We start from the raw sequence: 230686 nt of genomic DNA, 5'->3' as shown, positions 1-230686 counted from the left end.
TAATGTCCAGCTTTCGTATTGTGCTGCCAAAATTAGAAACACAAAGATGATAGCAAATATAAAAACGGTTGATCCGGATCCACCGGCGACTTTCTCCTGATATGACATGTTTGACCATTCATAACTCATTTCTGCAGGAAGTGATTCGTTAGCCACTTCTTCCAGAGCATCTAATGCCTGAGCCGAAGTAAATCCTTCGGCAGGTGAACCGGTTAATTCTACAGAGCGATACAGGTTAAAACGATTGGTAAAATCAGCACCAGTAGTTTTTTCAACTGTTACCAGAGATGAAAGGGGTAAGCTTATACCATCTTTATTTTTAACAAAGAAGCTATTCAGCTGATTTTCATTCTGACGATATTCAGGTTCGGCTTGTAAATAGGCTTTGTATAAACGGCCAAATCGGTTAAAGTCGTTTACATAAGCACCTCCCAAGAATGAGCTGATAGTAGTGTATAAATCACTTAAAGGAACCCCGGCTTTAAGAGCCTTATCCCGATTAATATTTAATCTTCGCTGTGGAACATCAGCTCTAAATGTGGTGTAAATATTACCAATTTCAGGACGTTGCATTGCCTTGGCAATAAATTGGCTTGATTGTTCTGCCAGATATTGTGGCGTTTGGCCTGATTTATCCTGAAGTATCATAGTAAAGCCTGATCCGTTACCTAAGCCGGGAATTGCTGGTGGTCCAAAGGTGAAAACTTGTCCCTCTTTTAATTTTGTATATAATAAACCGTTTAAAATACGTGATATTTCATTGGCTGTTTTATCGCGTTCGCCCCAATCGCTCAATGTTAAAAACATAACTCCGGCATTGGTTGCCATACTTCCCGAAAGAAGATTAAAACCAGTTGCTGTAGCTACACTTTTTACTTCCTCAAGACTTCTGATTATCTGCTCTGCTTCAGATGCAACTTCATTGGTTCTTTGAATGGATGCAGCATCGGGTAGCTGTATATTTACAAATAGATAGCCTTGGTCTTCTTCCGGTATAAAGCCACCTGGTACAAAACGACCGACTATCACAATAGCTACTGTACAAATACCAATAAAAATAACGCTTCGCGTAATCTTACGGGTAACAATATTGGTTATTTTCATATAGCTTACTGCCGATCGATCAAATACCTTGTTAAATCCTTTAAAGAATTTTCCTAAGATATTATTGGGTAAATCTGTTTTGCGCAATAATAAACTGGCAAGGGCAGGAGACAATGTTAAAGCGTTTACTGATGAAAAACATACGGAAACAGCTACGGTAATGGCAAATTGCTGGTATAATCGACCGGTAATGCCTCCCATTGATGCAACCGGAATAAAAACAGCTACCAATACTAATGTGGTTGCAATAACCGGGGCTGTTACTTCTTTCATCGCCTTGATGGTAGCATCTTTGGGATTAAGTCCGCTTTCGATGTTTACCTGAACAGCTTCCACTACTACAATGGCATCATCAACCACAATACCTATGGCCAATACCAGTCCTAGTAACGAAAGTGTATTAATAGTAAACCCAAGAAGGGGAAATAACATAAAAGCTCCAATTAATGAAACTGGTATGGCAATGGTTGGTATCAGGGTTGCCCTCCAATCCTGAATAAATATAAATACAACCAGAATAACCAACAATAGGGCAATTACTAATGTTATTGCAACCTCTTTAAGACCAGCTGTAATTGGAGCAGTAGCATCCAGTGCAATATCATATTCAACTCCTTCAGGAAAACCTAGTGAAAGCTCATCCATGGTTTCAATCACGGTTTTACCTAATTCAACCGCATTGGTTCCCGGTGACTGATAAATGGATAATATGGCAGTTGGTTTACCCTGATATTGGGCATTTGTACTGTAATTTTCAACCCCTAATTTTATCTCAGCAATATCCTTTAAAAGAACCTGACTTCCGTCTTTATTGGTTCTGATGGCTATTTTTCCAAATTCTTCTTCCGATACCAATCTATCAGGCATTGTAACTGTATAAGTGAACTCTGTTCCATCAGGAGCAGGTTCAGCACCGAACTTACCTCCCGGGACAATAATGTTCTGTTCGCGAATGGCAGCCATAATTTCAGGTACCGTCATATTTAATTGTGATAAACGATCGGGTTTAATCCATATTCTCATCGAATAATCACTGGCACCCAATACCTGAACACGTCCCACACCTTTAATACGAGCCAGAACGTCCTGAATATTAATGATGGAATAATTTCCTAAAAATTCCTGATCATACCTTCCATCGGAAAAAACACTCAGTGCTAAAACAATACTACTCATACTTTTTTGAGTGGTAACACCTAATCGCTTTACTTCTTCGGGTAATTTTGCAGTAGCAGCCGAAACTCTGTTTTGAACAAATACAGTGTTCATATCAGGATCCGTTCCTACTTCAAATGAGATATCGATTGCCATACTTCCGTCTCCAGCATTAGTTGACTTCATGTAAAGCATGTTTTCAACACCATTTATTTGTTGTTCTAAAGGTGTGGCTACCGATTGTTCAACATTAAGAGAGTTGGCTCCTGTATAATTAGCTCTAACCTGTACCATAGGTGGAGTAATATCCGGATACTGTTCCATCGGTAGGTTTGTGATGGATAAACCGCCAACAATGAGGGTAACTATTGCAATTACCATGGCAACTATTGGTCGCCTTACAAAAAAACTTCCCATAGCTTATTGATTCGTGTTTCGTACTGAATTAAACTTTGTATCAACAGGATTAACAATCATACCTGACTTTATCCTGTTTAAACCTTCCAGTACCACTTTTTCATTAGCTTCAATTCCCGACTTAATGACGGCCATGTCAGCTTCAAAAGTTTCAATCTCAATGGATCGGTGCTCAACTTCATTGTTACCATTAACAACGTAAACACTGTATTTGCCCTGAGTTTCAAGTAAACACTTCTGCGGTATAAGTATTGCCTCTTTTAAGTTTGCTAGCTCAGTTCTGATTTTGGCGTATTGCCCGGGCCTGATTAATTCATCAGGATTAGGAAAGGATGCCTGTACCAATAATGTACCTGTAGTTGGGTCTATATTTCGTCCTACAAAATCAGCATTACCTTTGTATTTATGAACCGAACCATCAGCAAAAATCAACGTCATTCTTGGTTCTCTATTTTTCCTTTCCTTTTGCATTTCTTCTATAGATTCTCTGTTTTTGCTAATATTTAGATATTGCAATTCTGTTAAGTGAAATCGAACCAGAATAGTGTCTAATCTAGAGACTGTATTTAAAACAACCGGATTAGGCTCACGCCCCACGTAATCAGATACTTTTGCTTCTGATCTGCCAATAATACCCGACAAAGGAGAATAAATTTTGGTATAGCTTTGTTGTATCTTTGCATAATCAAGGCTGGCGTTTGCCGCTTCTAATCCGGCTTTGGCTGCACCTAGGTTAGCAACAGCAGCATCATAATCACTTTTACTTACAGCATTGGTTTCAGATAGTGGTTTATACCTTTCGTAATCACTTTGAGCTTGTATTAAGCGTGTTTTTGCTTCAGCAACTTTACCCAATGCCTGGGCTACCTTGGCATCGAATGGTGCTGGGTCAATGCTGTATAACAACTGACCTTTCTTTACATGTCCTCCCTCCTGAAAATGGATTCCTTCAAGATAGCCGTCTACCCTGGCTCTGATAGCAATATCAAACAAGCCATAAGTTTGACCAACAAAATCGAAGTAAACAGTTATTTCTTCAGGTTGAGTGATGTAAACAGGAATTGTTTCTTCCTGCACTTTAACACCATGTGATGTACATTGCACAAAAACCAATGCAATAAAAAATAGATGGAAAATTTTTTTCATTTGAATATAGGTTTTGGATAGAATATGTTTTCGGTTAAGTTAGTTTACTAAGTATACTCTTGTGGTTTTTCAATCTCAGTAAGCAATATACAAAAATAGTTATTTGTTTGTAAGGTAAATTTCATGTTTTATATTTCTTATCTAATTTTATTAGATAGTATATTTTTCATGTTTTATAAAAAGAGTACTTTGAAGATTGTACAGAGTGTATAATGATCTAAATATCAATTATAAAATGTTATTTGTATAATATTCATATCAGTTTAATTTTTTTGCTTTAAATCAAATTGTATGTCGGAATTAAAAAAAATATTTAATCCTTTTTTAGAAAATAAAGGTAGAGATTATCAGTGTTTTGGCTGTTCACCTCATAATTCTGAGGGCTTGTTGATGGAGTTTTACTCTGACGGAGAGTGTGTATATGCAGATTGGAAACCCAGAAAACACTTTGAAGGATACAAAAATGTTATTCATGGTGGTATACAGGCTACATTAATGGATGAGATTGCCAGTTGGACAATTTATTCGATAGTAGGAACCGCTGGTGTAACTCAAAAGATGGAGGTAAATTATCATCGACCATTATTTGCAAATGTTGAATACATTAAAATAAAGGCAACCGTAAAAAATAAGACGTCAGAGCAAGCTGTTATAAAAACCGAAATAATAAATCAAAAGGGTATTGTCTGCAGCAGTGCTGATGTTGCATATTACCTGTTTCCATTGAAAATTGCTGTGCTCAAATATCATTACCCGGGAAAAGATGCTTTTTGGAAATAAAAAAAGCCCCGCTCTTAAGGAAAGAAAACGAACGGGGCAAGGGGAAAACAACCTGTCTGGAAAGATATTGCTAAGATAAATAAAAAGAATTCATACTTATGTTCACGATTGTTTCATTATGATGAAAGTGTATTTTTGTTACATTAAATTGGATTATGAATACATAAATAGTTTACCGAAATAAGAATTGGTCATTACTATTTTATTTACTCAAATGTGAAGCTTATTTTATTAAGATACACATAATGAGGTGTATGGATGTGATAAGTGGGGTAAATGTGATCATTGATTAGGTATATATGACTGAAATGTTTCAATCCTTTGATTTTAATTTTATATAAAAAGTCGATTAATATTACAGAATCAAGATGCTTTATGAATAAAAATACAAGTTACTTTTGAGTAACCTGTGATGTCGCAAAACATATTAGTTGAAAGTGTTTTGTATTGATATTTGATTATGTATTCTTAATTAATGGTGTCCGTTAAATATCTTCATTCATAATGTTATGCTTTTGTTTACATGCAACTCTGCTGGAGTTGTACTGAGGAGGCTTATTTCTTGAATTCTTTTAATTAATCGGACAGTACTGATTCATACTAAAAAACAATACATTGTTATTCAAGCAACTCACTTAATTATCTCTATTTGAGAGTGGAAATAAGTCCTTCGTTTTCAAGTTTACTTTTTATCTTTTTGTGGTTTTGCCAAAATTGTTGTTTAATGGTATCCATTATACCAATAAACTCTGAAGTGTTTTTAATAGTTTGAAAAAGTGGATCATTAGGGGTGAAAAGGGGTACCCATATTTGAATACTTTCTTCTTCTGAGAATTTCTTTAAGTATCGTATTGTATTCTGATCATCATTCATATAAGCGTAATATGCTGACCAAAATAAGTTGCGATATACTGATTGATCTTGTTCTATAAATGTTTTATAATCAGTAATTAATTTCTCTGCTTCAACATACTTGCCAACTTTACGATAAACATATGCCATTTCAACATTTTTATGGATATAGGATTGTAACTGCATGTATTCTCTAATAGCTAAAAATTTATCGAAATATTTTGCTGCTTCATTCCATTCTTGCTGATAATAACAAACATTTCCTATTTCCAGAATAATGTCAAAACGATTGGTGTCTTTTGCCAATGCTTGTTTTAGTAAGTTTTTAGTTTGATTCAGATCTTGGTTCTTAGCATATAAAATATAAGCTTTTACATATTCCGAAAATAAGTTATCGGGATTGTATTGTAGTGATTGATCAATGGAAGTCAATGCTTCATCAACAAAGCCAGTTTGTATAAGTGCATTACTTAAATGAAGATATATATAACTGGTTGTGGAAGAATCGTAGGAGGCAATATCTAACCGGATACCTTTTAATGCATATTCGAGATATTTTTTGGTGTCAGGCAAATGATTGGTATAAACATCAGATAAGGTATTAATAACTGTTGCTGAGTTTGGGTTGTACTCTAGCGCTTTTTCAAGATATTCAACCGCTTGATTATAATCTGCATTTTTAATGTAATACAGTGCTTTTGCATTTAAAGCAACAGCCAGTTTAGGATTAAAAAGAAGGGCTTTGTCAGCATAATGAATAAGAGAATCGGTGTATGTTTTATTGGGTGAGAATAGATCTAAGTAATAATATGAGAACGCCAAAACAGCGTGTGCATGAGCAAATTCCGGATCTTCATTAATAGCAAGCTTTATCAATTCAATTCCTTCCCTTAATCCGGGTAATGATTCTTTATGTAAATGATCTAATCCTTTCAAATAATAGTCGTAGGCTACTATGTTTTGTGTTGGAATTTGCTCAATTTGTTCCTTCTCTTCTGGTTTTAAGATGATTTCAATAGAGTTAGCAATTTTTTTAGCTACCTCCATCTGTATAGAAAAAATATCAGCGGTTTGTCTGTTGTATTGTTTCGACCATAGATGGTTGTCTTTATTAGCCTCAATAAGTTGGATGCTCAATAATATTTGATTTCCAATTTTTTGACCACTTCCTTCAACAATGTAACTTACACCAAGCCCTTCAGCTATTTCAGGTGCCGAAAGCTTTGAATTACGATATTTTTCTACAGAGGTTCGGCTGACAACTCTCAATTCACCAATAGATTGCAAATTGTTTAAAACAGACTCCATTAAACCATTAATAAAATAAAGATTGGTTGAATCATTACTGTCGTTTTTAAAAGGCAAAACGGCTATGGATTTATCCTCAGTTTTATTTGAAGAATAGTTTTGGCTTAGGTAAATGAAAATTGCAATGATAAGTAATGCTGCAGCTGTAAAGTATGGCCAATACTTAAAAAATGAATTAATGCTATTTGTTTGATTTGTTTTTACTTCAATCTTTTTACTCTGTTGGTTCACTTCTCCCGGAGGGTAACCATATTGTTCTCTAAAGCATTTAATGAAATAAGAGGTGCTGTTAAATCCTACCATGTAGGAAACTTCCGATACTGTTTTCTCATTTGCCTCTAATAAGGACATTGCTTCTTCAAGACGAATTTTTCTTATAAACTGACTGGCAGAACAACCTTTTTCCTTTTGTATTCGTCGTAAAAGATTAGAGCGACTCATACCAACTTTTTCTGCCAGTTCTGAAACACCAAAGTTTTCATTTTCGATATTATTCAGAACTTCCTGTTTAAGTCTGTTTATAAAATTTTTTACCATTGATGGAGGATGCTTTCGAATAAATACTTTTTGCAAGATACTAAATAAAGGGATTAACTGATTTGTGAATAAAAAATACGACTCGATTAGAAAGTGTTGGATCATTAAATCAACAAAAAGAAATGAACTAATAAGTTTGGGATTTTACCTCGTTTGCGTCATATTTTATATGCTTGCTTCATATGTTTTATGAGCTGTTCAAACTTTATGCTATTGGCTGCATGGTTGATTAATAGTGCGTCACCTTATAACGCAACTTTACACTATCAAAATTAATTACTAATTAACCTGTCAACAGGATAAAATTGAAAGCTATGAAAACAAAGATGAATGTTAATCGAATTTTAGTACTAATGTTACTTTCATTAAGTATGATTGGTATGCAGGCGTGTAATAGTGTAAGTCAAAAAGAAGGTAAAGAAACACACCAAACGGCTAAACCATCGATGGATTTGCCAGCAGCTGCGTTTATGGGAGATGTTAATGCCATTAAGGCCCACATTGCAATAGGTACCGACTTGAATCAAAAAGATCAGTATGGTTCTACTCCTTTAATTATTGCTACAACCTTTAATAAAATTGAGGCCGCCCAAGCCTTAATTGATGGAGGGGCAGATTTAAATTTGAAAAGTGCAGATGGCTCAACAGCTTTACATACTGCAGCATTTTTCTGTAGGGTTGAAATTGCTCAATATTTACTTCAAAAAGGGGCTGATAAAACGTTGAAGAATAGTTTTGGATCAACTCCAGTAGAAAGTGTTTCAGGTTCATTCGAAGATGTCAAAGCAATTTATGAGCAGCTTAACCGTGATTTGGGGCCATTAGGTTTACGATTGGATTTAAACTATTTAGAAGCGACCAGACCAAAGATGGTAGTATTGCTGCAAAAATAAAAGTGTAATTTATTTATCAATCAGAAGCCATGAAAACTACAGAAAGACGATATGATATTGATTGGTTAAGGGTAATTGCTATTGCTTTACTTTTAATATACCACTCGGCAATAGTTTTTCAACCCTGGGGTGTGTTAATCGGATTTATACAGAGTAATAAAGGATTAAGTTGGCTTTGGGTAGCTATGTCGATGTTAAATGTGTGGCGAATTCCTCTATTGTTTTTTGTGTCGGGTATGGGTGTTTGCTTTGCGATGAGAAAAAGAAACTGGAAGCAATTAGTGTGGGAGAGGAGTAAGCGTATTTTATTGCCTTTTATAGTGGGAATGTTTGTGATTGTTCCAATACATGTTTTTATTTGGCAGCGTTATTATAGTCAACCTTTAAGCTATGATTGGGGCAGAGGACATCTTTGGTTCTTGGGTAATATATTTAGCTATGTTATTATATTATTGCCTGTTTTTTACCTCTTAAAACACAAAGCTGATGTTGTTCAGGGTTATGTGTCAAAGGTGTTTAGTCATCCTCTTTCAATTTTAATAGCAATATCACTATTTGTGATTGAAGTTGTGGTGGTTAAACCTGATAGTTTTGAATTGTATGCGATGACTTTGCATGGTTATGTATTGGGCTTTATTGCCTTTTTAATTGGATTTTTAATGGTATACAGTGGAAAAGCATTTTGGCAAAGAGTCCTTTCGATGCGATGGATATATCTGACTCTTGCAATTACATTTTATTTGGTACGTGTAATTAAATATGAATTGATTGCTTCACATATTTTCACAGCTATTGAATCAATTTTATGGATATATACCATTTTTTCATTTGGATATAGATATTTAAATCATTCAAATAAAGCATTAGCTTATTTAAGCAAAGCTGCTTATCCGGTTTATATATTACATATGATATTCCTTTATTGGGGAGCTTCACTGTTAATACCATTTCAAATGCCTGCTTTTATAACATTTGCAGGTGTTAATCTATTTAGCTTTGCTGGGAGTTTATTGGTTTATGAGTTGCTATTAAAACGTATATGGTGGATAGGTCTAGGTTTTGGTCTGAATACAGCAAGAAATATAGGACAAAAACATTATGCACCAAAGATCCTAGTTTCGAATAAAGCATGAAAAAATAGAAAAGCCGGCTTTTCGTTAAAAGTCGGCTTTCAAACATAACTTAAATCACTAAATTAAAAGAGCATGGTTTGTAAATAAAAAGCCAATGCTCCTGCTAGATAGCCTGCTATTCCAATCAGGCTAATTTTTTTTAGATACCACATAAAATCAATCTTCTCCAATCCCATGGCAGCAACTCCGGCAGCAGATCCTATAATTAAAATACTACCTCCTGTTCCGGCACAATAGGCCAGAAACGACCAAAAGTTACCATCCTGAACAAAGTTGGCCATGTAGCCCGAAGCACTTGCTCCAGCAATATTGTACATTCCCATTGAGGCTGCTACCAAAGGAACGTTATCTACTATAGATGATATGGCCCCGATAAGTATATTGATGATGTAAATATTTTTCACATGCTTGTCCAGGTATTGCGCCATAATATCCAAGTGACCTGCTGATTGCAAAGCTGCAACAGCACTTAATATACCTAAGAAAAATAATACAGTAGGCATATCAATTACTTTTAAAACAGCTGTAACAGTAAGTTTACGTTTATCTTCACCCGATCTGTTTTTTAGATATCTGTCTGTCATTATCCATAAAATAGCCAAACCTAGCAGCATTCCCATAAAAGGAGGGAGGTGAGTGATGGTTTTAAATACAGGTACGGATATGAGTGCTAATATACCTACAACGAGCATGAATACCCTTTCTTTATAGGTGGTGAATTCTCTTGTTTCGTCGTCATGCAATACAGGTCTTACTGCCTGTCCTTTTAACATTAATGAGAAAAGCAACGTTGAAACAATCATATTAACCAGAGAGGGTAGTAAAACAGATGCTATAATACTTGCTGCGGTAATTTGATTACCAATCCAAAGCATAATGGTAGTTACATCACCAATAGGTGACCAGGCTCCACCAGCATTTGCTGATATCACAACCATACTGGCAAATATCCATCTATTCTTTTGATCAGTAAGTAGTTTACGTAGAACGGTTATAATAACTATAGTTGTTGTAAGGTTATCAAGTACAGCCGACATAAAGAAGGTAAGAATACTTAATATCCATAATAGCTTAACAATGTTAGTACTGTTGATTTTGTTGGTTATAATTCTGAATCCCTGGTATTTGTCAACTAATTCAACAATGGTCATGGCACCCACTAAGAAGAATAGAATTGAGGAAATTTCGGATAGGTGGTGGTAAAGTTCGTGCTCGGTAATAAAATGATGCAACTCTTCAGTGCCATTTCCTAAGGCTTTGAACGATTCCCAGGCGGAACTATATCCCATGCCTAAAATACTCTCGCCACCTATGGCATAAATTGCCCAAATTAGCGAGCCCATTAAAAGGGCTATTCCAGCTTTGTTAATGTGATTGATGTGCTCGAAAACGATAAAACCATAGCCCAGCACAAAGATGATTAGCATTAATAAAAACATCTTCGGTAAAGTTTTGAATAAATAAATGGATATGAGCTTTTTGCTCAGTTAAATTGTCTGAATAATTTTGTTGATTGAATCTTATTTCTAAGCAAGAAAAGGGGGTGATTTATCGGTTTCGAAGTTTATAAAGCAACCAATAAATTGAGAAAAATAGAAGTAATTTTCTTGTGTGAAATAGTAAAGCTGAATTCCTGAAGAACATTTGCAATATTGTGAACCAGCATCATTATCGTCTAATTCACCATTATAATCAGGCGAATCAATATTGTAATTGACAATTTGATGGGATAGAACATGCTCATCTTCTATCTGGTTATTCAGACGAATTTCATTACTATTTGAACAGGCAAATAGTAAGAAACAAGATAAGATGTTAAGTAAAGTCCCCACGCTGTGTAAAAAATATCGTGCAAAAGTAGATATTTTATGCAGGTGGCAATGTTACAAGTTGTAAAAAAAGAATAAATGATGCTATTATTACAACAACGCATTTATGCTTTTGTACAGTAGAACTTAAAAAATTAATGGATGTGACTGGATTCTTTTATGACTAAATAGGTAGAAGGAGGCATAGGTTTGCATATTAAATAGTCGCTATTCCATCATTTCATACACATCAATAATTTTATTTTTTATGGCATACATAACCAGTTCAATAGAGTTGTTTACATTGGTTTTTATAAAAATATTTTCGCGGTGTTTATCCACAGTTTTCTTTCTGATGCCCAAACTATCTGCAATGGATTGACTTGTTTGTCCCTTTGCAATCAGGTGTATAATTTCCATTTCTCGGTTGGTGAAATTATTGGTTTCTCTTTCTGAGTTTACTGTATTTGTAATGATTTCTTGCAATTCAGAGCAAACATATAATTCCCCTTCATAAACTGTTTGAATGGCATTGGTAATTTCTTCAAAACTTGAGCTTTTAAGCATATATCCTTTACAGCCGGCTTCAATCATACTTTTAAATGTTTCTTCGCTGCCGTGCATGGTTAATGCAATAATATTCAATTGTCCAAATCGGTTAACCGCTTCCGATGTTGCTTTTAGTCCGTCAATGTGTGGCATTGCAATATCCATAAAAACAATATCAAAACGTTGCGAGTTAAGCATACGAATAAAAGCTAATCCGTTTTCTGCCTGATGTACTTCACTAATATAGGGTAAACCGCTAAGCAATTTGCAAAATCCTTCGCGAAACAATTTATGATCGTCAACTACTATTATTGATAAACTCTTCATCTGGAAAATGGTTTAATTTTGTGATTCGTTATTTAAAGTATTGAATGATACAGCTACATATGTTCCTCTGCCTTCTAATGTTTTAATACTGCCTTTACCATTCAAAAATTCCATACGTGATTGAAGGTTAATAAAACCATTGCCATTAATTTTTGTCATTGCATCGTTATCAACACCTATTCCATTGTCGAGACAACGAATGGTAACTGTGTCATCTTTCTGTACCAGGTTAATTATGACTTGATTTGCTTTTGCGTGCTTGCATGCATTATTAATAACTTCGCATATAATGCGATACATGGTTATCTCCAGTTCAAATGAATACCTTCGTTGCTTTAGTCCGTAGTGAATTTGAATGTGTGGTGTTTCTTCTGTTGGCAGTTTATAACAGAAGGTTTTAAGTGCTTTTTCAATGCCAAAGTCGATTAATACGCGTGGACTCAATCCGTTTGATACTTCTTTAAGGGTTTGTATTGATTCCTCAATCAGTTTTTTTGAGTGATTCAGTTTATCGTTGTTTTCCGGTCTTGGACTTTTTATTGTGGAAAGGGTCATTTGTGCAATAGAAAGCAATGGACCCAAGCCATCGTGAAGCTCCATAGCAAACTTATTTTTTGTTTGCTCTTCGGTGTTAATCATTGCTTTAAGCATTTTGTGATTAAAGACCTTTTTAGTGGTCTCTAACTTTCTTTGGGCATTAAGAAGGTCTCTTATTCCTTTTAATGAAAATAAAAAAGTAATTGAGGTCAATAAGGTTAGAAAAGCATTAAAGGTATCCAGCCTGAAATAATCATCGAATGTAGTAGCGAATACAGCTACAATACGTCCTAAAACCATTAATATAAAGGCAAAAGAAATTAAGTACCAACTGTAATTTTTATCAGTTGTTATAGCAATTCTAATGGCAATCAAAGCTGCAATTAATTGAACGAATATAGAGCTTACTAATGCTATTAACATGTATTAGTGCTTAATAATTAAATACAAAGATTGAGCTGGTTAGTGGGCTAAAGTTATGTTATCATAAATAAATACAGGTAGGTACAAATCCTTAGAAAAGGAAGAAATTGATTATTATCAAATTTAATGCCAAGCGTTGAAGAGCAAAAAAGCTACCTCGAAAGGCAGCTTTAGTATCAATGTATAAAATTCTCAAATGTCATTTGTGTTTTTTACTATATAATAGTAGTGATTTAGTCTTAAGAATTAGTAATTAAAAGATTAATTTATTGGTTTTCATTTACAAAAAGAATATATTGCAAAAGATCTATAAGAGTGCTAAGGTTAAATAAAGCTCTCTTACCAAGTTTAGTAAGAGAGCTTGTCCTATTTATTAATTTAAACCTACCAGCCACGTTTGACATCCGGTTTAACTTGCATTTTCGGTAATTACTACAATAATTACATTACAAAAGTACTTTTTACATTATTTTTGATTATGAGTATAGATACTTATGTGGTCAAAATTGAAAGCATTTATTGCAAAAAAAACTTCACTATAGAAGGAAAAATGAAGGTGTAATGATAGTATTTGTGATGTACGGTGCTACAGTTTATAATTGCACAAATGGAGAAGAAGAGATTGATAAATTATATGAATATGTATTAAAAAACCCCAAAGTTTTATAGCAATGGGGTTTACAAACAATAAAAGTTTTATTGCTTTAGATTTTGATATTATTAACTACATCCGCCTTGTACTCGTGCCACTTTTTTCTCAACTGGTTGATCCATTTTTAATAAAGCTTCCTGTATTTCATTTAGCTTAGTGGCAGCATTACTTCTGAAGAGATAGATGTCTTTTTCTTTTTTAGAACTATTTTCAGAAACAGTGTTCAGTTCATAGTAATTCTTCTTAAACTGATCTGCTGTTGTTGTCATGGCAATATTCTCAGCTTTACCAAAGTATTCGGCAGTTAGGTACGCTCTTTGTGCGTCTACACTTTCTCCGGCATAAAATATATTAATCTTTTCTCTTTGACTAAAAACAGATCTATTCTCAAGATTTGATAGTTCAGCTAACGGTATGTTAATGGCTGTAGGGATATGAAATTTGTCAAATTCTTCTTTTGACCTTACATCAATGACATTGTATTTATAATATTGATTCATTAACTCATGGGCCACTTCATCACCATCCATCTGATGTATGTTAATAGATTCATCAGAAAGCATATGTTCTATACGCTGATGCATTAATTCTGATCGGGTAGGGGTAATAATTGTAATTAAAACAAGAATTATAGCTACTCCAATTACAATAGAATAATTAAGAATTGTTTTTTTAGAACTTGATGGAGTTACCCCATTTACTTTATCCTCAATTTTTTGAACAAAGTAGAACGCTCCCACTGCTATAAAGATCATTACAAGAGCAAATACTTCTCTTGATAGTCCGAACATTTCAAACATTAATACATTACCCATGCTTTCAGCGGTGTATAAAGTGCTTATTAATGGAAAGAATTCGGTAAAAGCAAAGATGCCTAACAAGGCTCCAAAAATAAATGTCATGCCATCTATTTTGCCTGTGGCTGCCGCACATACACTTGTTCCCGGACAGAATCCCCCCAAAATAAAACCAACTCCCATTATGCCTCCTCCAACTAAGGCTGCATATAAAAAGGTTGGGTTGATATATATTATATCAACATTTAATAATCCCAGGTGATTTAATAGAACAACGCCTATCATAGCTGTAACTCCGGCTGTAAAAAATACTTTTAATACAGTAAAGTCGTAACCATAAAACAATCCCACTAATTTACGAGTTGATCCAAATCCAGCTTGCTCTAAAGCAAAGCCAAATCCAAAACCTAGTATGATAGCAATGATTAAGCTAAAATCGCTACTTATAATATTTGGTACTAATGGTCCCATTGTTATCTTATTTATTAATCCATAATTTTCTGAAGAAGAACGCTACTCCGTATGCCATTCCAAATATTGACATCATGGTAAGTATTCCTCCAAAAGACATAACTGCCATCCCGCTTAATGCTGCTCCACTCGTACAACCTCTTGCCAACTGACTTCCAAAACCAAAGAGGGCACCGCCTAATATGGCTGCTGCGATACGGGTTGATTTTTGCACTTTAGGTCCACGTTCAAGTTTAAATGCAACTCTGTTGGATATCAACCCTGAAACAAAAGCTCCAATAATAACTCCAATCACTTCGAAGAATAACCAGCTTTTTAAAGGGCCGTCCGGGTGACTGGCATTGTAATCTTTATAGTAAGCTGTGTTTTCTGCATGGGAAGGGGCAACATCATTGACCGTTTGCATCACCACACTTTTTAAAGCACCACTGGCTCCCAGTCCACGACCGGTGATGTAAATGGTAGCTAGTAATACGAATCCGAGAATAAATCCTGCAAGGTATGGATTCATATATTTTTTAGGTTCTTCTCTCATTTTATTCGCTTTTTTTCGTCTTTTTCAACAGATATTTCTTCTTTATTCTGCTCATCTTCATCTTCCAGCATTTCCCAACCAGTTAACATGCCTTTGATGTTAGAAGTAGGAGTGTGACCTGTGGTTGTCATATATACATGAACAATAATAAATGACAAAAGTAAAAATGCACCCAGGGTATGTGCCCATGCAATAATATCAAGTGGAATATCACTAATTATAATGGTGTCATTGGCATCAAATGTTTTGTAATACATGTATAATAAACCTGAAAGGATTACAATGGGTGCCATTACTAATTTAAAACCCAGATAGACCATCGCCTGCAATGGATTTAATTTTTTACGTGGCGATTTAATAGTTGGATGATGTTCGCCTTTGAACATACCAACTGTATAATAATGCACCTGAGCCTTAAGTTTTGATATGGTAGGAACATATTGTTTCCATTCTCCGGTTGTAAAATGCCAGAATATTGAAAAGGCAATCAATCCTAAAAGAAGATAGGAAGCTATCCTGTGATACATAACCGCATTTTCAAATCCAAATAGGCTGAAGGAATCATGCACTTCAAAACCGGTTACGGCAAGAAAGAAGATTAATGCAGCTTGTGTCCAGTGCCAGAATCTTTCAAACTTTTTATATATATAAACTTTACGCATTTTATTAGGTGTTTAGTTGTTTTTTGATTTTGATGCAACGATACGGGCAAATGTATGTATACCCACGCCTGCAAATGAGCCGATCAGAAGCAAGTGTCCAAATAGGTCAATCCAGTAATTTCGGTCTCTACCCGGTAAATATAATCCTTCTAAGCTGGCTAATCTTCCGTTTTGACTAACATGACATTCGTTACATGACAAGGCTTCGTTTTTAGGAGCTACCATATGATTTACCGGCCAATACATTTCGGTATCAACAAATTTGTATTCTCCACTATATGGAAGTCCAACATCTTTCATGCCTGCCTCTGCTGCAAGTGCCCAATCGAAATCTTCCCAAAATGCACTATCACCTTTGCTCTCGGCATACAAGCGAGGCTGAATTAGCATTTTAGTATTAGGGTCATATATTTGATTTCCTCGGTGTACCTTAACCGGGTATATTTTAGCATGTGGATCATCGGCATCACCTAATAAAGCATTAACCTGTATTGGGAAAGTGGAAACAGTGTCGCCCAGTGCATAGTGTTTAGCTTTTCCGTTAAACCAGTAGTATTCTGGCTGAACATTCTTTTCCCATTTAAAACTACCTTTGATAGATAAGTATGAATGGTTACCCATGGTGTCTTCCTCATGGTATGGTTGACCATTTTCATCCAGTTTACCTGCCTCAGACCACAACCAGTTCATTTTGGTTGCATTTTCTTTAGCATACGTTGGTATATGACAGGTTTGACATGATACTTTTGAATAATGACGATTTAATAAATCGTTCAGGTGTGGCTTGGTTGTGTGGCATTCAGTACATTCCAAACGATTGGTGTTGGTTGATGAAACTGAATACAGGCGCCCTTTAATCTGGTGTTTTTCTGCCGTATGACAGTCAACACAATCCATGTTAATACCATTACTCGCCATATGAACATCGGTTGTTCTTGAGCACGATAGTAAAGATTCTTCCAAATCACCATGCTTAACATTGTTTCCACCGCCGCTATAAAAATGGCAGGCTCCGCAATTTATTTTGTTAGGGCGACCAACATGCTGAGCTACTTCAGTTAAGTTTACATTTCTGTCGGGGTATCCGGCAAGTGCTGCACCTTTAAAATAAGCCTCACTTTGATCGTGACATACCATACAATCGACATTGCGAGCATTGGTGAAATCAAATGTATTGCCATCCATACCAAAACCAATATGGCATTTAGCACAAGCCTGTTCATTACCACTGGCACCTATACAGAAGTTGTTAAGTACATTTTTCTTCCCAAGTTTAGCAATTCCTTTTCCTTCTACATACTCAACACGATCCCAGTTCCAGTGATTAGAATGCATCACTTCAATGTGGCGTTCATTGTGGCAGCTTATGCAAGTTTCTGTTACCTCCTGAGGGGTTTCAAAATCTCGTTGTAGCGCAGTAAACTTACTGTGATCAACCTTGGCAGAGGGTTTGAAAATATATTTCTGCCTTAATTCGTACTGTGATTTATTTATTGGATCATCTTTGTGGAGTAAGTTCACCAATAAAAGTATCAACACAGTTGCAAGAACAATAAATGTAGTAACTCTTAGCATGGTTATTAAAGTATATATAAGTATCAATGCAAATATATATAGATATATGGATGTATAGTTGATTTATGTCATCATCTGATTAATTTATAATGAGTCTTATTAAGGATAATTTTCTTTAATAAGCATATGCTCATTATTGTCAGCTTTACAATTTGCATTATTGATATTTAAATTTTAATTAATTGATAATATGTCTGAAATGGTATACCGTTAAGTTAATAATTTTAATTCTAATTCCTTTGAGAGTTTTTGACTTTTCGTTTATTTCGAACTTCTCAAAAAAGTGAATATGACCAAATACCTGTTGTTTGTATTGTTGTTAGCTGTTTGTCGGTCGGTTTTTGCATCTCCGGAATTAGATAGTATAGGTAATAATTATGCTGAGAAGTTGGCTTCACTATTTGTTGTACCTTCATCTACTCAACAATCAGAGTATGATTATCCACCCGGGTTTTTAATAGCTTCTGATGATGAAAAAGAATCGAATAAAAATTCGGAGCTGGTAGTAGATCTTAGGTACGGTAAGAAACATGATTTGGCATACAGTTTTCCTTCGAACACTTTATTGAAATCTATTACCTCCCAAGGCTTTATCGATAGTTTAAAACTATCCGCATTATTGTTTGAAACGCTAAAGGGAGCGAATGGTATACTGATGCAAAATGGAAAAGGTAATGATGTATTATCGGTATGGTCAGATTCTCTGTTGCATATTAAAGATTATCAGGTTGTGGATTTTCCTGATGACATAAAAAAAACACTTCCCTATAAACATTTTCAAACAGAGAGAATAGTGCCCGGAGGTTTAACTTATTGGGAGAAGGATTTGTATGGTGAATTGAGTTTTTTGAATTGGCACGGCGAAGTTTCATTACAATTATCATTTGAAGACTTACTGGAAAAAGGTTTTTTGTTTTATTCGGAGAACTTTGCAAGAGATCATGCCAGTTTAGTTAGAGCATATGAGTACAATTTGCTTTTGAGGGAGTCGCAGCTCCTCGATAGTTACAAAGTGGATACTTTGGGCCTCAAGCAAAAATTAGATAAGATTCCCTCTTTGAAAGTTGCCCAGGAACAAACTGCGCTAAGACTGGCTGCTTATAGAAAATCTATTGCTATCTATCAGAAGAAAAAGATATTTCCCGTTACTGATGTTGAACAAACCATTGTTTCAGTAAATGATTATAGAACTAATGAAAATGATGATTTTGTTAATAGGCTGGGTTTTTATCTGCCCAATGTAAAAAATGCTATTGATTCGGTTGATGGATTTAATATGTACATTGTCCTTTGCGATAGTCAGGAGAAATTAATAGCTATTACTGAGGAAATAAGGAAGAATCAATCACTGAAAAATGTGAACAAAGTTTTGGTTGCAAAGGGACAGGATGCACCTTTTTTCAATTCTTCATTATTAAAGGCATTTGATGCAATTGTGGTTGCAGAAGATGAACAGGATATAACATGGGATATGATAGCTCAGGCCATGATGAGTGGTTTTGGAATAACCGGAGATAACCCTAAAGCATATCATCTTTATGATTATGGATTTGAAAATCTATCATTGACTAAGTTGCGGTTGGCTTTTTCTTTACCTGAAGCTATTGGTATGAGTTCAGATACTCTGCATGAGGTTAATGATATTATTTCTAAAGCAATCAAGGATAAAGCAACACCAGGAGCACAGATTTTGATAGCTAGAAAAGGGGAAATTGTATGGCAAAAAGCATATGGCTATCATACATATTCCAAAAGGATAAAGACTCAAAATAATGATTTGTACGATATTGCATCTGTTACAAAGTTATGTGCAACGTTGCCTGTGTTAATGAAACTATATGAGGAAAATAGGATAGATATCAATGACTCACTTATCCATTATTTACCCGGTATTGATACAACAGACAAAAGGGATATAACCATTAAGGATTTACTCTTACATCAATCTGGTTTAAGAAGTTTTATACCGTTTCATACCAATGCAATTGATGAGGAATCGTTAAATGGAAGAAGTTTACATAGTGGCCGATATTCATCAACATATAATATAAAGCTCGATAATTGGTACTACCAAAATAGAAATGCCAAATACCGGAAAGATGTTTTTCAAAATCACAAAAATTCAGTTTTTGCCATTCGGGTTAGTAAAGGCTTGTTTATGAATAGTAGTTATTTAGATACTATGAAAGCGGCGGCTTATGGTTCGAAATTAAGAGAGAAAAAGGACTATAGATATAGTGATTTAGGTTATCATTTTCTTCATCTGGTATTAGATGAAAAGTTGCATCAATCTATAGATGAATACTATTATACCAATTTTACCCAAAAACTTGGTGCTGATAAATTGCTATACAAGCCCTTGGATAGGTATGATGAAAGTGTAATTGTTCCTACCGAAAATGATAAATCTTTTAGAAAAGAGCTTTTGCATGGCTATGTTCATGATCAAGGAGCTGCAATGATAGGAGGCGTGGCAACCAATGCCGGAATCTTTGCAAATGCAGGTGACTTGGCTAAAATTTCTCAGATGTTTTTAAATAAGGGGCGTTACGGGGGAATTAAATTTTTTGATGCTCAAACCATCGATTATTTTACTTCTCGTCATGATTCTATTAATAGAAGAGGCCTGGGGGTAGATAAGCCAGAGCTAGATCCTGAGAAACAAAGTCCGGCTTCTTTGCTGGTATCACCTTCGTCATATGGCCATACCGGATTTTCGGGTACTATGGTTTGGATCGATCCCGACTACGACCTTATATATATATTTCTTTCTAATCGCATCCATCCGCATTCGTACAACAAAAAACTGATAGAGTCGAATGTGAGAACCAATATTCAGGATGTTTTATACCACTCAATTATTGACCGTTAATTTTTGTGTGTAATAGCAGTTTTTGGTTGATCTTACTTGTTGGTTGTTGTAATTTGTATGTAATTTTCTGATTTAGAGGGTTGATAAGTAGAAAAAGGAGCGTAAGGAAGGAAAACTAGTAATTAAACGAAAGCTTTCGAAAGCTTATTAAAAATAGTTAAAAGGTTATATTTTCTTTGTTTCTTGTTATTTTTAATCAATTTAAATTATAAATTTGCCATCTATCTTAAAGCACAATCACATTAACATTTAATGTTATGATAGAAAAATTTAATCAAAAAATTTCACCAGCCGGAAAATTTAAGAATGAAGGCTATCATGATGATCCGTATCTACGGTCATTAATCACGAAAGAAGAAAAAATTGCTACAAAAATCTATGGATCTTCAACCGAAGGTTCAAAGGCATTGGCTTCTGAAATTGCTTCCATCATTAAGATTAAAGAGCTAGAAAGCAAAAAATGCGTTCTTGGATTAGCCGTTGGGTCAGCTCCAAGTGAGGTGTACGACGAGTTGGTTAGTATGCACAAAAAAGATGGCTTAAGCTTTAAGAATGTGATTGTTTTTAATGTAATGGAGTATTATCCTATTGCCCCAAATGCATTGCAAAGCTTTAGCCGAAATATCAGTGAGAAATTTTACGATCGCATTGATATTCCTAAAGAAAACATCTTTGGATTGGATGCAACACTTCCGCAAGAAAAGATATACGATTTCTGTAGAACCTTTGAGGAGCAAATCGAAAAAGTAGGTGGTATTGATATGCAAATCCTTGGTATTGGAGGAACCGGACATATTGGTTTAAATGAACCAGGTTCATCATCAAATTCACTTACGCGTATTGTTTCTTTAGATGATATTACTCGTACGGTTGCAGCATCAGACTTTTTTGGAAAAGATAATGTGCCCCGTAAAGCAATTACAATGGGAATAACTACCATTTTAAAAGCAAAACGCATTAGAGTGCTGGCATGGGGTGAGGGAAAAGCTGCTATTATTCAAAAAACGGTAGAAGGAGAGATTTCAGAGGAAGTACCATCATCGTTTTTGCAAAAACACGAAAATTGTCATGTGATTGTAGATGAAGCAGCAGGTAATGAGTTGACAAGAGTTAAAACGCCGTGGTTAATTGATAGTGTTGTTTGGAATGATCGTTTAGTGAAGAAAGCGGTTGTTTGGTTGTGTCAGCAAGTAAATAAGCCTATTTTAAAACTAACCGATCGTGATTATAACGATAATGGAATGGGCGATATAATTGCTGAAAAAGGATCTGCCTATCAGGTTAATATTCGTATTTTTAACGAACTTCAGCATACTATTACCGGCTGGCCGGGTGGTAAACCCAATGCCGATGATACTTATCGTCCGGAAAGAAAATCTCCGGATAAGAAAAAGGTTATCATATTTAGTCCGCACCCCGATGATGATGTAATTTCAATGGGAGGTACTATGCTTCGCCTGGTAGATCAGGGACATGATGTGCATGTTGCGTATCAAGTATCAGGTAACTTGGCTGTTTCAGATGATGATGTGCTACGTTACATTGATTTTATCGGTGATTATACGGGTGGTCTTAATTTAGATTCAAAGCAAATAAAAGCGGAGCATGATAAAATCAGGAAATTTATAGCTAACAAAAAACATGATCAAATTGATTTGCCTGAAATACGAAGAATCAAAACTTTAATTCGTGTTGGTGAAGCAAAAGCAGGTTGTAGATATGCAAATGTAAAAGAGAGTAACACTCACTTCTTAAATTTACCTTTTTATGAAACAGGTGGAGTGGAGAAGAAGCCTATCGGTAAAGAGGATGTAAAAATAATTGCAGACCTAATTAAAGAAGTAAAGCCTCATCAGATTTTTGCAGCCGGTGACCTATCTGATCCGCATGGTACACACCGTGTTTGTTTAGATGCAATATTTCAGGCGATTGATCAGTTGAAGAAAGAAGAGTGGATGAAAGATTGCTGGGTGTGGTTGTATCGTGGAGCATGGCATGAGTGGGAAATTCACAATATTGAAATGGCAGTGCCAATTAGTCCGGATGAATTAATGCGTAAGCGTAATGCTATTTTTAAGCATCAATCGCAAAAAGATGGCGCCATGTTCTTGGGTGGTGATAGCCGTGAGTTTTGGCAAAGAGCAGAAGACCGAAATAGAGGTACAGCACAGTTGTATAACGAATTAGGCATGGCTGAGTACGAAGCCTTTGAAGCTTTTGTTCGATATGAATTTTTATAAATAAAGGAATATAATAATCAAGAACAGGTGTTGAGTTTTCAATGCCTGTTTTTTTATCATATCATCATAATCTTTAGTTTCCTATCACTATTTATATATCTTTGGGCGAAATAAAAATGAAACAAATGAATAAGAAATCGATTTCAAAATTGATGGTTGCGGTAGTTGTAGCTTTAGGAGCAATTGCTTGTCAACAGAATGGTTCTAATCAACCAGCAAAATTAACTACACAAAGTGATAGCTTAAGTTATGGTTATGGTATTTTAATTGCCAATCAACTTTCAAATATGGAAGGACTAGATCCAGAATTGGTTGCAGCAGGAGTAAGAGAGCAGCTAACTAAAAGTGGTCAGTTAACTATGCAAGAGGCTAACGATGCTGTTACCTATGAGAAAAGAAAAGAAGGTGAAGACTTTTTAGCAGCAAATGCACAGAAAGAAGGGGTGAAAACAACCGAAAGTGGATTGCAATATAAAATTATAGAAGAAGGTACTGGTAATACTCCGGAAGCCACAAGTACTGTTAAAGTGCATTATACAGGAACTTTAATTGATGGTACTAAGTTTGATAGTTCACTTGACAGAGGTGAGCCTATTGAATTTCCATTGAATGGTGTAATACCTGGTTGGACTGAAGGATTACAATTGATGAAAGAAGGTGGTAAAGCTGTTTTGTATGTTCCTTATGAGCTAGGTTATGGATCAAGAGGTGCAGGTGGTGTAATTCCTCCTTTTGCAGCATTAATTTTTGAAGTAGAATTGATTGAGATTGTTAAGTAATCTTATCTGATCAAAATATTAGAAAGGGCCGTGTGGCCCTTTTTTATTTTATAGAATGTTATTTTGCCAGAATAAATATTCAGGATCGGTTTTGTCAAATCCTTCACTTAAATACAGATTCTGGGCAACCGGATTATCGGTTCTGACTTCCAGGGTTATTTTACAACAACTGTTTTTAGAAGCTACTTCTTTAACTGCTTTCATTAATTGATGTCCCAATCCATAACCTCTTTGACTTTTTAAAACAATAAAATCGTGGATATTTAATAAGCGGGCTGCTTTAAACGTTGAAAATGCATAAAAGCAATTAGCTAACCCAACATATTGCGAGTGGTGTTTTAAAAGTACTCCAACGTAGTTATTTTGCTTTTTCAAGCCTTCTTTCATTTTATCGAATAAATCCTCTGATAATGGTTTTTCAGATCCCATCGGATCTCTCATATAATTATCCATTAAAAGAAAAAGAGCATTGGTATGCTCTTTATTATTTAAATCAATTAGTTCGTATTTTAATGAATTGTTCCACATTGTATGATCTGCTTTATACTTTAAACCTCCAAGCGTCAATTTCGTATTTTTTAATTCGTGTTCCTAACATTCGTTCGGTAATTTTTAATACTTCTGCAGCTTTGGTGATATTACCTTTGGTGGTAGTTAGAGCATCACGAATTAATTGTGTTTCAACTTGCTCAATTATTGGAACCATTCCACCTTCTAAACCTGTATTGGTCGAATCAGCAGTTTGGAGTGTAGGAGGGAGGTCGTAGCTATGCACAACATCATCTTTACACATAATACAGGCTCTTTCAATAACGTTTTCGAGTTCACGAACGTTACCAGGCCATCTGTGCACCATCAGCATGTTAATGGCTGATGTGGTAATCCGTTTTATCTTTCGGTTATTCTTTTTATTGAATTTATCGATGAAATGATCAACCAATGTTGGGATGTCATCTCTTCTTTCTCGCAACGGTGGAATGAAAATAGGGAATACGTTGATTCTGTAATATAAATCCTCACGGTACTCACCCTTTTCTATCTGTTCTTCAAGGTTTCGGTTGGTAGCAGCTATTATGCGAACATCTGTCTTTATTGTTTCTGAACCTCCTATTCGTTCAAATTCCCGCTCTTGAATTACTCGTAAAAGTTTAACCTGAGTGGGTAGAGGTAAATCACCAATTTCATCCAAAAATATGGTACCTCCATGAGCTAATTCAAACCTTCCTTTTCGTTGTTGATCAGCACCCGTAAATGCTCCTTTTTCATGACCGAATAGTTCACTTTCTATCAATGATTCAGGAAGTGCAGAACAGTTTACTTTTATCAGGCTTTTATTTTTACGATTACTGTTATTGTGAATAGCTTCAGCAAATAACTCTTTACCAATACCACTTTCACCCCTTAATAAAACGGTACTGTTCGTTTCTGCCACGCGATTTACCAGGGCAAATAAATCTTTCATTTTGCCCGAGTTACCTATAATATTATGATTTTTAGTTTCGTTAATCTGGCTCTGAAGATTTCTGTTTTCTTCACGCAAACGCTCCAATTCTTCCAGTTTCTCTTGTTTGTAGCGTGCTGTTTTGGCAATCATTGATCCAACAATACTTAGCAGCTGAATATCTTCACTGCTTTCAATTTTTGGATTATATATTCTAATTACACTAAGAGCTCCGGAAACTACATTGTCTAACAATAGAGGTACACATATATAGGTTAATTCCTGTCCGTCTTTTGTTAATTCGGCTTTGGTTTTATTAATGAATAGTTTCGATTTAGAAATCTCGGGTATTACAACCGGCTTAGCTAATTCAATAACTTTTCCGATTATTCCTTCTCCTAAATTGTATTTTCCACGAGCCTGTTGTGATTCACTAAGGCCGTATGCCGATTTAATGAGTATTTGTTTATTCTGTCGATTAAATATTGTAACAAAGCTTCGTTCTGCCTCTAAGTGTTTCACCAGTGAGGCCAATATAGGATTTAGGTCTTTATTTAACTCTTTACTTTCAAGAAGGCGCCGACTTATGTCAAAAAGTAAAGTTAGTTCTCTAAATCCGTAACATTCATCTCCAACTTTTCTACAATTTATCTTCATAGGCTTTTATTGTGGTTGTATTCTCACTTCAAAAATACAAAATATTTAACACACCCTTACGAAATGTAAGTTTATTGGCTTAATTTATACTAAATATAAATTCGAGGTCTTGTTTTTTAGGGGTAATCGTAAGTATTTGGTAAAATATTAGGTCTTTACATGTTATGCATCTCTATTTGGTTCTGATAAAATTAAAAGTTTCTTTGTAAGGTATAAGGATTTTAACACTTAGAAAAATTGATTTATTGTTTATTTCTTTTGCGATATTTATGAACAAAGACAGTTGGATAGTGTTTAAAGGTAGATCTGAAAAGCAATTTAATGAGTACAACAGGCATATTAATAGTTAATTTAGGTACGCCAGACAGTTATAAGCGTAAAGATGTAAAAAAGTATCTGGCAGAATTTTTAATGGACGGTCGCGTTATAGATATTCCTTTTTGGAAGCGTTTTCTATTAGTGCGTGGGATTATTGCTCCCTTTCGTTCAAGAAAGGTTTCTGTTGAGTACAATAAGTTATGGCTAGAAAATGGTTCCCCTCTAATGGTTTATGGCCAGCAACTGGTAAATAAACTTCAAGGACTTTTTAATAATGATGGCGATGAAACAGTAGTTGAACTGGCTATGAGATATCAAAGTCCATCTGTTGAATCAGGACTTAATAAGTTAAAAGAAAAGGCTGTTGAACGTATTGTTGTTTTACCACTTTTCCCACAATATGCTTCTGCTACTGTTGGATCGGTAGCGCAAAAAGTAATGGAAATCATTTCAAAATGGGAAGTGATTCCTTCCATTGAATTTATTAATGATTATCATGATGAACCTGAATATATTAAGGCTTTTGCTCAAAAAGTAGAGGCTGATATGCAGGAAAAGAAACCCAATCATGTGTTATTTAGTTATCATGGTATACCGGAGCGGCATTTAGAAAACATTCAAAAGCAAAACAATAAATTATGTACCTGGCCAAACTGTCAATGTGAAAAGGAAAATAAGGTTCAACGTTTCTGTTATCGTTCTGCCTGTTTTAATACAACCAAATTAATTGCTGCAGAAACAGGCCTCAGTGAGGAAAAATATACCACCTCTTTTCAGAGCAGGTTAGGCAAATCGCCTTGGATAAAACCGTATACAGATGTGACTATTGAAGAATTAGCAAAAAAAGGCATCAAAAATTTGTTAGTGGTTTCTCCATCGTTTGTGGCAGATTGTTTAGAGACTACGCTAGAAATTGGTGAGCAATATAAAGAGTTGTTTATTGAAAATGGTGGGGGAGAGTTTAATTTTACCGAAAGTTTAAATGCGGATGATAAGTGGGCTGAGGCTGTTTATAAAATGTTAGTTTCAAAGATGTAATGTATTCGTTTGAAATAATTTAATCTTTAAAAAAAAGGATGATAACCAACGTTATCATCCTTTTTTATTAACCTAACCCAAATCTATGAAAAAAAATCTGATAGTAATATTACAATACGCATGCCATAGAATGTTGAATATTATTTTAAAGAGTTAAATCAAGTTAATGTATTATTTATATGATTTAAATATTAATCAAATTAGATTTCTTAACTGTTGTATTTTGTTCTATTCCATTTTTGAATACTGAGATTGAAAGATACTACCTGAATAATAGTTAGTTTTTATTTAAGTTAAATTAAAATAATAGCATTCATGAATTTTCAACAGGTTGATTGTTGATCTTTTAAAGGAAAAGTGTTATATTAAATACGCATTATCATTTTTGATTTTAACCAAAACCTAATGATATGAGTATTTTATACAAAAAACATTCTGACTTTCCAGATGCTATTCTTATTAGGGATTTTAAGAATTCGGTGGATGTTAATGAGATTATTAATAGTTGGGAAAATCTGAAAGAAAATGATTTATTAACTGATAAACTAAAAGGGGTTATTAATAATTTGTTAGATTGCGATTTAAACATGAATATGGACTCATTTAAAATGCTGATGGGTTATTTAAAGCAAAACGAATGTTTTTATAAAATTAAATTGGCGGTAATATGTAATAAGCCAAAAATTGTTGTTTATCCCACCTTAGGAGAGGAGAAAGAAGGTGCTCTTAAAATTAAACCGTTCTCAACGATCGATGCTGCCGTTGAATGGATAATTGAATGACTTTGCTCTGCTATTCAAGTCATTATTAATTGTAGTAATTTATTATCTTGGTGAGCCTACTCATATCTCGAAAAAATGTACACTATTTCAAAAGATAAAGGTTTATTAGACCTGGATGTTATATGTAAATATTTGTCAAAAGAATCGTATTGGGCACAAGGGCGGACCAGAGAAGTAATAGAGAAATCAATTCAAAATTCAATCTGTTACGGTATTTATAGCAATGACCAACAAATTGGATTTGCACGAGTGATAACCGATTATGCAGTTTTTGCATGGTTATTAGATGTTTTTGTATTACCCGATTATCAAGGTAAAGGAGCAGGAAAGAAGTTAATGACTTCAATAATGGAAGATGTAGATTTGGCAATAATTAAGCGTTGGCGTTTATCCACAGCTGATGCTCATGGATTATATAAACAATATGGATTTACAGCTCTTGAGAAACCGGAATATATGATGGAAAAATAAATCCCCCAATACATAGAATGTATTGAGGGATGAAATATAATAGGGAATTTCATTGCTAAAATTCAAAACCTAAACCAAACTCGAAGATATTTCCTGATTCAATTGAAAATTCTTGAGGAGTTAAATCTTTTCTTAACTGGTAATTCATTTTTAATACGAGGTGTTCGGACATATTAAAATTTATTCCAAGAGCCAATATGTTTAAGTAGCTTTGAACGCGATCGTATTTCGAAAGTACCTCAGAAACCTTACCGTGTGTATTTAAATGTTCAGCCCTAATAAATAAGGGTAATTTCATTTCTTTGGTGCTATACAATTTATTATGGCAGTCTTTACGTTGAGGCCACAGCCAATGAAGTATATCAACCCCAGCTTCAAAATATCCGCCATACACTTGTTCTCCTAATACCTGGCCCTTTCCGTCAACATCTTTTGTTAGTTGATAAATACCTTCTGTATCTGTTAATCGTCCATAGGTACCTACCATCAAGAAACGAAAGTTTTTAGGTGTATATCTTACATATCCCGAATAAATGGAAAGTCTGGAGTTAGTCTCAAAACTGTTATCATCTATATTATAGGAGTTCGGCTTATTTATTCCAAAATATCCAGAGACACTTAAATCAAGATCAGCACGTGGTGTATAGATTAATTGAGGTGATAGCCCGTATGATCTGAAATCAAAAGCATCGCGTCCGCTTCTTACCCATGTTGCACTTGTAAAGTCCTTGCCATCAAGCCCAGTTACAAAATTTACAAAGTAATTTAATTTGGGAGAAATTTGACCGTATGCACCCACACCCAGTTCAATCCAGGTGGTTGGTATAATAATACGTTCTACTTCGGGCCTGTTTACAGAATAAAATAATAAAGGTTCATCGTTACTATTAATATAACCTATAGATATTGGCTGAAAACCTGTGCGGAGATTAAATGCCTTATTAAAACGGTAATCAAAGAACAGTTCAAAATTTAGTTCGGTATGGCTTTCGCTGCCATCAGTTAAATATTCAACTTGAATTTCTGAATTAAAAATAAACTTATCGGTAAAGCGATAACCAAAAAAGGATGCTAACCTATATAAAGACGTATAATATAATTCTACATCGCCCAGTTCAGCTTTAGGAGGTGTGTAATTATAGCCGACACCATTTATTTCACCAAATCCACTAACCGACCAAGGTTTTTCAGAAAAGAATATTCCTGAAGCTGCTTTTCCTAAACCCGGATACTGTTTCTGAACTTCTGATTGGACAGAATCAATTTGTGCATTGGCACTAGTTTGTATAGTGCTCATCAAAATCAATAGTAGACCTATATATATATAGTTGTTAAGTTTCATTGTAATTATTTTGAGTTGCCTTCAGAAAACAACATCTATGCCATACACATATTGTTTTGCCGCATTAAAAGGGAAGTTTTGAAGTTTTAGTGTTCTTTAACAAGCCATATTTGGTGAAGCTAAAATGACACTAAATGTAACATAAATGTGAACTTACATTAAGGCTTTCGTTTTTAAGTGTCAGTTATACTGTGTTTTATCGGTTTTTTGCGCGAAATGTCACCAATAAAGGAGGTTTCTACATAAATGTAGGAAAAAACACCTATGCCAAAATCATAAAAAATTATTTATAAAATTTTAAATGTCAGATAATAAGAGTATTACGATGTGTTTGGTAAAAAAATATGCAACATGATATTTGTCATTGGCACATTGTGTGTTTTAAGGGAGGACAGATAATAACCATTAAAATTAAGAGTCATGAGAAAAGTTGCAATTTACGGAAAAGGTGGTATCGGTAAATCTACCACAACACAAAACACAGTAGCCGGTCTTGTAGAAATGGGTAAAAACGTAATGGTAGTTGGATGTGACCCTAAAGCGGATTCAACACGTTTGTTACTTGGTGGATTGGCACAAAAAACAGTATTAGATACTCTTCGTGAAGAAGGTGAGGATGTAGAATTAGATGATGTAGTAAAAAGAGGATACGGAGAAGTACGATGCGTAGAGTCAGGAGGTCCAGAACCAGGAGTAGGTTGTGCTGGTCGTGGTATCATTACTTCTATTAACCTATTAGAGCAATTAGGTGCATGGGATGAAAAATTCGAAACTGAGTATACTTTCTACGATGTATTAGGTGATGTTGTATGTGGTGGTTTCGCAATGCCTATTCGTGATGGTAAGGCAGAAGAAATCTACATTGTAGTATCAGGTGAGATGATGGCTATGTATGCTGCTAATAACATTTGTAAAGGTATTAAGAAGTATGCACAAGCAGGTACTGTACGTTTAGGTGGTTTGATCTGTAACTCACGTAAAGTAGATAACGAAAGAGAAATGATTGAGCAGTTAGCTAAGCAAATTGGTACTCAAATGATTCACTTCGTACCTCGTGATAACATGGTTCAACAAGCTGAGATCAACAGAAAAACTGTTATCGAATTTGCTCCAGAACACAATCAAGCAAACGAATATCGCGCATTAGCAAAAGCTATCGATTCAAACGAAATGTTCGTAATTCCAGATCCATTAGAGATTGAAGAACTTGAAAAATTATTAATCGACTTTGGTATTGCTAACTAATTTGTTAGTCAAACGATTGGTAAATAATAAATTAAACTCAGACAAATAACTTACTAAAACGAATCGACTATGTTAATGATAAAAGCGATTGTTCGCCCTGAAAAAACAAGTAAAGTATTGAAAGCTTTATTCGAAGCTGGTTACATAGCTGTTACAAAAATGCCTGTTGTAGGTCGTGGTAAGCAGCGAGGTATTAAAATTGGTGATGTTACTTATGATGAGCTTCCAAAAGAAATGTTGTTGATGGTAGTAAAAGACGAAGATAAAGACTTTGCAGTAACTACTATTATGGAAGCAGCCCGCACTGAACCTAAAGGTGCATTCGGAGATGGTAAAATCTTTATTTCGCCAGTTGACGAATCATACACTATCAGTAGAGGTAGTAAGGAACTTTAATCAATTAACCTGAATCTATGTAACTAACCGAAAAAGGTGCTGGGTACCATTCCTCTTTAACAAATAAAGATTAGTACTGATTTCGGTAAGTTTCATATGACCATTAAAAAATTAAGCATATGAAATGTGTAATGGCCATAATTCGCATCGATAAGATGAACGAAACCAAAAGAGCTTTAAGAGATGCAGGTATCACTTCAATGACTGCAACAGGTAAAGTTTTTGGTAGAGGAAAAGGCTTATGGGATGCTAAAGTAATAGAAGGAGCTAAAAACGATACTCCTGAGGCACTTGAACTTCTGGGAAAAGAACCGCGTTTGCGTCCACAAAGAGTAATACAAATTGTAGTACCAAGCAATAAAGTGGAAACATGTGTTGAAACAATTATCGAAGCTAACCAAACACCGGGACCTGGTGACGGAAAAATTTTCGTCCTTCCAATGGGAGAAGCAATCAGCGTTAGAACCGGCGAAAGCGGAGATGCAGTGTTGGATATTTAAAAAATGAGTGCAATGGTAAAAAAGAAAGATATCACAAACGGATTGCCAGATCCATCAGAATTGATGGATGAGATATTGGCTAAATACCCTACAAAAATTGCTAAGAAACGTAAGAAAGGGATGGTTGTTAACGACCCTTCTGAAGAGCAAGAAATTCAAGCTAACATACGTACTATTCCTGGAATTATTACTCAAAGAGGTTGTACTTATGCTGGTTGTAAAGGGGTAGTATTAGGACCTACACGCGACATTATCAACTTAGTTCACGGTCCTATCGGATGTAGTTTCTACGCATGGTTGACGCGCCGTAACCAAACCCGCCCAGCTGAGGGAGAGGATAACTTCATGATGTACGCTTTCTCAACAGATATGCAAGATGAGAACATCGTATTCGGTGGAGAGGCTAAACTAAAAGATGCTATCCGCGAAGCAATGGAACTTTTCAATCCAAAAGCAATAGGTATTTTCTCAACATGTCCTGTAGGTTTGATTGGTGATGATGTTCATGCAGTAGCCCGCGAGATGAAAGAAGAAACTGGAATTAATATTTTTGGTTTTAGTTGTGAAGGTTATCGCGGTGTATCACAGTCTGCTGGTCACCATATTGCCAACAATCAGGTGTTTAAAAACGTAGTAGGTCTTAACGATCGCGATCGTAAAGGTAAATTCCAAATTAACCTGTTAGGTGAATATAATATTGGTGGTGATGCTTTTGAATTAGAGCGTTTGTTCGAAGAAGCTGGTATAGAGTTGCTATCTACTTTCTCAGGAAACTCTACTATCAAGAGTATGGAATACTCACACACTGCTGACTTAAACCTTGTAATGTGTCACCGTTCTATCAACTACATCGCTGAGATGATGGAAGAAAAATACGGTATTCCTTGGTTTAAAGTAAACTTCATTAGTGCTGAAGGTACTGCTAAGTCGCTTCGCAAAGTAGCTGAGTTTTTCGATGATGCGGAATTAACGGCTAAAGTGGAAGAAATCGTTGCAAGAGAAATGGCTAAGGTAGAAGCTGTAAAAGCAGCTGTGAAGCCAAAAACTGAAGGTAAATTAGCCATGATGTTCGTAGGAGGATCACGTGCTCACCACTATCAGGATCTTTTCAATGAACTAGGTGTTACTACTGTTTCTGCCGGTTATGAGTTTGCTCACCGCGATGACTATGAAGGACGTCACGTAATTCCAAACATCAAAATTGATGCTGATTCACGTAACATCGAAGAGATTACCGTTACTAAAGATGAAGAGCTTTTCCGCGATGATTTAGTTGCCAAGAAAAAAGCAATGGAAGAAAAAGGTATGGAATTCAGCGATTATGTTGGAATGATGCCTGAGATGAAAAAGAATTCGTTGGTAATTGATGATGTTAACCATTGGGAAACTGAAAAGTTAATTGAGTTCTACAAGCCAGATATGTTCTGTGCAGGGATTAAAGAAAAATATGTGGTTCAGAAATTAGGGGTGCCTTTAAAGCAGTTACACTCTTATGATTATGGTGGTCCATATGCCGGATTTGAAGGAGCTATCAATTTCTATGTTGAAATGGAAAGAATGTTAGGTACCGATATCTGGAAGATGGTTGATGCACCATGGAAATCAGAGCCAGAGATTGTAGGAAGTTTCGCTTTTAACGGATAGGAGGATACAATATGTTATTACGTCATACAACAGATAAAGTAAAAGAAAGAAAGGCTTTAACCGTAAACCCGGCTAAAACTTGTCAGCCGGTAGGAGCCATGTACGCAGCCCTTGGTATTCATGGATGTTTACCACATAGCCACGGTTCGCAAGGATGTTGCTCATATCACCGAAGTGCCTTAACACGTCACTATAAAGAGCCAGTAATGGCTGCCACCAGTTCATTTACCGAAGGATCTTCAGTATTTGGTGGACAAAGTAACCTGTTGCAAGCAATTGGAAATATCTTCCAAATTTACGAACCAGATATTATCGCTGTTCACTCAACTTGTTTATCAGAAACAATTGGTGATGACTTAGGTCAGATTGTTACCAAAGCAAAAACTGATGGTAAAATTCCAGAAGGAAAGCACGTTATTCAAGCGCCAACACCAAGTTATGTAGGAAGCCACGTTACTGGTTATGCCAACATGTTGGAAGGAATTGTAAAATATTTCCCTACAAAAACTGACAAACTGATTAATCAAATCAACTTATTGTCAGGTTGGGTTGAGCCTTCAGATATGAAAGAACTGAAGCGTATCATGGGCTTGATGAAAATAAACAACGTATTGTTGCCTGATACCTCTGACGTGTTAGATACCCCAATGACAGGTAAGTACGCTATGTATCCAAAAGGAGGAACTACTATTCCTGAAATGGTAAGCATGGGTGATAGTCTTCATACGTTAGCTCTTGGAGAATGGGCAACCAATAAAGCTGCTATTGCTTTGGATAACAGTTGTAAAGTAGCCTTTACTCAGGAAGATCTACCTATTGGTATCAAGGCAACAGACCGTTTCATTCAAGCATTATCTAAAGTAGCTGGAGTTTCTGTACCAGAATCAATCAGCGACGAACGTGGTAAATTAATGGATTTAATCACTGATATGCACCAATACCTATATGGTAAGCGTGTTGCTCTTTATGGTGATCCTGATCAATTAATCCCATTGACAGAGTTCTTATTAGATATGGATATGAAGCCTGTTTACATCGTATCTGGTACTCCTGGTAAGAAATTCGAAAAACGCATGAGCGAATTATTAAGCGAGCGTTGCCCTGAAGCTAAATTTAAAAACGGTCCACAAGCAGATATGTTCTTAATGCACCAATGGATTAAGGAAGAGGGAGTTGATTTGTTAATGGGTAATACATACGGTAAGTATATTGCTCGTGATGAAAACATTCCTTTCGTAAGAATGGGATTCCCTATCCTAGATAGAGTTGGACATAGCTACTTCCCAACTTTAGGTTACATGGGAGGTATCCGTATCTTAGAAAAGATGCTTAATGAGATCATGAACTACCAGGATGCTACTTGTCCGGATGAGAAAGTAGAATTGACAATGTAATTGCAATTTATTGAGCCTATAATAAATGAATTGATGACCAGGGAGCAGGAGAAGTTTTTCTCTACCTTTTATGACACATTCCAGTTTTAAATATTCATTCTCCTGCTTCCTTTCTCGTCAATCCATTTCTTCAAGCAAAAAAGTTTGTTTGAAATAAAAAATAAAACAACCGGTTGTAAGATAGCTCTCATCAACTTTGAAATGTGTCTGCTATAACATTCTCTCTAAAATTAGATTGACCTTTGTAATGCATCATACACCATTTACTCTTGACGTTTCAAATGGGCTACTTCTCCGGTTTTTTTAATACTCCAATCATTATTGACTGTTTCTAATAGATAATGATACTACAAAATAGAGGTAATTAACCTATAAAAATGACGACGATGGAAAGGTTAATAAAAGAAAGAAATACTCAAATACATACCATAGGAAGCTCAGAGCACGACTTGGCTTGTGAAAAGAAAAGTACGGCAGGTAGTGTTAGTCAAAGAGCTTGTGTTTTCTGTGGATCAAGGGTGGTACTTTACCCTATTGCTGATGCACTGCATTTAATCCATGGCCCTATAGGGTGTGCGGCCTACACCTGGGATATACGTGGAGCAATGTCATCAGGACCTCAATTACACCGCTTAAGTTTCTCAACCGACCTGAGAGAGAAAGATGTAGTTTTTGGCGGTGAACCCAAACTGAAAAAAGCTTTAACTGAATTAATAGAATCGTATAATCCCAAAGCTGCTTTTGTTTACTCAACTTGTATTGTTGGCGTTATTGGAGATGATGTAGACGCTGTTTGTAGAGAAGTATCAAAAGAGCAAGGTATTGATGTAATACCTGTGATGGCTGAAGGATTTAAAGGAACCAAAAAAGATGGATACAAAGCTGCTTGCGACGCACTTTCAACATTAGTTGGTACCGATGATGATTACCAAGCACCTGAATACAGTATTAATATACTGGGTGACTTTAACCTGGCAGGTGAACTTTGGATCTTAAAAGATTATTATGAGCGTATTGGTGTTAATATTATTACCTGCTTAACAGGTGATGGACGTATAAACGAAATACGTAAATGCCATAAAGCTTCATTAAACGTGGTTCAGTGCTCCGGATCGATGATGCATCTGGCCAAAGAAATGAAAGAGAAGTATGGTATACCGTTTAAAAAGGTTTCATACTTCGGAATTGAAGATATGTCTGAAGCTTTGTACGAGGTTGCCTCATTCTTTAAAAATGATGAGATGTTGAATAAAGCCCGTACATTAGTTTCCAACGAAATACAAGAGTTAATTCCGGCTCTTGAACCATACAAACAAAAATTAACCGGTAAAAAAGCAGCTATTTATGTTGGTGGTGCTTTTAAAGCAATCAGCCTGGTAAAAGCCTTGCGTTTATTGGGAATGGAAACTGCGGTTGTTGGCTCGCAAACAGGTAATAAAGACGATTATAACCTTTTAACAAAGCTTTGCGACGCAGGAACTGTTATTGTAGATGACTCCAACCCAAATGAATTATCGGAATTTGTGAAAGAAAAAGGAGTAGACTTATTCATTGGTGGTGTTAAAGAACGCCCCATAGCTTACAAACTTGGTTTAGGTTTTTGCGATCATAACCACGAACGCAAGGAAGCCTTGGCCGGATACGAAGGCATGTTAAACTTTGCCAAAGAGGTGTATGCATCGGTTTGCAGCCCGGTATGGCAGTTTTTCAACAGACCATCATCATCAACCACCGAAAATGAATAGCTATGGATAAGTTACCAAGATTAAAAGATATACGCCCTTTTGTTTCAACGCGTAACGCATGTAAGTTGTGTTCGCCACTGGGCGCCAGCATTGCCTTAAAAGGCATCGAAGGATGTGTTCCTGTCATTCATGGTTCGCAAGGATGTGCCACTTACATCCGCAGATATATGATCAGTCATTATAAAGAACCCGTTGATATTGCATCATCCAACTTTAGTGAAGAAACCACCATTTTTGGTGGAGCCGAAAATCTGAAAGTTGCATTAGGAAACGTAATTGGTCAGTACAAACCAAAGGCTGTAGGTGTAGCAACCACTTGTCTGAGTGAAACCATTGGTGAAGATGTGGCTCTGATGTTGAAACATATCAAAAGCCTGACTAATGAGGAGGAATGGCCTGATTTATTTACGGTTTCAACACCAAGTTATCAGGGAACGCATATGGATGGTTTTCATGCCACCATATTACAAATGGTAAAAACATATGCCAAGGATAATACTCCTAACGATAAGGTAAATGTGTTGCCTAACCTGGTTTCTCCGGCTGATATTCGTCATTTAAAAGAAATATTTGCTGATTGCGGTTTGGATGCTACCATTTTACCCGATTATTCCGATACACTTGATAACGGTGCCTGGGATAAGTATTACAGAGTTCCTAAAGGAGGCACATCCATTAAAGATATCAAGTTAAGCGGTGGTGCTAAGGCTACTTTTGAAATGGGTGAATTTACTAAAGTAAGTGTTGGTAAAAATAATAGCGGGAATTTAAGTGCTGCTGCCTGGTTAGAAAAAGAACATGGTGTAACAAATCATCAAACCATTTTACCTATTGGAGTAAAAGCAACCGATACCTTATTCGAAAATATTGGTAAGGTGAGCGGTTACGAAATGCCTGATAAGTACGAATCACAAAGAGCGCGCTTATTAGATTCATATGCCGATGGACATAAATATGTTTTTGGTAAAAAAGCTATTGTGTACGGCGAAGAAGATTTAGTATTGGGTATCTGTGCTTTTCTTGATGAAATAGGTGTGGAAGTGATACTAGCAGCCAGCGGAGCCAATAATAATCTAACAGAAAGATTAAAGCACTATTGTCCTTCAAATGCTGAAACCATTAAAGTGATGTCTGATTCGGATTTTGAACAAATAAATGAACAGGCTCATGAGCTTAATCCTGACTTTATAGTGGGTAACAGTAAAGGATATTACATAGCCCGCGATTTAAAAATACCTATTGTTCGTGTCGGATTTCCTATTCACGATCGCCTGGGTGGTCAACGAATTAAGCATATTGGCTATGAAGGCACACAAGAATTGTTTGATCGAATAGTGAATTCACTGATTGAATATAAACAAGACAATTCACCAATAGGATACAAATACATTTAATAACCGATTATAGATTATAAACCTCTTTAAATATACTCTCATGAAAGATTTTACTAAACATCCGTGTTTTAATAAGGGAGCGCATCATACCAATGCAAGGGTTCATTTACCAGTAGCACCTCAATGTAATGTGAAGTGTAATTACTGTAATCGAAAGTTCGACTGTGTAAATGAGAGTAGACCTGGTGTAACCAGTAATGTTCTTCAACCAGAACAAGCTTTAGAGTACGTAAAAAATCTAAAAAATATAATGCCCGAATTAACAGTGGTGGGTATTGCAGGTCCCGGTGATCCGTTTGCCAATGCTGAGAAAACCATGAAGACACTACGATTGGTGAAGGAAGAGTTTCCTGATATGTTGTTGTGTGTATCAACCAATGGGTTAAACGTTGGACCTTATATTGATGAGTTGAAAGAACTGGATGTATCGCATGTTACCGTTACATTAAATAGCTTCCGTCCCGAAACATTGGAGAAAATCTATGGATGGGTACGTTACGATAAAAGAGGTTATTTTGGTAAGAGTGCAGGAGAAGTCCTTCTTGAGAAACAAGTAGCAGCCATCAAAAAAATGAAATCATTAGATATGGTTGTTAAGGTTAACTCTATTGTTATTCCGGGAGTTAACGATAATGAAATTGAAGAAGTTGCAGAAAAAATTGCGGAAATGGGAGTGGACTTAATGAATACCATTCCATTGTTTCCGGTTAAAGATACGCCATTCGAGGATTTAACAGAACCATCGTCGGAGTGGATGAAAGCATTGCGCCAAAAAGTTGAAACTTATTTGCCACCTATGTCGCACTGTGCACGCTGCAGGGCCGATGCAGCGGGGCTACTGGGTAAAGACTCAGCTGAAGCGGCGCAATTGCTTTCTGAAGCTGCTAAACTAACTATAAATGATGGTGAAGAAAGACCATATGTGGCGGTGGCCAGTATGGAAGGTATTTTGGTTAATCAGCATTTAGGTGAGGCAGATCGTATTCATGTATTCAAAGAAACTCCTAACGGCTACAAGTTGGTTAATATCAGAACAACACCTGATAGAGGAATAGGTGATAAGCGCTGGTTGGAACTGGCTGATACCTTAAATGATTGTCGTTCGATGTTGGTGGGTGGAATTGGTCCAAAGCCATCAAAAATTCTTTCGAAAAGTGGTATTAAGGTAATAGAAATGAGCGGAATGATTGATCAGGGACTTGATCATGTGTATAAAGGAACAGAGTTAAGAACCTTATGCAAGTCCGAAGTATTTAAGTGTGGTTCAGGATGTACCGGTAATGCTTCAGGTTGTGGTTGATATTTTAAAAGTAGAACAGTTTAAAGGCAGAAGGCAGAAGTGTTGTTATGACGAATTATAATCCTGATACTTCTGTCTTGCTACTTGATACTAATAATAACAGACATAAATAAACTAAACAAAAAAACGAATAGTATGAAAAAGCCAGATTATCACATTTTAGTGTGTAACTCGTTCCGTATGGCGGGCGATGCACAAGGTTACTGTAATAAAAACGGTGCTACTGATTTACTTACCTATTTAATGGAAGAGTGTGGTGACCGCGGTTTAGACGTTACTGTTTCAACAACAGGATGTTTGAATGTATGTTCCCAAGGACCTATCATGGTAATCCACCCAAATAACCTTTGGTATGGTGGTGTTACTGAAGAGCGAATTGATGAAATATTAGATGCGTTGGAAGAAGGAGAAGCAGTTGAAGAATATTTGATTACAGACTAAATTTTAGAATGTTAGACTTTTATAAAATTTAGACTGATTTGCACATTGCAATGGGTGTACATTTATAGATAAAGTCTAATAATTCGAGGTCTAAAAACCTTTTTCAAAAAATACAAATTTAAACCCCTTTGCTATGGCCTATAAATTAATAGATACGACTTTGCGTGATGGAGAACAGGCTCCGGGTGTTTCTTTTTCGTTAGAAGAAAAAATGAAAATTGCTGCTTTGCTTGATGAGGCAGGAGTTCAGGAGCTTGAGATAGGTACGCCTATAATTTCATCTAAAGAAGAAAAAGATATTAAGGCATTAATAGCACAGGGGTTTAGATTTGACTCCACTTGTTGGGCGCGTGCACACCGTTCCGATATAGAAGCGTCGCTACGTACAGGAGCTGAGCGGATCAATATTTCCTTCCCCGTATCTGCAATTCACCTGTCGTCGATGAATAAAGATCGAAGCTGGTTAATGCATTCGCTTCAATCGGTGTTGAGGCAGGCTCTTGATATGTTTGAGTTTGTATCAGTGGGTGCACAAGATGCATCTCGTACTGATCCTGCTTTTCTGGAAGAATTTATTTCAGAAGCAGTGGGTTTGGGAGCTAATCGTATTCGCTTGGCCGATACAGTAGGTATTATGCATCCATTAAGCACCGCTGAAATGTTTAAACGTTACAAGGAGCTTTGTAAAGGAATAGAGTTGGAGTTCCATGCTCATAATGATTTGGGTATGGCAACTGCCAATACTTTGGTTGCATTGCAATCGGGAGCTACTTGCGCTTCATTAACAGTAAATGGTTTGGGTGAGCGAGCTGGCAATGCTGCTTTAGAAGAAGTGGTGGCTGCTTTAAACTATTCGGTTCATCAAAACAATAGGATTAACCTTGAGACCTGCACCGAATTAAGTAATTACATCGAGAAGGTTTCAGGACGAAAAAACTCTGTGTCAAAACCCATTGTTGGTGAAAGAGTTTTCTCACATGAATCGGGTATACACTGTCGTAGCCTGATTAATAATCCAATGAGTTATCATGCTTTTAACCCTCAGGATATTGGGCAAAGTAGTTCGTTTGTGATAGGCAAGCATTCCGGAAGTGCTATTATACAGTCTGTTTTAAATGAAGTTGGCGTATATCTTTCAAAAGAAGATTCGCAAAAAGTATTAGACGCCATTAAAAACAGAGAAAAGAGTTTTAATGGTGAAGTAAAAAAAGAAGAGTTGGTTGCCATTTATGAGCAACTGTTTAATTAGAATAAAATAAACCTTACTCAAAAATAAGCTTGAAAAATCCTGAAGTCTGCCAAGGCTTCAATAAATATTGTCAATTTCTTAATAGCATTTATATAGAATGCTTTCGTTAGAATTTTGGCTGAGTTAGCAATCAAAATAAAAATCTTGGAAGAGTGGGTTGTAGTTTATAAATAGAAGAGGTTTAATTAAATGCCTACAACCCTTTAAAAAAATGCGCATGACGAAACGGTAGTCATGCGCTTTTTTATTTTGATTTAACAAATTTGATGCATTGTTGATTATTGCAGGAGCTTATTAAACAAAAATAAACTCCAGACTTTAAATGGGTAATATGAATTGTTTTTTGATTGTATTCCTGAAGTAAAAGACAACCTTTTGAATTATAAATTTCTACTAGTAATTCATCCGAATTATCATCGAGGTTTACATTTAAAATATCATTAGCAGGATTAGGAAATACAATTGGATTACTTTCATTAATAGTAGCCAGATCAATGCCAACACTAGAATCACAATACTCAATTCTTGGATTGTATTCGCTACCACATGGGGAGTTATATTTTGTTTGATCATATATTGGCTCAGGGTTGTCGCTCCACAATAAGTTGGGTAATAATCCCATCTCAATCTGTTCAGTACTGCCGCTACTCAACGCAATTTGTTTGGCAGTAACATTACCAGTGAATGTGTAATCAGCCAAAGCATCCAGCAAACGAAAAGTAACATAGTAGTCTAAAGCATCAAATTCAGCGTTGTTTGTATATTGGGCAGGAAGAGTGTGATCTGCATCATAATTGTAATCATCAATGGTTGATGAATAAGCTATTAAGCAATCTTTGTGGTCTTTGTCAATGGAGATTGTATTAAAGATATCCATGCCCATACGATGGTCATTAGAGGTATCATCATTGTATAATACAGTTAATAGATTGCAGTTGGAAGAGAAGTTTAATAATTCGTCTTGTGTTATTTCAAACGAATACCAGGGAGCTGAGCAATACATAAAACGTCCGTTAACTCCCCAATTGTAATGGGTAAATAATTTATAAGCATTGGCAGGAGTGGCTCCGCCTCCAAATGATTGTCCAAAAAATCCAACACGGGTTGTATCAATAATGGATGTGGCCGTTCTGGCGGCTTTTATAAAGCCATTTCTAAGTGTGGCATAACGTTCGGTATTATCAATACCAATTGATTTATAAGGTACAAAAACAACAGCATATCCACGAGATGCCAGATGTCGTAAGGTCTCAATATGAAAAGCAGTATCTACAGATGCATATCCATGCGAATAAAAAATGGTTGGAACAGGATTCGAAATATCTAATGGGTAGAAAATAGAAATGTCCCTTAGCGCCCAATAATCGTTAGTAATATTCATTACCGACACATCGTTCTTGCCATTAGCACCATATCCATCTGTAATTGCGTCGATAGGGCCTTGGTATTGAGCATTTATCTTGGTGAAAAAGATGCTTAAAATAAAAATCAAAAGATATTTCATAGACTGGTTTTGACAATTATATAGTTCTTCAATACAAACCCCAAACCTGCAAAACAGTTACCATTATAACAGTTGTAATAGCTGCTACACCAATTGCTAAACTACTAACAGCACCTTCTGTTTCTCCCATTTCAATGGCTTTAGTTGTGCCTAAAACATGTGCAGAAGTACCCAGAGTTAATCCTTTTGCAATGGGATGAGTAATTCGCAGAATACGGTACAGTATTTTAGCGATGGAAGCTCCAAGTAAGCCGGTAATAATAATAGAAATGACTGTAATGCCTTCTATGGCTTCCAACGAATTACTTACCGCTATTCCAATAGGCGTAGTAACGGAGTGGGGTATAAGAGAGCGCTCCAGTATTTCATTTAAATGAAATACGCGGCATAACACAATAACTGATATAAAAGATGCTGCAACACCACTAAATATACCTCCTAATATCGAAAATTTATGTTGTACCAATAGTTTACGCTGGCGGTATAAGGGAAGGGCCAGTACCACAGTAACCGGACCTAGGAAAGCGTGGATAAAATTAGCTCCCTTTGTATAATGCTCGTATGGTATTTGAACCTGTGTAAGAATTATAATAATTAAAAAAGCACTTATTAGTAATGGGTTAATATAGTTTTTTTGTAATCGTTTACGTAACCAGAGGCATCCATAATACAATCCCAAAGTAAGTAAAATGCCAAACAGGTGAGTATTGGTTAGTGTTTCAGTCATCTTTCTTACTTTTTATTAAGAACTGTGTTACCAAGCCAGTAACAATCATTACAAAAAGGGTAGATAATACAATGGTGCTGATGGTTGCAGCCAAATGTCCGTCCAAAAACTGATACGAAACCATTACGCTTACGCCAGCCGGAATAAAGAAAAAAGGCATGTTATCCAATAAAAAAGTGGCTGTCTCGGCAATGTGCTTTTCCTTAACTAAACCCGTCAATAATAGAATTAGTAGAATTAGCATACCAATAATACTTCCCGGTAAGGGTTCAGATAATGTTTCGCTAATAAGCTCACCGGCAAAATTAATGACTAGAATAATAAGTAATTGCTTAAATATTTTCATTCCCCGCGGTTAAAATCAGATCAACAGCAAAATTAATAGAATAATCTGAACATGAGGAATTGAGAAAGTAGGTTATTATTAATTATTCAAAAGATAATTTTCTTCTACATATCGCAGCCATTCATATAAATCCTTGGCAGCAGCTGAGCTGTTTTCTCTACTACAATCACCCCACTGATTTAGTATTACCTGCTTGTATTTATGGGTTCGTTTATTCAGAGTAAAAGTCGAATACACTATCGTTCCAGCATCTACCATTTCACATTTAAGATCTGAAATATTTCCTTTTACTGCATGATTAATTTTGTATTGCTTATTTTCCAGATTAGCATCATCAAGAGTATATATAATCGAATCGGTAGATAACAGGTTTTCATTCATGGCAACTTCACTAATCGTACCATTATCTTCAATAAAATTCCAGTTTTCCGGATTGTTGAATGAATATATATTGCCGGAACAATCTATCAGATAACCATTGTGCTGATATATCCAGGCATAATTAATATACTCCACTTGAAATAATATTCTTTGATTTATAGGGGTGTATTGGGTGTTTTTATTGTTCTTATCGCAAGCAGTAAGTAATGCAAGTATAGATGCGATTAAAATGGCTAGTAAGATTCTTTTCATAGTGTCTGTTTTATGTAATGATGAACAGATACTTAAAAGGTTGCGTATATCATAGATACAAAAAAACGGATGATAACCGTTGCTATCATCCGTTTTACTAACCTAACCCAAATCTATGAAAAAAAATCTGATAGGTTTAATGCAATACTTGTGCCAAAAAACAATGTATGTACTCTTGTTGGTGGTTAAAATATGTTAACCTTACGTTCAGCTGTCTTTAATTGTATAATTATAGATGCCTATTGGGAGTGATGTCCAGATGATTAGTGTTCCATATTTTTTTCTGGACCAAATGGTCGATATTTCCACCGGATAGTACTAACACGACTTTTTTCTTACTCTTTTGTTTTTTCAGCCACTGAACGGCCGCTTCCATTGCCATGGCGCTGGTAGGTTCAATATGTATTTTTAACAGATGTGTTAGCCATTGAGTCCAGTATATAATATTTTCTTCTGGTACTTCATAAAAATCATCGAGCTGTTTCAGATATTCAAAGGTAATGTCACCCACCGACATGGTCATGGCACCATCGGCCAAAGTATCAGGTGTAGAAGTAAGTTTTTGTATAGAACCGGTACGTAACGATTCTGCTGCATCATTAGCATTGAGAGGTTCCGCTCCAATTACTTTGGCGCGCGATGCTAATGCCCGGGCAGCAATTAATGTGCCCGATAATAGACCTCCACCTCCGCATGGTGCAAACACGGCATCTATATCGTTAACTTGATGCAAGGCTTCATAAGCAGCTGTTCCCTGACCAGCAATTACCTTTACATTATTAAAAGGATGAATCCAATAGGTTCCTTCTTCTTCTGATGCTTTCTTAACTTTTTCGTCTGTAATGATTCTGTTTTCTGATAAATCTACATGAGCACCATATGCTTTGGTTGCTTGTATTTTAACTTTTGAAGCATATTTGGGCATATAAATAGTGGACGGAATATTAAATTGCCGTGCTGCGTAGGCCACTGCCTGTGCATGGTTGCCCGAACTATTTGCTATTAGTTTTTTAGGACGAATATTGTTTTCGATTAACCACGAAACAGTGTTACAAGCTCCGCGAACCTTAAAAGCTCCAATTTTCTGCATACACTCCGCTTTAAAGAACACCTCATGTCCTAACCACTTATTTAGTAATGTTGATGAAAGGATGGGTGTTTTTTTAATAAATGGTGCAATTCGCTGTTGGGCATTTTTTATGTCGTGGATAGTTAGAGGCATATTGTAAAATTTTAGTCTGAAGATAACTAAAAACTAATTATTTTTAAGTTGTTAGGTCAAAGGCAGAAGATTTGAATTGAAAGGATATATTTCTATTTTTGATAATCACCCTAAAAAGTAAAGTATGTGTTTTTCAGCTGAAGTAAGTTTTGGAGCCAGTGCCGTAATATCCACAGTAGGAGTGGTAGCTCTTAAAAAGAATAAACAGAAAGAGAAACTCTTTTTTGCCATGATACCTTTAATGTTTGGTATTCAGCAATTTTTTGAAGGTTGGTTGTGGGTTGCGTTAGAGAATAGCAGTTACAAGTATATTGAAGCGTGGGCAACCTTTGGCTTTTTAATATTTGCTCAATTGATATGGCCTGTATGGGTACCGTTGTCAACTTATAGATTAGAACAGAATAAACAACGGAAACAATGGATAGCTTATTCGCTAATAATAGGAGTGATACTCTTTATTATTCTTGGATATCGTATGTTGTTTTACCCTGTGTCAGCACATATCGACGGGCAACATATTTTTTATCAGGTAGGACATTTCCAGAGCACTAATTGGTGGAGTGGGATATTATATCTGTTTCCGGCTGTTTTACCTTTTATTCTTTCAAGCAAACGACAGATTAATTATCTGGGTATTGCTATGCTTTTGTTTTTTGTGGTTGCAAAAGTCTTTTACCTGAAATATATGATATCAACATGGTGTATGTTTGCAGCCGTGTTGAGTATTTACATTGTTTTTATAATTAAAAAAGAGAGATGACATTAACCACAGATTAACAAGATTATTAAGATTTAGTAATGAGTTTTCTGGAGTAATAATGAAAATAATCCATTTAATCTTAATAATCTGTGGTTTAATAGAGGCAGTATGTGTATTAAAACCAAAAAAGGATGAAAGCCGCTGCCCTCATCCTTTATTATTAATTAAAATCTTAAAACCTCACAGGAGTGTGAAATAATAATAAATCTGCTAGTCTTCCATATCCTGCAACGAAGCAATATAATCCCAATCTTCTTGATTAACACCATAGATGCTATTGGTTAAGCTCCATACACATCGTTGGATTTTACCCTGAATAACGTTATAATCCGACATGTTATCACTAAACTGAGAAATGTCAATCCTTTTTGGTTTCAAAGCGCTTACTAAATCCGTAAAAGATTTAGAAGCTGTTACTCCTTTAATTTTATATGTATCAACCAATCTGCTTGATGGACGCCCTTTATTTAGGCATTGCAAATAAAATTTAACTTGCACCTGACTATTCCCTAATACATGTATTCTGATCGTTTGCATACACATTCCACTTTGGCCATCGGCTTCTAAACATTCAAATATAGTACCGCCTTCAATTTCAATATCGCAAGGTTCAGGTTTTGTGTTACCAAAGGTCATTTCGCACTGTACTTCACTTCCACATCCTCTCTCTCTTCTATGATTTGTACTTTTTAAGGTCAAATCGTCAATGTTTGTAGATACCGAAGACAAGCCCGTTATTGGAGAAACTGTTATTCCTTCAGGAAGCACAAATGCTTTTGATATTTCAAAAGCTCCGGATGTTTCTCCCATTCCAGGTATATTACCTGCTTCTCCAACTGTTTCTTTCTCACATGAACTAAATGTTATCATACTAAGTGCTATAACTGCACAAAATAGGATAGAGATTCTGTTTGTTATTCTCATACTGGTTTGAAATTTTGGTTATAATTTTAAGGTGGCAAGGTCCATTAATAATTATAAAAGGTCAATTCCAATATGACAAACAGTATGGATTTACGAGCAAAATTGGAGATTTATTCCATAAATAGCTATAAAATAAATAGGGGTATAGAATAAAAAGGATAAAGTAAAGGTTCTAGTAATAAAAAAAAGGATGAAAGCCGAAACCTTCATCCTTTTCTTATTGAAAAACTATATTCTAAATCTCTTGATCATTTGATATCACTTGCTTCGCAGCTGTCACTAATTACTCTAAATGTATATTCATATCCATTGTCTACTTCCAGAATGGTAACAAGTTCAACCATAAAGCCGTTGGTCATTAATATACCTTCACCTAAACTTGCAATGGTTACCGTTTGCGTAATCTCATCTTGATTCTTTGTGGTAATATCAAATTGTGCATCATAATCTAAACATGATAACTCAAAAGTGAAGTAACCAATATCCACAGATCCATTTTCTCCTAATTGAGGCTTACCTGCTTCTTCAAATTTGATAGTTCCAGATGTTTGTTTATAATTTGTTTCTACATTAAAATTAAAACCGTCTGTTGTATATAACCCATTTTCTAAATCAACCATTGCTTCTCCATCGCAGTTAAATGCGAAAGAAATAAAACTCAAAGCACCTGTTGTATTTCCATTACACTCATCATAACACCAGCATAACGGAAGTGGAATATATATATCATATACACCTTCTGGTAAAACACCAATTGGAAGATTAGGCAGACCATTGATAAATTCAGTGTCCTCACTAGTTAATCCTGATCCGTTGGTAATTTTCCATAGTATTTCTTGAAGTCTCTCAATTATATCAGCATAGTTTAAATCTGGCTCAGGGTAAGCAACATAATGCTCCCAGTTTATTTTTTTGCCTTGTAGAAGGGTTAATAAATCTAATACTGGTTTTGATGTGGTAACACCAAGAAATGTATAGGTATTATTCTCTGTTGGCCTGTCCTTGCCTTCGTTTAAACAATATAAGTCAAGAATGAAGGTTTTTTCACTGTTAGGAGGAACACAAACATTAACAGGACACATCAATATTGCATGTTGAACATTGGGATCGTCAACTTCAAAAACGGTACCGGCTCTAAACCATAATGATCGACATTCTGTTGAATGATCATTGGTAACAGTTATTTCCACTCTGATTTGATCACCTGAACCAAAAACCTTAAAATCAAATGTGCCAGTTGATTTTAATACTGAAGATAATGAAGTACTACTAACACCCCTTATTTCACCAAATGATAGATTATCATTAAAATCATAAGATTGTGCTTCGAGCGAACCATCAGTGTATCCCATTCCAGGTATATTTCCTGGTTCTTCAACTGCTTCTTTCTCACATGATACGAATGAGATCATACCAATGGTTAAGATTGCAAATAACAGCTTATAGTTTAAACTGCTAACCTCTGTCTTTAATTGACGTAGAAAAGTATTCTTTGATACTTCAACTCCCTTTTTATTGTTCATATCTCAAAAATTTACTTGTTTTCCATTACACGAATGCAAATTCTAACATTAATATGTAAATGTCAATTTCAATATGACTAAAGAGTTATTTTTTGTGATAGACACCATTTAATTGGTAATGTATAAGCCTAATAATAGGCTTGAAGGCCTTTTTGAATTATAAATAGCCGATACTTTTTGCTCCTTTGAGCACAAAAAAAGGATAGAAGCCAAAACTTTCATCCTTTCTATTATTCAATTTGTTTACCAAAGTGGTTATAACGTTATGGTGTTATTTCATTTCGAAGGTATTTAACGAATGGGCAGGTAGTGAAACGCTTAAATACTTATTGTTTATTTCAATATTTATTTCTTTACTTTCATCATTAAAATTACCTGCTAGTATCAGGTATTTGCCTTTAGGATCTTCAACAACCATAATCGGTGTTTTATTCTCCTTATTATTTTTAAAGGCTAGTACTTTACTGCCGGGTGTTATATAATGAGTGTAGTGTTTTACAGCATAATACTCTGGTGTATAGGTAGCTGTTCTGTCTTCTGAATTTACGCGTATTAAAGCATTTTGCTTCCAACCCCAACCACTAACTCCATCATCATATAATATGGCATTCCAAAAAGTATATTCCTCGCAACCATTGCCTAAATAGTGATTTATTAACTGAAAGGTGTGTTCTGCTGCTTCCCAGTCAAAAGATCCCCAGCCACATTCGCTTTCTGTTTGCACGTATTTGTAATTGGGATATTTTTCACGTAACCGATGTAAGATTTGTCCACCTTCCCACTGAAATCCAACACCTTTAAAAGTTTCAGGCATGCGTGGGTCGGATAATACTTCATCAATAACATCATAACGATTGGTATTAATGGTACCAAAGTACAAATCAACATTAGGATGCTGATCTTTTAAAGCAGGAGCAAGGTATTCGGCATTAAATCGAATTATACCTTCAGGTGTCCATGCGCAGCCCGGATAGGCCGTATAGCTCCATGGTTCGTTTTGAAACATTACCATATCAATGTCAATACCTTCCTTTTGATATGCTGAAATATATTTGCAAAAGTAGTTAGCATACGTTTCTAAATATCGGGGTTCCTGGATAAAATAATCATTCACCGATAATTGATGTGGAAATACACTATTGTCTTTTTGTTCTATACCTTCAAATAGCAGAAAATTCATCTTAGGGTCCATTTCATTAAATTGATCATTACTAACTACTGAATAATAATGATTAATCTTCATCCATGAGGGAGGAGACCAGGGCGAAATCCAGAAAGATAAATTTGGGTTTTGTTCCTGAGCAGCTTTAATAAACGGTATTAGAGTAGTTTTATCCCGGTCAATATTAAAGTATTTAAGCTGAAAATCGCCTGACACTTCATCGCAACTATACCAATCTCTCGCATAATCGTTTGCATTCATCGAAAAACGCCCCATTGAAAATTGTAGATCACCGTTGGGCGAGAATAATTGCTTTAATATGTTTTCTTGTTGTTTTCGCGGTAACATATTTAGGGCGTCCCAACCACGTTCGTTAAAACAGGTTCCCCAGGCCTTAAAGGTAACAATGTGTTCATCACCACTAACTTTCAAATCTGGTGTTTCAGATATATTTTGTAGTAGTTTGACTTTTGATTGCTGCCAGAGATTTCCTTCGGTACTGCTCGTCCAATTATAAGTCTGGGCATTTAATAGTAATGCTAAACCTAAGAAAAGAGATAAAAAGATGAGTTTCATGATAACTTGGAATTTATATTAATAACACATGCAAATGTATTATCAAATAGTAGTTATTATAGCATTGAATTCGTCAGATTTCATCAGTAATTAATCAACAGTTCAATGCTGATATTTTATTATTTAAAGAAGATTTTGACTCAGATAAAAAGCAATATTGATGAGTACCTGACCTTACCTTTTACGAGTTGTAGAACTGCTTATACAATTGTGTTTCATTTTTGCTATTGTATCTTCCATTTCAGTTATAAGGCTATTTTCTAATCCCAAATGCAAAAGAGTAGCTTCCATGGTTGATAACACATGTATTTGAAAACGCTGATATTGTTGAAATGAATGTAAAATGTTACTAAAAACAACCTGATTGGGGGTGTGAGTTAAAAAAACAATTACCCTTTTTTCTTGTAGTGAAGGATGTTTTCGAATATTGTCTGCGAATTTTTTGATAGCATCCATATCAATACTAAAAACAGCATCTCTAAAATCGAAAATTACTTTAAGATCTGAATTGTAATCCGGATCTGATAAGCTGTTTGAAATATTGGCATAAATATCTTTAATACCAATACTTTTACTGAAATATCTTATAATGATATTGTACTTCTTGATAATTTGATATGAATGCCAACTGTTTTTCATCAATAAATTGTATTAAAATACTTTGAAAATAGGTTCAAGGGGAATACAAATGTTGTTGAAAGGCTTGATAAAGAATTACATTTCTTACTTTTCAAATATACTAAATGTTATATAATATGAGTAGGAATTACAAATAAAAAGATGATACAAAGTACCATATCTATAGTTGTGCTTCTAGCATAGGACATTTGTATATTTTTAATTAGACAACCTTTAAAGTAATAACTTGTTGATATTATGTTGATGTCTTTGAAATCTGAAAAATGGTACGAATGGAAGAGTTAAAAACTGATATTAATCACATTGACTGAAAAAAAGATACTTATTACATTTGAAAGGTGCATCAATATTTAATGTAACAATTTAATTTTAATACCCATTTACTATGAAGTTACTAAAAGGAGCGTTTATAGCTCTGTTTTTAGGACTTACTATCAAGTCCTTTGCGCAACCTATTTGGATGCGCTATCCTGCAATATCACCTGATGGAACAGAAATTGTTTTTTCTTATCAGGGAGATTTATACAAGGTTGGCGTTAGTGGTGGAAATGCAGTTCCATTAACAATTCATCCAGCACATGATTATCATCCGGTATGGTCACCCAACGGTAAATCCATAGCCTTTGCTTCCGATCGATATGGAAATTTCGATGTTTTTATCGTTCCTGCTGAAGGAGGAAGTGCCCGTAGATTAACATACCATTCTACCAATGAAACACCATATTCATTTTCTCCAGATGGTCAGAGTATTACCTTCTCAGGTGTGATATTGGATGATGCTGCATCTACGCAGTTTCCGTATGGTCGTTTTCCTGAACTATACACGGTTAAAGTTGAATCCGGAGAAGTATCTCAATTATTAACCACTCCTGCCGAAGAGGTTGCATACAGTAAGAATGGCGATTTTATGTTGTACCACGATTATAAAGGATATGAAGATCCGTGGAGAAAACACCATACTTCAGCTGTTACACGAGATCTGTGGAAATTTGATATTGTAGATAAGAAACACACTAAGCTGAGCTCATTTGAAGGAGAGGACCGTCAGCCGGTGTTAAATTCAGACGAACAGACAGTGTATTATTTAAGTGAACAGTTTGGAAGCTTTAATGTATGTAGTTTCCCTTTATCAAATCCTAAAGATGTAAGTCAGGTATCATCGTTTGAGAAACACCCTGTTAGGTTCTTAACTATTTCGGATACAGATATGCTTTGCTATGGCTATAATGGAGAAATATATACACAAATACCCGGAGAAGAGCCTCAAAAAGTCAATGTTCAAATAAATCTAGACAACGGAGGTGATGAACTGGTTTATAAAAGCATGAGCAGTGGTGCCAACGAAATGGATTTATCACCCAATGGAAAGGAACTAGCTTTTATTGTCAGAGGTGAAGTTTTTGTAACATCAACCGAATATGGAACTACCAAACGAGTTACCAATACGCCAGAACAGGAACGATCAGTAAGTTTTAGTCCGGATGGAAGATCTTTGGTATATGCATCTGAGCGAAATGGAAGTTGGAACTTATATCAATCAACTATTGAAAACGACGATGAGTTGTATTTTTCTAACTCAACCCTTATTAAGGAAGAGCCCATTTTAGAAGTTGATGAAGAAACATTTCAGCCACATTATTCACCAGATGGTAAAGAAGTAGCTTATCTTGAAAACAGAGTTACTTTAAAAGTAATTAATCTGGAAACAAAGGCGACTCGTACTATTTTGGGAAGTGATTACAATTATTCTTATTCTGATGGAGATCAATGGTATCAATGGTCGCCCGATGGAAAATGGTTTTTGGTGGACTATACTCCTTATCATTGGCAGGTTAATGAAATTGGATTAATTGCCTCAGATGGGTCAGGAGAGGTATTAAACCTTACCAACAGCGGTTATGGCGATCATCGTGCACAATGGATGATGAAAGGTAATGCTATGATTTGGTTTACCGACAAACATGGTATGCGTAATCATGGAAGCTGGGGTTCAACTGATGATGTTTATGCATTGTTTTTTAATCAAAAAAGCCTTGATAAGTTTAAGTTATCAAAAGAAGAGCTTGAAATAAAAGAAGTTGTGGAAAAAGAGAAAAAGAAAGAGGAGGATAAAGAAGTTAAGGATAAGAAAAGTAAAAAAGAAGATGAAGAAGAAGCCGATGAGTTAATCAATATTGAATTAAAGGGTTTTGAAGATCGTAAAGAACGATTAACTATTCATTCTTCATCGCTGGCAGGTGCTTTATTATCTCCCGAAGGAGACAAACTATATTATTTAAGCCGCTTTGAAAAAGGACACGATCTTTGGGTTCAGGATTTTAAGAAAAATGAAACTAAGAAAGTGGCCAATCTGGGAGGATACGGAGGCTACATGCAAGCCGATTCTTCCTTCTCAAATATATTTGTTCTTTCAGGAGGTAAAATTACGAAGATTAGCACATCAGATAATAGTACCAAGGTGGTAGCTTATAATGCTGAATTGTATTTAGATGGTTATGGCGAGCGTGCTGCCATGTTCGAACATGCATGGCGTCAGGTAATGCGGAAGTGGTATCGAAGAGATCTGCATAATGTAGATTGGGATTTTTACAAAGAAGAGTATGAGCGATTCTTACCACATATTAATAATAACTACGATTTCTCTGAGATGATGAGTGAGTTGTTAGGCGAGATGAATGGTTCGCATACAGGATGTAGATATAGTCATCAGTCAAAAGGCGGGGATCAAACAGCTCATTTAGGATTATTTTACGATAATAACTACAGCGGCGACGGATTAAAAATTGCAGAGATAATGGATAAGAGTCCGGTGCTTGATGATAATACTAAAATCAAAGCCGGAATTATTATTGAAAAAATCGATGGTACAGTTGTAAACAATGCCAATAAATACAAACTGATGAACCACAAGGCTGGTAAGCCAACATTATTAAGCTTGTATAATCCGGCAAATGGCAATCGTTGGGACGAAACAGTGAAGCCTATCACGCAAAGAAGTGAAAGTCAGCTTTTATACGAGCGATGGGTGAAAAACAGAAGAGATGAAACAGAACGTCTGTCGAACGGAACCATTGGCTATGTTCATGTTAAAGGAATGAATTCGGCAAGCTTCCGTGAGTTTTATTCTGAAGTATTAGGTCGTAACCATGAAAAGAAAGCACTTATTGTTGATACCCGCTTTAATGGAGGTGGTTGGCTGCACGATGATTTGGTTACTTTCTTAAGTGGTAAACGCTATGTGGATTACTATCCGGGTGGAAAGTACTTTGGTTCAGAACCCATTTCCAAATGGAATAAACCATCGTGTGTACTAATGAGCGAAGGCAACTATTCCGATGCTCATGCTTTTCCATTTGCTTATAATGCCTTGGAAATAGGTAAACTGATTGGTATGCCAGTACCGGGTACAATGACGGCTGTTTGGTGGGAGCGTATGCAAGATCCATCATTGGTATTTGGTATTCCTCAGGTGGGAGCGAAAGATATGAATGGACAATATCTTGAGAATTCACAATTGGAACCGGATATTAAAGTTCAAAACACCTATGAAGTAATGACTTCAGGCAGAGATCTGCAATTAGAAAAAGCAGTGGAAGAAATGATGAAAGAGACCAAAGAATAATAAATAATTGAGTGCGCATTCATTTGCGTGATTAATATATAATTGGGTAATATCGTAATTTATTGATGTTACCCAATTGTTATTTTTTAGAAGAAAATTCTCTTGGTATTTAATATTAAATTTACGTATCTTTGAACTCCGGAATGAAGAAAGAAACAAACAAATATTGGCTACGAAAACGCCATCAAAATAATCCGGAGGACCGCAGGCCCGCCAATTATCTTTCTTTCGTTAATGCCTGTGTTATTGACAATGAGCAATTTTTCATTTTTAGATATTTTTTAAGAGACCTGATTTTTTTATCAGGTCTTTTTTTTGTGAAATTCATTGTTCTCTTTCTTCCAAATTTTCATTATCGAACCAAAGAAATAAACCAAATATCAATCGTGCCTCTGCGTGCGATTAATCGCTAAAACAATTACAAATGAAGAACAAAAGTTTAGTATCCATCACCGATTTCTCAAAAGATGAAATCATGCGTATAGTGGAGTTGGCGGCAGAATTTGAAGCCAATCCAAATCAAAAGCTTCTGGATGGTAAAGTTGTGGCCAGTTTGTTTTTCGAGCCATCAACTCGTACACGTTTAAGTTTCGAGACAGCTATAACCCGTTTAGGAGGTGGAATTGTTGGCTTCTCCGATTCATCATCTTCCTCTACTACTAAGGGAGAAACGTTGAAAGATACTACTATAATGGTAAGTAATTATAGCGATTTAATTGTGATGCGCCATCCATTGGAAGGTGCCGCCCGATATGCTTCAGAACAAGCTAGTGTACCTATTATAAATGCTGGCGACGGAGCTAACCAACATCCAACCCAAACATTACTTGATTTGTATTCGATATACAAAACACAGGGAACATTAGATAATTTGAATATATTTTTAGTTGGTGATTTAAAATACGGTCGTACAGTACATTCATTGTTAATGGCCATGTCGCATTTTAACACAACCTTTAATTTTATTGCTCCCGATTCATTAAAAATGCCTGATGAATACAAGTTGTTTCTTGATTCGAAAGGAATTAAGTATTATGAGCACAGCGAGTTTACAGATATAATTTCGGCTGCCGATATTTTATATATGACACGTGTTCAGCGCGAAAGATTCTCTGATCCGATCGAATACGAAAAAGTGAAAAATGTATACGTATTGCGTAATTCAATGTTGAATAATACAAAAGATAACCTGCGCATTTTGCATCCGCTTCCACGGGTAAATGAAATTCATACCGATGTGGATGATAATCCAAAGGCCTATTACTTTCAGCAAGCTGAAAACGGAGTTTATGCCCGTATGGCAATTATTGCATCAATTTTAGGTTTAAAGTAATTATTTAACAACAGAAGAAAACTGAATTATCATGGTTATTAAAAAAGAACTAAGCGTAAGTGCGATAGAAAACGGAACTGTAATCGATCATATACCAGCTAATCATCTTTTTAAAGTAATTTCAATCCTGGGGTTAGATAAGATTGAGAGCATGATTACCTTTGGAACCAACTTTATAAGTAAAAAACAAGGTAAAAAGGCCATTATAAAAGTGGCTGACATGTTTTTTGAAGATGATGATATTAACAAAATATCGTTAATTGCACCAACTGCCAAGCTTAATATTATCAAAGATTATCAGGTTGTTGAAAAACGAAGTGTTGAAATTCCTGAGAATATTGTTGGAATAGCTAAATGTTTTAATCCAAAGTGTATAACCAATAACGAAACCATTACCACTAAATTTAAATTAGCCGGTAAAGATCCGTTGGCATTAAAATGTCATTATTGCGAAAAAATTACAACTGAAGATCACTTAGAAGTATTATAGAAATATCATTCCATATATGGAAACTCCTGCCGTTAAGCGGGAGTTTTTTGATTAAAAACGTATAAAATATCCAAGGTTTAAAGCACCTTTATAGCCAAATCCGATTTGACCGGTTAATCCATGTTTTTGTCCCCATTTGAAACCAATAAGGTTTAAGTGGTAAGTTAGTCCTTCCATTCCATAATTTGAATTGTAATATCCTTCTTGCTCAAAAAACTCAAACGCATATCCTACACTAAGTGAACTGCTCAGCTTTAATTTTGGATGATTCAAATACTGAAAATCGAATTCTGGAGCTAGTATAAAAGCTTGTTTGGTTACCCTGGTTTTAAAGGCAGGGTCGTCCATTGTTTCTAAGGTGTAATAGCTTGATATTCCATCTTTAGAAGCTCGGTCGTACATGATATTAACTCCAGCTTTAAACCAACTGTTAAAATGATAAAGATAATTAAGGTTAAAAGCGCCAAGTACATGATAATTATCCTCGTAGGCTTCTGTTCCTTCGAATATTTTTTCAAACCGGTAAATAGATAACGGAGAATAGCTTACTGATAGTTCTTGTTTTTGAGCTTTTACGCCCAAAATACTAAGGCATAGAAATGCCACAATAAAGATGTGCTTCATAAGTGTCAGGTTAAAAATCAATCTTATGACAAATAAACAATGTTTCACACGTATTTAAAAATGGGAAGATGCTTTTTTGCTTACCTTTCTGTATTATTTTTGTATTTCATAAAACAGTTTAAAATGGCAAAACAGGACTGGAAACCCGGTAATATGATTTATCCACTACCTGCTGTAATGGTATCTGTAGGCGATAAACCAGAAAATTTTAATATTATCACAATTGCCTGGACGGGTACAATTTGTTCAGATCCTCCTATGTGTTATATTTCAGTTAGAAAAGGACGCCATTCATATCAGATATTAAAAGAAACAGGCGAGTTTGTAATCAATTTAACCACCAAAGAAACAGCCTATGCTACTGATTGGTGTGGAGTGCGATCAGGGAGGCAATTCAATAAATTTGAAGAAATGCATCTTACACCCGGAGCGGCACTGAATGTAAAAGCTCCAATTATAGAAGAATCTCCTGTGAATATTGAATGCAAAGTAACCGAGGTTAAAGAATTAGGTACGCACGACATGTTTATTGCTGAAGTAGTTAATGTAAAGGCTGATGAGCGCTATATTGATGAAAAAACCGGAGCTTTTCATTTAAATAAAGCCAATCCAATTACTTATTCACATGGACATTACTACGAAGTTGGAAAGCAGATAGGTAAATTTGGTTTTGCAGTTGAAAAGAAAAAAAAGAAGAAGAAAAGAAAGCCTACTAAAAAGTAAATAGTATTAGGGGCGTATGTGATTATTTGATAAGTGAGTGTTATTTTGAACCTTACGACAGACTAAATGTTAATATGTTTAGATCGTAAGCTTTTAACGAAACACCGACCCAAACATGATTAAAAAAAGTATTCTTCGTCGACTGCATTTCTGCATGCTGGCATTTGGTATTCTAATGGGATTTGTTTTCCCAATCTATGCTAATTTCTTTGTGCATTGGAAAGAGGGAATGTTTATCTGGTTTCTGGCAGGTAGCATATGTGCAGGTATCATCGTTGGATTAGTTAGTTATGGATTTGTACGATTGCTACTCATTAAAAAATTGAAAAAGATAGCAGAAGTAGCCAATAGCCTCAGTAAAAAAAATATACCGGAGTTAATATCCATAGAAAGTAATGACGCTGTAGGCGTAATTATTAAGGGTATAAATTCTAGTATTGAAAGTATTAAAAATTTGCTTGAAGAAATATTAAAAATCACAGACTATTCAGGATCTATTTTAAATAATTTTGAAAATGCTAATAATGGTGTAACAACGCTGGAAGACTTACATAAATCGCTTTATTACGTTAAGGAAATAGGAGAGAGGCTTGGTAAAAGTTCAGGTGAATCAGAGGAGGTAGTTCATACGGCTTTACGCTCTATGGGGGTTGTTGAGAGTAATTTTAAGTTGACCAAAGATAAAATTATCAGCTATAAACAAGTTATTGAAGAGATGGTGCATCATTCCGATGAGATAGAAAGATCATTGGAGCAGATTGATAATATTGCTTCCCAAACAAATATAATATCATTAAATGCTTCCATTGAGGCTAGTAAAGCTGGTGAGGCAGGGAAAGGTTTTGGGGTGGTTGCCGGTGAAGTTCGAAAATTGGCTGATATGACGGTTGATTCATCCGCAAATGTATCGTTAAAAGCGAATGAAATTCGTAAGAATCTAAACTCTATGATTGAGATTATTAGTGATATCATTTCCAAAGTAGAACAAAATAATGAGGATGTAGATGTGTTAAGTAAAGATCTTCAAATATTGGGTAAAAATGTAGGTTTTACCAATAGTAAAAGCTATGACTTACACGATTCAACCGAGTCATTACATAACAACTTTGAAAAAGTAAATGAATCATTTAAATTAATGAAAGAACAGCTGAATATAATGAACAGTAAAATAAAAGAGTACCAGTTTTAATTAAATTAAAAAAGTTTTCCTTGCTGGGGCTGGTCCAATACTTCTTCAACCAAATCTTCATCACCCATATACCATAAATAACCTTTCACATTTTTATATCCCATCTGGCTAAGTAGTTTTTTATAACGGTTAACCTGAGAACGGTATTTTTCATTGTGTTTTTCACCAAACTTATAATCAATAACAATTGCTTCTTTATTTTTTATAACAACACGGTCGGGACGATAAAGTCCGTTAGGAGTTAAAATACTTCCTTCATTTATTATAGAATATTCAGGATTAAACCACTCTTTTACTAATGGTTGATTGATTTTTTGATTGATAAAATTTAAAACCTTTTCTTTCTCATTGGTTTTTAGCTGCCCATTCAAAATTAGTTGAGTTACGGCTTTGATAGTATCTTTTGATGTTTCAATTAACTCAAATAATTGGTGCATTAGTTTTCCTTTTTTCAGGTTGGCTAATCCATCTGGAGAATTTAAAACCATACTTTCAGGGTGAACTTTAATTCTATCTCCCAAAGCATAAGTTCGTACAATAAAATTCTCATTTGTAACCTCTTCTTCTTTTACTTTTGAACCGGAAGGAATCGTTCCAAACTCAAAAATCATATCTTCAACGTTCCAGGCTTCGCATAATTCATCTTTTAATGAATCGTTGTCGATATTAATCATATTAAGCTGATTAGCTATGCGATGAAGTACGTTGGAAACATTTTTAATTCCACCTGTTTTGGGCGGCTGCTCTCCTAAGACAACTAAACTTTCTTTTGCGCGTGTAAAAGCAACGTATAAGAGGTTTAAATTGTCAACAAACTGATGAAGCCGTTCATCTAAATACTCATCAACAAAGCTGGATTGCAGCAACTGTTGATTATATGAAACCGGCACCAGATCAATCTGATTAAACGGCTCACTCTGGGGTTTACACCAAATTAAACTTCCAAATCCTTTATCGTCAATTGGCCAGTTACAGTAGGGTATTACAACGGCTTTAAATTCTAGCCCTTTTGATTTATGTATAGTCATTACATTGATAGCATTTTGACCTTCAGGAACGGATATTGCCGTATTCTGACCTTTGTCGTCCCACCAGGTAATAAAATCGTGTGCATTAACAGAGTAATTAGTCACATAATCGCGAACGGCATCCAAAAGGCCCTGAATAAAAATAAACTGATGTTCGTAAATGTTTTTAGGCAATTGGCGTATTAATGTTTCTGCCATTTCAAATAAGGGCTGGCCCTTTAGTTCTAATAGCTTATTCCTTAAGTTTTCAGTAATCCCTTTATCTTGAGTAATTAATGTTGAACCATCGCATTTTTCAATTGCGTCAAGCGAATCTGAGTCAAAGAATTGATCGTATAAGTCAACATAGGCCTCATAAACGGCATTCTCAGGATCTTGTATGTATTTTATTTGCTGTATAACCAGATTTACTGCTGGTGAGCTTCCTAATAATAAGGTTTCGTTAGATATAACCGGATGCTTACGGTTGGATGGTGAATCGAGTCCTGAAAGAAGCGCTTCTGTAATTTGTTGACCTTCTTTTTTACGTCGTACAAGAATACAAATGTCTTTATATTCATAGCCGGCATCCAATAGGTTTTCAATTTCTACCACAGATTGTTGCGTAGCATTTTTCATATAATCAGCCTTCTTGCTTCCTTCAGGGAAGGCCATTTTGATATAACCGCCAGTGCCAATCGATTTGCTAGAAGTCTTTTGCACTGTATCATCATAAGCCTTGGTAATCTTCGTTTTTAAATCATCAGGCATTAAATGTTGAGGGTTGGCTTCTTCAGAAGATTTAACAAACTCGTATTGTAGCATACGTGCCGCTTCTTTAAATATAATATTATTGAAGTTGATAATATGCTCGAAACTTCGCCAGTTGGTTTCTAATATTTGAGGATTGGTGCCAAAATCTTTAAAGTCTTCTTCTACCTTGTCACTTAATAATTTCCAATCAGAATTACGCCAACGATAAATGGACTGCTTTACATCTCCCACAATCATTGCCATTTTATCTTCGGCAACACTGTTTAATAGTAAGGGTTTAAAGTTATTCCATTGTAATCTGGAAGTATCCTGAAACTCATCAATCATATAATTTTGATATCGGGTTCCGGTTTTTTCATAAATAAAAGGTGTATTGTTCTGGTCGATGATTTGATGTAATAAACGATTGGCATCGGCCAAAAGAAAAAGATTTTCATTTCGGGCAATATCCTGAACTTTAAGGGCTATGTCGGTGGCAATACCAAGCGCATTAAGATTGGCAGAGATGGTTTTAGCTGTATAGTAATTGGTTTTTTCTTTAATAAATCGTTCTGAGATATCGAATAGAACCTTATTCAATCCACCGTTAAAACAGTCTGTAATGATGTTGTTATCTGATTCATTGTTTTTCTTGTTATGGCATTCTTCAGGTGAATCAATTAGAGGTATTAATTTTTGAATGGTAAGTAAATCATCCTTTTTTTGAAGTGAGCTTAGTTTTTCAAGGTTTTTTAAAGGAGATCGGGATTTTAAGTGTAGCATGTCGTAACTCACACCATGTTTCTTCATGAGATCTATTCCTTCAACAGCTTTTTCTTTGATGAAAATTTCAAAGTCTTTGATGATCTTTCTTAACTGTTTGTTATAGGCGTGTAATAACTGTTTATTTTGAAGTTTTTCAAGAGTATCGGCATCCAGACTCTGAAATTCTTCTTTAAATACTTCCTGACCTAAAGTCTTTAATTCATTGGCAATATTCCAATCTTTCCCGTCTTCAATCTTTGAAAGGGTGTGATTAATCAGCCAATCGCGCAACTCTTCTTTACCTTTTAATTCTAATTCTCGCAATAACTCATCAACAGCTTGCGATAAAACCCTGTCCGTATCCAGTTCAACCTTAAATCCTGCAGGTAAGTTGGCTTCGTATGCAAAAGAACGCATTACTTTTTGAAAGAAACTATCAATGGTATTGACTGAGAATTTCGAAAAATCATTTAAGATATTAATCAAAAGTTGTCGGGCAATATTTCTTATTTGTTTTGCTGATTTTTGATGAATCGTCATCAGATCAGTAAGGTAATCGGCATCCTCCTTAGTTGAAAGAGCATAAAGATTCTCAAGTATCCTGTTTTTCATCTCTGACGTGGCCTTATTGGTAAACGTAACCGCCAGAATACTTTTGTAATTTTGAGGATCTTGGAATAAAAGCTTAATGAATTCTCCGGATAGAGTGTAGGTTTTTCCAGAACCAGCAGAAGCTCTGTATATTTTAAGTTGCGACATGAATAATCATTTCTTCAAAAATAGCCAATACATCGAGTGTATCAAATAAAAAATAGCCACTTAACTCAGTGGCTATTGTAATTGAAGTAGTTATAAAATCTAGTTGTAAATTTCGCTTTCCCCCATAAACCCTTCCGAAATTACAGTCATTTTTATGTTTTGCCTGTTAACAATACTAGCTTCTAAAAGAATTGCTGGCACTAATCTTTTTCCGTTATTAACGGTGATATTCATATTTGAAGGAGCTTCACCATCAGCTATTTTTATAGCTGCATCAGCCGCTGCAAAAGCAAGGGCTTCTATTGGTTTGTAGATGGTGATAGTTTGGTCTCCGGCTACAATATTACGTACAGCCTGAATATTAGCATCTTGTCCTGCAATCAGAACATTGCCATTTTTTTTAATGTCTTTCAAAGCTATGATAGCGCCGGAAGCTAAGGCGTCGTTACCACATATTATGGCATCTACATCCTGCGTATTTTTAAGATAATTTGTCATTATACGATAAGCTTCATCGGGTAACCAAAAGTTAGAAAACTCATCAACAACCACCTCAATATCACCTTTATCAATTAAGGGTTGAAGTATGTTCATCCAACCAAGACGTAATAAATAGGCGTTGTAATCACTTTTAGGGCCACTTATTAAAGCATATTTTCCAACAGGAGATATTTTGGTAAGGTAGTTAGCTTGTAATTCACCAATGTTAATATTATCAGTAGAAATATAATAATCCAGATTACAGTCCTTAATCAAACGGTCATATGAGATAACCGGAACATAGTTGCGATGAGCCAGCTTAACAATTTCTCCAGCTTCAAGCAAGTCCACGGGAACAACAACCAGAACATCAACATCTTGATCAATCAGACTTTGAGCTTGTAGGATTTGTTTCTGAGGGTCGGTATTTGCAACTTCAACAACAGCAATACCACCCAATTCTTCTACTTTTTGAACAAATAGCTCTTTATCTTTTTTCCATCTTTCGTTATTGAGATCATCCATCAAAAAACCAATTTTTGGCTTTTGATTACAACCGGTAATGAGTATTACCATCACTAACCACCCTAGTATTATGCCAATCCGTTTCATGTGATAATTATTTAGGTACGTAAATTTGTATTTAATTTACAAAATCTATTTGTTAAAGTAAAGAGGTTTACTATTTGGGCAGATGATTATTAGTAGATTATACATTGTTGTTCTTTAAACAGAAGATTGTATATCTAAAAAGATAAAGCCTTACAAAAGACTATTATACTTGATTAAACTGTTATATGAAGATATCTTGACCTTTAATTTGAAAGAATAGTAGATGGAATTGCAAGTAAATTATAAGGATCTTGGTAAATATTAACTTCGATTTAATAGAAAAAACACCAGCTTGTTTTTGAATTGATGATTATCTAATTATATTTGTGTCGTATTCTAAAACAAGCGACCAAAATAATGATGATTTATAATCTTACAAATACTACTACTACAACCACAACCCCTTGGGGGGTATAGTTGTTCTTATCATCAGGTCAGTTTATTATTCTTTTTTTTGTAATCACTTTTTATATTAAAATATGAAAGTACTTAAGTTCGGTGGTACCTCAATGGGCTCTTCTGTAGCCATGCTTAGCGTAAAACGCATTGTTGAAAAAATTAAAGGACAAAAGGTTGTTGTTGTTTCAGCAGTTGGTGGCGTTACAGATGAACTGATTAATGCATCTAAAAAAGCCGTGAAAGGTGAATCATATATTGATGTGTTAAACTATTTGAAAGAAAAGCATAACCAAATTGTTTCCGAATTATTTACACCTTCTGTTGAAGTAAAACTTCAGGAACAGCTTGAAGTTATTTGGAAAGAATTAGAACAGCTTTTAAAAGGCGTAAGCTTAACGGGCGAATTAAGTACAAAGAGTTATGATACCATCTCGGGATGTGGAGAAAGATTATCATCCTCAATTATATCCGCATTAATTAGCAATTCTAAGCTTTATGATAGTCGTGAGTTTATTAAGACTGAAAAGAATGGCAATGGTCATGTTGTTAAGATTAATCCGACCATGCAAGCTATTGGTGAGTTAAAGTTTAGCCTTCCCGAAGTTGCTGTTTTTCCGGGTTTTATTGCCAGTGATGATAACGATGAAAATACCACACTTGGAAGGGGAGGATCTGATTATTCGGCAGCATTATTAGCAGCTGGTTTGGATGCTGATAAATTAGAAATATGGACTGATGTGGATGGTTTCATGTCTGCAGACCCAAGAGTGATAAAACGAGCCTATTGTTTGGAGCATTTGAGTTATGCTGAAGCAATGGAATTATCGCACTTCGGAGCTAAAGTTATTTATCCTCCAACTATCATCCCAGCTTTACAAAAGCAGATTCCTATTTTAATAAAAAATACATTTAATCCTGAGGCTCCAGGAACCTTAATAGATAAAAATACCGACGTAGAAAGAAAAGTAAAAGGATTATCATCTATTAAAGATGTTAGCTTGCTTACTCTTCAGGGAAATGGTATGATTGGTGTCTCAGGTATTTCAATGCGTATGTTTAAAGCATTGGCTATTGAAAATGTAAATATCATTCTTATTTCTCAGGCATCAAGTGAAAGCAGTATTTCGGTAGTTATTAATTCTTCGGATGCTGAAGTTGCTAAAATGGCTTTGTTAAATGAGTTTGAGAAAGAAATTAGCAGAAAGCAGATTAATGGCGTTTTAGTTGATAGTAAAATGTCTGTTGTGGCTATTGTAGGAGAAGGAATGAAGCATACTTCCGGAGTCTCTGGTCAGTTATTCCATGATGTAGGTAAAAATGGTATTAATGTGTATGCTATTGCGCAGGGAGCATCAGAATTAAACATCTCATTTGTGGTTCACGAAGATGACCTAAGAAAGACTTTGAATGTGGTTCATGAAGCCTTTTTCTTAAGTCAGTATCAAGCAATTCACCTGTACTTAGCAGGAGTTGGAACTGTAGGAAAGAGCTTATTAACTAAAATTCAACGACAGGCAGAGCGTCTATTAAAAGTGGAGCGTTTGAGTATACGTGTTGCCGGAATTGCCAATTCGCGACAAATGTTGTTTAAAGACAGAGGGTTGGATATAGATACTGCTTTAGATAAGCTCAAGGAAGCCAGTCCGGGTAATATTGGTCAGTTTGTGGATCAAATTATTGAAAATAACATGTCAAACAGCGTTTTTGTCGACTGTTCGGCAAGTCCTGTTGTGGCAGAGCAATATTTAAAGTTATTACAAAACAACGTTTCTGTTGTTACAGCAAATAAAATTGCAAGTTCATCGGATTATGAAACCTATAAAAAGTTAAAAACAACAGCGGTTCAAAAAGGAGTGAAGTACCTGTTTGAAACCAATGTTGGTGCTGGTCTTCCTATTATCAATACAATGAATAGTATGATTCAGAGTGGTGATAAGATATTACAATTAGAAGCTGTATTATCCGGAACCCTGAATTATATTGTAAATAATGTTTCTGCTGAAAGAAAATTATCAGAAGTAGTGCAGGAAGCCAAAGATAAAGGGTACTCAGAACCTGATCCGCGAATTGATTTGATTGGTAAGGATGTTCTTCGTAAACTGTTGATATTAGCACGTGAGTGCGAGTATCCTTTGGAGGAAAAACACGTGGATATAACACCTTTCTTACCAGAAGAATTTTTTACCGAAGAGTCGGTAGAGCAGTTTATGGCTCGCTTAAAGGATTATGATGAAGCTTTTGAACAAAAACGAAAAGAAGCAGAAGACAACGGTAAAATACTTCGTTATGCAGCTTCGTTAAAACAAGGAAAAGCCAAAGTCGGATTTATTGAAGTGGATGAAAATCATCCTTTTTACAGATTAGAAGACAGTAACAACAAAATTATGCTTCGTACCGATTATTACTACGATCATCCTATGGAGATTAAAGGTTATGGAGCTGGTGCGGATGTTACAGCAGCAGGAGTTTTCGCTGATATTATTAAAGTGGTAAACCTTTAATATTAATTGAGGTTTTTATAAAGGAAAGAATAGTTTGATGATAAAATCATATGCTATTATTTGTTGAAATTAGAAAAACATTAATCTATGAAATATCTAGTAATATTAGCTGATGGATTTGCAGATCATCCGATTGAGCGTTTAGGAGGTAAAACTCCTATGATGGCAGCTAAAACACCACATATCGATCAATTGTGCTGTATTTCAAAATCCGGAATGCTTAAAACAGTGCCTGACTCACTTCATCCAGGATCGGAGGTGGCCAATATGACCATTATGGGATACGATGCGGCAACTTACTATCAGGGTAGAGGAGTTTTGGAAGCAGCAGCATTAGGTATTGACTTTAGCGAAGATGATTTGGTATTTCGCTGTAACCTTGTTAGTGAGGAAGATGGAATTCTATTGAATCATTCGGCAGGTCATATTTCAACTGAGGAGGCTAAAGAATTGATTGATGAATTAAATGATAAGTTGGGTGATGACAGAGTTCAGTTTTATTCTGGTGTAAGTTATCGTCATGTCCTGATAGTAAAAGGAGGGCAAAATGGAATACAGTGTACTCCTCCTCACGATCATCCCGGTGAGAAAGTGGAAGATTACCTGCCTACTCCGGCTTCCGGACACGAAACAGCAGAATTACTTCGCGATTTGATGATGAAGTCTAAGAGTGTATTGGATAATCATCCTGTTAACACCAAAAGAAAAGAAAAAGGGAAAGCCGTAGCCAATATGATTTGGCCATGGTCAGCTGGTTTTAAGCCAAGCATGCCAACATTAAAAGAATTGTATGGTCTGCAAAGTGGAGTTGTAATCTCTGCCGTTGATCTGATTCACGGCTTAGGAAAATTAGGTGGATTACAATCGGTATTTGTTGAGGGAGCCACAGGCTTGTTTGATACTAATTATAGTGGAAAGGCAGAAGCTGCGCTTAAAGCTCTAGAAGAAAACGAATATGTTTATTTGCATATTGAGGCTCCGGATGAAGCTGGTCATGAAGGTGATGTGGATTTGAAGATAAAAACGCTTGAAGATATTGATCAGTTGGTTGTGAAACCAGTATTGGAATATTTAGCGAAGCACAAAGATGATTTAAGCATTGCCATGTTACCCGATCATCCAACTCCTTGTGAGATAAGAACACATACCCGCGATTTTGTGCCTTTTATGATTTATCGTCCGGGAGTAGAGCCTGATTTAGTTCAGGAATATGACGAAGAATCGGCTAAAAAAGGAGGCTTTAGGTCGCTTGATCAAACCGAATTCATGAAAGTATTTTTGTCGGGTAGCAAATAGTATAAACGCTGAAAAGTAACAAACATGCAATTTTATAGTACCAATAACGCATCGCATAAAAGTGATTTAAAAAGTGCTGTTATAAATGGAATGGCACCTGATAAGGGATTGTATATGCCTGAAGAAATTTCGGTTTTACCTGAAAGTTTCTGGCAGGAGTTACCAGATATGGATTTGGGTGAAATAGGTTATCATGTTCTTAAACCTTATTTCTGTCCGACTATACCTGAAGAAGAATTCAAGAAATTAACCAAGGATGCATTCAATTTTCCTATTCCATTGGAGAAGGTGAGTGAAAATATATCAACTCTGGAGCTTTTTCATGGTCCTACTTTAGCGTTTAAAGATATTGGTGCTCGTTTTTTAGCCCGGGTAATGGCACAATTTACCCATGATCTGGATCAGAATATTAATGTGCTTGTAGCAACATCTGGAGATACAGGTAGTGCTGTTGCCAATGGCTTTTTAGGAGTTGAAGGGGTTGATGTTTATGTTTTATATCCGAAAGGATTGGTTTCTGATGTTCAGGAAAAGCAATTTACCACCTTAGGACAAAATGTTACAGCCATTGAAATTGATGGTACCTTTGACGATTGTCAGCGCTTGGTAAAGAGTGCTTTTATGGATGATGAGTTGCAAAAGAAATTGGTACTTACTTCGGCTAACTCCATTAATCTGGCGCGTTTTTTACCTCAGATGGTGTATTATTTTTATGCTTATGCTCAAGCTATCAAGCAAGGTAAAACAGATATTGTTGTCTCTGTACCAAGTGGTAACTTTGGTAACCTAACTGCCGGATTAATAGCCTATAGAATGGGCTTACCTGTGAAGCATTTTATTGCCGCTACTAATATTAATGACATTGTTCCTAAATATCTTGATTCAGGTATTTATTCACCGGCAAAAAGTATATCTACACCTGCTAATGCCATGGATGTAGGAGACCCGAGTAATTTTGTGAGGGTGCAGGAATTATTTAACAAGAGTTGGGATGGTATTAAAAAGACTATTACTGGCTTTGTCTGCAAGAATGAAGAGATCTTTGAAATGATAGACAAGGTCTTCAAAGAAGAGGGTTACATACTCGATCCACACGGGGCTATTGGATATAAATCATTAAATGAATTATTAAAAGATGATGAGTTTGGTATATTTCTTGCGACAGCTCATCCAGCTAAGTTTCCCGAAACGGTAGAGGAAATAATAAAGCAAAAAGTTGAACAACCCGATCGGTTAAAAGCTTTTTTAGCAGGAACGAAGAATGTTGAAGAATTATCAGAAGAGTTTGAGGCGTTTAAAAAGTACCTGCTGAAGACATGTAAATAATCAACTTAAAAGAAAATGTGTCATAAATAATAGGGTTTTTCAAAAAAAAACTATTTTTACGACCGTTGAAATGAATCAAATCTATTAAATAAAGATTAAAAGTTTATTATTATGAGGTATTTAGCAACTTTATCCTTTTTGATGTTGATGTTTGTTGGAGCGATTGCTCAGGACAAAAGTGCTGCTGAGCTGAAAAATGAAGGAAATGATGCTCTTAAAGCAAAAGATTATAAAACAGCATTAAGCTTGTACGAACAAGCTATCGCATCATGGGAAGAAGAAGAAATGGACGCTGCCATGGTGTACAATACAGCTACATGTGCACGTAAAATTAAAGATTACGATAAGGCAGTAAAGTATTTTACTCAATCAGTTGAGTTGGATTACAAAGCTGATATATCAACGTATTACATAGCCTCTTCTTTAGATAAGCAAGATAAAGAAGATGAAATGGTTGAAGTGCTTGTTGATGGTATTGAAAAATACAGTACCAGTAAGTATGTAGGACATATGAAAAAAATGTTAGCTACTTACTATGTTAAACAAAGTAATGCTTTGTATACCGAAGGTCAAACTATTTTGAATACCCGCACTGCTGATAACAACGATCAGTGGGATTCTATTAAAGAAAAAGCAAAAGTAGTGTTTGATAAAGCAGCTGATTTTGCAAACAAAGCGTTGGAAGTACAACCGACCAATGCGAATGCAAAAACAATTCTAGCAGGTATTGAAACTATGTTGGCTAGCTAAGATTAGTTTTTAAAATATTAAAAGGCGTCTGGATTTTTTCAGACGCCTTTTTTATGCACTTAAAATGCCCTGTTTCCTGTATATTTGCACTCTTGCTGTAAACAAAAAATAATAAGTTTGAAATTCGATTCATCCAAAATAGATTTGCCTATTGTAGAGGTTATTCCTGAGATAAAGGAACAACTGTTTACCAATAACCGTCTAATTATTCACGCGCCACCGGGAACTGGAAAAAGTACCATTATTCCGCTGGCTCTATTGGATGAGCCCTGGCTGGCTGAAAAAAAGATTATTGTTTTAGAACCTCGTAGGTTAGCTGCCAGAAGCATTGCAATTAGAATGGCTGATTTATTAGGCGAAAAGGTAGGCGATACAGTTGGTTATCGGATTCGTTTTGATAATGTTATCAGCGACAGAACTCGCATTGAAGTTGTTACGGAAGGTATTCTTACACGAATGCTTCAAAGCGATAATGCTTTGGAAAAGGTTGGGGCTGTAATTTTTGATGAGTTTCATGAACGCAATTTATTTGGTGATTTAGCCTTGGCACTTTCATTGGAGTCTCAGCTGGTTCTTCGTGATGATCTGCGAATAATTGTGATGTCGGCGACTTTGGATGTCAGTAGTCTTTCTCAATTATTAAATAGTAAGGTTGTCAAGAGTGAAGGGCGTCAATACCCTGTTGAAATTAAGTATACAGGCGATGCCGACATGTATATGATACCTGAACTGACTGCACGAATTGTATCGAAAGCCTTAAATGATGAGGACGGTGATATTTTGGTTTTTCTGCCAGGGGAAGGAGAAATCAGAAAATGTGAAGCAATCCTGAAAGGAAAGGTTGGAAATACGCAAATTCATCCTTTGTATGGACAATTGAATTCATCAAAGCAATATGCAGCCATCATGCCCGATAAACAAGGAAGAAGAAAAATTGTATTAGCTACATCCATTGCTGAAACCAGTTTAACCATAGAAGGTGTGAAGGTAGTTGTGGATTCAGGTTTTGGACGTACTATGCGCTTTGATAGTAGATCAGGCTTGTCGAGGTTGGAAACCATCGAAATTACAAAGGACTCAGCAGATCAACGGGCAGGTCGTGCTGGACGTTTAGGCCCCGGTGTATGCTATCGAATGTGGACCAATGCAGGTCATCATCAAAAAACAGAACATCAAACACCAGAGATTGAAGATGCTGATTTAGCCTCTTTAATGCTTGATATTACTAATTGGGGTGTAAAGGATATCGAAACATTACATTGGCTAACACTGCCGCCTAAAGGTCATGTACGTCAGGCAAAAAATGTACTTCATCAGATAGAAGCATTAGTAAACGGAAATATAACTGAACATGGTAAGCAACTAAATAAGATACCTTGTCATCCGCGAATAGCACATATGTTATTAAAAGCTGAAGAGGAGGGCTTGAGTTCGTTGGCGGTAGATGTTGCTGCCGTTTTGGAGGAACGTGATCCATTGGGCAAAGATGCTGGAATTGATATTAATTTACGAATTGAGGCATTGCGCAGGTATCGAAGTGGTAATTTGAAAAACAACAAATTAAAACGTATAGAAAGGGTTTCTCTTCAGTACAGAAAAATGTTGAATTGTGAAGTTGATAACAGTGATTTTGATCCATATGAAACAGGATTACTGTTGGCTTTTACTTATCCAGAGCGTATTGCTCATTGTAAACCAGGAAACAATGCTCAATTTAAATTAGCCAATGGAAGAATTGCAGCAGCAGGGCATCAGGATGATTTGGCGCATGAAGAATGGCTGGCTATTGCTAATTTGAATGCTACCGATGGTGTGGGGCGAATCTTTTTAGCCTCTCCTTTAAATCCCCGCGATTTGGTCTCAATGGTTAAAAATGTTGATAGGGTTAGTTGGAATACCAAAGATGGCGGTTTTAAGGCTGTTAGCGAATTAAGAATTGGTAGCATTGTATTGCAAAGCAGACCTTTGCCAGATTATGATGAAAGCGCTAAAACAGATGCTATTTGCGATGCTATTAAAAAGGAAGGTATCAGTTTGCTCAACTTTAATAAAGAAGTGGTTCAATGGCAAAACAGGGTGTTAAGCCTTCGTGCATGGAATAAAGAACAAAGTTGGCCGGATGTATCAAATGAAGAATTAATAGCAACGTGTGATGAGTGGTTGGCTCCATATCTTAGTAATGTTAAACGACCTGAAGATTTGAAGAAAATCAATTTAAAAGAAGTTCTTCAACACCATTTGACATATGACCTGCAACAACAATTAGATAAGTTGGCACCCGAGCGTATAGAAGTTCCCAGTGGATCAAAAATTAAGATACAATATTCAGATAATGGCGATAAACCGGTGTTAGCTGTTCGTCTTCAGGAAGTATTTGGTTTGATAACAACCCCTAGGGTTAACACTGGAAAAGTAAGTTTGTTAATGCATTTATTGTCACCAGGATTTAAACCGGTGCAGATAACCGGTGATTTAGAAAGCTTTTGGAATGATGCCTATTTTGAGGTGAGAAAAGAGCTCAGAGCCCGATATCCCAAACACGAATGGCCGGAAAATCCATTAGAAACTGCAGCAATTAGAGGAGTTAAACGACGCAATTAAAATTTATATTAAATCTTACACAGGCTCTTTTATCTATTTCTTGATTTTTGTAAATTGGGTGTGAATCAAAAAAATCAACCCACATGAAAATAATAACCTTACTTACCCTCTCTTTATTATTTATTTTACAATTATCATCTGCACAAATTGACTCCGTTCGCTTTACAAATGGTCAGCTCTTGGTTGGAGAAATTAAATCAATGGAGAAAGGTGTATTAGTTATAGAAACGGATTATAGCGATAGTGATTTTGAAGCAGAATGGAAAAAGGTAATCTGGATAAGGACGCAATCTAATTTTATGGTTGATTTGGAAGGAGGAGAGGAGTATTTTAGTAATATTTATTCCATTAACGATTCAATTTGTAAAGTTACAACACCAATGGGACTTGTTGAATTGATGGAGCCTTCAGATATTGTTTATTTAAAACCGTATGATGATAAATTCAAAGATCGCTTCAGTGCCTTTATAGATCTGTCATATGAAATGACAAAAGCAAAAAATTTAAAGCGTTTTACAACTAGAAGTGGATTGGGGTATCAGGCAGAAAAATGGAATTCAAACTTTACAATTAGTTCTCTGATGACAAGTCAGGATGATGCTGAAAATATACGTCGTACAGAAAGTGAACTAAATACCAGATATGTGATGAAGAACTGGTACTCTATTGTAACATTTAGCACTCTGTCCAACAGTGAACAACAGTTGAATCTTCGTTTTAATACACAATTAGGTATGGCGCGTTATCTGCACCGAACGAACAAAACATATTGGGGGATTGTATTAGGAGCTAACCGAAACGTTGAGAAATATTACGATTCTTCTTCTGACAGACAAACGTGGGAGGGATATTTTACAATGGAACTCAATTTATATGATGTAGAGGATTTTACGCTTTTATTTAGTTCGTCTATATATGGAGGTATTACAGAACAAGGACGTTGGCGTTCTGATACCAAGCTCGATATTAAATATGATCTTCCATTGGATTTCTATATCAAATTCGGGGCTACTTTAAATTATGATAATCATCCGATTGAGGGGGTTTCAACTACTGATTATATCATACAGACAGGTTTTGGTTGGGAGTGGTAGAATTAATGCAATTTACCTCTGTTATACGAAAAGTACACACCTGTGAAACTAAGTATCGAAAAAATTACAAAGGCAACCTTTGTCCCTTTTAAAAAAACATCGATATCAATATTTGTAATAGATTGCTTATTGAAAAATAAAGCAAATATAGCAGTTGCAATGGTCATACTTAATATCTGTCCCAAAACTCGCATGGTTGCTGAAATCCCACTAGCCAATCCAGCTTTGCTTTGCTCAACAGAACTCATAATGGTATTCATATTGGGAGATGAAAAAAGTGCGAAGCCAAAACCAATAAATGCCAGATTGCCTATAATAAAGAATACAGAACTTTGAGCGTTTAAAAGTATAAATAAACCTAGACCAATGCTACATATCAGCATTCCGGTTGAAGCCAAGAGTCTGGGTTCATATTTATCAGACAACTTGCCGGCAATTGGTGATAAAAAAGCCATTACCATTGGTTGTGCTATGAGAATACTTCCAGCAGTTCGTGGTGAAAAATCCAATACTTTTTGGAGGTATAGACTGATTAAAAAGACTATTGCAAATGTAGCGCTATAATTGATTAATGCTGCAAAATTAGAAAAGGCAAATAAACGATTTACCTTAAACTCCTTAACAGGAAAAAAGGCGACTGTTGATTTTCCTTGTTGCCAAATAAATAAAATTAGTAATAAAACTCCGCCTGTTAGAATTATTTGACCTAATAATGTTTTTACTACAGAAGAACCGTAAACCATTGAAGCCAAAGCAAGGGCATATATTAATGCACCTTTGTAATCCAATAAAGAAGTATCTGATTTAATTTTGTCGGTACCTAGGTAAATGATAGCTACAACCATCACTAATAACCCTAATAGAGAAGAAATGAAAAAAATAGCTTGCCATCCCAAGTAAAAAGTTATGAAACCACCCGCAGTAGGTCCTACAGCCAGTCCGATATAAACAGCAGATACGGTAAAGCCTAATACAGCTCCTCTTCTTTCCTTGGGAAATTCACGAACTAAAATAGCTGGTCCCGTTGCCATTAACATAGCAGCCCCTGTACCTTGCAGAAATCTCAAGGTAATTAGTAGGGTGCCACTTTTAGAGAAACTACACAGGAACGTGAAAAGAAGAAAAATAACAGTTCCTGCTTTAAACATCTTTTTATGACCTAAAAAATCAGCCCATCGTCCGGCTAATAAAAGAAATATGCCGGAAGAAAGAAGAAAAGATGTCATTATCCAACTAAGGCTTATGGCATTTAATTGAAGTTCCTTTTCAATAGCAGGCAAGGCCACATTTACTGAAGAAATTAAAAAAGGACCCATAAAAGAGGTTAAAGTAACTACCAGCAATACCGATTTTTGAGTTTTGGTTATTCCTTTCATCATTACCTGTCATTTACCCAAAGATATAAAAAGGAACAATTGATGTACTGTATTAACACAAAAGGTTCATTACTAATAAGCAATGAACCTTAAAATTAAATATATAATGGGTATTAGTTCGCTATTAACTTTCCTTTTATCTGATCTTCAAAGGCCGATAAAGCAGCTTTTGAACCTTCGCCCATGGCAATCACAATTTGTTTATAAGGTACCACCGAAACATCACCCGCAGCGTATATTCCGGGTTGTTTGGTACGACAACTTGCGTCAATTTCAATTTCGCCCATTCGATTGGTTTCTACCACATCGGTAAAAACACTACTATTGGCTTTTAATCCAATCTGAACAAAGACACCATCGGTACTAATAACCTCTTCTTTGTCAGTAGTTCTGTCTTTAAATTTCAGATCAGTTACTTTTTGTCCATCACCATCTATCCCCAGTGTTTGAGCGTTAGTAATAATGTTAACATTGGACATTGTTGCCAGTTTATCTTGCAAAATCTGATCTCCTTTAAGAGTATCCATAAATTCAAGAACCGTAACCTCAGAAGCTATGGAAGATAAATCAATGGCTGCTTCTAATCCGGAGTTTCCACCACCAATTACAACCACTTTTTTTCCTTTGTAAAAAGGGCCATCGCAATGAGTACAAAAAGCTACACCTGATCCAATGTATTCGTTTTCACCAGGTACACCTAATTTACGCCAACTGGCACCTGTTGCAATTATTAATGCAGGTGTTGAAATGGTCTCACCCAACGAAGATGTTAATTTTTTTATTCCGTTCTCCAACTCAAGTTTTTCAACCATTCGGTTCTCTAAAATATCAATTGGATACTCATTTAGATGTTCCATCAGATTGCCCGACAGTTTATTACCTGTTGTTTTAGGGACAGAAATCATATTTTCAATATCAACTGTTTCAGTAACTTGTCCGCCAATTTTTTCAGCAACAACTGCCACTTTAAATCCTTTTCGGGCTGAATAAATTGCTGCAGAAGCACCGGCTGGACCACCACCCACAACAACTACATCATATTCTTTATTAACCTTGACTGTAGGTTTGAATTCAGTTCCTAACTGATCTTCTATTTTAGAAATTAATTCAATTATAGATGACCGACCTACATGTAATTGCTTCCCATTAGCAAAAACAGTTGGAACAGCTTGTATGCCCAAATTATCCACTTCTTGCTGGTTAATTGAACCATCAATAATTTCATGAGAAATAAGAGGGTTATTGAAAGCCATGATATTTAAAGCTTGTACAACATCAGGACAATTGGTACAACTTAAAGATATATAACTTTTTAATTCAAGTTTTTGATCGATATTTTTAATTCGCTCAGATAAAACTTCATCCGGAAGATTCTTTCCAATACCATCCTGGTTGAGAATAGCCAGCAATAAAGTTGTGAATTCATGGCCAGTTGGTACTGCCCTGAATGTTACATTGGTTGTATTGTTATTTTTTAAAATAGTAAAAGATAATCCGGTTCCCGACTTTACGATTACTTCTACTTTGTCAGAACATGAAGCAACATCCTGTAATAATGAAACTAAATCGTTTTTACTTTTATGGTCATTGGCAACAGTAACAACAAATGAGTATGAATTTTGAAGGTTTGCAAATAAGGAGCGTACCTGATCTTTTAAAGCTTGTTCTAACATGTTCTTATATTTTTTAATGGTCCGGGGAAGAAAAGGCTTCATTCTATATAAGTAATTCAGAATGAAGCCTTGAAATTATGTATAGTAGGTTATTAAAATTAAATCTTACCTACAAGGTCGATGCTTGGCTCTAGAGTCTCAGCACCTTGTTCCCATTTTGCCGGGCAAACTTCTGATGGATGCTCTGCTACAAACTGAAGTGCTTTAAAGCGTCGTAACAACTCATCGGCGTTTCTACCAACATTACCTGCTACTACCTCATAAGCAACAATTTCGCCTTGAGGATTAACGATGAATGTACCGCGTTCAGCTAAACCAGCCTCTTCAATCATTACATCAAATCCACGTGAAAGAACACCTGTTGGATCAGCCAACATAGGGTACTTTATTTTTTTGATGGTATCTGAAGTGTCGTGCCAAGCCTTGTGAACAAAGTGAGTGTCAGTTGAAACAGAATATATTTCAGCACCTGTAGCTTTGAATTCATCATACTTATTTGCTAAATCTTCTAACTCCGTTGGACAAACAAAAGTAAAGTCGGCAGGGTAGAAGAAGAAGATTGACCATTTACCGGTTACATCCTCTTTTTTAACAGTTTTAAAGTCGTCGTTTACGTATGCTTGAACTTCAAAATCTACAATTTCTTTTCCTATTTGTGACATAATTAAAATGATTAAATATTAATACTATTTGTTTCGTTCTTTTTACATCATCAAAACTATTGCAAGTAGTAATATAAATCAAATAGATACTATTAATGTCGATATAGATACTATTTATATGTGGTGGTATGTTGTTGTATTTAAGCTAGTAATAATTGAGTGGCGAGTAGTGTGACCTTACACTTTTTTTGAAAAAAAGTATTAGAGTATACTTTCGATGGTGTATTGAATAAATTCCTATTTAAATATTAAAGTTTAGAATCGATATTTGAATTAAATACAAATCAAGAATTTTATTGACTTAATAAGGGAGCAGGAATGAATTGATGAAAATACAAAGAAGAAATAACTATAGTATGGCTGCCTTTAATTATTATAAGGATAAGGATCCATGGTTTTCTAATATTTTCTTTATCTCATTATGATGTTTTTGACAACTTCTGAGAGAAGAATTGACTCCGGAAAGCCACTTGATGGAAGCTTGCTGTGTTGAAAATACTTTTGATGTAATGGGGAGGTTACGATTAAATAAATCAAATAAAGTAGCAACTACAACTTCATTAGGTTTACTAGTTAATACAGCAACAAATCTCTTTCCTAATATCTTTGGCATCTCTTGAATTCTTTGACTATACTCATATATTTCTTGAGAGCCACCAATAATATTGGCATTTCTGAAATCCATAATTACAGAGAAATCGGAATGATAATTACTATCTTTAGAAGATTCTTTTTTAAGATTTAATATATCACTTACTTCAATATTACCTCTGTATAATTCAATAATCAATTTACAGTCGGGAAATAAAATGTGACTAGTCTCTGTATGCATAAGTTAGATTCTCTTTCGGATACAAAAGTACCTTTAATATCTTTAGAGTATGATAATCAGGGGTTAATATTTATTAAATAAGTTAATAAATACTAAATAGATAATGAGTTTTTATATTTACTTAGTGTTATTATCTGTGTTATACTATTGTATTTAAGTTAATTATGAGAATTAAAAATTAATAATAAATTCCACCAAATTTTTATCACCGTTTAAGCCTAGTTTCTTTCGCAAACGATAACGGTGATTTTCAACTCCTCGTACCGAAATGCCAAGTAATGGAGCAATATCTTTAGATGTTAAATTAATACGTAAATATGCACATAGTCTAAGATCGCTTGGGGTTAATTCAGGAAATTTAGATTTAAGTGTTTTAAGAAATTTTTCGTGTGCTTGCTCAAAATTAGCTTCAAAAAGATGCCAATCATCCTGACCAGAAATATTCTCATCTATTTTATTAATTAGGTCTGTATAGTATTTATCTGGATACCTGGTTCCAAGAGCCTCTTTCTGACGCTTTATTTTGTCTTTTAATGACATTAAAAATTCATTCTTCTTAATTATACCCATTGTTGAACCGGCCAATTGTTGACTTTTATGGGTAAGTTCTGCACTTAATTTTTCATTTCTAAGTTTTGTTACTTCTCTTTCCTTCTCTTCTCTTTTCCTTTTTTCTTTCAATTTAATTTTTCGAGTAGTTATCCTTCTTGATAAAGTTAGCAGAGCCGCGATAATTATAAAATAGAGCAGTATTGCCTTCCATGATTGGTACCATGGCTTGTTTATAATAATTTTAATCTGATGAATACCAGAGTATTTATTCCAATTATTGACTGCTCTAACCATAAAAGTATATTCTCCCGGCGGTATTCTGGTAATTTCAAAAATAGGTTTCTCACTAAGCGTTGACCATTCATTGGAAAGCCCTTGAATTTTATATTGAAAACTGGTTGGATCGCCGTTAATAATAGGAAATGAATACCGGAACATTAAATTATTCAGTCTGTTTGGGATTGAGTAGATATGCTCTGACGTATTCATAACCATACGTTCATCTTTCTCATCATTAAAATAGGCTTGGCGCAAAACTGGAGTATAATTACTCATCCTATCTCCTTCTGATTTGTTGAGCGGATTAAGTAATGCAAAACCATTTTCCATACAAACAATAATGTTCGAGTCGTTGATTTGTACTACATTTTCATGAGTTGGAATTAATTGGTTTTGAAAAACGGTATTCGGATATTGCTTCAACTTTATAATAGTATCGGGGCGGATATCAAAACAGGCCATGCCGCTTTTATTAATAAACCAATATTGGTGCTTGTTGGCGTATACGATTCTATGAGAGGATTTAAAATCTTCCAGATACCTGTTTAATTCACTATATGGTATAATCGTATCATTTAAATCATCATAGGTATACATCCTTACTCCAGAAGTAAGAACAATTCGTCCTTCAACTTTAAAGGCTTTAGGACTACTAATATTTTCTTCTGTCTGATCAATTTTGTCGTAATGCCTGCTAGACACGATGCTATCCAATTCTTCATTCAATCGTAGCTTATAAACACCCCTGTAAACATGACTTGCCCATAAGTTACCAAGGTGATCAAACTCAACATATCGAATAAGATTATTAAATCCTTTAATGGTATTTGAAAATTGCCACTTGCCATTTATCTTCTTATAAACAATTAAGTCATTGTAGGTACCTTGAATTAAAATATTGGGATTTAATGGATGCCGTGTAATTGAATAGGCTCCGGCAAAAGAAGATAAAGCTTCAACATCGTTTTGATCAATTATAAAGGTGCCAGAATTATGACCAACAAACAATCGATTATCCAACTCTTTGCAATCCCATATTTGGCCTTGTGTTTTGTCTAATAATTGAAACTGATTGCTTAAATCATTCCAGGGCATGGTATAAAGCCCTTGATTGGTGCCTATGTAGAGCAGGTTATTGTATAAAGCAGCACTGTAAACAGCTCCTAGTTCTTCAGACTGAAAAAACCGTTTTTTCCCGTCAATAGAAGAAGGAATAAATTCAATACCATTATCCAGGGCCAGCCATATATTTTTTAATTGATCCATGCCAATACCCAAAACAGTATTACTTTGAAGCTCATTTTCTTTATTGTAATGAAAAACGATATTTCCTTTTCTATCAAATGCTATAATTCCGTCTAAAATAGTTCCTATTATTACATGCCCTTCCGGTGTGATAATACCTTTGTTGATTTGATTTTTTATGAGGAAGGATTGAGCTTGAGTAAATGCAGTCTTTAACTCATTTGTTCTAATATTATAGGTGTAAAGGCCATTTGATTCTGTTCCAATAAAATAGGTGTCAGGTTCAGTTGCTTGAGCTAAGAAACGAATCAATTTATCTTTTAAAAAATCATTTTCGATAAAAGGTATCAGTTGTTTTTGATAGAGCTTATAAATACCCCTGTTGTATATAGTAACGTAAACCGAATTGTTGATTTGAGTAGCGAAATTCAAAAAGCCACCGGGTTGGATAATAGAAAAATCGTCATTTTCATAAATATATAATTTAGAAAATGAATGAAAAACGACTCTGTCATTGATGGTGAAAATATTCCAGAACTCTTCATTAGGTGTAAAATTCTTCTCTACCTTATTGGTTAATGATTGGTATTTAAGTTCATTATCGGGGGTATGCTTCCAATAACCTAATTCTCTATAACCACCTGTATATACTTTGTTGTTTGCATCTACTGAAACAGTCCTCAAAGTTGAACTGTTAGGCGTTGGAAACGATTTCCAGGTAACACCATCAAACTGCAATAATCCTGTATTATTACAAAAGTATGTGTGTCCCTCATTATCAAAATCAACAGACCAATTCTGACTTGAGGCATGATAATCTTTTTTAGAAAAGCTTCTAATTGTTTGAGCTTTAACCAATGAATTGTTCGCAATTATTATAACAAACAGCAAAGACATTACTCTTTGCAAGATTAAATATTCTCTAATCATATATAATTACCCTTGTGATTTTGTTAAGTCCAATCTTAAAAACTACACCAACGAAATTATATTAAAATTAAGAAATATTCACATAGCGAGGCTATTTTACCTCCAAATTGGCCTTTTATTAGCCGTAATTAAAGGTATTTTAACTCATTATTTCAAAATATTTTCTACAATTAACATTTGTAAATGTTAAAAATTAAAAATTGTAAATACCATATAGTCTGATAAATAAGTTAATAATATTAGGAAATATGAGGTAATTGTGATAATTAAAATTAGCACATTTTAACATTGAGAGTTTGTCGTGTAGCTGTTTATTTTACTTCACCATAAGTCCTCTCTAATTTTGACACAGCGAACTAATAAATCTAACATCATGAAAAAAACTCTTTTTGTTATTTCTCTCATGTTAGTTTCTACATTACTTTTTGCACAACAGCAACTAAAGGTTAAAGGTAAAGTAACAGGAACTGACAATTTGGGAATTCCAGGTGTTTCGATAGTTGTTAAAGGATCATCCTCTGGAACTATAACTGATCTGGATGGATTTTATACTATTGAAGCAAATTCTGATGATATTATTGTATTTAGCTTCATTGGTTTTGACACACAGGAAATACCTGTTGGAGGTAGAACCGAGATTGATGTATTATTACAAGAATCAAATCAGTTAGTTGATGAAGTAGTCGTTGTGGGGTATGGTACCCAACGAGTAAAAGATCTGACATCAGCAATCACCACTGTTAAATCAGAAGAATTAGTTAAAAGTCCGAATGGACAAACCATGCAGGCTTTACAAGGTAAAGTAGCCGGTATGCAAATTATCAATGCGGGTGCTCCCGGAACGGAGCCTACTGTGCGTATTAGAGGTATTGGATCCTATCCCGGAAGTAGTAACTCAACTCCTTTATATGTTGTTGATGGAATGTATTTCGATAACATCGACTTTTTAAATCCATCGGATATTGAAAGCTTATCTGTATTAAAGGATGCATCAGCTTCTGCGATTTATGGAGTAAGAGCTGCTAATGGTGTTGTTTTAATTACAACCAAAAAAGGATCGGTTAGCAAAAAAGCTACAGTAACCTATGAAGGTTATATTGGTATTCAGGTACCACAGAATGTTCTAAAAATGGCTAATGCCGAACAGTTTGTTGAGTATATTAATCAAACAGGATCGGCTGCCGATTTGCAATTTATAGATAATGCAATGCAACGATATGGTCGTAGCCGCATTAATCCAAATGTGCCGGATGTGAATACTGACTGGTATTCTGAAATAATGAAGAAAACGGCCAGGCAACAAAATCACTCCATTAGCATGACCGGAGGTTCGGAATCTACCACTTACTCAATGGGCGTTAGTTACTATGAACAACAGGGTTTGTTAGAAACTGCCAAGAATTCATATGAAAGACTAAATATCAGGGGTAACTTTGATCATGAAGTAAACAATTGGTTAAAGGCTGGGATGAACGTAAATGTGAGTAACGGAACCCGATTTATTGCCAGTGATGCCGCGTGGTTTAATGCTTACCATGCTGTTCCTATTCTACCTAAATACGATATGGAGAATTATGATGAGTTGGTAGCTGCCAATATTTCTAATGCAAGCATGTATGCAAGTGCTCAATTATTAGATTACCGGGGAGCTCAAAATCCATTTTTTGCTCTTGATTATGGTAATAACAGGCAGAATATTCGAAAGGTATTAACCGGCATGTATACCGATATTCAGTTAATTCCAAGTAAGTTGAATTTTAAAACAACTTATAGCATGTATATTATGGACTTAAAAAGTCGTAATGTGGGTTTACCTTATTATGCTACTAATGATACTAAGCGAGAATTATCAAGTATTAGCTCCTCTAAAACGTCTAATACTAATCAATTCTTAGATAATGTATTAACCTATAATGATAGTTTTGGCAGCCATAATCTAAGTGTTATGCTGGGTACTTCCTATCGCGATGAATGGTATGATTACTTGCAAGGATATGCTGAAGATATTCCAATAAATGAAAATTCATGGTACATTGGTCAGTCGCAATCCGAAACATCTAAAACGGTTAATGACAATGCCGAAAGAATTTATGGACTTTCGTATTTTGGCCGTATCTCATACAACTTTAACAGTAAGTACCTAGCTTATTTTACATTAAGAAGAGAAGGTACTTCAAAATATCAGGAAAAATGGGGAACATTCCCAGCTTTTGGATTAGGATGGGTATTATCTGAAGAATCTTTTATGGACGGAGCCAACTTTATTGACTACTTAAAACTAAGAGGTGGATGGGGCCGACTTGGTAACGATAAAATAGCACGTCAGGATGGAGCAAATACTACCAACCCGGTTTATCTGGCTATTGATGACACCCAAATAGATGCAACAACCACAACCAGTACATTTGGATACCTGGGCTGGGAAACAGTTACCGGAACTAACTTTGGTTTGAATGCAACTTTATTCGGCAATAAACTTGACATTGAAGCTGATTACTACGTTAGAGATACAGAAAATGCTGCTATTCCAGTCAGTTTAAAACTACAATCAGGTAGCGTACTAAAAAATGTAGGAGTAATACGTAATTCCGGTCTGGAAATGGCTGTTAACTGGAATGGTAGAATTACAGATGATTTACGATACAATGTAGGTTTTAATTTTGCTACACTCAAAAACGAAGTACGCGACCTGTATGGACAAGAATACTTGAATGGTGGTTCAGCCGAATTCCGTCAGCGTTCACAAGTAGGTGAACCATTATTATCTTTTTATGGATATGAAGTTGCCGGAGTATACCAGAACCAAAGCGACATAGATAATGATCCAGTGGCAACAGATAATGGCCTGATGCCAGGTGATTTGAAATTTGTAGATCAGGATGGAAACGACATTATTGATGATGATGACAAAGTTTTTTTAGGCTCTTATTTTCCAAACCTAACTTACGGTGGTGTATTAGGTGTCAGTTATAAAAACATCGACTTCTCAATGAATATAATGGGGCAAAGTGGAAACAAAATTCTGAACAGAAAGAGAGGAGAAATCATCTGGACTAACGATACCAACATAGATGCAGATCTTGCAAATAATCTATGGAATGGTGACGGAACATCAAATGAATATCCATCAGCTTCAGGACTAAGAAGAGGATGGAACCAAAATTTCAGCGATTATTTGGTTGAAGATGGTTCATTCTTCCGCATTCAAAATGTGCGATTGGCCTACCATCTGAAAGGTTCATCCTTATTTGGAACAGGTGTTCCTGATGCTATTGTATTTCTAACTGCTGAAAGGCCTTTAACTGTATTCAAATACAATGGATTTAATCCTGAGGTACCTAACGGAATTGATCGTCAATTTTATCCGGTACCATCGGTTTATACCATAGGGCTAAATCTTAAATTCTAAATTCTACGATGATGAAAGTAAATAAGATATATAAATTAATTACACCATTTATTATAGGTGGATTAATATTAACATCGCTTTACAGCTGTGAGGATAAATTGAATGAGCCATTTGAAGATGAAGCTTTCACCAGCGATGTTGATTATTCAATCGGTGATAATATGATTCTTCCGGTTTTAGGAGCTTATTACGGTTTGTATACTCGCTCGTGGGAAGAACCCATTACGCTAGGCATACGTGGCGATGATGTTAATGCAGCTGGTGACCAGGTACCCATGCATGAGCAGGATGAATTTAAATACATGGCCAGTCATTGGAATCCAAATTCAGTTTGGCAATTGCATTACAACGATATTATTAATGTATTCACTGCAATGGAAGAGATTGAAAAATATCGTCCTGCAGCTGAAAAAGATGCATTGGCCGATCAGTACATTGCCGAATGTAAAGTAATCAGAGGTTATTTATACTTGACAATAGCGCGGACTTTTGGAGGTTGCATCATTATTGATGAGTTGAGTAATATTCAAACAACACCAGTAAGTTCTTTGGATGAAGTGATGCAGTATATTGTTGATGAAATGGATGAAGCCATTCCATACTTACCTGAAATACACCCCAATAAGCGAAGTGATATAAAAGGTGGAATGACAGCTTATACTGCTTATGCTATTCAGGCTTTAGCTTATCAGGAAATGAAGGATTATCAGGGTGTAGCTAATGCTACTTCACAGATTATTAACTCAGGTGAGTTTGAATTAGCTGATGATTACTATCATTTATTTAAAACAGCCGGAAAGTTAAATGATGAAAACATTCTTGAGTTTCAATATTCCGACTTTAATCAAGGTGAAGGTGATCGTTTTTCTTTCTTATTTGCACCTTTCGGTATTGGTGGATGGACACCTGTTGTTACCGGAGCCAGCGCAGGTTGGGGGTTTTATGAGCCTACGTTGAAATATATAAGCTTTATGCTTGACAGAGGTGAAACAGTTCGATTGGAAACAAGTGTAGTGTTTACTCCGGATGGAATATCAGAATTACAAACAGAATATGGTGCGTTGCCGGAATGGATTTCAAATACCAATCGTGAAGGTGATATTTTTAATAATAACGCTCGATTAAACTTTGGTAGTGGCAAGCATATTCAGCCTTCAACTGAATTAATAGATGGTAGAACAGCACAGGGAAGTAACAAAAACTTTATTGTTATCAGGTATGCTGAAATGCTCTTGATGTATGCTGAAGCGTTGACCAGAGGAGCCAATTCATCTATTTCATTAACCGCTGATGCTGCCGTTAATCTGGTTCGTGATAGAGCTGGCCTGACTGATTTATCTGGTGTGACTACCGATGACGTATTGGATGAAAAATTTGCTGAGCTTGCAATGGAGTGGGGAATACGTTATTATGATATGATTCGAACCGAAAAGGTGGACGAATTAACACATGAAGGTAAAACATTTTCAATGGATAAAGCCTACTTACCATTCCCTGCCGATCAGGTGGCAGAATTACCACAATTGGGTAACGGAATCTAAAAAGAAACGATATGAAAACATATATTAAATTAATGATTCTTGCATTAACCCTTTTGGTTGTTAATGCTTGTAAAGACGGGTTCATTGATGATATATCAAAGGTGGATCCAGGAGACGATGAATCAGCTCCGGAAGTAACTGTTAATTTTCCTCCTGAAGGATATGAACTTCAAACCAATGCTGCAATAGCTAGTATTACCTTCGATTTTGAAGTAAGGGATGATATAGAAATTCAGTCAGTGGCACTGAAACTTAATGGAACAGAAATAGTAAGTTATTCCGATTTTAAAGATTATCGTGTTTTTACCGAAACGTTTGAATATAATGAAGTAACAACAGGCAATCATATTCTGTCTGTTGAGGCTATCGACCTGGAAGGTCAGACAACTACCGTGGATGTAAACTTTGCCAAATCACCACCTTATGTGCCTGAATATGAAGGAGAGGTTTTCTACATGCCTTTTAACAATGAGTTTAGAGAAATGAACACATTGGAATTAGCTACTTCTGTAGGTATGCCAGGTTATACTGATGGAATTCAGGGAGGAACTGCTTACCAGGGAGCTGCCGATTCATATTTAACTTTCCCTATATCGATATTAGGTGGTGCAACTGAACTAAGTGCGAGTTTCTGGATGAAAGTAGATAACTCTATGGATAGAGCCGGAATACTAGTGGTAACTCCACCATCTGATAATAATAATGACAGATCAAAAGGTTTCCGATTCTTCCGTGAGGCAAGTGGTGATATGCAGCGATTTAAATTAAATGCGGGTAATGGTACCTCCGACACTTGGTTTGATGGAGCTGACGCTGCCGATGTAGAACCAAATACTGGTGAATGGAATCACTTTGCATTCTCTATCTCAGGAACCGAAGGTGTTGTTTATATTAATGGAGAAGTAGTTAAGCAAGGTAGTTTTGATGGTATTGACTGGACGGATTGTGCTGAAATAGCTATTATGTCAGGTGCTCCGAATTGGACAGGGTGGAATCATTTATCTGATGCCAGTGCAATGGATGAACTACGCATATTTAATAAAGCATTAACGCAAGACGAAATCCACACCATTATGTTGAAGGAGCAAGCAACTTTCTACATGGATTTTGATGGTGATTACGAAGATATGATCTCAGGCGCTGAAGCAACCGTTGTGGGAGCCCCTTCATTTGATTATGGAACAGGCGTTAAGGGGGATGCATATGTAGGAGCAGCTGATTCTTATTTAACATTCTCAACAGATGATATTGATGTGCAGGATTCTGAGTTTAGTGCCAGTTTTTGGGTTAATATAAATGCAACGCCCGATAGAGCCGGTATCCTAACCATGGGACCAGAAGATGTTGATAATCCTGATGCACAAAACAACCGCACCAGTGGTTTCCGATTCTTCCGTGAGGCAAGTGGTGATATGCAACGATTTAAGCTTAATGCAGGTAATGGAACTGCCGATTCATGGTTTGATGGTGCTGCTGCAGCTGATGTTGATCCTACAACAGGTAATTGGGTGCATATGGCTTTTGCAATAAGTTCAACAGAAGCTCGTGTATATATTGATGGCGTAGAAGTTAAACAAGGCGACTTTACAGGCATTGATTGGACGGGGTGTGATATTCTTTCAATTATGTCTGGTGCACCACGCTTTAATGGTTGGGGACATAATTCTGATGAGAGTATGATGGATGAATTATATCTGTTTAATAAAGCTTTATCAGCCGAAGAGATTACAATATTACGCGCCGATGGCTTATAATATTTAAGATGAACATCAATAAATGACCCGTTATCATAGGGTAGCGGGTCATTTAAAATTGTACGCCCTTAAAACTTTCCTTAAAAACTGATCCATGAAATATTTGATTCTATCATTTATAATCATTGCTTTCTTTGCCTGTAAAGATTCTTCTGGTCCTGAGAGTCCAAAGGATAAACTTGCAATAAACTATGTTTATATTGGAGATACAGAACTTTCATCTTCAACAACAACTGAAAATTTACCAATTGATGAAGCCATTGATATACGCTTTAATAAGCCTGTTGATATAGCATCCGCCGAAGAAAGTATTTCCTTATGGGATGAAAACAATCAGGAGGTTATAGTCACTTATAGCTATTTCAATTCAAACCAGTTGATTAAACTCAATCACAATGAATTGAATCAGAACCATACTTATCAATTAATTATAAGTGATGGATTAATAGGTGCAGAGCAAGAGGAATTTGAAGAAGTTACCTACACTTTTACTACATTAACAAGCCCACTAGTATTAGAAACAATTTTAGTGAATGGTTCTGAAGTTAATCCATCTTCCAGAATAATGGATGTGGACAGGACTACCACCATGGAACTGCACTTCGATTCACCTGTTAGTGTCGACGACATTAATGATTATTCAACATTTAAAAGCAATGGTTCAAGCGTTGGTTATACTTTAACTCAATCCAGTGAAAATGTTATTTCATTTGAAGTTAACAATGAATTGGAAGGATATACAAAATACTCATTCAACATTTTATCTACGCTTGAAAACCGTATAGATCGTCCATTTGAAGGTTTAAACCTAGATTTTTATACAGCTATCGATCCTACATATAAATTTCCGGAAATTACCGATGAGGAGCTTTTAACAAAGGTACAGGAACAAACTTTTAAATACTTCTGGGATTTTGCACATCCAACATCAGGTCTGATAAGAGAACGAAATACCTCTAATGATAATGTAACAATTGGAGGATCAGGATTTGGTGTGATGTCAATTTTGGTAGGGATTGAACGAGGTTTTATAACGCGATCCGAAGGAGTGGAAAGACTTGGAAAGGTTGTGAATTTTCTATCAACGGCTGATCGTTGGCATGGTGTATGGCCTCATTGGATGAACGGAGTAACCGGAGAAACAAATCCATTTAGCTCTAATGATGACGGAGGGGATATAGTAGAAACAGCTTTTATGATTCAGGGATTATTAGCGGTTCGGAGATACCTGAACAGTAGTGATGCCGTTGAAAAAAGTATAATAGATAAAATTACCACTTTGTGGGAAGAAGTGGAGTGGGATTGGTACACTCAAGGTGAGAATTCTATCACCTGGCATTGGTCACCCAACTATGGCTTTGAAAAAAATATGAAAGTAAGAGGGTGGAATGAGGCCCTGATTGTATATGTTTTAGCAGCATCATCACCCACTCATACCATTACTAAAAATGTGTATGACGAGGGCTGGGCCCGAAATGGAAACATGATTAATGGCAATAGCTATTACAATGTTACTTTACCGTTAGGTAATGCTTATGGAGGTCCTTTATTTTTTGAACATTATTCATTTCTTTGTTTAGATCCAAGAAATCTATCGGATCAATACGCCAGTTACTGGGAGCAAGCGAAAGCACATACCTTAATAAACCGTGGTTATTGCATTGATAATCCGGGTAAATATGTGGGTTATAACGAAGAGTGTTGGGGATTAACAGCCAGTGATAATCACGAAGGTTATTCCGCTCATTCGCCAACCAACGACCTTGGAGTTATTACGCCAACAGCTGCTTTGTCTTCCTTCCCTTATACACCCGATGAGTCGATGGCGGCATTAAAGCACTTTTATTACATCCTCGGCGACAAATTGTGGGGTGAATACGGTTTTTATGATGCTTTTAATATTACCGAACAATGGACCGCCAGTTCTTTTCTGGCAATCGACCAGGGACCAATTATTGTAATGCTCGAAAACCACCGAACGGCTTTGCTATGGGATTTATTTATGCAGGATACAGAGGTGCAAGCCGGGTTGAATAAGTTGGGTTTTAGTTATTAAAACCTTAATCAGAAATCTTTAAATATAATCAAGATGAAAAGTCGTGCTTACTCAAAGATTCTATATATATCAATTTACTCATTACTGATATTAGTATTTATCAATTGCGGGAATTCCTCAAAAAAAGCAGATTCAGTAACTGAAGTAAATAATAAACAGTGGACCGATGAAGCCTTGTTAGATACGGTTCAGTATCAAACGTTTCAGTATTTCTGGAAAGGAGCAGAATCCAACTCAGGTATGGCAAGGGAGCGAATTCATATGGATGATGTGTACCCTCAAAACGATCAGGATGTGGTGACATTAGGAGGCTCTGGCTTTGGTGTGATGGCCATTTTAGTAGGAGTAGAGAGAGGTTTTATTACCCGACCTGAAGCCTTAAACAGATATCAGCAGATTGTTGCTTTTTTAGGTGATGCGGATCGCTTTCATGGGGCCTGGCCACATTGGCTAAATGGTAAAACCGGAAAAGTGGCTCCTTTTGGCAAGAAGGATAATGGTGGAGACCTGGTTGAAACTGCATTTATGATTCAAGGACTATTAACGGTTGCTGAATATTTTAAAGGAGGCAATGAGCAGGAACAACAATTAGTTGCCGATATCAATCAACTATGGGAAGAAGTAGAGTGGGATTGGTATACAAAAGGCGGAGAAAATGTTTTGTATTGGCATTGGTCGCCTACTTATGGTTGGGAAATGAACTTTCCAGTAGGAGGTTATAACGAGTGTTTGATCATGTATATTCTGGCAGCTTCTTCACCCACTCATCCCATTAATCCAGCAGTTTATCATCAGGGTTGGACAGTAAACGGAGCCATCACTAACGACACTGTTTACTACGAGTTACCAACTGTCTTAAATTATTACGAGCATAGCGATGATCCAATAGGTCCTTTGTTTTGGGCTCACTATTCGTATCTGGGATTAAATCCATACGGCTTAAAAGACAAATATGCTGATTACTGGACACTGGTATCAAATCATGCAAAGATTCATTATAAATACTGTCTTGATAATCCTAAAGGTTTTAAAGGTTACGGACCCGATCAATGGGGATTAACATCAAGTTATTCAATGAATGGTTATGCAGGGCATCATCCGGGTGAAGCTGATTTAGGTGTAATTTCACCAACAGCTGCTTTGAGTTCATTTCCTTATACCCCCATGGAGTCGATGCAGTTCCTTCGCTATCTGTATATCGAAGCTGATTCATTAGTTGGTAGCTATGGACCATACGATGCTTATAGTCAGTCAGCAGATTGGTACCTACCACGTTATTTAGCCATCGATCAAGGGCCCATTCCGGTTATGATTGAGAATTACAGAAGTGGTTTATTATGGAAATTATTTATGAGAAATAAAGATGTTCAGAGTGGTCTTAAAAAGCTGGATTTTACTATTGATTAAATAAATAACCGATCTTAAATCTTTAAGAATGAAATATTTATTTGTATTCATTTTTTCATTGATAAGTGTTTGTATATTAAAGTCACAGAATTCAGAAAGGGAATTTGATTGTGTGTTTTTTGATAACAGTCCACTGATAGGTGAATATTTCTTTTCTGAAGTTCAGTATTCGCAAAATAGCTACGTTAAAAACAGAAGAGGGAAATTATTAACCAGTGAAGATCATTTTTTCACTCCTCCAAATTCACTGGAGCTCGCTTATTATAATGGCAGTGGCGTATGGAAGGCTGGTATACTATTCGAAAACATCAGAGGTAATGACTTTTTTAAATCTTCTCGTTATGTATCATTCTGGATGAAAATGGGCGAGACGAGAAAAGACATTTTACCTAAAATAGCTCTTTGCATTCAGCAAACAGTTAAGAAGACGAAGAACTCAATACCTGATGAATATTCTGATGCTCTTCAAATAGCAACATACATCACAAATAAAGAAAAGAATGGATGGCAATTCGTAAAAATTCCACTGGAAGACTTTGGATTTAAAGGCAAGATTCCTAATAAAATAGTATTTTCAAATAGCAACGAGAATGGCGAAGGCAAAGTGTTTATTGATCAACTAGAATTACTTCCGGATGTAGCTGAAAGGATGCTTGGATTGCCATCAGACATTCATGTTAAAGGTTACGAGCAACATGTTGATGTTATTTGGGATTGGATTGACGATCCTGCTGTAAAGTATGTGAAAATCTATCGATCTGAGGATAATGAGAATTTTGAACCTGTTGGTACACAACGAACCTTTTATAAAAGGTATTCAGATTTTACCAATGATCCCGGTAAATCCTTTTATTATAAAATTAGTCTGGTTGATTATCAATATAACGAAAGTGAATTATCGAAATCAATAAAGGCAGATACACGAATGTTATCTGATGAAGAATTGTTGGATATGGTTCAGGAAGCTTCTTTTCGATATTATTGGGAAGCAGCAGAGCCCAATAGTGGTTTGGCATTGGAGAATATTCCTGGTCGAAAAAATATGATTGCAACAGGTGCATCGGGCTTCGGAATAATGGCCTTGATTGTAGGCGCTGAAAGAGGTTTTATAACCCGCACAGAAGCAGTTGACCGTATGCTAACAATTACTCGTTTTCTTAGTGAGTGCGATAAATTTCATGGAGCTGTTTCGCATTTTATTGATGGCCCCACAGGTAAAGTAGAACCCTTCTTTGGAGAGCGAGATAACGGAGGCGATTTGGTTGAAACATCTTTTCTGTTTCAGGGATTGTTGGCAGCCCGACAATATTTTACCAAAGACACTAATGATGAAACTGAAATACGAAGCAACATAACTTCATTATGGGAAGATGTAGAATGGGATTGGTATGATCGTGAAAAAGAAAATAAATACCTAACCTGGCATTGGTCGCCGGATAAAGGTTGGGTTATCAATCATAAACTAATTGGCTGGAATGAAACTATGATTACCTATCTTTTAGCTATTGCATCTCCCACTCATTCAGTTCCTGCAGATATGTACTATAATGGCTGGGCAAGTCAGGAAGAACTGGCAGTTACATACCGTAAGGCTTGGGGAAATACAGACGATGGTTCGTTCTATACCAATGGCAACTATTATCATGGAGTTAAACTACCTGTGGGTGTTGGCAATGGCGGTCCTTTATTCTTTATACATTATTCATTCATGGGATTCAACCCGCATTTATTTACCGATAAATACACAAATTATTTTGATAATAACCAACGCATTGCCTTAATCAACTGGCGATATTGCTCCGTGAACCCAAAGAATTATAGAGGAATGAATGATTCTTTCTGGGGTTTAACGGCCAGTGACGGACCTTGGGGATATAATGCCATTGAACCCAAAATAGAAAAAGATAATGGAACATTAGCTCCAACAGGTGCCTTGGCATCATTCCCATACACACCTGAACAATCAATGGAAGCCTTGAAGAATATGTACCGTAATCATGGTAAATATTTATGGGGAGAATACGGCTTTAAAGATGCAGTTAACCTTGAAGAAAATTGGTGTGCAGGTATTTATATGGGGTTGAATCAGGCACCAGTTACGGTGATGATCGAGAATTATCGTACAGGATTGATTTGGAATCTTTTTATGAAGAATAAAGAGATACAGGAGGCAATTAGTAAAATACACAAACTGTAATAACATGATTAGTGCAATTAAAATATTATCATTTACCGCCTTAATGTACTGTTTGATATCTTGTAGTCAAGGTAAAAGACAGGAGGCAGATAAACTACCCAATGTGGTATTTATACTGGCAGATGATATAGGGTACGGTGATTTGGCATGTTACGGTGGAAAATTACCTACTCCCAACCTGGATCAATTGGCAGCTGATGGAATTCGTTTTACAGATGCACATGCACCTGCCGCCTTATGTGCTCCATCACGGTTTAGTATGTTAACAGGAAGCTATCCTTATCGATCGTATAGTGCCGGCGGAGCATGGAACACCAATAGCCCTTCTATTTTCTCTGATCCGCATGAACATACTAATGCTGGTAGAAAAATAACAGTGGCTGAAATAATGCAGAAAGTCGGTTATAGAACAGCTTTTTTCGGAAAATCGCATTTAGGTGGTGATATCAAAGATAAGGATGGAAATCTAATCAGGAAACAGAATGAAATATCGAAAATGGATTTCACAAAAGGAGTTCACAATTCGATTAATGAATATGGATTTGATTATTCATACTCTCTTCCAAGTGGAATTCAACATGAACCATTTGCCTTCTTTGAAAATGGAAACTTTTCACCTTTCGATCCAAATAAAGCTGCAGACAACAGTAGTACTAAGTTTTGGAAGAATGGGCGATACGCTATGAAGAATGGTATTTCAGAAATTGTTGAACATGCAAGGCAAGCTGGAGTTGGTGATATGGACTATAATTCAAGCCAAACAGGCATCATGTTAATTGATAAAGCCATCGATTTTATAGATCATCATTTGAAGCTAAATCAACAGCAAAACGAAGAGAAACCATTTTTACTTTATTTTGCTTCTCAGGCTATTCATGTGCCTCATACTCCTCCTGACTATTTCGAAGATGACAAGGGTAATTTAAATATCAAGGTAAATGGTATTACCGGAGGGGCAACAGGTGATTTTGTTTACGAATTAGATCTTCAGATTGGAAGAATAATTAAGAAACTGGAGAATGAAGGTTTAACAGGCAATACCATTGTATTTTTTACCAGTGATAATGGTGCTTTATGGCCTAATATATGCGATTTTGGTAACCCGGAACACGATAATAATGGCCCTTGGAGAGGTTATAAGGCTGAAGTATATGAAGGTGGACACCGAGTACCATTTATTGCCAAATGGCCCGGAAAAATATCGCAAGGAAGGATTTCTGATGAAACGGTTTTAGCACAAGACTGGGTGGCAACAATGTATGAATTAACACAACAAACAATGGAGGATGATCAGGCAATGGATTGCACCTCGTTACTGCCATTGTTATTGGAAGACCCAGGTTATCAAAAGCCGCTTCATCCGTTTATTTTATACCAGGCTGGTTATGCTCATGATGGAGCCATACGTGAAGGTAATTGGGTTTTATTAGTCAATCGAAAAAATGAAGCCACCGAATTGTATAATCTGAAAGAAGATCCGGAACAACTTAAAAATGTGATTGCCTTACCCGAAAATAATAATCGAGTTCAACGCTTAAAGCAGACCTTTTTAAAGTATAACGATCATAACAATAATACTCAAGAGCCACGAACAACCAAAGCGTTTAGTATTGAAACCAACTCTTAAAAATTCTATGTCATGAAAAAGAATCTCATTTGGATAATTATAGCACTCGGTGTATTTGCAGCTTGTTCATCGGAAAAAACTAAAACAACAAAATGGAAAAGCTACAGTGGCGATCCGGTAGTTGAGCATAAAGTTGACTCGGTTTTAAGTTTGATGACTCTCGAAGAAAAGATCGGGCAGATGAATCAATATTCGGGTAATTTTGCTGCTACAGGTGAAGTAAGCGATAATAAGTCGGGCGAATACTTGAAAAAAGGTATGATTGGCAGCACGTTTAATGTGTTTGGGGCCGATCACCTTCGTATGTTACAGAAGCAGAATTTAAAATATTCTAGACTCAAGATTCCCATGTTGTTTGCAGCAGATGTCATTCATGGACTTGAAACAACTTTTCCAATTCCGCTGGCAGAAGCATGTTCATGGGACTTGGATTTGATGGAAAAAACAGCTCGTGTGGCAGCTGAAGAGGCAACAGCATCGGGGGTAGCATGGAATTTTGCACCTATGATTGATATTGCTCGCGATCCGCGTTGGGGAAGAGTAATGGAAGGCGCTGGAGAAGATGTATACTATGGGAGTTTGGTGGCTCGTGCACGTGTAAGAGGATTTCAGGGAATTAATGATTATAAAGATCTGACAAAAAATAACACCATGATGGCTTGTGTCAAGCATTTTGTTGCTTATGGAGCGGCTCAGGCAGGGCGCGATTATAACACAGTGGATATATCAGACAGAACTTTACATGAAACATATCTACCTCCTTTTAAAGCAGCTGTAGACGAAGGAGTAGCGTCTTTTATGACTGCTTTCAATGATTTAAACGGCGTGCCTTGTACGGCGAATAAATACATCTTTACCGATATTTTAAGGGATACATGGGGTTTTGGCGGTATGGTTGTAACTGACTATACCGCAATTATGGAATTGATCGATCATGGCATTGCTAAAGACCTAAAGCAAGGCGCTGAGTTAAGTCTTAATGCTGGAGTTGACATGGACATGATTAGTGAGGCTTTTGTAACACATCTGAAAGAGTTAGTTGATGAAGGAAAAATTAAAGAGTCGCAAATTGATGTAGCTGTATCTCGCATACTGGAAATGAAATTTCTATTGGGTTTATTTGATGATCCATTCAGATATTTTAATGCTGATAGAGAAAGGAACGTAATTAATAATCCTCAGCATAAGAAATTGGCTCATACAGCAGCGCAAAAGTCAATAGTATTACTCAAAAACCATAACAGTATCTTACCTCTTGAAAAGGCAAAGGCCAAACGGGTGGCTGTAATCGGTCCCTTTGTTGATGAGCGAGAAAGCTTAAATGGCGAGTGGGCTATAAAAGGAGACAGGTCTAAATCTGTTACATTAAGAGAAGGATTAGAGGCTAAATACGCTGGGACAAAAGTTAAATTAACATATGCGCAAGGGATAACCCTACCATTGATTGATCGATCTACCGCACACGTTTCAACAGTTAATGTGCCAGATAAGAATGGTTTTTCAGAAGCCATTAGAATAGCTTCTCAAAGCGATGTAATAATTGCTGCATTGGGAGAGAACTTTCATTGGTCAGGAGAAGCTGCAAGCCGTTCAGATATTACATTACCAGGAAACCAACGAGAGTTGCTTAAAGAGTTAAAGAAGACAGGTAAACCTATTGTTTTGGTATTGTTTAATGGTCGTCCATTGGATTTATCATGGGAAGATGAAAATGTAGATGCCATAGTAGAGGCATGGTATCCCGGATTAATGTCAGGTACTGCCGTAGCTGATGTTTTGGCCGGAGACTATAATCCATCAGGTAAATTAGTGATGACTTTCCCGCGCAATGTAGGACAAATTCCCATCTACTATAACAGTAAAAATACAGGACGTCCATTTAACGAGGAAAGACCTGCTGATTATCGCTCATCATACATTGATGTAGAAAATACACCTTTGTACCCATTTGGCCATGGATTAAGTTATACTCAATTCATTTATTCTTCACCATCAATAAGTTCTTCTTCTTTAACAAAAGGGGAAAGCATTATCGCTTCGGTAGAAGTTAGTAATACAGGATTTTTTGACGGAGAAGAAGTTGTTCAACTTTATATTAGAGATAGAAAAGCTTCGGTTTCAAGACCTGTTAAAGAATTAAAAGGTTTCCAAAAAATAACATTAAAAGCTGGTGAATCGGTAAAAGTGGACATTGAGATCACTGAAGAAATGATAAGTTTGTATGATATCAATAATAATTGGGTAGCCGAAGCCGGAGAGTTTGATGTTTGGATAGCAAGCAGCTCATCGGATGAAAGTAACCACTTAACCTTTGAATTAAAATAGTAAATATGCGTATTTTAAGTTTACTGATACTGACTTTTATTGCTGGAACCCTTTGGGCACAAGATTATGATGCTTACCAAAAAAAATTGTTTGTTAAAGGTTCTGATACTCTTCAATATCGTATTTTATATCCTGAAAATATGAAACCGGGTAAGAAGTACCCAATGGTATTATTTATGCACGGTGCCGGAGAAAGAGGCAGTGATAATCAAAAACAGCTGACGCATGGAGGTCAATTATTTCTCAATCAGAAAAATCGAAAGAAATATCCTGCCATAGTCGTATTTCCTCAATGCCCCAATGGTATTATGTGGACAAACCGACAAAAACACAAAAATAAAGATGGTGAATGGATATTTGAGTTTCCGGTTGATGATAAAGCACCATGGCCTGCCTTAATGGTTGATCAATTAGTAGATGAAATGATAGAAAGTGGACATGTTGATGAGAGTAGACTTTATATCATGGGTATTTCCATGGGGGGTATTGGATCATTGGAGTTCTTATATCGTTTTAAAAATAAATATGCTGCAGCTACCATCATTTGTGGTGGACATAATGCCGAATTAGCTTCAATGTATCAAAATAAACCAATTTGGTTTTTTCATGGAGGTAAGGATGATGTAGTGCCTATGCATTATTCTAGAGAAGTATACGAAAAAGTTAAACCATTTAATAAGCAGACTCAATATACAATTTATCCAGAGGCCAATCATAACAGTTGGGATCCGGCTCTAGCTGAACCTAAATTGCTAAAATGGCTTTTTTCAAATAGGAAAAAATAATATATAACATAAATCAAATTTAAGAAGGGAGGATTATTAGCGCTTCGAGTAATGTAAAGATATGTCGGTACAATGGGAAGCTGCCACTATTGATGGCATAGCTGTTAACACTTCTTATATTGTACCCATTGATTTCTCATTTTCTATTTATGAGAATTAATAAAGTTGTTATTTTCAAAGCATACTATAAGAATTCAGATAAGTTTTAATGAGTAGATTATTGCTGTTATTTCAGAAATAATCTTTTATGGAAATTAATTTGATTACCTTCGGGAAATATTAAAATTAAAATTTTAGAATGGCGAAGTCGAAACAGACATTTGGTAAAAAAGAAAAAGAGAAAAAAAGATTAAAGAAAAGGCAGGATAAGCAAAAGAAATTAGAAGAGCGTAAAGCTGGTGGTAAAGCTGATTTCGATGATATGATTGCTTATGTAGATGAAAACGGAAATATTACCGATACTCCTCCAGACCCAATGCAAAAATCAAAGGTTGAAGCCGAAAGCATTGAGATTAGTACTCCTAAAAAAGAAGATATTGAAATCGATCCTGTTCATACCGGAAGGGTTGACTTTTTCGATCACTCAAAAGGATTTGGCTTTATTATTGAAAAAGAAACACGCGAAAGATTTTTTGTGCATGTAAATGGTCTTACCGAAGAAATTGTTGAAGGCAATATTGTTAGCTTTGAATTAGAAAAGGGCCTAAAAGGAATGAATGCCGTTAAGGTAAAAAAGGTATAGTTTATCAGTAATATAAATTGGAAGCTTTAATGAGATCCATTCATTTGAGCTTCAATTTATATGAAAACTCTTCACTACTTCCTTGATTTATTAATATATAACGATTGATCTAAAGATCGCTTCATCTATTGTATTTTCAATCATATATTATAATAACATCTGAAATATGAGGATCTGTCTTCTATTATTTTTGGTGCTAAGTTTCAATTGTGCATCTCAAAATTCTCCGGCTCCTATTAATCTGGTTGATATATTATTAACTCCTGATCATGCAGATTGGATTTATCATACCGGGGAAGAGGCAGAGGTTTTAATAACAGTACTGAAATTTGGAGTTCCTGTTCAGGGGGGTGAGATTAGTTATGAATTTGGCCCTGAACTTTTAGTGTCTGAAAAAAAAGGCATAATCAAACTCAAAGATGGAAAGGCCAACATAAATATAGGAACAGCTGATAAACCCGGTTTTCGCCAATTAAAAATATCCGTAGTTGTTGAAGGTAAAATATATAAAAATCAGATTAACCTTGCTTTTTCACCTCATTTAATTGAAACAACTCAAGCTTATCCGTCAGATTTTGAGTCTTTTTGGGTGCAAAATATAGCAGAAGTAAGAGAAAAAGATTTTAAAACTACACTTACCCATCTTCCTGAATACAGTACAGAAAAGGTAGTTGTTTATTTATTCCATTTAAGTAATAACTCTGACAAAAAAAGTGTTTATGGATATTTGTGTAAACCTCGAGCCGAGGGGAAATACCCAGTGCTTTTTGCTCCACCCGGGGCAGGTGTTAAACCAATTAAACCTTATATGGGATTTGCCGAAGATGGATATATAAGTCTAAGTATTGAAATACATGGTATAAATCCAATGCTTGATAAAAATACCTATAAGCAAATAAGCAGGGCATTTGGAAAATATATGTTTGTCAATCTGGATAAAAAAGAAGATTATTATTACAAAAATGTTTATCTATCTTGTGTTAAGTGTGTTGATTACCTGTGCACTCTACCTGAATTTGATGGAAAAAATGTTTTTGTTACAGGAGGAAGTCAGGGAGGTGCTTTATCAATTATAACAGCCGCTTTAAATGAAAAAGTAACTGCATTGGTTGCATTTTATCCTGCATTATGCGACTTATCGGGGTATGCCAAAGGAAGAGCCGGAGGTTGGCCACATATGTTTAAAAATATTGAATTGCTAACTGATGAACGATTAATGACTTCAGCTTATTATGATGTTGTTAATTTTGCTCGTATGATAAAAGTACCCGGATTCTATTCTTGGGGCTATAACGACCGAACCTGTTGCCCAACATCGGTTTATGCAGCTTATAATGTAATTACGGCTCCGAAAGAAAATCATATTACGCCCATATCTGGACACTGGCGCTTTGGTGAAACCAATAAGAAGTCATTAGAATTTCTTAAAAGTCAATGTAAATAACCGGCATGTAATTGATACTGCCGGTTAGGAGTTTAGATTATAATTGCCATTTATCAATTAAAGCATCAATACTTTCTTTAGCTCGATTTATTTGCATTTCCATTAGGCTTGTATTACCTGTGGCAGCATGAATAAACTGATAGTCTTTGATACCCATAAAATCCAACTCTATCTTTAATATGGTTTTGAGATTATCCATAAATCCATATTCGCCCTTGTAACTTCCCATACTGGTATAAATAGTAGCAAACTTAGTATTTGTCATTAAACCATACTGTTTGCCATCTTCATATTTAAATACTTTTCCGTTTTGCATAATGGCATCAAAATATAATTTAATCATGCCTGGTAACGAAAAATTATGCATGGGCGTAGCTAATACAACCAAATCTGCACTCATAAATTCATCAGTTAGCATATCTATCGATTGAATAGATTCAGCTAATTCACCTGTAAGAATTTGCCCACCGTAATTACGCATTTTATAGGCCTTCATTGAAGTGTAGTTGAAGTGTTGTGCCGGTGTTTCAATTAAATCTCTTTCAATAATGTTGTGCTCACTTCCTAAATTCTGCTTGAAATAATTAAGTAACGTTAGAGTATTAGAAGTTTCACCTGATGGCAGGTATTTTACAATTAGTATATTCATTTGTTCATATTTGTGAGGTTGGTAGAAAGAATAAGCAATGCAGAACTATTATAAGCCCTGCATTTGCTTTGTTTAATTAAATAGCCAATTCTACATCTAAAATAAATATGTCATCAATGGCTTTGTCTCCCAAATTATCGAAGAACGAATCGGATCCATAACGAACGTCAAATTTCGATCGATCCACTTTAATCTGAGCTGTGTACCCCTTACCCTTTTTTAATACATCAAAACTGATTTTTTCACTCTTTCCCTTTATCGTTAAAGTACCGGTAACTGTAGCTTTATCATCACCTTTATTTGATACTTTTGTAATTACAAATTCAGAAGTAGGATAGCTGGCTACACCAAAAAAGTCATCGGACTTAAGGTGTCCAACCAATTTACTATTATATCCTTCATCTTCCAGGTCGGTATTGGTAATGCTGTTCATGTCCAAAACAAATTTACCACCAGTTAATTTACCATCTTTCAACTCAATGTACCCATCTTTCAAGTCAATTCCTCCGGTGTGCGATCCGGCAATTTTCTTTCCAGTCCATACAACAGATGAAGCATCTGTTTTCACCTCTTTTTTCTGTGCAAAAGTGTTGACGCTTGCTGCAATCAATAATGCTGCGAATACTAATTTTATTGTTTTCATAACTTAAGTAATTTATTTGATTTTAATTATTTATCTATTGTAGTAATACTTCTCATTAATAATTTCGCCTTCCGTATTCCATCGTTGAACGGTAATCATTTTAAGGCTACGATGACCCCATTCCTCGTGTGTGTAATCCATATCCCACTCAACTACCGAAATGTTGTTACTGATTAATGTATTACGTGCTTTTGCCTTTTTATAATCCAAAATACCTGTAACGAATTCCTCTTGTTTTTTTCGGCAGATATCTTTCCCTATTAAAGGATCGTTTTCATTATCCTGGAGTGTTACATCCTCGGCATAGAACTTCTCAAAGGCCTGCAATATCTGGCGCTCTTCAATCATGGTGTTCAGTCTTTTCACCCTTTCGTCGATGGCCATATTTTTTAAATCTAATTTTAGCATCGTTCATTTGCTTTAATGTTACGATACAAAAGTAGAGGGTGCAAAAAGTAATCTACTTGACCTATGTTAAGAATTACAATTGATATAGGTTAAGAGAGGCTTAACCTTGAAAAGAAAGTAATGAAATTATTTTTTCTTGCGAATGCGGCTTAAACTTTCGGGTGTGATACCCAAATAAGAAGCAATATAAACCAAAGGCACGCGCTGAAACATTTCAGGATGCTCTTTCAACATTTCATTATACCTGTCAGAAGCAGGCTCCCACATGGTGGCATTTAATCGTTTGAGAGAATTAACGTATGCTTTCTGAAACAATATGCGAAAGTATCTTTCTAAACTGGGAACTTCTATATAAAGCTGCTCCAATCGCTCTTTTGATATGCGCAAATAATGGGTATTCTCCAAGGCTTCTATATAATAATGCGAAGGACGGTTACTAAAGAAACTCTCCAAATCACTTATCCAGTTATTATCCATCCGAATCTGAAAGATGTGTTCACCTCCTTTTTCATCTACATAGTATGAACGCATGCAACCATCAGTGATAAAATACAGATAATTACAGACATCATTTACCACCAAAAGATCCTTCTTCTTTTTAATAAATTGAGGCTCAAAAGCTGAAAGAATAATTTTTTCAGCTTCTTCGCTTATATCAGTCCATTTCGAAAAATAATAGATGAGTTTATGATTCGGCCTGTTTTGTTCCATGTGGTCGAAGATACAGAATTTACCAATTTGACAGAACAAAAAAGAAAAATTACTACTGATGAATACCATTAATTAATTTCTATTTTTGTTGCATGGATACAGATACACAAAACGCAGTAGATCACATCAGAGAAAATATACAATCTTTGGATCCATATGCAGATATATATGTGCTTCCTCTATCGGGTTATGGATATAATAGGGAAACGGAAATTTATATATTAACTCCCAAAGAGATAGATTATGCTGTAGAACAGCAATATGTGAATGCTCGTTATGAAGCAGAAAAGTTTTCGGGGCAAAGCTTTAAGATGTATTTGTTTAATAAGTCTGATTGGCATCAAAACCATATCGAAACTCCAATATACGAAAAAGTGCATAATGAAGGTATTATGCTTTAACACTGTTTTTATATAGTTTAAATCCTAAATATCTAGATGTTGGAAATACTGATATCAAGTAGGGATGCAATGCACTATATACCTTATTTAAGTGATTGTTTCGTTTTGTATTAACCTCCATGATTCAATTGTTTTATAAATTATAATAGCGATTTCTAGAATTTACTCTTCTTTAATCGTAATCATGTCAGAAAACATTATTTCTTATCATAGATCAAGAAATATGAAATCTCTGAGCTTTTATTTTGCAATATCAATCAGCTCAAGAGCTGTGTGAATAAATACAATCAAATTCTAAAAATATTTAAAGGATAGAACAGGTTTGAACAATGATGTTAAACTGATGTTTGAGTTTGTATTCTTACAGATAAAGTGGGAATAAATAAGCTGCGTGAAATAACCGGTTATTCATGCAAGCTAAAATTAATTGCCGGAGAGATTATTAACCATAAAAAGGGGAAAATGAATAAGAATAATGATTTAGGATTATTAGTATTACGTGTTTCATTAGGATTACTAATGTTACTTCATGGAATTGCCAAATTGGTTCATGGATTGGACTTTATTAAAGGAATGTTATCAGGTATGGGACTTCCTTCATTTTTTGCATACGGAGTTTTAGTGGGAGAGGTGCTTGCACCTATTGCGTTGATTGCAGGATTTAGAACTCGTATTGCAGCAGCCATTTATGCTGTCAATTGTATTGTGGCTATTGCAATGGCGCATTCAGGTGATATATTTTCGTTAAGCGATCATGGAGGATGGGCTATTGAATTGTTAGGATTGTACTTATTTGGTGCTGTTGCCATCTTCTTTACAGGAGCTGGAAAATATGCAGTTTCAAACCAAAATAACTGGGACTAATTATTTAGTATAGCAGGCTAAAAGAAAGGTGAGAATAGGAATGAATTCATTCCTCATTCTTACCTTTTTTGATATTTATAATTCAATCACAGATATTATTTGAGAATAATCTGCATTAAAATAGATCAGATAGTTCTGCCTTAAATTATTTAATATCTCCTTCAACTGTTCTTCTGTAATTCCTTTAAACCTCTCTTGAGCATTTTTAAATAACGAATAAAACTTACATACCTGTTTCTCTGCAGCCTGAAGAACGAATCCATATTCTGGTTGACCAAAAACAATGTTTTCTATTTCTTCGTCATTACAATATTCAGTATAATAATATACCCCGTTATTTTCCTGAATTTTATAGCTAAACCGGTTTGTTTTATAGTAATTTTCAATGTCAATCAGTTTCTCCCACTCGCGAGAATTAGATGGGATATCATGCTTAAATCTGAATAAATGAAAACGATTGGCATGATTGGAATAAGAGTCGGGCAGTAAATATGACAAATTATCGGTATTGTAATGATCCAATTCTTTATCAGGTATTAGCTTGTAATACTTCGACATGGATGAAAGCACCAGCTCTACATATTCATGAGCAAAAGAAATAACGCTATCGCCATAATAAAAGCGTAAGAAATGCAGATTATCAATACATTCCTGCACATCTTCTTCTTTTTCTCCTGGTATGTGTTTGATGACATTAACTACGGGATTAATCCCATTTTTTATCGCATATTTAATAAAAAACAAGTTGTCGGAAAAGGTGTTGCTTTTATTCATGCTGGCAAGCAGTTTATCCGATAAACCGTCGTAACCAATAAACAGGTTTTTAAAGCCGGCAATGGTCATTTTTTCCATTAATTTGGCATCATAATTACCATTGGGAATCAGTTCAGCCCATAAAGAGTAATCCTCCTCGGTTCTGTATCGCAAATCAATTAGCAAATCAAGCAAACGTTCAAAATGATGAAGACTTCCAAAGGTATCGCTATCAACGAAAGTAAAAATGCTTATGCCGTAATGTAAGTTTAGATGTTCAATTTCTTTAACCACACATTCAGGACTTCTGGCTCTGAGTTTATATCCTTGATTAAAATCGCAGAAGTTACAGCGATGCCAGTGGCACGATCGAATGGAGTTTATTGGAAGACTTATTTCATCCCTGTCTTCATCTTCGGGAAAAGAAGAAAAATAATCATCGTAGTTTGGATAGATATAATTCTCAAAATCCAGGTATTTACTTTGATTTGTGCCAGATTGCTTTAATTCATTATCCTGTCGGTAAATCAAACGCGGGACAAGTGAATAATCATTACTCTCACTTTTGATTTGCTCACTTAAACTCAGTAATGGATATTCGCCCTCACCCCAGGTGGAAAAATCAAAAGCATCACAAATCTTCATTACTTCGCGAGCGGCATTATCACTTCCAAATCCGCCAATAATAACTTTTACGTGAGGAGCTATCTTTTTAACTTCTTCAGCCAGTAACATACCCGGAATCCATTGGTTGTATTTGGCTGTTATACCAAATAATTTAATCTCACTAAAATCGATGTCTTGAAGCTCTTCTGTAATAGTATTATAAATCCTTTCTTTGGCTTCATCCAAAAATTCTGGGTAATAATAAGGATTAACACTTTTATGATCCGGATCTAATTTCTGCAATAAGGATATTATTCGTTTATTTCCTTTATTATTATACTCACGATCATTTAATATACTTAAGAAGGGAAGAAGACGTATTTCAGTATCTTCACTATCGGTGTACTCCGACATCACAGATAAACTAAAATTCCAATACTTTATCTGTGTTGACACACCATTATTTTCCATAAATGATTTCAGAATGGAAAGGGATATTGATGGGCTGTAAATATCAGTTGGCGGTAAGCAGTTTAAAAGTATTGACATTAAGCTGATAAATGTTAGTTGTTTACTGAATTGCTATCGTTGCAAAGGTAGCTTTTCAGCATCAACTTAAAAATAGTTGATTTATTAAACTTAGCTATGTTAAGAGGTTTATAATATTACCCGTTAACAGTGGATAATTGATAATGGCAAAGTGAATTAAATAATTCAAAATCCATATCTAAATTTAACAGATTATAAGCCTTTTGAATAGTTGAACAATATTTGCTATTATCCATTGTTTGTCCAATAAACAAATGAGTTAAGGCTGTAATGATTGGTTTTGAAACACGCCAAACAATTATATTGTGATTGTTTTCTTGTGGTTCAATATTGTATAGGTTAGCTAAGCGGTTTAAATCTTTAATACTAAAAGGAACTCTACATCTCTTATCAATGTCAATTAATAACGACTTAATATTGGGGTAAAATGGGTGGTTTTTGTAATTGTAATTAAGCTGCTCAAGATCATTATAATGCAATTTAGGAGTTTGAAGACGAACTATTGCAAAGCTATGCTCAGGATACATAATATAATAATTTCCTGTTAGATCCAGATTTGAATTCCTTTTCAATACTTTCTTTTTATAGGTTATACTATAGGTTAGAGTTGCAATGGGCTCTAAATTAATTTAAATATTTAACAATTCTACCTTTTCTTTATTAGTTGATAAAAGTTAAAAGAGATAAGGATTCTACCCAAATGGGTAGTGAAAGAGAGAGGAGGAGAGTTTGGGATTTATTTGAGATATGAATTAACTTACACAGATAGTATTGCACAAAAAAAAGGTTGCCAGAATTGGCAACCTTTTGTGATCTCGGCAGGACTCGAACCTGCAACCTCCTGGGCCGTAACCAGGTGCTCTATCCAATTAAGCTACGAAACCATTTTATTAGCATTTTTTGTAGCCCTTTGGCTCAAATGCGGTGCAAAGAAAGGTAATTTGATTGTATTAAACAAGTCTTAAAGTCCACTTTCTACGCACCTTTTTGCTAATTCATTTGTAATGAAGCTAATTTATTCGTTAGCATCAATCACTTTTCCTTTCATTTCAATTTTATCAGGCTCTCCTTTATAATTAATAGTACCACCAGTACTACCTGTAGCCTTCAATTTTTCCTTTACTGTTATTTCAATATTACTTCCCAAAGTTGATTTTACAACTGCTTCATTACTTTCTAATGGATAACTAAGGTATTTTCCTCCGGTACCCATATTTACTTCCTGTACTTTACAAACACCTGAAAGCTCAATTCTGGCTGCATTACCCGATGCTTCAACAGCATTTACATCAATATCTAACTCAATGCTAGAGTCGGTGCCTGCGCGTATCTTTAATTTATCGGCATATATGGTGTTATCGGCATCAATACTACCGCCTGAACCAGTTTCAATCTCGCGTATAGTTTTATAGGTAACATACACCTGAACCGCCATATCCTTGTATATTTTGGTCTTCATCTTAACCACTAACTGACGGCTCTTTAATTCAGTGATAACATCACTTAAGTCTCCATTTTTAATATGTACTTCAACCGATTCTTTTTCACCTTCAATAAGAGTTACATTTACTCCTTTACTAGCTTTAACACGATCGAATGAACCCATTTTACGCACTTGCTTCTGAATATTGCTATTGTCCTCCTGTGCTTGCAGTCCAAAAACCAAGACGAATGATAAAATTAACGTGCTTATTATTTTCATATAATTAAGTTTTTCAGATTTAATAGAACAACCAATTTTTAATTGTTCTGTGTTCTTTATTCAGGGCACTAAACTACAAAAACTATGCAAATAATTCTTTTAGCTCAGAATCACTGATATCTTTTAATGGATTATTAGTAGTAATAAAAGTATCGGCCAGCTCCATCTTCTTCTCTTGCAGTCGCATAATTTTCTCTTCAATACTATCAGCTGAAATAAATTTATATACGAATACATTTTTAGTCTGACCAATACGATGGGCGCGATTGATAGCCTGAGCCTCAGCAGCCGGATTCCACCATGGATTTAATACAAAAACATAATCGGCTTCTACCAGATTTAATCCAACACCACCCGCTTTTAAGGATATCAAAAAGATGCGACAATCTTCATTCTTAGTAAACTCATCCACCGCTTTACTTCTATCAAGTGTTGAACCAATCAGTTTAGAATATTTTAGTTTTTTGGCTTGTAAATCTTTCTCAATTAACTCCAGATCTTTTACAAAAGATGAAAAGATGAGCACTTTGTGTTTCTCGGTAATGATGCTATCAAGCTTTTCAAATATTTGCTGATATTTACCTGAATTACCTTTATATGTATCATCAACTAAAACCGGATGATTGGCCACTTGTCTTAGCTTGGTAAGTGCTTTTAATGCAAGAATAGCATTTTTATTGATGCCTGTTTGCTCAACTGCTTTTAATAATTCGTTTCTAATTCCCGATTTTTCACGGTCATAAAATTTCTGTTGATCCTCAGTCATGTCGCAAAGCAAAACCTGCTCTGTTACCGGAGGAAGCTCTGTTGCCACCATTTCCTTGGTCCGACGTAATATAAATGGGGTAATGAGTTGTTGGAGCTTCTTCTCTTTTTCTTCGTTTTGCTTTTTTTCTATAGGACCGGCAAAATTGTTCTTAAAAAAGTTAAGACTACCTAATAATCCTTTATTCACAAAGTTCATCTGAGCCCACAAATCAACTAACGCATTTTCAATGGGAGTACCTGTTAATACTAATCGATAATCAGATTGTAAAGATGAAACAGCCTGATAAATCTTTGATCCAGGGTTTTTAATATTCTGACTTTCATCGAGAATGATATAGTGGAACTTGTAATTACTCAAGAATTCTATATCGTTACGCACCACGCCATAACTGCTTAAAACAACATGATAGTGCCTTAGTATTTTGCCAATTTCTTTAGTTTTTACCCGGTTGGTTCCTGTGTATAAATACACTTTCAGCTGTGGCGCAAACTTTTTTATTTCATTCGCCCAATTGTGCACCAACGAAGTGGGCATTACAATTAAGGTAGCAGGCAATTTACTCTGATTAAAGCCTACAATGTTACTATCAAACAAATTGAGCTGTTCTTCTGGTTTTTCGGTATTTTCTTCTTTTTCTTCAGAGTTGCTGTATTGCTGAAGTAGCAATGAAATAGTCTGTATAGTTTTACCCAAACCCATATCATCGGCCAGAATACCTCCAAAACGGTTTTTATTTAGCAATTGCATCCAAGTGTAACCTTCCTGCTGATAGTGTCGCAATTGCGCATTTAAACCTTCAGGGGTATCCAGCATACGGCCGTTACCCTCATTAATTAACTGACCTATTTTATTTTGCCAGTCGGGCGATACCTCGTTCAGTTTATCTTTATCTAAAAGATTAAAATGCATTTTACCCAGTAGCATTTTATCACCTTTTACTTCAACAAAATGCATCAGATCCGAAAAACGGGCAAACCACTCTTCTGGAATAACAAAAATCTCTTTGTTAGGTAAAATATACTCGCGTTTCCCCTTTAAAATATGTTGGCGGATTTTATGAAATGGTATTTTAAATTCACCTGCAGTAATAATTGCATTGATGTCGAACCAATCATTATCATCGCTATAACCAACTTCTAGTTTAACCTTTCCGGTGTAATAACTCTCTTCAAAGCCATTCTGATGAAGAATAATATCATTATAAGTTAACTCGCTAAAATGATGATTTATCCATTCAATTAAACGATTTAACATGGCTTCCGGCTCTGGAGATATATCTATTGGAAGGTATTGCGATTCACTTATATTTCGCAGCCCCATGTTTTTTAGCGCCTCAATTATTTCTGATTCTTTTTTCTTATTTCGTTTGAAGCGCAAAAACTGATACCTTCTTTTGTTTTTATGCAAATCAACAAACACCTCAGACTTAGTGCCCGCTAAATACTCTTTTTGATCGTATTTAAACTTTAAGGTAAAAATAGGATTATGCGACAAATCTTTTTCCAGCACTAGAATTGGACGCATTGCAACCTTTTTTTCCATAATATCAAAGCCAATGGCTTCAACTTCGTGATTACGAATAGTAGTTTGAACAAACGTGTTCATATATGTTTCAACACTTTGTGGACGAACTAATACATGGTTAACTCGCGTAAAAGGTTTGAACTTTTTACTATCAATATTCTCAAATCGATATAATTGATTATTGATCAAAAAAGTAGCTGGAACAGAAGTGACTTCAAGTATTTCTCTATTGGTTAAACCAAAATAAGTATCACCTTTTTTTATCTTCAGTGTATATTTTAATCCGGTATGATCCAGGTTAAAACTAAACAGAGTTTCATCATATAAGGGACTAATTTTGATTCTATCAGCCTTGTATAGGCGGCTGTATTTTGGGTTTTTATAATAAACAGGTGTACCATCCAGAGCTATAATCTCAAGAGCTTTTGATATTTTTTTATCGATATAAGGTCGAATATGATCTTCTGCGTATTTCTCATCCAATTTCTCAAAAAATAACTTTAAGTTTTTTTGTTTCGAAAAACGCTTAAAAAGATTCTGTTCATTGATGGTATTAAGGAGTTTAACCATTTCTTTTTCAGAAGGAGAAAAAGGATAACGCTTATTGGCGATGTGATCATCGGTAGCCTGTTCAACCAATGTTAAATAATTATCATCCTCCACATCAACATAGAAGGGAATAAGAGTTAACCCAATATTTCTTTTCTCTGTGATTACAGCAACCAACTGCTCCATAAAAACTTTGCTCTTTTAAATTTTACGATGCTTCTTCTATAGAAGCAAGTCAACAAAGATAATAGCTTTATCTTTTTGCTCAGGGCTTTCATAAAAATCTTCGATACCTTTTGTGTTAAACCTTTCTTAACTAACTAAACTGTAATGAATCAACAAATAAATACCTCTTTTAACTTCTCTTGATCGAACTTTTTTCTAACTTATTGGTAGTTTTAATAAACGAAATAAGTTGGCGATTTATAAGGGCTTTAGATGATTTTTTGATATTTAATTTCTGTCTACAGCCAAACAACTTACAAACTAATAAACAATGAAACACTTAATAATATATGCACATCCTTCTAAGAGAAGCTTTAGTTTTCAGTTAAAAAATGCTTTGAAAGTAGAAAGTGAAAGGAGAGGGTGGAGTGCCACCATCAGAGATTTATACGAAATGAAATTCGATCCCGTTCTATGGCCTTCTGATTTAGAAAAGATGAAAACAGGAAATACAGAAGACTATATTTTAAAAGAACAAGAATTGGTAAAAGAAGCTGATATCATCAGTGTTGTTTATCCCTTATGGTGGGCCGGATTTCCAGCTATTTTAAAAGGATATATTGATAAAATATTATCGTATGGTTTTGCTTACAAGGCTGGTAAGAATGGAATTGAGGGATTATTAACCAACAAAAAAGTTTACCTGTATACCTCAATGGGCAATAAAGTTGAAGAATATGAAGAAAAAGGCTTAATAGAAGCTTTCAGAAAGATTCAGGGAGGTGAAATTTTTGAATTTTGTGGCATGAATGTCGAGCATCAACAGTTTTTTCCTCAAATTCCATCGGCATCAACAGAAGAAATTGAAAAACATTTACAAGTGGCTCTTTCTGTGTTTGAACCGATAAGCGAAAACGTATCAAGTTAATAATTAAAGAAATACCATAATTATATTCAGATAGTTTGTACATTTTTCAAGGCCTTGCTTTTAAGATATTTATCTTTTTCGAAGCATAGGCCTTTTTTTGTTTTAATGACAGACAATTATTTTATAATTTTGCACCACATTTTAAATGATTAACAGGAATGTTTGAGAATCTTAGCGAAAGGCTTGAAAAGTCGTTTAAACTACTGAAAGGTGAAAGTAAAATCACCGAGCTGAATATTGCAGAAACATTAAAAGATATTCGTCGTGCTCTCTTAGATGCCGATGTTAACTATAAAACAGCCAAACAGTTTACCGAAACCGTTAAAGAAAAAGCCATGGGCCAAAACGTGCTTTCAGCCGTTAAGCCTGGTGAAATGATGGTAAAGTTGGTTCACGACGAACTGGCTGTATTAATGGGTGGCGAAAAGGTTGATATTAACCTTAATGGTAATCCGGCTATCATCTTAATTGCAGGTTTGCAAGGTTCTGGTAAAACCACTTTTACCGGTAAGCTGGCCAACATGCTTAAAACTAAAAAGAGAAAAAATCCTTTATTGGTTGCAGGTGACGTTTATCGTCCGGCTGCGATTAATCAGTTGCAGGTTTTAGGCGAGCAGATTGGTGCCAAAGTTTATACCGAAGAAGGTTGTAAAGATCCGGTTAAACTGGCTACCGATGGTATTAAAGAAGCTAAAAAAGGTGCACATGATGTGGTAATCATCGATACGGCAGGTCGTTTGGCCATTGACGAGGAGATGATGAACGAAATATCAGCTGTTAAAAAAGCAACTAGTCCTGATGAGATTCTTTTCGTGGTTGACTCCATGACTGGTCAGGATGCTGTTAATACGGCTAAAGAATTTAACGATCGATTGGATTTTGACGGTGTTGTACTTACCAAATTAGATGGTGATACACGTGGTGGTGCTGCTTTATCTATTCGAAGCGTAGTTGACAAGCCAATCAAGTTTGTTGGTATGGGCGAGAAGATGGAAGCCTTAGATGTTTTCCATCCAAGTCGTATGGCCGACCGTATTTTGGGTATGGGTGATATTGTTTCCTTAGTTGAAAAAGCTCAGGAGCAGTTTGATGAAGAAGAAGCCCGTAAACTTCAAAAGAAGATTGCCAAAAACCAGTTTAACTTCGACGATTTCTTGAAGCAGATACAGCAAATCAAAAAAATGGGTAACCTGAAAGATTTGGCTGGTATGATTCCGGGAATGGGTAAGATGCTAAAGAATGTTGATATCGATGACGACGCATTTAAAGGTATCGAAGCCATTATCCGTTCAATGACTCCTTTGGAAAGAGAACAACCGGGTGTTATAAACGGAAGCCGTAAAAAACGTATTGCTGCCGGATCAGGAACTTCTATTCAGGAAGTAAACCGATTAATTAAGCAATTTGACGATACCCGAAAGGTGATGAAGATGATGACCACCGGAAACAAAATGGGTAAGATGATGGGGAAAATGCCAATGGGACGCCGTCGATAAACTTAAAATATTTCAAAGAAGCACACTTGTGCTTCTTTTTTTATATAACAGTTTGTTAATATGATGTAGGTTGTTTGTTCATACTACTGCCTTCTGATTGATAACTAACAAACTATTTGTAAACCCTGAAAAATCAACGCCATGCAATTAATAGATGGAAAATTAACATCGAAAAAGATTCGCGAAGAAATAGCCGAAGAAGTGAAACAATTAGTTGCTTCAGGAGCTAAAAAACCTCATTTGGCAGCTGTTTTAGTTGGTCACGACGGAGGAAGTGAATCATATGTAGCCGGTAAAATGAGAGCCTGCGAAGAAGTAGGATTCAACTCAAGTTTAATTCGTTACGAAGACGATGTGACTGAGGAAGAATTATTGGCAAAAGTGCATGAACTGAATAATGACGATGACATTGATGGTTTTATCGTTCAGTTACCGTTACCTAAGCATATTTCGGAAGAAAAAGTAACGGAAGCTATTGATCCACGTAAAGATGTAGATGGTTTTCATCCTGTAAATGTGGGCCGAATGACCATTGGTATGCCTACATTTGTTTCAGCTACTCCTCAGGGTATAATGGAGTTGTTAAAGCGTTATAAAATTGAGACATCGGGTAAAAATGTAGTAGTTATTGGACGAAGTAATATTGTGGGACGTCCAATGAGTGTTTTGCTTTCACAAAAGGGCTATCCTGGCGATGCTACTGTAACGGTTGCTCATAGCCGTACAAAAAACCTTAAAGAACTGTGCTTGCAAGCAGATATTATTATAGCCGCTATCGGTTCACCCGGATTTGTTAAAGGCGATATGGTAAAAGAAGGAGCAGTTGTGATTGATGTAGGTACAACAAGAGTTCCATCTACCGAAACAAAATCAGGCTGGCGCTTAAAAGGGGATGTATTGTTTGATGAAGTTGCTCCAAAATGTTCATTTATTACACCTGTTCCTGGTGGAGTTGGACCAATGACAATCACATCATTGATAATTAACACATTAAAATCAGCCAAGAAGGAAATTTATTCATAATATTGGTTGGTCACAGTTATAAGGTAACAAACAGTTGTTAAATCGCACAATTCTTATAATTGTTGATAATATAAAAGCCCTGAGTCATCGTGATTCAGGGCTTTCTCTTTTTATCTAATTTCTATAAGTCTGACGGCCAAGTAATCTAACACTCTAAGTTATTCTGGTTGATGCTGTGGGCGAAGAAGATCCATAACTGTTTTAACCGGATTAAATGTCGATACCGGCACTTCAACAAAGAATGTAAGCCAGTTAGCCATTGCACCATTCCATAAACCAGGTAGTTCCAAAGCTTTCAACGGTTTTCCATTTAATGTTTTTTCTGAAATAAAACCAGTCTGAGGATCTACAAAATCCTTTAAATCAAACTTGTTTCCTTTATAATCTTTTAGATAGCAAACTAAGTCTACCGGATTAAAATGGGTGCTGCTTTTCAAAATCTCTTGTTGCTTCTCATCATTGGGATCAATCTGAGCTCCTTCAACAATCTGAAGACTGATGCTGTCATCGCTTTGTTTTACCCAAAAAGGTCCACCACCTGGTTCTCCTTCATTTTTAACCATTCCACATATACGAATCGGACAATTAAGCTTGTCAAAAATATATTTCAGCTGAGCATTCTTATCACTGCCTTGAATTGATATTGGAATATTAATTTGTAATTCATCATGCATAAAACCAAATGACTTTTCTATGGCTTCATCTTGAATTTTTTCATCAGAATCTTCAAGATTAGATAGTATTGAAAACAAGACTTCTTTCTTTTCGAGTAATAAACCAGCTAATACTTTTTTATACTTAATGGTATCTGACTGTAGGTGATCAGGAACTACATTATCGATGTTTTTAATGAAAATCAAACTATTGGGCATTTCATTTAAATTCTCAATCAAAGCACCATGTCCGCCAGGTCGGAAAATTAATTGACCATTTTCATCTCTGAATGGTGTATTATCAGGATTAGCAGCAACGGTATCTGTACTTGGTTTTTGGAAAGAAAATCCAATGTTATAGTTTATATCATACAACTTCTCGTATTTGTCCTTAACAGAATTCCAAAGTTCATTAAATTTCTCATGATGTTCAGGGCTAACCGTAAAATGCACCTTTCCCGACTGATCAACAGATTTTCCATATCCTGCCGCTTCTCGTAAATGTTCTTCAAAAGGGGTAACTGCATTAGTTCCATCCTTATGAAATTGCAATAATCCTTTAGGTAATGATCCGTAACCCATACCTTCATCTCCCAAAAGATGTGTTATTATATCATAAGCCCATTCTGCTTTGCTTTTGTTATTAATTATTGGTAATTCTTTAGCAAAAGCAAACTTATCAATCTTAGCAATAAATGATGAGTAAGGTTCATTATCAATCAATTCTGATTGTTGCTGCGGTGATGCTTGAATAAATTCAAACAAGATTTTAAACATTCTTGTTGCAGCACCAGAGGCAGGTACAAATTTGGCTACATCAAGACCGTTTTTGATCTCATCATTATAAAGTTGTATATATTTATCACAATCTTCATCATCTAATGCAGAAATACCATCTTTAATAGTTGCCGGCTTGGTTAGTTTTGCAAAAGGAAATCCCTTTTCGAAATAAGAAAGTTGAATTAATAATTGATCAGTTGTTATATTTTTATTTTTCAGTAATTTATAATCACTATCTGTAAACATAGGTGGATTTTTTATTCATTGATTTATTAATACAGATTTAAATATAGTTAATTGTATTGGTTTAGCCTTCCAGTGTTTAAACAAAAAAAATCAGAAAATATAAGATTATAGAATATTTATCCATTTGATTCAAACGTTCTATTATTCTATAGTTCAATTACTTACAAATTGTAAGTGGTAAAAAAAAACTCTATATTCGGCCCCAATATTTAATATAGAGTAATTACTAAATCATTATGTTTATGAAGAAAGTCTTCATTTGGGCTATTGCAGCAATGTGTGGCCTTAACTCTTATGCTGAAGGTTACCAGGTTAATTTGCAAGGTAATCGACAAACAGGTATGGGACATACTGGAGCCGGTTTACTAATGGGAGCTTCAAGTATTCACTTTAACCCAGGAGCACTTAGTTTTTTACAAGACAAATATGAATTTTCATTTGGAGGTAGTGCTATTTTTTCAAAAAACACCTTTCAAAAACAAGCTCCTTCAGTTTATGAAGCAAAATCAGATAATCCTGTTGGAACTCCTTTTTATTTTTATGGTGCAACTAAAGTGACGGATCAACTAGCTATTGGATTATCAGTTACAACACCATTTGGTAACTCGCTAAGCTGGGAAAAAGACTGGGATGGTCGATATTTAATTCAGGATATTTCATTAAGAGCCATTTTTATTCAACCTACAATATCTTATCAAATTACTGAAAAATTAGGTGTAGGAGTTGGTTTTGTAGCTGGCAACGGAAATGTTGATTTGAATAAGGCATTACCTATTTATGGTCAGGATGGAGCAGAAGGTAACGTTAACCTGGCAGGTAACACATGGGCGTTTGGTTACAATGCAGGTATAACCTATAAAGCTTCTGATGCTTTAACACTTGGATTAAATTATCGTTCTAAAATATTAATGAAAGTAGATGGGGGTGATGCAACGTTTAACGTACCAACTGCAGTATCAGGTTTATATCCGAACACAAAATTTGATGCAGAGTTGCCGATGCCAGCTAATTTAACATTTGGAGTTGGTTATCAAGCAACTGAAAAATTATTGTTAGCATTTGACCTTCAACATGTGGAATGGTCTGCTTATAAATCATTAGATTTTGATTTCGAAGCTGAAACCGTTCCTGATTCGCATAACCAAAGAGATTTTGAAAACACTTTAATTTATAGATTGGGTGCTGAATACGCTTTGCAAGAATCATTTCAATTAAGAGCAGGTATTTATTATGATTCAACACCCATTCCAGATGATTTATTAACTCCCGAAACACCCGGAACTAATAAAATTGGTATATCAGCTGGATTTACGTGGAAAGCATCAGATAAACTAGCTGTAGACGGATCATTATTATATATACACGGACAAAAACGTGAAGATGGTTATGCTCCTTCTGATTTTTATGGAACTTATTATACTAATGCAGTTATACCAGGTATTGGCATAACCTACTCATTCTAAAAAACAGAAAGAAATGAATACAAAACATATATCAATATTTTCACTGTTACTTTCTTCAATGTTATTGTGGCAGTGCGAACCTAATGTAGATTCATTCACTCCAACTAGTGGAGAGGCTGATTTTACCAAGTTTATAGCAATCGGTGATTCTTATACTGCAGGATATACCGATGGCGCTTTGGGGCAACGAGGACAAATGGAGAGCTTTGCCTACATTCTGTCTGAGCAATTAGCTTATGTGGGAAGTGAGAGTTTTAATCAACCATTGGTTGAGAGTGAAGGTAGCGTTGGAACAACCGTGCTTGCTCCTAATCAAAACAACGGTTACTTCCAACTTCAGATTGCTAATGGTGATTTATCACCTGTTCCAACAATGGGAGATATGAGTATTTTTACAGAACAGGTATACAGTACCGAAAATCAAAACTTTGGTGTTCCCGGAGCAAAAGCTATTCATTTAGGATATGGTGGTTATGCACAAGCAAATCCTTTCTTTTATAGATTTGCCAGTAATTTAAATACGACGGTATTAACGGATGCTCTTGCAGCACAGCCTACTTTTATTTCGCTATGGATTGGAAATAACGATGCCTTGGCTTATGCTCTAGCTGGAGGTAAAGAAGGAAATGATGCCATTACAGATACGGATGTTTTCGGAGCTGTTTATTCTCAGATTATTCAAGGACTTACTGCAAATGCTAAAGTTGTGGTTGGTAATATTCCTAATGTAGATGATATCCCATTTTTTAATTACATTCTTTCTGATGGTCATATTCCGTTTGTAATTGAAGATGAAGGAACAATAAGGCAATTACAAGAAGGTGAAAAAGTATTGTTAACGGCCTCTACCTTATTAGGTATGGGATATGGACAATCATTGGAAATGCCCTTGCCCGGAACTTATGTTTTAGATGCTGAAGAATTAGCTGAAATAGATGAAGCCATAACAAGTTATAACACCACAATTAAGTCCATAGCTGATAATAATGAATCAATTGCTCTAGTAGATATGAATTCTTTACTTAAAGAGCTTGGAAAAGGCCTTATTATTGATGGTAATGTGTATAGTGGCGAATTTGTAACCGGTGGTATTTTCTCACTTGATGGAATTCATGTAACAGGAAGAGGATCAGCTATAATAGCTAACACTTTTATTGAAGCAATCAATAAACAATTTGGAGCTAAAATTCCAATGGCTAATATAAACGACTATAAAACGGTTGAATTTCCTTAATTATAAGGAAACCTCAATAATATAAGAAGGAGGGAAACATTTCCCTCCTTTTTGTGTTTATTAAACCGTTCAATTAAACTAATCAACACATTGTTTGCCTACTGTAATTTTTGCGAAAAAGCACATAATCCCTGGAAGATAGAGAGGGAGAAGGTATCTTATTTTGTTACCGATCGATGGGATGGTAGTTCAAGGCCACCTTATAACGAGTTAAATATGAGTATGAATGTAAGCGATTGTGTAGATGATGTTTTATATAATCGCCTGTTAGTAGCTCGGCATTCAGGAATACGTATGAATAGATTTGTATTTGCAAGTCAGGTACATGGTGATCATATTGAAATAATAGAGGAGGAGAGGCTTAGCAAAAATTCATATTCAATAATTAAAGCAAGCGATGGATTGATAACAGCAGTTAAAAATATTTCTTTAACTGTTATGGCTGCAGATTGTGTTCCTGTTTTATTATATGATCCTCAAAAAGAAGTAGTGGGTGCTTTTCATGCCGGTTGGAGAGGGGTAAGTCAAAACATACTTGGCAAGGGAGTTACTATGATGAGAGAACAATTTGAGTGTAATCCCAATACCATAAGGGTATTTATTGGTCCATCCATTGGTCAGTGTTGTTACGAGATTAAAAGTAAAGTTATAGAAGCAGTGGAAAATCAGGTGCCTAACTACGAGAAGGCAATAAAATTAAAAGGAGAGAAAGTATTTTTGGACCTAAAAAAGAGTATTGAATTTCAATTGATAAATGAAGGAGTGGAGCGATCAAATATTATCAGATCTAAATTCTGCACTAAATGTTACTCTCATAAGTTTTTCTCATACAGAGCTAATTCCGAAACAGGAAGGTTTTGTGCTTCGATAGCACTAAAAGGTTAATTTACTACTTTTTCCTCTTTATATTGCTTGATTAAGATATTCAATTCTGCACTAATTTCTTTTATAAGAGGATGATTAGCATTTAATTTTTGTGCATCAATAGCCTTTATCGGTAATACCCTTGGTGAAGTCCCTGTAATAAATGCGGCTTCCATTTTTGCAACATTCTCTAAATTTATTGCTTCAAACTTGATACCCCAACCTTTATTAATTATTATTTCAATCAATTTTTGCCTGATTACACCAGGTAGTACCATTTCATCTGGTGCAGTAATAAATATACCATCTTTAATAAAAAACAAATTACTTCTGCTACCTTCTGTAATCTGATTATGATGATTTACTAGGACAGTTTCGTAAACATGCTCTTTTTCTATGATGTTATTAGCTTCACCTCTAACTTCAGCATTAAATATTTTAGCTGTTGGATTTTGTCTTTCTGCTTCTTGAAAACAAGCCACCACACCTTCGGTATATTGTTTTGTTTCCGGGTAATGAACTGGAAGTAAAAAAGCCAAAAATTCTCTGTCTCCATTTGGCTTCATTCTAAATTCAAGCTTAATATTTCCTATTTCTAAATTATTGGCAGCAATAAGTGTTTTAACAATCTGTTTAATTTGCGAATTAGACTTCCATAAATCTAAATTAGCAATATTCGCACTGTTTTTTAATCGTTTTAAATGATCGTTAATAAAAAGAGGCACAGTATCTTCCACTCTAAATACTTCATACACACAAACACAATTATCATCGGATTGACTATTAAAGAAGTTAATCGATTTTAATGTTCGATTTATATAAAAATATTGCCCTGCTATGGGTGTGTGCATCATTTAGGTATCAAATATTGGGCATAAAAGTTATGAAAAAAAATGATATCTACACTTAAAAGTTCAGGTATTTTATACCTTCTTTTTTTCAAGTTCAATTAGTATTTTTTTAGCCCGATTTACTTCACCTTTACTTCCATAAGGTAATAAACCTTCCAATACTAATATGAATTCACTGATAAGGTCGGGATAATAATGAGTAATGTTATGAATTATGGTCATGCAATGTGCCTTAACTGCAATAGGAGTGTTTTCATTCCCAAGCCATTTAAAACATAAATCTATAAATTGTCCATCAGCTAATTCATTTAAGTCATGTTGTGATAAAATTCTAAGATAATGCCTTTTTATACTTTGATTTGATTCCTTCGCTACCAAAGCAATCATTTCTTTTAAGTAAGGCTCAATAATAGAAGGATTAACATCATGAATCAAATCAATTAAGTATGCCGACCTCCAAGCCATCTTATGCTCATTCAGGCGGTTCATTTTCCATAAAACACTAATAATATCAGCAGATTGACTCCAATCATTTGCCAATGATTTCATTTTGCCTGATAACCATTGTTCACTTATTAATGCTTCAACTTCACTTTGCGTTAAATTCATATCCTTATAGATCTGTCAAACAAAGATAAGAATCCGATAAGGCAATATTAAAAGTAAAAAACAAAAAATGAACTTTTTACTATTCTGCATTAAAACACAATTCAGTTTATTATATTCGGCAAAAAAACAGGCTATGCAAAGAATATTTCTTCTTATATGTTTCATTTTATTAATGATACCTTCTTATGGTGCTCAACAACTATCGGAGGAATCCAAAATTTCGCTCTTAACCTGCTCCCCGGGCCAGGATTTATATTCTATATATGGTCATAGCGCAATAAGGGTTAAAGATGATGCAAATGGGATTGATCACGTTTTTAATTATGGAACTTTTGATTTTGATACCCCTAACTTTTATTTGAAATTTGCCAATGGCAACTTAAAATACATGTTGTCTTCAGCACCATTTAACCGATTCTTGAATAGTTATTTTCATGAAGAAAGAAGTGTATTTGAACAGGAGTTAAATCTGAATCAATCAGAAAAACAAAAGTTATTTAATGCCATTTTATTGAACTCAAAAACCGAGAATCGATATTATAGATATGATTTTTTCTTTGATAACTGCGCCACACGTATTCGGGATATCATTTACCGAAATGTAGATGGCAATATTTCTTATATTGATACTATTCAAAGTAAGCAATCATTTAGAGCATTTATTCATGAATATGAAAAGAATATACCATGGGTTAAAGATGGCCTGGACATTATTTTAGGATGGGGCACTGATGATATAGCGGAGGTTAATGAACAAATGTTTCTTCCTGATTATTTGATGATTTACTTTGGAAAGGCAGTCATTAATAAAGAAGGAGAGGAGACAAGAAGCCTTGTAAAAGAAATGCAACCTTTGCTTCGTTTCGACAATGAAAAAGATAGTACCCTTTTAACACCTTCATTAGTCTTTTGGATTTTACTAATATTAGGAGGCATACTTACCGGGTATGAAATAAAAGTCAGAAAAAAACCAGTACAATTTGTTAATCGTACTCTGTTTGCTATTGTATCAATTGTAGCTTTCTTAATTGTGTTCTTATGGTTCTTTACTCGTCATGGAGTAACAGCCAGCAATTTTAACATTTTATGGGCTAATCCTTTATTTATTTTACTGGCAATATTACCTAATAAATTACTCATAGCTAAAAGTCTGCGAATTATAACAATTATCATTTTAGTATGTATGTTATTATTTGCTATTGGTTGGTTTGTTATTCCTCAACAAATACCAGCTATGGTTTTTCCATTAGTTCTGTTATTGATATTAAGAACCGGATTTATGTACAGATACATTAACAAGTAGTTAACAAACAATTTTAACTCAGAGCTGTTTTCATCTAAAACCTATCGAATGAAAACAGCTTTTTTTATAATATTATTTAATCTATCGTTTGTTCTTAGTCTTCATGCTCAGGAAGTCACCGTTTTAAACTCCAATCAATTACTTGAATCTGTTGATACATCTTCCGATACCTTATATGTTGTAAATTTTTGGGCTACATGGTGTGCACCATGTGTTGAAGAACTGCCTATATTTAATAGCAAAGAACTATCAAAAGCATATAAGCCAATTAAAGTAGTTTTGGTCAGCCTCGATTTTAAAACGCAGATTGATAGTAAACTCAAGCCATTTTTACAGAAAAAGGACATAACTGAAAAAGTTGTTTGGCTCAATGAAAGTAACCCCAATAATTGGGTCGATAAAATAGACCCATCCTGGTCAGGAGCAATTCCTGCCACCAAAATGTACTACAAAAATCAACAAACCTTCCATGAAGGAGAGTTAACTCACGATAAATTAAAAGAGAAAATTCAATTTATATTATCAATGAACTAATAAAATAAAACTATGAAAACAATTTATTTAACAATGGTTTTAGTGGCTTTGAGTCTTGTTTCAACAGCCCAGGTGAAAGTTGGTGACAATGCACCTGATTTTAAATTACTAAATACTGATGGTGAAATGGTTGCACTATCTGATTACAATAAAGAAGATGGTGTAATTTTGGTATTTACATGTAATCATTGCCCTTATGCTAAATTATATGAGCAGCGCATTATTGATTTAAACAAAAAGTACAAATCCAAGAAATATCCGGTTGTTGCTATCAATCCTAACGATTCGGTGGCCTATAAAGTTGATGGTTATTCTTATATGGTTGATAAGCAATACGATTTTCCATATTTACTTGATAATAAAGGCATATTCTCGGAATATGGAGCTACCAAAACACCTCATATCTTTTTGTTAAAAAACAGCGGTGATCAATTTGAAGTTGCCTATATCGGTGCTATTGATGATAATCCTCAGGATGCTTCAGAAGTGAAAGAAAAATATCTGGAATTAGCTATTCAGTCATTAATGGAAGGTAAAACGCCTAAATATACGTCAACCAAAGCCATTGGATGTAGTATTAAACCCTTTAAATGATTAGTTTAATATAAAATTAGTTTTTAATATTTTTAAAAATTGATAGAAACTACTATTTTTGCGTCGATGAGTAGAATTGATAATTAATGAGATTATTACTGAAAACATCCATAGCAGTAGTAGTCGGAGCAATATTGTGGGGGAGTACTACTTTTTTCTATCCAATGTCTGATTCATTTGGTAGTGATTTTACGCCCCCAAACAATAAACCCACCTCCTTTCGTTTGAGTAGCTTTTATTCTGATAATGAAGAATTTAGCTATCTAGAGAAACAAGTCAACAGATTTATTCGCCGCGAACATATTGTAGGAGCATCTGTGGCTGTAGCCAAAGATGGTGAGTTAGTATATGCCAAAGGTTTTGGATATGCCGACAAAGATGCACATGATATGGTTGAACCTTATAACTTATTCAGGGTTGCCAGTGTATCAAAACTTGTTACAGCTATTGGTGTAATGAAATTATATGAATCCGGTCAACTTACACTTGATGATAAGGTTTTTGGACCGGATGGTATTTTAAATGATTCCATTTATCTTGATTACAAAGATAAGCGCGTTGAAGATATTACTGTACGTCATTTAATGGAGCATAGCGGAGGTTGGACAACCCGTTGGGGAGACCAGATGTTTATGCCAACTATTATTGCCAGAAAGTTACATAAATCACTACCAATCAATGAGTCTGATATCATCAGATTTGTTTTAGATAAACGACTTCATTTTACACCAGGTCAGTCTTCTTATTATTCTAATCTTGGTTTTATGATCTTAGGTCAGGTAATTTCTAAAGTATCTGGCATTGAATATGAAAAATATATACAAACCAATGTTTTATATCCATTAGGAATATACGACATGAAGATTGGTGGAAGTCATAGAAACGAGAGAGCCGAGGCTGAAGTTATTTATTACGAGCCTGAATTAACTTTTTATGTTGATGATTACACCGGTACTGGCGAACAAGTCTTACGTACATATGGTGGCAATGATATGCACACTTTAGGAGCTGCAGGTGGATGGATTGCTTCATCAACAGACTTAATGAAGTTAATGTTATCTGTTGATGGATTTAATACATTTCCTGATATGTTAAATAAGGAAAGTGTAGAAATAATGACAACGCCAACAAGACCAGGTTATAGTCCGTTAGGTTGGCGAAGAATAAAATCTAATGCTTGGGTACGCACAGGAACATTAGCTGGAACTTCTGCATTAATGGTTCGTCGTGATGATGGTATTTCATATGTATTTGTAACAAATACAGGGAACTGGAAAGGTCCTGCGTTAGCTTCAGATATTACTCGCATTATGGAACGTGGATTAACAAAGGTTGATGAATGGCCCGGCTACAATTTATTTGATATGGATCAAACATTGGCTTCCTCCAGAAAACGTCCTCAGGTAATTTATTAGATCAAATTTCATAACGATTCTTTCTGTCATTCTAAATTTTCAATATTTTCGCATTGCAGATTAATTTATTTTGAATCGAATAATTACATATAAAGTTAAAGGATGTATAAATAAATTGATTCATTCTTCTTTAATTATTGTTAAGTACATGTATAGAATCTCAATTAACGAATTGATATATTAATTAAATATCTCTTGTAGATATTAATATGGTTTTAATCAAACATCCCGGAAAACAACTTTTTTAATTTAAAACCAGATTCAATGTTTAAGAGATTATCATTAAAAGCAATTGTTTTAATTGCATCAGTAATGTTTGTATTAATTTTTTCTTCTTGTAAAGGAACACAAGCTTATCAATGTCCACAATCGTATTATGGATCATCACATAGAAATTTTTAATACATCAATAGAATAAAAAAGTCCAATGGAATTATTCATTGGACTTTTTTGTATTACTTTTTAAACTACTGTATTAGAATTTAGACTCGTGTCTTATATTTGATATTATGTTATTTATGTACATATAAAAATAGCCGGAAATACACCGGCTATTCTTTATACTTTTCTTTTAGGATTACTTACCTAATGCTTTTAATTGCTCATTCACTTCGTTATACTTATCCATTTTCTCAAATCGATAGTATAAACCTTTTAAAGTCTCTAAAACAGCACCTTCTCCAGGTTGAACTTCTAAAGCTTTTTCCATATAAGGAAGAGCTTTTTCCCAATGTTCATTGGCAATTTTTAAAGCAGCTTCATATTCTTTAGTTGTTGTTTTATCATTGGCAACATTCTGTTGTTCAACACCCTTATTATAATATACAACACCTAAATTATACAAAGCATTAAAGTTCTCAGGATCTAGATCTAAACACTTATTGTAATCAGCAATTGCTTTTTCTTGATCAATTTTTTCAAATAAAACACCTCTTGCATAATAAAAGGCAGGATTACTTTGATCAGAAGCGATAGCAGTATTCAAATATTCCAATGCTTCTTCATTTTGCTTGCTATCCAAATAGTATTGAATTAATGTAGTTAAGATTCTATCATCTTCAGGGTAAGTTTCAAAACCTTTTTTAAGGTTTTCACCCATCTTAACTGAATCTTCGGTTGTTTGATATACCTGGTGAAGCAATAATACTGCATCACCGCCACCATAATTCAAGTCAATTGACTTATTGAAATACTCTTCTGATTTTTCCCAATTATTAGCGTTATAGGCAGCTAAAGCACAGTTATATACAATAGCTGTATCAACACCTTCTTCTTCCATAATAGGAAGAGCATTAACGTCTAATACACTTTCAAAAGCAAATAAAGCAGCATCAAAATTTTCCGTATTAAAACCATCAATACCTGCATTGGTCAAATCAGGTTTAAACATGGTCAATGCCAATTGAATCTCCTTTTCGTATTTTCCTTTTTGCTTGCCTTTCTCATTACCTTTAGCATCTAATTCCAATGCTTTTTTGTAATAAGTAACAGCTTTTTTCATATCCTCTATATCCTTCCCACTCTTATATTTCTCAGTATATACCTTAGCGGCAACGATATACGTTTTTGGCCAGCCTATTGATTTTTCATGCTCTAATGCCAAATCAATAGCCTCTTTAGCTTTGTCTAAGTCATTTGTTGTTAGGAATTGACTAGCAGCGGCCACTTTACCTTTTTGGGCAAATGCAGTAGTAATACCTAATACTAACAATGTCAATAGCGCGACTCTTTTCATTTCAAAAAAGTTTTAGTTTATTGTCTATAATAGTAATTGTAAATAAAAATCTATTCGTTTGTTTCTTCATTTTCAGAAGATTCGATAGTTGGAGTTTCTCCTTCAATATCTTCACCTTCTTCCAATTTATCTTCTTCTAATTCTTCTGAATTTACTTTCGCAACAGATGCAATTTCGTCTTGCTTTTTAGATAGATTAATTAATCGAACACCTTGAGTGGCACGACCTGTAACTCTCATATCTGCAACTGACAAACGAATGGCAATTCCTGAACGATTAATAATCATCAGATCATTGTCGTCTGTTACGTTTTTAATTGTAATAAGTTCCCCTGTTTTATCCGAAATTTTCATGGCTTTCACACCTTTTCCACCTCGATTGGTAACACGGTACTCTTCAGTTTTGGAACGTTTTCCGAAACCTTTTTCAGAAACAACAAGGACATCCTCTGCTTCTATATCTTTTACACATATCATGCCAACTACTTCGTCATGCTCTGAACCAAGCGTTATTCCTCGAACTCCGGCTCCTGTACGACCGATACATCTAACCTGAGTTTCGTTAAAACGAATAGCTCTACCCGAACGGCTTGCCATTAAAATTTCAGTGGTTCCGGAAGTCAATCGGGCCTGAAGTAACTCATCATTTTCTTTAATGGTAATTGCATTAACACCATTAACACGAGGACGAGAATAATCTTTCAGAAGTGATTTTTTAACGATACCTTTTTTGGTACCCATGATGATGTAATGCGAGTTAACATACTCTTCATCATTCAGTTTTTTAACCTTTATAAAGGCTTTTACCTTATCATCCGGGTCAATATTCAATAGGTTTTGAATAGCTCTACCTTTAGATGCTTTTGTTCCTTCCGGAATTTCATACACCTTCAACCAGAAACATCTTCCTTTTTTAGTGAAGAACATCATGGTATTGTGCATTGATGCCGGGTAGATATACTCTATAAAGTCTTCATCGCGGGTAGTGGATCCTTTTGAACCAACTCCTCCTCTGTTTTGAGTTTTAAATTCAGCCAGCGGAGTACGTTTGATGTAGCCCAAATGCGAAATAGTAATAATCATTTCATCATCGGCATAGAAATCTTCAGGATTAAACTCTTCAGAACTATAAACGATGTCAGTACGTCGGTCATCACCAAATTTAGCTGATACTTCTTCCAACTCTTCCTTAATGATATCCATACGCATCTCAAAATTCTCAAGAATTTCTTTCAAATGCGCAATTTCTTTCATCAATTCTTCATATTCGGCACGTAGCTTATCTTGTTCCAGTCCGGTTAACTGGCGTAACCGCATTTCAACAATCGCACGAGCCTGAATATCAGTCAATTCAAACCTGTTAATTAAGTTTTCACGAGCTTCATCAGGAGTTTGAGCAGCACGGATAATTTTGATTACTTCATCAATATTATCACTTGCAATAATCAATCCTTCAAGAATATGAGCACGTTTTTCAGCTTGATCTAATAAATACTGAGTACGACGTGTAACCACATCATGACGATGCTCAACAAAAGCCTGAATAAGTCCTTTTAGATTTAATAACTGAGGACGACCATTAACCAGAGCAATATTATTTACCCCGAATGAAGATTGTAAGGCTGTGTTTTTATATAGGTGATTCAACACAACATTAGCAATGGCATCTCTCTTCAAATCAATAACAATGCGCATTCCATTACGGTCAGACTCATCGTTAACATTTGATATACCTTCAATTTTTTTCTCATTAACAAGGTCGGCAATCTTCATAATTAATTCCGCCTTATTAACAAGGTATGGTATTTCGTTTATGATAATTTTTTCGCGTCCATTGCTGTCCGTTTCAATATCAGACTTGGCACGCATTACCACTCTCCCTTTACCTGTATTATATGCATCTTTTACTCCCTGGTATCCATAGATGGTACCTCCGGTAGGAAAATCTGGTGCTTTAATAATGTCGATAAGCTCTTCAATTTCAATATCATTATTATTAATGTATGCAATTGTAGCTTCAATCGTGTCTTTTAGGTTATGCGGAGGCATATTAGTTGCCATACCTACAGCAATACCCGAAGCACCATTTACTAAAAGGTTAGGAATACGAGTTGGCAGAACTGTTGGTTCTTTAATGGTATCATCAAAGTTTAGCTGAAAATCAACCGTATTTTTTTCAATGTCGACCAACATTTCTTCGGCTAAACGATTTAATCGGGCCTCTGTATAACGCATTGCAGCCGGACTATCACCGTCTACAGAACCAAAGTTACCCTGTCCGTCAACCAGAGGATAACGTAATGACCAATCCTGAGCCATACGAACCATGGCAAAATAAACTGATGAATCGCCGTGAGGGTGAAATTTACCTAACACCTCTCCCACAATTCTGGCAGACTTTTTATAAGGTTTGTTTGAGGCAACACCGAGTTCGCTCATACCAAATAAAACACGACGATGAACAGGCTTCATACCGTCCCGCACATCTGGTAAGGCACGAGAAACAATAACCGACATCGAATAATCGATGTAGGCCGATTTCATCTCCTCCTCAATGTTTATTTTAATTATTTTCTCTCCTTCAGTCATTTATAATAAACTTTTTTAATATCTAACTACAATAAAAAATGGCTTTTAAGGGCCATTTTTTGAACGGACTAATTTAAGTTTTTTTATCAAGACCAAAAAACGAAAAAACCTACTTTTACTAACAAGTTAATCACTATAGGAGCATTAAATGTTTTATGCTATTTTTGAAAGATAAATCAGATTTCGTAAATTCATTATTTCGATTGTAAACAAGACTGCGTAACGGTTGTTATTTTATAACAGATAATACGAAGACAATATATGGACTTAAACTTTTCGCCACGTATAAAAGATGTTATAGCGTACAGTAAAGAAGAAGCCGAAAGATTGGGAAACCATTTTATTTCGCCTGAGCATTTAATGCTGGGAATTCTTCGCGAAGGTCAGGGCAAGGCCATTGAACTGTTGCATCAGCTGAGTGCAGATACTATGCGCATCAGAAAAGGTATAGAAAAACATTTAAAGGGTGATGAACCTATTCAATCTGAACACCTACCCTTACTTAAATCCACTGAACGGGTTTTAAAACTTGTTCATTTGGAAGCCAAAGCGCTGAAAAGCGATAAAATTAACACTGGACATTTATTAATTGCTCTATTGAAAGAAAAGAGCAGTGTAATTTGGGAAATTATGGCTGAAGAAAATATTCATTATCAAAAAATTAAGCAAATGCTGGAAAACCAAAAGCCACAGGCTAAAGCAGACTATCCTGAAGATGACGATCAGGAAGCCTCTTTTTCCAGCTCCGGATCAGGTAGCGAATCCTCAAAATCGGGATCGAAAAGCAATTCAGACACTCCTGTATTAGACAATTTTGGAATTGACATTACCAAAGCTGCAGAAGAAGGACGTTTGGATCCTATTGTTGGACGCGAGAACGAAATTGAGCGCCTGGCACAGATATTAAGTCGCAGAAAGAAGAACAATCCAATATTAATTGGAGAACCAGGTGTTGGTAAATCTGCCATTGCCGAAGGTTTAGCTCTACGCATTAACGAGAAAAAAGTATCTCGTGTACTTTTTGATAAACGTGTTGTGACGCTTGATTTAGCATCAATCGTTGCAGGTACAAAGTATCGTGGCCAGTTTGAAGAAAGAATGAAAGCTATACTAAATGAGCTAAGTCGCAACCCTAATGTTATCTTATTTATTGATGAGATACACACCATTGTTGGTGCTGGTGGTGCAACAGGTTCATTAGACGCTGCTAACATGCTTAAACCGGCACTGGCAAGAGGTGAAATTCAATGTATTGGAGCTACCACACTCGACGAATATCGTCAGCATATTGAAAAAGATGGTGCTTTAGAGCGTCGTTTCCAAAAAGTAATGGTGGAACCAACCAGTATTGAAGAAACCGTTGAGATACTTAATAATATCAAGGAAAAATACGAAGATCATCACAACGTTAATTACGATCCTGAGGCTATTGAAGCCTGCGTAAAACTTACTGAGCGTTACATTTCTGATCGTCATTTGCCCGATAAGGCTATTGACGCCTTGGATGAAGCTGGATCAAGAGTACACATTTCTAATATTGTGGTTCCGGAAACAATTTTAAAGATTGAGGAACAAATTGAAGAAATAAAAGACAACAAAATAAAGGCTGTTAAAGCACAGAATTTTGAATTGGCTGCCAGCTTCCGTGATAAAGAAAAAAGTTTGCAAGATGAGCTTGAAGAAGCTAAAAGCAAGTGGGAAGAAGAACTGATGCAGCATCGCGAAACGGTAGATGAAGAAAAAGTTGCCGAAGTGGTTGCTATGATGACTGGTATTCCGGTGCAGCGTGTTGCTCAGGCTGAAGGATTCCGCCTACTTAAGATGGGCAAAGAATTAAACGGAAGCGTTATTGGTCAGGATGATGCAATTGTGAAGATTGTAAAAGCAATTCAGCGTAACAGAGCTGGTTTAAAAGATCCTAATCGTCCAATTGGTTCATTTGTATTCCTTGGCCCTACCGGTGTGGGTAAAACGCATTTGGCTAAAGTACTGGCTAAATATTTGTTTGACACTACAGATGCGCTAATTCGTATTGACATGAGTGAATACATGGAGAAATTCTCCGTATCACGCTTGGTTGGAGCGCCTCCGGGGTACGTTGGTTACGAAGAAGGTGGTCAGTTGACTGAAAAAGTGCGTCGCCGTCCGTATGCAGTAGTGCTATTGGATGAGATAGAAAAAGCTCACCCCGATGTATTTAATTTATTATTACAGGTAATGGATGAAGGTCGCCTGACTGATAGTTTAGGTCGTAAGGTGGACTTTAAAAATACCATTATCATCATGACATCTAATATTGGAACCAGAGAATTAAAAGATTTTGGTCGCGGTGTTGGATTTACTCCAGGTGGTAAGCAAACAGACTCAGATCATGCCAAAGGGGTGATTGAAAAAGCCCTTAAAAAGGCGTTTGCACCTGAATTTATAAACCGTATTGATGATGTAATTACTTTCAACAATCTAAGTAAAGACGATATCCATAAAATTATTGATATTGAATTAAAAGGTTTGTATAGTCGTGTTGAGTCATTGGGTTATAAACTGGAATTAACCGATGAAGCCAAAGATTTTATTGTTACCAAAGGCTACGACGTTCAATATGGTGCCCGTCCGCTAAAACGTGCTATTCAAAAGTATCTGGAAGATGAAATGGCTGAAGTAATTATTCAAGCATCTGTTTCAGAAGGCGATATTATTAAGGTTGATTACGATACAAAAGAAGAAAAAATAGTGACTGAGATAGTTCAACTAAAGAAAGAAAAGGAAAAGAAATAATTCTTTTTAAGAGCATATAAAAGCCGCAATTTATTCAATTGCGGCTTTTTTATTGATAGAATATTGTCATTTCAATAAATCTTCAGTCACTTTTAAATCTCCGTCATTATCAACAGCTCTTACACCAAGAATATGGCACATTAACTCATAAATTTGAATATTTTCAAATGTTTCTGAAGCATATCCATTTTTAAATGACGGGCCAAAAGCATAAAAAATACCATGCATATCTTTATTCGTCGGATCATAACCATGTGTTCCTCCAATAACCATATCAGTAGGATCTGCAACAATGCTATATGCACTATCGGCTACCACAATCAGCGATGCAATATTTTTGTTCGTTCCATAGTGTAAATAATCCGGCACACTATCTTTCTCCCAAGCCTGAATACCCGGTATACAATTTAACTCATTTTTTATTTTCTTTATAAATGGTTCTTTTGCATCTAATAAGTAAAAAGGATTACTTCCTGTAATATAATTCACTTGGGCAGTATCAATAATTTGGTTAATTACTACCTTTCTTTCATCATTTATTGCTCCCATACCGTGATCAGACAATATGATAATATCAATTGAATCCTTAATACCAATATCATTTATCTTATTTGTTAATTCTGAAAGGTAGGCATCCAATCTATTCACCATTATTCTTGTTGAATCAGATTCTGGTCCATAATTATGTCCAACACCATCAGGTTCATCAAAATAAAGCATACACAAATGAGGTCGTTGATTATAAGGGAGGTTCAACCAGGATACAACCGAATCGATACGAGCTGAATAACCAATTGCAGAATCATATTGCTTCCAATAAGTTGGTCTTATGCCTTGAACATCAGCCTCTGTTCCAACCCAAAAATAACTTGCCGATTTTATACCATTCTTTTCTACTGTTACCCAAATCGGTTCTCCGCCGTAGTAGTTGCCATCCTGAACCTTTTCTCTATCCCTGACCTTATAAAAATCAGCATATTTTTTCGAATAAAAAGAATTTGCAACCAAACCATGATGGTCGGGATATAATCCAGTTGCTATTGAATAGTGATTAGGAAATGTTTTACTAGGAAATGAGGGTTGTAATGATTTAGCCTTTGCCCCTACCTTTTCAATTGAATCTAAAAACGGAGTGTTGTACAAATCCTGGTAATCCCATCTGAAACCATCTAATGAAACAACAAGTAAGTATGGTTTATGATGTTCATTTTCAACCACCAAAGAATCACAACTAACGAACAAACATATTATAAAACAGCTTAATATTTTAAATAATCTCATGCTTTGGTATTTAATATTTTGGTTGATCCAATTTTATACAAAAATAGCTGCCTCAAAATAATTTGAAGCAGCTATTTTTATTAATTATTTATAAAGATTATTCTTCATCCGAATATTCAGCCCAAACACCACCTGTTTTAATAACACGAATAGTTGTAGAACCATTACTTCCGTCATAATACGCATAAGTAACTAAATACTGTTGATCTTCAACTGCGCTATAGTTAGTATCTAACATCTCACCAACCATTTCAACAAGTAAGCTTCTATCAGTACCAGGAGTATTACCACTTCTTAAATCAAAGTTTTGGTAATACGACGTTTCATCAAACAAATTGTAATCTTCAGTACCCAAAGTGATTTTTATTGCTGGATCAGCCCACCAGTAACTATTGCGGATATTATCTTCATCCAAAGCAAAGTTTAACTCTTCAGATACAGCCATAACACTTTGTTTAACAATCCAGTTACTTCCATTGTACATATACACCACATATGTATTGATATAATTTCTGTACACAACACAAGAATAAGTAATTGGAGCTGTCCCTTCTGTCTCAGCCAATAAAGCTAATCTCTCTTGAGCCTGATCAATATCATCAAAGTTGTTGTATCTTCCATTTCCTAAAGATTCATATTGATCTTCAGTAACTTCAATAGCATCCGATGCATAATCAAGTAATTCTGTAGAAAAGTCTGCATTTACTTTAACATATCTGGTTTCACCAGTAGAATATAAAATATATGAAACAGTCATTTCAACTCCTGATTCATCAGCATACTCTTTTCGATCAAGAAGTTTTCCAATCAAATATTCAGCTTCATCTTCATCTGAAAAACTACCGTAATTATTACCCATTTCAGCGTATTCATCTTCACTAATCTCACGAGCACCATCTTCATCAACTGTTGGACGTTCGTAATAGTCATAGGTAATCATCATAGCTTGAGCATTTTCACCATAGAATTTTTGTATTAAAATCTCTGGTAAAAAGTCTTTTGGTAATGCATTTGCTGAAAAGTTTTTGTAATTAGCAACATCATCATTGCTTGACAATTCATAATCCTCATCAGTTAATGTGTATGCTTCCGGAGCAGCTTCAAGTTCACTATAGAAACGATCGCGCTCATCTTGCATATCCTGAATATCTTCGATCTCTTCTTTGATATCTTCCATTGGGTCACATGCAACATGTAATAATCCCAATACTATTGCTAAAAGAAATATTATCTTTTTCATCTTTTGTTCCCTTTCCTTTATTAAAAGTTAACTCTTAAACCAGTTGACCATGTGCGACCAAAACCATAATATACCAATGCTGATTGCCAGTTATGACCTGAACCATCGTTCGCATCTGAGATATATTCGGTATTAAAAATGTTATTAATATTACCGTAAACGGTAGCATCAAGCTGTCCGATTTTGAATCTATAGTTTACATTAGCATCAACTAAACCATAATCAGGCATTTCCCATGGTTGAACACCAGCTTCATTTTCGTCACCACGACCAGTCGGATCAAAAGCAGCATAAATATTAGCATTATAAACATAGTCCATTCCAACCTTCAACCCTTCTAATACGGTGTAGTCAATACCTATAGCAGCAGTAGTTTGTGCCGCATCAGCTACCTTTAGATCTTTAATATATAAACTTACTTCATCAATAACATTTTGATTATCATCAAAAATTGGCACATCAGTTAGGTTATTTTGCCATCTCCAGTCTCCCAATGAAGCCATACCTCTAATAACCATGTTTCTAATAGGTTTAAATACAAAGTCAGCTTCAATACCTTTGTGTAAAGCATTTACACCAGATATATTGGCATATATAGGATCTCCACTATTCGTGTATCTGGTTAAACGGAAGAATTTATCTTTCCAGTTAGTGTAGTATGCGTTAATATTAGCAGAAAAAATGCGGCTTTTATATCCATATCCGATTTCAAAAGCCATTGTTTTTTCGTTCTTCGCTCCTTCATTAATTTCATTTGAATTACTTACAAATACATTATCAAAGAATGGAGTTCTTTCAAAATATCCTAAATTACCAAATACATTGTGATGTTCATCAATATTGTAGTTAGCACCACCTTTTACTACAAATCCTTGGTGATTTACCCAATCTGTTTCTTGCTCGTCAGGAGTATATGAGAAATAATCAATACGTTTTTGTCCCATGTTATTAAAAGCACCTGAAACGAATACATTCAAATCGTTTAATGTATATTCAGCCTGAGCAAAAACTCCCTGCCATGAAACTAATCCATCATTGTAATATCCGATTTTATCTCCGGTACGAGCAATTTTATTAGGATTATTTACATCATCATCTGACAAAACAAACTCACCTCCTAATAAATCAGTCACTTCTCTAAAGTGCTCACCTTTATAATATCTTAGATCAATACCTCCACTAATTTCCAAATTTTCGGTTAATTTATGCTGTAAATTAGATAAAAGACCTATCCATGTATGATCATTACGTGATGAACGAAGTATGGCTGTCGAACCACCTCCACCATTAGCAATATTTTCATCTACAATTCTGTCAAAGTCAATTTGACCATCTTTTATGTAATCGTAAAATTTATTTCCTTCAGAACCATAATTACCAGTTCCACCGCCTGTACCAAATGAGGCATAAGCCGATGTTGAAAGCATTGTTTTGTCACTAATTGTCCAATAGTGGTTTAATGACATTTGAGGCTTATGATAGAAATTGGTTCTTAAATTATATGTTTCACCATTTAAATATCCCCAATCAGGGTTGTATTTCAATCCTTTGTTTGGATCTTGCATATCTGTAATATACTGCCTGCTTGATCTTTGTCCATGAGTTTGAGGCGCACCAAATACTGTAAAAGATAAGATTTGATTATCCCAACGTTTTGAAATACTTAAAAAGTATGACCAACTATCAAATTGAGTTGCATCAACCCATCCTTGTCCGGTGGTATGCGCTCCGGAAAATGTAACAGCCCAATCATTATCTGTTAACCCAGTTGATACAGTGAATGATCTTTTAAAGTATCCATCATTTCCAATACCCACAAAAGCACTACCACCTTTCTCGGCATCTGTTGTTTTTGTAAGCACATTAATTGTACCTCCCACTGAACCAATTGATAATTTTGAAGCTCCAAGACCTCTTTGAACCTGCATACTACGGGTAACTTCTGATAGACCGGCCCAATTACTCCAGTAAACCCATCCGTTTTCCATGTCGTTAACAGGAATACCGTTAATCATAACAGCCGTGTTATTCATATCGAAACCACGAACATTAATGCGGGAATCACCGAAACCACCACCTTGCTTAGTAGCATAAATCCCAGGGGTTGATTTCAATATTTCAGGAAATTCCTGAGTTCCTAGTTTTTCTTCAATTAATTGAGGTTTAATAGAAGATAATGCCACAGGTGTTTTTCTTTGCACGGCTACATTAGCAATAACCGATACTTCAACAATACCAACGGATGAAGATTTAAGCTCAATAGTTCCTAAATCAACATCTCCTGCGACAGCAACCGATTTTTCCAGATTAATATAACCCAGGTAGTCGAAAACAAGTGTTACCTTACTGTCTGCAATTTCCAATTGGAATGTTCCATCCAATTGAGTAACAGTACCAACACCTTTGTTGTCTTGCATATACACAGCAGCTCCTATTAGAGGTTCCTGTGTGTCAGCATCAACAACCAAACCGGTAACTTTTCCCTGAGCCAATACTCCCGTACTAAGACCTAATGCGAAAAGCCCTGCAAAAACGCTGAATAGCTTTTTTTTCATGATAGATAAAAATTAGTCGTTAAATTAATAAACGTGTATAATGTATTATTGTCGTTATTTATAAATTACAATTAGCTACTATACAACTAATTAAAGTTTTATCTTGGATTTAGTTAAGTTACGCTGCAAAGGTCAATTCTTGAACCGAATGGTCGGTTTTCTAAAGGTTAAAATTGTGTTAATTTAATTTAAATTGCCATTTTGTCATTTAAAAGAAATTAACAATTGAGTTATATTTATCAACAATATAACCTAATGATACTCATATAAGAATAAATTATTTTGGTGAAGAAGGTGGTTAACCCAACTGTTTGCGTGCAACACCATCCCAATATAAGTCAAAAGCTTCATCGAATTCTTCTTTAAAACTTTTAATTGGTTTTGGTAAAGCCAGAAAGTAATTTGCCATTGCTCTGGTAAAAGCAAAATCAAAATAAGCAATCATATCGGTTTTATACCCTTTAAGTACCCCCATATTTACTTTCTTCATTATATTTTTTCGAGGACCTTCCAGAGTGTCTTCCACCCGACCAAAATGCACTTTTATATAAGGACTTGTCTCGAAAATATTAATGTAGTAAAACTTGGTTGGATTGCTGATAAACCATTTAACAATTTTACTAAACACACGTTTAGAATCTTCTTTCGGATCTTCTGAGGAAAAAGAATCAACACACTTTTCTTCAATTTCAAACATCAATTGCTTATAAATGTCAACAATCAATTGATCCTTACCTGAAATATGATGATACAACGTTCCTTTTGCAATACCAATACGTTCGATTAATTCGTTAACTGAAGCAGTAAATCCTTTTGCTACAAAAAGCTCCATGGCTCCCTGGTAAATATCAGCTTTTTTACTCATTAATTATGTTATATAGTGTATTTCAGGTGTCAAAATTAGTTAAAATTTATTACCTAAATATTAATACACAAAAAAACCTCCACTAAATTTAGCGGAGGTTCTCTTATTTTAAAACTTAACTTCTATTCTATCTCTTTCCAAACTAAGGCACTGGCGCCAACTATAGCTGCATCACCTGCATTTAATTCAGAAGGTAATATTTTAATTTTATCCTTAAAGATAGGTAGTAAATGATCTTCCATACTCTTGATGGTAGGATTAAAGATTAAATCACCAGCAGCTGTAGGGCCTCCGAACAAAAATACGGCTTCCGGACTTAAATGGTGAACTGTATCAGCAATGCCTTGTCCAAGATAGTGACCGGTCAGTTCAAAAACTTCTTTTGCTACTTTATCTCCTTCCACTGCTGCATCATAAATCATTTTTGAATTTAATTCCTTAAATGACTTATCTGCCAGTAAACTATCTGTAGCATTATATTTAGCGATTAGTTCAAAAGCTGTACGTTTCATTCCGGGGGCTGAGCAATATGCTTCTAAGTGTCCTAAGGCACCACATCCACATAATCTACCACCAGCAACTAAGGTTGTATGTCCACACTCACCGGCAAAACCATCAGCACCATAAACCAAGTCTCCGTTTACAACTAAACCAGAACCTACTCCGGTACCCAGAGTAAACATCACAAAGTTCTTCATGTTTTTTGCACCGCCATAAATCATCTCACCTATTGCGGCTGCATTGGCGTCATTGGTTAAAGCCACCACTTTTAAATCCTCAAAACGTGTCTTTAATAAATCAGCTAAAGGTACAATACCTTCAAACGAAAGATTGGGAGCATATTCAATGGTTCCATTATAATAGTTACCGTTAGGTGCACCTATGCCAATTCCTAATACCTCAATATTTTCATTAATAAGCTTGGCATTATTGATTAAATTACGAATAGCCGTAGATAAATCTTCGATATATTGCTTAATATCACCATGATCAGGTGTTTTGATATTATCTTTTGCCAGTACATGACCATTTTCATCTACAACTCCAATGGCTGAGTTAGTACCACCTATATCTACTCCTACTGATACTTGTTTCATTGTATTTTAGTTTTATTGCTTGATTTAATATTATTCTACAGGGATATCTGTATTTACATTTTTACTACCTATTAATGAATAATACAACAAATAGGCTAATCCTAGGAATGGCACCCAATACGACATCATATAACCAACACTATCCGCCACTGCATTTTGAATTAAAGGTAGAATTCCGCCACCTACAACCATGGTCATAAAAATACCAGAAGCTGAAGCTGTAAATTTACCTAAACCTTCAACAGCCAAGTTAAAAATTCCACCCCACATAACTGAAGTACATAACCCAATCAACACTAAATACATTGCATTGATAGGTACATTAGCCATTCCGAATGACAAACCACTTGCAGAACTCTGGAATACCGGGATCGAAACAGTAGATGTAATTGGCGAAACAATAGCCATAAAAGCTAAAAGCATACCTACAGCAGAAGCTGTAATTAACATGGTTTTACTTGAAACATAAGCCCCGATTGATGCTCCTACAAAACGGCCAACTAGCATTAACAACCAATAAGTTGCAGCTACAGTTCCGGCAGTTGCAGCATCTAATCCACCAGCATTGGCATCAGCTAAAAAGAAGTTCAAAGTTCCGGGAACACCTACCTCTACACCCACATAAACACCAATACCTATGGCTCCTAAAACAAAGTGGCGAAATGACCAGGCGCTGTACTGTGATTTTTCTTTTTCTTCCTCACCTGTATTCATATGAGGTTCAGGAATATTAACAAACGACAATACAATTCCCACCATTGCAAAAATTCCTAAAGCTGTAAACATTACCGCATTCACATCTTTAATAGCTGTATTCTTAGTTACTTCACCAACTAACATACCAACTAATAAAGGAACTGAAGTACCCATTAATGAGTTAAAAGTTGCACCAACCTGTAACAATTGATTTCCTTTTTTACCGCCACCACCAAGAGTGTTAAGCATAGGGTTAACTACCACATTTAAGATACACATTGAAAAACCTGCAATAAAGGCACCCAACAAATACACCAAGAAGCTTTCAGCTATACCTGACATGTACTGAATACCTACACCAACAAATCCAACAACAATACCTATTAACGCGGTTTTTTTGTAGCCTATTTTCTCTAATAATTTACCAGCAGGTATACCCATAAATGCATAGGCAAGAAAGTTGGCAAAATTACCCAACATTCCTAGAAAATTTGAAGCCTGAAACTGTGACTTCACGACAACCCCCATAGGGGCGGCTAAATTGGTAACAAACGAAATCATACCAAATAGTAAAATCATCATTACTATTGGCAAAGCATAATTCTTACGCTGATTCATAATAGTTTTTTTAATACTTATAAAGGTTATTAATTTACCGTGCCCTCTCTCAAACAGACACCTTTGTTAACTTTAAATTAAATAGCTTGTATTCAAGATTCGAAAAATACCAAAATGATTCTTAAACTATCCGTATATTGATTCTAAATAAGGAAAAATATTAATAAATCAGTCAAATTGACGTTACGTATTGCCAGTTTCAGATATTTCAAACAAATAATCTGCAAATAGCATTTCAAGATCACATATACCTATTAAACAATCATTTAAAACAAACATATACATGAGAATACTATTGTTTACATTATAAAATACCCACATTCTCACAAATGCGCATAAAAAAAGGCAAAGTAACTCATCACTTTGCCCTTTTATATTTATTTAATTCTTTTAGTATTCTACATCTATATTAACAGATGACTCTTCACCATTAGTTTTGGTACTAATCAGGTTTAGTACATATGGACGCATGGGTCTGTTTTCTTCTAAACTTCTTAAATCAAAGCTAAGAAAGCCTGAGAATGTTTGTAACCACAAATCATCATTATCTTTATGATGAAATGTTAAAGTCAATGTATCAGACGAGAATTGCAATTCTTCATCATAACTGGTATTAAAGTGATGCACAACAGTACCTGAAGCTCCAAAACTCAAATCAACATTTAAGTAATTACCACTTACATACGCATTGTTAAGAATGACTCCGTCATTACCCAAAGTGTCCTTATTTTCATCATTAATAAAAATGATATCTAATGAAGCTATTTCAGAAACTGTAAGTGGTTCAAAAATATAATCGTAATCCTCCACCTCACTTTTAGTAAATTCTGTAAAGGATATCATTACACGTTGATCAACTTCAAACTCATAATCAGCTGGTAATTTCTCTGTAATAAATTTTGCTCCCGAATCAGAAATAAACATATAAAAATCGCCATAAGTAGCCGTTACACAAAGTTGCCTGTATGTGTATGGTACTGTTTCATACTCCTTCATACATCCGGTTACAACAAGTAGTAACGATGCCACTAATGCAAGAACCCAATTTCTAGTTTTTATCATCTTAACTTTTATTTAGCTTTTATAAATTTAATGACTGGTTTATAAGATGCAGATTCATAGCAAAGGTTGCTTTTGGGGCAAAAAAAAAGACTGCCAAAAACAGTCTTTAATATCTAATTTTCTCAATTTAATTCTCTAAATAGGTGACTCGCAAATCGTAAATGTAAGTTGTATAACCTACATTGCTGTTTAATGAAGAAGGCACCACAACTCTACATTCTCCACCATAACGCATATTAAGAATAGCTTCATTCACTCCGAGAGGAACTCCAGTTCCATAGGCACTATTAGAGTCAGTAATTGGATATGCATTATAAAACATAGGAGCGTTTGCATATTCATTTGAACTTGAATAGAACATCCCAGTTAAATCATTTACAATTGTCTCACCATCAACTTCTACAGTGTCAGTATATGCCCCAACTACATATGCGGTATATCTGTAACCTACTCTTTTGTATAATTTTATTGAATCACCTTCTCCTATCTTAGTATGAAAAAGCAACATTCCTGTTGTTTGTCTATGATCTATTGTATCCAATGACTCAGCAGTTGACTTTTCTAACCACGTTCTTTCAATATCATTATCTACAGTATCAATAATTTGAGAGTAAAACTTATTCAGTAGTTTCAACTCATTGTCAAGATACTCTTGAGGACTTGTATATGAGTATGTTTCACAACCTACTATCGATACGAGAACTAGCATAGCAGATCCCAGGAACAGATTACTTAATAATTTATTTTGTTTTGACTTATTCATTTGTAATATTCATTTAGTGGCTATGGTAACCATGGGCAAAGAAAGCTATTTTTAAGCAATCTTCAAACCTTAAATTTCTTTGTCATAAAATTACTCAACATTCTTAATTCGTAACACCTTCATATTGTATAATAAAATACTCTGACCAGGAACTTTGTCTCCATCACCAGCCAATCCAAACGCCAAATGCGGAGGTGCTATCATTTGAATACTGTCCCCTTCACTCAATAATAAAAGAGCTTCCTGAACAGCAGACTCAACGTCTCCCTTACCAACAACAATAGTCCAAACTCCATCTTTTTCAGCAGAGTAACAGAGTGTTCCATCCAGTAAAGATATGGTATAGTCGAGATAAACTAATTGCTCCTTTTTAGCATTGGATCCTATAGAATCAGAAAGAATAGTATACCATAATCCGGTTGGACTTTGCTGCATTTCAATATTGTTTTCATTCAAATATTTTTGAATCAGCTCAGTCTCAAGAGATAGTAATTTTCTATTGTGATCCATTATCATTTCTTTGGTCACAACAACTTTTCTTTTCTTTTTATCATTTCCACATGACGAAAAGAATTGAACGCTAACTATAAATAGTATCAGCGTAGCTCCTATTTTTATTTTCTTATGAAATTTAAAATCCATTTTCGTCACAAAATTCTTTTAACACAAGTTTAAACCTCTTGAGAGTTTCTTCCAATGACAATTTAGATTCACCACCGGCAGCATTAAAATGTCCGCCTCCTCCAAAATACTTTTCACTAAAAGCATTGGCAGGAAAGCCATTTCTCGATCGAAAAGAAATTTTAACCATGTTATTCTTCTCTGTAAACATGGCTGAAACCTGCACTCCTTCAATCCACAAAGCCTGATTAACAAATCCCTCTGTATCACCTGGTTTAAAGTTGAATTGTTGCAATTCTTCTTTGCTTAAATCAATATATGCAGCTTTTTGTTCCGGTAGTCGTTGCATTTTTACTCCTAAGGCATGCCCCAACAAACGCATCCTGTCAAATGAATTATTATGGAAAAGCATTTGATGAATGTTTTCCTTGTCAATACCCATCTCAAGCAATTCAGCTACAATATGATATGTTTGTGGTCGACTCGAATTATAATTTAACGAACCTGTATCAGTCATTATACCAGCATAAATGCATTCAGCTGCTTTTGTTGTAATACTTGACTTTAATCCACTTAATGAAAGCACATGAAATAATAATTCGCAGGTTGATGATGCTTCCGGAACACTTATTTGAACTTCTGCTGTTTGAGCTTCCGGAAAAGGATGATGATCAATCATAATACGAGGTGTTTCATCCTTTTCAAATAAAGGTTGCATCACTTTAATTCGAGATAAAGCATTAAAATCCAGAAAAATAACCAATTCTGAATCTTCAATGATTTCGGTAGCTACTTTTTGTTGTTTATCAAAAATCAAAACATCATTAACACCATGCATCCAATTTAAAAAATCGGGAAATTCATTAGGAGATATAACACTTACTTTTTTTCCCAATTCCACCAAGGTATTGTATAATCCTAGTGAGGCACCTAAAGCATCGCCATCGGGATTATTGTGTGGAACAATTACTATTTTTTGAGTGTTATTTATGTAGTTTTTAAAAATTTCTACTTGTGATTGATCACTAATATTCATCATTTATTTTATCTTAGAGATTTACAAAGATAGAATAAATGAAGTGATTCATGTAATACCTAAATCCATAGTTTAACCTTTGTTTAAAAATAACGCACATGGCAGGAACAAAAACACTAACAATGATTAAGCCAGGGGCTGTAAAACACCGACATATTGGCGCTATTATAGATATGATTGAAAAAGCCGGTTTTAGAATTGCAGCTATTAAATCAGTAAAATTAACAGCAGAAGATGCAATGGAATTTTATGCCGAACACAAAGAACGCCCTTTCTTTGGTGAGCTGGTTGATTTTATGTCTTCAGGTCCCATTATAGCAGCTATTTTATTAAAAGAAAATGCGGTTGCCGATTTTCGAAAAATCATCGGAAGCACCGATCCTAGTGAAGCAGCTGACGGTACCATTAGAAAAATGTTTGCTATTAGTAAATCAATGAATGCCATTCATGGATCTGATAGCGATGAAAGTGCAGAACGAGAATCGACCTTCTTTTTCAGTAAAAAAGAAATGCTTGAAAAGTATTTATAATATACCTTCAAGAAAGAGGATGTGATTCCATATCCTCTTTTTATTATTCTCTAACCTCCCCCGTTTTAGCAATTATTGAAATCAATTCAATATGTTTTGCACATGCATCATGTTGAATTTTACTCAATATAATTGTATTATTAATATTTGGTAAATCAATCGAGTTGAAACTAATGCGGGACTCCAATATTTTAAATAAATCACTTCATTTTTTACGTCGCTATTTTAAAAGCGATCGTACTTTATACAGCGAATTATTTAATAGTATTACCGAAAACCCTTTAATCGGGGTTTATATTCTTCAGGATAACAAATTTAAATATGTTAGTAAAGGATGGTGCATCATCACTGGTTACTCATCGGAAGAAACTGTAGATCAGATGCGAACAATGGATATTATTGTTCCATCAGATGAGACAAATCTGAAGGAGTATGTTAAGAAGAGAATGTCGGGCAATACGAATACAACAGATAATAGATTTCGAATAATTAGAAAAGATGGATCACTTGCCCATGTAAAGGTGTACGGAAATCTAATACAATATAAGGGCAAAAATGCTGTAGCCGGCATATTAATAGACATTACTCAACAATCCGCCATTGAATCCAATCTTCAAGAAAATGAAGAGAAATACAGAAATTTAGTAGAGAACTCTTTGGTTGGGGTCTACCTTATCCAGGATAATAGATTCAAATATGCCAACAATTATTTTTGCGAAATTTTTGGATATCAACCTCATGAAATAATCAACAATATAGATCCAGCTTTATTGGTACATGATGATGATAAGAGTAAGGTAGCCGGAAATTTAGAAAAAAGATTAACAGGTAAGGCATCATTGCTTAAATACGAATTTAAAGGACTAAAAAAGGATGATTCAATTGTTTATGTTCAGGTACTAGGAACTGTTATGCAATATAAAGGGCGACCTGCAGTTATGGGTAGTCTTATTAATATAACAGAATTAAAAGAAACTACCGAAGCTTTAAAAGAAAGTGAACATTTGTTTGAAACGTTATTAAATCTTGCACCCTACCCAATAAGTGTTACTGATAAAGACCTAAAGCATATTATTGTCAATAATTCCTATTGTAAAACGTTTAAAGTTACTGCAGATGAAGTATTGAACAAAACACCCAAAGAATTAGGTTTTATAGTAAAGGATGAAGATTCCTCGATGATTGAAGACTCAATGTTGAAAAATAATCGCGTTGATAATGTTGAAACATCTTTATATGATAAAAAAGGAAATAAAAAGCATTTCCTATACTCATGCCTGAAGTTTAAATATAAAGATGGTGACTTGATATTAAACACTTTTGTTGATATTACTGAGCAGAATAACATCAAAGAAGAACTGTCGATTCATAAAGAAAATCTTGAAATTCTTGTTGAACAGAGAACCTCAGAACTAAATGTGCGCAATGAAGAATTGAAGCGAGCCAATAAACAATTAAAAGATCAGAAAAAAGATCTTCAGAAAACCTTAACTAACCTACATACAACACAACAGCAACTTATTCAATCAGAAAAAATGGCATCTCTTGGATTTCTTTCTGCAGGAATAGCCCATGAAATAAACAATCCTTTAAATTTTATTCAAGGAGGAAGCTTAGCCATCGAACAGATTCTGGAAGAAAGTTCTATTAATAACATGGAAGAAGCTAAAACGTATCTGAATGCTATTAATGAAGGTGTTAGGAGAACTTCGGATATCGTTTCCAGTTTAAATCATTATTCACGTAGAAACGATAAAGACAGGGTTTTGTGCCAGGTGAATAATATTATTAATAATTGCCTGACCATGTTGAAAAGCAAAGTATCAGGTAACATACAAATTATAAAAGATTTGGATTTGAGTTTGCCTGAAATACAAGCTAATGAAGGTCAATTGCATCAGGTATTATTAAATATCATTAATAACTCATTACAAGCAGCTAATCATGAATTGGCAGAAATAAAAATTAATACAAGTGCTGACAATAAATATGTAAACGTTCAGGTTATTGATAATGGCGAGGGAATTCCGAAAGATATTCTAAAAAATGTTTTCGATCCATTTTATACAACTAAAGAACCTGGAGAAGGCACCGGCCTTGGATTATCTATAAGTTATAACATTATAAAAGAACACAAAGGATCTATTAAAATAGATTCAGAACCTGGTAAATGGACAAAAACTGAAATACATTTACCTATATATTAATGCACGCACAACAATGATGAATAAATCTGTACTTTACGTTGATGACGAACCGATGAATTTATTACTTTTTAGTAAGTTAATTGGAGCTAAATATGAGGTTATTACGGCTATTTCAGGTATTGATGCCCTTGAGGCTCTGCATAAAAAACCGGACATAAAACTGGTTTTTAGTGATCTAAAAATGCCGGAAATGAATGGAGTTGAATTTATTTCAAAAGCAAAAAAATCATTTGATGACAAGCTATATTATATAATATCAGGCTATGAGTTAAACAATGATATTAAAAAAGCCATTGAAACAGGGTTAATTACCGATTACCTAAAAAAGCCTTTTAATCTTGATATTATTTTTAAAACTATTGAGAAGGCTTTTACCTAACAGTTCATTATTTTAAAACCAGATCCATCACCACCTCGTCGCCAATGGCTTGATTAAGGTTGATTATGATTCGATCTTTCCACATCAACAGTTCATTGCGTAACACGCTGGAATTTAGCTCAACATATAAAGTTCCCTGATACATATATATTCTGCGGGTAGAACGGGCAACTGAAGGTCCAAGAACTTTCTCCCAATACTGAATGGCACGATTCTCTAATAAACCTTGATTCAGCTTCTTTTCCTTTAGATACTCTTTTAATATATCGCTAATGGGTTGAACTGCTTTACGTTTCATTTTTATCAATTGATTTCTTGAACCTGACCGGCTTCAACGTTAAACATTTTATAACTTTTACCTGTCTGCTTCACTGTTTCTAAAAGGGTTTCAGCACTTGTGTGTGTGATAAAAATCTGGTTAAACATATCTTTACTCACCAATTGAAGCAAGCGACCACTACGCTGATGATCGAGCTTATCAAAAATATCATCCAATAACAGAATAGGTTTAATTCCGTTGTGTCGCTGAATAAATTCGTATTGGGCAAGCTTTAATGCAATCAAAAAAGTTTTCTTCTGCCCTTGCGATGCTATCTTTTTAATAGGAAAATCGGATAACATCATCTCCAAATCATCTTTATGAATGCCTTTGGTGGTATAACCTAAAATTAAATCTTTCTGACGAGCTTCAATCAATTGTGTTTTTAAATCTCCTTCTTTCAGATGAGAAGAGTACCCCAACGATATTTCTTCATTACCAGCCGAAACATAAGCATAGTGTTTTTGAAATACCGCAACTAATTCCTTTATAAAAGTACTGCGCTTAATATATATTTTATCGGCCAATACCGAAATCTGTTCATCCCAAAGCTCTAGCATTTCCATATTACGGCTACCACTCTCCTTCATCGATTTTAATGTGGCATTGCGCTGCTGCAACGAACGATTGTATCGCAATAAATCGTCGAGATAAGGTTTATCGTATTGCGAGATAACACCATCAATGTATTTTCGACGTAAATCACTCCCATCGTTTATCAATTGCTCGTCTGATGGTGAAATCATCACTAGTGGTAAAAAACCAATGTGATCAGATAATTTGCTATACTCCTTTTTATTACGCTTAAAATGCTTTTTCTGTGCCTTTTTTAAACCACAATAAATATGTTCATCTTCATCGTGCCTGAAATACTGACCTTGAACCACCATAAACTCCTGCCCATGCAGAATATTTTGACTGTCAATGGAATTAAAGTAGCTTTTGCAAAACGAAAGATAATACAAGGCATCCAATATATTGGTTTTGCCAGCACCGTTATGACCTACCATACAGTTTATTCCATCTGAAAATTCAATTTCAGCCTGAGGTATATTTTTAAAATTTACAAGATTTAAATGCTTGATGTGCATGAACCATATAATTTATCACAAAAGTAATGATAGCTTTTTACCCACGCATCTAATTTTTCTGTTTAAGGGTATTTTTTTATCAACACTGCTATAAATATAAGAATCGACCTTTTGTTTTTTTGTTAAAAGAATTACATTTGCGTTTCGAATAAAATAAACGCAAAATATGTCAAAGCAACAAAAGGGCGCTCATGCAGATGAAAATCTGGAACACGTTGAGAGTGCATTGAGTAAAACAGAGCATTTTATTGAGGAGAACCAAAACATCCTTACAACAGTAGCATTGGTAGTTATTGCCATTGTAGCAGGTTATTATGGTCTTTCAAAATTGTATTTCCAGCCACTGGAAAACAATGCTCAGAAACAAATATTTTATGCTCAGCAATACTTTGAGCAAGACAGTTTTAAATTAGCTTTAAACGGCGACGGTATTAATCCTGGATTTATTGAAATTATGGATGAATACGGTTCAACAAAAGCGGGTAAGCTTTCTGCCTTTTATGTAGGAGTATCTAATTTACACTTAGGTAATTTTGATGAAGCCATTTCTTATTTAGGTGATTTTTCAACTGATGATGAAATGATTGCTGCGACAGCTGCCGGTGCTATGGGAGATGCTTATATGGAGTTAGGACAAACCGAAAAAGCTATCAGCCAATACAAAAAAGCTGCTTCATTTAAGAATAGTTTAACTGCTCCAACTTATTTAATGAAGTTAGGTGTTGCATATGAAGCTGCCAACAACAAAGATGAGGCTGTTAAAGCATACACTACCATCAAAGACGAATACAAAACTTCTACTGAAGCTCGTCAGATTGACAAGTACATCACAAGAGCTGAATTGAAGTAAGAAAATATAAAGCTTATTTATAAGAGGTTGCTTGATACTGTCGGCAACCTCTTTTATTTTTGTAGAAAAATTAAAAGCAATGGCAACAAGTTTAAAAAATTTATCAGATTATAATATTGAAGATGTTCCATCTGCCGAGTCAATGAAATTTGGCATTGTTGTATCTGAATGGAATACCGAAATTACAGAAGCTCTTTATAACGGTGCATACGATACATTAATTAAAAATGGTGCAAGTAAAGAAAACATCATTAAAAAATATGTACCCGGAAGCTTTGAATTAACTGCCGGTGCCAAATACCTGGCCGAATTAACCGATGTAGATGCTGTAATTTGCCTGGGATGCGTAATTCAGGGCGACACGCCTCATTTTGATTATGTATGTTCAGGAGTAACGCAAGGCATTACACAATTAAACCTGCAGTATCCAATTCCTTTTATTTTTGGTGTTTTAACCACCTCAGATCAGCAACAAGCTATAGATCGAGCTGGAGGTAAACATGGTAATAAAGGAGATGAAGGAGCGATTACAGCTATTAAAATGGTACACATGAAAGAATCACTAAAAGCCTAAGCTTATTTCATTCCAAAAAATATCAATAGCACTTTGGACTTTGTTCAAGGTGCTTTTTATTTTTTCTTCTACAGTATAAGCTGAATGCTTTAACCAACTTACCAATTTACTAAAATCCATTTTCCAAACTAAAAGCACATCCGGGAATCGTTTTATTCGAACTTTTAGAATGTCAATAATATCCAATAATAAGGATTTCAACCTTCTAAAGGAAAAACTGCGCCTTTGTTTATATAAAAGATTATCCGTTACACTTTCTGTAATTTCCGATTTTGCAGGTACTACCTCAGGCTGATAAAAGTACATAGGATCGAAGAATAGTTGCATAAACCATTCTGTAAGCCATTCAATTCTGCTTAAAATAAACTGTTCCATTGCTTAATTATTTTTAATATTGGGCGAAAAATATACGAGATTCACTTTTTCTAAAAATGGAATATCAATTGCAATATTACACTGATATATAAATATATAAGAACTTTATTAAGCGATTTATTTAAGTTAAATTTCCGCTTAATTTAAAATTAAGCTTAATTAAATACTTAATTTTTGGCTTAATATTTATAAATTTGCTTAATTAAGTATACCATCATATGCCTTTTAAACCAGATCAGCATATAATCATTAAATGTGCATTGCACCTAATGAAGCAATGGCCATTTTTTATGGATGGTATTGATCGTATTTTTGGATTTTGGTCAAATGAAGCTGGTAAAGCCTATCAAGGAATGGAATGGCTTCGACACAATGATGATGAGATGCTGGATATTAGTGCAGAAACTCAATCGTATTTATTAAATGAGGCAAAAACTAATAAGGGTTTCCAGTGGCTTAGCGCAAAGCTTTTACCATTCATTTCTCAAGAGCAAACTTCAATTGGTCAACTAGATTTATTTACTGAGTCCAATTACCTGGTACTTCATGTCAATCAAAGAATAGGAAGCAACAATACGCCTGCACATTTTTACTTATTCTTTAGAGACAATAAAAGTAATTTTGGAATCTCAGAAAGTAAGGAGAGTTATTCGACTTCGGAGAAGGCAATCATAGGCCGATTAGCTAAAAATTTTACCCATAACACTGTTTCAAATTATTTGCATCATGTTTCGGAAACAATTCAATTCAGAGAAACAACACAAAAGCTTCTGAGATCCAAGCAGTACGATATTAATCAAGAAAAGGAAGATTTTTCAAAATGGAATAATTACTGGCTGGATGATTATATAAATATTTTAAGTGAAAGAGATGGCTTTAATTATGTTATTAAAGATGAAGTGAAAAATAATTTACTTAATGAATGTAATAATCTTCTTCAATTAAAGAAGTCTATAGAAAATAGTCTTGTTTACATTTGTAACTTATATAATATTGAACCTGGAGATACCGTTGAACTGGAACCTTCCTTCCTTATAATTGAAACAGCCAGAACAACCGATAACAATTCTACCACAGCCTTAAATAATCGACTAGGTAAAACCTCTGATTTATTAGACCGGCTTGAAAAATCGGCTTTAATAGTATTAGATACCGGAAATAGCTTAACAAGTGCAGAAGTTGGTAAAAACATGGACAAAGCTATCACAGCTCCGGCCATTAGCGATGCTTTAAAGAAAAATAAGGTGCGTATTCTGCAGTTATTATCTCAATATCCGAATAGATGGCCAACTATAAGAAAGCATTTTAAGCCTGTAGTAAACCTTTATGAAAAAAATAAGACTAATATAAGCAACACATCATAAGGAATTTATAATCGAGGCCTTAAAAAAATATTAGATTTATAATATTTTTATTTGGTCAGTCTTGTACAAACGTCTATATTTGCAACCGCAAAAACAGGATGATTCAGTAGCTCAGCTGGTAGAGCACATCCCTTTTAAGGATGGGGTCCTGGGTTCGAACCCCAGCTGAATCACCAAGAAGCTTCGGAAATTATTCCGGAGCTTTTTTTTATGCCCTTTTTTAATGATTTTATGTGCACTAATCATCTTTATCAAATCAGTTGCCTATTAAGTCCTAATTGATCCAATTATACTTTTATATAGAGAATATCACTCTTAAGCGTATTGCATTTAAAATAAATGACTACTGTAATATATGGTAGATATAGAGCTACTAGTTTCGTAACCAATAGCTAGAATATCTTAATAAATTAAATAAGGAGAAAAACACTTCGATTACAACTGTAAATTACATATGTAACCAAGGAGTGGCGTGTGAATATGTTATGTATAAATATGCATACATTAATAAGGGTATAAAAAAACCGGACAAAATGTCCGGTCTTGTAAAAGATATCTTTGTTTAGATTATACTTCCATAGCACCAATTAGTTCAGAAGCACTTTCAAATCCATTCTCTTCACAGTATTTCTCTATTCCTTCAACTATTTTAACGGTAACCATTGGATCTACAAAGTTGGCAGTTCCAACCTGAATAGCAGAAGCACCAGCCAACATAAACTCAATAGCATCGGTTGCATTCATTATACCACCCATACCCACAATAGGTATTTTAACGGCTTGTGCAACCTGCCATACCATGCGTAAAGCGATTGGTTTAACCGCTGGACCTGATAAACCGCCAGTTATAGTTGATAAGAGAGGACGACGTGTTTTAGCATTAATAGCCATTCCCAGAAGGGTATTAATTAAAGAAACAGAATCAGCACCATTATCTTCCACAGCCTTGGCTATTTCAGCTATATCGGTAACATTTGGTGATAATTTCACCATTAAATGTTTATCATATACCTTACGTACTGCAGTTACTACAGCCACAGCCGAAGGACAGCTGGTTCCAAATGCCATACCGCCTTCTTTTACATTAGGACACGAAATATTCAACTCAATTCCGGGTATATTCTCTAAGGAGTTAACAACTTTAGCTGTTTCAACATATTCATCAACTGTAGAGCCAGATACGTTTACCAGCATATTGGTTTTGATGTCCTTAATTCGAGGATATATAGTATCTGCAAAATATTGTACTCCTTTATTCTGAAGACCTACTGCATTTAACATGCCTTTGGGTGTTTCAGCCATTCGTGGATAAGGATTTCCCTCGCGATGATTTAAAGTTGTACCTTTTACTAAAACACCTCCCAACCGGGCAATATCAAAAAAGTCCATAAACTCCTCACCATATCCAAAGGTTCCGGAGGCTGTCATAACCGGGTTTTTAAGCTGCAACCCGTTTAAATCTATATTTAGGTCTACCATTTTAAATAAGTTGAATCAAAAACAGGTCCGTCTGTACATGTACATTTATTTCCATCAAGCGTTTCAGCCACACAGCATAAACACGCTCCAAAGCCACAAGCCATTGAGTTTTCTAATGAAACCTGGCACTTTATTTCATGATTACGAGCATATTTCGCTACCACTTTCATCATAGCTTCCGGACCGCAGGTGTATATCCAATCTATATCAGGCTGCTGAGTGCGCATAACCGGATGGTGGATAACAAAGCCTTTCACCCCTTCAGATCCATCCTCAGTTGTGGTATATACTTCACCTAACTTCTTAAATTCGTCAATAGCAATTAGTCCATCAGCACTTCTTGCACCTAAAAGGAATCTTGGTTTAATTCCATTTGCTTTCAGATGGCGTCCCATAAATAATAAAGGAGCAATACCACATCCACCACCAACTAACAGTACATCTTTCTTATCAGGTAAAGAAAACCAGTTACCAAGTGGATACACCAGGTTACATTTGTCACCTTCATTTAAAGCACCCATTAATCTCGTTCCTTCACCAATCTCCTGAACCAATAGTTTCATCGTATTGTTTTCAGCATCGATATCATGAATAGATATAGGTCTTCTCAGGAAAGTATCCGGTCCGTTCTCAACCTTCACCTCTACAAACTGTCCAGGCATCATATGCGGTAAGCGATCGGGATGCTTTAGAGTCAACACCACATACTCATGATTTAGGCGTTGATTTTCAATAACAGTAAAATCGTCTACGTATTTCTTCATGTATTTAAGTACTTGCAATATCTAATGATTGAATGTTTACATCGATTACATTTGTAAACTAATCTAAATCGCTGCAAATATACCAAAAAATAACGACTAACTATCCTTATACTCCAGGAAGGCAAATTAATTAGATACTTAATTTTAACTGAATCCAACACAGTGACTACTCGGGCTTATACTCCGAAAAAGATTTATCGGTATAAAACACAATGATTCGCTCTATCTGCTTTCCTTTCTCAATTGGTGGAATAGAATCTAACTCGGGTTGTGGATTAGGTGGTTTATTAAATGTAGTAGGTTTCTCAAAGCGAATGGTAGGCTTTTCTGGCTCTTTCTTTTCTTCCTTCGCTTTGGGTATAGGAATAGTCATTTGTGCTTCTGAAACCGTTTTTGTGGCATTTTTAAGCATTGAACCTTGGCCTGTAATTAACCAATCGCCATTTATATGTGGAAAATGAGTGATTAGCTTTGAAAGAAAGTCTAATCCCGGTTTATTTCTACCTGACATGATATGCGAAATACCTGAGCGTTGAACTCCAATAATATCAGCTAACCTGGATGGAGTTAACTTCTCATGCTTAAGGATTGCTTCTAATCGTTCTTTCATTAATATTTAGTGATGTAAATAAGGAACATATGTAAGTTACAAGTGTATTATTTATTTGATTACACAAGTAAAATACAAATGTAACCTATCAGTCTCAAATTTCCAAATAAAAAGATGATTACAGTTGTATATTAACTGTTGGCGTTATTAACAAATGTATCTATACTACTCTTCAATTTCAATATAATAAATTAATACACTTTAGCTTCTTCATAAATTACTTTCATTAATAATTGTTAAATTACTGTATTAATGCATTTTAATAATTCGTTTCAAAAACTATATCTTAGCCTATATATTTAAATGATTCACAATTGATTGGTTAGCTATACTTTGATATTCAGTAGCTTATGGTTAATATTAATAATTACTTCAAGTAAACATGTAAAATATTTGGTTATCAATCATTTAAGATGAATATTATAAAGTATTTAAGCCCTGTTTTGAGTGGTTATTACAGGTGTATTCATATTTATTAACTTATTAATACAAATGAACCATATAAATACCTGATTTAATGTTTAGTATAGAACTATTTTTAACTTTCATGAAGGAGTACTGATTGATTGTAATTAGTTACACTTGTAATTTATATTTGTAACTATTTCCTAAGTAGTGTTTTTTTAATGTATCACATTTGTAATTATATATGTAACATCTCCTACTCTGTTTACTAATGACATTTGTAATAAATTAGTCCAATATTTTTCAATAATGACTATATAGATTGGTAAGATGTATGGAATTAGAGGAAAATCAACTTTTTAAAATTACTTGATGACAATAAATGTTTGTGTATATATGATAAGGAAATCACATTAATTATTGTTAATTAAAAATGGCCATTTGTTCCTTTTTTCATCTTAATTCAAAAAGTGTATTTTTGCGACCAAATTGTTTTTATGGAGTTTTTGTCGTTATTGCTTTTAGCAGTTGCTTTAGCAATGGATTCATTTGCGGTTTCAATAACTGTAGGTTTATCTATTAAAAAAATAAAATTTAATCCTGTTGGCAAGGTTTGCTTATTGTTTGCATTCTTTCAGGGAATAATGCCAGTTATTGGTTGGGCTCTTGGCCAATCATTTGCAGATGCTATTAGTGCCTATGATCATTGGGTGGTTTTTGCCTTACTTCTATTTATTGGCGGCAAGATGTTGTACGAAGCTTTTCAATATAACGAATCAGCTCCATTTGTAAATGCCTATAATAACAAAACAATTACCATGCTTGCTATTGCAACCAGTATAGATGCACTGGCGGTTGGAATTAGTTTCTCTTTATTAAATGTGGATATTGTGATGCCAGCTATTGTTATTGGTATAGTCACCTTTATATTCTCGCATTTAGGAATTGCAATCGGCTGGAAATTAGGTAGTATCTTCAGAAATAAGATGGAAATTATTGGAGGTATTCTTTTAATAGGAATAGGTATTAAAATACTTATTGAGCATTTACTTCAATAAAAAAGGGATGAACAATTGTCCATCCCTTAAGTATAATTAATCTAAAACTATTCCAGTTAGGCAAATTCTTTCTTTAAAGTCTCAACCCAGGCTTCAATTCGTTCATTACTTAAAGCCGCTTGGTTTTCAATGTCCAAAGCTAGGCCAACAAATTGATCTCCACGTTGAGCTTTACTGCCTTCAAATTCGTATCCTTCAGTGGATGTAAATCCAACAATTTTTCCTGTTCGTTCTTCCAGGAATTCAGCCATTAGACCAATGCCATCAACGAAATTCTCAGTGTATCCCTTCTGATCACCACCTCCGAAAATTGCAAATCGTTTTCCTTTCAAACTTTCATCTTCTATTGAAGGTAAAAATTCATCCCAATAAGTTGGCAATTCGCCATCAAACCAGGTTGGCACTGCCAATATATAATTGGTATATTTCATAAAATCCTCGCCTGTAGCTACATCAACATCTACAGCTGTAACATTATCTGTACCTAACAACTTGAGAATTTTCTTTACTTGTTGTCCGGTCTTTACCGAACGAAAACTATAAAATATTCCAGTATTTTTCATAATTAAGTTGCTTAGATATTAATATGCTAACAAATCTTTAGCTGCATCAAATATTTTATCAGTGTTGGGCAAAATAGCAGCTTCCAATGTACGGTTAAAACCAACCGGAGTAAAGCTTGAACCAACCCGACGAACCGGTGCATCTAAATATTCAAAACCATCGGTGTTAATGAGTGATGCAACTTCACCACCAAAACCGGCAAATACTTTATCCTCGTGAACAACCAGGGCTCTTGAAGTTTTCTTTACTGATTCTAGAATGGTTTCATTATCCAACGGTGATAATGATCTTAAGTCAACAACTTCAACACTGCCAAATCCTTCTTTCTCTAATTTTTCGGCAGCCTCCAGACACATATGTGTAGTATTACCGTATGTAAAAATACTTAAATCAGTACCTTCACGACGAACACGTGCTTTTCCGAATGGAACTTCAAAATCATCAGGAATTGGAGTTGCGGCTTTAGGAGCATTATATAAAGCCTTAGGCTCCATAAACATAGTCATGCCTTCCGATCGCATTGAAGTTCGCAACAATCCAGCTGCATCATCAGCAAATGAAGGATAAACCACGCGTACACCCGGGAAGGTTGTTAAAGCACCCTCAATGTTCTGAGAGTGATATAATCCTCCACCAATGTAACCTCCAGAAGCCAGACGAACTGTAATATTTGGTGAAAACTGTCCTTTAGTTCTCCAATATTCATGAGTTGTTTCAACAAACTGCTCCATTGCCGGCCAGAAATAATCGGCAAACTCAGCACCTTCAACAACTACTCTAATATTTTTATTATAGCGAACCATTCCATTGGCCGTACCCATAATAAAGTCCTCAGCAATAGGAGCATTAAATACACGTTTCTTACCAAACTCCTGCTGCATACCTTTAGAAACATTAAAGATTCCGCCTTTATCTTTGTTGGCAATATCTTGTCCCCACAGGTAAGTATCCGGATTTTTTCTGAATTCAGCCTTCAATGTTTCATTCAAACCCTGAATCAATTTCATGGGTTCACCATCCTGATTATGTGTACCATCCGGATATTTGCTAGAAACATAAGGTTCCGGAATCACAAAGTCATTTGCTGACTCAGGTGTTGGATGCGGTGCAGCCATCCCCTTACGATGAGCCACTTTAACTTCATCAGCCACTTCCTTTTCAATAGCTGAAAGTTCCTCTTCTGTTGCTCTGTTATAGCGTATTAATAATCTCTTGTATTTTGCAATTGGATCGTATTCCTTTACATAACCCAATTCGTTATCATCGCGATATAATTCATGACGATCGGAATTACTATGTGAATGAATACGCACACAATTAGCATGTACAATTACAGGTTTCTGATTTTCTTCGGCCCACTTGCTGGCTTCCGCCATGGTGTTCATCGAATCAAATACATCTTTACCATTACAATACATAATGCGTAGATGCTTGAAACCTTCGAAGTTACGAGCTACCTTACGGTTAGCGGTTTGATCCTTTTTAGGAACAGAAATACCATATCCATTATCCTGGAAAACAAATATTACCGGTAATTCTTCTTTAGATGCGCCGTTAATAGCCTCATAAACATACCCTTCCGAAACCGACGATTCTCCCTGCGAGCTAATGGCAACACCTTTAGCTTCGTAGGTTTTAATAGCTCGTGCTACGCCTACTGCATGCAAGGTATGGTTACCTGTGCAAGATGAAACATTATGAATGTTCCACTCAGGTTTGGCAAAATGGTTGGACATATGACGTCCGCCACCTGCTACATCGGCATCTTTTGAAATACCGTTATAAATGATTTCTTCAGCAGTTAAACCAGCTGCAACATTGGTAACTAAATCGCGGTAATACGGAAACAAGTGGTCTTTACTGCGATCAAACACCTGTCCGATAGCTAATTGTATTCCATCATGACCGGCAGCTGGCGCATGATACGACCAGCCTATTGCCTGCTTCAGATAATTAGGAGCTTTTTCATCAAGAGTACGGCCTAAAAACAATAGACGATACCACTTCAATAAAGTTTCCTTATCTGTTTTATTGATAGAATGTATTTTTGGAATATCACTCATCTTTAATACTTTATTCAGTGTTTAAATTTCTGCGTTAATATCAAATGCCTCAATATAATCGGCAATGCGGCGAAGGAAATTACCTCCCAACATTCCGTCTACAATTCTGTGATCGTATGACAACGACAAGAACATTTTATGACGAATACCAATAACATCACCAGTTGGTGTTTCGATAACCGCCGGTTTCTTTTCAATTGAACCAATGGCTAAAATAGCAACCTGTGGTTGGTTAATGATTGGTGTTCCAATAATATTTTTAAACGATCCAAAATTAGTAATGGTAAATGTACCTCCTTGAATATCATCCGCTCCTAATTTATTTTCGCGAGCTAAGCCTGCTAAGCGATTAATATCACCCGTTAAACCAACCAAGTTCTTTTGATCGGCCTGCTTGATAACAGGAACAATAAGATTGCCTGATGGAAGAGCCACTGCCATACCAATATTAACATTCTTGCGCATGATGATTTTATCACCATCCACAGAAGCATTTACTCCAGGGAAATCGCGTAAAGCTTTAGCAACAGCTTCAGTGAAGATTGGCATGAATGTGATTTTCTGCCCATATTTCTTCTGGAACTGATCTTTTACTTTGTTACGCCACAAAACTACATTGGTCACATCTGCCTCAACAACACTTGTTACGTGCGGAGAAACCTGTTTCGACATTACCATATGATCGGCAATTAGCTTGCGCATACGGTCCATCTCAACAATTTCGTCGTTGGCAGATACCGAAACCTGAACTTTAGGTTGCTCTTTTGGAGCGGCCGGAGCACTTGGTGCTGCTGCTGGTTTAGATGGTTCTGATTGAGTCGATGGAGCCGACTTGCCTCTATTGGCAATATAGTCAGCCATATCGCTTTTGGTTACACGTCCATCTTTACCTGTACCGGTTATTTTTTCCAATTCATCCAAACCAATACCTTCCGCACTAGCCATGCTTCTTACCAATGGCGAGTAGAATCGATCTGAAGATTTATTTATATCTGAAGTATCAGTGCTTTTAGGTGATTCTGCAGATTTGCTTTCAGCCGGAGTACTTTCTTGTTTTTCCTCAACGGCATCTGATCCATCATCAGTATCTTCCGCTCCTTCTAAAAGGATGACTGCTACAGGTTCTCCAACCGCAACAACATCATCAACCTGGTACTTAATTGATTTAATAGTACCAGCTACCGGAGACGGAATCTCTGAATCTACCTTATCAGTAGCAATTTCCAACAGGACATCATCTTCCTGAATGGTATCACCTTCGGAAACAAACCATTTTGTTATGGTTGCTTCTTCAACACTTTCGCCCATTTTAGGCATCAGAATTTCAAATGTTGACATATTATAAAGTTTATATAGTCTAAATAAAAACTGCGCAAAGATAATCTTCGAGTTTATTTATACAAAATCTAAATAAGACTCTTATCGCATGCTCTCGCATTTCTAACAATCAAACTTTATAAAGGTTCTAAATAAGGTTTGTTTCCTGCGAATCTGATTTAATATGTAAAACTAAAGAGCATGATTTTCAGACTTACAAGGCTGTTTATCCCTTTCAGTAAATTTTTATTCAGAAAAGAACATCATCTAGTAAAAATCTATACTGCGTACACCTAACTGTTTTGGCGGATACTTGGAAATTAGTTTATTTTATGCCTCCTAAAAAGAATACTAAAAATTTAAACTATGCAGCATTGCTGTGATAAACAATTAAGAATGAACGCAAATCTTTTATTTGGTTCTATGCTTGTTGTTTCTATTGGTGTAAGCTCATGTGCTACCGGTGGTAAAGAACAAAATACAGGAACAAAACCAGTGTTTTCAGCTGAAGATATGGATTTATCGGTAGATCCGGGAACCAATTTCTTTGAATATGCCAATGGTGGATGGAGAAAACAACATCCTCTGCCAGATGACAAAAGTCGCTATGGCAGCTTCGATCTACTAGCTGAAGAAAACAAAGAAAAGGTAAAGTTAATTATTGAAAATGCTGCAGCTCAAAATGCAGAAGATGGAACTGTTAGCCAAAAAATTGGTGATTTTTATGCCAGTGGAATGGATATGGATGCGATTAATAAAGCTGGTATAAAACCAATTCAACCGCTGCTTTCAAAAATTAACAGCATTGAAAAACAAGATGATATAGTCAAGGTTATCAGCTTTCTTCAACAACAAGGAATCAATCCTTTATTTTATTATCACGCAACAGCCGATCAGAAAAACAGCAAAATGAATATTGCTGGAGTATATCAAAGTGGTTTAGGAATGCCTGATCGAGACTACTACCTTGAAAAAACTGATGATGCTAAAAAATTGCGCGATGCTTATCAGAATTACTTAACTACCTTATATACATTATCGGGGCATGCAGAGACTGAAGCTGCGAAAAAAGCAGAGTTAGTTTTCGATTTTGAAACAAGTCTGGCCAAAGCATCTAATTCACGATTAGAAAATCGCGACCCGCATAAAACCTACAACAAAGTAGATATTAATGGTGTGGAAGAAATGGTAAAACCATTCCCTTTTGCCTCATTTATTAAAGGTATGGGTTACAGTGTACCTGCTGAAATTAATGTTAGTCAGCCTGAATTCCTTGCTGAAGTTGGTAAACTATACAAAAAGGAAAAGCTTTCAACTTGGAAAACTTTCCTTACGTCGGTAGTATTAAGAAATACAGCGGCCTATTTAACTCAAGACTTTGTAAATGCCAACTTTGCCTTTTATGGTCAGGCTATGTCTGGTCAGAAAGAGCAGGAACCACGTTGGAAAAAAGTGGTAAACACCACCAACGGAGCTTTGGGTGAAGCAGTAGGGCAATTATTCGTTGCTGAATACTTCCCTCCGGCAGCTAAAAAACGTATGGATAAATTGGTTGAAAACCTACGCATTGCATTTGGTCAGCGCATTAGTCAGCTAGAATGGATGAGCGATGAAACCAAGCAAGCTGCTCAAGAGAAACTAGATGCCATCCGCGTAAAAATCGGCTATCCAAACAAATGGCGCGATTATTCAGATTTAAAAGTTGTAAAAACGTCATATGTAGAAAATATCTTAGCCAGTAATCGTTTTGAGTTAGATTTCGATTTAGCTAAAATTGGAAAACCGGTTGATCAGGATGAGTGGTTTATGACACCTCAAACGGTGAATGCTTACTACAATCCTTTAGCCAACGAAATTGTATTTCCTGCTGCTATCTTACAGCCTCCATTCTTTTATTTAGATGGAGATGATGCTGTTAACTATGGAGCCATCGGAGTTGTTATTGGGCACGAAATGACACATGGATTTGATGATCAGGGACGTTTATTTGCCAAAGATGGTAATATGGAAGAATGGTGGACTGCTGAAGATTCGGAAAAATTTAATGCTCGCACCAAAGTATTGGTTGATCAGTTTAATCAGTTTGAAGTTTTACCGGGTGTATTTGCTAATGGTGAATTATCATTGGGTGAAAACATTGCTGATTTAGGAGGTTTATTGATTTCTTACCAGGCATATTTGAATTCGTTAAACGGAAAAGAAAACACTGAAAAAATTGATGGATTTACTGATAAACAGCGTTTTTACCTGGCTTATTCTCGTGTATGGGCTCAAAATATTCGCGATGCTGAAATTGCTCGTCTAACAAAAGTTGACGTTCACTCATTGGGTAGCAACCGTGTAAATGGTCCGCTTCCGAATGTTCAGGAATGGTACGATGCTTTTGGTTTAGATGCCAAGAGTCCATTATTTATTACTCCTGAAGAAAGAGCTTCAATCTGGTAAACAATTAATTGACTAAATATATAATCCCTCGGTCATCCGGGGGATTTTTTATTTCAACCGCTGTAAGACAACTGAATATTCATCATCAGAACCTTTTCGACGGAAAATAAAGTCGAGTTCATTTTTATTAAAAGCCAAATCCTTTAATAGGAAGAACTTCTGGCACAAATCAGCATCCCTAAGATCGAAGCCTTTGATATCTACTAATACATCTCCCTTTGATATACCTTGCTGTTCAGCTATTGTACCCGACCATAAACCATTTACTCTAATGCTATCATTAATGGATGCGAAATCGATTCCAAATCCTGCAACCGACAATCCTTCCGTAACAGATTTGTATGGTTTAAAAAAGAACCTTTTCTTCGGATAATCTACTACCAATTCACCATTTTCCAACAATTCCATACCAATTCTTGATGATGCATGATCACTACGGAGCAACAAATTAGTAAAGTCAGCATTAGCTACTTGCAAATTATTAACTCTCCATAGTTGCGTTTGAATATCTGTACTATCTAATCCCCATGCTCCTTGTGAGTTAGTACCGTTGGATTCATATGCCGGTTGATTAAAAAGCCCTTTTTGCTGCATTTGTTTGGCAACATTTTCGTTAAACGAATAAATACCTCCACTTCCTGTATCGATTAAAACACCGTTCTGCTTTTTTCCATTCATTTTAAGCGATATAAATGGAGAACTTTGAACCTTATTCACATACAACTTCCCTCCTTGCTTTTTCTGAAGGTTAAAGTCTTTATATGAATCAGCCAGATATAGTTTCTCGTTCTTTACATCTATTTTAAAAGCTCCAAACCGCAATAAATTACTACCTATCATTCCATCCACATCAAAGCATTTTAGTAAGCCCACAAAAGGCTCAATATACAATGCCGGAATGTTATAATATTCCAATTCTCCAATGCGAATTTTATTCACCTGTACTATTTCAGTTTCTTTTTTTCGATCATTGGCATCTTCTATATTTATTCGTCGTATAACATTGTAGTTGTGATTATTGGCAGTATCTTTAAATACAATACACATAGCTCCAGTATCAACAATATACCTTCCTCTAACACCGTTTACTTCCGCCTCAATAATAATTTTATCCATAAGATATTCAAAAGGAAGCACCTCATAGAATTGATCCGTTGAAATACTGCCCTGATTAAATGTGAACTTTTTTTGAGCAGAACAAAGAGTCAGAAATAGTATCGATGATAATATATACGTTAGAAAATACCTCATTTTAGTATTAATTGTGAATTGAAAATATACAAATAATCATCTTAAATATTACAGCAAAGGTCTTATTATTATAATATTGCGGCAATTATTACCTGAAATTTAGATACAAAAAAGCAGGTATGATTATTTTATCCTCCATACCTGCTAATTGTTTTTTTGTACTATTAAAATCCCGCCATCATAGCTATAGGAACAGCAATAACAATTATTAAAGCATAAAGCGATAACATTACAATGGTAAAAACGCCCATAAACTTAAACAGCGATTTAAGATTACCAAAACCTGATGTTAAAGTAAATGTGTTACCAGTAAGTATGGCCTGTTTCATTTGAGTTGAAAACTTGTATAAATAACTTACAGGAAAATAATAAATTAAAGCAATTACTAAATAAATAACACCTAAAAACCCCATTGGAACACCGGTTGCGCCCATTGCAGCACCGCCTGCAATTGACAATCCAATTGTACCAACTATACCTGCAAGCACAATAAATCCAATTCCAATATAACCCATGATTGACAGAAACTTACCCCATTTGGCAGCTTCTAATAAATGTGATTTAATTTCATCGCTGTTTAAAACTAATGAGATGTCTGTTTGTTCGTTAGTGTCATTGTTTTCCATTTTAGATTCGGTTTAAGAATTTTCCTACTCGTACGGCTTTTCGGATTCGTCCCCTTTTTTTGTATGTGAGTATGGTCTTCACTTTTATTAAACTTCAAATATATTAATCTGCCGAATAATCTCCTAGCAACATTTTTCAACAATAATTTTATTTACCTTATTAAAAAAGGAAAGACTGCCATAAATGACAGCCTTTTCCAGTGTAAATTGAATAAATATTAGTCTTGCCAAACTAATTTAGCTGTTTTCTTTCCACTAACCGATGCATATTGAACCAAATAAGTTCCTGACTTCATGTTAGCGCGGGATAATTGTATTTTATCCTTATTGATAATTTGTTTTTGCCAAACCAATTTCCCGTTTAAATCACAAACCGATAGCGTACCTTCAGAATCATTATCGTCTAAATAAATCATCACTTTATTTGTTGATGGATTAGGCGAAATAGAAAGTTCATTTTTTTCTTTTTCTGAATTATCTATTTGATCCAGCCCCGTTGCATTATCATAGTTAAATATAAACACACTAAATGAATGAGCCGGAATTAAATAAGACAACTTATTAGAACCTGTTATTGAGCTTTCAACAGGTTTAACAACTTCTGGATTATTAATTGAATTACGAAGTGAGGGATCGCCTTCTAAGGTAATTACTTTAGCATCAGACAATATATTTACCCCACTTATATCAAGTTCAAGATCATATGATTCCTGCTCGGTGTTAGCCACTTTAACAATCACTTCTTTGTTGGCTTCATTTTTAACAACCGATGCGGTAATCGGACCTTCAGGTGCAGGTATAGTAAATAGCACTTCATTGTTTAAATAAACTACAGCACTACTCCCATTAACTTCAATTTTAACATCATACCAAACATTATTCTGGATTGTTCCACCTTTAGATACCAAGGTAGATTTACCACCATTAACGGCTTGTTCAATAGCATGAGTTGAGTTATTCCATCCCCCCAGGTTTAACCAATAAAAATTATTTGAATCTTCTAATCCAAAAGGAATCAAAAAGCCTTCAGCTCCACTGGTTTTACGAACTTTTAACGTATAAGTGTATACCGAGGTATCAACAGCACTGGTATATATACTCCAGGCTGGAGTATCATATGAACTTTGTACATAAATACCGTTTGAAACATTAAATGTACCACCCAAAACCTGCCATTTAGCCGAGCCTGCAGAAAAATCTTCATCAATCCATACCTTATCTCCACTCGTTACTTTAACATCATCAAATTCAGCTGTTGTATTCCAACTTCCAACACCTATTTGCCCCTGATATATATTTTCATTTGGATTTATACCGTCTTGATAGGTATAATTAACACCATAGGTTGTTTCTCCAGAATACAAGCTATACAACTGCTGCACATAGTAATTAGCTGTTTTCATAACACGGGTATTATCAAAACGAATTAAATCGGGGTGCCATTGTTGATTGCCTTCACGACAAAGCAATGGAGCATAACATGTAAATTGTATTACATCACCATTTCGTTCTACACCGGTTAAATAAGATGCCTCAGCAATCGCATTTACCATCCTATCATCTCTTGATGCATATTCGCCAATAAATACTTTGGGGCCGGTTCTTGGAAATTGATCGTAACGATGGTTGTTATTAATTAACCACGAAGGCTCAACATAGTAATGCTCATCCACTGCTGCTACGTCCTCTTCTCTGCTAAATTCCCACAGACCATCGTAGTGCGATCCCGAATGTGAGGTACCTGATGTGCCAATCACTTTTATTTCGGGATGATATTTTTTTAATGAATCAGCTATCATTTTAAAACGAACTCTGAATTCGGGTATATCATCCTCTTCATTACCCAAACAAACATATTCCATATTAAAAGGTTCCGGATGTCCCATTTCAGCACGTTTAGCGCCCCATATTGTTGAAACATCACCATTGGCAAACTCAACCAAATCCAATGCATCATTAATATAGGGTTCCATATCTTCCAAAGGAACTATTTCTCTATCACGAAATTGACAGGTAACCCCAACAGGTAATACTGGTAATGGAATAGCATTGATATCTTCACAAAACTGAAAATATTCGAAGAATCCAAGACCATAAGTTTGATGATATCCCCATAAGTTCCAGTTAGGAGCTCTTTCTGCAACATCTCCTATGGTTTCTTTCCATAAATAGGTATTTTCAATCCCTCTACCATGCGAGATACATCCACCCGGAAAACGTAAAAATTTTGGCTGAAGCTCTTCTATTACTTCTGCAATGTCTTTTCGCAAACCATTTTTCCGGTTTTTAAAGGTATTTTCAGGAAATAATGAGACCATATCAATATTTAAAATACCTAAGCCTTTGGTATCTAACTGAAAAGTACCTGCCAGAGTAGTGCTCGCACTTGTTAAAACACCTGAATACTTTGTCCACGAGGTGCTTATATTATGAATGGTATCGGAAGCTAATATACCTCCACTTGCATTCTTGATTTTTACTATAACTGGTTCTGTAAAATCACCTATACTTTTAATATAAACAGAATAGTTATACGATTCGGATGCTTCTATAGGGATACCACTATAGCCACTATTACTTATGCCTGCAGAAGTTCCTTGAGCTGATATCTCAAGATTTAAATAGCGGGTATTATTTTCATTTAACGGTTCAGTATTTTGTATCGACATACCGGCTGTAGCGCCACCTTCCTGGACTAATGACCAGGCATGCAAAGGATCCAAATCAACATATCCTGCAACAGAGTAATATTCAAACGATCGATTTTGTATTAACTCAGCATACAATCCTCCATCAGCTGCATAATTAATATCTTCGAAAAAAACACCAATCATTTCCTGACTAATTTCAGTTCCTTGTTCACTCAAATCGGTTTGGATAGAAATCTGCGCGAATAAGCTCAAGGGCACTGTAATCCAAATAGCAAATAGAATTCTTCTCATATAAAACATCTTAGCTTTCTTTTAGTTAACTCATTTAAGAATTACAATAATACATTGAATGAAACCAAATTTCTGCAAAGATTTTGAATAAGTATGGTAATAACTCGATATTGATCAATTTTAAAAGCTGAAAATAATTAAACTAAAACCTCATTTATGAATTATTACTGCTATATCAGACATACTTGTAAAAATTTCAAAGCTTCACAACTTATGATAAGCAAAAAATTCTTATCTTATCGTCGCTTTAACCTCAAGTTACAAGCCTATCATTTTTTAGAACATCTAAATACTAAAATCTATGAGAAAAAATGTTTTTTTCTTATTGCTTGCCTTATTGGCAACAATAAGTTCATGTGGACCACAGGATAAATATGTCAGTGGTGAACAATACCATGGTTTTACCTTGGTTGAAAAGAGATTTGTTGAAGAAGTTAATGCTGAATGTTACCTTTTTAAGCATGATAAAAGTGGAGCCCAACTGCTAAAAATTGCAGCTGACGATCCTAACAAGCTCTTTAACATCGCCTTTAAAACAGCACCCCAAACCGACTACGGAACTCCTCATATAATGGAGCACTCAGTTTTAAACGGATCTAAAAATTTCCCGGTTAAAAGTCCGTTTGATGTGCTGATGAAAGGTTCGCTTAATACTTTTTTAAATGCAATGACCGGTTCAGACATAACTACCTACCCTGTAGCTAGTATGAATGAAAAAGACTATTTCAATTTGATGCATGTGTATCTTGATGCTGTATTAAATCCACTTATTTATGAAGATCCACGCATTTTAAAGCAGGAAGGTTGGCATCATGAAATGGAAAGTGTAGATGGTGATGTGATTTATAAAGGGGTTGTTTATAATGAAATGAAAGGTTCTTTTTCAAGCCCTCGTCGCGAATTAGGTTATCAAATGAGTAAGTTATTATTCCCTGATAACACCTATGGAGTATCGTCTGGTGGTTATCCTAGCGAAATACCCAAACTAACCAATGAATATTTCATCAACTTCCATAAAAAATTCTATCATCCGGGTAACAGTTATATTTTGTTGTATGGCGATGCCGATTTGGATAAAGAATTGGAATTTATTGATGCTGAATATTTAGCTAATTACGATTTGCCAAAAGAAAAAATCGAGATTCCACTTCAGAAGCCATTTGATGCTATGAAGGAAGCTGAAAAAAGCTATCCTGTTCCGGATGGCGCTCCAACAGAAGATCAAACATTTCTTAACCTGGCATTTGTAGTTGGACAGAGTACAGATCGTACTTTAGCCATGACTTTCGATATTATCTCTGAAGCATTGGTCAATAATGAATCTGCACCCCTACGTTTAGCTCTTCAGGAGGCCGGCATAGGTAAAGATGTGAGTGCTTATTTTGGCGAAGATAAACAATGCTCTTTCCAGATAACTGTTCAAAATGCAAATCCGGAAGACAAAGATACCTTTAAAGATATTGTATTTAAAACGTTACAAGCAGTTGTTGATAGTGGTTTTGACAAAAGTATGGTAGAAGGAATTATCAATCGTACTGAGTTTAGCCTAAAAGAAGGTAATACCCCGCAAAAAGGCTTGATGTATTTGATGCAAAGCTATCAGCCCTGGTTTTTTGCCAACGATCCATTCTTAGGTCTTGAATTTAATAAACCGCTTTCAGATGTTAAAAAAGCACTGACCACTAATTTGTTGGAAGATGCTATCAGTACTCATATAATGAATAATAATCATTCAGCACTATTGGTACTTAAACCTGAGGAAGGTTTGCAAGCTAAACTGGATGAAGCCACTAAAAAGGAACTGGAAGAATACAAAAAACAATTAAGTGAGGAAGAAAAAGAACAACTAGTAGCTGAAACAAAAGAATTAATTGAGTATCAGAAAAGAGAAGATTCACCGGAAGCACTGGCTACCATTCCAATGCTAGAACTTTCTGATATTAGTCCTGATATTCAATGGTATGAGGTGGATGAGAAAAAAGTTTCTGATATTAATGTAATACATCACAATACATTTACTAACAACATACTATACAGTTACTTATATTTTGATTTACGCACACTACCACAAGAGTTAATTCCTTATTCTGAATTACTTACTAACCTATTGGGTAAATTAAATACTGAAAACTATAGCTATGGTGATTTAGATACAGAAATGAACATACATACGGGTGGTTTTAATACGTATACAACATCGTATCTAGAAAGCCATAACGATGATCAGCTATTGCCAAAGTTTGCTGTATATGGAAAGTCTACTGCTGAAAAAGCCGGTAAGCTATACGCTTTAACCAATGAAGTGCTTCAGCATAGTAAATTTGATGACAAAGAAAGATTGAAAGAACTGATTACTCGTCATCAATCGCGCGTTGATTCCAGAATTAAAAACAATGGTATTAATTACGCTCTTACACGTCTTCGTTCATATTATTCAAACAGTGGAATGTTTAGCGAGTTAACAGGTGGTATTGAATACTACGACTTCATCACCGACTTATCTGATAATTTTGATGACAAGAGTGATGAAATTATTGCTAACCTTGAGAAAACAGCTTCTTTCATCTTCTCAAAAGATAATTTAATTGCAGCAATTACCTGTGATGATAAAGATTTTAGTTCATACTCTGAAGGATTAGCCCTTTTGTCATCTGAATTACCATCTAATGAAACTCCTTTAAACCAGTGGGCGTTTGATTTTGATAAGAAGAATGAAGGATTAAAAACGGCCTCTAAAGTGCAGTATGTAGTTAAAGGATACAATTTCAAAAAATTAGGATACGAGTACGATGGAAAATTAAAAGTTTTAAATCAAATACTTTCCAGAGATTGGTTGCAGAACCAGGTTCGTGTTATTGGCGGTGCTTATGGCGGATTCTGTGGTTTCTCAAATAGTGGAAATGTTTATTTTGCATCATATCGCGATCCTAACCTTAAAGAAACCATTGAGAATTACGATAAAACTCCAGGTTTCATTGAAACGTTCGATGCAGATTCAACGGCCATGACTCGATTTATTATTGGTACTATAGCTAATATGGATGAACCAATGACTCCTTCGCAAAAAGGAAACGAAGCCATTAGAAATTACTTTGAGAAGAATACACCCGAAGAATTAAAAGCTGAAAGAACAGCTGTTTTATCAACTACCAAAGAAGATATTAAGGAAATGAAAAAAATGGTGGAAGATATACTGGATCAGGATGCCATTTTTGTTTATGGAAATGAAAACAAAGTACAGGAAAATGCTGATTTGTTTGGTAATGTAATCTCAATAACTGAATAAAATTCAATATATTAAAAAAAAAGGAAGGAGCTCAATGGGCTCCTTCCTTTTTTTATATTTTATTAAATTATAGTATGTTACAAGAACTATTTAAAGAGAAACAATCATTACATCCTTAAAATCAAACCCGGATCAAGGCATATATTCAACCATTGATCCATTTCTTTTATAGCACATACTCCCGGAAAATCACCTCTTTTACCCATCAAATCGCTCATCACCTGAAAATGCAAGTGAGGTGGCCAGTTACCATTTTCATTATCATTGCCTATAGAAGCAATTTTTTGACCTTTCTTTACTTTTTGGTGAATATCTATACCATTTAAAGATGAAGTCGATAAATGGCCGTACAATGTATAAAATGAATTGTTTTCTAATTGGTGTTCAAGGATAATGGTTGGACCGTAATCACCAAAATTATCATTATTATTAAAACTATGAATGATACCATCTAAAGGTGAAAAAACCGGAGTTTCGGCATCACACCAAATATCAATACCCAAATGAACCGAACGTGCCTCTTCTCCACTTCCAAAGTGCTCACTCATTTGATAAACCACCCTATTTTCGGCATAGCCACCAATAGCCACCTTTTTATTTGAAAGAGAAAGCTGTTGCTGAATATATTGATTTAACTCCTGCATTGATAATGATTTAAGCTGGATCAACTCCTTATTATCAAATGATAAATCAAGTTTCAATACATTTTCATCTGTTAATTCTGTAGGAACCACATTAGTAAAGCTTGCTTTATTTCTCTTTAATACTTCTTTTAAAGCTGTTATTTCTTTTCCCATATAACACTAATTACACACTTCAATAAACCAACAATAAACACCTATAATTCAGAAGGTAATTATTTTATTTGTGTAATCTAACAATTCTGTTTACCTCATTTATTAATAAAGGAAAAGCCGGTTCTGTCATTCCATGGTTATATCCATCTAATTCAAACAAGCGGATATCTTTATGCCCAGCCACTTTCATCATACGGAACATATATGCGTTTTCTTCGTAGCGTCCCAACATCTCTAATTCTCTATCGCCAGTAATTAATAACATTGGAGGTGCATCAGCTCTAACATGATACAACGGAGCCAAACTATCAATTATAGGTTGTTCACCAGGTATGCCTCTTTCTTTTCGTACCGTAAAGTGCGTGATAGTATGCCCACTAAATGGTATAAGACCGGCAATATTATTGGCATCTACATCATGTTTAGCCAAATAGGATTTATCCAAACCAACCATACTTGTTAAATATCCACCGGCTGAATGCCCTGATACAAAAACCAGCGTAGAATCACCTCCATAATTTGCTATATTTTTCATCACCCAGGCTACTGCAGCAGCAGCATCGTTAATGTATTCAGGAGCTTTAACCTTAGGATATAATCGGTAGTTCACTCCCACAACAGCTACCCCTTTGTTTTTTAATGCCTCGGGAATCTCTTTCTGACCACCGGTTAATCCACCGCCATGAAACCAAACTATTGTTGCATAACCATCAACATTTTCAGGATAATAAATATCTAAAACACAGCGTTCCTTTTTATAAGCATCCTGCTGGTTTTCAGCATCGGAATAATAATGCTTATTAGTTTCTGTTTTGTACTTTGTTTGGCTTACAATGGAAGTACTCAATAAAATGGTAAAGGCTATAATCAGGTATTTCATAATTAAGTTTTAGTTTATATTTAAGCAAACCGCATACATAGCTACATCACAACACATTATCAATTATAGAATTAAAATAATCTACTGGTAATCTTACTGACTTTGTGATTGTATAAAACTATTGAAATTTCATCTCTTTCTGGAATAAAAGTCAAAATAAATTGATTGATTAAAAACTTAACTGCATAAAAAAGCCCGGTTAAAACCGGGCTTATCAATATTAATGAATTGATTTAAAATTCTTCATCCATTCCACCTCCATTATCTCCTCGTTTTCCTCTTTTTTGCATGAAGTTGTTTAAACGATATGATAAAGTAAATGAATACATTGGTGCATTTCGTGTTCGCTTACTGTAGTTGTAAAAATCAGGATCTTCTGTAATGCTAATGCGATTACCCGTATTAAACACATCCCTGATTTGTAATACAGCCGATAGCTTACGATCAAACATATCTAATCGGTAAGCTGCATTTATCATGTAAAAGTCTTCGGTTCTACCTTGTGATGTAACTGTTGCACTGTTATAATTTCCATCTAACTGCAACTGCATATTTTTGCGTAATTTAAAGGTATTACTTATTCTACTGCTCCAGTTAAATGATGTTCTTTCAAATGGGACATCATTAATTACACCATCAATTCGGTAATTATATAAATCGCCCATTATATTAATTTCCCACCATTTAAATAGTGGCGTGTTATACATTGCTTCAGCTCCCAAAGAGTAATCGGTACCCACATTTGAAAAGGTGGTCAACAAAATACCCTCTTCATAAACACTTTGTATTCTTTCTACTTTATTGTGTTTAATTCGGTAGTAACCTTCAACAGATAGTTGTGATTTATCCCAACTCTTCAGGTATCCCATCTCAAAAGCATCGATATACTCAGGTAATAAATCGGGGTTACCCATTCGTACATTAAACATATCTTCCCAGGTTATAAAAGGCTCAAGATACCAACCTCTGGGGCGATCAATTCTACGCGAATAACTACCCATAACCTGATTTTCTGAAGGTAACTGATATGAGAGATGTACCGTTGGAAAATAATCTAAACGATCAATTTCATAGGTTTGATTATCGCGTTGTGTTGTTATATCGCGGAAAGTGTATTCTCCACGCAAACCCAGTTGATAACCAAAATTGCCGTATTTGCCATTAAAGGTTGAATACAATGCCATGATATTACGGTCGTAATCGGTTGTATTTCCCTTATCGGTTTGTTCAACAAAACCACCATCTTCCCATATATATAGTTCCGTTTCATCCTGGCTCACACTTTTTCTCCCCTGAAAACCGGCTTCAAAACGTTTATCTTCACCTATAGGTTTAGTATAATCCAAACGCAACTCCCAGCGTCCTGAAGGGCCAAATTCGGTTGTTTTAGTTCCATCGGTTACATTATTAGCACCATCCTTCAAAATGTTTTCCGAAGTATCATCTCCATCTCTGTAACGATAATTCAACTGAGCACTTAATTCATGTCCTTTTTCTTCGAAGGTGTGAGTATAGTTAGTTGTAAAAGAATACCAATTTCCACCTCGCTGACCATTATTAAGGCTCAATTCCTGAACTTCATCGCTTTCGTATCCATCAGCTAACTGAATGGTTCTGTAATCAAGCAATGAACTATTTTCCATTCTAAAATCACCAATTCTAACGCCTAATGTAAATACGTCTTTTTCGGTGATATCCCAATCAAACCCACCTCTTATTCCAACCATTCTAAATTCACGATCGCTATCTCCATTGGCTCTGATGATTGTTGTAGTATCGTTATTGGTTGTTCTGCGCTCGCTGTAACTCGATCCGGGAAATGGTCGATAGTTATAATCAGCCCCCAGATTAAAATTAAAATTGTTCTTACGATAATTTAAAAGAAAATCACCACCATACATGCCAAATGAGCCGCCTTTTAAGTTAAAAAGACCTTGCACCCCTTGCAGCCGATTTTTCTTGGTAACAATATTAATGATACCTCCAGTTCCATCCGGTTGGTATTTGGCCGATGGATTGGTGATTATCTCTATATTTTCAATGGTTGAAGCCGGTATCTGACGTAACACATCACTCGGATCCATAACAGTTGGTTTACCGTCGATTAATACCGTAAAACCGGTACTTCCCCTCAAAGAAACATTACCTTCAATATCAACACGTATAGATGGCACATTCTCCAAAACTTCAACTGCTGAAAGAGAGGCCGAAGTCATTTGCTTACCTACAGAAACAACTTTTTTATCAATCTTATATTCTACACTTTGACGTTCGGAAACTACTTCAATTTCATCAATGGCTGTTGATGATGCTCCCAATTCAATACTTCCCAAATCAATAACATCACGGCCCGATTCAACAAAAACATCATCGTATCGCTTGTTTTCATATCCTAAAAACGAAACCACAATATAAAAACTCCCCGGATCCAAACCTTTTACCTTAAACTGCCCATCTTCATCGGTAATGGTTCCGGTTACTACCGAATCATCTTCTTTTTTATAAATTGCTACAGTGGCATATTCTATTGGTTTTTTTGATTTACCATCGTAAATCTTTCCTTTAACAACCCCTTCCTTTTCAGGTGAATTGGGGTTTTCGGCTTGTACCCAATTAATATTAAATAGCAAAAGCATTGCTATTAAAAATCCAATTCTTTTAATTCCCATTTCCTTTCTTACTTAAATCTTGTATGATTTATTGACGTGAATTATTGTGTTTTCCTTCGTTATTCCTGCTTAAAAACAATATATTTTTCTCAGTACCCCATGATACATTCAATGTCAATAAGTTATTTTACTATTTTTTTAAAACAGTTTCCTGTAAAGTCATCAGTCCATTTTAAATGAAACAACAAATCTTTATCTTCGATCACTTAAATTCTCAAATTAACATGCATTTAACAAAGGAAGAACTGGAGCGCTACAAACGACACACTATACTACCTATGATTGGCGTTGAAGGACAAAAAAAATTAAAACATGCAAAGGTTTTAATAGTGGGTACCGGTGGATTAGGATCTCCTTTATCGATGTATTTAACTGCTTCAGGTGTTGGAACCCTTGGATTAGTTGATTTTGATACAGTTGATGCTTCCAACCTACAAAGGCAGATTGTTCATAAATCTTCTAACGTTGGACGATTAAAAACAGAATCGGCTCTGGAATCGCTGAAAGAAATCAATCCCTTTGTAAACTTTCAGATCTACAACGATGCCCTTACTACGGATAATGCCATTGAAATAATCAGTCAATATGATTATGTATGCGATGGTACCGACAATTTTAAAACCCGTTATCTGGTAAATGATGCATGCGTTTTAGCGGGTAAAATAAATGTATTTGGATCTATACATCAGTTTGAAGGACAGGTTTCTGTTTTTGGCACCCAGCAGGGACCTTGCTACCGCTGTTTATTCCCCGATCCTCCGTCACCCGGCACAGTACCTTCGTGCGCCGAAGCAGGAGTGATGGGTGTTTTACCCGGTGTAATTGGTACAATTCAGGCTACAGAAGTAATTAAGCAAATTTGTGGTATCGGACAGCCATTGGTGGGGCGTTTACTTAATTACAATGCCCTTAACATGCAATTTAATGAAGTGAAATTTATTAAGGACCATGATTGTCCATGTTGTGGTAAGAATCCAACAATTACCAAACTTAGTAGTTATAACGAGTTCTGCGATGTTAGCACTAAATTCATCGAAGAAGAAATTAGTGCCAGTGAATTAAAACAGATGATCTTACAAAATAATGTCCCGGTAATGATTGATGTACGTGAGGCTGAGGAAGTGGCGAATAGTAAAATAGAAGGTAGTGTTCATATCCCAATGGCACAAATACCTGATCGACAGAATGAGATACCTAAAAATGTGCCTGTTGTAATTTATTGTCATCTAGGCATCAGAAGTAAACACGTGATACAGTTTCTTCAACAGCAAGGCTTTACAAATCTTATAAATCTTACCGGTGGTATTGATTCATTCAATTAACTGGAAAATCTTGCAACTGTTTCTTATCTTACTCAAACCAAAAGTTATTGTTGGATTTGAATTGGGGTGTTATGGGAACTTTGGAGCTTAATTTATTGGGGGATATCAGATTATTATTTCCTATCATTCTGATTTCTATTATCAGTGTTTATTATTTAATAAAATCTCGTGTTTTAGACAGTCTCTTACTGTCCATAGGATCACTGATTAGTCTTTTACTCTTAGTTTATCAAATATTTATTTATCCTGACAATCAACAATCTAGTTACTTCTTTGAAATTTTTATTTCTATCGAAAGACTTCTTGGCATACTTCATGTTATAAGCGCCATTACTTTTATTACCGGTTTTTTAATTCTTATATTAAAGCAAATAAATAAAAAAGAACCATCCATTGAAGATGCAGTTGATAACATTAAATAAATCGTTATTCATTGGAATACTATTAATTTGTATTATCCCTATTAATGTTAAAGGACAGAAAAACATTACTAAAACGATTAATACCATTGATTCTCTGGTTAACAACTCCCTAAGCAAAGATATTGGAGTTGTTCCGGCACCAGTATTTAATCCAACCTTCGGAACAGGTATAGCAGTTGTGCCCATGGCCGTTTATAAGCATAAGAAATTCACTCCTGAAACCAATCCTTCCATATCGCAGGGTATTTTATATACCAACTTGGCCGGTTCATACATAGCGGGTGCCAAACAAACCACTTACTTAAACCGAAATCGCTTTTGGATGGATGCTTATGTAGGTTATGCTTCTATGAAATATCGCTTTTACGATTTCTACTACAACCCGGACAATGATTATACCGATATCCGCTTTAAGGGATTTGTTTCTAATATTTCGGTATTGGCTCTGGTGACAAAATATTTTTACGTAGGACCTATTTTTAGTAGTAATTACATTCAAACTGAAATAAAGAGCAATAATACTATTTCTGACTATGAATGGTTTAACACTCCGGGAGTAAGATGCTCTTATGATAGTCGTGATGACATTTTTTACCCGGTAAAAGGATGGTTGGGATCATTATCCTACACTAAACTGTTTGACACAAAATTAAATCATTATCAATTCGATAAAATCAATCTGGGAATATCCAATTATTATAGTTTGAATGATAATATGGTTTGGGCCAATCGGGTATACACTCAGCTTGGATACGGTACAATTCCTATACATGAAATGGCTTCACCTGGAGCGTCGCCAATTTTAAGAGGATATAGTACCGGAAATTACATCAACTCATCTATAGTTACCCTTCAATCAGAATTCAGATGGATGTTTGCCAAACGATGGGGATGCGTAGGCTTTGGTGGCTATGGATGGTTGTTTGATCAGCCCAATCAAATCAGTGATAATATATCACTTCCTTCGGTGGGTGGTGGATTGAGATACCGTATATTCCCTGCATTTAAAATAAATATGGCCTGCGACATCGCATTCGGTCGCAACAGCCATAGTTTTATTTTTAGTTTATCGGAATCGTTTTAAGTAGACGCGCAAAGAGCTTGCGTGATAGTACACAAACTCATTTTAACGAACCAAATTCATTTTCACTTTCGGTTCTCCTTCAGGTAGCTCATCTTTTTTAGCATGAACAGCTTTAAGCAAGAAAGCCATATTTTTACCTAGAACACGCGCTATTTGAACCCCTTCTTCATCTTTTAATACTTCTCCGGGTGTATTACCATGTAAAATATGCCAATAGTTAGATGATGGCATAAACATTTCGCTGAATTGTAAATACTGATTCATGGTTTGAAGAGCCTGTGTCCCTCCTGTTCTTCTTACCGTTACGATGGATGCTCCAACTTTATGACGAAACAATTTTCCGTTGGCACTGGCCACATAAAAGGCTCTGTCTAAAAACGATTTCATGGTTCCGTTAATATCTGCAAAGTAAACCGGCGATCCCAACAAAATACCATCGGCCTCTTTTATTTTCTGAATGGCTTTATTTAAATCATCACCTTTAATGGTGCATTTCTCATCTTTGTTTTTGGCACAAGCCCCACAAGCGGTGCATCCTGTGTATGCCTGTGACCCCACTTGTATAACTTCAACTTCTATCCCTTCTTTTTCCAATTCATTAGCCACCAGCTGAATGGCATGTGCTGTGTTTCCTTTCTTCTTCGGACTGCCGTTGATTGCAACTACTTTCATCATCAATTTTCACTTTTATTGCCTGCAAATTATAAAAGATAAATCACATCAAAAACAAAGCCATTAATTTATTGCCTAATACTCTTGGATGTTTTAGTGTATACGAGATTTCATCATTTTTACAATGAAATTAGTAGCAAAACGGGGTGCTAAACGATAAATCTTATCCAATATTCGGGCATCTTTACCCACCATTACCCGAAATTTATTCTTTTCTATGGCTTTAATCATTATGGCAGCTGCTTTGGGGGCAGGTAATGTCATGCCGGATGCTTCTTTTGATTGCTCTTCCTTCTCTTTTGTCTCAACACCCGAATTAGACATTATATTGGTATTTACAGCTCCAGGATGAATTATAGTTACATTAACATTGGTTTCCTTCAACTCCGCATATAACCCTTCGGTAAGCAGCTTAACTGCAGCTTTAGACGCTCCGTAAAATGTTTGTCCCGGAAAAGGAATAAAACCTCCCATACTCGAAACATTGGCAATGTGAGCTTCGGGGCGTTTTAAAAGATGAGGCATAAAAGCCTTGGTCATATATAAGGTGCCGTAAAAATTAACGTTCATAATGCGTTCAATGTGGTCGTAATCTAAATCAGCTACATTTATAAATGGCTGAATAATTCCTGCATTATTTATGATTCCATCCACAGCTCCATGCTGTTTGATTACCGCTTTTGGCAATTGCTCAACACTTTGGCGATCGGAAATATTTGTAACATGAACAGAAACATTAGATTCGCCGGCTAATTTGACTGTCTCCTCTAATCCGCTTTCGTTAATATCAACCATTGCTACCTTAGCACCTTTTTGCACTAATTGCAAAGTTAATTCGCGCCCCATTCCGCTCCCTGCTCCGGTAACTACTATTATTTTATTTTGGATTTTCATATTTTACCTATAAATCGTTTAACCAATACTAATCAATAAGAAACAAAATATTTTCATTAAATGTATTTAAGCTGCAGATTAGCTCACTAAAGCATAAAAAAAGAAAGATGAACAATAATGTTCATCTTTCTAAATTATTTATTTTTCTTTAGATGTTAGAATTTAAAGTCTACAGACATTTCGAGTGTTCTTGGACGAATAGCACCCGCTACAATCTTGCGATTTACATAGTTTTGATCAGATGTAATCTGAGCAGCCCCTTGAACAGAGCCTCTAATACCAGCCTGATCCAAAAAGTTGGTAACCTGAAACTTAAGATTCACCTTGCGACTCATACGATACTGTAATCCACCAAAGTTTTCCCACCAAGCATTATATGAAAAAGCGTTGGTTTGATTTCCGTACTGTTTACCGAAGTAACGTAAACTAACCCATGCTTTAAGTTTACCTTTCATCATTGTATAACTTGGGTCAATTTCCAATAATGTTTGAGAAAGCTCCGGAATAATGTTATTACTATAGTCGTATGTAACATTAAACGCACTATAACTAAAGTTACGATATTCAGGTTTTTGCAAAGTAACTAATAAGTGAAGATTAAAATTCTTGAATGGACTGGTAACGATATCTGTTGTCCATCCAAAAGTATTAATATCATAAAAAATAGGATCAAACGCCTGTCTCTCATTTGGATTATCAGGATTGGTAATATTCATACCTTCTGATTTGATTTTATTCTTTGAGATATTAGTTACCTTTGAAACTATGCTTAGTTTCTTGCCTAAGTTGAAGTAAACTCCTCCACTATATAACTGAACATTAGTCTCAAAGTCGTTAGGAACAGTACGTCGTGGTGCATCCTCTCCTTCTCCGGCTATAGGATTACCATTTTCATCGCGCGCTGTAAAATCCCAATAACTATCGTACCATGAATTATAGGTGGCATCACCAACCAAACCAAATTTATCGCTTAGTTTAACAACTGCATTAGCTGTAAATACCTTATTTAGTTTATTATTAAAATCATTCTCAACTAAGGGCTTATCACCGATAATTTCATTAATGTAAGGGTTGTTTACTTCGTGTTTATTCTGATGTTCTAAGCGAACACCTAAACCAAAGTCCAGCCATGATGTAACCCTCATATCATCTGAAAAATAGAATGCTGTTTTCAGGTACTTTGTTTCGTTATAGTCGCCATAACCTGATGCACTTCCCGGCATTAAACCACCATCGGTAATTTGAACATTTCCACCTGGAAATCCGGGGTACAGATAATCCGGAGGAAACAATTGATGATAATCTAATAATTGAGGATTTGCTTCAACTGTATGAATCATCATACCTTTATAAGTTGTCATAGAAGCAGAATTATACTGACTGGTTAATCCAAAGCGTAAACTATGATTATTAACCTTTTTAGTGAATTCAACTCTTGACAACAATGATTTATTTTCCGACTGTGGAATCAACTGATTGTAGGTCCACTGTATGGATCCATCATAAGGCACATCGGTACCATAATAAGTAAACGAAGCTCCCTGTTGCTGATACTGATCAGGATCCATAACCATCAAACTTACAGGAAAAGATGTAAACAAAGGTGTATTCATGTCCTGATACATGGTGGTATACTTTAACTTCCATCCATTATCAAATTTATGATCGCCTGTAATATAAATATTATGTGACTGAGATCTGAACATCTCATCATCAGTCATATCAGCAAAAGCTTTTTCACCGGTCCAGGGATTATAATGAGGATACATACCAGATCTTAAATAATAAGAATCTTTTCCTGGTCGGAAACCATCCATAGCTTCTGTTTCTCCATCTCCCTTGTATACAATTGGGCCATAGTTAAACAAGAAACTTTTATTATCAACATACTTATACAGAAGCCTTACCGAACCTTTTTTGTATTGCTTGGTTATAGCTGCTTTAAATTGTTGAGTCCGATCGTTCCAGGGGGTATACATATGATTGTATCCATTTCCTCTGTCGTAATTTTGATACATACTTAACATGTAACCCCAACCATTTTTATTAAATGGCCCGGTTACGGTTAGGTCATATCTTGAAGATCCAAAACTATTGCTGTAAACATTGGCAAAACCTTTAAACTTTCTACTTGCATCTCTTGAATCTGATTTAACAGCAAAACCCACTTTACCCCAGGTTAAGGCTCCTTCTGAAAAAGAAAGCAGACCTAAACCCTGCAGACTATTATCCATTCTCCATGCTGAAGTAGGAATAGTAGGTACAAAATTAAACACAACAGGAACATCGTTTTCCAGAATTACAATATCGCCCTGAAAAGGTAATCCAATATTCACATTTCGAGGACCTGTATTGTTTTCTGCATTCAGCATCACATTCCGGTTCTTCTCCTCTTTCTTGTTAATCAAAGAATCAACCTGTAAACTCTGATCCTTCGATTTAGCTTTATTTTCCTGTCCATAGGAAATAATCCCATTGGCAATAGAAGCCATAGCTAAACAGGCAATTAATAGATTTTTTTTCATTGAATTTATTTACTGATTTATTAAAAAGTGCATCATTAATAAAGCTTTCATCTTACCTTGAAGATTAAGTTGTGATAACACATTACTCAACAACAACACGTACCCGCCCAAGATTTTGAATGCGGCAAAAAGATGTCTCCTTATCTCCATCTCGCTGTGATACTCCTCTTAAAGCAGGGAAATAAGTTCCTGGTTTATCAAACTTGTATGTTCGTGTAATAGTAAGTTTTGTACCGTCTTTACTTAGCTTTCCTTTTTTCAATTTCTCTGCTACAGGAAAAAGTCCTTTTTCATCAAAATCCCATTCTGCCGCAATTACTTTTCCTGTGCCTGTTGGTACTTCTACAGTAGCCGTAAACGTCACCTTTTCGCCTACTTTCACATCAGCTCGTTTACCACCGTTAGCATGTACTGTAACTACCGGTTGAATACCCATTCTTTCAGAAGCCTCTTCGGGAACCAAAACCTGTGCATCAACAATATTATGATTGGTGGTTGACGGAGGCTGAATTCCTTTTTCAACCCATGCACTTAGATCCCGTAAAGCTTGTTGTAGAATTCCTAAGTAACTAACCGTTCGGGTAGGATCTTTCTGCTTTGAAAAATCACCATGTAACGTATGATCGTTGTACCAAACAACCAGTCGGTCATCTATATTTTCATAATGCTTCGTAGCCTTATTGTAATACCAATCGGCTTGCCACGCATAAGCTTCTTTATCCCACAGGTTTTGTACAATAATCATTTTACCATTAAACTTACCTGTTTGTAATTTTCCGGAAGCAAAACTGCTAAACATAGGACCTAAAAGCATTGGACGCTGGGGATAAAGCGGATTTTCGTCTTCATCACAAAATTGTCGCCAGGCAGGATATTCATCCAAATCATAAGGAACACAATGTCTGTGATAAGATTGAGCCGCCAGGAAATTTGAGTTATCAACCAAAACTTGGTCACCTACATGAATTTTCTTCAAAACATCGGGATTGGCTTTTCCTAAAATCACGATATCATCCTGAATCCTTTTTACAAAAATAGATTTACGTCGTGCGCTACCCGATTTCATGATGATATCACCACCTAAATAATCGTCAGAGTTTACCGGAACAGCCTGATTTAACTGAAAAGCAACAGGCATTTTTGCCTCTTTCTCGTCTAATGCTTTCCAGGCCAAATCGGCAGAACCTCTTTTACCTTTCTTTTCACCGGGTTCTCTTCCAAAATCTAAGCCCAATGCTTTGGCTTCTTTAGCTGTAATTATTTTTTTAATAAAGGTTTTGTGCTGAATACGAGATTCCAAAAGAGATTGCGTTGGATTAGCACCTTCATAGCCTGGCACTTTCCAAAAGTCTTTAAAGTACATTCTGTCAGAAATTACCATTCCGCCATACAAAGCCGCAAAGGCATGAATGCCCATGGTTTCGTAATCGTAAAATGATTTTACCGGAAATCCCATTTTTACAGCTTCTTCCAAAGCTATTTTCTCTTCTTCATTTAATCCGGCATACATATCACCACTACCACCCGGTTCAACAGCATCCAATATTTGAGGAAACTTATCCTTCAACACCCTCATGGCCTGAATTCTTACTGTAAAGGCACTTGGCATAGCCATCGTAGATCCTGTTACAAACGGAACAGCTCCATCCCAGATATCTTCAGTATTTTCCATTCCTCCAATGGTTCGTATCGAACCTCCGCTACCTCCAAAACAATAGCCATAGGGTCTTGTACCCTCATACATTTTAAGGGCAACCGTACGCGAATATTTTGCAGCCGCTGCATTTGCCAGATATCCTCCAATTTCCGGATCGATGTTTTTACCCGGTAATGCCGTAGCATCTTCCCCACCTCCATTAGTCTCAATCAAGTATGCTCCACTCTCAATTGCGAATGAGATTTTGTCCTCTTCTCCTTCATGCCCCTGACAAAGGTATTCGCTATCCGGCACTGGTGTTATATAATGGTAAAACCGTCCTTGATATTGCTCTTTGGGTGGCATATAATATGAGAACCGTAAACCTGTTCCTTTAAATCCACCATGAACATAACGGTGTGGAGTTGGTGTATCGCGCCATTCGTCTACGTCAATAAATGGTTCGTGATAAATAGAATCCAGTTTTGACATGCTTAATTGCAATTCCTTCGAATCACTATTTTCAGCAGCATTTACAGCATGAGAAAAGATCATCGAGTAAAGCAGCAACCCTAATATTAAGAATTTATTCATCTTTTTATTTTTTCATTCAGGTTATGTATAATCTTATCAACTTTAATTCTACCTAGAATTCAATACCTTTCGAGAGGTTAATTATCAGCTATTTTTGAATTAACAATATGACAATAGAAGCCTAATTGATCTAAACAAACAGATAAAGATCAACACCTTAATATTCCCACATATTCATAAATGCTGCTATTTTCCAGCCAGAAGTAAGTTGATTATAAATCAGAGAAGATTATTCTGATTTGTTTTCTTTTAAACGTTTTCCGGTCACATCAAAACTATCTACCATTGTACCTATAATTTGATCGTCACCATCTTCCTCTATAAATAGATAAACACTATATCCATCAGGTGTAACCCAATACATTACTAATCCGCCATCTTCCTCTTCCACTCTGTCAAATTTACTTGGCTCTGTATCACCTTCTGTAATTCCAAGCATTGTTCCACTCCATGCTCCTTGCTCATTTGCCAATGTAACATGTATAATCGCATCTCCTTTAGGTGTATCTTTAATGGTTATCTCCCATTTTCCTACAAAAACTTCACTTTCTGCTGCATTAATTCCTGATGTTAAAGTAAGAGCTATCAGAACGAATAAATAATAAATAGATTTTTTCATAATTAAGTAATTTTTTAAAAGCCAATTGAATGATTTTTGCCTGCTGTTTACTTCGTTAAGTGTTGATACCATCATTCAAATGCACTTTTTTTATTGTTTGTAATTATTAAAATGATTTTTTATAATCTGGATTCCTTTGCTGATTCCATAGGGTAAACCTATTTATTCACAACAGTTAATTCGTTCCGATAAATTAGCCTATTGAAAAGTACGTTTTCCTGCATAAGCATCAGGCGTTCGCATTTATTAGCGCGCTCTAAATCAATTATTAATAAATATTAATAAACTAGTTAGTTAATTTATTATTTTTAACAATAACATGACATTTTTAGCGAATCTCAGGTTTCAGAATGGGAATTTTATGGAAATGAAACAGGTTGTTGATTCAAAATTTTAACTTATTTTTACAAAAAATTAAACCTTTCCTCTCTCGATCACTAATTAACTTTTTGTGTTTTGTAAATGATGTATGTCAACTACAATTATGGGTGAAGCAATTTTGTATTTTGGAATTTCTCAGTCTCTTTTTGCTGCCGTTTTAATGTTTATAAAAAGGCCTTTAAACATAGCTGATAAAATTTTAGGCATTTGGCTTTTAACTTTTTCAATAATGTTTGTTTTTAATTTAGTTAAACTCGATGCCGGTGTTGTTGACAAAGGAGTATGGCCTATTTTTGTAACAATTTCAATTACCTTTCCTTCTTTTCTTTATTTGTATTCAAAATACATTACAAATGTTTATCAAAGCTTTATAAAAACCGATTATCTGCATTTTTTACCTGCCCTTGCCGGATTGATTATTTCTGCCCTGGTTTACGACCCGAAAATTAATAGTATACAAAGTTTTTCAGACCATTATAGTCAGAAAACGATAACAATGGCAATTGTTGCGTTTATATTGTTTGCCTGCATCTTATTTTATGCTGCTAAAGCACATATATTTATACGTCGTTACAGAAAACAAATTCGGGACTTTTACTCTTTCAAATCTCATAGAATTAACCTTAACTGGCTCAGAGTAATCCTCTTTTCTTTTATAACTCTTCACTACCTTATTATACCTATTAGCAGATTTTACCAACACATACCAATTGACTTTAACCTTGATAACTTCCGAAACTTAGCTTACCTGATTTTTGTATACATCATTAGTCTATGGGGATCAAAGCAAAAACAGTTAATTTCCGATCCGATACCGGAACAGATAACTCCCAAAACAGAGAAGGAAGAAGAGGAGAAATCAAACCGATACAAGAAATCGGGATTAAAGGATGATCAGGCTGAACATCATTTGAAGAAACTTATTGACTACATGAACAATTCTAAGGTATGGAAAGATCCGGAATTATCGCTTGCCAAAATATCGGAGGACATTGATATACCAAAGCATTTTATATCGCAGGTATTAAATGAGAAGTTGAAAAAAAACTTTTACACTTTTGTAAATGAATATCGCACCGAGTACGCCAAACAACTTATGATTATGCCACAATACAAAAACTGGACAATTCTTTCGATAGCATTTGAGTGTGGTTTTAATTCTAAAACAGCTTTTAATATCTTCTTTAAAAAACATACCAATATGACTCCTACCGAATATAAAAAGAAGCATACCGGAGAATAATACTCTTTGATGAATAAAATAATCATTAATTTCTGATATTATTTATTACATTTGCCCACGCCTGTAATGTTTACTTCTTTTTAATAATTCCATAATAAACGGAAAATGAAAAGATTTAATTTACTACTGCTATTAGCAGGCATATTCATATTCAGCTCCTGTACAAATACCAATACTAAAGAAACCGAAACAAAAGAAACAACACATCAACAACCTAATTTCATTATTATTTTTGCAGATGATATGGGTTATGGTGATACCGGATCTTTTGGGCATCCTACCATTAATACACCTAATTTAGATCGAATGGCTGAAGAAGGCCAGAAATGGACTAATTTCTATGCAGCGTCGTCAGTATGTACCCCAAGCAGAGCCGGGTTATTAACCGGATGTTTACCAATTAGAAATGGAATGTCGGGTGATGAAAGCAGAAGAGTTTTGTTTCCGGATTCGGATGGAGGTTTACAACAAACCGAAACAACCATTGCTAGAGCCCTTAAAACCAAAGGATATTCAACAGCTTGTTTAGGCAAATGGCATTTGGGTCACCTACCTCAGTACCTTCCGTTAAACCATGGATTTGACTATTTTTTTGGTGTGCCATACAGCAATGATATGGACCGTATAGCCGGCTTAGATCATCAGGAATCGTGTTTCGATCCTAAAGTTGAGTACTTTCAGGTTCCTTTATACCGAAACAATGAGGTGATTGAAAAACCTTTCAATCAAAAAAATATCACAAAAAGATACACTGAAGAGGCCATTCAGTTTATGGATGAAAATAAAGATAATCCTTTCTTTATTTACCTGGCTCATTCCATGCCACATGTACCTTTGTTTGCCTCTGAAGATTTTGATGGAAAAAGTGCAAGAGGAACTTATGGTGATGTTATTGAAGAAATTGACTGGAGTGCCGGACAATTAATGAATGCATTGAAAGAAAGAGGGCTTGATGAAAATACCTTAGTGATATTTACTTCAGATAACGGACCATGGCTTTTATTTGATGAACTTGGAGGTTCTGCCGGCTTATTAAAAGAAGGTAAAGGAAGCACCTATGAAGGTGGTATGCGCGAACCATCCTTTTTCTGGTGGCCTTCAAAAATCAATCAAGGGGTGATAATGGATATTGGTTCTACCCTGGATTTATATCCTACAATCTGTAATTTAGCTGGGGTTGAGATTGAAAACAAAGACAAGATTGATGGATATGATTTATCGCCCGTGCTTTTGAACGAGAAAAGATCAGAACGTAATGAAATATTCTATTACCGGGGAGACGATATATTTGCCATTCGTTTAGGAGACTACAAAGCGCATTTTAAAACACGAGCCGGATATGGTGATGCAAAACCACAGGAGTATAATCCTCCATTATTATACAATTTAAATGTTGATCCATCGGAGAAATACAATATTGCAGCTGAACATCCTGAAGTACTGGATGCAATTATGAAACTAAAAGAGGATCATCTGAATTCATTTGTACCTGCTGAATCACAACTTATGAAAAGAATAAGTAGCGATGATGAGAATTATGGTGATATAAGTTTATAATTTAAACGAAAAAGGGCTGTCATTTTATGACAGCCTCTTTTATTCTGCAGTATATGCTTTATTTTAATACACTTTCATTAAGTATACTTTCCAACTAACCTATCCAAAATAGAGGATAGATATTGATTAGTAGTATTGCATTCTGACAGAGACTTTAAAATAGCTTCCTCGGATTGAATATACTCTTCCGGTACTAATTCTTCTCTGCAATTTTCTATTAAATTTAGTAATGAATCAGGCGTTGATTCCATATGAAACTGCAGTCCCAGTACTTTATTATTAAATAGATAAGCCTGATTAACACAAGCCTCACTTTGCATTAAATGAACCGCATTATCAGGCAAATCAAATGTATCACCATGCCAGTGCATCACAATCATTGATTCAGGGAGATCTTTTATCAACTCCTCTCCTTTCGCAGTGTCCGTTTTAGTAATTGGAAACCAGCCAATTTCTTTCTGTTTGTTGGCATATACCTTTGTGCCCAATGCATCAGCAATAAATTGAGACCCCAAACAAACACCTAGAACTATTTTATCCGCTTCAATGGCCGAATGAATAAATGCCTTCTCAGCTTTTAACCACGGATAAACATCCTCATCGTAAATACCCATTGGGCCACCCATAACCACTAGCATATCAAAGTCGTCTATTGCCGGAAATTTGGCCTCCTCATACAAAAGCGTTGATGTTAAAGGATAATTCCGCTCGTTAGCCCAGGTTTCGATGTAACCCAATCCTTCAAAAGGAACATGCTGTAAGTAATGGATGCGTATGGTTTTCATAGTATTTAGTGTGTTAGTTTTCCCCGATAGCTATCGGGGAAATGTAAACTAAAAAACGAATGCCAAGATAGCAAAAATCAAACCTTATCGGGCCAAATATTGGGCAACTCACCACTGAATCCCATTTGAGGTAAACCATCTATCGTATTCATTTCATCAGTGGTTAATTCAAAATCCAACAAATCTAAATTATCAATTATTCTTTGATTGGTTGTTGATTTGGGTATGGCCACCACATCGTGCTGAATAATCCAACGTAAACAAACCTGAGCAATTGTTTTATTGTATTTTTTAGCCAGAGATTGAAGTAATTCATTCTGAAACACTTTTCCTCTTGCCAATGGCGACCATGCTTCCACAACAATACCCTGTTGCTGACAATACTGTACCAAATCTTTTTGCCAATATCCCGGATGAAACTCAATTTGATTTACAGCAGGTTTAACTTTTGCTGTTGTAAATAAAGCCTCTAAGTGTTCCTGAAAAAAATTACTCACTCCAATAGATTTAATCTTGCCTTCTTGCTGCAACTCTTCCATGGCACGCCAGGTATCAGCATTTGCCTTTTGCCAGTCGTTGTAGTTTTTAGCATTGGCTGGCCAGTGTATCAGATATAAATCGATACAATCCAAACCTAATTTTTGAAGTGATAATTCGAATTCTTCTTTGGCTGATTTATACCCCAGACATTCGCGCCACAATTTGGTGGTTACAAAAACATCCTCACGTGCAATACCGCTCTTTGCAATGCCTTTGCCTACCGCTTCTTCGTTATGATAAAAGGCTGCTGTATCAATCAGTTTATATCCGTTTTGAAGTGCAAAACTCACAGCTTCAATTCCTTCTTGTTCGGTTGATTTATAAGTTCCAAATCCCAATGCCGGAATATGGTTTCCGTCGTTTAATTTAAAATTCTGCATATTTTTTTATCAATGTATTATTAATCTTACAAACCAATGAATTGATTGTTTAGGAATAGATCCCTATTAGTTCTTTAACCATCATTACAATTTTACTTTTATCCCAAACGGGAAAAAAGTAAATGCATAGAATTTATTAAAATGATCGATACTCATGGGTGAATAATAAACCCTGTTTGTCGGTAAAAGAATAATTAATGGAGAGGTTTCGAGATAGATTTGTTTTGATAGTTTGAGATTTAAAGTAATACTGGCATTAAAACTTAATCCAAAACTATCATGATCGTCCCAATTAGTATGCAATGCCCCCATGCCGGCTCCAGCCATCCAAAAAAGTCGATCGTTTACCACACCCAATTTGTAATAGCCATTTACATGGAACAAGCTATTATTGCTGTTGAGTTCGTGCAATTGATCTGTTATGGCAAAACCTAAATGCCTCGAATGCTCGTAAGAGATTCCATAATACCAGTTATTCTTAATCTGTTTTTGGTACTCAAAATAGGTACGAACACCCAACGAATTATAGCCATCAATTAACAAACCGCTTTGAATAGTCAGGTAATCGTTTCTATTCGACTGCTGCAGGCTTTGAGAGTTAACATGTACACCAATTAGTAGAAGGAGTGTCAGGATGGTTAATGGTTTCATATAACAGGTTAAAGTGTATAATCCAAAAATAACTATTTCTCTGTATTTACATTATTGTTTATGTTATCAATTAATATTCTGGTTCCGATTGATCATATTTTGTTTGAAGCTTATGCTTTTCATTTATTTCCATAATTTTTTGGCTCGGAGGCGCCGTTAAATGATAAGTTGGTGACCGGAAATGAAAAATTCATGACCTTGAGCCATTTATTTGTGACCCAGAATGAAAAGTTGGTGACCTTGAGTCATTTTTTTGTGACCCGGAATGAAAAGTTTATGACCCTGAATCAAAATTTTGTGACTTTAAATCATTTTCTGAGATCCGGAATGAAAAGTTGGTGACCTTAAACCATTTTTTACTTCTGGAAATAAAAAGCATATGACTTTGAACTATTTATTGGTGACCGGAAATGAAAAGTTTATGATGTTGAGCCATTTTTCGATGACCCTAAATGAAAAGTTTATGCCCCGAATGAAAAATTTGTGATTTTGGGTCATTTGAACATATTACACAATAAAAAAAACTGTAACTAACTAAAAAGTTTAGTTTTGATATAGAATAGAAATCCACCTATCAGTATGAAACCAATAATAGCGATTGTAATTATATTCGATTTCCAATTATCATGATTAACATTCATATCTTCTTTTTGCATGATCAGTTTCAAAGTAAAATCCATAATAGGATCGGACTGATTATATGCTTCATCATAGGTCCAGTTAATCTGATAATCGGGCAATACACCACTTCCCCAAGGAATAGTTGAATTTATTTCATCATCAAAAATGATCTTTACCAATGGTATTTTCAAATCCAATCTAGTATTCTTTAGTCGTATTGTAGCACTTTTATACGCATTCATCTGATAATAGCATGAACCGGTTTCGCGCCCTATAATGGTTCCTCTTTTATATTTATGAACCAATGCCGGGAATAACGTGGCTGCCGAATACGAATTTTCGTTGGCTAATACATATACATCCCCCGTAAAATGAATACTATCGTGAGGCATTGATACCCGATTATTCAAATGGTAATAACCTTCTTTGCCTTCAATTCTTTTGTAATCAGGAAATAGATGAATGGTATCAATACCCATATAAGATTGTACATGTTTTAGAAAGTTAAACTCAGAATTGCTTTTGACCATTGAACCATACTGAATTTTGTAGGGATTGTTAGCCAACATCGAATACAATAGATTATAAGAATTATTACCCCCCCAATTATCACGCACATCAATAATTAAGTTTTTATAATTTGCTTTACATATTTCATTCATTTTAATACGAAGACTATCATGACCAACCTGATCTAAAACAAACGAATTAACTCTAAAATACACCGTATTTGAATCCACTTCTGAAACCGACAGGTTCCTCATTTTAGATTTATCAGTCCAGGGAAGAATATTTTCCATTGTTTTGATGTATTCCTTTGATCGAAATGCACAATCTAATTTTATGTTGGTACTATCCGAAAAACTTATGGTAATGGAATCACCTTCCTGATAATTTGCATAATCATTATAATACTTGATACTGTAATAAACCAATTTCATCCAATCAAATTTACTTTGACCATATCCTTCTATTTTGAATGAACCTGCTGGTGTGGGGACTTTTTGTAGAATTTCAGAAATAGAATCATTATTAATCATTACAATTTCTTTACCCAATAAATCTTTATATTCCAATGCCGCTCTGTAAACAATGGCTCTGTTTTCGCAAATTCCAAAATAAATTGGCAAATCAATACGTCCTTTAAAGGGTTCTTTTTTAACTTTTTCGCTACTGAATAAAAAACTATGCGAATCTCGTATTGAATCTACCACTGGTTGTATTAATTCCTTAAAGTCACCGGATGACATGGGGTGGTCAATCTTTTTACGGATCTGCGCGAAAATTAAATCCATTTTCTCTTTAGAATTGTAATCGTATAAACCCGGATGGCCTTCTTCCAATGATTCCTGAAAAACAGTATAATCCTCGAGTAATTCCACAACTGATAATTCAGATTTTAATGGTTCAGGTTTGTATGGTTTAAAAGAAGATCGAATACCAAAGGGTTTCATTGGGTCATCAGCTTTACCGTTTAAGCTTACTGAAAATAAAATATGAGGTTCATATATCTCTTTATATCCATATCCAACCATACCAATGGTGTCTCCTTTTTGAACGAGTTCGCCTGTTTTTAACCATTTATAAGGGCGTACTCCACTTATCCAATAATTTAAGCCTTTACCGCAGGAAACCCCAATTGTTAGAGAAATGTATTGCTCCAGATAGTTGCCTTTTGAAGATAATTCTTTACGTAGTCTTTTATCAAACTCCTTCAAACTATCTCCATCAGGTCCTCCATGATGAAAACTCATACTGTTAGTCAGCGAATTAGAATATCTATAAAAATAACGTATAATAGTGCCATCAACAGGAGCAATTATAGGTGTACCTTCTGGAGCACCTATAAATATGTTTTCATAGTTTTTCTCTTGCCTGATATAATCTTCAGGTTGAAACAGAATATTTTCTCCTGCTTTTTGTCCGACTATTGGCCATTGCCAGTTAGGGTCTTGAGCTAATAATAGACTAAAATGAAATACGAAACTAAAGGTTAAGAATAATTTCATGGATTTTAGATTAAAATGCGTGTAAGCACCTAGAGGATAGCAACGCTAAAATATAATAATAAATATTAATTAACTATTTATTTGATAATTAATTAGAAAAAACTAAGCAATATGGTTGTCCTAATTAAATTGGTACTGTTTATGATATACGAAAACATTTCATATTAAAAATCGCTCCCTATTTGCAACAGTGTTGCAAATAAATTACATTTGCATCCACCTATTACCAATACTTATACTTGATTTATATTAACTGATTGAAAGAACTTAAATCACATATTACCATTCTGCTACTCGGGATATTACTGTATCCTATAGCTTTTCAATCAGTGCACGTGGTGCATCATCATCTTAATGATGTTCATATCTGTGCTGATTCAAGCTGTGATGTTCAAGTACAAAAGCATGATAACGGGGCTACCAATGAGAGTTTCTCAGAACTAAAAAGCCTGTGTCCAATATGTGAATATGAATTTCCGGTAAAAGACTTACCCCAACACAACTCATATCTTTCAATTGTTGATTGTAATTATAGCATACTTGTAATTGCTATAAATAATATACATTCGCTTCGCGATAAAACAGTTAAATCCCCCAGAGCCCCTCCTACTCTTTTAACTTAATACCTGAATTCGGTTTAAATTAGACAGCTCAAGCTTTATTAAAAGATTGTTGGTTAAGAAGCGTATGATTTTTCACTTATAAAACCATTTTTCTACATAATATCTACTTGTCATAGCTTAGCTATGTATTCGTAAATATTCTCTGAAACGTAGTATTTATAGGCGATTTGAGCATGTTATTTCTTATCGAACCCAGGTTATAGTTAAGTCTTTAAAAGAAGGTAATAGCTTACTATTCTAATGAAGGGCTGTAAACATACTATATTTTGATTTAGTTGTTTGAGTCAATAGTATGGCTTAGGTAACTAATAGAATAATAAGCCAATTATTCTCAGGTGGTTTAATCTCAATTATTTAATAATATGAGCAAGAAAATCATGCTATTACTATGCATGAGTATTTCCATTGCAAATGCTTTGGGGCAGAAAAGTTATACGCTTACAGGATCGGTTGTTGACGATAAAAACATAGTATTAACAGGTGCTGCAGTTGTTATACATCCGGTTGAAGCAGGAACCGTTAGTGATTACAATGGTAATTTTGAAATTGATAATCTATTAGCCGGCACTTACACCCTGGAAGTATCTTTCATTGGTCATCATACCCTTACCGATACCATAACAATCAGTAAGAACAGTACGTATCATGCCCGATTGAAATGTACGCCCCGGCACTTGAAGGAAATTGCTATTAAAGGGAATCGCATCGACACCAGTAAATCGCGTAAAAACGAGGTGGTTTCAACCGAATTTATGATGCAAAACCTTAATGGTACTTTTATAAAGAGTCTGGAGCGTTTGCCGGGTGTAAACTCTATGGATATTGGTGCTAATGCTTCTAAACCTGTTATTAGAGGAATGGGATTTAACCGAGTTGTGGTGAGTGAGAATGGTATAAAACAGGAAGGGCAGCAATGGGGTGCTGATCATGGTTTGGAGATTGATCCTTTTAATATTGAAACAGCCGAAATTGTAAAAGGAGCTTCTGGTATTGAATACGGTAGCGATGCCATTGGCGGTTATATTAATATCAATAATGATTTGGTACCCGAGGAGCATTCATTTAGCGGAACAGCCAGTTTATTAGGCAAGAGTGTTAATGGAACAATAGGTGCCTCGGCTTATCTGCAGGGACGTGGTGAAAACAACTATTTCAAAGGACGTATTTCGGCGCTTGATTTTGGCGATTACCGGGTACCTACCGACGAAATTGTTTATCTCAACCGACGAATTCCGGTTTATAATCAACGTCTGAAAAATACGGCCGGAAAAGAGTATGATGCCTATCTTCAATATGGCTATTTAGGAAAGACCTATAAAACATCGCTTACATTGAGTAATGTTTATCAAAAATCAGGCTTCTTTCCGGGTGCCCATGGAGTACCCGATATAGATAGGGTTCAGCACGATGGCAGCTATCGAAACATTGATTATCCGCATCAGCTGGCAAACCATTCAAAGGTATTAAGTAATAGTAAGTTCTTTCTTTCATCAGGTGTTTTACTGGTTGATTTGGCTTATCAGTATAATTTACGACAAGAACACAGCTTGTTTCATACCCATTATGCTAATCAACCGGCACCCGAGAAAGATCCAAATCTGGAGTTTGACTTTCGTTTAAGCACATATATTGCGAATGCAAAATACCGTGTTACGGCCCTAAATAATCATAAAGTTGAATTTGGATTTCAGAATCAGTACAGAACAAACACATCGGCCGGCTATAATTTTTTATTGCCTGAATACAATAGTTATGCTTTGGGTTTATTTGTAAAAGATGAATACCAACTATCGGATAAGTTAACTTTTGAAGCTGGTTTGCGCTACGATGCTTCCAACCTTCATACAGAAGCTTATTTCGATCCCATTCTTTACGATTATTTTATTAGCAGTGGTATGAGTACTGATGAAGCTACCTTTTATGCGCAGCGAAGTTCACAAATCAATAAAAATTATGGCGATATAAGTTGGTTACTGGGTTTGTTTTATCAACCTAATAAAAACTGGATTGCCCGATTTAATATTGGAAAGGCGTTCCGCATGCCTACGGCTATTGAGTTGGCCTCAAACGGAGTTCATCATGGCTCATTCAGGCATGAATTGGGCGATCCGGATCTGGATTCGGAACGAGGTTATTATGTGGATGCAAATGCTGAATTTAATATTGAAGGATTGGCAATTGGATTAAGTCCTTATTTCTATTACTTCAGCAATTACTTGTTTTTGCAGCCCAGTGGTGAGTGGAGTCAACTACCCCATGCCGGCCAGATTTACAAGTATTCACAATCAGAAGCAATTCTAATGGGAATTGAGTTTATGGCAAGAAAGAAGTTAAACTCCAGAATGAATGCCGATTTTACTTTAGAATATGTGTATAATCGTCAGGTCTCAGAGGAATCTTCTCAACGCTATCCACTCCCCTTTACACCTCCTTTAAATGGCTTTGTAGAGTTGGATTATTCCATTTTTAAAGGATTATCCGGTTTAAGCAATACAAAGGTGTTTGTCAATACCCGGTTTGCATCATCTCAAAACAGAGTAGCCCGCAACGAAGAATCTACCGATGGATATATCATTTTTGGAGCTGGATTATCCACCAAATTATCGTGGCCCAGCCAAAACTCCGAATTGGTATTGCAAGGCTTTAACCTGTTAAATAAGAGATTTTACAACCATATGAGTTTTTATCGCCAGGTAGAAATACCAGAACAAGGGCGAAATATTCAAATAATGTTTAAAGTGCCTTTTTAGGCAAAAAAGGTCAGATGAGACCTGAGAAATTGAATCGAAACAAATAATAAACAAATGAAGAATACATTAATTTTAGCAGCTTTAGTACTATTTTTTGTATCATGTAATGATGATGATGTGGATACAACAAAACCAACCATTGAAATTATTAAACCAGCCGAAGATGCACGTCATTTTCATCAAGGCGACACCTTTGACTTTGAAGCCCTATTTACGGATAATGTTGCCTTAAAATCGTATATGGTAGAGATCCATTATAATGGCGATGGCCATGATCATACTGCTGCTGTAAAATCAACAACTGAGGATGATCATGTTGAATGGGAACAAAGCTGGTCGGGCGATTTAACAGAAGCCAAAGAAGACCGAGCCGCTATTTCAGGAATTGAAGTACCCGCAAATGCTGAACCAGGCGAATATCATTTAGGTGTATACTGCTTTGATACTGCCGGCAACGAAAGTCAGGTTTTTATTGACATTGAAGTTGAAGAAGAAGGACACGAACATTAGAATCAAAAAAAATAGCTATTAGCTGCCTGCTAATAGCTATTTTTCTATTTATTTAAAATTGTCACATCGGATAATCTTCCGTCTTCGGTCCTCTGTCTTCAGACTTATTATTTAATCTTCTCTTTAAAAAGCTTCTTGAATTTATCCATTTTAGGCACTATTACAGCCCTGCAATAAGGTTGACTGGCATTATTGGCAAAATAGTCCTGATGATAATTTTCAGCTTTATAAAAAGTATCAAATGCTGACACTTCGGTAACAATAGCGCTATCAAAAATACGTTCTTCATCCAGCGATTTAATTACCAACTCAGTAATTTCCTTCTGTTTTTCGTTGTGATAAAAAACCACTGATCTGTACTGCGTTCCTACATCAGCCCCTTGACGGTTCAATGTGGTTGGATCGTGAGTTGCAAAAAACACTTCCAGCAAGTCTTCAAAAGCAATTACTTCCGGATCAAAAGTAATTTGAATTACTTCGGCGTGACCTGTTAAACCGGTACATACATCTTTATACGAGGGATTTTTTACTTCTCCTCCGCTATATCCCGATTCTACCTTACTTACTCCTTTTAATTGATCAAAAACAGCTTCTGTACACCAGAAGCATCCACCTCCAAAAGTTGCTGTTTCCTGAGCTTGTATAGTCATGGTAATGATTATTGTTAATGCTGTTAATATTGTTTTCATAGCAAATGCTTTTCTGAAAAACACTTCTTCAATAGAATAGTTCGATTGATGCATAGTTAATTGACAAATCAAAGCATTAACTTGTTGGTAAACTTCTTCTGTCTTCCGTCCACTGACTTCCTACATTCAATCGCTTTTTGTACTTTTGAACTCTTAAGAATTTTGAATTTATGAGCGGATATCCTCCATTGGCCGAACGTATGCGGCCCCAAAACCTTGACGATTACATTGGACAAAAACATTTGGTTGGCGAAGGTGCCGTTCTGCGCAAAATGATTGATCGAAAGGTTATTTCATCCATTATTCTTTGGGGACCTCCGGGAGTTGGTAAAACCACTTTGGCTCGTATTATATCAAAAACGCTTGAAAGACCATTTTATGTGCTTTCTGCCATTAATTCGGGTGTTAAAGATGTACGTGAGGCAATTGATAAGGCGCGTAAATCACGTTTTTTCAGTTCACCCTCTCCTATTCTTTTTATTGATGAGATCCATCGGTTTAGTAAATCACAACAAGATAGCTTGCTGGGAGCCGTTGAAGAAGGCGTTGTTACTTTAATAGGTGCCACTACCGAAAATCCATCGTTCGAAGTTATTTCTCCGCTTTTATCTCGCTGTCAGGTATACGTATTAAAGGCATTGGATAAAGAGGATTTACTTGATTTAGTAAACCGTGTTCTAACCAAAGATGTTTTACTAAAGGATAAGAAAGTAACCGTTGAAGAGGATAATGCTTTGCTACGCTATTCGGGTGGTGATGCACGTAAAATGTTGAACATTCTGGAGCTGGTTACCAATGCCGAAATCAGTAAAGATGAAATTATCATCAACGATGAACTGGTAACCAATAATCTTCAGCAAAATCCGGCTCAGTACGATAAAAATGGAGAGATGCATTACGACATTATATCTGCTTTTATCAAGTCGATAAGAGGAAGTGATCCTGATGCGGCCGTTTACTGGTTGGCACGTATGGTTGAAGGTGGCGAAGACCCTAAATTCATTGCCCGCAGATTAATCATCTCTGCATCAGAAGATATTGGTTTAGCCAACCCCAATGCATTGTTATTAGCCTCTAATTGTTTCGATGCAATCAATAAAGTTGGCTGGCCCGAGTCGCGCATTATTCTTTCGCAAACAACCATTTATTTGGCAACAAGTCCTAAGAGTAATTCAGCTTATATGGCAATTAACGATGCTCAGGCACTAGTTAAGCAAACAGGTAACCTGCCTGTTCCCTTGCATTTACGCAATGCTCCTACTAAATTGATGAAAGAATTAAATTACGGCAAACAATATAAGTATTCACACGATTATCCTAATAACTTTGCAGCGCAGGATTTTATGCCCGATGAAGTAAAAAAACAACGCTTATACAAGCCTCAGAACAATGCCCAGGAAGTCAAAATAGACGAACGCATGAAGTTTTTGTGGAAAGATCATAAATGAGATAGTTAGTTTTTAGGCAGAAGGCAGTAGCGAATAATTAAGATTAGAGTATCAAGACATAAGTATCAAGATAAATTACAGATTGAAAATTGGGTATCATCAATAATCCCAACCATCATTTACACTAAAAACTAACGAGTTATATAGATAAAATATAATATAGGTCATGCTAGTGGCTATTAGCCATAAGCTAACAGCTAAAATTTGTGAGACAAAAAGCTGTAATTTTATAGAAATAAAAAGATTGAGTCAATAACAACAATACAACAATGGATATAAATAAAATACCTCGAATAAAACATACCGATAGCGGTAATTTCTTTTTATTGGCCGGACCTTGCGCCATCGAAGGCGAAGAAATGGCTTTACGCATTGCTGAAAAAGTAGTAAGCATTACCGATAAGCTAAAAATCCCTTACATTTTTAAAGGATCGTATCGCAAAGCCAACCGTTCGCGCATTGATTCTTTTAGCGGAATTGGAGACGAAAAAGCTTTGAAGATTCTTAGAAAAGTAAGCGAGACTTTTGATATACCAACGGTTACCGATATTCATGCAGCTAATGAAGCAGCTATGGCAGCCGAATATGTTGATGTATTGCAGATTCCTGCCTTTCTGTGTCGACAAACAGATTTATTAGTGGCTGCTGCCGAAACAGGAAAAGTGGTCAATATCAAAAAAGGTCAGTTTTTAAGTGCCGAATCAATGCAATTTGCTGTAAATAAAGTAAAGGACTCGGGCAATGAACAGGTTGTTTTAACAGACAGAGGTAATATGTTTGGCTATCAGGATATGGTGGTTGATTTCCGCGGTATTCCAACCATGCAGCAGTTTGATGTACCTGTGGTTTTGGATATAACCCACTCGTTACAGCAACCAAACCAAAGCAGCGGTGTTACAGGTGGGAAGCCTCAACTAATCGAAACAATTGGTCGTGCTGGAATTGCAGTTGGTGTTGATGGTTTATTTATCGAAACTCACTTTGATCCGGCTAATGCAAAGTCAGACGGAGCTAATATGCTTCACCTCGATTTGATGGAAGGTTTGATGACCAGATTAACAGCTATTAGAAAAACAATTACTGAGTTTTAGTATTAGTTGATTAGTTTTTAGACAGTAGGCAGAAGTTTAATCTTATATAAACTTCTCAAAAAAGCTTATTAAACAGTGCATTTACAACTAATTAAAATACAGATAAGGGACTTTTATAGTCCCTTTTTTATATACTTAAGTACACTTAACTATAAGATATTTCGCTGCCCTGCATGACTTTTGGGCTTTCCTGTAAGTATTTTTATCATCCTGCAGCATATTTACGGACTCCTGCAGTGTAGGAAGATCTGAATTTAGTACAGGACGCCATTATCTATTACAGGATTCCGCGTAACTATAAAATATGATGCATAAAAAAATGCCCTCGTTAAAGGGCATTTACATATTATTGACCGTTCTGCTATTTCTTATAATATTTTAATGCTTCAGGCATATAAGCTTTCAAATCACTTACTCTTGTTTCATCTGCAGGGTGAGTACTCATCCACTCCGGTGTTTTTTGACCTCCCATATCCGACATACGCTGCCAGAAAGGAACAGCTTCGTTTGGATCGTATCCCGCCATGGCCATAAAAATCAAACCCATTTTATCGGCTTCGGTTTCATGTGCACGCGAGAAAGGTAACATAATACCATATTGCGATCCTAAACCAAAGGCAGCCAATGCCAATTGTTGCGTTTGTTCAGGTTTTTCGTCTAACATTACCGATAGAGCTGTTCCTCCATATTGTACAGCCATTTGTTGGCTCATTCGTTCACTTCCGTGTTTAGCTACAGCGTGAGCAATTTCGTGCCCCATCACCACAGCAATACCTGTTTCATCCTCACAATAAGGAAGAATACCGGTATAAAAAACTACTTTACCACCAGGCATACACCAGGCATTGGGTGTTTCATCTTCAACCAAGTTAAATTCCCATTCAAATCCGGCAATTTGGCTTGCATATCCTTTATCAGACATGTATTTTTCCACAGCAGCAGCAATCTTTTTGCCTACCTTTTTGATCGTTGCTGTTTTTTCCTGATCAGTTGATAAAGTATTTTCTTTCAAAAACTCTTCGTATTGAGAAAAACTCATCGACATCACCTCTGAATCAGAGACTAAATTCAACTGCTTTCGACCTGTAATAGGATTTGTAGCACAAGAAATTAATAAACCAACAACAAGTACTAAACCCAATGATACTGGCCATTTTTTCATAAGCTTTATCATTTTTTTCTATTTAAGTTAGATCATTCTTAAGAAGACAATACAAAATTAAGTGAGAAATTGAAATCTCACCCCATCTCATCATCTTTTTATTAATCTTTGAAACAGAAAAAAGGGTGAAGATGTTTTGATTCACCTTCACCCCTTTTAATCATACTGAAATATCTATTCGTTAGATAAATAAATTTACATTTGACTTTTCTGCTTCTTCCAGATAATTGGCAACTCCTCCAATGTTCACTCCGTCAATCAATTCTTCCTGCTTTACACCCATCACATCCATACTCATCTGGCAAGCAATCAAATTAATACCAGAAGAAACCGCATTTTGAATCATCACATCCAATGAGTCTACTTTTTTATCTTTCATGCGTTTTTTCATCATTTTGGCACCCATACCTCCCATATTCATATTCGAAAGTTTCAAATCTCCGCTATGTTTAGGCATCATAATGTCAAACATCTTATCCATTACGCCTTTCTTCACTTTGGGTTTATGAGGTTTCTTAATCACATTAAGTCCCCAAAAAGTAAAGAAGATAGTTACTTTCTTACCCATAGCTGCAGCACCATTGGCAATAACAAAAGAAGCTAGTGTACGATCCATGTCATCACTAAAAACAATCAGTGTTTTATTATCACCTTTATCCTGAACAGAGAAACCTTCTTTCAACACATCGTTTTTACGTATAATAGCTGTAATTTCTCCATTTGCTTTTTCTCTGGTAAGCAAATCGTTACCCGTTACCTTACACCACGATGCTACATCGTTATAAAAACCAGGATCGCTTGCTTTAATCATTAATTGTCCTTCGGTTGGTAACTTATCCATTTCCGATTTTAGCTTCATAATAGGTCCCGGACATTGCAAACCACAGGCATCTACTTCTAATACATCTGTTTGAATGGCCGGAGTATTCTTTGATATTTCAATGGGATTTACTTCTTCAAACTCTGAGAATTGAATACGATTTCCCTGAGGTTTTATGAAATTATTGAACACCTTTAACCCTCCCGAAAGGTTGTAAACTTCTTCATATCCATTCTGGCGTAAAATTTGAGCTGCCAGATAACCACGCATGCCTACTCCACAATAAAGAACCACCTTTTTATCCTTTGGAATACGATCTAGGTTAGAACGAATGGCATCAATCGGGATATTAATGGCTCCTTCAATGGCACCCAAAGCAAATTCATCAGCTGTCCGGGTATCAACCAAAGTTACTTGACTAAAATCAGTCTCGCTTAATTCATATGCTGAAAGCGGTTTAAATAGACCACGCATAATGTTTTCTGCATTAAAACCTGCCTGATTGACCGGATCTTTAGCCGAACTAAAAGGCGGTGCATAAGCATGTTCAACCTCCTGCAAATCGTAAATAGTTCCTTCATTTTTAATGATGGTAGCCAGAATATCCAAACGCTTATCAACGCCTTTGTAGCCTACAATCTGTGCTCCATATAAACGACCTGTTTCAGGACAAAACGAGATTTTTGTAGTCAACTGCATGGCTCCCGGGTAATAACCTGCATGAGAGCCGTTATTTACTATAGTTGAGGCATAATTAATTCCGGCTGCTTTTAAACTCTTATCAGCTAAACCGGTGATTCCTGCTGTTAAATCAAACACTTTGGCTATTGCCGTTCCGATTGAACCTTTGTATTTTTTAGTATGACCATAGGTAAGGTTATCAGCCAAAATCCGACCTTGTTTATTAGCTGGTCCTGCCAAAAATGCCAAACTTGGCTTTTTTGAGATCTGGTGAGGAAATTCAATACTATCGCCAACAGCATATATATTTTCATCTGATGTCTGAAGGTATTCATTTACCCAAACGCCTCCAGTTTCACCAATTTTTAATCCCGCGTTTTTTGCCAGCTTATTATCAGGACGAACACCAATTGAAAGAATTATGAAATCAGCGTTTAATACATCGCCATCAGCAAGGCAAACATCCAAACTACCCTGAGCATTCTCTTTAAAAGCTTTAACGGCATTGTTAAGATATAAACCAACATTGTGTTCCTTAAAATGCTGATGCAAGCCAGCTGCCATTTCACCGTCAAGCATATTCATTACCTGAGGAGCAGCCTCTACAACGGTTACATTTAATCCTCTGTGATGAAGATTTTCGGCCATCTCAAGACCAATAAAACCGGCTCCTACAACAACTGCCGATGCAGGCTTTTCATCATCAACAAAAGCTTTGATTTTATCGGTATCTTCTACATTACGAAGAGTAAATATATTTTTATGCTTAATTCCTTCTATGGGAGGAATAATTGGAGAAGCCCCTGGAGAAAGTATCAACTTATCATACGAAATTTCATACTCTTCTCCGCTCTGAAGGTTTTGTACACTTACCTTTTTTTCTTCTGGTAAAACAGCCTTCACCTCTGAATAAATACGAATATCAATATTGAACCATGAATTAAAACTTTCGGGTGTTTGCACCATCAAATTCTGACGATCTTTAATAACTCCACCAATATAATAAGGTAATCCACAATTAGCATACGAAATATGTGGACCTTTTTCGAGCATAATTATTTCAGCGTTTTCATCAACCCGGCGCAGTCGAGCTGCTGTGGTTGCTCCACCCGCAACGCCCCCTACAATGACATATGTTTTCTTCATGATTCTTTTATTGAAAAAATTCTTTATTGAAAACAAAATAACTAAAAGTATATATATCTATACATCCACATACTTATAAAAATTGTTAATTATTCAATTAAACTTGCACACATACCTACAGCACTCTCATTTATTGGACTTTACAATAGTGATAAAATTCTTCATTAATAAATACTCACATGCAAAAGGAAAAAGCATAAGTATTTCTATTTTTGCGGCTTATAATAATCATTTGAATGAATACCATTTTAAAAAGCCATTTCAAGCTCCATTTCGTCGTTTTACTTTATGGGTTCACTGCCATCTTAGGCAAACTTGTTAGTTTACCTTCGCCCCAATTGGTTTGGTACCGAATGTTTATTGCAGCTCTTGTTTTAGGTATTTTTATGCGGTTAAAAGGTATTCCGTTTGCAATAGGCAAAAACAACATCATTAAAATAATGGGAGTTGGTTTAGTCGTTGCTTTTCACTGGATCACTTTTTTTGGTGCTGTTAAAATATCTAATGTTTCGGTCACACTGGGATGCATGGCTTCAACCACCTTGTTTGCCAGTTTTTTAGAGCCTATCATCTTTCGAAAAAGAATTAAATGGATTGAAGTATTAATAGGCATTATAATTATAAGTGGTTTATATCTTATATTTCAATTTGAACTGGGCTATTTAAAAGGAATTCTAACTGCACTTACTTCGGCTTTTCTGGCGGGTTTATTTACTGTGCTTAACAAATTGTTTATTGATAAGCATCATCCGGTAACTATTAGCTTTTACGAAATGGGTAGTGGTTTTGCAGCTATTACTATTTTTCTGGCTTTCACAGGAACTTTTAATGGAAAAATGGTTCCACCATCAACAATGGATATTGTTTTTGTCTTGATATTAGGAGTTATTTGCACCGCCTATGCTTTTGTTGCTGCAGTTGATGTTATGAAGGTGTTATCGGCATATTCTGTTGTTTTAGCTATAAATATGGAGCCTGTTTATGGTATACTTCTGGCTTTTGCAATATTTGGTCAAAGCGAATATATGTCAGCTGGTTTTTATATAGGTACCGCAGTTATTCTCTTAGCGGTTTTTTTACACCCGGTGCTTACCCGAAAAATGAATATTAGGAATTAAATACTTTTCAGATAATCCACGACATTCATCATAGTAGTTTTTAGACGGGTCTCAGCGGCATTTAGAATTGTCTTTTTATTAGAAGTTGTTGTAGAAAAGACTTTATTAAAGACATCTGGTTCAGACTTTACCATTCCTCCTATACCTATAACAATTTTGCCTTTTTCTCGAGCTATTTGCGCCAATCTTCCGGGACCTTTTCCCATCATTGTCTGATAGTCTATACACCCCTCGCCGGTAATTACTATATCACACTCATCAATTGCTTTATTGTAATTCAGTAAAGAGCTAAAATAGTTATACCCATTAATCACCTCACTTTTTGCAAAAGCTGTAAACGGCAAAGCCAATCCACCGGCAGCACCTAGTCCAGGGATTGTTTGCAAGTTATTATTTGAAATGGATTCCAACATTTCAACCCAATGCTGCATTGCATCCTCCAGCACCTGAACTTCTTCAGGAGAAGCTCCTTTTTGCGGACCAAAAATAGTAGCCGCTCCCTGAGGTCCAAGAATTAGGTTGTTTACATCCGTAATTACATTTATAGCGATCCCATCCATAGCTATTTTGGCTGATGGAACCAACGATCTATCTATATGTACCAAAGGATTTCCATTAGGTATAGGCTCACCTAACAAACCACATACAAGTCCCATTCCTCCATCTACAGTTGCACTTCCCCCCAGAAAAAGATCAAACTCTTTAATCCCTTGTTCAAGCGCATGTTTGAAGATCAAACCAGTACCATATGAACTTAATTTTAATGGCTTTCTATTCAATGGATCTATCATGGTTAAGCCATTGGCCCCTGTTACGTCAATAAAAGCTTTATCATTGAAAGAATAGTAATGAGATCGTATTTTTGAATGATCTGCAGAATAAGTATCAACCTCAATACACTTAACGTCTAAATGCGAATTAATTATATCTAACGAACCTTCTCCTCCATCTGCCATTGGAAGTGTGCTGCTATGATATCCCGCCTTTGTTAATTCATTTAAAATAATTTCATTCACTTCAAAAGATGATAGTGTTCCTTTAAATGAATCGCAACAAACTAAAATTCGTTTCATTGTTTCACTTTTTGAAGTTCTTGAGGTAAATCACATGCAAAATAGTAAGGCCAGTTTTTGCCGGTAAAATAGAGCTTTTTGTTTTTATGATTGTAAGCAATACCATTGAGTACCCCCTTACCCCATAAATCATATTTGTTGATTATCCCGGAAAAATCAATGTGAAATAGTACTTTTCCAGTATCAGGATCAATCACAACAGCATAGTCCTTCCCCCAGATGTTTGCTATAAGAAAACCATTCACCCACTCCAGTTCATTTATCATCTTAACCGTTTGTTTATGGTTATATACATTCAATTGCTTTACTATTTGCAACGAAATGGGATCAATAAAATAGATGGTGGATGATCCATCTGAGGCAATTAAATGAGTTCCATTAAAACAAAATCCCCAACCTTCCAACTGATATGGCATTTGATCAATCAAATTCAAATCCTGATCGTACTTTAAAAGGGTACGTTCTTTCCATGTTAGAAGGTAAATTGTATCATTGACAAATGTTAAACCCTCTGCAAAAAATTTGGAATCAAGGTTTACTTGCTTTTCTATTTCACCGGTTTGCACGTTGATTTTGTTGATGGTTGATTCTCCATATTTGCCACCGGACTGATACAACACTCCGTTATGAAGTTCAAGCCCTTGCGTGAACATCGATTGATTGTAGTTGATTTGCTTATAATCTACAAATTCAATTATTTCCGGAGGAGTATTGGCCAAAATAACAACATCTTGTTTAATCAACTTGCTCTTTCCATTGGATAAATGAAAATCAAATTTAAGTGAATGAAAACCTCCTTGCAGATGATTTAGGGCATATTTAAAAGTGCTGTTATCCACCGTTTGAATTGAATCATTGCAAGCGATGGAATCAATAAGGTGCTTTTTTGATGAAACCTGAAATACAAGTGTATCGCAATCTGTAAAAATCAAACTGTTAGATTCTGTCCTTATTTTTTTATTCTTTAGCATCACACTACAGCCAGCCATAATAACAAATGTTAGTATGAGCAAAATGTATTTATTCCATTTCATCAAAAAAGCCATTTTTACCAGTTTTGGTGCTAAACAGGTTTGGTAGCTACTATTCTTTCCAATGCCTCATGAAGAATAGAACGCGGACTGGCAACATTTAATCGCATGTATCCTTTCCCTTCTGCTCCAAATGTCATCCCATCATTTAATCCAACTTTAGCTTTTTTAACCAGATGGTCTTTTAATTCTTTTTGACTCATATTCCATTCAGCAAAATTCAACCAAAGTAAATAGGTTGCATCCGGTATTTGCATCTGGATTTCAGGTAGGTTACTTTTTAGAAATGAATCAACAAATTGAATATTGTCTTCAATATATGTAGTTAATTCTTTTAACCATGGTCTACCTAAATTATATGCCGATGTTAAAGCCAAACTGCTAAATACATGTCCCAGATGTACCTGAAGCCTGTTTTGTGTATTTCTATAAGCTGCTAACAACTTAGGGTTAGATGAAATAACATATGAGGTATTAAAACCGGCAATGTTAAATGTTTTAGATGGAGCCATGAAAGTGAGACTATTAGCTGCAGCTTCATCGTTTAATAAGGCAAAAGCATTGTGCTGCTTCCCCCACCACACCAAATCTGAGTGAATTTCATCAGCCAAAACCACTACGTTATGTTTTATACAAATTTCATGAATTTTTAGAAGTTCTTCTTTTGTCCATGCTCTTCCTACTGGATTATGCGGATTACAAAGTATAAACAGTTTGGTTGACGGTTTGGCTGCTTCTTGTTCAAAACTATCAAAGTCGAAAACATATTTTCCGTTTTCTTGAATTAATGAGTTTTTTATTAATTCTCTGCCATTACTCGTCACCACTGAATGAAATGGTGGATAAACAGGTGTATTGATAATGACTCCATCTCCGGGTTCTGTTAGGCCTAAAATAGAAAATGCTAAAGCCGGCACTACACCCGGTGAATACTCAATACAATCTGTTTGAATCTTCCAGGCATGTTTATACTCACACCAATCCTTAATCGCTTCGTTAAAATCATCTTTACGGATTGTGTATCCGAATATCTCGTGAGCTGCACGTTTTTGAATTTCTGCATGTATTTCAGGTGCTGCGGCAAAATCCATATCTGCTACCCACAATGGAATTACATCTTCCTCTCCAAAATAACTTTTTCTTAAATCAAACTTGTATGTGTTTGTTTCTGATCTATCAATTATTCTATCAAAATCGTACATATTTGTCTTTTATTTTTTACAGAATAAAAAAAGGGCAACAAGCCCTTTTGTATTGGTAATTTCTGATAATCTATTCTATAGTAACATCTACAGTGGTAGTGAATGTATTTTCCGACTCATCCATCACAACAAATGTAAGTGTATATTCACCAGCTAAACAAGCTATTTCTATATCCTCATCGAATAAATTGGTTGAAATGGTCTCTTCTTTTTCTCCGTCAAAGAGAAAAACATCACTATCTCCATTTTCAGCAGGTCCCCAAGGTGAACCTATTCCTTTTAGTATTGATGAAGGTGTTACACTATTATAACTAATGTTAACCTGGCATTGTTTCAATGCTCTATCATCACGAAATGTTGCAGAAAAATCCATTGACATTCCTCTATAGTAAACTGTTGAACCATCAGCACTGGGTTTAGTAAACTCTATAGTGGGAGCTTGCTCATCTGGTCCAGGATCATCACTTTTTTTACAACTACTGGTGACTGATAAAGCTAAAAGTCCAACGGTTAAAATATTTAATAATTTCTTCATTAGATTGGTATTTTTTCCAAATATACTTTTTTCACCGAGTAATTTTCAACTTATTATTCACAATATTTTCCGTAAACGTTTGCGATACCGTCTTTTAATGATATAGTTGCTTTCCATCCCAATTTTTCTAATTTAGAAACGTCCATTAGCTTACGCATTGTACCATCAGGTTTATCAGCATCCCAAACTAATTCGCCATCATAATCAACTACTTCTTTAATGGTTAAAGCTAAATCTTTAATGGTTAAATCTTCACCACAGCCAATATTAACATGTGTGTTTCTTACTTCTGTTTTTCCTTCAGCAACATCATCAAACGAAATGTTATTCATCACATAAATACAAGCAGCTGCCATATCATCAGAGTGAAGAAACTCACGCATTGGCTTACCACTACCCCATAAAGTAATCACCACAGAATTATCCTTCAGATAAATTCCGTATTTTTCCAAAATTGCCAGTTTTTCTTCCTGGCTTGATGTACCCGATACTCCCTCAATAGGTCGGTTGTTCAAATCAATATCAATACTACTCCAATCATTAGCTTTTAAAAGTTTACCCAAATGCATTTTACGTATTAATGCTGGTAAAACATGACTGGTTTCCAGATTGTAATTATCATTTGGACCATAAAGATTGGTTGGCATTACTGAAATATAATCGGTACCATACTGTAAATTGTATGATTCGCACATTTTTATCCCGGCAATCTTTGCAATAGCATAAGGTTCGTTGGTATATTCCAACTCCTCACTTAAAAGATAATCTTCTTTTAAAGGTTGAGGAGCATTTTTAGGATAGATACAAGAACTCCCCAAAAAGAGTAGCTTCTTTACTCCTGATTCATATGCTGAGTGGATAATATTATTCTGAATTTGAAGATTTTCATATATAAACGCTCCACGGTAGGTATTATTAGCCATGATACCGCCAACCTTAGCTGCTGCTAAAAATACATAATCAGGTTTCTCTTGTTTGAAAAATTCAGAAACAGCCTTTTGATCTAACAAATCCAGCTCAGCACGAGTTTTTGTGACAAAGTTGGTATAACCTTCTTTTTGTAGTTCTCTTAAAATAGCAGAGCCGACCAATCCTCTATGGCCGGCTATATATATCTTTGCATTCTTATCCATTACTCGAAATAGTTCAATGTTTCATATCCTCCTTCGCGAAGATACTTATCCTTTTGCATCAATTTCACATCTGACTCCATCATATCTTTAACTAAACCTGCTAAATCATATTCTGGTTTCCAGCCTAATTTTTCATTTGATTTGGTTGGGTCACCAATCAACAAATCAACCTCTGTTGGACGATAATAACGAGGATCTACTTTTACGACTTCGGTACCTACTTCAACTTGAAATTCAGGATTATTACATGCTTTGACATATCCCACCTCATTTTCAGCTTCTCCTTTAAATTCTATTTCAATGCCTACTTCAGAGAATGCCATACTAACAAAATCGCGTACCGTAGTTGTTACACCGGTAGCAATCACATAATCCTCTGGTTTATCTTGTTGAAGTATTAACCACATTGCTTTGATATAGTCTTTTGCATGTCCCCAATCACGTTTCGAATCCATATTACCTAAATACAAGCAGTCTTGCATGCCCAAACCAATTTTGGCGACTGCTCGCGTAATTTTACGTGTTACAAATGTTTCACCACGTAATGGGCTCTCATGATTAAATAAAATACCATTACATGCATACATATTGTAAGCTTCACGGTAATTTACTGTAATCCAATAGGCATACATTTTGGCCACAGCATATGGACTACGAGGATAAAATGGAGTTCTTTCTGATTGAGGCACTTCCTGCACCAATCCATATAGTTCTGATGTTGAAGCCTGGTAAACTCTTGTTTTCTCAGTTAATCCTAATAAGCGAATAGCTTCTAATATTCGTAAAGTTCCAATACCATCAGCATTTGCAGTATATTCAGGCGTATCAAAACTTACCTTCACATGACTCATTGCAGCCAGATTATATATCTCATCTGGTTGAACTTCCTGAATAATACGTATCAGGTTGGTTGAATCTGTTAAATCACCATAATGCAAGGTGAAATTACGATTTTCAACATGTGGATCCTGATACAAATGATCAATACGATCGGTGTTAAATAAACTTGAACGACGTTTTAGGCCGTGAACAATGTATCCTTTTTTCAATAAAAACTCAGACAGGTAGGCTCCATCCTGACCTGTTACACCTGTAATTAATGCAACCTTTGGCATAATGTTTTTTTCTCGATTATTTTAAATTATTCCAGTACCAACTTATGGCTTCTTTTAATCCTTCCTTAATACTATACTGAGGGTTATATCCTAATAATGAGCGTCCTTTTTCAATGGATGCCAAGCTATGAGGTATATCTCCTGTTCGCTCAGGACCATAAACAATTTCTACCTCCGCTATTTCTTTATCAAAATCAGATAGAAATTCTTTTAGCCAGCTTACCAACTCGTTTAATGTAGTTCGCTCACCATAGGCAACATTATAAACTGTGTTAACAGCTTCGTCGCTTTCAACAGTTGCTGCCAGTTGATTGGCCTGAATAACATTCTCAATATAAGTAAAATCACGCGAAAAAGTACCGTCTCCGTTGATAACGGGGGATTGTTTTTCGACCAGCAATTTAACAAATTTTGGTATAACTGCCGCATAAGCTCCATCCGGATCTTGTCGACGACCAAATACATTGAAGTACCTTAATCCAATGATTTGCATATCATAAAGACGCGCAAAAACATCAGCATATAATTCGTTTACATATTTTGTGATAGCATAAGGCGACAATGGCTTACCAATAATATGTTCAACTTTAGGCATATTCTTACTATCCCCATAAGTTGATGAACTGGCTGCGTAAACAAAACGCTTCACCCCTGCATCTCGTGCTGCTACTAACATATTTACAAAACCTCCCACGTTCACATCATTGGAAGTAATAGGATCTTTGATTGAACGTGGCACAGAACCTAATGCAGCCTGATGGAGAACAACATCCATTCCTTCTACAGCATTTTGACAATCCTCCAGATTCCGAATATCTCCTTCAATAAGAGTAAAGTTGGAGTTTGATAAAAAAGGTTCAATATTAATTCGTTTGCCTGTGGCAAAGTTGTCCAAACAAACCACTTTATTATTCTGATTTAATAAAGTCTCTACTAAATTGGAGCCAATAAAACCAGCTCCTCCAGTTACTAAAACTGCCTTATTTTCAAGTTTTCTCACGTCGTATTTGGTTTTAATACCTGTAAAAATAAGAAGCTAATATTTTGCTTTCCTATTCTGAATCAATAAGTTTTATAAAAAACAGTTTTTTAATGACGAACGTAAAAAAAGCGGCATAATTGCCGCTTTTAAAATATCTTAATTCTATTTACTATTTCGCATAACTGATCGCACGTGTTTCTCTGATTACAGTAATTTTAACCTGACCAGGATACGTCATTTCAGTTTGAATTTTTCGCGCAATATCGTATGATAACTCTTCGGCTTCTTTATCTGAAGTTTTTTCAGCGCCAACAATAACACGTAACTCACGACCGGCTTGAATAGCGTATGTTTTCATTACTCCCGGATAGGCTAAAGCCATTGACTCAAGATCTTTCAAACGCTTAATATAAGCTTCTACAATCTCGCGACGAGCACCTGGACGAGCACCGGAAATAGCATCACAAACCTGAATAATTGGAGCAATCATAGTTGTCATTTCCACTTCATCGTGGTGAGCTCCAATGGCATTGCAGATATCTGCTTTTTCTTTATATTTCTCAGCCAACTTCATACCTAATATTGCGTGTGGTAATTCCGGATCTTCATCCGACACCTTACCAATATCATGCAATAAACCGGCACGTTTAGCACGTTTAGGATTCAAGCCTAATTCCGATGCCATGATAGCACAAAGATTAGCTGTTTCACGCGAGTGTTGTAACAAGTTCTGTCCGTATGACGAACGATACTTCATCTTACCAACCAATTTAATCAACTCAGAGTGTAACCCGTGAATTCCTAAATCAATGGCAGTTCGTTTACCTGTTTCAATAATTTCTTCTTCAACCTGCTTGCGAACTTTATTCACTACCTCTTCGATACGAGCAGGGTGAATACGACCGTCTGTTACCAATTGATGTAAAGCCAAACGGGCAATCTCGCGACGCATAGGATCAAAAGCTGAAAGTACAATTGCTTCCGGTGTATCGTCCACAATAATTTCAACCCCTGTAGCAGCCTCGAGAGCACGAATGTTACGTCCTTCACGTCCAATGATACGACCTTTCATCTCATCGGAATCAATGTGGAAAACAGTTACTGAATTTTCAATAGCAGTTTCAGTAGATACACGTTGTACAGTTTGCAGAACAATACGTTTAGCTTCCTTACTGGCATTGATCTTAGCTTCATCCATAATGTCATTGATGTATGACATTGCTTCGGTTTTTGCCTCTGCTTTCATACTTTCAATCAACATTTCTTTAGCTTCCTCACCTGACATGCCTGAAATAGCTTCCAACTGCTCAACTTGTTGCTTATGCATATGCTGAACATCTGATTCACGCTTCTCAACCAATTCTAATTGAGCAGTAAGATTATCACGAATTGCATCAACTTCCTTACGCTTACGTGCTTGTTCCTCAAGTTTCTGTGCTAAAGAGCTTTCTTTTTGTTTAATTCTGTTTTCGGCAGAGACAATTTTTGAGTTTCTGTTGTTAATCTCTTTTTCATGCTCCGAACGTAACTGTAAAAATTTCTCTTTGGCCTGAAGGATCTTATCCTTCTTGATCACCTCGGCTTCCGCCTCCGCTTCTTTTATGATCTTTTCACTTCTGGATTTAAGAGCCTTTGTTATTAACAGCCATGTTATAAGGCCTCCAAACAGAAATGAAACAATACCAATTGTTATTTCAATTCCCATCTTTATCGATTTATATATATAAAAAAACCGCATCATAATGTCCTAGTCTGAAAACATTCAGAGAAGCACATATAATGCGGGTATATTGTAAGCTACAATAAACTAATTAAAAAACCTGATCTGATTTGTCAGACAAGATGTCCTCTAATTGATCGTTCAATTCACGAACAGCCTCAATCATTGGGTCTACATCATGTCGGTTTTCTAACTCTAATAATTTGATTACGTACTGAAGCGAGGCCATTGCCAAGAAATCCTGTACATCTTTATCAGAGTAGCGTTGTTTATATTGTAAAACCTTATCGTTAATCAATTTAGCTGCCAGACGAATGCGCTCTTCATCCTTACGATCAATTCGTAAAGGATAAAAACGGTCTGCTACATTTACTCGTATTGAGAGTTTATCGTCCATTGTTTCAGCTTAACGGTTTAACAGTGCAATACACTTATCAATTTCCCGCACAATTTGGTTGATCCTTTTCTTGGTATCAGTTGCCTCTGAGGTACCTGTAACCAAGTCTTTCGTTAATTTTAAATTGTTGAAACGTTGCTCCAGGTTGGTATAATCTTTATTAACCAACTCCAATTGTTCGGTTAAGCGTCCTTTCTCCTCCTCTAATAACTTCACCTCTGCTTCCAGACCTTTGTACCGGGCAACCAGTTTATTTATTTTGTTCTTTAAATCAACAATCAATTCGCTATTTGGATCTGTCATAAACCAAATTTTTCCTTACAAAGTTAACATTGGTTTTAAAATATAAAAAAAAACCTTTAACTCTTTTTGTGGTTATATTGTTAAAACCGTAATATTCTGAAAATTGCACATTTCGGAAGTGATACATTAAGTTTTAATTGAAATAATCAGATTTTAGGTACTTTTGCAACGATGAAATTGGATAAGAGATATAAAATGGAAGATTGGCTGCCTACGTCGGCCAAAGAGGTGGAAAAGAGAGGTTGGGACAGTGTTGATGTAATCTTATTTACAGGGGATGCCTATATAGATCACCCTGCTTTTGGAGCAGCTGTGATAGGCCGTATGCTGGAATCACATGGTTTAAAAGTAGCCATTGTGCCTCAACCCAACTGGAGGGATGATCTTCGTGATTTTAAAAAATTGGGACGCCCCAATTACTTTTTTGGTGTGACGGCCGGTGCTATGGACTCCATGGTAAATCATTATACCGCTAATCGACGATTACGCTCTAACGACGCCTACACTCCTGATGGCCGTTCAGGCCAGCGTCCCGATTATGCCTCTGTTGTATATTGCAATATCCTTAAAGATCTCTTTCCGGATGTACCTGTTTTATTGGGAGGAATTGAAGCTTCGTTACGAAGAGTAACACATTACGATTATTGGTCGGATAAACTGAAGCCAGGTATTTTAGCCAACGCCAAAGCCGATTTAATGGTATATGGAATGGGCGAACAGCCCCTATTGGAGATTATTCGATTGATTGAACGAGGCGTTCCTTTAGAATCTCTGAAAACCATTCCTCAAACAGCTTTTTTACAGGATATAAATCAAGAACTTCCTAAAAATAAGAACTGGAAAGATATTGAATTGGCTTCGCATGATGAATGCCTTGAAGATAAATTGAAGTATGCCCGTAATTTCAGATACGTTGAAGAGGAATCCAATAGATGGAATGCAGCCCGTTTGGTACAAAAAGTGGGTGATCAGCAAATTGTGATTAACCCTCCTTACCCTCCTATGTCAACAGGTGAACTGGATGCTTCATTTGATTTACCTTATACCCGATTGCCACATCCGAGATATATTGCTAAAGGTCCAATTCCTGCTTTTGAAATGATTAAGTTCTCGGTCAACATGCACCGCGGATGTTTTGGTGGATGTAGTTTCTGTACAATATCGGCACATCAGGGAAAATTTATTGCATCTCGTTCTAAGGAAAGCATTCTAAATGAGGTAGATAAAATCACTAAAATGCCTGATTTCAAAGGTTATTTGTCTGATTTAGGCGGTCCAAGTGCCAATATGTATAAAATGGAAGGTAAAAATCTGCGCATTTGTCAACGTTGTACTCGTCCGTCCTGTATTCATCCAAATATTTGTACTAACCTAAATACCGACCATACGGCTATGACTGACATTTATCGCTCAGTCAGTAAAATGAATGGAATTAAAAAAGCTTTTGTGGGAAGTGGTGTTCGCTACGATATGCTTTATAACAATATGGCAACTTCTCAAGAGAAAGAAAGTCATAAAGAGTATATGGAAGAGCTTATTACCAATCATGTTTCCGGTCGATTAAAAGTGGCTCCTGAACATACTTCAGACCAGGTGCTGAATGTGATGCGAAAACCAAGCTTCAAGCTTTTTTACAAGTTCAAGGCCGATTTTGACCGTATCAATCAAAAGAAAAAGCTAAACCAACAAATTATACCTTACTTTATTTCCAGTCACCCAGGAAGTGAAGAGTTAGATATGGCTAATTTGGCGTGCGAAACACACGATCTGGATTTCAAATTAGAACAGGTGCAGGATTTTACTCCAACACCCATGACGGTAGCGACTGTAATTTATCATTCGGGCTACCATCCATATACACTGGAGAAAATGTATACTCCTGTTTCTAAAAAAGATAAGTTAAATCAACGGATGTTTTTATTCTGGTATAAAAAAGAATATCAGCAACAAATTAAAGACCGATTGAAAAAACTGAATCGTTTTGATATGATTAAGAAACTCTTCCCCGATAAAGAAAAACATCAGGTTAAAGGACATATTTCTAAAAAACATACTAAGTTTAAAGGTGCAAAAAGTCAAAAATTCAGAAAAAAGAGATCATAGACTAAACTGATGTTTGATTGATATACAAGAAACATAACATCAGCATGATTAACAACCGACAAATTGAACAAATAAACAAACAACCTGATGAAAAAAATTTACACTCTTCTGCTCTTAGTTAGCCTGACAGCTTGTGCAGAATTAACAAAAATAGCAGAAACCCTGCCAATTGATATACCCTTAACAGAAGATGAAGTAGCCAATGGATTAAAGGAAGCCCTTCGTGTTGGAACAGATTCGGCTTCAGCAAGGTTGGGTGTAACAAATGGCTATTATGGCGATGATTTGGTAAAGATTCTCCTACCTAAAGAAGCTGATATTATTGTTGATAATGCATCTAAAATACCGGGTGGCGACAAGCTGGTTGAAGATGTTATTAAGAGTATTAATCGAGCAGCAGAAGATGCCGCCAAAGAAGCAGGGCCCGTTTTTTGGACAGCAGTTAAAAAAATGACGATACAAGATGCATTCACCATTTTAAACGGCGAAACAGATGCTGCCACACAATATTTGAAGAATAACACGTACAAAGAACTATTTAATTTATACAATCCTAAAATTCAAAAATCACTGGATAAAGAAATTGCGGCAGGCGTTTCAACCAATGAATCGTGGGAATCATTAACCGGCAGATGGAATAAAATTGCCGATAATCCTCTAGGACAAATGGCTGGATTAAAAACGGTAGATGTTGATTTAGATCGATATCTTACAGAACAAGCCTTAAACGGCCTTTTCGTTAAAATTGCTGATGAAGAAAAAAACATCCGTCAAGATCCGGCTGCTCGCGTAAATGATGTACTAGAAAGAGTATTTAAATAAAAACAATTCAGAATATTAAAGGCAAAAAGTTAAAGTATAACTTTTTGCCTTTAATATTCTACTTTTCACTTTAACCTTTTAACTTGGAATATGAAACCACTATGCGAATTACTTCAAATTACCCGGTATGGAATGGGTGATGGAGATGAAGAACTGGGAATTAAATTAATAGCTAATTATTTGCGACTTTTAGATGAAGATAGCCGCTTGCCCTCATTTATTGCGCTATATAACGGCGGAGTAAAATTATTAGCACAAAATAGTCCTGTTATTGAGCAAATGAAAAAGCTGGAAGAGCGAGGCGTTAAAATCATTGCCTGTGGTACCTGCCTTAACTACTATAGTATTGCTGATAATATACAGGTTGGAATCAAAGGTACCATGATGGATATTATTACCCTGCAAACAAATGCTGATAAGGTGATTAATCTGTAAGAATATTTCATGTACTATTCTCTTTCTAATAGCATAGCACTTTCGTACTATGCTATTACAGACGTCGCTTCGGGACTTCAAAAAAACTTGCTTAATCCTCTCCTAACTTATATAGGAAGAAATTATTCTGAAGGTTTCCCAAACAATTTCCCCTGCCAGGTATCACGTTCCTTTAGTCGTTTTTCAACTTTGGCTACAAATTCAAAGTTTTTCAAGCCCCAACGGGGTGCAATTAATAATTCATGCGGTGCCTGACTGATAAAACGTTCCAATACAATTTCGGGATTCAAACGCTCGATAAAATCAACTACCAGCTCAATATAATTTTCAGCTGAGTATAAATTGAAGCTTTCAGGATTATTCTTGAACTGTTTTGCAAATGCACTTCCCTTAACAATTTGCAGTTGATGTAACTTTAAAAAGTTAATGGGTAATTTAGAGATTTCTGTTGCATGAAGTAACATATCCTCTTTCAATTCACCGGGTAACCCAAGAATTAAATGTATTCCAACCGGAATATTATGAGCCACTATTCGTTTGGTAGTTTCAACTGTTTCGGCGTAGGTATGACCGCGATTAATATCAACCAAAGTACTCTCCAAAGTAGACTCTGCCCCTAGTTCAATGGCTATATAATACTCTTTTTGCCATTCAGCCAAATGTTCCAATAAATCATCCGAAATACAGTCGGGCCGAGTGCCTAAAACTAAACCTTTAACCAATGGATGATCCAAGGCCTCTTTATACAATTTCAAAAGTTCTTGCGTTTCGCCGTAAGTATTACTGTACGCCTGGAAATATGCCAGATATTGCATGGTCTTATACTTGGGCTGAAAAAAGGAAATACCTTGCTCCAACTGCTCTGTTATAGTCTTTTCAGGGCCACAATATGCCGGATTAAAAGTACTGTTATTGCAAAAAGCACAACCACCCACACCTTTAGTTCCGTCTCGGTTAGGACAGGTAAAACCCGCATTCACAGAAAGTTTCTGTACCCGCTCTCCAAAAGTTTGCTTTATATATGAACTATAATCGTTATATCGCTTATTATGCCCCCAGGGGAATTCCATGCTCATTAATTTAGGTCGGCAAAAGTAAGCATGATAAAAGTTAAAGGCAAAAAAAGCTGGTAGCTAATGGCTGATTGCTTACAACTTTTAATTGCTTAATTAATAATTGTCAAACAGCACTACTTTTAGCTTTCCAACTGAAAAATCACCCACTAAAAAAGGGAACAATTCGTTAACTATTCCCTCTTATCCCAAAATCAAGTTTACTTAAGCTTTTAGCTTAGCTAACTCTTTATTTTTATCGCTCCATGCTTTACATGCAGCGTAGGTAGTTTCAGCAAAAGGTATCAGGTCCTCAAAATCTGATAACAACCTATCCTCTACCAAATCATGTAATTCACTGGCTTTCATGCTGGCCTTAAACTTTAGTTTATTTACTACAGCTTCTAACTCTTTAATTTCTTCTGCACTCATAATTAGTAGGTATTTGTTTGATAAATAATCATACAATAATGATGCAATCAAAAAATAGACACTGAAACAAAATAACTTAGCTAAATCGCCTCCACAATAATGTAGTATAAAACACGCTGATTCTTACAAAAATGTACAGCATAAAAAAAGGTCACCTGCAATGCAAACGACCTTTGAAACTTACTTTTTAAGAGCTTATTCGCTCGCTAACTTGAAGCGCACCAAACGTAAAGGAATTCCATCAACATCCTTCTTGGTTTGAAGTCCATATAAATATCCATTATGAAAGACTAATTTAGATGGATTGATCTGCAAATTATAATCATCGCACACCAAGCTACTCTTACATACAAAGCTTCCGTCGCGCTGATAAATCCATACATTAAAGATATTCTTGTTCTCTTCTTCGGGGAATTCGAAAAACAATAGGTTATCATCCGAATCTTTTAAGATGGTTGAAAAAGTTGGTTTGGGCAGTGGATCAGTAATTTTATCCAAATCGGCTTTCATTTGGGATATTAATCCTTGAATCGCATCCTCTTGCTCTTTTTCAGATGACCACGCTTTCGACATTGAATGATCCATTGATTGATATCCATCAATAGCCTTTTGTTGAATCTCCTTTTGTTCCTCAATCGTCAAATAATTTTTTGTCCAGTTAATTTTATACGTATCCTGCAATTCTCCTTCCAAGCTAAATACTTTGATATCTCCGGAGCCTGGCATTGCCAACACTAACTGATTATTTACACAAGCAATCTCTGGGGGAGAACTTAAGCCTAAAGCATTTGAAAACGGCATCGTTCGAAAGGAGAAGCTCCCTCCTTTCTCAAATTGATAGGAATAGTGAAATAACTTGCAATGTTCCTCCTCATTGCATCGATCGGTGTAATGTTCCCATATTACCTTCTCTTCATTGGTTTCATAATCAACAATGGCAACAAAATCGCGAAACTTTTCAGCCCATATCACCCAACCCACAACAGCAATCTTACCGTTGGGCAATGCAATTTCCTGACGCGACATATAATCAAGCTTCAATGTTTTTTTGTAGTTTCCATCAAAATCGAAACACAACATATTGCCTAAATTATCCAACCCGGTAAAGAAGGTATTTTCATTAATAATGCCCGATATTGCCTGCGTCTTTTTAAACGATTTACCACTTTGGCCAATCACTTTAAATTCTTTCTGAAAAGTTCCTTTAGGTGAAAACTTAGAATAATAATTGTGATAGGCATGATTAACCACCACCGATCCATCGGGTAAAACCTTAATGGATTTTCGATTCCCCATCCACTTGCCATAAAGAGTATCGTTATAGGTTTCAAAAACTGTATTCCAATCGTTGCCAACGGCATATTCCGTATCGGGAACCAATTTCACATTGCCCTTTTTATATAAATCAAGCAAGCTTTGCGCCTGTATTGACATCATCAAAACCGACATACATAATGTTATTATTAATCTAGTCATTTTATTATTTTTTGGCATTAAAATGTAATAAAGCAAACTGTGTTCCTTAGTATTTATCTCTAATATTGTCTAATTCACAGATGATTCAGTATATGTAATGGTAAAACTCTGCTGCGTAATGGGTAGGTTGGCATCCACCTGATCCTGCCACTCGGGATAAAAAAATATCTCTTTCTGCTCTTTATCCTGCGACTGATAGGTAGTAAGCAACAAAATTAAAAACACGCAGGCAGCACTCACTTTCATCCAAACTCTACTTCTTCGCAGCGGAATTTCAACAACCTGCACTGGAACGTTAAATGCAGGAACTTCAACCTTATCATTTGCATTTTGCATTATATCCAACAAGGTATTTTTGCGTTCTTCCTGTTGTTTTAACTGAGCTAAACAATGTTTACAGGATGAAATATGCATGGCAACATCACTCATCTCTTTATCCGACAATTCCCCGTCGATATAACTTTGAATTATTCCCTCATCCAAGCAATTCATGTTTCTGATGTTTTAAAAGGGTTTCCAACTTTTTTAAACTTCGCGAAAGGGTTTTACCCACCGAAGTAAAATTAACTTCTGCTGTTTCAGCAATCTCTTTATATGATAAGCCCTGGCTATATAAAACCACCATCATTCGTTCCTTCTCATTCAAGCTCTGCAAGGCCGCTTGCAGTATTTTAGTCTGGTAATTGTTATCATCAATATTGATATCTTCTGCAACAACCGATACTCCTTCAAGAGATTGAATGTTCTTTTGACTACGACCTGCATCAATGCATTTATTCATTACCGCCCGGTATAACCAACTTTTTACATTGTTGATTTCTGCTGAATGTGACTGCATTCGATTATACAGACTAACAAATACCTCCTGTACCACATCACCGGCTTCCTCCTTATTGCTCAACATTTGTTGAGCAGCGCGGTGCAAACCCTGATAATACATTTGATATACTGTTTCGAACTGTGTCAAATTAGTGCGTTTTATTATAAGTCGATAAAATGATGGATTTGTGACATTATGAAGATATTTTTTTTAAATCAGTTAAATGTAAGTATAAAACTTTCTTCATCAATCATAACAATAAACAAAACCATTCAAGCCCCTATAAATACTATTGTAGCTTAATTATCTAATTATCAAATCAACCATAATACATTCCTACATAAATAATATTTTAAGTATTATTTATTATTATATTAACAATTAATATTATATTAGAATCTATTTTAGTAACCTTTAAATCATAAGTCTATGAGTTTAACCGAAACCGGAATGGCCAGTAAATTACAAGCTGCCAATAATTTTATTACCTACTTAAAGTCCCAATCCAGCTACACTCCTCCTTCACCAGATCTGACTGTCAGCCATCTTGAAGAAGTTTTAAAAACAGCCTCTGAAAGCCATGAGAAGGTTAGTGTAATACAAGCCGAATGCGCAATGGCCAGGGGACAGCGAAATATAGTAATGAAACCATTAAGTAAAACAGCTTTAGCTGTAAAAGATCTTATGGCTTCGATAGATATTGTTGAAGAAGTTTATCAAAGCATCAAGGCTTTATGTGATAAAATTACTGGTAGCCGACGCCTTTCGCAGCAAGGAACAGAAGCTCGTGTAGATCATTTTTCACAGATGATTGATGTATTAAAAGGCCTTGATAATTATGCCCCTGCCCGCGAAGAGCTTCAGATTTCTCAGCTCGAAAGCTTTTTACAACAGATGAAAGATGGAATAAATAATGTGTACACATGCGAAAACAAATTAAAGCATGCCCAAACAATTCAGAAAGAAGCTTTTAATGGCGACAATGGTTTATATGGTATTACACGTCGCATTAAATTGTATCTGAAAAGTTTATTCGGTGCCAGAAGTGCACAGTACAAGGAAGTTGTTAGAATAACCCGGGTAATTACTAAATAAAAATTCAGGCATCCCGGAAAATATTTCACCAGGATGCCTTTTCTATTGCCAATAATTAATTGCCATTAACACCTAACAAAAATAATGATGCTGAAATGTATTTGCCCAAACCATAAATGTATTTGCCAAACGGGCTTACACATTTGCCCAAAGCAATAATGCATTTGCCAAACGCTTAAATGTATTTGCCAAATAGAATAATGCATTTGCCAAATGCAATAATGCAACTGCCAAATGTAATAATGTATTTGCCTAACGCTAAAATGTAAATGCCCAACAGACCTGTAAAAAAAATCTTAACCATGAAAAAAAATCTACTCACTCTTTCCATATTCCTTTTGGGATTTCAGATATATGCTCAATCGCTGATTGAAGGCGTATTTGAGCAAAAAAGCGAGTTTATTAAACTTTCGGAAAACCGAAAATGTAAATTTAAAATTGGTCTGGGAACCATACAATCAGAGCAAGAAAGTGGCTATGTTCTGTTGCTTTTTCACCACAGCATAGGCCGTAACAATAACGAATACAGCTTGCTAATTAAAACATCAGAAGAGTCGGACAACGAAGTATTACTGAGCAAAACCCAAATTCAACCAATGGATAAATATGGAGATGCTATTATTTCGTTTTATTTACCAGGCACCAGCGTTGATCTTTTAAAAAACCATAAAGTTAAACAGCTCTGCTTATGCAGTCCCGATAAAGGCAACAAAAACATCGTAACAATCAAAGACGAAATACCTCTGAACAATACTGCCAGAGAGTTTTTTATGACATACTCTGATTTACTTGATATATAAACCCTAAAAACAACTAGCTTTACCTGACATGAAAACAGCATTAACAGATGTATTTGAATGGATTAAAAATCCTGATGAAGAAGCAAAAAGGTTATCTTTTAATGAAAGGCTTACTTTAGTAGGTAAAATATTTCTTTGGGAGGTGCTATTTGCAATTCCCGTACTTGGATTATTAAAAATAATTGAACACAATGTAATTACACTTGAACATAAAGTGCAATTAGAGGATTACAGCACCTTAACCCTATTTTTTTTATTAGTATTAATATTTCCAATATCTGAAGAATTTATTTTTAGATTTCCATTAAAATATAAAAGAAATTATCTGGCCAGACTAATTAACAGGTTAACATCGGGAAGGTTGAACAAAAGACGAAATTCTTTATTTAAGTATTTTGTTTATACTTCCATTATTGCATTTGGCCTAATGCATTCATTCAATTATAGTAACAACGACTTTTTGTTTTATGTTTTTCTACCCATTATTACAGGAAGTATGATAATTGGCGGGATTTTTCTAAGCTACATACGAATAAAAATTGGATTAAGATGGTCAATTCTTCATCATATGCTCTGGAATTTATCACTCCTCGTTTTGATTCTTACACCTTCATAATCTATCTTAATATACCTGTTTCAAAAGCCTGTGAAACAAAACAAAAAAACCAAATTCACATATACTGTTAATGGTTTTATATTCACCAAATCAAAAAAAATATGAGTATTGAACCAAACAAAAGTGTATTTAAATACTAATCAAATATCCAAACCTAAACTTTATGAAGACAACTTTTATTTCCGTTATTCTCTTTTTGCTACTTCATTCGACCAGCTGTTCGTTCAGCTCAAGAAATAAACCGAAGACAATAAAAGCATACGGCAAGGAAATTAAAATTAGCATATCAAAAGACTCTATTCAAACCAGCTATACCATTTATGGGGAAGCATCCTTTGAGGAGTCGTTGAATAATAAAACCATTTTTATCAAAGATTCGGTGTTGATGCCTGATAGCACCATAATAAGGGGACCATACACTTTACACTTAAAAAAATAGTACCACTCTCTTTTATCAGTATTATTAAAAACTCATACCTGAATAAAAAATAACTAATGATTTACAACTCACACATACACACATTTAAAGAGAGCGATATACCCCGTCGTTTCCTGCCATTAGGTTTAGTACGAATTTTAGCTACCAAAGCCGGCTTTAGAGTGGTTTCAAAGCTAATGAACAACATTAACCCGTTTTCGGATGAAGATACTTTCGATCGTTATATCCGATTTGTAGAAATTGGTCGTATGCCATCACAGCAAGCCATTTTTGAACGTTGTTCAAAGTTTTATCCTGATGAAACCCAATTTGCCATACTGGCTATGGACATGGCCTATATGGGTGCAGGTAAAGTGCCCCGTAATTATAAAGAACAACTAAAAGAGTTGGGTGACCTAAAAAAGACCCATCCGCAAGTAATGCCCTTTATACATGTTGATCCGCGCCGCGAAGGTATTATGGACTTACTAAAACAGAGTATTGAAGAGTGGAACTTTGAAGGAGTTAAAATATATCCGCCATTGGGCTACTTTCCATACGATGAGCGCATGTACCCGGTTTATGAGTATTGTCAGCAAAATAATTTACCAGTTATTACACATTGCAGTCCGTTTAACCCGGTGCGATTCAAAGGCAAGAAAAAAGAGCTGATTAAGTTATTGTCAAAATCAAAAACGCCTATCAACACTAAAAGAAAAAAGAGAAAAGAATTGTGTGCTTATTTTACCCATCCTAAAAACTGGGAATATGTGATGAATGACTTTCCTGATTTAAAAATCAGCCTGGCTCATTTCGGATCGGCTTATTATTGGGAAGAATTTTTAGATCATCCGGGCAACCCTGATAATTGGTTCACCATCATCAAAGACATGCTGCCCAAATATAAAAATCTGTATTCCGATATTTCATTTACCTTGAACGAGAAACGCTTTTATCCTATTCTTAAAATATTATTAGGAGATGACGAGCTTAAAGAAAAGATATTGTTTGGATCGGATTATTACATGGTTCAGACCGAAACTACCGAAAGAAACTTCAGCATTGATTTGCGAGGGTATTTAGGCGAAAAGCATTATAAACAAATGGCAGAAATCAATCCTAAAGCGTTCTTCAACCAATAAAACTAAAAAAGGGGCCGCAAAGCCCCTTTTCTAACAATATTTAATTGGATTGAATTACTTAACCAATCCGTTTAAGAATTCAGCATTGTCTGCTATCCACTGTTTAGCAACAGCCGCTTTGTCAGTACCATCTTCCATTTTAGCTAAAAGACCTGACATTTGAGCATCGTCTAATTTAAAATTAGCGAAATACTTGGCTGCAAAAGCGTCCTCTTCCTTAAAACCTTTGCGTGCATATGTTTCGATACGCTCAGTGCTTCCGTAAACACCTTTAGGATCATCTAAAAATTTAAGATCCATACGACCGAATTTCCAGTGAGGAGCCCATCCGGCCACCACAATCCATTTGTTTGCTTTGTATGCTTTTGAAAGCTCTGTTAACATGGCCACACTTGAAGAATTAACATGATCTAAAGTTAAACTATACTCTTCAACAGCCACGTCTGTTTTGGCAGTTAAACCGGCACCTTTTTCAATACCAATAATTTTGCCTTCAAATTTATCAGCATTATCGTTTAATTCTTCAATAGAAATGATATCAACATATGTTGGAACAACCAATCCAATACGAGCATTGGTATAATTAGTACCTAACGATTCTATTTTACCAGCAAATTTGGCTACTTTCTCTTTATGAGTAACAGGCAACCAGGTATCCATAAATACATCGGTATCACCGTTTGATAATGAAGCAAAAACCAAGTCTACAGCTGCTTTTTTAACATCAACAGTATATCCTTTGCTTTTGAAAAACTCCTGCGTTACATATGTCATTGCAACTCCTTCGGCCCATCCATCAACGTAGGCCATGGTAATTTGCTTGGTATCGCTGTCTTTTTTAGCACCTGTATTACAAGATGTAAATGCCACAGCTAATGCAATAAATAAAACTAATTTACTTTTCATATCTTCTCTGTTATTATTAAACATTTTAAGCTTCAACAAAACTGTTAAAACCACTTATTTCTTTTGTCCAAGGGCTTGTGTAATTCTATCAAGTATAATAGCGAGAATAACCACTGCTAATCCACTCTCGAATCCAAGACCTATATCAAGGTTATTAATACCTTCCAGCACCTTCTCTCCTAATCCTCCGGCGGCAATCATACCTGCAATAACCACCATTGATAAAGCCATCATAATGGTTTGATTAACTCCAGCTAAGATGGTATTGGTTGCCAATGGCAATTCTACCTTTTGTAAGATCTGACGATTAGTAGCTCCAAAAGCACGAGCTGCTTCTACTACATCTTGAGGAACTTGCTGTATACCTAAAGCTGTTAAACGTACTGCAGGAGGCATGGCAAAAATTACAGTTGCAAATGCACCCGGAAGTTTACCAATACTAAAGAATAACACCGCAGGAATAAGGTAAACAAAGGCCGGCATGGTTTGCATCAAGTCAAGAATAGGCTTCACTATTTTATTGACCAAAGGCTTTTTGGCAGCCCATATTCCTAATGGAATAGCCTGAACCAATGCTATTATGGTTGAAACAATAATCAAAGCCAGTGTTTGCATTGTTTCAACCCAAAAACCCATCAAATAAATTAATATCAGTCCGATTGCCGTAAATAAGGCACCTCCTTTTCCTACTTTAAAGAATGCCAAAACCACAAGTAATGCAATTACTATATAAAAAGGTAAAAAGAGTAAAACACTCTCAAACCCTTCGATTGCACCGTTACCAACGTTTTTAATAATATCGAATAAAAAAGCAAGATTGTCAGTTAACCAATTGACAAGCTGCTCAACATATTTCCCTATATCAACTATCTTTTCCATATTATTGATCTATTGCTTGTTCTTTTAAATCTGCTATTTCATCTCTGTCAAAACGTGTAGCCTCAATAATTAATGATGTTTGAGCTACAATACCTTTTAACCGGTTGGTTTCTTCATCCACCACCGCAATAGGCGTTTTGGTTTCGGTAATCAGTGGTAACATATCCTCAACAGTGTAATGACCATATACACTGGGCACTTCGGTTGTGATAAACTCTGCAATTGTAGCAGCATCCTTTTTATCAGCCTTCAACACTTCAGGTAACCATATAAATCCCTGAAATGATTTATTTTTATCGATAACCGGCAAAACATTGGTGTCGATGTTTCTCATTTTTCGAAGCACACCTTCAGGTCCATCTTTTTCAAGCTGCACTACTGTTGGCTTTTTAAACATCAATGACTCTGCCGTTACAATGGCTTTTCGATCCACCTTTTCAACAAAAGCTTTCACATAATCACTGGCCGGCTTACGGATAATATCCTCTGCAGTACCTATTTGCTCAATCACCCCATCTTTCATAATGGCAATTCTATCTCCTATTTTGATAGCCTCATCCAAATCGTGAGTGATAAAAACAATTGTTTTTTGTAATTTATCCTGTAATTCAAGCAATTCATCCTGCATGTCCGACTTAATCAAAGGATCCAATGCCGAGAAAGCTTCATCCATCAAAAGCACTTCGGGATTATTAGCCAATGCTCTGGCTAATCCAACACGTTGCTGCATACCCCCTGAAAGCTGATCTGGCTTTTGATTTTCAAAACCTTTTAAACCAACTGTCTCAAGAGCTTCCTGCGCTTTCTGCAAGCGTTCCTCTTTGTTTTCTCCTCTAATTTCAAGACCAAAGGCTGCATTTTCTAAAATGCTACGATGCGGCAATAAAGCAAACTTCTGAAATACCATACTCATTTCTGTACGACGCGTTTCCAAAAGCTCTTCATTACTTTCTTTCGTAATGTTTTCACCATTAACCAGTACATCACCGGAAGTAGGTTCAATCAGCCTGTTTAAACAACGTAAAAGTGTAGACTTACCACTACCGGATAAACCCATAATAACAAACACTTCGCCTGTTTTAATTTCAAAGCTGGCTTTATTTACTCCAATAGTACAGCCTGTTTTTTCTAATACTTCGGCCTTTGTTTTCCCCTGCTCTAAAAGCTTTAAAGCAGCAGATTTATTTTTTCCAAAGATTAGTGTTAAGTCTTTGACTGCAATTTTATGATCTTGCTGTTCCATACACACTAAAAATAATATCCAATATTAATGTTAAATCGAGCTTCCCACTCTGCGTCAGGATTACCTACTCCCAAGCCATGTGTCCACTCATTGCCTAACCAAGGTTGATTTTTACCCATCGCATAATCGATATAAGTATAAACCGAACCTGATGTTACCATTACACCTGTAACATTCATATATGAATCGGTAAAGTCGCTAACGGCTTTATTCATATATCCAAAATCATTATAAAATGTTAAGTTCGAAATAGGATCCCAATCTACCGGCACACTATAAGAAGCACCTATAGTATAAGTAGTTGCTTCTGCTGCTACCATATAAGCTGCACCATAAGCTACCATTGCAACTAATCTATCATCCTGTCCTTCCGCATTATTTGGATTCATTTTATAATAAGTTGCAGCAGCATTTAATCCGAATTTACCTGCTTTTAAGCGATAATGTCCGGCCAATGCATAACGCGAACCTGTTTTTTGAGTATCCAGGTTATAAATACCTCCAAATTCACCCGAAGCACCAATTTGCTGAGTAACCGATCCTTCACCGATATTATAAGCAAACTTGGCGTTAAACTGATTTACTTCTCTGTTGCGGTATGTCATGTTACCATCTGCATCGGCAATAGAACCAAGGTCGTATGAATAACGCCCCGGATCAACATCGGTATTTCCTCCAAAACGAAGTTCTTCGGCATTTTTAAAGAAAGCCAAATCGATGTCCCAGTTACCTTGTTTGGTTGAATACTTAACTCCCATATCATGATCGTCTTCTAAACCAACATAGTAGTTAAGACTAAAAAACCAGCTATTGGAGTTATAAGTAGTTAATCCAAACGGAACCTGGGTTAAACCAAACTGCAATTCGCTATTTTCACTAAAATCATAACCAACCCAACCTTGTTTTAACATTCCGCCTCCAAAACCAGTTGAATAGAAACGATATTCTGCATTCAGATTTAGTCCTTTGTACTTTGCCTTAGCATTCAATCTAAATACGTCAAATCCAAAGTCACCACCAGTATTTGCATGTCCTTCTTTCCATGAAGAATGATTGTAATTAAATCTTAAAGCACCTCCCAATTCCAGTTGCGGCGTTTCGTTTTCTTGAGCATAAACAGCTGATCCTAAAAACAATGTTACCAATGCCGTTCCTAAAATCTTTCTAAGTTGTTTTCTAATTAATTTCATTCAAATTTTCTTTGTAGTATTTATTTCAATCGAGTTTATACAATTAGTATTTTTTGTATAAAAAAAAATCAGTAAGAATGAAGGGTTTACTCATAACTTACTGACAATATGATATTACGTAGCAATTACTATAACAATTCAAAGCACAAAAGTAGAAAGATTTTTCTGTTTGAACAAATGCGTTCTATGCGAACTATTTTTTCATTAGGTAAATTACACTTCTTAATTATGTACAATGCAATATTCTTACAACAAGGCAATCAGCTAACAAGATAAAATACTATTTATAAAACTCACCCCTTTATTCAAGCTAAAAATCAGATGAAATTTAACTTTCAGATAATAGGATACCCTATATTTTAGAGATCACTCAGAAAATAATTAGGCAGTTCTTTATAAAGAAGAATAAATAAAAATAGAAGTGTTAATCTATTTCTTAAACAAAAAGGAAGTTTAGTGCTTCCTTTTTATTCGTCTGTGAAGTTTTCTTTATGGTAACTCTTTAACGATTTGTAAAAGCTGAAACACATCATTATTAATATAAAGGCAAACGGTAACCCCGTTAATATAGAAGCAGTTTGCAAGGCTGTTAAACCACCACCTACAAGTAAAATACCTGCGACAGCACCTTCCATCGAAGCCCAAAAAATCTTCTGTCCCACCGGTGCATCATGTCTTCCACCGGAAGTTAATGTGTCGACTACCAACGATCCGGAATCAGATGAAGTAATAAAGAAGCTGGTGACCAAAATAGCTGCTATAAAAGACGATATAAAAGCAAACGGATATTGTTCTAATAACTTATAAATGGCTGTTGCTACGTTATCGTTAACTGCATCCGTAATAACGGTATTTCCAATAAACTCCTGGTATAATGCACTTCCTCCAAAAACCGACATCCATATAAAGGTAAGCAAGGTGGGAACCAATAATACTCCTAAGATGAACTCTTTGATGGTTCTTCCTTTTGATACTCTGGCAATAAATATACCCACAAACGGCGACCATGCAATCCACCATGCCCAGTAGAAAACAGTCCATGAATTTTGCCAATGTTTAGCTTCTCTAACTCCAGCATAGGATTCGGTCCAGAAGCTAATTTCAAAAAAGTCGCTTAAATAATGACCTAAATTCTGTACGAACGATTTTGCTAAAAATACGGTTGGTCCTACAATTATTACAAATACAAGTAATATAATGGCAAATCGCATATTCCATTCGCTTAGTCTTCGAATTCCTTTGTCTAAACCTAGAATTAATGACATAGTTGCCATAGCAGTAATAATAACTATCAATACTATTTGAACGGTAGTATTTAAATTAATATCAAAAAGATAGTTTAAACCGGCATTAACCTGCTGTACACCAAAACCTAATGAAGTTGCCAAACCAAAAATAGTTGCAATAACAGAAATAATATCAATGGCATCTCCTATGGGTCCATAAATCCTATTTCCCAATAGCGGATGAAAAATGGATCGTATAGTTAAAGGTAGCTTCTTATTGAAAGTAAAAAACGCCAAAGCTAACCCTACAATTGCATAAATTGCCCAGGCATGAACTCCCCAGTGCAGAAATGTTAATCCCATAGCTGATTTGGCAGCTTCTATTTTATCTGAGTTATCTATTAATGGATTGCTGTTGT

183 protein-coding genes and 2 tRNA genes (2 of these 185 running past the window's edge) are annotated in these 230686 nt (G+C 35.5%); 84 read left to right on the top strand and 101 right to left on the bottom strand.

Going from position 1 to position 230686, the window contains the following annotated elements:
- Positions 1-2676: the 5' portion of an efflux RND transporter permease subunit gene (locus KEM10_RS05005; RefSeq protein ID WP_212214271.1), read on the bottom strand. Its footprint begins 462 nt before the window's first position; the window shows 2676 of its 3138 coding nt (coding positions 1-2676); the start codon lies at positions 2674-2676; its stop codon lies beyond the left edge, outside the window.
- Between the two features lie 3 nt (positions 2677-2679).
- Entirely contained in the window at positions 2680-3822 is a 1143-nt protein-coding gene (locus KEM10_RS05000; RefSeq protein ID WP_212214269.1) for an efflux RND transporter periplasmic adaptor subunit, read from the bottom strand.
- A 291-nt stretch (positions 3823-4113) separates the two neighbouring features.
- Here KEM10_RS05000 and KEM10_RS04995 point away from each other — a divergent pair, with 291 nt between their 5' ends.
- A complete protein-coding gene (locus KEM10_RS04995) occupies positions 4114-4602 on the top strand; it encodes a PaaI family thioesterase (RefSeq protein WP_212214267.1) in 489 nt (162 codons plus the stop codon).
- Between the two features lie 645 nt (positions 4603-5247).
- Here the strand turns inward: KEM10_RS04995 and KEM10_RS04990 are convergent.
- On the bottom strand, positions 5248-7299 hold the full coding sequence (locus tag KEM10_RS04990) for a helix-turn-helix domain-containing protein (RefSeq protein WP_212214265.1): 2052 nt from the start codon (positions 7297-7299) through the stop codon (positions 5248-5250).
- Positions 7300-7613: 314 nt separating this feature from the next.
- Here KEM10_RS04990 and KEM10_RS04985 point away from each other — a divergent pair, with 314 nt between their 5' ends.
- On the top strand, positions 7614-8192 hold the full coding sequence (locus KEM10_RS04985; protein WP_212214263.1) for an ankyrin repeat domain-containing protein: 579 nt from the start codon (positions 7614-7616) through the stop codon (positions 8190-8192).
- A gap of 29 nt (positions 8193-8221) precedes the next feature.
- Positions 8222-9325 (top strand): acyltransferase family protein, encoded by a 1104-nt coding sequence (locus tag KEM10_RS04980; protein WP_212214261.1) that lies wholly within the window; start codon positions 8222-8224, stop codon positions 9323-9325.
- A gap of 62 nt (positions 9326-9387) precedes the next feature.
- On the opposite strand, the gene nhaD is transcribed toward KEM10_RS04980, so the two are convergent.
- The 7 genes from nhaD to KEM10_RS04945 form a co-directional block, all read right to left on the bottom strand.
- Positions 9388-10764: a sodium:proton antiporter NhaD gene (nhaD, locus tag KEM10_RS04975; protein WP_212214259.1), complete on the bottom strand. Its 1377-nt coding sequence runs from the start codon at positions 10762-10764 to the stop codon at positions 9388-9390.
- 597 nt (positions 10765-11361) lie between these two features.
- Positions 11362-12009 (bottom strand): response regulator, encoded by a 648-nt coding sequence (locus tag KEM10_RS04970; RefSeq protein WP_212214255.1) that lies wholly within the window; start codon positions 12007-12009, stop codon positions 11362-11364.
- A 12-nt stretch (positions 12010-12021) separates the two neighbouring features.
- Entirely contained in the window at positions 12022-12969 is a 948-nt protein-coding gene (locus KEM10_RS04965; RefSeq protein WP_212214252.1) for a sensor histidine kinase, read from the bottom strand.
- A 720-nt stretch (positions 12970-13689) separates the two neighbouring features.
- Entirely contained in the window at positions 13690-14889 is a 1200-nt protein-coding gene (locus KEM10_RS04960; protein ID WP_212214249.1) for a YeeE/YedE thiosulfate transporter family protein, read from the bottom strand.
- A gap of 7 nt (positions 14890-14896) precedes the next feature.
- The gene (locus KEM10_RS04955) at positions 14897-15424 is read right to left on the bottom strand and encodes a YeeE/YedE thiosulfate transporter family protein (RefSeq protein ID WP_212214247.1); all 528 of its coding nucleotides are present in this window, start codon (positions 15422-15424) and stop codon (positions 14897-14899) included.
- Positions 15421-16086, bottom strand: a complete 666-nt coding sequence (locus KEM10_RS04950; RefSeq protein ID WP_212214246.1) for a cytochrome b/b6 domain-containing protein — start codon at positions 16084-16086, stop codon at positions 15421-15423. The genes KEM10_RS04955 and KEM10_RS04950 overlap by 4 nt, the downstream gene beginning before the upstream one ends.
- 12 nt (positions 16087-16098) lie before the next feature.
- Positions 16099-17661, bottom strand: a complete 1563-nt coding sequence (locus KEM10_RS04945; RefSeq protein ID WP_212214245.1) for a tetrathionate reductase family octaheme c-type cytochrome — start codon at positions 17659-17661, stop codon at positions 16099-16101.
- 289 nt (positions 17662-17950) lie between these two features.
- Here KEM10_RS04945 and KEM10_RS04940 point away from each other — a divergent pair, with 289 nt between their 5' ends.
- The 3 genes from KEM10_RS04940 (at position 17951) to KEM10_RS04930 (ending at position 23552) form a co-directional block, all read left to right on the top strand.
- Entirely contained in the window at positions 17951-20533 is a 2583-nt protein-coding gene (locus tag KEM10_RS04940; RefSeq protein WP_212214244.1) for a serine hydrolase domain-containing protein, read from the top strand.
- Positions 20534-20790: 257 nt separating this feature from the next.
- Complete coding sequence (locus KEM10_RS04935) at positions 20791-22773, top strand: glucosamine-6-phosphate deaminase (protein WP_212214243.1); 1983 nt, start codon at positions 20791-20793, stop codon at positions 22771-22773.
- A 125-nt stretch (positions 22774-22898) separates the two neighbouring features.
- Positions 22899-23552, top strand: a complete 654-nt coding sequence (locus tag KEM10_RS04930) for an FKBP-type peptidyl-prolyl cis-trans isomerase (RefSeq protein ID WP_244825560.1) — start codon at positions 22899-22901, stop codon at positions 23550-23552.
- 48 nt (positions 23553-23600) lie between these two features.
- On the opposite strand, the gene KEM10_RS04925 is transcribed toward KEM10_RS04930, so the two are convergent.
- Positions 23601-24080 (bottom strand): GNAT family N-acetyltransferase, encoded by a 480-nt coding sequence (locus KEM10_RS04925; RefSeq protein WP_212214242.1) that lies wholly within the window; start codon positions 24078-24080, stop codon positions 23601-23603.
- 13 nt (positions 24081-24093) lie between these two features.
- Positions 24094-25650 carry a sigma-54 interaction domain-containing protein gene (locus KEM10_RS04920; protein WP_212214241.1) on the bottom strand — a complete coding sequence of 519 codons (1557 nt, stop codon included), beginning with the start codon at positions 25648-25650 and terminating at the stop codon, positions 24094-24096.
- Positions 25651-25971: 321 nt separating this feature from the next.
- Between KEM10_RS04920 and hemH the strand changes: the two genes are divergently transcribed.
- The 3 genes from hemH (at position 25972) to KEM10_RS04905 (ending at position 28259) form a co-directional block, all read left to right on the top strand.
- The gene (gene hemH / locus KEM10_RS04915; protein ID WP_212214239.1) at positions 25972-27006 is read left to right on the top strand and encodes a ferrochelatase; all 1035 of its coding nucleotides are present in this window, start codon (positions 25972-25974) and stop codon (positions 27004-27006) included.
- A gap of 410 nt (positions 27007-27416) precedes the next feature.
- Positions 27417-27788, top strand: a complete 372-nt coding sequence (locus tag KEM10_RS04910; protein WP_212214237.1) for a hypothetical protein — start codon at positions 27417-27419, stop codon at positions 27786-27788.
- A gap of 75 nt (positions 27789-27863) precedes the next feature.
- Positions 27864-28259, top strand: a complete 396-nt coding sequence (locus tag KEM10_RS04905; protein WP_212214234.1) for a GNAT family N-acetyltransferase — start codon at positions 27864-27866, stop codon at positions 28257-28259.
- A 55-nt stretch (positions 28260-28314) separates the two neighbouring features.
- Here the strand turns inward: KEM10_RS04905 and KEM10_RS04900 are convergent, their stop codons facing one another.
- Positions 28315-29601, bottom strand: coding sequence for a hypothetical protein (locus KEM10_RS04900; RefSeq protein WP_212214231.1), 1287 nt, complete (start codon positions 29599-29601; stop codon positions 28315-28317).
- A gap of 420 nt (positions 29602-30021) precedes the next feature.
- On the opposite strand from KEM10_RS04900, the gene nifH reads away from it, so the two are divergent.
- The 10 genes from nifH (at position 30022) to KEM10_RS04850 (ending at position 40909) form a co-directional block, all read left to right on the top strand.
- Positions 30022-30846, top strand: coding sequence for a nitrogenase iron protein (gene nifH, locus KEM10_RS04895; protein ID WP_212214229.1), 825 nt, complete (start codon positions 30022-30024; stop codon positions 30844-30846).
- Positions 30847-30915: 69 nt separating this feature from the next.
- Complete coding sequence (locus KEM10_RS04890) at positions 30916-31242, top strand: P-II family nitrogen regulator (protein ID WP_212214227.1); 327 nt, start codon at positions 30916-30918, stop codon at positions 31240-31242.
- 119 nt (positions 31243-31361) lie between these two features.
- On the top strand, positions 31362-31742 hold the full coding sequence (locus tag KEM10_RS04885; protein ID WP_212214225.1) for a P-II family nitrogen regulator: 381 nt from the start codon (positions 31362-31364) through the stop codon (positions 31740-31742).
- 12 nt (positions 31743-31754) lie between these two features.
- Positions 31755-33386 carry a nitrogenase molybdenum-iron protein alpha chain gene (nifD, locus tag KEM10_RS04880; RefSeq protein WP_212214224.1) on the top strand — a complete coding sequence of 544 codons (1632 nt, stop codon included), beginning with the start codon at positions 31755-31757 and terminating at the stop codon, positions 33384-33386.
- Positions 33387-33397: 11 nt separating this feature from the next.
- Positions 33398-34780, top strand: coding sequence for a nitrogenase molybdenum-iron protein subunit beta (gene nifK, locus KEM10_RS04875; protein WP_212214222.1), 1383 nt, complete (start codon positions 33398-33400; stop codon positions 34778-34780).
- Between the two features lie 386 nt (positions 34781-35166).
- Positions 35167-36525, top strand: coding sequence for a nitrogenase iron-molybdenum cofactor biosynthesis protein NifE (nifE, locus tag KEM10_RS04870; RefSeq protein ID WP_212214220.1), 1359 nt, complete (start codon positions 35167-35169; stop codon positions 36523-36525).
- A gap of 2 nt (positions 36526-36527) precedes the next feature.
- Positions 36528-37919, top strand: a complete 1392-nt coding sequence (locus KEM10_RS04865) for a nitrogenase component 1 (protein WP_212214218.1) — start codon at positions 36528-36530, stop codon at positions 37917-37919.
- A gap of 40 nt (positions 37920-37959) precedes the next feature.
- Positions 37960-39219, top strand: coding sequence for a nitrogenase cofactor biosynthesis protein NifB (gene nifB / locus KEM10_RS04860; protein ID WP_212214215.1), 1260 nt, complete (start codon positions 37960-37962; stop codon positions 39217-39219).
- Between the two features lie 135 nt (positions 39220-39354).
- Positions 39355-39660, top strand: a complete 306-nt coding sequence (locus KEM10_RS04855) for a (2Fe-2S) ferredoxin domain-containing protein (protein ID WP_212214212.1) — start codon at positions 39355-39357, stop codon at positions 39658-39660.
- Between the two features lie 133 nt (positions 39661-39793).
- Complete coding sequence (locus KEM10_RS04850) at positions 39794-40909, top strand: homocitrate synthase/isopropylmalate synthase family protein (protein ID WP_212214210.1); 1116 nt, start codon at positions 39794-39796, stop codon at positions 40907-40909.
- Positions 40910-41153: 244 nt separating this feature from the next.
- On the opposite strand, the gene KEM10_RS04845 is transcribed toward KEM10_RS04850, so the two are convergent.
- The 5 genes from KEM10_RS04845 to KEM10_RS04825 form a co-directional block, all read right to left on the bottom strand.
- Positions 41154-42413, bottom strand: a complete 1260-nt coding sequence (locus KEM10_RS04845; protein ID WP_212214208.1) for a T9SS type A sorting domain-containing protein — start codon at positions 42411-42413, stop codon at positions 41154-41156.
- Between the two features lie 28 nt (positions 42414-42441).
- Positions 42442-43140 (bottom strand): LrgB family protein, encoded by a 699-nt coding sequence (locus tag KEM10_RS04840; protein ID WP_212214205.1) that lies wholly within the window; start codon positions 43138-43140, stop codon positions 42442-42444.
- Entirely contained in the window at positions 43133-43486 is a 354-nt protein-coding gene (locus KEM10_RS04835; RefSeq protein ID WP_212214201.1) for a CidA/LrgA family protein, read from the bottom strand. Before KEM10_RS04835 ends, KEM10_RS04840 begins: the two co-directional genes overlap by 8 nt.
- A 78-nt stretch (positions 43487-43564) precedes the next feature.
- The gene (locus tag KEM10_RS04830) at positions 43565-44119 is read right to left on the bottom strand and encodes a hypothetical protein (protein ID WP_212214198.1); all 555 of its coding nucleotides are present in this window, start codon (positions 44117-44119) and stop codon (positions 43565-43567) included.
- 229 nt (positions 44120-44348) lie between these two features.
- Positions 44349-45341, bottom strand: a complete 993-nt coding sequence (locus tag KEM10_RS04825) for a serine/threonine dehydratase (RefSeq protein ID WP_212214195.1) — start codon at positions 45339-45341, stop codon at positions 44349-44351.
- Positions 45342-45465: 124 nt separating this feature from the next.
- On the opposite strand from KEM10_RS04825, the gene KEM10_RS04820 reads away from it, so the two are divergent.
- The gene (locus KEM10_RS04820; protein WP_212214192.1) at positions 45466-46101 is read left to right on the top strand and encodes a DUF6629 family protein; all 636 of its coding nucleotides are present in this window, start codon (positions 45466-45468) and stop codon (positions 46099-46101) included.
- A 210-nt stretch (positions 46102-46311) separates the two neighbouring features.
- Here the strand turns inward: KEM10_RS04820 and KEM10_RS04815 are convergent, their stop codons facing one another.
- The 4 genes from KEM10_RS04815 to KEM10_RS04800 all read right to left on the bottom strand — a co-directional run bounded on the left by KEM10_RS04815 (position 46312) and on the right by KEM10_RS04800 (position 50925).
- Positions 46312-46971: a hypothetical protein gene (locus KEM10_RS04815; protein ID WP_212214189.1), complete on the bottom strand. Its 660-nt coding sequence runs from the start codon at positions 46969-46971 to the stop codon at positions 46312-46314.
- A 302-nt stretch (positions 46972-47273) separates the two neighbouring features.
- Positions 47274-48548, bottom strand: a complete 1275-nt coding sequence (locus tag KEM10_RS04810) for a hypothetical protein (protein ID WP_212214186.1) — start codon at positions 48546-48548, stop codon at positions 47274-47276.
- A gap of 271 nt (positions 48549-48819) precedes the next feature.
- The gene (locus KEM10_RS04805) at positions 48820-50286 is read right to left on the bottom strand and encodes a glycoside hydrolase family 30 protein (protein WP_212214183.1); all 1467 of its coding nucleotides are present in this window, start codon (positions 50284-50286) and stop codon (positions 48820-48822) included.
- A 174-nt stretch (positions 50287-50460) separates the two neighbouring features.
- On the bottom strand, positions 50461-50925 hold the full coding sequence (locus KEM10_RS04800; protein WP_212214180.1) for a hypothetical protein: 465 nt from the start codon (positions 50923-50925) through the stop codon (positions 50461-50463).
- 385 nt (positions 50926-51310) lie between these two features.
- Here KEM10_RS04800 and KEM10_RS04795 point away from each other — a divergent pair, with 385 nt between their 5' ends.
- From KEM10_RS04795 to pyrI, 3 genes are all read left to right on the top strand, one after another.
- Entirely contained in the window at positions 51311-54547 is a 3237-nt protein-coding gene (locus KEM10_RS04795; RefSeq protein WP_212214177.1) for a S41 family peptidase, read from the top strand.
- Between the two features lie 424 nt (positions 54548-54971).
- Positions 54972-55880, top strand: a complete 909-nt coding sequence (gene pyrB / locus KEM10_RS04790; RefSeq protein ID WP_212214174.1) for an aspartate carbamoyltransferase — start codon at positions 54972-54974, stop codon at positions 55878-55880.
- A 31-nt stretch (positions 55881-55911) separates the two neighbouring features.
- Positions 55912-56370 (top strand): aspartate carbamoyltransferase regulatory subunit, encoded by a 459-nt coding sequence (pyrI, locus tag KEM10_RS04785; RefSeq protein ID WP_212214171.1) that lies wholly within the window; start codon positions 55912-55914, stop codon positions 56368-56370.
- A gap of 51 nt (positions 56371-56421) precedes the next feature.
- Here pyrI and KEM10_RS04780 read toward each other — a convergent pair whose 3' ends face one another.
- Positions 56422-56994, bottom strand: a complete 573-nt coding sequence (locus KEM10_RS04780) for a hypothetical protein (protein WP_212214168.1) — start codon at positions 56992-56994, stop codon at positions 56422-56424.
- Positions 56995-57117: 123 nt separating this feature from the next.
- Between KEM10_RS04780 and KEM10_RS04775 the strand changes: the two genes are divergently transcribed.
- The gene (locus KEM10_RS04775) at positions 57118-57717 is read left to right on the top strand and encodes a flavin reductase family protein (RefSeq protein WP_212214166.1); all 600 of its coding nucleotides are present in this window, start codon (positions 57118-57120) and stop codon (positions 57715-57717) included.
- A 115-nt stretch (positions 57718-57832) separates the two neighbouring features.
- Positions 57833-58906, top strand: a complete 1074-nt coding sequence (locus KEM10_RS04770; RefSeq protein ID WP_212214164.1) for a methyl-accepting chemotaxis protein — start codon at positions 57833-57835, stop codon at positions 58904-58906.
- Between the two features lie 5 nt (positions 58907-58911).
- Here KEM10_RS04770 and KEM10_RS04765 read toward each other — a convergent pair whose 3' ends face one another.
- Together KEM10_RS04765 and KEM10_RS04760 are read right to left on the bottom strand one after the other, a co-directional pair.
- Positions 58912-62190 carry a UvrD-helicase domain-containing protein gene (locus tag KEM10_RS04765; protein WP_212214162.1) on the bottom strand — a complete coding sequence of 1093 codons (3279 nt, stop codon included), beginning with the start codon at positions 62188-62190 and terminating at the stop codon, positions 58912-58914.
- A 99-nt stretch (positions 62191-62289) separates the two neighbouring features.
- Positions 62290-63282 carry a substrate-binding domain-containing protein gene (locus KEM10_RS04760; RefSeq protein ID WP_212214160.1) on the bottom strand — a complete coding sequence of 331 codons (993 nt, stop codon included), beginning with the start codon at positions 63280-63282 and terminating at the stop codon, positions 62290-62292.
- Positions 63283-63761: 479 nt separating this feature from the next.
- Between KEM10_RS04760 and thrA the strand changes: the two genes are divergently transcribed.
- The 6 genes from thrA to KEM10_RS04730 all read left to right on the top strand — a co-directional run bounded on the left by thrA (position 63762) and on the right by KEM10_RS04730 (position 73249).
- Positions 63762-66182, top strand: a complete 2421-nt coding sequence (gene thrA, locus KEM10_RS04755) for a bifunctional aspartate kinase/homoserine dehydrogenase I (RefSeq protein WP_212214158.1) — start codon at positions 63762-63764, stop codon at positions 66180-66182.
- Positions 66183-66269: 87 nt separating this feature from the next.
- Positions 66270-67478 carry a cofactor-independent phosphoglycerate mutase gene (locus KEM10_RS04750; RefSeq protein ID WP_212214156.1) on the top strand — a complete coding sequence of 403 codons (1209 nt, stop codon included), beginning with the start codon at positions 66270-66272 and terminating at the stop codon, positions 67476-67478.
- A 24-nt stretch (positions 67479-67502) separates the two neighbouring features.
- Positions 67503-68804 carry a threonine synthase gene (gene thrC, locus KEM10_RS04745; protein ID WP_212214154.1) on the top strand — a complete coding sequence of 434 codons (1302 nt, stop codon included), beginning with the start codon at positions 67503-67505 and terminating at the stop codon, positions 68802-68804.
- Positions 68805-68915: 111 nt separating this feature from the next.
- Positions 68916-69554 carry a tetratricopeptide repeat protein gene (locus KEM10_RS04740; protein WP_212214152.1) on the top strand — a complete coding sequence of 213 codons (639 nt, stop codon included), beginning with the start codon at positions 68916-68918 and terminating at the stop codon, positions 69552-69554.
- Between the two features lie 117 nt (positions 69555-69671).
- A complete protein-coding gene (gene hrpB, locus KEM10_RS04735; protein WP_212214149.1) occupies positions 69672-72155 on the top strand; it encodes an ATP-dependent helicase HrpB in 2484 nt (827 codons plus the stop codon).
- Positions 72156-72238: 83 nt separating this feature from the next.
- On the top strand, positions 72239-73249 hold the full coding sequence (locus tag KEM10_RS04730) for a DUF481 domain-containing protein (RefSeq protein ID WP_212214146.1): 1011 nt from the start codon (positions 72239-72241) through the stop codon (positions 73247-73249).
- A 2-nt stretch (positions 73250-73251) separates the two neighbouring features.
- Here the strand turns inward: KEM10_RS04730 and KEM10_RS04725 are convergent, their stop codons facing one another.
- The 5 genes from KEM10_RS04725 to KEM10_RS04705 all read right to left on the bottom strand — a co-directional run bounded on the left by KEM10_RS04725 (position 73252) and on the right by KEM10_RS04705 (position 80777).
- Positions 73252-74628 carry an MFS transporter gene (locus KEM10_RS04725; RefSeq protein ID WP_244825557.1) on the bottom strand — a complete coding sequence of 459 codons (1377 nt, stop codon included), beginning with the start codon at positions 74626-74628 and terminating at the stop codon, positions 73252-73254.
- A 110-nt stretch (positions 74629-74738) separates the two neighbouring features.
- The gene (ahpF, locus tag KEM10_RS04720; protein WP_212214144.1) at positions 74739-76298 is read right to left on the bottom strand and encodes an alkyl hydroperoxide reductase subunit F; all 1560 of its coding nucleotides are present in this window, start codon (positions 76296-76298) and stop codon (positions 74739-74741) included.
- A 98-nt stretch (positions 76299-76396) separates the two neighbouring features.
- Positions 76397-76960, bottom strand: a complete 564-nt coding sequence (gene ahpC / locus KEM10_RS04715; RefSeq protein WP_212214141.1) for an alkyl hydroperoxide reductase subunit C — start codon at positions 76958-76960, stop codon at positions 76397-76399.
- Positions 76961-77333: 373 nt separating this feature from the next.
- A complete protein-coding gene (locus KEM10_RS04710) occupies positions 77334-77792 on the bottom strand; it encodes a hypothetical protein (protein ID WP_212214138.1) in 459 nt (152 codons plus the stop codon).
- A gap of 171 nt (positions 77793-77963) precedes the next feature.
- Complete coding sequence (locus tag KEM10_RS04705) at positions 77964-80777, bottom strand: triple tyrosine motif-containing protein (protein WP_212214135.1); 2814 nt, start codon at positions 80775-80777, stop codon at positions 77964-77966.
- 394 nt (positions 80778-81171) lie between these two features.
- Between KEM10_RS04705 and KEM10_RS04700 the strand changes: the two genes are divergently transcribed.
- The 11 genes from KEM10_RS04700 (at position 81172) to KEM10_RS04650 (ending at position 100085) form a co-directional block, all read left to right on the top strand.
- Positions 81172-84207 carry a SusC/RagA family TonB-linked outer membrane protein gene (locus tag KEM10_RS04700; protein ID WP_212214133.1) on the top strand — a complete coding sequence of 1012 codons (3036 nt, stop codon included), beginning with the start codon at positions 81172-81174 and terminating at the stop codon, positions 84205-84207.
- A gap of 11 nt (positions 84208-84218) precedes the next feature.
- Positions 84219-85748 (top strand): RagB/SusD family nutrient uptake outer membrane protein, encoded by a 1530-nt coding sequence (locus tag KEM10_RS04695; protein WP_212214131.1) that lies wholly within the window; start codon positions 84219-84221, stop codon positions 85746-85748.
- 11 nt (positions 85749-85759) lie between these two features.
- A complete protein-coding gene (locus KEM10_RS04690; protein ID WP_212214129.1) occupies positions 85760-87502 on the top strand; it encodes a LamG domain-containing protein in 1743 nt (580 codons plus the stop codon).
- A 94-nt stretch (positions 87503-87596) separates the two neighbouring features.
- On the top strand, positions 87597-89558 hold the full coding sequence (locus KEM10_RS04685) for a glucoamylase family protein (RefSeq protein WP_212214127.1): 1962 nt from the start codon (positions 87597-87599) through the stop codon (positions 89556-89558).
- 33 nt (positions 89559-89591) lie between these two features.
- Positions 89592-90965, top strand: coding sequence for a glucoamylase family protein (locus KEM10_RS04680; RefSeq protein WP_212214125.1), 1374 nt, complete (start codon positions 89592-89594; stop codon positions 90963-90965).
- 28 nt (positions 90966-90993) lie between these two features.
- The gene (locus KEM10_RS04675) at positions 90994-93162 is read left to right on the top strand and encodes a glucoamylase family protein (protein WP_212214123.1); all 2169 of its coding nucleotides are present in this window, start codon (positions 90994-90996) and stop codon (positions 93160-93162) included.
- Between the two features lie 4 nt (positions 93163-93166).
- Positions 93167-94789, top strand: coding sequence for a sulfatase family protein (locus KEM10_RS04670; RefSeq protein WP_212214119.1), 1623 nt, complete (start codon positions 93167-93169; stop codon positions 94787-94789).
- A 12-nt stretch (positions 94790-94801) separates the two neighbouring features.
- Positions 94802-97114: a beta-glucosidase BglX gene (gene bglX / locus KEM10_RS04665; protein WP_212214117.1), complete on the top strand. Its 2313-nt coding sequence runs from the start codon at positions 94802-94804 to the stop codon at positions 97112-97114.
- A gap of 5 nt (positions 97115-97119) precedes the next feature.
- Positions 97120-97899: a carboxylesterase family protein gene (locus KEM10_RS04660; RefSeq protein WP_212214116.1), complete on the top strand. Its 780-nt coding sequence runs from the start codon at positions 97120-97122 to the stop codon at positions 97897-97899.
- Between the two features lie 298 nt (positions 97900-98197).
- Positions 98198-98641, top strand: a complete 444-nt coding sequence (locus KEM10_RS04655; protein ID WP_212214114.1) for a cold-shock protein — start codon at positions 98198-98200, stop codon at positions 98639-98641.
- Positions 98642-98807: 166 nt separating this feature from the next.
- A complete protein-coding gene (locus KEM10_RS04650; RefSeq protein ID WP_212214113.1) occupies positions 98808-100085 on the top strand; it encodes an acetylxylan esterase in 1278 nt (425 codons plus the stop codon).
- A 37-nt stretch (positions 100086-100122) separates the two neighbouring features.
- Here KEM10_RS04650 and KEM10_RS04645 read toward each other — a convergent pair whose 3' ends face one another.
- The 4 genes from KEM10_RS04645 to KEM10_RS04630 all read right to left on the bottom strand — a co-directional run bounded on the left by KEM10_RS04645 (position 100123) and on the right by KEM10_RS04630 (position 102496).
- The gene (locus KEM10_RS04645) at positions 100123-100734 is read right to left on the bottom strand and encodes an FMN-dependent NADH-azoreductase (protein WP_212214112.1); all 612 of its coding nucleotides are present in this window, start codon (positions 100732-100734) and stop codon (positions 100123-100125) included.
- A 76-nt stretch (positions 100735-100810) separates the two neighbouring features.
- Positions 100811-101377, bottom strand: coding sequence for a YceI family protein (locus KEM10_RS04640; RefSeq protein ID WP_212214111.1), 567 nt, complete (start codon positions 101375-101377; stop codon positions 100811-100813).
- A gap of 30 nt (positions 101378-101407) precedes the next feature.
- A complete protein-coding gene (locus tag KEM10_RS04635) occupies positions 101408-101785 on the bottom strand; it encodes a SnoaL-like domain-containing protein (protein WP_212214109.1) in 378 nt (125 codons plus the stop codon).
- A 126-nt stretch (positions 101786-101911) separates the two neighbouring features.
- Positions 101912-102496, bottom strand: a complete 585-nt coding sequence (locus KEM10_RS04630) for a Crp/Fnr family transcriptional regulator (protein WP_212214107.1) — start codon at positions 102494-102496, stop codon at positions 101912-101914.
- A 92-nt stretch (positions 102497-102588) separates the two neighbouring features.
- Here KEM10_RS04630 and KEM10_RS04625 point away from each other — a divergent pair, with 92 nt between their 5' ends.
- On the top strand, positions 102589-102897 hold the full coding sequence (locus tag KEM10_RS04625) for a hypothetical protein (protein ID WP_212214105.1): 309 nt from the start codon (positions 102589-102591) through the stop codon (positions 102895-102897).
- Between the two features lie 462 nt (positions 102898-103359).
- Entirely contained in the window at positions 103360-103761 is a 402-nt protein-coding gene (locus KEM10_RS04620; protein ID WP_212214102.1) for a DoxX family protein, read from the top strand.
- A gap of 75 nt (positions 103762-103836) precedes the next feature.
- Here KEM10_RS04620 and KEM10_RS04615 read toward each other — a convergent pair whose 3' ends face one another.
- The 5 genes from KEM10_RS04615 to KEM10_RS04595 all read right to left on the bottom strand — a co-directional run bounded on the left by KEM10_RS04615 (position 103837) and on the right by KEM10_RS04595 (position 110399).
- Complete coding sequence (locus KEM10_RS04615) at positions 103837-105669, bottom strand: B12-binding domain-containing radical SAM protein (protein WP_212214098.1); 1833 nt, start codon at positions 105667-105669, stop codon at positions 103837-103839.
- Between the two features lie 116 nt (positions 105670-105785).
- The gene (locus KEM10_RS04610; RefSeq protein WP_212214094.1) at positions 105786-106241 is read right to left on the bottom strand and encodes a hypothetical protein; all 456 of its coding nucleotides are present in this window, start codon (positions 106239-106241) and stop codon (positions 105786-105788) included.
- 238 nt (positions 106242-106479) lie between these two features.
- Positions 106480-106553, bottom strand: a tRNA-Arg gene (locus tag KEM10_RS04605).
- A 131-nt stretch (positions 106554-106684) separates the two neighbouring features.
- The gene (locus KEM10_RS04600; RefSeq protein ID WP_212214090.1) at positions 106685-107371 is read right to left on the bottom strand and encodes a head GIN domain-containing protein; all 687 of its coding nucleotides are present in this window, start codon (positions 107369-107371) and stop codon (positions 106685-106687) included.
- An 82-nt stretch (positions 107372-107453) separates the two neighbouring features.
- Entirely contained in the window at positions 107454-110399 is a 2946-nt protein-coding gene (locus KEM10_RS04595) for a DEAD/DEAH box helicase (RefSeq protein WP_212214087.1), read from the bottom strand.
- A 310-nt stretch (positions 110400-110709) separates the two neighbouring features.
- Here KEM10_RS04595 and KEM10_RS04590 point away from each other — a divergent pair, with 310 nt between their 5' ends.
- The 3 genes from KEM10_RS04590 (at position 110710) to folD (ending at position 113825) form a co-directional block, all read left to right on the top strand.
- Entirely contained in the window at positions 110710-111306 is a 597-nt protein-coding gene (locus tag KEM10_RS04590) for an NAD(P)H-dependent oxidoreductase (RefSeq protein WP_212214084.1), read from the top strand.
- A 158-nt stretch (positions 111307-111464) separates the two neighbouring features.
- Positions 111465-112802, top strand: a complete 1338-nt coding sequence (gene ffh, locus KEM10_RS04585; protein WP_212214081.1) for a signal recognition particle protein — start codon at positions 111465-111467, stop codon at positions 112800-112802.
- A 141-nt stretch (positions 112803-112943) separates the two neighbouring features.
- The gene (folD, locus tag KEM10_RS04580; protein WP_212214078.1) at positions 112944-113825 is read left to right on the top strand and encodes a bifunctional methylenetetrahydrofolate dehydrogenase/methenyltetrahydrofolate cyclohydrolase FolD; all 882 of its coding nucleotides are present in this window, start codon (positions 112944-112946) and stop codon (positions 113823-113825) included.
- A gap of 158 nt (positions 113826-113983) precedes the next feature.
- On the opposite strand, the gene KEM10_RS04575 is transcribed toward folD, so the two are convergent.
- Complete coding sequence (locus KEM10_RS04575; RefSeq protein ID WP_212214075.1) at positions 113984-115504, bottom strand: DUF4301 family protein; 1521 nt, start codon at positions 115502-115504, stop codon at positions 113984-113986.
- Between the two features lie 242 nt (positions 115505-115746).
- On the opposite strand from KEM10_RS04575, the gene KEM10_RS04570 reads away from it, so the two are divergent.
- From KEM10_RS04570 to pgeF, 3 genes are all read left to right on the top strand, one after another.
- Entirely contained in the window at positions 115747-116967 is a 1221-nt protein-coding gene (locus tag KEM10_RS04570) for an OmpP1/FadL family transporter (protein ID WP_212214072.1), read from the top strand.
- Positions 116968-116980: 13 nt separating this feature from the next.
- Entirely contained in the window at positions 116981-118201 is a 1221-nt protein-coding gene (locus KEM10_RS04565; protein ID WP_212214069.1) for an SGNH/GDSL hydrolase family protein, read from the top strand.
- A gap of 90 nt (positions 118202-118291) precedes the next feature.
- Complete coding sequence (gene pgeF / locus KEM10_RS04560; protein ID WP_212214067.1) at positions 118292-119086, top strand: peptidoglycan editing factor PgeF; 795 nt, start codon at positions 118292-118294, stop codon at positions 119084-119086.
- Here pgeF and KEM10_RS04555 read toward each other — a convergent pair.
- Both KEM10_RS04555 and KEM10_RS04550 read right to left on the bottom strand, forming a co-directional pair.
- Positions 119083-119820: an aminotransferase class IV gene (locus KEM10_RS04555; RefSeq protein ID WP_212214065.1), complete on the bottom strand. Its 738-nt coding sequence runs from the start codon at positions 119818-119820 to the stop codon at positions 119083-119085. The genes pgeF and KEM10_RS04555 overlap by 4 nt on opposite strands.
- 168 nt (positions 119821-119988) lie before the next feature.
- Entirely contained in the window at positions 119989-120525 is a 537-nt protein-coding gene (locus tag KEM10_RS04550) for a hypothetical protein (RefSeq protein ID WP_212214063.1), read from the bottom strand.
- A gap of 133 nt (positions 120526-120658) precedes the next feature.
- Between KEM10_RS04550 and KEM10_RS04545 the strand changes: the two genes are divergently transcribed.
- The 4 genes from KEM10_RS04545 (at position 120659) to KEM10_RS04530 (ending at position 124371) form a co-directional block, all read left to right on the top strand.
- A complete protein-coding gene (locus tag KEM10_RS04545) occupies positions 120659-121828 on the top strand; it encodes a lipoprotein N-acyltransferase Lnb domain-containing protein (protein WP_212214060.1) in 1170 nt (389 codons plus the stop codon).
- A 48-nt stretch (positions 121829-121876) separates the two neighbouring features.
- Positions 121877-122362 (top strand): thioredoxin domain-containing protein, encoded by a 486-nt coding sequence (locus tag KEM10_RS04540; protein WP_212214058.1) that lies wholly within the window; start codon positions 121877-121879, stop codon positions 122360-122362.
- Positions 122363-122374: 12 nt separating this feature from the next.
- Complete coding sequence (locus KEM10_RS04535) at positions 122375-122956, top strand: thioredoxin family protein (protein WP_212214056.1); 582 nt, start codon at positions 122375-122377, stop codon at positions 122954-122956.
- Between the two features lie 86 nt (positions 122957-123042).
- Positions 123043-124371 (top strand): serine hydrolase domain-containing protein, encoded by a 1329-nt coding sequence (locus KEM10_RS04530; RefSeq protein ID WP_244825553.1) that lies wholly within the window; start codon positions 123043-123045, stop codon positions 124369-124371.
- A gap of 577 nt (positions 124372-124948) precedes the next feature.
- Here KEM10_RS04530 and KEM10_RS04525 read toward each other — a convergent pair.
- Both KEM10_RS04525 and gyrA read right to left on the bottom strand, forming a co-directional pair.
- Positions 124949-126106 (bottom strand): tetratricopeptide repeat protein, encoded by a 1158-nt coding sequence (locus KEM10_RS04525; RefSeq protein WP_212214055.1) that lies wholly within the window; start codon positions 126104-126106, stop codon positions 124949-124951.
- Positions 126107-126156: 50 nt separating this feature from the next.
- A complete protein-coding gene (gene gyrA, locus KEM10_RS04520) occupies positions 126157-128694 on the bottom strand; it encodes a DNA gyrase subunit A (RefSeq protein WP_212214054.1) in 2538 nt (845 codons plus the stop codon).
- Positions 128695-128955: 261 nt separating this feature from the next.
- Here gyrA and KEM10_RS04515 point away from each other — a divergent pair, with 261 nt between their 5' ends.
- Complete coding sequence (locus tag KEM10_RS04515) at positions 128956-131469, top strand: ATP-dependent Clp protease ATP-binding subunit (RefSeq protein WP_212214053.1); 2514 nt, start codon at positions 128956-128958, stop codon at positions 131467-131469.
- A 66-nt stretch (positions 131470-131535) separates the two neighbouring features.
- Here the strand turns inward: KEM10_RS04515 and KEM10_RS04510 are convergent, their stop codons facing one another.
- From KEM10_RS04510 to KEM10_RS04465, 10 genes are all read right to left on the bottom strand, one after another.
- Positions 131536-132750: an alkaline phosphatase family protein gene (locus KEM10_RS04510; RefSeq protein ID WP_212214052.1), complete on the bottom strand. Its 1215-nt coding sequence runs from the start codon at positions 132748-132750 to the stop codon at positions 131536-131538.
- A gap of 97 nt (positions 132751-132847) precedes the next feature.
- Positions 132848-133990, bottom strand: coding sequence for a hypothetical protein (locus KEM10_RS04505; RefSeq protein ID WP_212214051.1), 1143 nt, complete (start codon positions 133988-133990; stop codon positions 132848-132850).
- Between the two features lie 20 nt (positions 133991-134010).
- A complete protein-coding gene (locus KEM10_RS04500; protein ID WP_212214048.1) occupies positions 134011-136545 on the bottom strand; it encodes a TonB-dependent receptor in 2535 nt (844 codons plus the stop codon).
- 298 nt (positions 136546-136843) lie between these two features.
- The gene (locus KEM10_RS04495) at positions 136844-137410 is read right to left on the bottom strand and encodes a TetR/AcrR family transcriptional regulator (RefSeq protein ID WP_212214044.1); all 567 of its coding nucleotides are present in this window, start codon (positions 137408-137410) and stop codon (positions 136844-136846) included.
- 122 nt (positions 137411-137532) lie between these two features.
- A complete protein-coding gene (locus KEM10_RS04490; RefSeq protein ID WP_212214041.1) occupies positions 137533-138507 on the bottom strand; it encodes an ROK family protein in 975 nt (324 codons plus the stop codon).
- 30 nt (positions 138508-138537) lie between these two features.
- The gene (locus KEM10_RS04485; protein WP_212214038.1) at positions 138538-139821 is read right to left on the bottom strand and encodes an MFS transporter; all 1284 of its coding nucleotides are present in this window, start codon (positions 139819-139821) and stop codon (positions 138538-138540) included.
- Positions 139822-140211: 390 nt separating this feature from the next.
- On the bottom strand, positions 140212-140883 hold the full coding sequence (locus KEM10_RS04480; protein ID WP_212214035.1) for a NigD1/NigD2 family lipoprotein: 672 nt from the start codon (positions 140881-140883) through the stop codon (positions 140212-140214).
- A gap of 127 nt (positions 140884-141010) precedes the next feature.
- On the bottom strand, positions 141011-141646 hold the full coding sequence (locus KEM10_RS04475; RefSeq protein WP_212214032.1) for a hypothetical protein: 636 nt from the start codon (positions 141644-141646) through the stop codon (positions 141011-141013).
- 90 nt (positions 141647-141736) lie between these two features.
- On the bottom strand, positions 141737-142288 hold the full coding sequence (locus KEM10_RS04470) for an FKBP-type peptidyl-prolyl cis-trans isomerase (protein WP_212214030.1): 552 nt from the start codon (positions 142286-142288) through the stop codon (positions 141737-141739).
- Complete coding sequence (locus KEM10_RS04465; RefSeq protein WP_212214029.1) at positions 142278-143306, bottom strand: DHH family phosphoesterase; 1029 nt, start codon at positions 143304-143306, stop codon at positions 142278-142280. The genes KEM10_RS04470 and KEM10_RS04465 overlap by 11 nt, the downstream gene beginning before the upstream one ends.
- A gap of 95 nt (positions 143307-143401) precedes the next feature.
- Here KEM10_RS04465 and ndk point away from each other — a divergent pair, with 95 nt between their 5' ends.
- From ndk to KEM10_RS04450, 3 genes are all read left to right on the top strand, one after another.
- Entirely contained in the window at positions 143402-143833 is a 432-nt protein-coding gene (gene ndk / locus KEM10_RS04460) for a nucleoside-diphosphate kinase (RefSeq protein WP_212214028.1), read from the top strand.
- A gap of 173 nt (positions 143834-144006) precedes the next feature.
- Positions 144007-146040, top strand: a complete 2034-nt coding sequence (locus tag KEM10_RS04455; RefSeq protein ID WP_244825572.1) for a PAS domain S-box protein — start codon at positions 144007-144009, stop codon at positions 146038-146040.
- Between the two features lie 13 nt (positions 146041-146053).
- Positions 146054-146419, top strand: a complete 366-nt coding sequence (locus tag KEM10_RS04450; protein WP_212214025.1) for a response regulator — start codon at positions 146054-146056, stop codon at positions 146417-146419.
- A 7-nt stretch (positions 146420-146426) separates the two neighbouring features.
- Here KEM10_RS04450 and KEM10_RS04445 read toward each other — a convergent pair whose 3' ends face one another.
- Together KEM10_RS04445 and recF are read right to left on the bottom strand one after the other, a co-directional pair.
- Positions 146427-146717, bottom strand: coding sequence for a DUF721 domain-containing protein (locus KEM10_RS04445; RefSeq protein WP_212214023.1), 291 nt, complete (start codon positions 146715-146717; stop codon positions 146427-146429).
- A gap of 5 nt (positions 146718-146722) precedes the next feature.
- Positions 146723-147829 carry a DNA replication/repair protein RecF gene (gene recF / locus KEM10_RS04440; RefSeq protein ID WP_212214021.1) on the bottom strand — a complete coding sequence of 369 codons (1107 nt, stop codon included), beginning with the start codon at positions 147827-147829 and terminating at the stop codon, positions 146723-146725.
- A 166-nt stretch (positions 147830-147995) separates the two neighbouring features.
- On the opposite strand from recF, the gene KEM10_RS04435 reads away from it, so the two are divergent.
- Positions 147996-148679 (top strand): tetratricopeptide repeat protein, encoded by a 684-nt coding sequence (locus KEM10_RS04435; RefSeq protein WP_212214019.1) that lies wholly within the window; start codon positions 147996-147998, stop codon positions 148677-148679.
- 79 nt (positions 148680-148758) lie between these two features.
- Positions 148759-149253, top strand: a complete 495-nt coding sequence (ribH, locus tag KEM10_RS04430) for a 6,7-dimethyl-8-ribityllumazine synthase (RefSeq protein WP_212214016.1) — start codon at positions 148759-148761, stop codon at positions 149251-149253.
- On the opposite strand, the gene KEM10_RS04425 is transcribed toward ribH, so the two are convergent.
- Positions 149242-149628: a hypothetical protein gene (locus tag KEM10_RS04425; RefSeq protein ID WP_212214014.1), complete on the bottom strand. Its 387-nt coding sequence runs from the start codon at positions 149626-149628 to the stop codon at positions 149242-149244. The genes ribH and KEM10_RS04425 overlap by 12 nt on opposite strands.
- A gap of 269 nt (positions 149629-149897) precedes the next feature.
- On the opposite strand from KEM10_RS04425, the gene KEM10_RS04420 reads away from it, so the two are divergent.
- Both KEM10_RS04420 and KEM10_RS04415 read left to right on the top strand, forming a co-directional pair.
- Entirely contained in the window at positions 149898-150992 is a 1095-nt protein-coding gene (locus tag KEM10_RS04420; protein WP_212214011.1) for a hypothetical protein, read from the top strand.
- Positions 150993-151092: 100 nt separating this feature from the next.
- Positions 151093-151168, top strand: a tRNA-Lys gene (locus tag KEM10_RS04415).
- A 391-nt stretch (positions 151169-151559) separates the two neighbouring features.
- Here KEM10_RS04415 and KEM10_RS04410 read toward each other — a convergent pair.
- The 3 genes from KEM10_RS04410 to KEM10_RS04400 all read right to left on the bottom strand — a co-directional run bounded on the left by KEM10_RS04410 (position 151560) and on the right by KEM10_RS04400 (position 153845).
- Complete coding sequence (locus KEM10_RS04410) at positions 151560-152471, bottom strand: dihydroorotate dehydrogenase (protein ID WP_212214008.1); 912 nt, start codon at positions 152469-152471, stop codon at positions 151560-151562.
- Complete coding sequence (locus KEM10_RS04405) at positions 152465-153235, bottom strand: dihydroorotate dehydrogenase electron transfer subunit (RefSeq protein WP_212214006.1); 771 nt, start codon at positions 153233-153235, stop codon at positions 152465-152467. The genes KEM10_RS04410 and KEM10_RS04405 overlap by 7 nt, the downstream gene beginning before the upstream one ends.
- Before the next feature lie 166 nt (positions 153236-153401).
- Complete coding sequence (locus tag KEM10_RS04400) at positions 153402-153845, bottom strand: helix-turn-helix domain-containing protein (RefSeq protein ID WP_212214004.1); 444 nt, start codon at positions 153843-153845, stop codon at positions 153402-153404.
- 902 nt (positions 153846-154747) lie between these two features.
- Here KEM10_RS04400 and KEM10_RS04395 point away from each other — a divergent pair.
- Entirely contained in the window at positions 154748-155308 is a 561-nt protein-coding gene (locus tag KEM10_RS04395) for a manganese efflux pump MntP (RefSeq protein WP_212214002.1), read from the top strand.
- A gap of 56 nt (positions 155309-155364) precedes the next feature.
- Here KEM10_RS04395 and KEM10_RS04390 read toward each other — a convergent pair whose 3' ends face one another.
- From KEM10_RS04390 to KEM10_RS04380, 3 genes are read right to left on the bottom strand one after another with little or no spacing between them, the layout of a single operon-like run.
- Positions 155365-155871, bottom strand: coding sequence for a flavodoxin (locus KEM10_RS04390; protein ID WP_212214000.1), 507 nt, complete (start codon positions 155869-155871; stop codon positions 155365-155367).
- A gap of 18 nt (positions 155872-155889) precedes the next feature.
- Positions 155890-157935: an alpha-ketoacid dehydrogenase subunit alpha/beta gene (locus KEM10_RS04385; RefSeq protein WP_212213998.1), complete on the bottom strand. Its 2046-nt coding sequence runs from the start codon at positions 157933-157935 to the stop codon at positions 155890-155892.
- A gap of 21 nt (positions 157936-157956) precedes the next feature.
- A complete protein-coding gene (locus KEM10_RS04380; protein WP_212213995.1) occupies positions 157957-159273 on the bottom strand; it encodes a dihydrolipoamide acetyltransferase family protein in 1317 nt (438 codons plus the stop codon).
- 375 nt (positions 159274-159648) lie between these two features.
- Here KEM10_RS04380 and KEM10_RS04375 point away from each other — a divergent pair, with 375 nt between their 5' ends.
- A complete protein-coding gene (locus KEM10_RS04375; RefSeq protein WP_244825550.1) occupies positions 159649-161697 on the top strand; it encodes a M13 family metallopeptidase in 2049 nt (682 codons plus the stop codon).
- Between the two features lie 48 nt (positions 161698-161745).
- Here the strand turns inward: KEM10_RS04375 and KEM10_RS04370 are convergent, their stop codons facing one another.
- From KEM10_RS04370 to KEM10_RS04360, 3 genes are all read right to left on the bottom strand, one after another.
- Positions 161746-162948 (bottom strand): aspartyl protease family protein, encoded by a 1203-nt coding sequence (locus KEM10_RS04370; protein ID WP_212213992.1) that lies wholly within the window; start codon positions 162946-162948, stop codon positions 161746-161748.
- A gap of 164 nt (positions 162949-163112) precedes the next feature.
- A complete protein-coding gene (locus KEM10_RS04365; RefSeq protein ID WP_212213990.1) occupies positions 163113-163574 on the bottom strand; it encodes a DUF5362 family protein in 462 nt (153 codons plus the stop codon).
- A 218-nt stretch (positions 163575-163792) separates the two neighbouring features.
- Positions 163793-166516: an alpha-L-arabinofuranosidase C-terminal domain-containing protein gene (locus KEM10_RS04360; protein ID WP_212213987.1), complete on the bottom strand. Its 2724-nt coding sequence runs from the start codon at positions 166514-166516 to the stop codon at positions 163793-163795.
- 301 nt (positions 166517-166817) lie between these two features.
- On the opposite strand from KEM10_RS04360, the gene KEM10_RS04355 reads away from it, so the two are divergent.
- A complete protein-coding gene (locus KEM10_RS04355; RefSeq protein WP_212213984.1) occupies positions 166818-169802 on the top strand; it encodes an insulinase family protein in 2985 nt (994 codons plus the stop codon).
- Positions 169803-169909: 107 nt separating this feature from the next.
- Here the strand turns inward: KEM10_RS04355 and KEM10_RS04350 are convergent, their stop codons facing one another.
- The 3 genes from KEM10_RS04350 to KEM10_RS04340 form a co-directional block, all read right to left on the bottom strand.
- The gene (locus tag KEM10_RS04350; RefSeq protein WP_212213981.1) at positions 169910-170599 is read right to left on the bottom strand and encodes a peptidoglycan DD-metalloendopeptidase family protein; all 690 of its coding nucleotides are present in this window, start codon (positions 170597-170599) and stop codon (positions 169910-169912) included.
- 64 nt (positions 170600-170663) lie between these two features.
- Positions 170664-171479 carry an alpha/beta hydrolase gene (locus KEM10_RS04345; protein WP_212213978.1) on the bottom strand — a complete coding sequence of 272 codons (816 nt, stop codon included), beginning with the start codon at positions 171477-171479 and terminating at the stop codon, positions 170664-170666.
- Between the two features lie 233 nt (positions 171480-171712).
- Positions 171713-174148 (bottom strand): TonB-dependent receptor domain-containing protein, encoded by a 2436-nt coding sequence (locus tag KEM10_RS04340; RefSeq protein ID WP_212213975.1) that lies wholly within the window; start codon positions 174146-174148, stop codon positions 171713-171715.
- A gap of 176 nt (positions 174149-174324) precedes the next feature.
- On the opposite strand from KEM10_RS04340, the gene moeB reads away from it, so the two are divergent.
- The 3 genes from moeB (at position 174325) to KEM10_RS04325 (ending at position 176976) form a co-directional block, all read left to right on the top strand.
- Positions 174325-175470: a molybdopterin-synthase adenylyltransferase MoeB gene (gene moeB, locus KEM10_RS04335; RefSeq protein ID WP_212213972.1), complete on the top strand. Its 1146-nt coding sequence runs from the start codon at positions 174325-174327 to the stop codon at positions 175468-175470.
- A gap of 71 nt (positions 175471-175541) precedes the next feature.
- Positions 175542-175892, top strand: coding sequence for a hypothetical protein (locus KEM10_RS04330; protein ID WP_212213969.1), 351 nt, complete (start codon positions 175542-175544; stop codon positions 175890-175892).
- Complete coding sequence (locus KEM10_RS04325) at positions 175870-176976, top strand: BamA/TamA family outer membrane protein (protein WP_212213967.1); 1107 nt, start codon at positions 175870-175872, stop codon at positions 176974-176976. Before KEM10_RS04330 ends, KEM10_RS04325 begins: the two co-directional genes overlap by 23 nt.
- 42 nt (positions 176977-177018) lie before the next feature.
- Here the strand turns inward: KEM10_RS04325 and KEM10_RS04320 are convergent, their stop codons facing one another.
- The 5 genes from KEM10_RS04320 to KEM10_RS04300 all read right to left on the bottom strand — a co-directional run bounded on the left by KEM10_RS04320 (position 177019) and on the right by KEM10_RS04300 (position 183916).
- Positions 177019-177651: a flavodoxin family protein gene (locus KEM10_RS04320; RefSeq protein WP_212213965.1), complete on the bottom strand. Its 633-nt coding sequence runs from the start codon at positions 177649-177651 to the stop codon at positions 177019-177021.
- Between the two features lie 90 nt (positions 177652-177741).
- Positions 177742-178542: an SDR family NAD(P)-dependent oxidoreductase gene (locus KEM10_RS04315; RefSeq protein ID WP_212213963.1), complete on the bottom strand. Its 801-nt coding sequence runs from the start codon at positions 178540-178542 to the stop codon at positions 177742-177744.
- A 155-nt stretch (positions 178543-178697) separates the two neighbouring features.
- Complete coding sequence (locus KEM10_RS04310) at positions 178698-181067, bottom strand: TonB-dependent receptor (protein WP_212213960.1); 2370 nt, start codon at positions 181065-181067, stop codon at positions 178698-178700.
- 82 nt (positions 181068-181149) lie between these two features.
- Positions 181150-183297, bottom strand: coding sequence for a hypothetical protein (locus tag KEM10_RS04305; protein ID WP_212213958.1), 2148 nt, complete (start codon positions 183295-183297; stop codon positions 181150-181152).
- A gap of 229 nt (positions 183298-183526) precedes the next feature.
- Entirely contained in the window at positions 183527-183916 is a 390-nt protein-coding gene (locus tag KEM10_RS04300; RefSeq protein WP_212213955.1) for a hypothetical protein, read from the bottom strand.
- A 469-nt stretch (positions 183917-184385) separates the two neighbouring features.
- On the opposite strand from KEM10_RS04300, the gene KEM10_RS04295 reads away from it, so the two are divergent.
- Positions 184386-185540 (top strand): helix-turn-helix domain-containing protein, encoded by a 1155-nt coding sequence (locus tag KEM10_RS04295; RefSeq protein ID WP_212213952.1) that lies wholly within the window; start codon positions 184386-184388, stop codon positions 185538-185540.
- Between the two features lie 105 nt (positions 185541-185645).
- Positions 185646-187097: a sulfatase family protein gene (locus KEM10_RS04290; protein WP_212213949.1), complete on the top strand. Its 1452-nt coding sequence runs from the start codon at positions 185646-185648 to the stop codon at positions 187095-187097.
- A gap of 77 nt (positions 187098-187174) precedes the next feature.
- On the opposite strand, the gene KEM10_RS04285 is transcribed toward KEM10_RS04290, so the two are convergent.
- The 4 genes from KEM10_RS04285 to KEM10_RS04270 form a co-directional block, all read right to left on the bottom strand.
- A complete protein-coding gene (locus KEM10_RS04285; protein WP_212213947.1) occupies positions 187175-187882 on the bottom strand; it encodes a type 1 glutamine amidotransferase in 708 nt (235 codons plus the stop codon).
- Positions 187883-187959: 77 nt separating this feature from the next.
- A complete protein-coding gene (locus tag KEM10_RS04280) occupies positions 187960-188802 on the bottom strand; it encodes an aldo/keto reductase (RefSeq protein ID WP_212213944.1) in 843 nt (280 codons plus the stop codon).
- 84 nt (positions 188803-188886) lie between these two features.
- Positions 188887-189453, bottom strand: a complete 567-nt coding sequence (locus KEM10_RS04275; RefSeq protein ID WP_212213942.1) for a hypothetical protein — start codon at positions 189451-189453, stop codon at positions 188887-188889.
- Between the two features lie 530 nt (positions 189454-189983).
- A complete protein-coding gene (locus KEM10_RS04270; protein ID WP_212213940.1) occupies positions 189984-192083 on the bottom strand; it encodes a S41 family peptidase in 2100 nt (699 codons plus the stop codon).
- Between the two features lie 257 nt (positions 192084-192340).
- Here KEM10_RS04270 and KEM10_RS04265 point away from each other — a divergent pair, with 257 nt between their 5' ends.
- The 3 genes from KEM10_RS04265 to KEM10_RS04255 all read left to right on the top strand — a co-directional run bounded on the left by KEM10_RS04265 (position 192341) and on the right by KEM10_RS04255 (position 195966).
- Complete coding sequence (locus tag KEM10_RS04265; RefSeq protein WP_212213938.1) at positions 192341-192706, top strand: hypothetical protein; 366 nt, start codon at positions 192341-192343, stop codon at positions 192704-192706.
- Positions 192707-193068: 362 nt separating this feature from the next.
- Complete coding sequence (locus KEM10_RS04260) at positions 193069-195456, top strand: TonB-dependent receptor (RefSeq protein WP_212213936.1); 2388 nt, start codon at positions 193069-193071, stop codon at positions 195454-195456.
- Positions 195457-195510: 54 nt separating this feature from the next.
- A complete protein-coding gene (locus tag KEM10_RS04255; RefSeq protein ID WP_212213935.1) occupies positions 195511-195966 on the top strand; it encodes a DUF4625 domain-containing protein in 456 nt (151 codons plus the stop codon).
- 107 nt (positions 195967-196073) lie between these two features.
- Here KEM10_RS04255 and msrA read toward each other — a convergent pair whose 3' ends face one another.
- Complete coding sequence (gene msrA / locus KEM10_RS04250; protein WP_212213933.1) at positions 196074-196655, bottom strand: peptide-methionine (S)-S-oxide reductase MsrA; 582 nt, start codon at positions 196653-196655, stop codon at positions 196074-196076.
- Between the two features lie 170 nt (positions 196656-196825).
- Between msrA and KEM10_RS04245 the strand changes: the two genes are divergently transcribed.
- Positions 196826-198103, top strand: coding sequence for a replication-associated recombination protein A (locus KEM10_RS04245; protein ID WP_212213931.1), 1278 nt, complete (start codon positions 196826-196828; stop codon positions 198101-198103).
- 269 nt (positions 198104-198372) lie between these two features.
- Positions 198373-199194 carry a 3-deoxy-8-phosphooctulonate synthase gene (gene kdsA, locus KEM10_RS04240; protein ID WP_212213929.1) on the top strand — a complete coding sequence of 274 codons (822 nt, stop codon included), beginning with the start codon at positions 198373-198375 and terminating at the stop codon, positions 199192-199194.
- Between the two features lie 361 nt (positions 199195-199555).
- Here the strand turns inward: kdsA and KEM10_RS04235 are convergent, their stop codons facing one another.
- Together KEM10_RS04235 and KEM10_RS04230 are read right to left on the bottom strand one after the other, a co-directional pair.
- Positions 199556-200356 carry a M48 family metallopeptidase gene (locus tag KEM10_RS04235; RefSeq protein ID WP_212213928.1) on the bottom strand — a complete coding sequence of 267 codons (801 nt, stop codon included), beginning with the start codon at positions 200354-200356 and terminating at the stop codon, positions 199556-199558.
- Between the two features lie 181 nt (positions 200357-200537).
- Positions 200538-203003 (bottom strand): FAD-dependent oxidoreductase, encoded by a 2466-nt coding sequence (locus KEM10_RS04230; RefSeq protein WP_212213927.1) that lies wholly within the window; start codon positions 203001-203003, stop codon positions 200538-200540.
- Positions 203004-203239: 236 nt separating this feature from the next.
- Between KEM10_RS04230 and KEM10_RS04225 the strand changes: the two genes are divergently transcribed.
- Positions 203240-204121 (top strand): DMT family transporter, encoded by an 882-nt coding sequence (locus KEM10_RS04225; RefSeq protein ID WP_212213926.1) that lies wholly within the window; start codon positions 203240-203242, stop codon positions 204119-204121.
- Here KEM10_RS04225 and KEM10_RS04220 read toward each other — a convergent pair.
- The 10 genes from KEM10_RS04220 to KEM10_RS04175 form a co-directional block, all read right to left on the bottom strand.
- On the bottom strand, positions 204118-205194 hold the full coding sequence (locus KEM10_RS04220; RefSeq protein ID WP_212213924.1) for a glycerate kinase family protein: 1077 nt from the start codon (positions 205192-205194) through the stop codon (positions 204118-204120). The genes KEM10_RS04225 and KEM10_RS04220 overlap by 4 nt on opposite strands.
- On the bottom strand, positions 205191-206240 hold the full coding sequence (locus tag KEM10_RS04215; RefSeq protein ID WP_212213922.1) for a glutaminyl-peptide cyclotransferase: 1050 nt from the start codon (positions 206238-206240) through the stop codon (positions 205191-205193). The genes KEM10_RS04220 and KEM10_RS04215 overlap by 4 nt, the downstream gene beginning before the upstream one ends.
- A gap of 17 nt (positions 206241-206257) precedes the next feature.
- The gene (locus KEM10_RS04210; protein ID WP_212213921.1) at positions 206258-207427 is read right to left on the bottom strand and encodes a MalY/PatB family protein; all 1170 of its coding nucleotides are present in this window, start codon (positions 207425-207427) and stop codon (positions 206258-206260) included.
- A gap of 70 nt (positions 207428-207497) precedes the next feature.
- Positions 207498-207962 (bottom strand): DUF4625 domain-containing protein, encoded by a 465-nt coding sequence (locus tag KEM10_RS04205; protein ID WP_212213919.1) that lies wholly within the window; start codon positions 207960-207962, stop codon positions 207498-207500.
- Positions 207963-208015: 53 nt separating this feature from the next.
- Positions 208016-209095 carry a GDP-L-fucose synthase family protein gene (locus KEM10_RS04200; protein WP_212213917.1) on the bottom strand — a complete coding sequence of 360 codons (1080 nt, stop codon included), beginning with the start codon at positions 209093-209095 and terminating at the stop codon, positions 208016-208018.
- Positions 209095-210210, bottom strand: a complete 1116-nt coding sequence (gmd, locus tag KEM10_RS04195; RefSeq protein WP_212213915.1) for a GDP-mannose 4,6-dehydratase — start codon at positions 210208-210210, stop codon at positions 209095-209097. The genes KEM10_RS04200 and gmd overlap by 1 nt, the downstream gene beginning before the upstream one ends.
- A 16-nt stretch (positions 210211-210226) precedes the next feature.
- On the bottom strand, positions 210227-211210 hold the full coding sequence (locus KEM10_RS04190) for an SDR family oxidoreductase (protein ID WP_212213913.1): 984 nt from the start codon (positions 211208-211210) through the stop codon (positions 210227-210229).
- A gap of 151 nt (positions 211211-211361) precedes the next feature.
- Positions 211362-212897, bottom strand: coding sequence for a ribonuclease Y (gene rny / locus KEM10_RS04185; RefSeq protein WP_212213911.1), 1536 nt, complete (start codon positions 212895-212897; stop codon positions 211362-211364).
- A gap of 106 nt (positions 212898-213003) precedes the next feature.
- Positions 213004-213309 carry a cell division protein ZapA gene (locus KEM10_RS04180; protein ID WP_212213908.1) on the bottom strand — a complete coding sequence of 102 codons (306 nt, stop codon included), beginning with the start codon at positions 213307-213309 and terminating at the stop codon, positions 213004-213006.
- A 9-nt stretch (positions 213310-213318) separates the two neighbouring features.
- Positions 213319-213612: a hypothetical protein gene (locus KEM10_RS04175; protein WP_212213906.1), complete on the bottom strand. Its 294-nt coding sequence runs from the start codon at positions 213610-213612 to the stop codon at positions 213319-213321.
- A 195-nt stretch (positions 213613-213807) separates the two neighbouring features.
- On the opposite strand from KEM10_RS04175, the gene KEM10_RS04170 reads away from it, so the two are divergent.
- The 3 genes from KEM10_RS04170 (at position 213808) to yedF (ending at position 216972) form a co-directional block, all read left to right on the top strand.
- A complete protein-coding gene (locus KEM10_RS04170) occupies positions 213808-215715 on the top strand; it encodes a YgiQ family radical SAM protein (RefSeq protein WP_244825548.1) in 1908 nt (635 codons plus the stop codon).
- Positions 215716-215802: 87 nt separating this feature from the next.
- Entirely contained in the window at positions 215803-216537 is a 735-nt protein-coding gene (locus KEM10_RS04165) for a DUF4197 domain-containing protein (RefSeq protein ID WP_212213902.1), read from the top strand.
- A 90-nt stretch (positions 216538-216627) separates the two neighbouring features.
- On the top strand, positions 216628-216972 hold the full coding sequence (gene yedF, locus KEM10_RS04160) for a sulfurtransferase-like selenium metabolism protein YedF (protein WP_212213899.1): 345 nt from the start codon (positions 216628-216630) through the stop codon (positions 216970-216972).
- 122 nt (positions 216973-217094) lie between these two features.
- Here the strand turns inward: yedF and KEM10_RS04155 are convergent, their stop codons facing one another.
- The 5 genes from KEM10_RS04155 to KEM10_RS04135 all read right to left on the bottom strand — a co-directional run bounded on the left by KEM10_RS04155 (position 217095) and on the right by KEM10_RS04135 (position 220899).
- Positions 217095-218042 (bottom strand): TIGR01212 family radical SAM protein, encoded by a 948-nt coding sequence (locus KEM10_RS04155; protein ID WP_244825546.1) that lies wholly within the window; start codon positions 218040-218042, stop codon positions 217095-217097.
- A gap of 207 nt (positions 218043-218249) precedes the next feature.
- The gene (locus tag KEM10_RS04150; protein WP_212213894.1) at positions 218250-218456 is read right to left on the bottom strand and encodes a CCE_0567 family metalloprotein; all 207 of its coding nucleotides are present in this window, start codon (positions 218454-218456) and stop codon (positions 218250-218252) included.
- A gap of 195 nt (positions 218457-218651) precedes the next feature.
- Positions 218652-219932, bottom strand: coding sequence for a hypothetical protein (locus tag KEM10_RS04145; protein WP_212213891.1), 1281 nt, complete (start codon positions 219930-219932; stop codon positions 218652-218654).
- 69 nt (positions 219933-220001) lie between these two features.
- On the bottom strand, positions 220002-220424 hold the full coding sequence (locus KEM10_RS04140; RefSeq protein WP_212213888.1) for an anti-sigma factor family protein: 423 nt from the start codon (positions 220422-220424) through the stop codon (positions 220002-220004).
- Entirely contained in the window at positions 220408-220899 is a 492-nt protein-coding gene (locus tag KEM10_RS04135) for an RNA polymerase sigma factor (protein WP_212213885.1), read from the bottom strand. The genes KEM10_RS04140 and KEM10_RS04135 overlap by 17 nt, the downstream gene beginning before the upstream one ends.
- Before the next feature lie 282 nt (positions 220900-221181).
- Between KEM10_RS04135 and KEM10_RS04130 the strand changes: the two genes are divergently transcribed.
- From KEM10_RS04130 to KEM10_RS04110, 5 genes are all read left to right on the top strand, one after another.
- Positions 221182-221847 (top strand): hypothetical protein, encoded by a 666-nt coding sequence (locus KEM10_RS04130; protein WP_212213882.1) that lies wholly within the window; start codon positions 221182-221184, stop codon positions 221845-221847.
- A 302-nt stretch (positions 221848-222149) separates the two neighbouring features.
- Complete coding sequence (locus KEM10_RS04125) at positions 222150-222647, top strand: hypothetical protein (RefSeq protein WP_212213879.1); 498 nt, start codon at positions 222150-222152, stop codon at positions 222645-222647.
- Between the two features lie 28 nt (positions 222648-222675).
- Positions 222676-223263, top strand: a complete 588-nt coding sequence (locus KEM10_RS04120) for a CPBP family glutamic-type intramembrane protease (protein ID WP_212213877.1) — start codon at positions 222676-222678, stop codon at positions 223261-223263.
- A gap of 163 nt (positions 223264-223426) precedes the next feature.
- Complete coding sequence (locus tag KEM10_RS04115) at positions 223427-223702, top strand: hypothetical protein (RefSeq protein WP_212213874.1); 276 nt, start codon at positions 223427-223429, stop codon at positions 223700-223702.
- 56 nt (positions 223703-223758) lie between these two features.
- The gene (locus tag KEM10_RS04110; RefSeq protein WP_212213871.1) at positions 223759-224823 is read left to right on the top strand and encodes an amidohydrolase family protein; all 1065 of its coding nucleotides are present in this window, start codon (positions 223759-223761) and stop codon (positions 224821-224823) included.
- 54 nt (positions 224824-224877) lie between these two features.
- On the opposite strand, the gene KEM10_RS04105 is transcribed toward KEM10_RS04110, so the two are convergent.
- The 5 genes from KEM10_RS04105 to KEM10_RS04085 all read right to left on the bottom strand — a co-directional run.
- Positions 224878-225729 (bottom strand): glycine betaine ABC transporter substrate-binding protein, encoded by an 852-nt coding sequence (locus KEM10_RS04105; protein WP_212213868.1) that lies wholly within the window; start codon positions 225727-225729, stop codon positions 224878-224880.
- Between the two features lie 54 nt (positions 225730-225783).
- Positions 225784-226608: an ABC transporter permease gene (locus KEM10_RS04100; RefSeq protein ID WP_212213865.1), complete on the bottom strand. Its 825-nt coding sequence runs from the start codon at positions 226606-226608 to the stop codon at positions 225784-225786.
- A 1-nt stretch (position 226609) separates the two neighbouring features.
- Positions 226610-227851 (bottom strand): quaternary amine ABC transporter ATP-binding protein, encoded by a 1242-nt coding sequence (locus tag KEM10_RS04095; RefSeq protein ID WP_212213861.1) that lies wholly within the window; start codon positions 227849-227851, stop codon positions 226610-226612.
- Positions 227852-227856: 5 nt separating this feature from the next.
- Positions 227857-229041: a hypothetical protein gene (locus KEM10_RS04090; protein ID WP_212213858.1), complete on the bottom strand. Its 1185-nt coding sequence runs from the start codon at positions 229039-229041 to the stop codon at positions 227857-227859.
- 467 nt (positions 229042-229508) lie between these two features.
- Positions 229509-230686: the 3' portion of a BCCT family transporter gene (locus tag KEM10_RS04085; protein WP_212213856.1), read on the bottom strand. Its footprint extends 376 nt past the window's final position; only the last 1178 of its 1554 coding nucleotides appear in the window; its start codon lies beyond the right edge, outside the window; the stop codon is at positions 229509-229511.

Origin of the sequence: Carboxylicivirga linearis (genome assembly GCF_018271995.1) — a bacterium.
Classification (GTDB): domain Bacteria; phylum Bacteroidota; class Bacteroidia; order Bacteroidales; family Marinilabiliaceae; genus Carboxylicivirga; species Carboxylicivirga linearis.
The sequence above is the reverse complement of the archived record's forward strand: the minus strand, read 5'-3'. Positions and strand labels throughout refer to the sequence as shown.

Coding starts and splice junctions, on each gene's coding strand:
- KEM10_RS05000 (WP_212214269.1), bottom strand. CDS start 3,822: ATGAAAAAAATTTTCCATCTATTTTTTATTGCATTGGTTTTTGTGCAA.
- KEM10_RS04995 (WP_212214267.1), top strand. CDS start 4,114: ATGTCGGAATTAAAAAAAATATTTAATCCTTTTTTAGAAAATAAAGGT.
- KEM10_RS04990 (WP_212214265.1), bottom strand. CDS start 7,299: ATGGTAAAAAATTTTATAAACAGACTTAAACAGGAAGTTCTGAATAAT.
- KEM10_RS04985 (WP_212214263.1), top strand. CDS start 7,614: ATGAAAACAAAGATGAATGTTAATCGAATTTTAGTACTAATGTTACTT.
- KEM10_RS04980 (WP_212214261.1), top strand. CDS start 8,222: ATGAAAACTACAGAAAGACGATATGATATTGATTGGTTAAGGGTAATT.
- nhaD (WP_212214259.1), bottom strand. CDS start 10,764: ATGTTTTTATTAATGCTAATCATCTTTGTGCTGGGCTATGGTTTTATC.
- KEM10_RS04970 (WP_212214255.1), bottom strand. CDS start 12,009: ATGAAGAGTTTATCAATAATAGTAGTTGACGATCATAAATTGTTTCGC.
- KEM10_RS04965 (WP_212214252.1), bottom strand. CDS start 12,969: ATGTTAATAGCATTAGTAAGCTCTATATTCGTTCAATTAATTGCAGCT.
- KEM10_RS04960 (WP_212214249.1), bottom strand. CDS start 14,889: ATGGGACCATTAGTACCAAATATTATAAGTAGCGATTTTAGCTTAATC.
- KEM10_RS04955 (WP_212214247.1), bottom strand. CDS start 15,424: ATGAGAGAAGAACCTAAAAAATATATGAATCCATACCTTGCAGGATTT.
- KEM10_RS04950 (WP_212214246.1), bottom strand. CDS start 16,086: ATGCGTAAAGTTTATATATATAAAAAGTTTGAAAGATTCTGGCACTGG.
- KEM10_RS04945 (WP_212214245.1), bottom strand. CDS start 17,661: ATGCTAAGAGTTACTACATTTATTGTTCTTGCAACTGTGTTGATACTT.
- KEM10_RS04940 (WP_212214244.1), top strand. CDS start 17,951: ATGACCAAATACCTGTTGTTTGTATTGTTGTTAGCTGTTTGTCGGTCG.
- KEM10_RS04935 (WP_212214243.1), top strand. CDS start 20,791: ATGATAGAAAAATTTAATCAAAAAATTTCACCAGCCGGAAAATTTAAG.
- KEM10_RS04930 (WP_244825560.1), top strand. CDS start 22,899: ATGAATAAGAAATCGATTTCAAAATTGATGGTTGCGGTAGTTGTAGCT.
- KEM10_RS04925 (WP_212214242.1), bottom strand. CDS start 24,080: ATGTGGAACAATTCATTAAAATACGAACTAATTGATTTAAATAATAAA.
- KEM10_RS04920 (WP_212214241.1), bottom strand. CDS start 25,650: ATGAAGATAAATTGTAGAAAAGTTGGAGATGAATGTTACGGATTTAGA.
- hemH (WP_212214239.1), top strand. CDS start 25,972: ATGAGTACAACAGGCATATTAATAGTTAATTTAGGTACGCCAGACAGT.
- KEM10_RS04910 (WP_212214237.1), top strand. CDS start 27,417: ATGAGTATTTTATACAAAAAACATTCTGACTTTCCAGATGCTATTCTT.
- KEM10_RS04905 (WP_212214234.1), top strand. CDS start 27,864: ATGTACACTATTTCAAAAGATAAAGGTTTATTAGACCTGGATGTTATA.
- KEM10_RS04900 (WP_212214231.1), bottom strand. CDS start 29,601: ATGAAACTTAACAACTATATATATATAGGTCTACTATTGATTTTGATG.
- nifH (WP_212214229.1), top strand. CDS start 30,022: ATGAGAAAAGTTGCAATTTACGGAAAAGGTGGTATCGGTAAATCTACC.
- KEM10_RS04890 (WP_212214227.1), top strand. CDS start 30,916: ATGTTAATGATAAAAGCGATTGTTCGCCCTGAAAAAACAAGTAAAGTA.
- KEM10_RS04885 (WP_212214225.1), top strand. CDS start 31,362: ATGAAATGTGTAATGGCCATAATTCGCATCGATAAGATGAACGAAACC.
- nifD (WP_212214224.1), top strand. CDS start 31,755: ATGGTAAAAAAGAAAGATATCACAAACGGATTGCCAGATCCATCAGAA.
- nifK (WP_212214222.1), top strand. CDS start 33,398: ATGTTATTACGTCATACAACAGATAAAGTAAAAGAAAGAAAGGCTTTA.
- nifE (WP_212214220.1), top strand. CDS start 35,167: ATGGAAAGGTTAATAAAAGAAAGAAATACTCAAATACATACCATAGGA.
- KEM10_RS04865 (WP_212214218.1), top strand. CDS start 36,528: ATGGATAAGTTACCAAGATTAAAAGATATACGCCCTTTTGTTTCAACG.
- nifB (WP_212214215.1), top strand. CDS start 37,960: ATGAAAGATTTTACTAAACATCCGTGTTTTAATAAGGGAGCGCATCAT.
- KEM10_RS04855 (WP_212214212.1), top strand. CDS start 39,355: ATGAAAAAGCCAGATTATCACATTTTAGTGTGTAACTCGTTCCGTATG.
- KEM10_RS04850 (WP_212214210.1), top strand. CDS start 39,794: ATGGCCTATAAATTAATAGATACGACTTTGCGTGATGGAGAACAGGCT.
- KEM10_RS04845 (WP_212214208.1), bottom strand. CDS start 42,413: ATGAAATATCTTTTGATTTTTATTTTAAGCATCTTTTTCACCAAGATA.
- KEM10_RS04840 (WP_212214205.1), bottom strand. CDS start 43,140: ATGACTGAAACACTAACCAATACTCACCTGTTTGGCATTTTACTTACT.
- KEM10_RS04835 (WP_212214201.1), bottom strand. CDS start 43,486: ATGAAAATATTTAAGCAATTACTTATTATTCTAGTCATTAATTTTGCC.
- KEM10_RS04830 (WP_212214198.1), bottom strand. CDS start 44,119: ATGAAAAGAATCTTACTAGCCATTTTAATCGCATCTATACTTGCATTA.
- KEM10_RS04825 (WP_212214195.1), bottom strand. CDS start 45,341: ATGCCTCTAACTATCCACGACATAAAAAATGCCCAACAGCGAATTGCA.
- KEM10_RS04820 (WP_212214192.1), top strand. CDS start 45,466: ATGTGTTTTTCAGCTGAAGTAAGTTTTGGAGCCAGTGCCGTAATATCC.
- KEM10_RS04815 (WP_212214189.1), bottom strand. CDS start 46,971: ATGATAACATTTAGTTCATGTGAGAAAGAAACAGTTGGAGAAGCAGGT.
- KEM10_RS04810 (WP_212214186.1), bottom strand. CDS start 48,548: ATGAACAATAAAAAGGGAGTTGAAGTATCAAAGAATACTTTTCTACGT.
- KEM10_RS04805 (WP_212214183.1), bottom strand. CDS start 50,286: ATGAAACTCATCTTTTTATCTCTTTTCTTAGGTTTAGCATTACTATTA.
- KEM10_RS04800 (WP_212214180.1), bottom strand. CDS start 50,925: ATGAAAAACAGTTGGCATTCATATCAAATTATCAAGAAGTACAATATC.
- KEM10_RS04795 (WP_212214177.1), top strand. CDS start 51,311: ATGAAGTTACTAAAAGGAGCGTTTATAGCTCTGTTTTTAGGACTTACT.
- pyrB (WP_212214174.1), top strand. CDS start 54,972: ATGAAGAACAAAAGTTTAGTATCCATCACCGATTTCTCAAAAGATGAA.
- pyrI (WP_212214171.1), top strand. CDS start 55,912: ATGGTTATTAAAAAAGAACTAAGCGTAAGTGCGATAGAAAACGGAACT.
- KEM10_RS04780 (WP_212214168.1), bottom strand. CDS start 56,994: ATGAAGCACATCTTTATTGTGGCATTTCTATGCCTTAGTATTTTGGGC.
- KEM10_RS04775 (WP_212214166.1), top strand. CDS start 57,118: ATGGCAAAACAGGACTGGAAACCCGGTAATATGATTTATCCACTACCT.
- KEM10_RS04770 (WP_212214164.1), top strand. CDS start 57,833: ATGATTAAAAAAAGTATTCTTCGTCGACTGCATTTCTGCATGCTGGCA.
- KEM10_RS04765 (WP_212214162.1), bottom strand. CDS start 62,190: ATGTCGCAACTTAAAATATACAGAGCTTCTGCTGGTTCTGGAAAAACC.
- KEM10_RS04760 (WP_212214160.1), bottom strand. CDS start 63,282: ATGAAACGGATTGGCATAATACTAGGGTGGTTAGTGATGGTAATACTC.
- thrA (WP_212214158.1), top strand. CDS start 63,762: ATGAAAGTACTTAAGTTCGGTGGTACCTCAATGGGCTCTTCTGTAGCC.
- KEM10_RS04750 (WP_212214156.1), top strand. CDS start 66,270: ATGAAATATCTAGTAATATTAGCTGATGGATTTGCAGATCATCCGATT.
- thrC (WP_212214154.1), top strand. CDS start 67,503: ATGCAATTTTATAGTACCAATAACGCATCGCATAAAAGTGATTTAAAA.
- KEM10_RS04740 (WP_212214152.1), top strand. CDS start 68,916: ATGAGGTATTTAGCAACTTTATCCTTTTTGATGTTGATGTTTGTTGGA.
- KEM10_RS04730 (WP_212214146.1), top strand. CDS start 72,239: ATGAAAATAATAACCTTACTTACCCTCTCTTTATTATTTATTTTACAA.
- KEM10_RS04725 (WP_244825557.1), bottom strand. CDS start 74,628: ATGATGAAAGGAATAACCAAAACTCAAAAATCGGTATTGCTGGTAGTT.
- ahpF (WP_212214144.1), bottom strand. CDS start 76,298: ATGTTAGAACAAGCTTTAAAAGATCAGGTACGCTCCTTATTTGCAAAC.
- ahpC (WP_212214141.1), bottom strand. CDS start 76,960: ATGTCACAAATAGGAAAAGAAATTGTAGATTTTGAAGTTCAAGCATAC.
- KEM10_RS04710 (WP_212214138.1), bottom strand. CDS start 77,792: ATGCATACAGAGACTAGTCACATTTTATTTCCCGACTGTAAATTGATT.
- KEM10_RS04700 (WP_212214133.1), top strand. CDS start 81,172: ATGAAAAAAACTCTTTTTGTTATTTCTCTCATGTTAGTTTCTACATTA.
- KEM10_RS04695 (WP_212214131.1), top strand. CDS start 84,219: ATGAAAGTAAATAAGATATATAAATTAATTACACCATTTATTATAGGT.
- KEM10_RS04690 (WP_212214129.1), top strand. CDS start 85,760: ATGAAAACATATATTAAATTAATGATTCTTGCATTAACCCTTTTGGTT.
- KEM10_RS04685 (WP_212214127.1), top strand. CDS start 87,597: ATGAAATATTTGATTCTATCATTTATAATCATTGCTTTCTTTGCCTGT.
- KEM10_RS04680 (WP_212214125.1), top strand. CDS start 89,592: ATGAAAAGTCGTGCTTACTCAAAGATTCTATATATATCAATTTACTCA.
- KEM10_RS04675 (WP_212214123.1), top strand. CDS start 90,994: ATGAAATATTTATTTGTATTCATTTTTTCATTGATAAGTGTTTGTATA.
- KEM10_RS04670 (WP_212214119.1), top strand. CDS start 93,167: ATGATTAGTGCAATTAAAATATTATCATTTACCGCCTTAATGTACTGT.
- bglX (WP_212214117.1), top strand. CDS start 94,802: ATGAAAAAGAATCTCATTTGGATAATTATAGCACTCGGTGTATTTGCA.
- KEM10_RS04660 (WP_212214116.1), top strand. CDS start 97,120: ATGCGTATTTTAAGTTTACTGATACTGACTTTTATTGCTGGAACCCTT.
- KEM10_RS04655 (WP_212214114.1), top strand. CDS start 98,198: ATGGCGAAGTCGAAACAGACATTTGGTAAAAAAGAAAAAGAGAAAAAA.
- KEM10_RS04650 (WP_212214113.1), top strand. CDS start 98,808: ATGAGGATCTGTCTTCTATTATTTTTGGTGCTAAGTTTCAATTGTGCA.
- KEM10_RS04645 (WP_212214112.1), bottom strand. CDS start 100,734: ATGAATATACTAATTGTAAAATACCTGCCATCAGGTGAAACTTCTAAT.
- KEM10_RS04640 (WP_212214111.1), bottom strand. CDS start 101,377: ATGAAAACAATAAAATTAGTATTCGCAGCATTATTGATTGCAGCAAGC.
- KEM10_RS04635 (WP_212214109.1), bottom strand. CDS start 101,785: ATGCTAAAATTAGATTTAAAAAATATGGCCATCGACGAAAGGGTGAAA.
- KEM10_RS04630 (WP_212214107.1), bottom strand. CDS start 102,496: ATGGAACAAAACAGGCCGAATCATAAACTCATCTATTATTTTTCGAAA.
- KEM10_RS04625 (WP_212214105.1), top strand. CDS start 102,589: ATGGATACAGATACACAAAACGCAGTAGATCACATCAGAGAAAATATA.
- KEM10_RS04620 (WP_212214102.1), top strand. CDS start 103,360: ATGAATAAGAATAATGATTTAGGATTATTAGTATTACGTGTTTCATTA.
- KEM10_RS04615 (WP_212214098.1), bottom strand. CDS start 105,669: ATGTCAATACTTTTAAACTGCTTACCGCCAACTGATATTTACAGCCCA.
- KEM10_RS04600 (WP_212214090.1), bottom strand. CDS start 107,371: ATGAAAATAATAAGCACGTTAATTTTATCATTCGTCTTGGTTTTTGGA.
- KEM10_RS04595 (WP_212214087.1), bottom strand. CDS start 110,399: ATGGAGCAGTTGGTTGCTGTAATCACAGAGAAAAGAAATATTGGGTTA.
- KEM10_RS04590 (WP_212214084.1), top strand. CDS start 110,710: ATGAAACACTTAATAATATATGCACATCCTTCTAAGAGAAGCTTTAGT.
- ffh (WP_212214081.1), top strand. CDS start 111,465: ATGTTTGAGAATCTTAGCGAAAGGCTTGAAAAGTCGTTTAAACTACTG.
- folD (WP_212214078.1), top strand. CDS start 112,944: ATGCAATTAATAGATGGAAAATTAACATCGAAAAAGATTCGCGAAGAA.
- KEM10_RS04575 (WP_212214075.1), bottom strand. CDS start 115,504: ATGTTTACAGATAGTGATTATAAATTACTGAAAAATAAAAATATAACA.
- KEM10_RS04570 (WP_212214072.1), top strand. CDS start 115,747: ATGAAGAAAGTCTTCATTTGGGCTATTGCAGCAATGTGTGGCCTTAAC.
- KEM10_RS04565 (WP_212214069.1), top strand. CDS start 116,981: ATGAATACAAAACATATATCAATATTTTCACTGTTACTTTCTTCAATG.
- KEM10_RS04550 (WP_212214063.1), bottom strand. CDS start 120,525: ATGAATTTAACGCAAAGTGAAGTTGAAGCATTAATAAGTGAACAATGG.
- KEM10_RS04545 (WP_212214060.1), top strand. CDS start 120,659: ATGCAAAGAATATTTCTTCTTATATGTTTCATTTTATTAATGATACCT.
- KEM10_RS04540 (WP_212214058.1), top strand. CDS start 121,877: ATGAAAACAGCTTTTTTTATAATATTATTTAATCTATCGTTTGTTCTT.
- KEM10_RS04535 (WP_212214056.1), top strand. CDS start 122,375: ATGAAAACAATTTATTTAACAATGGTTTTAGTGGCTTTGAGTCTTGTT.
- KEM10_RS04530 (WP_244825553.1), top strand. CDS start 123,043: ATGAGATTATTACTGAAAACATCCATAGCAGTAGTAGTCGGAGCAATA.
- KEM10_RS04525 (WP_212214055.1), bottom strand. CDS start 126,106: ATGAAAAGAGTCGCGCTATTGACATTGTTAGTATTAGGTATTACTACT.
- gyrA (WP_212214054.1), bottom strand. CDS start 128,694: ATGACTGAAGGAGAGAAAATAATTAAAATAAACATTGAGGAGGAGATG.
- KEM10_RS04515 (WP_212214053.1), top strand. CDS start 128,956: ATGGACTTAAACTTTTCGCCACGTATAAAAGATGTTATAGCGTACAGT.
- KEM10_RS04510 (WP_212214052.1), bottom strand. CDS start 132,750: ATGAGATTATTTAAAATATTAAGCTGTTTTATAATATGTTTGTTCGTT.
- KEM10_RS04505 (WP_212214051.1), bottom strand. CDS start 133,990: ATGAAAAAGATAATATTTCTTTTAGCAATAGTATTGGGATTATTACAT.
- KEM10_RS04500 (WP_212214048.1), bottom strand. CDS start 136,545: ATGAAAAAAAAGCTATTCAGCGTTTTTGCAGGGCTTTTCGCATTAGGT.
- KEM10_RS04495 (WP_212214044.1), bottom strand. CDS start 137,410: ATGAGTAAAAAAGCTGATATTTACCAGGGAGCCATGGAGCTTTTTGTA.
- KEM10_RS04490 (WP_212214041.1), bottom strand. CDS start 138,507: ATGAAACAAGTATCAGTAGGAGTAGATATAGGTGGTACTAACTCAGCC.
- KEM10_RS04485 (WP_212214038.1), bottom strand. CDS start 139,821: ATGAATCAGCGTAAGAATTATGCTTTGCCAATAGTAATGATGATTTTA.
- KEM10_RS04480 (WP_212214035.1), bottom strand. CDS start 140,883: ATGATAAAAACTAGAAATTGGGTTCTTGCATTAGTGGCATCGTTACTA.
- KEM10_RS04475 (WP_212214032.1), bottom strand. CDS start 141,646: ATGAATAAGTCAAAACAAAATAAATTATTAAGTAATCTGTTCCTGGGA.
- KEM10_RS04470 (WP_212214030.1), bottom strand. CDS start 142,288: ATGGATTTTAAATTTCATAAGAAAATAAAAATAGGAGCTACGCTGATA.
- KEM10_RS04465 (WP_212214029.1), bottom strand. CDS start 143,306: ATGATGAATATTAGTGATCAATCACAAGTAGAAATTTTTAAAAACTAC.
- ndk (WP_212214028.1), top strand. CDS start 143,402: ATGGCAGGAACAAAAACACTAACAATGATTAAGCCAGGGGCTGTAAAA.
- KEM10_RS04455 (WP_244825572.1), top strand. CDS start 144,007: ATGCGGGACTCCAATATTTTAAATAAATCACTTCATTTTTTACGTCGC.
- KEM10_RS04450 (WP_212214025.1), top strand. CDS start 146,054: ATGATGAATAAATCTGTACTTTACGTTGATGACGAACCGATGAATTTA.
- KEM10_RS04445 (WP_212214023.1), bottom strand. CDS start 146,717: ATGAAACGTAAAGCAGTTCAACCCATTAGCGATATATTAAAAGAGTAT.
- recF (WP_212214021.1), bottom strand. CDS start 147,829: ATGCACATCAAGCATTTAAATCTTGTAAATTTTAAAAATATACCTCAG.
- KEM10_RS04435 (WP_212214019.1), top strand. CDS start 147,996: ATGTCAAAGCAACAAAAGGGCGCTCATGCAGATGAAAATCTGGAACAC.
- ribH (WP_212214016.1), top strand. CDS start 148,759: ATGGCAACAAGTTTAAAAAATTTATCAGATTATAATATTGAAGATGTT.
- KEM10_RS04425 (WP_212214014.1), bottom strand. CDS start 149,628: ATGGAACAGTTTATTTTAAGCAGAATTGAATGGCTTACAGAATGGTTT.
- KEM10_RS04420 (WP_212214011.1), top strand. CDS start 149,898: ATGAAGCAATGGCCATTTTTTATGGATGGTATTGATCGTATTTTTGGA.
- KEM10_RS04410 (WP_212214008.1), bottom strand. CDS start 152,471: ATGGTAGACCTAAATATAGATTTAAACGGGTTGCAGCTTAAAAACCCG.
- KEM10_RS04405 (WP_212214006.1), bottom strand. CDS start 153,235: ATGAAGAAATACGTAGACGATTTTACTGTTATTGAAAATCAACGCCTA.
- KEM10_RS04400 (WP_212214004.1), bottom strand. CDS start 153,845: ATGAAAGAACGATTAGAAGCAATCCTTAAGCATGAGAAGTTAACTCCA.
- KEM10_RS04395 (WP_212214002.1), top strand. CDS start 154,748: ATGGAGTTTTTGTCGTTATTGCTTTTAGCAGTTGCTTTAGCAATGGAT.
- KEM10_RS04390 (WP_212214000.1), bottom strand. CDS start 155,871: ATGAAAAATACTGGAATATTTTATAGTTTTCGTTCGGTAAAGACCGGA.
- KEM10_RS04385 (WP_212213998.1), bottom strand. CDS start 157,935: ATGAGTGATATTCCAAAAATACATTCTATCAATAAAACAGATAAGGAA.
- KEM10_RS04380 (WP_212213995.1), bottom strand. CDS start 159,273: ATGTCAACATTTGAAATTCTGATGCCTAAAATGGGCGAAAGTGTTGAA.
- KEM10_RS04375 (WP_244825550.1), top strand. CDS start 159,649: ATGAACGCAAATCTTTTATTTGGTTCTATGCTTGTTGTTTCTATTGGT.
- KEM10_RS04370 (WP_212213992.1), bottom strand. CDS start 162,948: ATGAGGTATTTTCTAACGTATATATTATCATCGATACTATTTCTGACT.
- KEM10_RS04365 (WP_212213990.1), bottom strand. CDS start 163,574: ATGGAAAACAATGACACTAACGAACAAACAGACATCTCATTAGTTTTA.
- KEM10_RS04360 (WP_212213987.1), bottom strand. CDS start 166,516: ATGAGAAGAATTCTATTTGCTATTTGGATTACAGTGCCCTTGAGCTTA.
- KEM10_RS04355 (WP_212213984.1), top strand. CDS start 166,818: ATGAGAAAAAATGTTTTTTTCTTATTGCTTGCCTTATTGGCAACAATA.
- KEM10_RS04350 (WP_212213981.1), bottom strand. CDS start 170,599: ATGGGAAAAGAAATAACAGCTTTAAAAGAAGTATTAAAGAGAAATAAA.
- KEM10_RS04345 (WP_212213978.1), bottom strand. CDS start 171,479: ATGAAATACCTGATTATAGCCTTTACCATTTTATTGAGTACTTCCATT.
- KEM10_RS04340 (WP_212213975.1), bottom strand. CDS start 174,148: ATGGGAATTAAAAGAATTGGATTTTTAATAGCAATGCTTTTGCTATTT.
- moeB (WP_212213972.1), top strand. CDS start 174,325: ATGAAACAACAAATCTTTATCTTCGATCACTTAAATTCTCAAATTAAC.
- KEM10_RS04330 (WP_212213969.1), top strand. CDS start 175,542: ATGGGAACTTTGGAGCTTAATTTATTGGGGGATATCAGATTATTATTT.
- KEM10_RS04325 (WP_212213967.1), top strand. CDS start 175,870: ATGCAGTTGATAACATTAAATAAATCGTTATTCATTGGAATACTATTA.
- KEM10_RS04320 (WP_212213965.1), bottom strand. CDS start 177,651: ATGATGAAAGTAGTTGCAATCAACGGCAGTCCGAAGAAGAAAGGAAAC.
- KEM10_RS04315 (WP_212213963.1), bottom strand. CDS start 178,542: ATGAAAATCCAAAATAAAATAATAGTAGTTACCGGAGCAGGGAGCGGA.
- KEM10_RS04310 (WP_212213960.1), bottom strand. CDS start 181,067: ATGAAAAAAAATCTATTAATTGCCTGTTTAGCTATGGCTTCTATTGCC.
- KEM10_RS04305 (WP_212213958.1), bottom strand. CDS start 183,297: ATGAATAAATTCTTAATATTAGGGTTGCTGCTTTACTCGATGATCTTT.
- KEM10_RS04300 (WP_212213955.1), bottom strand. CDS start 183,916: ATGAAAAAATCTATTTATTATTTATTCGTTCTGATAGCTCTTACTTTA.
- KEM10_RS04295 (WP_212213952.1), top strand. CDS start 184,386: ATGTCAACTACAATTATGGGTGAAGCAATTTTGTATTTTGGAATTTCT.
- KEM10_RS04290 (WP_212213949.1), top strand. CDS start 185,646: ATGAAAAGATTTAATTTACTACTGCTATTAGCAGGCATATTCATATTC.
- KEM10_RS04285 (WP_212213947.1), bottom strand. CDS start 187,882: ATGAAAACCATACGCATCCATTACTTACAGCATGTTCCTTTTGAAGGA.
- KEM10_RS04280 (WP_212213944.1), bottom strand. CDS start 188,802: ATGCAGAATTTTAAATTAAACGACGGAAACCATATTCCGGCATTGGGA.
- KEM10_RS04275 (WP_212213942.1), bottom strand. CDS start 189,453: ATGAAACCATTAACCATCCTGACACTCCTTCTACTAATTGGTGTACAT.
- KEM10_RS04270 (WP_212213940.1), bottom strand. CDS start 192,083: ATGAAATTATTCTTAACCTTTAGTTTCGTATTTCATTTTAGTCTATTA.
- KEM10_RS04260 (WP_212213936.1), top strand. CDS start 193,069: ATGAGCAAGAAAATCATGCTATTACTATGCATGAGTATTTCCATTGCA.
- KEM10_RS04255 (WP_212213935.1), top strand. CDS start 195,511: ATGAAGAATACATTAATTTTAGCAGCTTTAGTACTATTTTTTGTATCA.
- msrA (WP_212213933.1), bottom strand. CDS start 196,655: ATGAAAACAATATTAACAGCATTAACAATAATCATTACCATGACTATA.
- KEM10_RS04245 (WP_212213931.1), top strand. CDS start 196,826: ATGAGCGGATATCCTCCATTGGCCGAACGTATGCGGCCCCAAAACCTT.
- kdsA (WP_212213929.1), top strand. CDS start 198,373: ATGGATATAAATAAAATACCTCGAATAAAACATACCGATAGCGGTAAT.
- KEM10_RS04235 (WP_212213928.1), bottom strand. CDS start 200,356: ATGAAAAAATGGCCAGTATCATTGGGTTTAGTACTTGTTGTTGGTTTA.
- KEM10_RS04230 (WP_212213927.1), bottom strand. CDS start 203,003: ATGAAGAAAACATATGTCATTGTAGGGGGCGTTGCGGGTGGAGCAACC.
- KEM10_RS04225 (WP_212213926.1), top strand. CDS start 203,240: ATGAATACCATTTTAAAAAGCCATTTCAAGCTCCATTTCGTCGTTTTA.
- KEM10_RS04220 (WP_212213924.1), bottom strand. CDS start 205,194: ATGAAACGAATTTTAGTTTGTTGCGATTCATTTAAAGGAACACTATCA.
- KEM10_RS04215 (WP_212213922.1), bottom strand. CDS start 206,240: ATGGCTTTTTTGATGAAATGGAATAAATACATTTTGCTCATACTAACA.
- KEM10_RS04210 (WP_212213921.1), bottom strand. CDS start 207,427: ATGTACGATTTTGATAGAATAATTGATAGATCAGAAACAAACACATAC.
- KEM10_RS04205 (WP_212213919.1), bottom strand. CDS start 207,962: ATGAAGAAATTATTAAATATTTTAACCGTTGGACTTTTAGCTTTATCA.
- KEM10_RS04200 (WP_212213917.1), bottom strand. CDS start 209,095: ATGGATAAGAATGCAAAGATATATATAGCCGGCCATAGAGGATTGGTC.
- gmd (WP_212213915.1), bottom strand. CDS start 210,210: ATGCCAAAGGTTGCATTAATTACAGGTGTAACAGGTCAGGATGGAGCC.
- rny (WP_212213911.1), bottom strand. CDS start 212,897: ATGGGAATTGAAATAACAATTGGTATTGTTTCATTTCTGTTTGGAGGC.
- KEM10_RS04180 (WP_212213908.1), bottom strand. CDS start 213,309: ATGGACGATAAACTCTCAATACGAGTAAATGTAGCAGACCGTTTTTAT.
- KEM10_RS04175 (WP_212213906.1), bottom strand. CDS start 213,612: ATGACAGATCCAAATAGCGAATTGATTGTTGATTTAAAGAACAAAATA.
- KEM10_RS04170 (WP_244825548.1), top strand. CDS start 213,808: ATGGAAGATTGGCTGCCTACGTCGGCCAAAGAGGTGGAAAAGAGAGGT.
- KEM10_RS04165 (WP_212213902.1), top strand. CDS start 215,803: ATGAAAAAAATTTACACTCTTCTGCTCTTAGTTAGCCTGACAGCTTGT.
- yedF (WP_212213899.1), top strand. CDS start 216,628: ATGAAACCACTATGCGAATTACTTCAAATTACCCGGTATGGAATGGGT.
- KEM10_RS04155 (WP_244825546.1), bottom strand. CDS start 218,042: ATGGAATTCCCCTGGGGGCATAATAAGCGATATAACGATTATAGTTCA.
- KEM10_RS04150 (WP_212213894.1), bottom strand. CDS start 218,456: ATGAGTGCAGAAGAAATTAAAGAGTTAGAAGCTGTAGTAAATAAACTA.
- KEM10_RS04145 (WP_212213891.1), bottom strand. CDS start 219,932: ATGACTAGATTAATAATAACATTATGTATGTCGGTTTTGATGATGTCA.
- KEM10_RS04140 (WP_212213888.1), bottom strand. CDS start 220,424: ATGAATTGCTTGGATGAGGGAATAATTCAAAGTTATATCGACGGGGAA.
- KEM10_RS04130 (WP_212213882.1), top strand. CDS start 221,182: ATGAGTTTAACCGAAACCGGAATGGCCAGTAAATTACAAGCTGCCAAT.
- KEM10_RS04125 (WP_212213879.1), top strand. CDS start 222,150: ATGAAAAAAAATCTACTCACTCTTTCCATATTCCTTTTGGGATTTCAG.
- KEM10_RS04120 (WP_212213877.1), top strand. CDS start 222,676: ATGAAAACAGCATTAACAGATGTATTTGAATGGATTAAAAATCCTGAT.
- KEM10_RS04115 (WP_212213874.1), top strand. CDS start 223,427: ATGAAGACAACTTTTATTTCCGTTATTCTCTTTTTGCTACTTCATTCG.
- KEM10_RS04110 (WP_212213871.1), top strand. CDS start 223,759: ATGATTTACAACTCACACATACACACATTTAAAGAGAGCGATATACCC.
- KEM10_RS04105 (WP_212213868.1), bottom strand. CDS start 225,729: ATGAAAAGTAAATTAGTTTTATTTATTGCATTAGCTGTGGCATTTACA.
- KEM10_RS04100 (WP_212213865.1), bottom strand. CDS start 226,608: ATGGAAAAGATAGTTGATATAGGGAAATATGTTGAGCAGCTTGTCAAT.
- KEM10_RS04095 (WP_212213861.1), bottom strand. CDS start 227,851: ATGGAACAGCAAGATCATAAAATTGCAGTCAAAGACTTAACACTAATC.
- KEM10_RS04090 (WP_212213858.1), bottom strand. CDS start 229,041: ATGAAATTAATTAGAAAACAACTTAGAAAGATTTTAGGAACGGCATTG.